The organism is Rhizobium sp. M1, from assembly GCF_002531805.1.
GTDB classification, from domain to species: Bacteria; Pseudomonadota; Alphaproteobacteria; order Rhizobiales; family Rhizobiaceae; genus Rhizobium; species Rhizobium etli_C.
Genome location: NZ_NWSW01000012.1, coordinates 1 through 198305 on the forward strand (window position 1 = coordinate 1; position 198305 = coordinate 198305).

188 protein-coding genes and 1 pseudogene are annotated in these 198305 nt (G+C 61.4%); 95 read left to right on the forward strand and 94 right to left on the reverse strand.

All coding sequences use genetic code 11. The features are described 5' to 3' along the window. On the forward strand, positions 1-865 hold an 865-nt coding region (locus CO655_RS12935), incomplete at its 5' end, for a calcium-binding protein (protein ID WP_141514310.1). A 45-nt stretch (positions 866-910) separates the two neighbouring features. Here the strand turns inward: CO655_RS12935 and CO655_RS12940 are convergent. The 6 genes from CO655_RS12940 to CO655_RS12965 form a co-directional block, all read right to left on the reverse strand. Continuing rightward, positions 911-2563 carry a GMC family oxidoreductase gene (locus CO655_RS12940; RefSeq protein WP_097664918.1) on the reverse strand — a complete coding sequence of 551 codons (1653 nt, stop codon included), beginning with the start codon at positions 2561-2563 and terminating at the stop codon, positions 911-913. Positions 2564-2647: 84 nt separating this feature from the next. Beyond that, positions 2648-3730: an ATP-binding cassette domain-containing protein gene (locus tag CO655_RS12945; protein WP_097664919.1), complete on the reverse strand. Its 1083-nt coding sequence runs from the start codon at positions 3728-3730 to the stop codon at positions 2648-2650. Positions 3731-3737: 7 nt separating this feature from the next. Further along, the gene (locus CO655_RS12950; RefSeq protein ID WP_097664921.1) at positions 3738-4622 is read right to left on the reverse strand and encodes a carbohydrate ABC transporter permease; all 885 of its coding nucleotides are present in this window, start codon (positions 4620-4622) and stop codon (positions 3738-3740) included. After that, entirely contained in the window at positions 4622-5509 is an 888-nt protein-coding gene (locus CO655_RS12955) for a sugar ABC transporter permease (RefSeq protein WP_097664922.1), read from the reverse strand. Before CO655_RS12955 ends, CO655_RS12950 begins: the two co-directional genes overlap by 1 nt. A 100-nt stretch (positions 5510-5609) precedes the next feature. Then, entirely contained in the window at positions 5610-6842 is a 1233-nt protein-coding gene (locus tag CO655_RS12960; RefSeq protein WP_097664923.1) for an ABC transporter substrate-binding protein, read from the reverse strand. 58 nt (positions 6843-6900) lie between these two features. Then, positions 6901-7854, reverse strand: a complete 954-nt coding sequence (locus CO655_RS12965; protein WP_097664924.1) for a sugar phosphate isomerase/epimerase — start codon at positions 7852-7854, stop codon at positions 6901-6903. 222 nt (positions 7855-8076) lie between these two features. On the opposite strand from CO655_RS12965, the gene CO655_RS12970 reads away from it, so the two are divergent. From CO655_RS12970 to CO655_RS13015, 10 genes are all read left to right on the forward strand, one after another. Then, on the forward strand, positions 8077-9147 hold the full coding sequence (locus CO655_RS12970; protein WP_097664925.1) for a LacI family DNA-binding transcriptional regulator: 1071 nt from the start codon (positions 8077-8079) through the stop codon (positions 9145-9147). Between the two features lie 95 nt (positions 9148-9242). Next, positions 9243-9521, forward strand: a complete 279-nt coding sequence (locus CO655_RS12975; protein WP_097664926.1) for a CopG family ribbon-helix-helix protein — start codon at positions 9243-9245, stop codon at positions 9519-9521. Then, positions 9509-9799, forward strand: coding sequence for a type II toxin-antitoxin system RelE/ParE family toxin (locus CO655_RS12980; protein WP_097664927.1), 291 nt, complete (start codon positions 9509-9511; stop codon positions 9797-9799). Before CO655_RS12975 ends, CO655_RS12980 begins: the two co-directional genes overlap by 13 nt. Before the next feature lie 199 nt (positions 9800-9998). Next, positions 9999-10430, forward strand: coding sequence for a biotin/lipoyl-containing protein (locus CO655_RS12985; RefSeq protein ID WP_097664928.1), 432 nt, complete (start codon positions 9999-10001; stop codon positions 10428-10430). After that, positions 10430-11824: an acetyl-CoA carboxylase biotin carboxylase subunit gene (locus CO655_RS12990; protein WP_097664929.1), complete on the forward strand. Its 1395-nt coding sequence runs from the start codon at positions 10430-10432 to the stop codon at positions 11822-11824. Before CO655_RS12985 ends, CO655_RS12990 begins: the two co-directional genes overlap by 1 nt. Then, the gene (locus tag CO655_RS12995) at positions 11821-12234 is read left to right on the forward strand and encodes an acetyl-CoA carboxylase (RefSeq protein WP_097664930.1); all 414 of its coding nucleotides are present in this window, start codon (positions 11821-11823) and stop codon (positions 12232-12234) included. The genes CO655_RS12990 and CO655_RS12995 overlap by 4 nt, the downstream gene beginning before the upstream one ends. Continuing rightward, positions 12231-12938, forward strand: coding sequence for a 5-oxoprolinase subunit PxpB (gene pxpB / locus CO655_RS13000; protein ID WP_097664931.1), 708 nt, complete (start codon positions 12231-12233; stop codon positions 12936-12938). The genes CO655_RS12995 and pxpB overlap by 4 nt, the downstream gene beginning before the upstream one ends. Then, on the forward strand, positions 12935-13930 hold the full coding sequence (locus tag CO655_RS13005) for a biotin-dependent carboxyltransferase family protein (RefSeq protein WP_097664932.1): 996 nt from the start codon (positions 12935-12937) through the stop codon (positions 13928-13930). Before pxpB ends, CO655_RS13005 begins: the two co-directional genes overlap by 4 nt. 21 nt (positions 13931-13951) lie before the next feature. Next, on the forward strand, positions 13952-14719 hold the full coding sequence (locus tag CO655_RS13010; RefSeq protein ID WP_097664933.1) for a 5-oxoprolinase subunit PxpA: 768 nt from the start codon (positions 13952-13954) through the stop codon (positions 14717-14719). 60 nt (positions 14720-14779) lie between these two features. Next, complete coding sequence (locus CO655_RS13015; protein ID WP_097664934.1) at positions 14780-15982, forward strand: pyridoxal phosphate-dependent aminotransferase; 1203 nt, start codon at positions 14780-14782, stop codon at positions 15980-15982. Between the two features lie 14 nt (positions 15983-15996). On the opposite strand, the gene nac is transcribed toward CO655_RS13015, so the two are convergent. After that, positions 15997-16902 (reverse strand): nitrogen assimilation transcriptional regulator NAC, encoded by a 906-nt coding sequence (gene nac / locus CO655_RS13020; protein WP_097664936.1) that lies wholly within the window; start codon positions 16900-16902, stop codon positions 15997-15999. A gap of 231 nt (positions 16903-17133) precedes the next feature. Here nac and CO655_RS13025 point away from each other — a divergent pair, with 231 nt between their 5' ends. The 6 genes from CO655_RS13025 (at position 17134) to CO655_RS13050 (ending at position 21755) form a co-directional block, all read left to right on the forward strand. Then, positions 17134-17907 carry an SDR family oxidoreductase gene (locus tag CO655_RS13025; protein WP_097664937.1) on the forward strand — a complete coding sequence of 258 codons (774 nt, stop codon included), beginning with the start codon at positions 17134-17136 and terminating at the stop codon, positions 17905-17907. Beyond that, positions 17904-18611, forward strand: coding sequence for an amino acid ABC transporter permease (locus tag CO655_RS13030; RefSeq protein WP_097664938.1), 708 nt, complete (start codon positions 17904-17906; stop codon positions 18609-18611). The genes CO655_RS13025 and CO655_RS13030 overlap by 4 nt, the downstream gene beginning before the upstream one ends. Next, on the forward strand, positions 18608-19363 hold the full coding sequence (locus tag CO655_RS13035; RefSeq protein ID WP_097664939.1) for an amino acid ABC transporter permease: 756 nt from the start codon (positions 18608-18610) through the stop codon (positions 19361-19363). The genes CO655_RS13030 and CO655_RS13035 overlap by 4 nt, the downstream gene beginning before the upstream one ends. Further along, positions 19360-20124 (forward strand): amino acid ABC transporter ATP-binding protein, encoded by a 765-nt coding sequence (locus CO655_RS13040; RefSeq protein ID WP_097606111.1) that lies wholly within the window; start codon positions 19360-19362, stop codon positions 20122-20124. Before CO655_RS13035 ends, CO655_RS13040 begins: the two co-directional genes overlap by 4 nt. 31 nt (positions 20125-20155) lie before the next feature. Beyond that, positions 20156-20992 carry an ABC transporter substrate-binding protein gene (locus CO655_RS13045; RefSeq protein WP_097664940.1) on the forward strand — a complete coding sequence of 279 codons (837 nt, stop codon included), beginning with the start codon at positions 20156-20158 and terminating at the stop codon, positions 20990-20992. An 88-nt stretch (positions 20993-21080) separates the two neighbouring features. Next, positions 21081-21755: a 4-carboxy-4-hydroxy-2-oxoadipate aldolase/oxaloacetate decarboxylase gene (locus tag CO655_RS13050; RefSeq protein ID WP_004670866.1), complete on the forward strand. Its 675-nt coding sequence runs from the start codon at positions 21081-21083 to the stop codon at positions 21753-21755. Positions 21756-21830: 75 nt separating this feature from the next. On the opposite strand, the gene CO655_RS13055 is transcribed toward CO655_RS13050, so the two are convergent. Further along, complete coding sequence (locus CO655_RS13055) at positions 21831-22865, reverse strand: LacI family DNA-binding transcriptional regulator (protein ID WP_097664941.1); 1035 nt, start codon at positions 22863-22865, stop codon at positions 21831-21833. Between the two features lie 159 nt (positions 22866-23024). On the opposite strand from CO655_RS13055, the gene CO655_RS13060 reads away from it, so the two are divergent. From CO655_RS13060 to CO655_RS13100, 9 genes are all read left to right on the forward strand, one after another. Beyond that, on the forward strand, positions 23025-23999 hold the full coding sequence (locus tag CO655_RS13060; RefSeq protein ID WP_176539243.1) for a sugar ABC transporter substrate-binding protein: 975 nt from the start codon (positions 23025-23027) through the stop codon (positions 23997-23999). Positions 24000-24106: 107 nt separating this feature from the next. Continuing rightward, on the forward strand, positions 24107-25153 hold the full coding sequence (locus CO655_RS13065; protein WP_097664942.1) for an ABC transporter permease: 1047 nt from the start codon (positions 24107-24109) through the stop codon (positions 25151-25153). 10 nt (positions 25154-25163) lie between these two features. Beyond that, entirely contained in the window at positions 25164-26162 is a 999-nt protein-coding gene (locus tag CO655_RS13070; RefSeq protein WP_097664943.1) for an ABC transporter permease, read from the forward strand. A gap of 9 nt (positions 26163-26171) precedes the next feature. Beyond that, the gene (locus tag CO655_RS13075; protein WP_097664944.1) at positions 26172-26993 is read left to right on the forward strand and encodes an ATP-binding cassette domain-containing protein; all 822 of its coding nucleotides are present in this window, start codon (positions 26172-26174) and stop codon (positions 26991-26993) included. 106 nt (positions 26994-27099) lie between these two features. Further along, a complete protein-coding gene (locus CO655_RS13080) occupies positions 27100-28005 on the forward strand; it encodes a sugar phosphate isomerase/epimerase (RefSeq protein ID WP_097664945.1) in 906 nt (301 codons plus the stop codon). Then, entirely contained in the window at positions 28002-29027 is a 1026-nt protein-coding gene (locus CO655_RS13085) for a Gfo/Idh/MocA family oxidoreductase (protein ID WP_097664946.1), read from the forward strand. Before CO655_RS13080 ends, CO655_RS13085 begins: the two co-directional genes overlap by 4 nt. Positions 29028-29058: 31 nt before the next feature. Next, a complete protein-coding gene (locus CO655_RS13090) occupies positions 29059-30231 on the forward strand; it encodes a Gfo/Idh/MocA family oxidoreductase (RefSeq protein WP_097664948.1) in 1173 nt (390 codons plus the stop codon). Positions 30232-30310: 79 nt separating this feature from the next. Beyond that, entirely contained in the window at positions 30311-31252 is a 942-nt protein-coding gene (locus tag CO655_RS13095; protein WP_097664949.1) for a sugar phosphate isomerase/epimerase, read from the forward strand. Between the two features lie 106 nt (positions 31253-31358). Beyond that, entirely contained in the window at positions 31359-32543 is a 1185-nt protein-coding gene (locus CO655_RS13100) for a hypothetical protein (RefSeq protein WP_097664950.1), read from the forward strand. On the opposite strand, the gene CO655_RS13105 is transcribed toward CO655_RS13100, so the two are convergent. Genes CO655_RS13105 through CO655_RS13140 form a run of 8 tightly spaced genes read right to left on the reverse strand, consistent with a single transcriptional unit; the run spans position 32540 to position 40726 of the window. Then, entirely contained in the window at positions 32540-33553 is a 1014-nt protein-coding gene (locus tag CO655_RS13105) for a succinylglutamate desuccinylase/aspartoacylase family protein (protein WP_097664951.1), read from the reverse strand. The genes CO655_RS13100 and CO655_RS13105 overlap by 4 nt on opposite strands. Positions 33554-33583: 30 nt before the next feature. Then, positions 33584-33928, reverse strand: a complete 345-nt coding sequence (locus tag CO655_RS13110; protein WP_097664952.1) for a RidA family protein — start codon at positions 33926-33928, stop codon at positions 33584-33586. A gap of 35 nt (positions 33929-33963) precedes the next feature. Beyond that, on the reverse strand, positions 33964-35274 hold the full coding sequence (locus CO655_RS13115; protein ID WP_097664953.1) for an alanine racemase: 1311 nt from the start codon (positions 35272-35274) through the stop codon (positions 33964-33966). After that, positions 35267-36223: an amidohydrolase family protein gene (locus tag CO655_RS13120; RefSeq protein WP_097664954.1), complete on the reverse strand. Its 957-nt coding sequence runs from the start codon at positions 36221-36223 to the stop codon at positions 35267-35269. Before CO655_RS13120 ends, CO655_RS13115 begins: the two co-directional genes overlap by 8 nt. Continuing rightward, on the reverse strand, positions 36220-37161 hold the full coding sequence (locus CO655_RS13125; RefSeq protein ID WP_097665102.1) for an ABC transporter permease: 942 nt from the start codon (positions 37159-37161) through the stop codon (positions 36220-36222). Before CO655_RS13125 ends, CO655_RS13120 begins: the two co-directional genes overlap by 4 nt. After that, on the reverse strand, positions 37158-38120 hold the full coding sequence (locus tag CO655_RS13130; RefSeq protein WP_097664955.1) for an ABC transporter permease: 963 nt from the start codon (positions 38118-38120) through the stop codon (positions 37158-37160). Before CO655_RS13130 ends, CO655_RS13125 begins: the two co-directional genes overlap by 4 nt. Then, positions 38117-39631, reverse strand: coding sequence for a sugar ABC transporter ATP-binding protein (locus tag CO655_RS13135; RefSeq protein ID WP_097664956.1), 1515 nt, complete (start codon positions 39629-39631; stop codon positions 38117-38119). The genes CO655_RS13130 and CO655_RS13135 overlap by 4 nt, the downstream gene beginning before the upstream one ends. Before the next feature lie 21 nt (positions 39632-39652). Continuing rightward, positions 39653-40726: an ABC transporter substrate-binding protein gene (locus CO655_RS13140; protein ID WP_097665101.1), complete on the reverse strand. Its 1074-nt coding sequence runs from the start codon at positions 40724-40726 to the stop codon at positions 39653-39655. Between the two features lie 251 nt (positions 40727-40977). Between CO655_RS13140 and CO655_RS13145 the strand changes: the two genes are divergently transcribed. The 5 genes from CO655_RS13145 to CO655_RS13165 all read left to right on the forward strand — a co-directional run bounded on the left by CO655_RS13145 (position 40978) and on the right by CO655_RS13165 (position 46051). Beyond that, the gene (locus CO655_RS13145; RefSeq protein WP_097664957.1) at positions 40978-41763 is read left to right on the forward strand and encodes an IclR family transcriptional regulator; all 786 of its coding nucleotides are present in this window, start codon (positions 40978-40980) and stop codon (positions 41761-41763) included. Positions 41764-42034: 271 nt separating this feature from the next. Then, positions 42035-43387 (forward strand): LLM class flavin-dependent oxidoreductase, encoded by a 1353-nt coding sequence (locus CO655_RS13150; protein WP_097664958.1) that lies wholly within the window; start codon positions 42035-42037, stop codon positions 43385-43387. Between the two features lie 10 nt (positions 43388-43397). Continuing rightward, positions 43398-44249 (forward strand): ABC transporter permease, encoded by an 852-nt coding sequence (locus tag CO655_RS13155; protein WP_097664959.1) that lies wholly within the window; start codon positions 43398-43400, stop codon positions 44247-44249. Between the two features lie 38 nt (positions 44250-44287). Beyond that, positions 44288-45271, forward strand: a complete 984-nt coding sequence (locus CO655_RS13160) for an ABC transporter substrate-binding protein (protein WP_097664961.1) — start codon at positions 44288-44290, stop codon at positions 45269-45271. Between the two features lie 9 nt (positions 45272-45280). Further along, complete coding sequence (locus CO655_RS13165) at positions 45281-46051, forward strand: ABC transporter ATP-binding protein (protein ID WP_097664962.1); 771 nt, start codon at positions 45281-45283, stop codon at positions 46049-46051. 26 nt (positions 46052-46077) lie between these two features. On the opposite strand, the gene CO655_RS13170 is transcribed toward CO655_RS13165, so the two are convergent. Beyond that, positions 46078-46500, reverse strand: coding sequence for a type II toxin-antitoxin system VapC family toxin (locus CO655_RS13170; protein ID WP_097664963.1), 423 nt, complete (start codon positions 46498-46500; stop codon positions 46078-46080). Then, a complete protein-coding gene (locus CO655_RS13175) occupies positions 46497-46763 on the reverse strand; it encodes a type II toxin-antitoxin system Phd/YefM family antitoxin (RefSeq protein ID WP_096769223.1) in 267 nt (88 codons plus the stop codon). The genes CO655_RS13170 and CO655_RS13175 overlap by 4 nt, the downstream gene beginning before the upstream one ends. A gap of 246 nt (positions 46764-47009) precedes the next feature. On the opposite strand from CO655_RS13175, the gene CO655_RS34315 reads away from it, so the two are divergent. Then, positions 47010-47138: a hypothetical protein gene (locus CO655_RS34315; protein ID WP_348628156.1), complete on the forward strand. Its 129-nt coding sequence runs from the start codon at positions 47010-47012 to the stop codon at positions 47136-47138. A gap of 23 nt (positions 47139-47161) precedes the next feature. On the opposite strand, the gene CO655_RS13185 is transcribed toward CO655_RS34315, so the two are convergent. The 8 genes from CO655_RS13185 to CO655_RS13220 all read right to left on the reverse strand — a co-directional run bounded on the left by CO655_RS13185 (position 47162) and on the right by CO655_RS13220 (position 54394). Beyond that, positions 47162-47950, reverse strand: coding sequence for an ABC transporter ATP-binding protein (locus CO655_RS13185; RefSeq protein ID WP_097664964.1), 789 nt, complete (start codon positions 47948-47950; stop codon positions 47162-47164). Continuing rightward, complete coding sequence (locus tag CO655_RS13190) at positions 47947-48999, reverse strand: iron ABC transporter permease (protein ID WP_097664965.1); 1053 nt, start codon at positions 48997-48999, stop codon at positions 47947-47949. Before CO655_RS13190 ends, CO655_RS13185 begins: the two co-directional genes overlap by 4 nt. 66 nt (positions 49000-49065) lie before the next feature. Next, entirely contained in the window at positions 49066-50184 is a 1119-nt protein-coding gene (locus CO655_RS13195; RefSeq protein WP_097664966.1) for an ABC transporter substrate-binding protein, read from the reverse strand. A gap of 182 nt (positions 50185-50366) precedes the next feature. Beyond that, entirely contained in the window at positions 50367-51275 is a 909-nt protein-coding gene (locus tag CO655_RS13200) for a homocysteine S-methyltransferase family protein (protein WP_097664967.1), read from the reverse strand. 76 nt (positions 51276-51351) lie between these two features. After that, a complete protein-coding gene (locus tag CO655_RS13205) occupies positions 51352-52041 on the reverse strand; it encodes an ABC transporter permease (protein ID WP_097664968.1) in 690 nt (229 codons plus the stop codon). Positions 52042-52054: 13 nt separating this feature from the next. Next, on the reverse strand, positions 52055-52780 hold the full coding sequence (locus CO655_RS13210; RefSeq protein ID WP_097664969.1) for an ABC transporter permease subunit: 726 nt from the start codon (positions 52778-52780) through the stop codon (positions 52055-52057). Positions 52781-52792: 12 nt separating this feature from the next. Then, positions 52793-53566: a transporter substrate-binding domain-containing protein gene (locus CO655_RS13215; protein ID WP_097664971.1), complete on the reverse strand. Its 774-nt coding sequence runs from the start codon at positions 53564-53566 to the stop codon at positions 52793-52795. A gap of 48 nt (positions 53567-53614) precedes the next feature. Then, complete coding sequence (locus CO655_RS13220) at positions 53615-54394, reverse strand: ATP-binding cassette domain-containing protein (protein WP_097664972.1); 780 nt, start codon at positions 54392-54394, stop codon at positions 53615-53617. A 162-nt stretch (positions 54395-54556) separates the two neighbouring features. Here CO655_RS13220 and CO655_RS13225 point away from each other — a divergent pair, with 162 nt between their 5' ends. From CO655_RS13225 to mctP, 5 genes are all read left to right on the forward strand, one after another. Beyond that, on the forward strand, positions 54557-55021 hold the full coding sequence (locus tag CO655_RS13225; RefSeq protein ID WP_010029817.1) for an Lrp/AsnC family transcriptional regulator: 465 nt from the start codon (positions 54557-54559) through the stop codon (positions 55019-55021). Between the two features lie 73 nt (positions 55022-55094). Next, positions 55095-56480, forward strand: coding sequence for a cache domain-containing protein (locus CO655_RS13230; RefSeq protein WP_097664973.1), 1386 nt, complete (start codon positions 55095-55097; stop codon positions 56478-56480). Beyond that, positions 56477-57148: a response regulator transcription factor gene (locus CO655_RS13235; protein ID WP_097664974.1), complete on the forward strand. Its 672-nt coding sequence runs from the start codon at positions 56477-56479 to the stop codon at positions 57146-57148. The genes CO655_RS13230 and CO655_RS13235 overlap by 4 nt, the downstream gene beginning before the upstream one ends. A 246-nt stretch (positions 57149-57394) precedes the next feature. Continuing rightward, positions 57395-57592, forward strand: coding sequence for a DUF3311 domain-containing protein (locus tag CO655_RS13240; RefSeq protein WP_007539443.1), 198 nt, complete (start codon positions 57395-57397; stop codon positions 57590-57592). Then, a complete protein-coding gene (gene mctP / locus CO655_RS13245) occupies positions 57582-59057 on the forward strand; it encodes a sodium:solute symporter family monocarboxylate transporter (RefSeq protein WP_097664975.1) in 1476 nt (491 codons plus the stop codon). Before CO655_RS13240 ends, mctP begins: the two co-directional genes overlap by 11 nt. Before the next feature lie 68 nt (positions 59058-59125). Here the strand turns inward: mctP and CO655_RS13250 are convergent, their stop codons facing one another. Beyond that, positions 59126-61096: a methyl-accepting chemotaxis protein gene (locus tag CO655_RS13250; protein ID WP_097664976.1), complete on the reverse strand. Its 1971-nt coding sequence runs from the start codon at positions 61094-61096 to the stop codon at positions 59126-59128. 570 nt (positions 61097-61666) lie between these two features. Here CO655_RS13250 and CO655_RS13255 point away from each other — a divergent pair. Then, positions 61667-63376, forward strand: a complete 1710-nt coding sequence (locus CO655_RS13255; protein ID WP_245423790.1) for a GGDEF domain-containing protein — start codon at positions 61667-61669, stop codon at positions 63374-63376. A gap of 32 nt (positions 63377-63408) precedes the next feature. Here the strand turns inward: CO655_RS13255 and CO655_RS13260 are convergent, their stop codons facing one another. From CO655_RS13260 to CO655_RS13290, 7 genes are all read right to left on the reverse strand, one after another. Beyond that, on the reverse strand, positions 63409-63747 hold the full coding sequence (locus CO655_RS13260; RefSeq protein ID WP_097580874.1) for a hypothetical protein: 339 nt from the start codon (positions 63745-63747) through the stop codon (positions 63409-63411). 93 nt (positions 63748-63840) lie between these two features. Next, positions 63841-64938: a substrate-binding domain-containing protein gene (locus tag CO655_RS13265; protein ID WP_097664977.1), complete on the reverse strand. Its 1098-nt coding sequence runs from the start codon at positions 64936-64938 to the stop codon at positions 63841-63843. Between the two features lie 50 nt (positions 64939-64988). Further along, the gene (locus CO655_RS13270; protein ID WP_097606077.1) at positions 64989-66029 is read right to left on the reverse strand and encodes an ABC transporter permease; all 1041 of its coding nucleotides are present in this window, start codon (positions 66027-66029) and stop codon (positions 64989-64991) included. Positions 66030-66047: 18 nt separating this feature from the next. Further along, complete coding sequence (locus CO655_RS13275; protein ID WP_097664978.1) at positions 66048-67544, reverse strand: sugar ABC transporter ATP-binding protein; 1497 nt, start codon at positions 67542-67544, stop codon at positions 66048-66050. A 105-nt stretch (positions 67545-67649) separates the two neighbouring features. Next, positions 67650-68543 (reverse strand): NAD(P)-dependent oxidoreductase, encoded by an 894-nt coding sequence (locus CO655_RS13280; protein WP_097664979.1) that lies wholly within the window; start codon positions 68541-68543, stop codon positions 67650-67652. Continuing rightward, positions 68533-69084, reverse strand: coding sequence for a gluconokinase (locus tag CO655_RS13285; RefSeq protein ID WP_097664980.1), 552 nt, complete (start codon positions 69082-69084; stop codon positions 68533-68535). Before CO655_RS13285 ends, CO655_RS13280 begins: the two co-directional genes overlap by 11 nt. 13 nt (positions 69085-69097) lie before the next feature. Then, positions 69098-69862: an SDR family oxidoreductase gene (locus CO655_RS13290; protein WP_010029976.1), complete on the reverse strand. Its 765-nt coding sequence runs from the start codon at positions 69860-69862 to the stop codon at positions 69098-69100. A gap of 135 nt (positions 69863-69997) precedes the next feature. Between CO655_RS13290 and CO655_RS13295 the strand changes: the two genes are divergently transcribed. Continuing rightward, positions 69998-70939, forward strand: coding sequence for a 2-hydroxyacid dehydrogenase (locus tag CO655_RS13295; RefSeq protein ID WP_097606073.1), 942 nt, complete (start codon positions 69998-70000; stop codon positions 70937-70939). A 10-nt stretch (positions 70940-70949) separates the two neighbouring features. Further along, positions 70950-71981 (forward strand): L-idonate 5-dehydrogenase, encoded by a 1032-nt coding sequence (locus CO655_RS13300; RefSeq protein ID WP_097664981.1) that lies wholly within the window; start codon positions 70950-70952, stop codon positions 71979-71981. Positions 71982-72005: 24 nt separating this feature from the next. Here the strand turns inward: CO655_RS13300 and CO655_RS13305 are convergent, their stop codons facing one another. Beyond that, the gene (locus tag CO655_RS13305) at positions 72006-73076 is read right to left on the reverse strand and encodes a LacI family DNA-binding transcriptional regulator (protein WP_097606302.1); all 1071 of its coding nucleotides are present in this window, start codon (positions 73074-73076) and stop codon (positions 72006-72008) included. 175 nt (positions 73077-73251) lie between these two features. On the opposite strand from CO655_RS13305, the gene CO655_RS13310 reads away from it, so the two are divergent. From CO655_RS13310 to CO655_RS13320, 3 genes are all read left to right on the forward strand, one after another. Next, positions 73252-74178, forward strand: a complete 927-nt coding sequence (locus CO655_RS13310) for an SMP-30/gluconolactonase/LRE family protein (RefSeq protein WP_097664982.1) — start codon at positions 73252-73254, stop codon at positions 74176-74178. A 221-nt stretch (positions 74179-74399) separates the two neighbouring features. Continuing rightward, a complete protein-coding gene (locus tag CO655_RS13315) occupies positions 74400-74861 on the forward strand; it encodes a mobile mystery protein A (RefSeq protein WP_097606070.1) in 462 nt (153 codons plus the stop codon). Continuing rightward, positions 74858-75454: a mobile mystery protein B gene (locus tag CO655_RS13320; protein WP_097664983.1), complete on the forward strand. Its 597-nt coding sequence runs from the start codon at positions 74858-74860 to the stop codon at positions 75452-75454. Before CO655_RS13315 ends, CO655_RS13320 begins: the two co-directional genes overlap by 4 nt. Before the next feature lie 104 nt (positions 75455-75558). Here CO655_RS13320 and CO655_RS13325 read toward each other — a convergent pair whose 3' ends face one another. Then, positions 75559-77640 carry a VWA domain-containing protein gene (locus CO655_RS13325; protein ID WP_097664984.1) on the reverse strand — a complete coding sequence of 694 codons (2082 nt, stop codon included), beginning with the start codon at positions 77638-77640 and terminating at the stop codon, positions 75559-75561. Then, a complete protein-coding gene (locus CO655_RS13330) occupies positions 77637-78161 on the reverse strand; it encodes an RNA polymerase sigma factor (RefSeq protein ID WP_097664985.1) in 525 nt (174 codons plus the stop codon). The genes CO655_RS13325 and CO655_RS13330 overlap by 4 nt, the downstream gene beginning before the upstream one ends. 243 nt (positions 78162-78404) lie before the next feature. On the opposite strand from CO655_RS13330, the gene CO655_RS13335 reads away from it, so the two are divergent. Beyond that, positions 78405-79316, forward strand: a complete 912-nt coding sequence (locus CO655_RS13335; protein ID WP_097664986.1) for an alpha/beta hydrolase — start codon at positions 78405-78407, stop codon at positions 79314-79316. A 3-nt stretch (positions 79317-79319) separates the two neighbouring features. Here the strand turns inward: CO655_RS13335 and CO655_RS13340 are convergent, their stop codons facing one another. The 10 genes from CO655_RS13340 to CO655_RS13385 all read right to left on the reverse strand — a co-directional run bounded on the left by CO655_RS13340 (position 79320) and on the right by CO655_RS13385 (position 93014). After that, positions 79320-81323: a CocE/NonD family hydrolase gene (locus CO655_RS13340; RefSeq protein WP_097664988.1), complete on the reverse strand. Its 2004-nt coding sequence runs from the start codon at positions 81321-81323 to the stop codon at positions 79320-79322. A gap of 12 nt (positions 81324-81335) precedes the next feature. Further along, positions 81336-82967: an ABC transporter ATP-binding protein gene (locus CO655_RS13345; protein WP_097664989.1), complete on the reverse strand. Its 1632-nt coding sequence runs from the start codon at positions 82965-82967 to the stop codon at positions 81336-81338. Further along, a complete protein-coding gene (locus CO655_RS13350; protein ID WP_010030979.1) occupies positions 82960-83787 on the reverse strand; it encodes an ABC transporter permease in 828 nt (275 codons plus the stop codon). Before CO655_RS13350 ends, CO655_RS13345 begins: the two co-directional genes overlap by 8 nt. Further along, the gene (locus CO655_RS13355; protein ID WP_097664990.1) at positions 83784-84791 is read right to left on the reverse strand and encodes an ABC transporter permease; all 1008 of its coding nucleotides are present in this window, start codon (positions 84789-84791) and stop codon (positions 83784-83786) included. Before CO655_RS13355 ends, CO655_RS13350 begins: the two co-directional genes overlap by 4 nt. Positions 84792-84887: 96 nt before the next feature. Beyond that, positions 84888-86477: an ABC transporter substrate-binding protein gene (locus tag CO655_RS13360; RefSeq protein ID WP_097606061.1), complete on the reverse strand. Its 1590-nt coding sequence runs from the start codon at positions 86475-86477 to the stop codon at positions 84888-84890. Between the two features lie 118 nt (positions 86478-86595). Beyond that, positions 86596-87378 carry a carnitinyl-CoA dehydratase gene (locus CO655_RS13365; protein ID WP_097664992.1) on the reverse strand — a complete coding sequence of 261 codons (783 nt, stop codon included), beginning with the start codon at positions 87376-87378 and terminating at the stop codon, positions 86596-86598. Positions 87379-87384: 6 nt separating this feature from the next. After that, complete coding sequence (locus CO655_RS13370; protein WP_097664994.1) at positions 87385-89439, reverse strand: acetate--CoA ligase family protein; 2055 nt, start codon at positions 89437-89439, stop codon at positions 87385-87387. 4 nt (positions 89440-89443) lie between these two features. Beyond that, on the reverse strand, positions 89444-90604 hold the full coding sequence (locus CO655_RS13375) for an acyl-CoA dehydrogenase family protein (protein WP_097664995.1): 1161 nt from the start codon (positions 90602-90604) through the stop codon (positions 89444-89446). Between the two features lie 9 nt (positions 90605-90613). Next, a complete protein-coding gene (locus tag CO655_RS13380; protein ID WP_097664997.1) occupies positions 90614-92104 on the reverse strand; it encodes a carnitine 3-dehydrogenase in 1491 nt (496 codons plus the stop codon). 7 nt (positions 92105-92111) lie between these two features. Next, positions 92112-93014, reverse strand: a complete 903-nt coding sequence (locus CO655_RS13385; protein WP_097664998.1) for a 3-keto-5-aminohexanoate cleavage protein — start codon at positions 93012-93014, stop codon at positions 92112-92114. A 104-nt stretch (positions 93015-93118) separates the two neighbouring features. On the opposite strand from CO655_RS13385, the gene CO655_RS13390 reads away from it, so the two are divergent. Then, complete coding sequence (locus CO655_RS13390) at positions 93119-94108, forward strand: GlxA family transcriptional regulator (RefSeq protein ID WP_097606055.1); 990 nt, start codon at positions 93119-93121, stop codon at positions 94106-94108. Here CO655_RS13390 and CO655_RS13395 read toward each other — a convergent pair. Beyond that, positions 94086-94958 (reverse strand): LysR substrate-binding domain-containing protein, encoded by an 873-nt coding sequence (locus CO655_RS13395; protein WP_097665104.1) that lies wholly within the window; start codon positions 94956-94958, stop codon positions 94086-94088. The two genes, CO655_RS13390 and CO655_RS13395, sit on opposite strands and share 23 nt — an antisense overlap. A gap of 110 nt (positions 94959-95068) precedes the next feature. Between CO655_RS13395 and CO655_RS13400 the strand changes: the two genes are divergently transcribed. After that, positions 95069-95974, forward strand: a complete 906-nt coding sequence (locus CO655_RS13400) for an EamA family transporter (protein WP_097664999.1) — start codon at positions 95069-95071, stop codon at positions 95972-95974. 180 nt (positions 95975-96154) lie between these two features. Here CO655_RS13400 and CO655_RS13405 read toward each other — a convergent pair whose 3' ends face one another. Then, positions 96155-96589 (reverse strand): hypothetical protein, encoded by a 435-nt coding sequence (locus CO655_RS13405; protein ID WP_097665000.1) that lies wholly within the window; start codon positions 96587-96589, stop codon positions 96155-96157. 611 nt (positions 96590-97200) lie between these two features. Between CO655_RS13405 and fdhA the strand changes: the two genes are divergently transcribed. Then, positions 97201-98391, forward strand: coding sequence for a formaldehyde dehydrogenase, glutathione-independent (gene fdhA, locus CO655_RS13410; protein ID WP_004674667.1), 1191 nt, complete (start codon positions 97201-97203; stop codon positions 98389-98391). Positions 98392-98501: 110 nt separating this feature from the next. Here fdhA and CO655_RS13415 read toward each other — a convergent pair whose 3' ends face one another. Further along, positions 98502-99308, reverse strand: a complete 807-nt coding sequence (locus CO655_RS13415) for a transporter substrate-binding domain-containing protein (protein WP_097665001.1) — start codon at positions 99306-99308, stop codon at positions 98502-98504. A 124-nt stretch (positions 99309-99432) separates the two neighbouring features. Between CO655_RS13415 and CO655_RS13420 the strand changes: the two genes are divergently transcribed. Then, positions 99433-101805 carry an EAL domain-containing protein gene (locus CO655_RS13420; protein ID WP_097665002.1) on the forward strand — a complete coding sequence of 791 codons (2373 nt, stop codon included), beginning with the start codon at positions 99433-99435 and terminating at the stop codon, positions 101803-101805. 158 nt (positions 101806-101963) lie between these two features. Beyond that, a complete protein-coding gene (locus tag CO655_RS13425; protein ID WP_010029332.1) occupies positions 101964-102548 on the forward strand; it encodes an isochorismatase family cysteine hydrolase in 585 nt (194 codons plus the stop codon). Positions 102549-102612: 64 nt separating this feature from the next. On the opposite strand, the pseudogene CO655_RS13430 reads toward CO655_RS13425, so the two are convergent. The 3 genes and pseudogenes from CO655_RS13430 to CO655_RS13440 all read right to left on the reverse strand — a co-directional run. Beyond that, positions 102613-103181: pseudogene (locus tag CO655_RS13430) on the reverse strand (DUF4010 domain-containing protein); the annotation flags it as partial. 54 nt (positions 103182-103235) lie between these two features. Next, positions 103236-103562, reverse strand: coding sequence for a hypothetical protein (locus CO655_RS13435; protein WP_097665003.1), 327 nt, complete (start codon positions 103560-103562; stop codon positions 103236-103238). Between the two features lie 483 nt (positions 103563-104045). Continuing rightward, positions 104046-104384: a TraR/DksA C4-type zinc finger protein gene (locus CO655_RS13440; RefSeq protein ID WP_097665004.1), complete on the reverse strand. Its 339-nt coding sequence runs from the start codon at positions 104382-104384 to the stop codon at positions 104046-104048. Between the two features lie 231 nt (positions 104385-104615). Between CO655_RS13440 and CO655_RS13445 the strand changes: the two genes are divergently transcribed. Both CO655_RS13445 and CO655_RS13450 read left to right on the forward strand, forming a co-directional pair. After that, the gene (locus CO655_RS13445) at positions 104616-105440 is read left to right on the forward strand and encodes a universal stress protein (protein WP_097665005.1); all 825 of its coding nucleotides are present in this window, start codon (positions 104616-104618) and stop codon (positions 105438-105440) included. A 121-nt stretch (positions 105441-105561) separates the two neighbouring features. Beyond that, complete coding sequence (locus CO655_RS13450) at positions 105562-106545, forward strand: zinc-dependent alcohol dehydrogenase family protein (RefSeq protein ID WP_097665006.1); 984 nt, start codon at positions 105562-105564, stop codon at positions 106543-106545. A 78-nt stretch (positions 106546-106623) separates the two neighbouring features. Here CO655_RS13450 and ugpC (CO655_RS13455) read toward each other — a convergent pair whose 3' ends face one another. Beyond that, positions 106624-107691, reverse strand: a complete 1068-nt coding sequence (ugpC, locus tag CO655_RS13455; RefSeq protein ID WP_097665008.1) for a sn-glycerol-3-phosphate ABC transporter ATP-binding protein UgpC — start codon at positions 107689-107691, stop codon at positions 106624-106626. 341 nt (positions 107692-108032) lie between these two features. On the opposite strand from ugpC (CO655_RS13455), the gene CO655_RS13460 reads away from it, so the two are divergent. The 6 genes from CO655_RS13460 to CO655_RS13485 all read left to right on the forward strand — a co-directional run bounded on the left by CO655_RS13460 (position 108033) and on the right by CO655_RS13485 (position 114251). Continuing rightward, complete coding sequence (locus CO655_RS13460) at positions 108033-109673, forward strand: extracellular solute-binding protein (RefSeq protein ID WP_097665009.1); 1641 nt, start codon at positions 108033-108035, stop codon at positions 109671-109673. A 72-nt stretch (positions 109674-109745) separates the two neighbouring features. Further along, the gene (locus CO655_RS13465) at positions 109746-110864 is read left to right on the forward strand and encodes a sugar ABC transporter permease (protein ID WP_097665010.1); all 1119 of its coding nucleotides are present in this window, start codon (positions 109746-109748) and stop codon (positions 110862-110864) included. Further along, complete coding sequence (locus tag CO655_RS13470) at positions 110864-111775, forward strand: carbohydrate ABC transporter permease (RefSeq protein ID WP_097665011.1); 912 nt, start codon at positions 110864-110866, stop codon at positions 111773-111775. Before CO655_RS13465 ends, CO655_RS13470 begins: the two co-directional genes overlap by 1 nt. A gap of 16 nt (positions 111776-111791) precedes the next feature. Continuing rightward, a complete protein-coding gene (locus CO655_RS13475; RefSeq protein WP_097665012.1) occupies positions 111792-112820 on the forward strand; it encodes a LacI family DNA-binding transcriptional regulator in 1029 nt (342 codons plus the stop codon). Between the two features lie 43 nt (positions 112821-112863). After that, positions 112864-113325, forward strand: a complete 462-nt coding sequence (locus CO655_RS13480) for an RbsD/FucU domain-containing protein (protein WP_097665013.1) — start codon at positions 112864-112866, stop codon at positions 113323-113325. Next, positions 113322-114251 carry a ribokinase gene (locus tag CO655_RS13485; protein WP_097665014.1) on the forward strand — a complete coding sequence of 310 codons (930 nt, stop codon included), beginning with the start codon at positions 113322-113324 and terminating at the stop codon, positions 114249-114251. The genes CO655_RS13480 and CO655_RS13485 overlap by 4 nt, the downstream gene beginning before the upstream one ends. Position 114252: 1 nt before the next feature. Here CO655_RS13485 and CO655_RS13490 read toward each other — a convergent pair whose 3' ends face one another. The 6 genes from CO655_RS13490 to CO655_RS13515 form a co-directional block, all read right to left on the reverse strand. After that, positions 114253-114708, reverse strand: coding sequence for a pyridoxamine 5'-phosphate oxidase family protein (locus CO655_RS13490; protein ID WP_097665015.1), 456 nt, complete (start codon positions 114706-114708; stop codon positions 114253-114255). Positions 114709-114849: 141 nt separating this feature from the next. Beyond that, entirely contained in the window at positions 114850-115764 is a 915-nt protein-coding gene (locus CO655_RS13495) for an SMP-30/gluconolactonase/LRE family protein (protein WP_097665016.1), read from the reverse strand. Positions 115765-115778: 14 nt separating this feature from the next. Continuing rightward, positions 115779-116729 carry an ABC transporter permease gene (locus CO655_RS13500; RefSeq protein WP_097665017.1) on the reverse strand — a complete coding sequence of 317 codons (951 nt, stop codon included), beginning with the start codon at positions 116727-116729 and terminating at the stop codon, positions 115779-115781. Next, positions 116726-117673 (reverse strand): ABC transporter permease, encoded by a 948-nt coding sequence (locus CO655_RS13505; RefSeq protein WP_097665018.1) that lies wholly within the window; start codon positions 117671-117673, stop codon positions 116726-116728. The genes CO655_RS13500 and CO655_RS13505 overlap by 4 nt, the downstream gene beginning before the upstream one ends. Next, positions 117670-119121: a sugar ABC transporter ATP-binding protein gene (locus CO655_RS13510; protein WP_097665105.1), complete on the reverse strand. Its 1452-nt coding sequence runs from the start codon at positions 119119-119121 to the stop codon at positions 117670-117672. Before CO655_RS13510 ends, CO655_RS13505 begins: the two co-directional genes overlap by 4 nt. Before the next feature lie 71 nt (positions 119122-119192). After that, entirely contained in the window at positions 119193-120209 is a 1017-nt protein-coding gene (locus CO655_RS13515; RefSeq protein ID WP_097665020.1) for an ABC transporter substrate-binding protein, read from the reverse strand. A gap of 276 nt (positions 120210-120485) precedes the next feature. Between CO655_RS13515 and CO655_RS13520 the strand changes: the two genes are divergently transcribed. Beyond that, the gene (locus CO655_RS13520) at positions 120486-121730 is read left to right on the forward strand and encodes a sensor histidine kinase (protein WP_097665022.1); all 1245 of its coding nucleotides are present in this window, start codon (positions 120486-120488) and stop codon (positions 121728-121730) included. Positions 121731-121849: 119 nt separating this feature from the next. Beyond that, entirely contained in the window at positions 121850-122572 is a 723-nt protein-coding gene (locus tag CO655_RS13525) for a response regulator transcription factor (protein ID WP_097665023.1), read from the forward strand. 46 nt (positions 122573-122618) lie between these two features. Here the strand turns inward: CO655_RS13525 and CO655_RS13530 are convergent, their stop codons facing one another. Genes CO655_RS13530 through CO655_RS13550 form a run of 5 tightly spaced genes read right to left on the reverse strand, consistent with a single transcriptional unit; the run spans position 122619 to position 127888 of the window. After that, positions 122619-123344 carry a ribonuclease activity regulator RraA gene (locus CO655_RS13530; protein ID WP_097665025.1) on the reverse strand — a complete coding sequence of 242 codons (726 nt, stop codon included), beginning with the start codon at positions 123342-123344 and terminating at the stop codon, positions 122619-122621. 13 nt (positions 123345-123357) lie between these two features. Then, a complete protein-coding gene (araD, locus tag CO655_RS13535) occupies positions 123358-125094 on the reverse strand; it encodes an L-arabinonate dehydratase (protein WP_097665026.1) in 1737 nt (578 codons plus the stop codon). Positions 125095-125132: 38 nt separating this feature from the next. Continuing rightward, a complete protein-coding gene (locus CO655_RS13540) occupies positions 125133-126002 on the reverse strand; it encodes an ABC transporter permease (protein ID WP_097606284.1) in 870 nt (289 codons plus the stop codon). Between the two features lie 4 nt (positions 126003-126006). After that, positions 126007-126825, reverse strand: coding sequence for an ABC transporter ATP-binding protein (locus tag CO655_RS13545; RefSeq protein ID WP_097665027.1), 819 nt, complete (start codon positions 126823-126825; stop codon positions 126007-126009). Between the two features lie 58 nt (positions 126826-126883). Continuing rightward, positions 126884-127888, reverse strand: coding sequence for an ABC transporter substrate-binding protein (locus tag CO655_RS13550; protein WP_097665029.1), 1005 nt, complete (start codon positions 127886-127888; stop codon positions 126884-126886). 143 nt (positions 127889-128031) lie between these two features. Between CO655_RS13550 and CO655_RS13555 the strand changes: the two genes are divergently transcribed. Beyond that, positions 128032-128724, forward strand: coding sequence for a GntR family transcriptional regulator (locus tag CO655_RS13555; RefSeq protein ID WP_097665030.1), 693 nt, complete (start codon positions 128032-128034; stop codon positions 128722-128724). 117 nt (positions 128725-128841) lie between these two features. Here CO655_RS13555 and CO655_RS13560 read toward each other — a convergent pair whose 3' ends face one another. After that, positions 128842-129792: a helix-turn-helix domain-containing protein gene (locus CO655_RS13560; RefSeq protein ID WP_245423792.1), complete on the reverse strand. Its 951-nt coding sequence runs from the start codon at positions 129790-129792 to the stop codon at positions 128842-128844. Positions 129793-130024: 232 nt separating this feature from the next. Here CO655_RS13560 and CO655_RS13565 point away from each other — a divergent pair, with 232 nt between their 5' ends. From CO655_RS13565 to CO655_RS13580, 4 genes are all read left to right on the forward strand, one after another. Beyond that, a complete protein-coding gene (locus CO655_RS13565) occupies positions 130025-131020 on the forward strand; it encodes an ABC transporter substrate-binding protein (RefSeq protein ID WP_097665106.1) in 996 nt (331 codons plus the stop codon). A 71-nt stretch (positions 131021-131091) separates the two neighbouring features. Next, complete coding sequence (locus tag CO655_RS13570; RefSeq protein ID WP_097665031.1) at positions 131092-133143, forward strand: FAD-dependent oxidoreductase; 2052 nt, start codon at positions 131092-131094, stop codon at positions 133141-133143. A gap of 105 nt (positions 133144-133248) precedes the next feature. Continuing rightward, positions 133249-133524, forward strand: coding sequence for a type II toxin-antitoxin system ParD family antitoxin (locus tag CO655_RS13575; protein WP_097665107.1), 276 nt, complete (start codon positions 133249-133251; stop codon positions 133522-133524). After that, complete coding sequence (locus tag CO655_RS13580; protein ID WP_097665032.1) at positions 133511-133855, forward strand: type II toxin-antitoxin system RelE/ParE family toxin; 345 nt, start codon at positions 133511-133513, stop codon at positions 133853-133855. Before CO655_RS13575 ends, CO655_RS13580 begins: the two co-directional genes overlap by 14 nt. Before the next feature lie 307 nt (positions 133856-134162). Here the strand turns inward: CO655_RS13580 and CO655_RS13585 are convergent, their stop codons facing one another. From CO655_RS13585 to CO655_RS13610, 6 genes are all read right to left on the reverse strand, one after another. Next, entirely contained in the window at positions 134163-135851 is a 1689-nt protein-coding gene (locus CO655_RS13585; protein ID WP_097665033.1) for a glycoside hydrolase family 32 protein, read from the reverse strand. Positions 135852-136037: 186 nt separating this feature from the next. Next, entirely contained in the window at positions 136038-137390 is a 1353-nt protein-coding gene (locus CO655_RS13590) for a NosD domain-containing protein (protein ID WP_097665034.1), read from the reverse strand. A 103-nt stretch (positions 137391-137493) separates the two neighbouring features. Further along, positions 137494-138636, reverse strand: a complete 1143-nt coding sequence (gene ugpC / locus CO655_RS13595) for a sn-glycerol-3-phosphate ABC transporter ATP-binding protein UgpC (RefSeq protein WP_097665035.1) — start codon at positions 138634-138636, stop codon at positions 137494-137496. Between the two features lie 10 nt (positions 138637-138646). Next, complete coding sequence (locus CO655_RS13600) at positions 138647-139483, reverse strand: carbohydrate ABC transporter permease (protein WP_097665036.1); 837 nt, start codon at positions 139481-139483, stop codon at positions 138647-138649. Continuing rightward, positions 139476-140357 carry a sugar ABC transporter permease gene (locus CO655_RS13605; RefSeq protein ID WP_097665037.1) on the reverse strand — a complete coding sequence of 294 codons (882 nt, stop codon included), beginning with the start codon at positions 140355-140357 and terminating at the stop codon, positions 139476-139478. Before CO655_RS13605 ends, CO655_RS13600 begins: the two co-directional genes overlap by 8 nt. 171 nt (positions 140358-140528) lie before the next feature. Next, positions 140529-141788: a sugar ABC transporter substrate-binding protein gene (locus CO655_RS13610; RefSeq protein WP_097665038.1), complete on the reverse strand. Its 1260-nt coding sequence runs from the start codon at positions 141786-141788 to the stop codon at positions 140529-140531. Between the two features lie 169 nt (positions 141789-141957). Here CO655_RS13610 and CO655_RS13615 point away from each other — a divergent pair, with 169 nt between their 5' ends. Next, positions 141958-142974 (forward strand): LacI family DNA-binding transcriptional regulator, encoded by a 1017-nt coding sequence (locus tag CO655_RS13615; protein ID WP_097665039.1) that lies wholly within the window; start codon positions 141958-141960, stop codon positions 142972-142974. 148 nt (positions 142975-143122) lie between these two features. On the opposite strand, the gene CO655_RS13620 is transcribed toward CO655_RS13615, so the two are convergent. Next, complete coding sequence (locus CO655_RS13620) at positions 143123-143983, reverse strand: alpha/beta hydrolase (protein ID WP_097665040.1); 861 nt, start codon at positions 143981-143983, stop codon at positions 143123-143125. Further along, positions 143980-144561 carry a glutathione S-transferase C-terminal domain-containing protein gene (locus CO655_RS13625; RefSeq protein WP_097606273.1) on the reverse strand — a complete coding sequence of 194 codons (582 nt, stop codon included), beginning with the start codon at positions 144559-144561 and terminating at the stop codon, positions 143980-143982. The genes CO655_RS13620 and CO655_RS13625 overlap by 4 nt, the downstream gene beginning before the upstream one ends. 339 nt (positions 144562-144900) lie before the next feature. Here CO655_RS13625 and CO655_RS34675 point away from each other — a divergent pair, with 339 nt between their 5' ends. From CO655_RS34675 to CO655_RS13640, 3 genes are all read left to right on the forward strand, one after another. Beyond that, the gene (locus CO655_RS34675; protein ID WP_097606272.1) at positions 144901-147777 is read left to right on the forward strand and encodes a helix-turn-helix transcriptional regulator; all 2877 of its coding nucleotides are present in this window, start codon (positions 144901-144903) and stop codon (positions 147775-147777) included. 495 nt (positions 147778-148272) lie between these two features. After that, positions 148273-149505, forward strand: coding sequence for an HlyD family efflux transporter periplasmic adaptor subunit (locus tag CO655_RS13635; protein WP_097665041.1), 1233 nt, complete (start codon positions 148273-148275; stop codon positions 149503-149505). Then, the gene (locus tag CO655_RS13640) at positions 149487-151481 is read left to right on the forward strand and encodes a glycosyltransferase (protein WP_097665042.1); all 1995 of its coding nucleotides are present in this window, start codon (positions 149487-149489) and stop codon (positions 151479-151481) included. Before CO655_RS13635 ends, CO655_RS13640 begins: the two co-directional genes overlap by 19 nt. Positions 151482-151607: 126 nt before the next feature. Here CO655_RS13640 and CO655_RS13645 read toward each other — a convergent pair whose 3' ends face one another. The 10 genes from CO655_RS13645 to CO655_RS33385 all read right to left on the reverse strand — a co-directional run bounded on the left by CO655_RS13645 (position 151608) and on the right by CO655_RS33385 (position 160424). Further along, positions 151608-152423: an HAD-IIB family hydrolase gene (locus CO655_RS13645; RefSeq protein WP_097665044.1), complete on the reverse strand. Its 816-nt coding sequence runs from the start codon at positions 152421-152423 to the stop codon at positions 151608-151610. Then, positions 152420-153205 (reverse strand): DeoR/GlpR family DNA-binding transcription regulator, encoded by a 786-nt coding sequence (locus CO655_RS13650; RefSeq protein ID WP_097665045.1) that lies wholly within the window; start codon positions 153203-153205, stop codon positions 152420-152422. The genes CO655_RS13645 and CO655_RS13650 overlap by 4 nt, the downstream gene beginning before the upstream one ends. A 9-nt stretch (positions 153206-153214) precedes the next feature. Beyond that, positions 153215-153964, reverse strand: coding sequence for a glycerophosphoryl diester phosphodiesterase (locus tag CO655_RS13655; RefSeq protein ID WP_097665046.1), 750 nt, complete (start codon positions 153962-153964; stop codon positions 153215-153217). 60 nt (positions 153965-154024) lie between these two features. Further along, positions 154025-155071: a sn-glycerol-3-phosphate import ATP-binding protein UgpC gene (locus CO655_RS13660; protein WP_097665048.1), complete on the reverse strand. Its 1047-nt coding sequence runs from the start codon at positions 155069-155071 to the stop codon at positions 154025-154027. A gap of 1 nt (position 155072) precedes the next feature. Next, positions 155073-155921 carry a sn-glycerol-3-phosphate ABC transporter permease UgpE gene (ugpE, locus tag CO655_RS13665; RefSeq protein WP_097665049.1) on the reverse strand — a complete coding sequence of 283 codons (849 nt, stop codon included), beginning with the start codon at positions 155919-155921 and terminating at the stop codon, positions 155073-155075. Positions 155922-155933: 12 nt separating this feature from the next. Further along, positions 155934-156818 carry a sn-glycerol-3-phosphate ABC transporter permease UgpA gene (gene ugpA / locus CO655_RS13670; protein ID WP_097665050.1) on the reverse strand — a complete coding sequence of 295 codons (885 nt, stop codon included), beginning with the start codon at positions 156816-156818 and terminating at the stop codon, positions 155934-155936. 61 nt (positions 156819-156879) lie between these two features. Beyond that, positions 156880-158202 carry a sn-glycerol-3-phosphate ABC transporter substrate-binding protein UgpB gene (ugpB, locus tag CO655_RS13675; protein WP_097665052.1) on the reverse strand — a complete coding sequence of 441 codons (1323 nt, stop codon included), beginning with the start codon at positions 158200-158202 and terminating at the stop codon, positions 156880-156882. A gap of 436 nt (positions 158203-158638) precedes the next feature. Further along, positions 158639-159361 carry a ribonuclease activity regulator RraA gene (locus CO655_RS13680; RefSeq protein WP_097665054.1) on the reverse strand — a complete coding sequence of 241 codons (723 nt, stop codon included), beginning with the start codon at positions 159359-159361 and terminating at the stop codon, positions 158639-158641. Between the two features lie 72 nt (positions 159362-159433). Then, entirely contained in the window at positions 159434-160219 is a 786-nt protein-coding gene (locus tag CO655_RS13685; protein ID WP_097665108.1) for an IclR family transcriptional regulator, read from the reverse strand. After that, positions 160212-160424 (reverse strand): hypothetical protein, encoded by a 213-nt coding sequence (locus tag CO655_RS33385; protein WP_141514311.1) that lies wholly within the window; start codon positions 160422-160424, stop codon positions 160212-160214. Before CO655_RS33385 ends, CO655_RS13685 begins: the two co-directional genes overlap by 8 nt. On the opposite strand from CO655_RS33385, the gene CO655_RS13690 reads away from it, so the two are divergent. Genes CO655_RS13690 through CO655_RS13710 form a run of 5 tightly spaced genes read left to right on the forward strand, consistent with a single transcriptional unit; the run spans position 160423 to position 165803 of the window. Beyond that, on the forward strand, positions 160423-161940 hold the full coding sequence (locus CO655_RS13690; protein ID WP_097665109.1) for an ABC transporter substrate-binding protein: 1518 nt from the start codon (positions 160423-160425) through the stop codon (positions 161938-161940). The genes CO655_RS33385 and CO655_RS13690 overlap by 2 nt on opposite strands. Positions 161941-161969: 29 nt before the next feature. Continuing rightward, positions 161970-162890: an ABC transporter permease gene (locus CO655_RS13695; protein ID WP_097665056.1), complete on the forward strand. Its 921-nt coding sequence runs from the start codon at positions 161970-161972 to the stop codon at positions 162888-162890. Beyond that, positions 162887-163804 carry an ABC transporter permease gene (locus tag CO655_RS13700; RefSeq protein ID WP_097665058.1) on the forward strand — a complete coding sequence of 306 codons (918 nt, stop codon included), beginning with the start codon at positions 162887-162889 and terminating at the stop codon, positions 163802-163804. The genes CO655_RS13695 and CO655_RS13700 overlap by 4 nt, the downstream gene beginning before the upstream one ends. Beyond that, positions 163804-164775, forward strand: coding sequence for an ABC transporter ATP-binding protein (locus tag CO655_RS13705; protein WP_097665059.1), 972 nt, complete (start codon positions 163804-163806; stop codon positions 164773-164775). Before CO655_RS13700 ends, CO655_RS13705 begins: the two co-directional genes overlap by 1 nt. Continuing rightward, positions 164772-165803 (forward strand): oligopeptide/dipeptide ABC transporter ATP-binding protein, encoded by a 1032-nt coding sequence (locus CO655_RS13710; RefSeq protein ID WP_097665060.1) that lies wholly within the window; start codon positions 164772-164774, stop codon positions 165801-165803. Before CO655_RS13705 ends, CO655_RS13710 begins: the two co-directional genes overlap by 4 nt. Here the strand turns inward: CO655_RS13710 and CO655_RS13715 are convergent. Together CO655_RS13715 and CO655_RS13720 are read right to left on the reverse strand one after the other, a co-directional pair. Next, positions 165797-167659 carry an adenylate/guanylate cyclase domain-containing protein gene (locus CO655_RS13715; RefSeq protein ID WP_097665061.1) on the reverse strand — a complete coding sequence of 621 codons (1863 nt, stop codon included), beginning with the start codon at positions 167657-167659 and terminating at the stop codon, positions 165797-165799. The two genes, CO655_RS13710 and CO655_RS13715, sit on opposite strands and share 7 nt — an antisense overlap. A 193-nt stretch (positions 167660-167852) precedes the next feature. After that, on the reverse strand, positions 167853-168383 hold the full coding sequence (locus tag CO655_RS13720) for a prepilin peptidase (RefSeq protein WP_097665062.1): 531 nt from the start codon (positions 168381-168383) through the stop codon (positions 167853-167855). Positions 168384-168642: 259 nt separating this feature from the next. Here CO655_RS13720 and CO655_RS13725 point away from each other — a divergent pair, with 259 nt between their 5' ends. The 14 genes from CO655_RS13725 to CO655_RS13790 all read left to right on the forward strand — a co-directional run bounded on the left by CO655_RS13725 (position 168643) and on the right by CO655_RS13790 (position 181575). Then, on the forward strand, positions 168643-168849 hold the full coding sequence (locus CO655_RS13725; RefSeq protein ID WP_097665063.1) for a hypothetical protein: 207 nt from the start codon (positions 168643-168645) through the stop codon (positions 168847-168849). A gap of 121 nt (positions 168850-168970) precedes the next feature. Then, a complete protein-coding gene (gene cpaB / locus CO655_RS13730; RefSeq protein WP_097665064.1) occupies positions 168971-169888 on the forward strand; it encodes a Flp pilus assembly protein CpaB in 918 nt (305 codons plus the stop codon). A 54-nt stretch (positions 169889-169942) separates the two neighbouring features. Further along, positions 169943-171433, forward strand: coding sequence for a type II and III secretion system protein family protein (locus tag CO655_RS13735; RefSeq protein WP_097665065.1), 1491 nt, complete (start codon positions 169943-169945; stop codon positions 171431-171433). Next, complete coding sequence (locus tag CO655_RS13740) at positions 171417-171722, forward strand: hypothetical protein (RefSeq protein ID WP_097665066.1); 306 nt, start codon at positions 171417-171419, stop codon at positions 171720-171722. The genes CO655_RS13735 and CO655_RS13740 overlap by 17 nt, the downstream gene beginning before the upstream one ends. Before the next feature lie 94 nt (positions 171723-171816). Continuing rightward, on the forward strand, positions 171817-173418 hold the full coding sequence (locus tag CO655_RS13745; protein ID WP_097665067.1) for a TadE/TadG family type IV pilus assembly protein: 1602 nt from the start codon (positions 171817-171819) through the stop codon (positions 173416-173418). After that, positions 173415-173894, forward strand: a complete 480-nt coding sequence (locus CO655_RS13750) for a TadE/TadG family type IV pilus assembly protein (RefSeq protein WP_097665068.1) — start codon at positions 173415-173417, stop codon at positions 173892-173894. The genes CO655_RS13745 and CO655_RS13750 overlap by 4 nt, the downstream gene beginning before the upstream one ends. Continuing rightward, positions 173888-174511 carry a TadE/TadG family type IV pilus assembly protein gene (locus CO655_RS13755; protein ID WP_097665069.1) on the forward strand — a complete coding sequence of 208 codons (624 nt, stop codon included), beginning with the start codon at positions 173888-173890 and terminating at the stop codon, positions 174509-174511. Before CO655_RS13750 ends, CO655_RS13755 begins: the two co-directional genes overlap by 7 nt. A gap of 28 nt (positions 174512-174539) precedes the next feature. Continuing rightward, a complete protein-coding gene (locus tag CO655_RS13760) occupies positions 174540-175682 on the forward strand; it encodes a response regulator/pilus assembly protein (protein WP_097665071.1) in 1143 nt (380 codons plus the stop codon). Further along, positions 175679-176251 (forward strand): L,D-transpeptidase, encoded by a 573-nt coding sequence (locus CO655_RS13765; protein WP_097665073.1) that lies wholly within the window; start codon positions 175679-175681, stop codon positions 176249-176251. The genes CO655_RS13760 and CO655_RS13765 overlap by 4 nt, the downstream gene beginning before the upstream one ends. A 16-nt stretch (positions 176252-176267) precedes the next feature. After that, positions 176268-177716, forward strand: a complete 1449-nt coding sequence (locus CO655_RS13770) for a CpaF family protein (RefSeq protein ID WP_097665075.1) — start codon at positions 176268-176270, stop codon at positions 177714-177716. Further along, positions 177713-178666 (forward strand): type II secretion system F family protein, encoded by a 954-nt coding sequence (locus tag CO655_RS13775; protein WP_097665077.1) that lies wholly within the window; start codon positions 177713-177715, stop codon positions 178664-178666. The genes CO655_RS13770 and CO655_RS13775 overlap by 4 nt, the downstream gene beginning before the upstream one ends. 7 nt (positions 178667-178673) lie before the next feature. After that, a complete protein-coding gene (locus CO655_RS13780) occupies positions 178674-179618 on the forward strand; it encodes a type II secretion system F family protein (RefSeq protein WP_097665079.1) in 945 nt (314 codons plus the stop codon). Between the two features lie 15 nt (positions 179619-179633). Continuing rightward, positions 179634-180938, forward strand: a complete 1305-nt coding sequence (locus CO655_RS13785) for an AAA family ATPase (RefSeq protein WP_097665081.1) — start codon at positions 179634-179636, stop codon at positions 180936-180938. 67 nt (positions 180939-181005) lie between these two features. Continuing rightward, entirely contained in the window at positions 181006-181575 is a 570-nt protein-coding gene (locus CO655_RS13790; protein WP_097665083.1) for a hypothetical protein, read from the forward strand. Between the two features lie 177 nt (positions 181576-181752). On the opposite strand, the gene CO655_RS13795 is transcribed toward CO655_RS13790, so the two are convergent. Then, positions 181753-182277, reverse strand: coding sequence for a tetratricopeptide repeat protein (locus tag CO655_RS13795; protein WP_010033834.1), 525 nt, complete (start codon positions 182275-182277; stop codon positions 181753-181755). A gap of 257 nt (positions 182278-182534) precedes the next feature. Between CO655_RS13795 and CO655_RS13800 the strand changes: the two genes are divergently transcribed. The 4 genes from CO655_RS13800 to CO655_RS33390 all read left to right on the forward strand — a co-directional run bounded on the left by CO655_RS13800 (position 182535) and on the right by CO655_RS33390 (position 185654). Continuing rightward, positions 182535-183038 (forward strand): hypothetical protein, encoded by a 504-nt coding sequence (locus tag CO655_RS13800; protein WP_010033832.1) that lies wholly within the window; start codon positions 182535-182537, stop codon positions 183036-183038. A 123-nt stretch (positions 183039-183161) separates the two neighbouring features. Then, a complete protein-coding gene (locus CO655_RS13805; RefSeq protein WP_097665085.1) occupies positions 183162-184559 on the forward strand; it encodes a nodulation protein NfeD in 1398 nt (465 codons plus the stop codon). Positions 184560-184587: 28 nt separating this feature from the next. Further along, positions 184588-185349 (forward strand): slipin family protein, encoded by a 762-nt coding sequence (locus tag CO655_RS13810; protein WP_097665087.1) that lies wholly within the window; start codon positions 184588-184590, stop codon positions 185347-185349. Positions 185350-185474: 125 nt separating this feature from the next. Then, on the forward strand, positions 185475-185654 hold the full coding sequence (locus tag CO655_RS33390) for a hypothetical protein (RefSeq protein ID WP_141514312.1): 180 nt from the start codon (positions 185475-185477) through the stop codon (positions 185652-185654). 193 nt (positions 185655-185847) lie between these two features. Here the strand turns inward: CO655_RS33390 and CO655_RS13815 are convergent, their stop codons facing one another. From CO655_RS13815 to CO655_RS13835, 5 genes are all read right to left on the reverse strand, one after another. Beyond that, positions 185848-186561, reverse strand: a complete 714-nt coding sequence (locus CO655_RS13815; protein WP_245423796.1) for a response regulator transcription factor — start codon at positions 186559-186561, stop codon at positions 185848-185850. Continuing rightward, complete coding sequence (gene fabG / locus CO655_RS13820; RefSeq protein ID WP_097665089.1) at positions 186558-187334, reverse strand: 3-oxoacyl-ACP reductase FabG; 777 nt, start codon at positions 187332-187334, stop codon at positions 186558-186560. Before fabG ends, CO655_RS13815 begins: the two co-directional genes overlap by 4 nt. Then, positions 187331-189040, reverse strand: coding sequence for an acetolactate synthase catalytic subunit (locus CO655_RS13825; protein ID WP_097665090.1), 1710 nt, complete (start codon positions 189038-189040; stop codon positions 187331-187333). The genes fabG and CO655_RS13825 overlap by 4 nt, the downstream gene beginning before the upstream one ends. Positions 189041-189042: 2 nt before the next feature. Then, on the reverse strand, positions 189043-190404 hold the full coding sequence (locus CO655_RS13830) for an aspartate aminotransferase family protein (RefSeq protein WP_097665091.1): 1362 nt from the start codon (positions 190402-190404) through the stop codon (positions 189043-189045). A 107-nt stretch (positions 190405-190511) separates the two neighbouring features. Next, on the reverse strand, positions 190512-191210 hold the full coding sequence (locus CO655_RS13835; RefSeq protein ID WP_097665092.1) for a GntR family transcriptional regulator: 699 nt from the start codon (positions 191208-191210) through the stop codon (positions 190512-190514). A gap of 239 nt (positions 191211-191449) precedes the next feature. On the opposite strand from CO655_RS13835, the gene CO655_RS13840 reads away from it, so the two are divergent. From CO655_RS13840 to CO655_RS13855, 4 genes are all read left to right on the forward strand, one after another. Then, positions 191450-192559 (forward strand): ABC transporter ATP-binding protein, encoded by a 1110-nt coding sequence (locus CO655_RS13840; protein WP_097665093.1) that lies wholly within the window; start codon positions 191450-191452, stop codon positions 192557-192559. Position 192560: 1 nt separating this feature from the next. Further along, positions 192561-193469, forward strand: coding sequence for an ABC transporter permease (locus tag CO655_RS13845; RefSeq protein WP_097665094.1), 909 nt, complete (start codon positions 192561-192563; stop codon positions 193467-193469). Positions 193470-193539: 70 nt separating this feature from the next. Continuing rightward, positions 193540-194310, forward strand: coding sequence for an ABC transporter permease (locus tag CO655_RS13850; protein ID WP_097665095.1), 771 nt, complete (start codon positions 193540-193542; stop codon positions 194308-194310). A gap of 34 nt (positions 194311-194344) precedes the next feature. Continuing rightward, positions 194345-195403 (forward strand): extracellular solute-binding protein, encoded by a 1059-nt coding sequence (locus CO655_RS13855; protein ID WP_176539244.1) that lies wholly within the window; start codon positions 194345-194347, stop codon positions 195401-195403. A gap of 47 nt (positions 195404-195450) precedes the next feature. On the opposite strand, the gene CO655_RS13860 is transcribed toward CO655_RS13855, so the two are convergent. Then, positions 195451-196692, reverse strand: a complete 1242-nt coding sequence (locus CO655_RS13860) for an aminotransferase class I/II-fold pyridoxal phosphate-dependent enzyme (protein WP_097665097.1) — start codon at positions 196690-196692, stop codon at positions 195451-195453. A gap of 120 nt (positions 196693-196812) precedes the next feature. After that, on the reverse strand, positions 196813-197496 hold the full coding sequence (locus CO655_RS13865) for a response regulator transcription factor (protein WP_097665098.1): 684 nt from the start codon (positions 197494-197496) through the stop codon (positions 196813-196815). Between the last annotated feature and the right edge of the window lie 809 nt (positions 197497-198305).

Sequence of the window (198305 nt, forward strand, 5' to 3'; positions counted from 1 at the left end):
CGGCGCTGTGCTGCAGCTCACCGGTGAAGCGAGCTTCAGCGAGACCTCTGATCTCGACGTCGACGGAACCCTGCGAGTCTTGGGCGGGGCTACGACTCTGAACGGCAGCGCAGATATTGCCGATCTGAACGTGCAAAGTGGCACGATGGTGATTGCGGACAGTTCCGCGGTAAATAATCTCTTGCTTACAGGTGGAACGCTCGAAATCCTCGGGGGAGCGTCCTTAAGTTCTGTGGACGTGCAGGGAGGTGTGCTTGTCCTAGCTGGGGACGTCGAGATTTCCGCAAGCTTTGCTCAGACGGCCGGCACAATCCAACTAGTAGGGGGAGCGACGTTAGATTTGTCGGCCTTTGTTCTGACTGGGGCGAGCATTTCAGGGTCGGACGCGAACGATTTTATCGACGCGACCGGGTCTGGTGACACCGTGTTTGGCGGTGCAGGGGCCGATAGACTAGCGGGGTGGGCTGGTGAGGATTGGCTCTCCGGTGAAAGCGGGGCTGACACCCTTATCGGAGGCGGAGGGCGCGACACTCTTACCGCGGGGGATGGAGCAGACCTCTTTGTATTCGATATCTTAGAGACTGATGAAAATAGCGACCTGCTTATCGACTTCGCTGGCAGCGGCCTCGACGGCGACACCATCCAACTCCGCGGATCGGTGTTTTCCTCTATCGGGCTTTCACTCACTGCGAATGAATTCGCGTTTGGGACCCAAGCGCAGGATGGCGACGATAGGATCGTGTACGATCAAAGCGAGGGGATATTATACTATGACAGCAACGGGAACGTTGACGGCGGGCAAGTTCTGCTAGCAACGCTGGCGAACCGCGCGGATCTAAGCGTGTCGGATTTCCAGATCATTTAGAGCTTCAGCGAAGCCGGATATGAAAGGACCTAAAACAATCCCGCTCTAAAGCCGTCCTGTCCGGTACCGGTCGACAAGGTTTCGGCAGGCGCGGATCGTCAGGGCCATGACGGTGAGCGTCGTGCCGGCGATGCCGCTGCCCGGGAAGGCGCTGGCGTCGGTGACGATGAGGTTCGGGGCATCCCAGACCTGATTATAGGGATTGAGCACCGAAGCCTCCGGGCTTTCGCCCATGCGCGCGCCGCCGGTTTCATGGATCGCCGCGCCCATGCACATGGTCTTGCGGAACCATGTGCGGAACATGAAGCGGCTGAAGGCATCGGCGTCGGGGAAGGCGCCCTTGCCCATCTCCTTGAGGCCGGTGGGCGAGCCGATGAATTCGAGTTCGCCGCCGACCTCGCTCACCATGGCGATCAGCGTCTCCTCCTGCCGGCGAAGCAGCGCCTGCTCCTCCGCCTGCAGGACACAGCGGATGTGCGGCACGGGAATGTTCCAGGCGTCCTTGCGCCTGCCATCAAGCGTGATGCGATTGTCGACATAAGGCAGCATGCGGCCGAAGCCGAAGAAGGCGAGACGCGCATCTGTGTCGCCGGAGACCGGCGCCCGGCCGACGCTGCCCTGGTAGTCGAAATCGCCGCGAGCCGCGTCACCCTCGCCGAAACGGGGGATGAAGATCCCGCCCGAGGGATTGTAGAACGGGTCGGTCGGAGCGGATTCGTCGCGCGCCCATCCCTTCGCCTTCGAAAAGGAACCGAAGGCGAGGCAGGGAAGCTGATCCATGAAATAGCGGCCGAGAACGCCTGAGCTATTTCCGAGCCCGTCGGGATGTTGGGCCGAGGCCGAATTGAGGAGCAGCCGCACGCTCTCGATCGGCGAGGCCGACAGCACCACCGTCGCGGCACGGGCCATCGATATCTCACCCGTATTGCGGTCGATAAATTCCGCGCCGGTGGCGCGGCCGGTTCTCTCATCCGTCGTGATGCGGCGAACGACGGCGTCGTAGCGGACCGTCAGCCGGCCGGTGGCCCCGGCGTCCCTGAGCGGCCGCGGCATGCGCTCGGCGTCCGGCGCGATGTAGCGCCAGGAAACGACGCGCCTCTCCGGCCAACGGCTTTCAACCTGTTGCTTGAAGATCTGTTCGGCGGGCGTGAGACCCGCCGGTTTGGCATAGACCCCGTCCGGCAAGGTCGGCGCATTGTCCTTGTTGCCGTAAAGGCCGAGATAGGCCTCCACCTCGTCGTAGAAAGGGGTGAGCTCGTCATAGGAGACCGGCCAGTCGACGCCCTTTCCGGTACGCGACCGGATCTTGAAATCATCGTCGGTCCAGCGCAGCAGCACGCGGCCGAAACTGTGCAGACGCCCGCCGCCCTGGCGGCCGCGGATCCACAGGAAAGGCTCGCCCTTCGGCGTCGTATAGGGATTCTTGCGGTCGTTGACGAAGAAGTGGCTGAAGCGTTCGGTAAAAAACGCCGCCCGCGCCTGGATCGGCTGGCCCTTGATCGTGGCGCGGGCACGCTCCCAGATATTGATGCTGCTGGCGGGCGCCTTCTTGCGCGCCGGATCGAAATCCGCGAGCCCCACGGCCGGACCAGCTTCGAGCAGCAGGACGGACAACCCCTGGGCCGTCAGTTCTTTGACCGCGAAGGAACCCGCCGCGCCGGAGCCGATCACCAGCGCATCATAGACGATCTCAGACATGTCTTTCCAAATCCTGTCCTGGAGCGATTGCTCAAAACGGCGCGCAGCGCGCCGGCAATTGCGAGAAAACCAAGGGGCGGCGCATCACAGCCGCGCCCCGTCGGCGCCGAAGAGCGACGCCTTGGCGATATCGAGCCCGGGAGCCACGCCGTCGCCCGGCTGCAGATCCACGTCGCCCATCAGCCGAAGCGAGAGGCTTTGATCGGCCCAATCGAACCAGACGACCGCATCCGACCCCATCGGCTCGACGACGGAAACGCGGCCGGGGATGGTGGGCAGGCGGCTTGCCGCCCCGTCGAGCACGAGATGCTCGGGGCGAAAACCGAGCGTTGCCGGTCCTTCCGCCGCGGCCAGGCCGAAGGAATAGCCGGAGAGATCGACGGCGAGGCCCTTGCTCAGGAAGACCGGCGAGGCGCCGCCGCGCTCGATCCGGCCCTCGACGAAGTTCATCGCCGGCGCGCCGATGAAGCCGGCGACGAAGAGATTGGCCGGCCGGCGGTAAATCTCGGCCGGCGAAGCGAGCTGCTGGATCACGCCGTCGCGCATGATGGCGATGCGGTCTGCAAGCGTCAGCGCCTCCACCTGGTCATGGGTCACGTAGATCATGGTGTTGCCGAGGCGCTGATGCAGCTTCTTGATCTCGACGCGCAATTCGTTGCGCAGCTTGGCGTCGAGGTTCGACAGCGGTTCGTCGAAGAGGAAGACATCGACTTCGCGCACCAGCGCCCGGCCGATGGCGACACGCTGGCGCTGGCCGCCGGAGAGCTCGGCAGGGCGCCTGTCGAGCAGCGCGTCGAGATGGAGGAGGGCGGCGGTGCGGGCGACACGAGCTTCGATCTCGGGTTTCGGCAGACCGGCGACGCGAAGGCCGAAGGACAGGTTCTTGCGGACCGACATGCGCGGGTAGAGCGCATAGGACTGGAAGACCATGCCGATGCCGCGGTCCTTCGGCTCCTCCCAGCTGACGTTCTTGCCTGAGATCCACACCTCGCCTGATGTGATGTCCTGGAGGCCGGCAATTGCGCTCAGAAGCGTTGACTTGCCGCAGCCGGAAGGGCCGAGCAGCACCAGGAATTCCTGCGGGGCGATATCGATCGACAGCTTCTCGATCACCGTATGGTCACCATAAGCGATCTTCAGGTCCTTGACGGAAACGGCGGATTGCATGGAAGCATTACCCCTTGACTGCGCCGGCGGCGATGCCGCGCACGAACCAGCGGCCTGACAGGAAATAGATGGCGAGAGGGACGATGGCGGTCAGGATCGTCGCCGCCATGTTCACATTGTAGGTCCTCTCGCCCATCGTGGTGTTGACGATATTGTTGAGCTGCACGGTCATCGGCAGGTTGTCGCGCCCGGCGAAGACGAGGCCGAGCAGGAAGTCGTTCCAGATGCCGGTGAACTGCAGCATCGAGACCACCACCACCATCGGCACGGCGATCGGCAGCATGATCTCGTAAAAGATGCGCCAGAAGCCGGCGCCGTCGACGCGCGCCGCCTTGCAGAGCTCCTCCGGCACGCTGACGAAATAATTGCGGAAGAGCAGCGTCACCAGCGGCAGGCCGAAGATGACATGGACGAGAATGATGCCGGCGAGCGAATTGTAGAGCTCGATATTGGCCATCGCCCGGACCATCGGATAGAGGAAGATCTGATAGGGAATGAGACCGCCGGCCATCAGCAGGCCGAAGAGCAGGTTCGCCCCGCGCGGCCGCCAGAGCGACAGCGCATAGCCGTTAACGGCGCCGATGAAGACCGAGAGTGCGACCGCGGGAAGGGTGATCGCCATCGAATTCCAGAAGCCGCTGCGAATGCCGACACAGACGGTTCCCATGCAGGCGCCCGACCAGGCGGTTGCCCAGGCGGAGAAATCGAGCCTGGCCGGCAAAGCGAAGATCTGCCCGAGCCGGATCTCGTCCATCGATTTCAACGAGGTGACGACCATGGTGTAGAGCGGCAGCAGGAAGAAGAGCGCGGCAACGACGAGAAAGGCATAGAGGCCGATGCGCCCTGCTGTGATCTGCGCCGGCTTCGGCCCGTTCGGATGAGGCTTGATCATCACGCCGCTCCCTTTGCCCGGTTGCGCATATGCATCGCGTAGCGGAACGGCGCGACGGCGATGATGACGCCGAGGACAAGTACCGTGGCGCCCGCCGTGGCAAGGCCGAGGTTCTGACGGCCGAAGAGGTTGTCCATGATGAATTTCGCCGGCACCTCGGTCGCATTGCCGGGGCCGCCGTTCGTCATGGCGACGACGATGTCGTAGGTCTTGATCACGCCCATGGCGAGCAGCATGCCGGCCGCCGCCAGCGCCGGCCCAAGCTGCGGCAGGATGATCGAGACGTAGATTCGCCAGACGGGAATGCCGTCGATGCGCGCCGCCTTCCATTGCTCGCCTTCGATGCCGCGCATGCCGGCGAGCGCAATGACCATGACCAGCCCCGCGCCCTGCCAGACGCCGGCAAGCACCACCGCATAGATCGCCATGTCGCGATTGACCACCCAGTCGAGGACAAAACTTTCCCAGCCGAGCGAACGCACGCTCGCCTGGATGCCGAGCGTCGGATTGAGCATCCATTGCCAGATCAGCCCGGTCACCACGAAGGACATGGCGTAGGGATAGAGGAAGATGGTCCTGAAGGCGCTTTCGAAGCGGATCTTGCGGTCGAGGGCGGCAGCGAGCAGAAAGCCGAGCAGCAAACAGCCCCCGACATAAAGCACGCCGAAGATCAATACGTTCTGCAGCGAGGCGAGCCATTTGGCGGAGGAGAAGAGCTTCGAATATTGCGCGAAGCCGACATAGGTCGAGGACGGAAACAGCGTCGAATTGGTGAAGGACAGTCGGATCGACCACGCCATGGTGCCGATGAAGACCACCACCGCGACGAACCATGTCGGCAGCAGGGCAATGGCGGCGGAAAGATTGGGCTTACGTTTGAAGGACATCGGCCAGCTCGTCGACAGATGAAAGGGGCGCGCCGCCGCGGCGCGATGGCAGCGGCCGGGCAGCCGCGGCGTCGGACCAGGCCGACGCCGCGGCGCTATCCTATTCGAAAATGGCGAAGAAGTTTTGGGCGGCGGAGGCTGCGTCATTCGAGCCGCCGCTCCAGTATTCATCGACGTAGTCGTCGAGCGCGCCGACCTGCTGGGGCGTCAGCACGATCGCCTGGTCCGGCACGATCGCGCCCTCAGCCATCAGCTCCGCACCCTTCCGGGCACAGACATCGAGCTTCGACTTGTCAACGTCGGTGCGCATGGGCACCGCACCCTTCTTCAGCGCGAACTCGACCTGGACGGCCGGATCCATGACGACCTCGGCGAGAAGTTTCTGCGCCTTGTCGGTCGCGGCATTGCCGGTCTTGGGGAACCACAGGGAGTCGGCGATATAGACCATGCCCTTCGACTCCGGCGCGATCATGCAGCCGTAGTCCTTGCCCGGCTCCTTGCCGGCGACAGTGAATTCGCCCTTGGCCCAATCGCCCATGAACTGCACGCCGGCCTTGGCGGTAATCAGCATCGCCGTCGCGTCGTTCCAGTTGCGGCCGGCAGCCCCCGCATCGACATAGCCGCGCAGCTTACCGAGGATTTCGAGGGTCTTCTTCACGCCCTCGACGGAGGCCTCGCTCTTGTCCTTGTCGACATAGATCTTCAGGAAGCCGTCGATCCCGACCTGCGAGAGCAGGATCATGTTGAAGACCTTGGTCTGTTGCCAGGGCTGGCCGCCCCATGCGACCGGAACGATGCCGGCAGCCTTCAGCTTGTCGAGGTCGGTGAAGAATTCGTCCCAGCTCTTGGGCTCCTCTGCGATGCCGGCCTTCCCGAAGGCTTCCTTGGAATAGAAGACCCAGCTTTCGCCATGGGCGCCGGTCGGCGAGAGATAGACCTTGCCGTCATAGGAAATGAGATCGTAGATCGATTTCGGCAAAGCGTCGGCCCATTTGCCGGCGGCCGCGACATCGTCGATCGGATTGAACAGACCCTGGCCGACGAAATCGGCGGCCGCAAGACCGATGACGCCCTGCTTGGCGCCGGGCGCATCGCCGGCGACGATACGATTCTGGAAGGCGGCATCGGCGGCGCCGAAACCGGCGATCGAGGAATCCTTCCAGACGCCGCCGCGCTTTTCGAATTCGGTCTTGATGACGTTGAGGGCCGCGGCTTCGCCGCCAGACGTCCAGGACGACATCATCTCGATCGTCGGCTTGTCCTCGGCATGCGCCGAGGCGAAAAGACCGGCGACTGCCACGCCGGCAAGAAAGAGTTTCATCATGGTCTTCATTGTTCCACCTCTTGAAAATGCCCTCTTTGCGGGGCGTACGTTGTCTTGGGAATGATTGTCAGCGATAGATCGGCAGGAGCGCCTGCCGGACGAGCGTCAGCCCGTTGGCGATGTCGCCGACCGGATCCGGCGCGGCATCGAGTTCGAGGATTGCCCAGCCTTCATAGGACCGGTCGCGCAGCAGCCGGATCCAGGCCGGCCAGTCGACCCGTCCAAGGCCGAAGCTGCAGAAATACGGCTGGTGGCGATCGTGGATGCGCTTGTCGATCGGCGTGTCGGCGGGCATGGGCCCGATCGCATCCTTCCAGTGGGCGATAATCATCCGCTCGTGATGCCGGTCGACGAGCTGGACGGGATCGGAGCCGGCAACGATGATATGGGCGGTGTCCGGGCACATATGCACATAGGCCGGGTCGGTCAGAAGCATCATCAGATCGACGTCGCGCGCGGCGGCAAAGATTGAGTGCGCCTCGGTATGCAGCGCCAGCCGCACGCCCCTGGCATAGAGGGTCGCGCCGAGCCGATTCAGGAAATCGGCTATCACCTTGGCGTGGTCGAAATCGTAGAACTGCACCGGCTGGGCGCCGAGCGTCTGGCGAAGCGGGGCGCCGATCACCATGATGTCGCTGCCGCAGGCTTTCAGGAAGTCGGCATAGCGTTCCGCCTTGTCGATCAGTGCGCGCTGGGCCTCGGGCTCGGCGAAATCTCCCGCTGCCTCCAGTTCCGCGAAAAAGCCGCTGCAGAGCGTCAGGCCGCGTCTCGAAAGCTCGGCCGCAAAGGCATCGGCGGAACCATAGGTCTTGATGGCATCCTGCCAGTTGAACGGAGAAAAAGTCAGCTCGACGCCGGTGACGCCGGAGGCCTGGATGCTGTCGAGGATCTTGCCCCAGAAAGCGCGCGGTTCGGTGCGCGCATAGGCGACGATCGCGTCATGGCTGTCGACACCCCAGAAGCCGGGATCGAAGAACGTCACGAGATCGACGCCGAAGCGGAGCCTGTCGCCAGTAGCCATAATCCATCCATTTCTTAAAGGCATGACCTACCCGCATGCGGAACAGCGCCCCACATTCAATAAATCATGAATTTTCAACGCATTAAGTAATGGCAATCGTTTGCCATGTTTGGATGATAATCAAGCTGGCTTTTTAAGCAAGCGATTTTTGGCAAACGTTTGCTATAAATCGCGGGTTGCCTTAGAGTTGCAAATCGAAGCATCCGGGAGAATGAAATAAACGTGAATAAAAACAAGGATGTGGCCGCAGAGGAGCAGTCGGGTGCGTTGATGGCGGACGTCGCACGGCTCGCCGGTGTTGCGATCTCAACGGTCAGCCGTGCGCTCGCCAATCCCGGGCGCGTCAACGAGAAGACCCGCGCCAAGATCAACGCGGCGGCCAAGCAGCTCGGCTATACGCCGAATGCGATGGCGCGGGGCCTCAGGGTCGGCAAATCCAACATCATCATGATCATCCTGCCCGGATCGCTCTATTACGGCGTCTCGCAGATCATTCCGCAGGTCCTGCAGAGCATCAACAAATCGCTGATCCAGGGCGGCTACAACCTGATGATCGCCAACCTCGATCGCGACGAGATTTCCGAGCGGCACATTCTCGACCTCGCTTTCGGCGGCAGCGTGCGAGGAGCGATCATCCTGTCGTCGAAGCTTCCGGAGGTCGATGGGCGCTCGCTGTCAAATTCCGGCCTGCCGATCGTTTCGATGCTGCTCGACATGAGCGATGCGGGCCTGCAAAGCGTCATCACCAACGACCGCGAGGCTGTGCGCGACGTCACCGCCGAGTTGATCCGCTTGGGCCATCGGCGATTCTTCTATCTTGCGGGACCGGAAGGCAACTATCATGACGTCGAACGCTATGGCGGCGTGCTCGAAGCGCTTGAGGCAGCCGGCCTGTCGAAGGGGGCAGTGCATCGCTCGGGCGGCCGCCTCGATTATCAGCACGGTTTCGATATCGGCGTGCAGGCGGCGGACGATTTCGCAGAGCTGACCGAGAAACCGACGGCGGTCATCGCCACCAGCGATGACATGGCCATTTCATTCGTCAGCCGCATTAAGCGCGCAGGCTTGAGCATTCCCGATGATCTCTCCGTCGTCTCCTTCGACGGCTCCCCGGTCTGCGAATTCTCCGCGCCGCCGCTCTCGACGATCGAGCAGCCGGTGGAAGAGATGGGCCGCGCCGCGGTGGAACTCCTGCTCGACGCCATTGGCCAGAGGCAAAACCCCGCCTCCGTGCGCACTATCATCCGCAGCAAGCTCATCTTGCGGGAGAGCATCGCCCCTCCGAAGTGTTGACGAGGCCGGAACCGCTTCATTGAATTCATTCATGGACAAATACAGCGATGAAGCCTAAATTAGCGTCAGGTATTACCTCTGACTAAGGAGGCCTCATGGCATCGCCGACCTCGCTCAAACTCGATGATGAGCTAAAGGGCCGCGTCCAACAATTGGCCGAGGCCCGCCGCCGTTCATCCCACTGGATCATGCGTGAAGCTATTGCACAATATGTCGAGCGCGAGGAGAAGCGCGAGACGCTGCGGCAGGAGACGCTTGACGCCTGGAAGGAATTTGAAGCGACGGGACTGCACGTCACCGGCGTCGAAGTCGAAAAGTGGCTTTCGACCTGGGGAACTGACGACGAGTCGTCCGCCCCCGAATGCCACAAGTAATCTTCTCTCCGGCCGCAATCCGCGACCTCGAGCGGCTCCGGGAGTTCCTGCGGCCGAAAAACCCGTCGGTCGCCAAGCGGGCAGGCGAAACCATTCTCAAAGGCGTGAGCCTCCTCGGCGCGCATCCCCATATGGGACGCCTCATCGAAGACTTGCCCGAGCAATATCGGGAATGGCTCATCGATTTCGGAGAGAGCGGATACGTCGCGCGTTATCGTGTGGATGGCGACATTTTGACGATCCTCGCCGTGCGGCACCAGAAGGAAGCAGGGTTCTGATCAGGATTCCGAGGGTCCACGTCTGTCGGTTGGGAAGTTTATAAGCGTCCGGCGACATGTCCCGATGGGGCGCGGATTGCGCTCCATCAAAACTTCGTCTGACCCCATCAGCCCCCACGTCGTGCTACGAAAATCACAACGCCGGGCGATCTGAGACTTCAGCTATGCGCGGTGGAATTCTGAAATTCCGAGCACGCACATGGACCTCTCGAAGATCAAGACGCTGATCGACTTTGTCGGACGATCGAATATTACCGAGCTGACCGTGACGGAAAAGGATGTGACGGTCCGGATTTTCCGCACGTCGCCGGCAGAGGCAGCTGTTGCCGTGCCCCCGCAAAAGCCGGAACCGACAATAGATCCCGTCTCCGATGCACTTTCGAGCATCGAGAAAACCTCCCATGCGGTGAAGGCGCCCGTCTTCGGCGTTCTGCACCGGGCGCCGGCGCCCGGCGAGCCGCCATTCGTCGCGATCGGCGACGCGGTGGAGGAGGGGCAGACACTTTTCATCATCGAGGCGATGAAGGTCTTCAACACCATCGCCGCGCCGCGGTCCGGACGCATCACGCTTCTCACCGATATCGACAATGGCGAGGTCGAGACCGGCGACCTGCTGGCGGAGATCGCCTGATGCCGGAAAAGTTGGAACAATCCACTGCCTCAGGACGCCGTTTCGATACAGTCCTCATCGCCAATCGCGGCGAGATCGCCGCCCGGGTTCAGCGCGCCTGCCGCGAACTCGGCCTGAAGACGGTCGCCATCTGCTCCGAGGCCGACCGGCAAGCGCCTTACATCAAGACCGCCGACAATTTTCTCTGCATCGGCCCGTCGGCTGCGGGCAGGAGCTATCTCAATCAGGATGCCATCCTTCTCGCCGCACGCCTGACCGGCGCAGGCGCCATCCATCCCGGTTACGGTTTTCTGTCTGAGAATGCCGCATTCGCCGGCGCCGTCGAAAGGGCCGGGCTGGCCTTTATCGGTCCGACCGCTTCGTCGATCGCGACCATGGGCGACAAGATCGCGGCGAAGCGGGCGATGATGGCGGCCGGCGTCCCCTGCGTTCCCGGTCCCGATAGCGCGCTGCCCGACGACCCGGCCGCAAGCGAGCGCCTCGCGCTGGAGATCGGCTATCCCGTCATCGTCAAGGCGTCCGGGGGCGGCGGCGGACGCGGCATGCGCGTCGTGCCAACGGCCGATCAGCTGCATGAAGCCATCGCGCTGACCCGCGAAGAGGCGCGCAAGGCCTTCGGCTCGCCCTCGCTCTATATGGAAAAGTTCCTCCAGCATCCGCGCCACATCGAGATCCAGGTTCTTTGCGACGATCACCGCAACGCCGTGTGGCTGGGGCATCGCGACTGCTCGATGCAGCGCCGCCATCAGAAGGTGGTGGAGGAAGCGCCAGCGCCGGGAATCGCGCCCGACATCATCCAGCCGGTCGGCATGGCCTGCGTGCAGGCCTGCCGTCAGATCGGCTACCGCGGCGTCGGCACCTTCGAATTCCTCTACGAGGACGGCGCTTTCTATTTCATCGAGATGAATACGAGGCTTCAGGTCGAGCATCCCGTCACCGAGCTGACGAGCGGGGTCGATATCGTCCAGGCGCAGATAAAGGCGGCGCAGGGGGAGGTTCTGGATTTCGTCCAGGGCGATGTCACCTGCGAAGGCCACTCCTTCGAATGCCGCATCAACGCCGAGGATCCCGACACCTTCCTGCCCTCGGCCGGCGTCGTCACTCGTCTCGCTCTGCCGCAGGGGCCGGGCATCCGCGTCGATACGCATATTCACCCCGGCTACAGGGTCTCGCCCTATTACGACTCGCTGATCGCCAAGCTGATCGTCCACGCGCCGACGCGGGCGAAAGCGATGGCCAGAATGTGCGAGGCGCTTGCCGGCACCGAAATCGAGGGCATCGCCACCAATATCCCGTTTCTGCGCGCCCTGTTCGAGGACCACGCATTCGCGCGCGGTGAGACGGATATCCACTATCTCGAACACTGGCTGAAGCTGCGGAGGGCGGCGGCATGAGCGCCATCGACTTCAGCGATCCCGCCACCATTGCATTCCTCACCGATGCGCTGACCGCCGCCGGCGTGGAGGGCCTCGAAATCTCCCGGCCGGACGGGCAGCTTCGCATCGTCACTTCGGGGGAGGGCGGCGCGCAGGTAGCCGTACTCCGCGCTCCAGGCTCCCCACCTGTCGTCATGAAGGCGCCGCTGGCGGGGCATTTCTGCGCCGAACATCCGGCCGCCGCCGCCACACCGCAAACCCTGCCGCGCTCCGTATCCGATGCCGATCTCCTCGGCTTCATCAGGGTAGGGCATGTGCTGCTTCCCCTTCGCGCCGGCCGTTCCGGTGTCTTGACCAGGCTGCTCGCCGAGCCCGGCGCCCTGGTCGGCTTCGGTGATCCTCTGTTCGAAATCGAGCTGCCATCATGATCGCCACCACGAACAGACATGCCTCGCAACGCGAAATCGTTCCGGCCACCCAAAGCCGGGCGCGGGTTTCCTCGATCGGGGCCAGATCCTTCCTGCTCGAGGCGCCCGGCGATTTCGATCTCATCGCGCAACGGCGGATCTGGGCCCTGTCTCAGATGGTGAAAAGCTGGGCGGACCTTGCCGAAAACATTCCCGGGATGACCAACCTGCTGGTGATCTTCAAGCAGACGCCCGAGGATCCCGATGCGGTGGTCGTCCGGCTGCTTGAGGCATGGGAGAATGCGCAGAGCATCGATCTCAACGGCAAGACCATCGAGATTCCCGTCCATTACGGCGGCGAACATGCGAGCGATCTTCCGGCCCTTTGCGATCTCTCGGGCTTAAGCGACCGCGAGGTCGTCCGAATCCATCATGAAGCGACCTACCGGGTCTTCGCCTTGGGCAGCGCGCCCGGCTTCGGCTATCTGCATGGCCTCGATCCGCGCATCTATATGCCGCGAAAGACGGTGCCGTCGCTGAAGATGCCGAAGGGCTGCGTGACGATCGGCGGCATGCAGACCGGCGTCGCCATGCTGACCGGCCCCAATGGCTGGAACTCCATCGGCTTTGCGACGCTTGAGATGTTCGACCCAACCGCGCCGACCCCCGCCATGATGGCGCCCGGAGATACGGTGCGGTTCTTGCCGGCAAGGATCGAGCTATGATCGAGATCTTGGAAACCGGCCCCTTCAACACGGTGCAGGATCTCGGACGCCCCGGCTATCGTGATATCGGCGTGTCGGCGAGCGGCGCGATGGATCCGCTCGCGGTCAGGATCGGCAATATTCTCGTCGGCAATGACGAAAATGCGGCTGTGATCGAGGTGCAGACCTTCCCGTTCAGCCTGCGTTTCGAGCAGCGCACCGTCTTTGCCGTGACCGGCGCCGACGGTCATCCTCACCTTGAGGGATCGGAACTCATTCCCTGGTGCGCCTATATGGCAGAGCCCGGACAGGTTCTCGAACTGAAGCAGCCCCCGCTGCTCGCGCGCGCCTATGTTTCGTTCGGCGGCGGGCTGGATATTCCAGTTGTCATGGGGTCGCGAAGCACGTCGCTGCGCGGCGGCTTTGGCGGCAATGCCGGCCGGCCGCTGGCGAAGAATGATCGGATCGCGGTCGGCGAGGACTTGGAGATTGCCATGCTGCCGGCCATGGGCCTCGCGGTCGTCGAGCCGGCCGTGGCACTGCGCGATGTCTTCCCGGCTCCCGTCGATGGGGCACTGCCGATCCGCGCCCTGCCTGCCGGCGAGCATGGTCTTTTCGCCGGAGACGGCGAAGCCTTCTGGGGCCAGACCTGGCGGATTTCCTCGCGCAGCGACCGCACGGGCTACCGGCTGTCCGGCGAGCCGATCACGCCGACCGCCTCCATCGAGATGCGCTCTCACGGCGTCGTGCCCGGCGTCATCCAGGTTCCGCCCGGCGGCGAACCGATCGTGCAGATGAGCGATGCGAATACGGCCGGCGGCTATCCGAAGATCGCCGGTGTGATCGAATGCGACCTCTGGCGGCTCGGGCAGGCCCGCACCGGCGCTCGCCTGAAATTCGTCCGGTCGACGCATGCGGAAGCGCGCGCGGTCGAGCAGGCCGTCGCCGGCTATGTCGAGGATGTCAGGCTGACATCCGGGATGGTCAAGCGCGCCCTGAAGGCGATCGCCTAAGCGGAGCGAAAGGAGGAACTGATGAAGATCGATCTGAATTCCGACATGGGCGAAGGATTTGGTCCCTACCGGCTGTGCGACGACGAAGCGATGATGAAAATCGTCTCTTCGGCCAATATCGCCTGCGGTTTTCACGGCGGCGACCCCGATACGATGGGGCGCATGGTGCGGCTGGCAAAGCAGAATGGCGTCGGCATCGGCGCCCATCCCGGCCTGCCCGACCGGCTGGGCTTCGGCCGGCGCGAAATGCCCTTCCAGGCGGACGAGCTTCGCCAGCAGATGCTCTACCAGCTCGGCGCGCTGATGGCGATTGCCAGAGCCGAGCGGGTCGCCGTCTCCCATATCAGCTTTCATGCGGCCATGGGCAACATGGTCAACCGCGATCCTGTGCTTGCAGACCTGATGATGGATGCGATCGTCACCGTCGACGCCAATCTCGTCGTCTTCGTCACGTCGGGGAGCGAGATCCAGCGGGCGGCCAGGCGCGCGCGCCTGAAGACACTGGCGCTTTTCCTCGCCGACCGGGCCTATGACGCCGAGGGCAGACTTGTTGCGCGCGGGCTCCCGGGCGCCCTCGTCAAAGACGAAGCCGCCGTGCGCGCACGTGTGCGAAAATTCCTCCTCGACGGAACCGTCGAGACGATCGACGGCGCCGTGATCGCCATGCCGGCGCGCTCCATTCTCGTCCACAGCGATACGCCCGGCGCCCTGGAGCTTGCCGGCATCGTGCGCGGTGAGATCGAAGCCACCGGCGCCACGCTCGCTCCCGCCGCCGAACTCGCCGATTGACGCAATCCCGATCGCCTGCCGGCGGTCTTTTCCCCAATCTCTCCTCGAAGGACCACGCCGATGTCCGTCATCGCAGACCGCCTGAAAAACGTCTCCATATCCGCATCCGCCGCCATGACCCAGCGCGCCCGGGAATTGGCCGCCAAGGGGATCAAGGTCGTCAGCCTCTCCTCCGGCGAACCGGATTTCCCCACCCCGGCGCACGCGATCGAGGCGGCGCATGCGGCGGCTCTCGCCGGTGATACGAAATATCCGCCGATGGACGGCACGCCGGCGCTCAAATCGGCCATCATTCGGAAGTTCAAGCGCGACAACAATCTCGACTACGACGCCAGCCAGATCGTCGTCTCGGGCGGCGGCAAGCAGGTGATCTTCAACGCCATGCTGGCGACCTGCAATCCGGGCGACGAGGTCGTCATCCCGACGCCCTCCTGGGTCAGCTATGCCGACATCGTCAAATTCGCCGGCGGCGTACCGGTTGCCGTGCCCTGCCACGAGCAGACCGGCTTCAAGCTGCGCCCGGAGGATCTGGAAGCGGCGATCACGCCGCGCACCAAATGGCTCTTCCTGAATTTCCCGAACAATCCGACCGGGGCAGCCTGCTCCAGGGCGGAGATGGCCGCCATCGCCGAGGTCATGCTGCGCCATCCCAATGTCTGGATCATGACCGACGACATCTATGAGCACCTGGTCTACGACGACTTCCAATTCTGCACGATCGCGGAAGTCGAACCCAGACTATACGATCGCGTCCTGACGATGAACGGCGTCTCCAAGGCCTATGCAATGACCGGCTGGCGGCTCGGGTTCTGCGCCGGATCGAAAGAGCTGATCTCGGCTATCAGCAACGTCAACGGCCAGAATGGCGGCGGCATCGCGACGCTGACCCAGGCGGCGGCGACCGCGGCGCTGGACGGGCCCCAGGATCTTCTGAACGAGCGCGCCGCTATCTACAAGACGCGACGCGACTTCGTTCTCGACAAACTGTCGGAGGTGGAAGGGCTGCGCTGCCATCGGCCCGAAGGCGCATTCTACATCTATCCCAACATATCGGGGCTGATCGGCAAGACCAGCAAGGGCGGGCGCAAGATCGAGACCGACGTCGATTTCGTCATGGCGCTGGTGGAGGAGCATCACGTCGCGACCGTGCAAGGCGCGGCTTACGGAATGAGCCCCTTCTTTCGCATTTCCTACGCGACAAGCATGGAAAAACTCGCCGACGGCTGCGCGCGGATCGCCCAATTCTGCAAGGACATGCGCTGACCGGCGACCCCCTCTCAGGCTTTCAGCCGCGCCGTCAATTCGAGAAGAATGTCCCGGACGGCAAGGGCCGGTTCCGACAGGGGATTCTGGTCGGAAACGCAAAGCGACAGGGTTTCTTCGATCCGCGGCGAGACGAGCCGGCAGATCAGCGGCTCGCTCGATTCCGAGACGATGCGGTCGGCAATCGCCTTCGGCATGATCGTCGCGCCGAGACCGCTGCCGACCGCGCGGGCGAGGGTGCGCACGATTTCGACTTCCGCCACGACCTTCAAATTGGTGCGTGTGCGGGTGAAGGCGGTGTCGACCGCACGCCGGACGAAATTATAGGCGGGCGGCAGCAGCAGCGGTATGCCGTCGAGAGCGTTGACCGCAACGGGTTTTGCATCCGCTTCGATGGCAAAGTCGCGATGCGCCACCAGGAAAAACTCTTCGCTGAGGATCGGTTCGAAGCGCACGCCCTTGATCGGCCCGGTTCCATGCAGAAGCGCCATCTCCAGCCGGCCGTTCATGATCATCTGGCTGTAGGTCTGGCCGACGCTTTCTGTCAGGTGCAGCAGGATACCGGGATGCCGCTTCCGGGTTTCCGCCAGGAGATCGACGGAGAGCGTCGCAGCACTGCTGAACGGCACGAGGCCGACAGACACGCGCCCGGCAAGCGAATTGCCGGCGGCGGACGCATCGGCTTGGGCCTGCTCCATCTGCCGGAGGATGATCTGCGCATGGCGATAGACCGCGTGTCCGGCATCGGTCATGCTGACGCCCTGCTGGCTGCGGATCAGCAGCTTGTGGCCGAAATGCTCTTCCAGCGCCGCAAGCTGCTGGCTGAGAGCCGGCTGGGCGATATGCAAAAGATCCGCCGCTCGCGTGATGCTGCCGCTGTCGACGATCACGATGAAGGATTTGAGGCGTCTGATGTCCATGGGGATCGGGGTACCATACTGATCTGCGGGTGGCATGTTTGCAGAGGCGCATTGCTTTTGCAACGCGACGCGGCGTGAAGCGAGGCCGCGAGAGAATACCGGCGTCGCCGCCTTCTCTTCTTCGGCAGGCCGCGCCGCTCCATAACCGTTGCTTATTGCTCCAGAGATAATCGGTCTTAGGCAAGGGGTTAAAGCTTCGCTACTGTCTTCATCAACCACAAGGGAACGACAATGCCATTCTCCGACTACAAGACCGCACTGGTGACCGGCGCATCCTCCGGGATCGGCGCAGCCGTGGTTGAGCGGCTTCGCCGAGAGAACATCGAAGTCCATGCCGTTGCCCGCAGTGCCCAAGCGCTGCAGCAGCTGGCCGGGCGCACGGGCTGCATTGCCCATGCCATCGATGTGACCGATCGGCCGGCGATCGCCGAGCTGGCGGGCCAGGTCGAGTTCGACATTCTCGTCAACAATGCCGGCGTCGACCGGCCGAAGAAGTTCCTGGAAGCCGACGAGAGCGATATCGATCTTCTCGTCGACGTCAATCTCAGGGCGGTTCTGCACATCTGCCGCCTCGTCGTGCCGGGCATGGTGGCGCGCGACCGCGGCCATGTGATCAACATCTCGTCGATCGCCGGCGCCTATAATTTCGGCGGCAACTCCTCCTATCACGCCACCAAGGCCGGCGTGAGCATGCTGTCCAACCAGCTGCGCATCGATGCTTTCGGCAAGCGGGTACGGGTTACCGAAATCTGCCCCGGCCGGGTCGCCACCGATATTTTCAATCACGTCCACGGCGATGACCCCAGCATCCGGGAACGGTTCATCGATGGTTTCGAACTGCCGCAGGCAACCGATATCGCCGACGCCATCGCCTTTGCCATAGCAGCTCCTGTCGCCGTCAACATCGGACATATGGAGATCACGCCGACGCTGCAGGTCATGGGCGGCCTGCAGACGGCGAAGCCGCAACCGAAGACGGATCCATCCGGGGAGCCAACGCCGTGAGCGGTTTCGACCTTTCGGCAATCCTCGGAAATCCCGACTATGCCGCCATGCTGCTGCATGGCATCCAGATGACCTTCATCATCTATGCCGGCTCCTGGTCGCTCGCGATGGCGCTCGCCCTGCTGCTGCTCGGTATACGCCTGTCGCCCTTTCGCTTCGGCGATCCGTTGGTCGCCGCTTACGTATCCTACCACCGCAACGTCCCCACCCTGGTGCAGCTGATGCTGTGGTATTTCGGGATTTTCACTCTGATGCCGAACGGGGTCGCGACATGGCTGGCGAGCCATAATGCCGAGGCGATCTTCGCGGTGATCGGGCTCGGGCTCTGCCAGGCAGCCTATTTCAGCGAAGATCTTCGCTCCGGCGTGCGCTCGGTCAGCGACGGCCAGATGCAGGCCGCCCGTGCGCTTGGCCACGGTTATGTCTCGGCGATGCGCTTCGTCATCATGCCGCAGGGCGTGCGCAACGCACTGCCGCCGCTCGTCAATCACAGCGTCTCCCTGTTCAAGAACAGCAGTCTCGCCGTCGTCATCGGCGCCTCGGAACTGACGCATGCCGTCAAGGAAATCGAAAACCTCAGCTTCCGCACCTTCGAGATCTACCTGATCGGCACGGTTCTCTACCTCTTCTTCTCGCTGATCATCATGAGCGTCGGCGCCTATCTGTCGATGCGCGCCGATCCTGCCAGGAGTGCGCGCGCATGATCCAGGACATGATCGCCATCGTCCGAGATTACTGGCTGCTGCTCTTGATCGGCCAATATCCGAACGGCCCGCTCGGCGGGCTCGCCAATACGCTGATCCTTTCGGCGCTCAGCATCACCCTCGCTTTTCCGGCCAGTATCCTCTTCGCGCTGGCGCGGCTTTCCAAGTCGCCGCTGCTGCGCTGGCCGGTCACGGCACTTGTCTATTTCACCCGGGGTGTGCCGCTGTTGATGCTCATCCTGTGGAGCTATTTCCTGGTTCCGCTGCTGACCGGCGCCGACGTGCCGAGCTTCGTCACCATGCTGACGACGCTGGTGGTCTATCAGAGCGCCTTCCTCAGCGAAGTAGTCCGTGCCGGCATCGTCGCGCTCGGACCGGGCCAGATGGATGCGGCGCGGGCGCTCGGCCACGGCTATATGGGCGCGATGCGCTACATCATCCTGCCGCAGGCGCTCTACAACATGATCCCGAGCATCATCTCCACCTTCGTCTCGACGATCAAGGACACGACACTCGGCTATGTCATCAACGTGCCTGATCTGACCTTTGCGGCAAGCCAGGTCAACAACCAGCTGCTGACGCAGCCCTTCCAGGTCTTCCTCATCCTGGCGATCGTCTACTTCATCATCTGCTGGACGCTCACCTACTTCGCCAATCGCCTCGAGCGGCGCATCACCCGGCGGCGTGCGGGACTTCTCGTGCCCGCCGCTGCCGTGGTCACGCCGTCGAAAATCGTATCGGAGCAGCTATGACGATGTCCGTTTCAACGCAGGAATCGCAGACGATCAGGCTTTCCCAGGTCTGCAAGAGCTACGGCGACTATCCGGTCCTCAAGGATATCGACGCGCAGGTGGCACGCGGCGAAGTCGTGGTCATTTGCGGGCCGTCCGGTTCGGGAAAATCGACGCTGATCCGCACGATCAATCGGCTCGAGGAGATCAACAGCGGATCGATCACACTCGACGGGCAGAACATTCATGCCGCCATGCGGGCAAAGGAACTCAACGCGATGCGCAGCCGGATCGGCTTCGTGTTTCAGAACTTCAACCTGTTTCCGCATCTCTCGGTCGCCGAAAACGTCTCGATGTCGCCGATCCGGGTGAAGGGCGTGGCGCCCGAGGTCGCGCATGAAAAGGCTCTCAAGCTCCTCGATCGGGTCGGCCTTGCCGACAAGGCCCGGGCCTATCCCGGGCAGCTGTCGGGCGGCCAGCAGCAGCGGGTGGCGATCGCCCGCGCCCTTGCCATGGAACCGCCGGTGATGCTGTTCGACGAACCGACGAGCGCGCTCGACCCCGAAATGGTCGGCGAGGTGCTCGCCGTCATGAAGAGCCTGGCGTCCGAAGGCATGACCATGCTCTGCGTCACTCATGAAATGGGTTTCGCGCGCGACGTCGCCGATCGGATCTGGTTCATCGATGCCGGCCAGATCATCGAAACGGCGACCCCAAAGGAATTCTTCAGCAATCCGCGCCATCCCCGGGCTCAGCGTTTCCTCGCTGATCTCAGGCACTGATACCGAGCACCAAAAACAAAGGAGAACAGCAATGAACTGGAAATACCTAAGCCTCACCCTCGCATTTGCCGGCATGGCGGCCGCTGTGCCCGCCAAAGCCGATCAGCTCGACACCATCATGTCGGCGAAGACGCTGCGCTGCGCGACGTTCGCCGACGTTCCCCCCTTCGCCTCGCCCGATCCGAAGACCCGTGAAATGGCCGGTTTCGACGTCGATCTCTGCGGCGCCATCGCCAAGGAATTGGGCGTCAAGGCCGAGATCAAGCCGGTTTCGGTCGAAGCGCGCGTGCCCGAAGTCAAGCTTGGCCGCGTCGACATCACCGTGGCCAACCTTGCCTATACGCTGAGCCGCGCCGAGCAGATCCAGTTCAGCGATCCCTATTATCTCGCCAAGGAAATGCTGATCGTGCCGGCCGACGATGCCGGCAAGACGAAGGCCGATTACGCCGGCCAGCGCATCGCTTCGACCAAGGGCTCGACCTCGGAAATGTCGATCAAGCTCAACAAATCCGAGCCGCTGACATTCCAGGATACCGCTTCTGCCTATCTCGCCGTCCAGCAGGGCAAGGCGCGCGGCATGGTGGCCAACACCATGACGACGACCAAGTTCGTCAATGAATCGAAGAGCAAGGGCAAGGAAATGCGGATGATCGAGGAGCCGATGCTCTATCAGCCGATCGGCATCGGCATGGCCAAGGATCAGCCGGCACTGACCGCCAAGGTCAACGAGATCCTGCACAAGCTCGACGAGTCTGGTGAAATCAACAAGATCTGGGACAAGTGGCTCGGCCCGAACACCGAGTACAAGATGACCCGCACCGACAAAGTCGTGCCGCTCGCGCAGCTGAAATTCGACCCGATCCCGTAGACCGACCGGTCTCGGAACCTCCCGAAGACATTCAACCGAGATAAGACGGCGGGATTTGCCCGCCGTCTACCAACGATGTGAGGCACCCATGATTCATATAAAAGACATCGCTGAACGGCCCAGCAAAGCTGACATCGAGGCCGTTTCCAAATTTTCGCCGGCGACGATCCACGAAGCCCAGGGCCGCCGCGGCGCGCTGTCCTCCCGCCTCAAGCCCGTCGACTACCGCATGAAACTGTGCGGCCCGGCATTCACGGTCAAATGCGCGCCGCGCGACAACATCATGCTGCAACTCGCCATCAACTATGCAAAGCCCGGCGACATCATCGTCGTCTCCGCCGGCGAATACGAAGAGGCCGGCTCCTTCGGCGACGTGCTTGCCAATGCCTGCCTTGCCAAAGGCATCGGCGGCCTCGTCACCGACACCGGCGTGCGCGATACGCTGCAGCTCAGAGAACTCGGCTTTCCCGTCTTCTCGCTCAGCGTCTGCATCAAGGGCACGGTGAAGGAAACCATTGCCGCGGTGAACGACCCGATCATCGTCGGCGGCGAAACCATCAATCCCGGTGACATCATCGTCGGTGACGCCGACGGACTGGTGGTGGTCCGCAGGCAGGAAGCCCAGGAAGCAGCCCGGCTTTCGCAGGCTCGCGAAGATGCCGAAGCCGGTTATATCGCCGCCTACAAGGCGGGCAAATCGGTCATCGAGGTCAGCAATCTGGCGCCGGTGCTGAAAGCCAAGGGCCTTGTCGTCGACATCTGAGACGATAGAGATCGCCTTATTCTCAAGTCTCAGCCCGCGCCGGCTTTCCCAGCCGCGGCGAACGCCGCGGCTATATCAGATATTCTCAGGCGTCACGATTTCGAAGGTAATTGTCCGCTGAATCGTGCCGCCCGACGCACCCTGCGTGATCGTTTCGATCATCGTCTCGACCAGCGCCGTGGACGTCTGCTCCAGCGGATGACAGAGAGCCGCGGTAATCATCCCCTCCGACAGGCCTTTTCGCGTCTCCGGGCCAATGTCCCGGCAAACGAGGCGGATGCTTCGGCGCCGCTCCTGCGGCACTTCCCTCAGCGCCCGCAAGACACCGGAGATGCCGCCGCCGACAATCAGGATGCCGGTGAGGTCATCCGTCGTCGCCAAGAGTTCCTTGACCATCCGGTATGCCTCGTTCGGCTCCTCATGCGTGGGGCGGCTGTCCTCGATGGTCAGGTGCGGCGCATGTTCGCGCACATAGGAGCGGAAGCTCGCATCGGAGACGTCCTGACATTGGTAACGGTGGTTGCCGATGAAGACGGCGATCCGCCCCGGTCCGTGGGTCATGTTCGAGATCAGCCATGCTGCCGTCCGCCCCATTTTCCAATTGTCGGCCCCGACATAAGCGGCCCGCTCGCGGGCGGATTGGTCGGTAATATAGGCGATAACAGGCTTGCCCTTCTCGTGCAGCTCGCGGATGGCCTGGGCGATCACCGGGTGATCGGCGGCGACGACGGCAACGGCGTCGCAATTTGCACCGAGCGCCTTGAGCCGGCCGGCAATATTTTCCGGGGTCAGCAGATCCACAAAGTCGACCAGGGGATCGATGACCTCATCGCGCCTGGCGCGGCATGCCTCGACGATCTTCTTGCCGAAGAGCTGGTAGAGCTCACGACTGGATTGCTGCAGCAGAAAGCCAAGCCGGTATTTCGGCACTGTCTTGCGCAGCCGGTCCTCGATTGCGCCGGCGCCGTAAAAGCCGATCCGCTCCGCGGCCGCCTGGACGCGCTGCACGGTCGTGCCTTTGACGGAGGCAGTACCGGCCAGAATCCGATTGACGGTCGCAATCGAGACATCGGCTTCCTTGGCAAGGTCGGAGATGGTCGGCCGCCGCATGATTGTTCCCTCCATCGTTAGAACGTTCGTATCATTATGATTGATACTCTGTGATACTTTATGCATGTTTAGTATGATTTCACATTTCGAGAATTTCAAGCGGTGATATGTTTCTCTTCACGGTCACGCCAGGGAGGCGGGCCAAGGGAGGAGATAGAAATGACTAAATTTCGCCGCCTTGCGGCAACCGCATCGGCTGTCGCGATCATGACTTGCACTGCCACGGCCGTTATGGCCGCCAACATCTTCGTCGTGGGCGGCAAGCCGGACGATCCGTTCTGGTCGATCGTCAAGCGCGGCGCCGAGGATGCCGGCAAGGTCGTTGAGGCACAGGGCGGCAAGGTCGTCTGGCTCGGGCCTCAGAATTACGACAATCTCGGCGTCGATGCGGCCGAACTGATCCGTCAGGCCATCGACCAGGGCGCCGATGCGATCGTCGGTCCGGACTGGGTGCCGGAAGCCATGGACCCAGCCTTCAAAGCGGTGGTCGACAAGAAAATTCCGCTGGTCATCTATAATGCCGGCGGCATCGAAGCCGCCGATCGCCTCGGTGCGATGAACTATGTCGGCTCCAACGACTACCTCTCCGGCAAGGCCGCGGGCAGCTACTTCGCCAAGCACGACCTGAAAAACGCCGTCTGCCTCAACACGCTGCCGGGTGCGGCAAACATCGAAGCTTTCTGCAAAGGCATGACCGATGGTGTGACCGAAGGCGGCGGCACCGGTTCGTCGCTGCCGCTGCCGGCAACGTCATTCGGTTCGGCGACCGCCGTCGCGCAGGCCCTCAAGGCGCATCTGCTGCAGCATCCGGAGATCAAAGCGGTCTTCGCGATCGGCAACGTCGACACGAACTCCGCGGTCAACGGCGTAACGCAGGCCGGCAAGCAGGGCCAGGTCAAGGTCTGCGGCATGAATATGGATGAAACCGTCCTGAACAACATCAAGAGCGGCAGCCAGCTTTGCGCGATCGACCAGCAGGGTTACCTGCAGGGCTACCTGGCGGTCTCGATCCTGAACAGCAATGTCAATTACGGCCTCACCGTGCCGACCCGGGAAATCCTGACCGGCCCCGGCGTCATCGACGCCTCGAACGTCGATGCCACTATGGCAGGCGTGAAAGCCGGCGCCCGGTAAGGGATCGGCCCAACGTCGTGAAGCTGCCTGTCCCTCACGCAGGCAGCTTCCATTCTTTCAAAAAGCGCCGACCGTTACCGGTCACGCGGCTTTATTGGTGGTGTCAAATGAACGCGAGAAACGATGTCCTCGCCCCGTCGGTTGCTTCGGGCGGCCATGCCAAAGCGACCATCGGTCAGCTTTCGCGGCGCCCCGAAGCGGGCTCGTTGCTGGGCTTGATTGCGGTGTTCGTCTTCTTCGCCCTGCTGGGCGGCAAGGTGTTCCTGTCCGCTGCGGGCTATGCGAGCTGGCTGAATGTCGCGGCCGAGATCGGCATCGTCGCGCTGCCGATCGGGCTCCTGATGATCGCAGGCGAAATGGACCTCTCGATCGGCGCGGTGATCCCGGCGTCATCGCTGACGGTGGCGATCGTTTCCGGCCACTACGGTCTTCCCGAAATCGTCGGGATTTCCGCCGGCCTCGGTGTCGGGCTCCTCGTCGGATTTTTCAACGGTTATCTCGTCAACCGCACCCGCGTCCCGTCCCTGATCGTCACCATCGGTTCGATGTTCGGCGTCATGGGATTGACGCTGGGCTTCACCGTGCTGATTGCCGGCAGCACCGGTGTATCGCTGGTGCCAAATCCGACCGTCAAAGCAATCCTCGGCGATTTCATCGGCGGCATGTTCCAGGTGACGATCTTCTGGTGGGTGCTGTTCGCAGCAGCGTTCTTCTGCCTGCTGCACATTTCGCCGGTGGGCAACTGGATCTTCGCTCTCGGCGGCGACAAGGTCTCGGCCCGCAACGCCGGCATTCCGACGGAAAAGCTCACCATCGCGCTCTACATGCTGTCGGGCTTTTCCGCCGCCTTCGTCGGCGTCAGCCAGGTGCTCGTCTACCAGAGCGCACAGGTGCTCGGCGGGCAATCCTTCATCTTCAATTCGATCATGTGCGTGGTCATCGGCGGCGTGCTTCTGACCGGCGGCGCCGGATCCGTCGTGGGCATCGTCTTCGGCACGCTCACCTTCGCGATCGTCAATCAGGGCATTTATTTCACCGGCATAGACCCGAACCTCGGCAGCGTCATCATCGGCGCGCTCCTGCTGCTCGCCGTGATGATGAATGACAAGTTCCGGCTGATGGCGATGTCCTATGCCGCGAAAAAGAAGAAGTGAGGGCGGAGAGATGAACGGTTTTTCCATTGGACACTTTGTACGCCGGCCGGAATTCGGCGCCGTGTTGAGCTTCGTCGCGGTGATCGCCTTCTATGTCGCCTTCGGCGGCGTCAGCCTCGCTGCGCTGTTCGGCGCGGCCAGCTGGGTCAATTTCGCCGCCAATCTCGGGATCGTCGCCCTGCCTGTCGGCCTTCTGATGATATCAGGTGAGCTCGATATCTCGATCGGTGCGATGATCCCGGCGGGCTCGATGACGATCGCCATCCTGTCGGGTTATTACGAGCTGCCGATCGTCATCGGCATGCTCGGCGTGCTCGCCATCGGCATTGTCGTGGGGCTGATCAATGGTTTGCTGGCGGTGCGCACCAGCGTGCCCTCGCTGATCATCACACTCGGCACGCTGGTTGCGGTGCAGGGGCTCGTGCTTGCCGGATCGGTCATCCTGACCGGGGCCGCTTCGGTTCCGCTCAATGCTCCGGCCTGGGCCAAGACGGTGTTCGGCGACCTGATCCAGGGCAAATTCCAGGTGATCATCCTGTGGTGGCTGGCGCTGACGGTGGTCTTTGGTTTCGTGCTGCACGCAACGCGCTACGGAAACTGGATCGTCGCCATGGGCGGCGACGAGGTCAGCGCCCGCAATGCCGGCATCCCGACCGACCGGCTGAAGATCGTCCTCTTCGTTCTCTCGGCCACAGCCGCCTCTTTCGTCGGAATGTGCGGCGCCATCCTGTTCAATTCCGCGCAGGTCTCGGGCGGCATGAACTACATCTTCAATACGATCGTCTCGATCGTGGTGGGCGGCGTGCTGCTCACAGGCGGCTTCGGTTCGGTCGCCGGGATCTTTCTCGGCGCGCTGACCTTTGCCGTCGTCAGCCAGGGCATCTACTTCACCGACATCGACCGCAACTGGTCCAACCTGATTATCGGGGTGATGCTGATGGCCGCCGTTCTGATGAACAACACGTTCCGGCAGATGGCCTTGAGCTTCGTACCGAAGAAAAAGAAGTGAGCGTCAACCATGTCCGACACTATTCCGATCCTTGAACTCCAGAATGTCGACAAGAGCTTCGGCCCGATCGACGTGCTGCACGACATCTCGCTCAAAGTCCGTGCGGGCGAGGTGCTCTGCCTGCTCGGCGACAACGGCGCCGGCAAGTCAACGCTGATCAAGACGCTGGCCGGGGTTCACAAGCCGACGCGCGGCACCATCCTGATGGATGGCAATCCGGTGGAATTCAGCGGGCCTCGCGATGCGCAGGAAAAGGGCATCTCGGCGGTGCATCAGTTCGGCGGCACATTTCCGCTGATGTCGATCGGCCGCTCCTTCTTCGTCGGCGTCGAGCCGACCAAGGGCTGGGGTCCGTTCAAGGTCTATGACCGCAGGAAGGCCAACGAGATTGCCGTCAAGGCCGTCCAGGATTTCGGCATCACCCGGATCGACGATGGCGATCGTCTCGTCGGCGGGCTTTCGGGCGGCGAACGCCAGTCGCTCGCCATTGCCCGGGCCGTGCATTTCGGCGCGCGCGTGCTGATCCTCGACGAACCGACGGCCGCTCTCGGCGTCAAGCAGGCGGCCCATGTGCTGCGGATCGTCAACGAGGCGAAGCGGCGGGGCCTGGCGGTGGTCTTCATCACCCACCAGGTCATGCATGCGATGGCGGTGGGCGACCACTTCGCCGTTCTCATCCGCGGGGCGATCGCCGCCGATTTCCGCCGAGGCGAGAAGACCCGCGAGGAGATTACCGACCTGATGGCCGGCGGGGAAACCATGGCGGGCCTCGAAGCTCAAATCGATACTTACATGGCAAGCCATGAGGGACACCCGCCGCCAGCCGAGTAACCGCTGACGGCGCCACAACGACACAGCGCAAAGCACACAATATCCGGCAGCGGCAGAAAGACCGCCGCCGGAGAAGGAAAATCATGTCTGGAATCCGGAGGTCAAAATGAAAATCGCAATCGACCCCTTCATGCATCGGCATCTCTCGCTCGAGGAATTGCCGGGGAAGGTCAAGGAACTCGGCTACGACTGGATCGAACTCTCCCCGCGCGGAGATTTCCTCGAATGGTTCAAGGCGCCGCGCGTCTTTCCCGAGCGGATCAAATCATTGAAGCGCGCGCTGAAGGAGGCGGATGTCGGCATCGCCTCGCTGCTGCCGATGTACCGCTGGGCCTCCAACGACGAGACCGAACGCCAGGCCGCCGTCAAGCACTGGAAGCGCGCCATCGAGATCGCAGTCGAGCTGGAAGTCGACACGATGAATTCCGAGTTCGGCCGCGGCCCGCATCCGGACAAGGGATCGTGCTACTGCTGCCACACCGGCTCGATGATCGAGGCCTGCGAGGATGCCTGGTGGCGTTCGATGGAGGAGCTGGTGCCGCTCTTCGAGCGCGAGGGCATCCAGCTCAATGTCGAGCCCCATCCGGAAGACTGGTGCGAAACGCTGCAGCCGGCGCTCGACATCATCCGCACGGTCAATTCGAAGAGCGTCAAGTTCCTCTATTGCGCTCCGCATACCTTCTATTTCGGCGACGATACCAAGGCGATGCTGCGCGAGGCGAAGGACGTGCTGGCGCATGTCCATGTCGGCGACACCTTCAACCACAAGGCTTCGTCGGGCCTCAGATATATCCTCAATCCGCCCGGCACGAACGCCCGGGTGCACCAGCACCTCAATATCGGTCAGGGCGAGGTTCCCTGGGACGAGTTCTTCGGCACGCTGGCCGAGATCGGCTTCGACGGCATCATGACCGCCTGCGTGTTTGCCTGGGAAGACAAGGCGGACCAGAGCGGTACCTTCATGCGCGCGGAAATGCAGCGCTACATCGATAAGCACTGGGGGGCGAAATGACCCTTCAGGTTGGCGTCATCGGCACCGGTATGATCGGTCAGGATCATATCCGCCGCCTGACGAACGTCGTTTCCGGAGTCGAAATCGTCGGTGTGACCGATATCGACCAGGCCCGCGCTGCCGCTGCCGCCCCCGCGGGAGCGGAGGTATTCGCCACCCCCTCGGCGCTGATTTCTTCGGAAAAGGTGCAAGCCGTGATCATCTGCTCCTGGGGGCCGGCCCATGAGGAGCAATTGCTCGCCTGCCTTGCCGCCGGCAAGCCGGTCTTCTGCGAAAAGCCGCTGGTGACCTCCGAGGCGGCCGCACTTCGCGTCATGGAGGCGGAAGCGGCCGTCGGCCGGCGGCTCGTGCAGGTGGGCTTCATGCGCCGTTTCGATGCCGATTACCGCCGCCTGAAGGCGGTCATCGACGGCGGCAAGCTTGGCGCGCCGCTACTCTTCCATTCCGTACATCGCAATGCCTCGGTTCCCGAAGGGCTCTACACCTCGGAGATGCCGCTGAACGACACGCTGGTCCATGATGCGGACATTTCCCGCTGGCTCCTCTCCGATGAAATCACCGGGGTGGAGGTGCGTGTGCCGCGCCGGTCCTCGCGCGGCGGCGAGCTGCGCGATCCGGTCTTCGTGCTCCTACACATGGCCTCGGGCGCGCTTGTCGATGTCGAGATCTCGGTGAACATCGCCTATGGCTACGACATCCGCGGCGAGATCAGCTGCGAGGCAGGTGTCGCCGCACTTCCGAACCGCCCGGCAACCGTGATCTCGGATTCGCGCGGCATTCGCCAGGCGATCCCCGAGGATTGGCGCGAACGCTTCATCGAGGCTTACGACCAGGAATTCCGTGAATGGATCGTCGCCGCCTCCAAGGGCACGGCCGGCGGTCCTTCCACCTGGGATGGTTACGCGGCCACGCTGGTGGCCGATGCCGCACTCAGAGCCGTGACCAGCGGCGGCCTCGAACCCGTCAACATGATACCGAAACCCAAGCTTTACGCAGCGCCGACCGCCATGGCGGCGGAATGACGCGGCAGGCCATTTCAGGAGCAATGATCAGATGATCAACGGAGAAAGATCCATCGAGCGCCCCTTGCGCTGGGGCATGGTCGGCGGCGGCCGCACTGGGCAGGTGGGCTACAAACATAGAACCGGCGCCCAGCGGGACGGCACCTATCGGCTCGTCTGCGGCGCCTTCGACCTCGACGCCGAGCGCGGGCGCGACTTCGGCACGAAGATCGGCGTTGCCGCCGAGCGGTGCTATGGCGACTATAAGGAGCTGATCGCCAGGGAGGCCGGACGCGAGGACGGCGTCGAAGTCGTCTCGATCGCCACGCCGAATTTCACCCATTACGAGATCACCAAGGCATGCCTGGAAGCCGGCCTGCACGTGATCTGCGAAAAGCCGCTGTTCTTTACCGTCGCCGAATGCGACGAGGTGGCGAAGCTCGCCGAAGAAAAGGGGCTGATCGTCGGCGTCACCTATGGTTTCACCGGCCATCCGCTGGTTCATCAGATGGCGGCGATGGTCAGGAAGGGCATGCTCGGCGAGATCCGCATCGTCGACATGCAATATACCCACGGCTTCAATGCGGGCGATGATGTCGGCGCCAGCGAGGCGGTGAAATGGCGCACCAATCCGAAGACCGCCGGCCCGACCTTCGTTCTCGGCGATATCGGCACGCACCTCTACTATCTCTCCGAAGTGGTGCTGCCGCATCTGAAGATCGAAAAGCTGCTCTGCGACCGCAAGGCCTTCATTCCGACCCGCGCGCCGCTCGAAGACCATGCGACCGTTCTCATGCATTACGACAACGGCGCCCGCGGCCGCCTCTGGGTGTCGTCGGTCAATGCCGGCAACATGGGTTCGCAGCGCTATCGTTTCGTCGGCTCCAAGGCCTCGATCGAATGGTCGGATTCCCATCCCGACCAGCTGATCTATGAAGTGCAGGGCGAACCAAACCGCACGCTGCATCACGGCATGCCCTATCTCGAAGAGGAAAGCCTGGCGGCCGACCGTATGGGCGCGCTGCACACCGAAGGCCTCGGCGACAGCTGGGCGAACATCTACCTCTGGATCGCCCAGGCGATCGATGCAAAACGCCGCGGCGACGAGGCCTTCCTCAAGGGCCATCACTATCCCGGCATCGAAGCCGGCACCGAAGGCGTGCGCTGGCTGGAAAACTGCGTCCGCTCGGCCGATGCGGGCGCGGCCTGGGTCGCATTCGAGTGATCAGTCCCGGGGGCGCGCCGGATCTCCTCCATCCTCCTCCCGGGCGCGTTCCCCACCCCTCTTTTAGAAAGACAATGATATGAAACTTTCGATCTGCACCGACGTCATGGGCAACCTGTCCTTCACGGACATGCTCGACAAATGCGTCAAACTCGGTGTCGAAGGCATCGAAATGACCGGCGGCGGCTGGTCGCGTGCCCCGCATTTCCGCGCTGATGAACTGCTGGAAGACAAGGGGCTTCTGAAAACCAAGCTTAGGGAAATCGAAGCGCGTGGCCTTGAAATCGCGGCGCTGAACTGCTCGGCAAATCCGCTCGATCCGGGCGACATGGGCAAGCGTCACCGCAAGGAAATGGAGCAGACGATCCGTCTTGCCGGCGAAATCGGCGTCAAGACGATCGTCACCATGTCCGGCCTGCCGGAAGCAGCCCCCGGAGACAGCGTACCGAACTGGCTCGTCTACACCAAGAGCTGGCCGGACGAGATGCCGGAACGCGATCGCTACCAGTGGGAAGATCGCGCCTTCCCGCTCTGGCATGACCTGGTGAAGCTCGCGAGCGAAGTCGGAGTCGAGAGATACGCACTCGAAAACTTCTCGGCGATGCTCGTCTGGAACCCGGAAACCCTGTTCCGCCTGCGCAACGAGGTCGGCCCGTCGGTCGGCATGAACCTCGATCCGAGCCATCTGTTCTGGAAGGGCGCCGACCCGATTGCTTCGGCCCGTGCACTCGGCAACGCCATCCATCATTGCCACGGCAAGGACACCCGCATCGAGCGGGGCCTCGCCGACGTCAACGGCCTGCTTGAGCTCAAGGACGTCACCGACGTCGCCAACCGCAGCTGGAACTATGTCGCCGTCGGCGCCGGCCATGATCTGCAGTGGTGGAAGGAGTTCTTCTCGGTCGTGCGGATGGTCGGCTATAACGGTTGGGTCAGCCTCGAAATGGAAGACTTCACCATGTCGACCGAGGCCGGCATCCAATCCTCCATCGATGCGCTGCAGGCGACGATCAGCCGATGACAGGGCAGGGCGGGCGGCTTTCGCCGCCCTCCGCGTTCAAAGATCAGCCTGGACACTATTGTGGACACATGTTCTATAAAGCGGACAGACTTGAGCGGAGCGCGGCATGCACCTTTCGATGTGGACCTACCCCTGGGATATCCAGGACCAGGGGCTCGACGCCTTTACCGCCGAGCTGCGCGGCCGCGCCGGCCTCAACACGGTCAGCCTGGCGACCTCCTATCATGCCGGCCGCTTCCTCCAGCCGCGCAGTCCGCAGCAGAAGGCCTATTTTCCCGAAGACGGGACGGTCTACTTCAGGTCGGATGAAAGCCTGTGGCAGGACAAAATAATCCAGCCGCTGATGGCCCGAAATGTGAGCGAGCGCGGCGACATGCTGGAAGCGCTGGTCCGTGAGCGGGAGGCGACGGGGCTCAAGGTCTCCTGCTGGACGGTCTGCCTCCACAATAGCCGCCTCGGCATGCTGCATCCCGACCATGTGACGCGCAACGCCTTCGGCAATCCCAACTATTACAACCTCTGCCCCTCCAGCCCGGCGGCGCGCGCCTATGCCGTCACCCTTGTCCACGACATCACCACGACCTATCGGCCCGACATGGTGGAACTGGAAAGTCCGAACTTCATGGGCTTCGCGCATGAATATCATCATGAGAAGGACGGCGTCGGCCTTAACCCCGAAGACGATTTCCTGCTGTCGCTCTGCTTCTGCGACCATTGCACGACGCGCGCGGCAAGGGCCGGCGTGCCGGTCGAAGGCGCGCGCCGAACGGTTGCGCGTTTCATCGCCGAACTCTGCGAACGGGCCGTTCCGGAACGGCAGTTCCCGGATTTCCCGGCAGCCGGCATCGATGCCTTCCGCGACCATCCCGATCTGCATGCCTATCTCGCCTGGCGCAGCGAACCGGTGACCAGCCTGATCGGCGAGATCAAGGCGGCGGCCGATCCGGCCACCCGCATCGTGCTCATCGATTTGAAGGACGGCTGGCTCGGCGGCGTCGATCTCTCAGCCGTCGGCAGGCTCTGCGACGGGGCGATCCTCTGCTGCTACGACATGGAGCCGAATGCGATCGGCGATGTCATCCGCGCCGGCCGGGCGGCGATCGGGCCGCAGAAATTCCTCGGCGTCGGCCTGCGCGTCTTCTATCCAGAAGTGGGTGAAGCCGCGGTGCTGGCGGCCCGCGCCAAAGCCGCCGTCAATGCCGGCGCCGACGGCGTGAACTTCTACAATTACGGCCTGATCCCGGCCAAACGTCTCGACTGGATCAAGGCGGCAGTCGACGGGCTTCTCTAAGCGGCAATCGGTTCGGCGACCTGGATCAGGCAGTCACCGGCCTGGCTGTCGCAATGCAGCCGGTGGGAAATGACGATGCCGTCCTCGGCAAAGCGCAGATCTTCCTCCGGCTGCTCCGGGCGTTCCAGATCGTGATACCATCCGGCGAGGTCGCCGGCCGAAACGGTGGCGCCAAGGACTGCGGCCGGCTCGAACCAGCCTCTGCGCTCGGCATAGATGCCCTGGCTGTGCCGGGAGAGCGACAGCAGCTGCAACGGCCCCGGTTCGGCGAGCAGCGTGCGGGAGAGGACCGGACGCCCGACGATGCCGAGCGCCACAAGCAGCCGGTCGATCGCCGCCGCCGTGAAGGCCATCGTCGCGGGCGTCACGGTTCCGCCACCGCCGAACTCGCCGGAAAGACCGATGGTTCCGGCCCGTGCGGCCGCCCCCATCGATGTCGGCGCCGCCAGGCCATTGTCGGCGATGAAGGCATGCGAGGCGCCGATCGCCCGCATCAGCGCGACGGATCGCTCGAAGCGGGTGGCGTCGGCCTGCCGCTCGATCAGCGTGCAGGGCAGGTGCGCCATCGACGTGCCGCCTGAATGCAGATCGAAGACGACGTCGTGACGCGGGAAGAGTTCGTGTTCGAGGAAATGCGCCAGGCGCGCCGTCGGCGGCCCCATGGGATCGCCGGGAAAGGCCCGGTTGAGGTTGCCGCCGTCGAAGGGCGAGCAGCGTTTGGCCGCCATCACCGCCGGCAGGTTCGCCATCGGCAAAATGGTGACGGCGCCACTTATGTCAGCGACGTCAAGCAGGCGCATCAGCCGACCGAGCTGCAGTTCGCCCTCATATTCGTCGCCGTGGTTGCCGGCCATCAGCAGCAAAGACGGCCCCTCTCCACTTTTGAGGCGAAGGATCGGAATGCGGATCTGATAATAGGGCGAACGGTCGATCGAATAGGGAATGACGAGATGACCGGCCTGGCGGCCCTCGCGCGAAAAGTCGATCGGATTGACGAGACCGCTGTGCATGATGTCTCCAGTTCTAGCGCTTGCCTTCGATCAAAGGGCGGCGACTGCGGTCATTTCGACGCGCAGGTCCGGGTCGGCAAGGCGGGCTTCGGTGCAGGCGCGGGCCGGTGGGTTTTCGATGTCGATCCAGCTGTCATAAACGCCGTTCATCGCCTCGAAATCGGTAATTGCCGGCAGGAAGACGTTGATGGCGAGGAGACGCGAGCGATCGGTGCCGGCTTCCTTCAAAAGGGCGTCGATCTTGTCGAGCACGTCGCGGGTCTGCTCCTCGATATCAGCCTTGCGATTGTCCGCGACCTGGCCGGCAATATAGACGAGACCGGCATAGCTGACGGCTTGGCTCATACGCGAACCCTTCTGATAACGCTGGATCATGCAGGTTTTCCTTTTCGTGGCTTTGCAGGGAGAATTCAGCCGAAGCTGGTCAGATAGGCGGACGTCACGGAATGATCCGGGTCGAGGCCATAGAGGATTGCGTGCCGGTCAAGGCAGGTGCAGGGATGCGAGATGCCGAACTCGATGACGTCGCCCACGGCGACGTCGCTGTCATCGGCAAGCGCCATGAAGGCGTGCTGATCGTTGAGGCGGAGAACTCTCGCGCCTTCGAGATCGGCAAGGCGCACGCCATTGCGATAAAGCGCCAGCGGCCGCGGCAAGTCCTGGTCCATTGCTACGTCGCGCATGCCCATGCCTGCGATCGCAAGCTTTGGCTCCGGCCGCGAGAGGATCTCGGCCCAGACCCTGAGCGCCGGACGGAAACCCGCGGCCGCGGAAACCGTCTTATCGCCGATGCGCAAGCCGCCGCGGGCATCGAGGCCGGCGAGGCCGCGCTCATAGATGCCGTGATCGTGGAAGAAGATCGCGCCGCTGCGCAGCACGAGCCGGCAGGCTGGATCGGCGGCGACGGCGGCTGCAAGCCGCGCCACCACAATGTCGAAAAACACCGAGCCGCCTGATGTGACGAGGAGCGGCCGTTCGCTGCCGATACGGGCGCGGATCTTCGGCAGGAAATCTGATGTCATCGCCATCAGCGCGTCGATCCGAAGCATCGTTTCTTCCGGATCGGCGGTCGCGGCCGCACCCTCATAGGCGGCGATGCCGCTCAGCCGCAAGGCCGGCGTCTCCGCGGCAAGGATCGTATCGAGGATCACGGCGGCGGCATCGGCGCTGCGAAGACCGGCGCGGCCGGCGCCGAATTCCACCATCAGGCCAAGAGGCGGCAGATCCGTGCGTTCCAGCCAGGCGGCGGCAAGCGCCTCGACCAGCGCCGTCGAATCCACGAAGACATGGAGCTCCGCATCGGGATAATGGCCAAGCAGGGCGGCAAGCCGGCGGGCGGCGGCGGCCCCGCCGATCTCGTTGGCGACGATCAGCCGACGCTGTCCGGCCTTGAGCAGGACGGCGGCCTGGCGGATGTCGGCAACCGTCGTGCCCCAGGCGCCTGCCGAAATAAGGGTGTCCGCCAGCGCCGTCGACATCGGCGTCTTGGCGTGCGGCGCAATTTCGGCACTATGGCTTTTCACATAGGCCATCATCAGTTCGACATTGCTGGCGAAGGCCTGCCGGTCGAGCGAGATCAGCGGCAGGGCCATCCTGCCGTCATAGGGCTTCCATCCCTGGGTTCCGATGACCGCAAGCGGCAGCGGCGGATGGCCCGGCGGAAAGCCGCGTATCCGCTCGTCGATCAGCACGTTTTCCATCGTCGCATGTAGGTCAGACATGGCGGCCTCTCACGATCTCGGCCGGATCGGCCAAACCAAGGCGATAGATGTCGTTGGCGGTGGCAAAGAACAAAGCGCGCTGCTCGTCGTAAGAGAGCTCGGCGGCGACCGTGCGGAACACCCGATAGACCTCGTCGAAAGACGCATGCAGGCCAGCGACCGGGAAGTCGCTGGCAAACATCGCACGTTCAGGGCCGAAACAATCGAGGCAATGCTCGATCACCGGCCGCAGGCTTTCGAGCGTCCACGCATGGTCATAGGCGACGAGGTCGGAGATCTTCAGGCGCAGGTTCGGCTCTTTGCCGAGCGCCCGCAGGCCGCGGCGCCACAGCGCCATGCCGTCCTCCGTCCGGTCGATGGGGCTGCCGCCGTGGTTGAGCACGAAAAGCGTTTCGGGAAAGGCCTGCACGAGATCGAGCGCCTCGGCCATCTGCCAGGGATAGAGCATCAGGTCGAAAACCAGCCCGAGCCGCGTGGCATGGGTAAGCCCCGCGCGCCAGGCAGGATCGCTCATGCGATCCGGACGCGATGCGAAACGCTTCGCGACATCGGGATGCCAGCTCAGAATATCGCGGATGCCGACGACGTTGGGGTTTTCCGCCTCCGCTTCGAGCAGGCGCGCGGCGTCCGGCCCGTCGAGGGGAACGCGGGCGACATAACGGCGCGCCACGCCGGAGCTGCGGTCGAGACCGTCAAGCCAGCGGCTCTCTTCCAGCGGGTGGGCAACCGACCAGCCGGCCTCCACATGCACCGTCGCAACGACGTTCTGTTGCGCGGCATCGGCGCGATAATCGTCGATGCCGTAATCGCGCAGGATCGGTCCGAGGTTTCCGACCGCCATCTCCTCGCCGGAAGCCCGCGCCTTCTGAAGCCAGGGATGGCGCTGCAGGCCGAGGTCCCAGAGGTGATGATGCGGGTCGATCACCGGCCCGTAGTAGCGCTCCGTCATCTGCGCGCCTCGCGGCCGGACACCAGCAGAAGGGCAAGGATCAGCGTACCGAACATGATCGACCGCCAGCCGGGCGAGGCGTTGACGACGGTGATCAGCGCCGTCGTGGTGACGAGCAGGATGGCGCCCGGAATGGTGCCGGCGTAGGTGCCGCGGCCGCCGAGGATGGAGGTGCCGCCGAGCACGACGGCGGCAATCGAGGTCAGCAGATAGGGATCGCCGATGCCGACATAACCTTGCCGGTTCATGCCCAGCACGAGAATGCCCGCAAGCCCGGCAAAGAAGCCGGACAGGGTATGGACGATCAGTGTATTGCGGGTGATGCTGACACCGGAAAGCCGGGCGGCGAGCGGGTTTGCCCCGAGCGCCAGGAACCGGGCGCCGATCGGCATGCGGTGGACGAGCAGCAGGACGACAATCGAGACGGCGAGCCACAGCAGAATGCCCGAGGGGATGCCGAGCGGCCGTGCCTGCCCGAGCAGGATGACGGCCGGATTGCTGACGGTGACGGCGCTGCCGCCGGCGACGATGACGAGCAGGCCCTGCAGGAAGGTGGCCATGGCGAGCGTCATGATGATCGGCGGCACGCGCAGATAGGAAGCCCCCGCACCGTTCATCAGGCCGATGCCGGTGGCGATGGCAAGGGCTGCCGCGATGCCGGCAAGGCCGGTCGGGTCCCAGGCCGGCGAGATCAGCGGCAATAGGATCGCTGTGACGGTGATGACGGCGCCGACCGAAAGGTCGATTCCGCCCATCAGGATGACGAGCGTCTGCCCGGCGGCGACAATGCCGATCACCGCCGCAAGCTCGAGCAGGTAGCGCAGATGGCCATAGGCGCCGAAACCGCGCAAGGTGAAGCTTGCTACGATCCAGACGAGCGCGACCAGAAGGAAGGTCAGGAGCGGCGGATTGCGAAACGCGGATCGGACGATGTTCATCGCCTTGCCCTCCATACGCCGAGAAGTTCCGGAACGGCGACCGCCCCGACGATGATCAACCCTTGCGCCACATATTGCGCAACCGGCGGGAAGCCGAGGAAGAACATCACGTTGATCATGACAGACAGCAGCAGGCTGCCGCAGATCGCGCCGCGCATCGTGCCCTTTCCGCCGAGGAAACCGACACCGCCGAGCACAGCCGCGGCGATCGAGTTCAGCGTGAAGGGCGTGCCGATCACCGGATCGCCCGAGCCGGTCTGCGCCGCGACGAAGAGGCCGGCCAGTGCCGCAAGCAGACCGGAGAGCGCGAAGGCAGCAACCTTCACCCGTTCGACCGGGACGCCGGAGCGGAATGCGCCGACCGGGTTGTCGCCGGCCGCATAGATACCGAGGCCGAGCGGCGTTGCGAGAAAGACCTTCCAGAGCATGAGGATCGCGACCAGCAGCAGGAAGGCGACGGGCGTGTGGCCGGCCAGCACCGTCGACAGCCAATCGGGAATGAACCCGCCCGGCCGCGGCAGCAGGATCAGCGCGACGCCACTGATGATGAAGGAGCCGGCCAGCGTGACGATGATCGCCGGCAGCCTCAGATGCGTCACGATCGCGCCGATGACGGCGCCGATCGAAAGGCCGGCGAGTGCAACCGCGAGGATGCCGCCCGGCACGCCGAGCGCCCCTTGCATCGTCGTCGCCGCGATCACCGCGCCGAGGCTGACCAGCGGGCCGATCGCCAGCGTGATGCCGCCATTCAGCATCAGCAACGCCTGCGCCATGGTGACGAGCGCGAGCGGGAACCAGTTCTGCGTGAACTTGGAAAAGCCGCCGATGGTCAGGATGCCGGGAAAGAGCAGCGCATAGAGGATGAGAAGACCAGCGACGACGAGATAGAGGCCGGCGAGGCCGCGGTTGCGGCGCAGCTGAATCGAACCGTAGAGCCGGGATGACGAAATCGTGCTCATGCCGCCTCTCCCTGCGTCGTGGCCGCAATACCCATGGCCGCGCCGACGATCGCGCCTTCGCTGATTTCATCCTGCGACAGCGTTGCCGCGACGCGCCCCTCGCGCAGAACCACGACGCGGTCGCAGAGATGCACGAGCTCCGGCGTATCGGAACTGACGAGAATGACGAGCCGCCCCTCGGCGGCGAAGGCGCGCAGCATCAGGTAGATTTCCCGCTTGGTCTCGATGTCGACGCCGCGCGTCGGATCGTTGAGAAGCAGAATGGAGGGATCGAGCGGCAGCCATTTGGCAAGCGCCACCTTTTGCTGGTTGCCGCCGGAAAGCGCCTGCACCGGGCGGGCCGTATCGCCCTTGATCGTCAGCCGGCGCGCGAGAGCGGCGACCAGGCCACTTTCCGCCGGCCGGTCGCGCAGTCCCTTGCGGGCGAGCCGTCCGAGCGAGGGCAGGATGAGATTGGCGGCAATGGAATGCGGCAGCACCAGCCCCTCATGTTTGCGGTCGGCAGGCACATAGACGATGCCCGCCGCGTTCGCCGCACCGACATCGGCGGGCAGGCCGGGTTTGCCTGATACTTCCGCCCGGGCGGCAGACGCGGGAATCGCGCCGTAGAGGCCGAGCAGCAGGTCTTCCTGCCCTTGTCCCACCAGCCCGCCAATGCCGACGATCTCGCCGGCGCGGGCGGAGAAAGCAGCATCACGCACCATGCCGGCCGAAAAACCTTCGACGCTGATGCACATCGCACCGGGTGCCGCAGCCGGGCGCGGCGGGAACAGGTCGCCGGTCTCGCGGCCGACCATCAGGCGCACCAGACCCTCGCCGTCGATGCCGGACAGCGATTGATCTGCCGTGACGACGCCATCCTTCAGCACGGTGACATGCGAGCAGAGCGCCTGCACCTCGTTGAGGCGGTGGGAGATATAAAGAAGCGCCGTGCCGCGCGCGCTCAGAGTCTCGATCAGCCGGGCCAGGATGCCGGCTTCGTGCGCCGAGAGCGACGAGGTCGGCTCGTCCAGGATCAGCACGCGCGGCTTGCGGAACAGTGCCTTGGCGATTTCCACCATCTGGCGGCGGCCGAGCGCGAGATCGGCGACCGGCATGTCGAGCGGCTCGGTCAGTCCGACCATGTCGCAGACCTCTCGTACACCGCGATGCAGCGCTCGATAGTCGATGAGACCGAACCGGCGCGGAAAGGCGCCGGTCCCGATGTTTTCGGCAATCGACAGGCTGGCCGTCAGGCTCAGCTCCTGTTGAACCACGGCGATGCCGGCGGCGCGCGCCGCCGCCGGGCTGAAGCGGCCGACAGGCCTGCCGTCGATGAGGATGGAGCCGCTGTCCGGCTGGAGGGCGCCGGACAGGAGATTGATCAACGTCGACTTGCCGGCGCCGTTTTCGCCGAGCAGGGCGTGAACCCTGCCCGGCAGAAGGGCGATGTCGACGCCCTTCAGAACGGGATTGCCGAAAAATCCCTTGAACACCTGCCGGGCTTCCAGCAGGGGTCTTTCTTCCGTCATGACGGCGTCCCTCAATCCGGATTATTTGGTGGCAAGCAGCTTGTCGAAGAGCGCCTTGTCGTAATCCGAGTAGATATAGCCGTCAGCCGGGAACTTGTCGGCTCGGGCGAGGTAGCTGCCGATGGTGCTGTCGTCGATGACGGGCAGCGGCACCTTGACGAAGGAGGGCACGTCCTTGCCTTGCAGCGCCTGCACGGCGGTATAGACGGAAAGCGCGCCGAGCCAGTTGGGCTGCATCGTCGCCCAGCCCTTCAGGCCCTTTTCCTTCCAAAGCTCCAGGAACTGCCGGGCATTTTCCCCTGTCGTCGGTACCTGGTCGCGGCCCTGGCGCTCGAAGGCAAGGACGGAGCCGGCCGACAGCGCGCCGCCGAGCGACAGCACGCCGTCGATTTCGGGATTGGCGAAGAGCAGGCTGGTCATCGCTTCCTGTGCCGGCGCGACGTTATATTCCGTGTTGGTCTCGGTGATCACCTGCAGACCCGGATTGGCCTCGAGCACCGGCTGGGCGCCCTTGCGACGGTCGTCGCTGACCGAAATGCCGGCCGGGCCGTTCATGATGATGATCTTGCCCTTGCCGCCGAGCTGGCTGACCATCCATTTGGCGGCGGTCGCGCCCCATTCGTTGGAATCGGTGTTGATCTTCGCCGTCACCTTGTCGGTGTTCACAAGGCTGTCGAAATTGACGACGGCGATGCCCTTGTCGCAGGCATCTGAAATGACGCGGTCGAGGGCGTTGGAGGAGCCGGCGATCACGACAATGGCGTCGATATTGGCGTCGATCATCGACTGGATATGCTGGATCTGCGTCTGGGCGTTGCCCTGCGCATCGGTGATCATCAGGTCCTTGACGAGGCCTGCCTTCTTCAGTTCCTCCACTTCGGCCGTGATGGTGCCTTCGGTCTGCTTCATCCAGGTCGGCACCGAATAGATGTTCGCCCAGCCGATCGTGTAGGGCGCCTTCCTGTCTCCCTTGATGCAATTGGCGGCGGCTGAGGCCGTGCCGGCCGAAAAGGCAAGCAAGGTGGCTGCGGCGGTAGCGCCGGCGAGAAGGCGGCGGCGCAGTGAAACGGAAATGCTTTCTTCAAAATTCTTCATGTCGATCCCCTTTTTGCGGCAGCGCTGGCGGCTTGCCATTTGTTATTGTCCGCTATATTGTACATATGATCTTTATACCGGACTAGCCGATCTTATGCCGATTTTTTTACCCCGCAAGAGGGGGTGGGAAGATTTCATTTGCGAGGCATGACGGGATCGATTGACAGATGCGGCCGACGGCTTGAAAAGCTTCGCCGGACAAGAACAGAGCCCGACAACAACAGGGCCCAACAAGAACGGGATTGACAGCGATGGATGCAGTTCGGGACGAAGCAGCCGGCAAGCGCGCCCGAGGGCTCGACCGCGCCTTCGAGATCCTCGACTTCCTGCGCCAGAAACGGCAGGCCTTGAAGCCGAATGAAATCGCCGCGCAGATCGGCGCGCCGCGCTCATCGGTCTACGAACTCGTCAACCTGTTGCTGAGCAATGGCATTCTCGAATTCACCGGCGGCGAAGGGCGCGTCTATCTCGGCCGCAAGCTTTATTTCCTCGGCGCCGCCTATGAGAACCATTTCGATTTCACCCGCGAATGCGAGGCGGCGCTGGACCAGCTTGCCGACGAGACGCGGGAGACGGCGCAGTTCTGCATGCTAGACGGGAACAAATATACGGTCGTGCGCATGCGCGAGGGCGCGCGGCCCTTCCGCATTTCGACCGATATTGGACAATCCGTGCCGATCCCGTGGACGGCGTCGGGCCGCCTGCTCGTCGCGCATCTGTCGGATCAGGACATCCTCAACTTCATTCCGCCGCAGGATTTCCGCCTGCCGGGCGGCGAATGGCTGGAGCCCCAGACCTTCATCGCCGAGGTGCGCCAGGCCGAGCGCGAAGGCCTCTTCACCTTCAACAGCATCGTCGACAGCTTCACCCATTGTTTTGCCGTGCCGGTGCGCGGCGAGGAAGGCCATGCCGCCGCGACGCTCTGCCTCGTTACGCCGCGCGACGACGGCATTGCCAACCGGGACCGCTACCTCGACTGCCTGAAGAAGGCCGCCGCCGGCCTGGAGCATGCCCCGCCCCGGCCAAGACGGGGCTGACGCCTGGACAAACCAGGCATTGCCTCCGCCAGCGCGGACGTTGGTGCATAAACCGGTGCCCGGCGTCCGACATGGATATCTCCTGCTGCCGCTCCGATCGTCGATTTCCAGATTCACCCCGATCCCGCAAAACTATTCACTCCTCCCCCGAAATTACGAAATGAAGTTTCTCTATAAAATTTATAGAGAACGTAGGCTAGCGTCCTGAGAGCCAAACTGACCTCGGCCTTGAGCAGACCGGGCCATTGGCGGCAAACCGAAAGGACGCGAAATGACACGGAAAATCAGGCTTGGGGCATTTCTTCCGGGTGGCGGACAGCATGTTGCATCCTGGCGGCACCCCGACCAGCCGGTCGACGGCGCCACCAGTTTCGAGTTTCATAAACAACTCGCGCTGACAGCCGAACGCGGCCTCTTCGACGCCTATTTCCTTGCCGACAACCTGGCTGTCGGTTTCGGTGGCGCGCGTGAAGGCGGCAATGCCCGCGTCGCCGGCTTCGAGCCCGTCACATTGTTCTCCGCGCTCGCGCCCCTGACCACCCATCTCGGCTTTATCGCGACGTCTTCGACCACCTACGAGGAGCCTTATACCACCGCCCGGAAATTCGCGTCGCTCGACCTGATCTCGGACGGCCGCGCCGGCTGGAACGTCGTCACCACGACAGGCGACCCGACGGCGCAGAATTTCAACCGCGATACCCAGCTTCCGCATGCCGAGCGCTATCGCCGCGCCGCCGAGCACGTCGACGTCGTCCGCAAACTCTGGGAAAGCTTCGAGGACGACGCCTTCATCCGCGACAAGGAGACCGGCGTGTTCTTCGACCCGGCGAAGCTGCACGACACCGACCATCGCGGCGAGCATTTCAGCGTGCGCGGCCCGCTCAACGTGTCGCGCTCGCCGCAGGGCCATCCGGTCATCGTGCAGGCCGGCCAGTCCGAAGACGGGCGCGGACTTGCCGCGGCAACGGCCGAGGTGATCTTCACCGCCCATCAGCACATCGAAACCGCCCAGGAATTCTATCGGGATATCAAGGCGCGCGCCCGTGGGCTCGGCCGCAATCCCGATCACATCCTCGTCATGCCGGGCGTTTCCGCCTTCGTCGGCAGAACCGAAGCGGAGGCGCGGGAGAAGTACGACCGTCTGACGTCACTCATCGTCGAAGAGGATGGGATCGGCCTCCTCAACGGCCTGACCGGCGGCACGCTCGACCTGCACGGCTACGACCTCGACGGGCCGCTGCCGCCGGCGCCGCCGACCGAAGGCATGAAGAGCCGCCAGGCGCTCATCCGCCAGATCGCCGACGAAAACAATTTCACCATTCGCCAGCTCTATCAGTGGATCGCATCCGCCCGCGGTCACTACACCATCGTCGGCACGGCCGAACAGATCGCCGACACGCTGCAGCAATGGTTCGAGAACGAAGCCGCCGACGGCTTCAACATTCTGCCGCCCTGGCTGCCGACCGCCCTCGACGATTTCGTCGATCTGGTCATCCCGGAATTGCAGCGCCGCAGCCTGTTCCGCACGGCCTATGAGGGCAAGACGCTCCGGGAAAATCTCGGCCTGCCTTTCCCGAGCAACCGCCGAGTTGCCGGACGTGCAGCTCTCCAGGCAGCAGAGTGAGGAGCGATCCATGGCCTATGAAATCAACCAGACCCTCCCGAGAAGCTTCAGCCGCCTGAAGAGCGGCGAAAGCAATACGCCCACTTTCGCGTCGCATGTGCGCGGTGTGACCGCATCGCTTCTGCCACGCTACGGCCTGCTCATCGCCTTCCTCGTGCTCTGGCAGCTGTCGAGCACCAGGGGCTGGATCAATCCCGCCATCTTCCCGCCCTTGGACGTGATCCTGTCGGCTCTCTGGACCAACCTTGCCAATGGCGCGCTGCTCGATGATATCGTCATCAGCCTGCAGCGGTCCGGCACCGCCTTCGCCTTTGCCGTCGTGGTCGGCATTCCGCTCGGCCTGTTCATGGGCCAGTTTCGGGCCGTCGAGCAGGCGCTCGATCCGATCCTGCAGCTCTTCCGCCAGACCTCGGCGCTGGCGCTCTATCCGGTCTTCATCCTGCTGCTCGGCCTCGGCGAAACGTCGAAGATCTTCGTGATCTTCTGGGCGACGCTGTTTCCGGTGCTGCTCGCCACGATCGGCGGCGTCAAGGAGGTGGACAGGAAGCTTATCGAGATGGCGCGGACCTATGGCGCCGGACCGCTGACGATCTTCCGCCGCGTCATCCTGCCGGCCTCGGTGCCTGCGATCTTCGTCGGGCTGCGCCTCTCGGCGACGACGGCGCTTCTGCTACTGATCGCCGCCGAGATGATCGGCGCCAACAAGGGCATCGGCTTCCAGGTGATGAACGCCCAGTACAATTTCCAGATCCCGCTGATGTTTGCGGCGATCCTCCTGCTCGCCTTCCTCGGCCTTGCCGCCAATGCCTTGCTCGTCCTCCTGCAGCGCCGCCTCTGCCGCTGGTCGCAGCCGAACGCCTGATTTCTTCCTCCGATTTTTCTTTTCCGAAAGGACTTTCCATGACGTTCCATCCCCGCAACCTTCTCCTGCCGGCCGTGATCGCTCTCGGTCTTGCCACGCCGGCCGCTGCCGCCGACGCAGTGAAGCTGCGCTACCTCGCGAGCCAGGGCGGTCTTGCCGCCCATGAACTCGCCGACGCGCTCGGCTATTTCAAAGACACCGGCATCACGTTTGAGAATGTCGGCTATGCCCAGGGCGGCCCGGCCTCGCTCATCGCTCTGGCATCCGGGGACGTGGAGATCGGCAGCGCCGCCACCTCCGCCGTGCTGAATTCGATCATCGGCGGCAATGATTTCGTCGCCGCCTATCCGTCGAACGGCATCAATGACGAGGTGCAGTCGACCTTCTACGTGCTGGAAGACAGCCCGATCAAAAGCATCAAGGACATTGCCGGCAAGAGCATCGCCGTCAACACGCTCGGCGCCCATCTCGATTACACCATCCGCGAAGCCCTGCATTCGGTCGGCCTGCCGAGCGATTCCGCCAACCAGGTCGTCGTTCCCGGGCCGCAGCTCGAGCAGGTGCTGCGCTCCAAGCAGGTCGATATCGCCGCTTTCGGCTATTGGCAGACGACCTTCGAGGGTGCGGCGCTGAAAAACGGCGGCCTGCGCGCGGTCTTCGACGATACCGACGTGCTCGGCGACATTGCCGGCGGCTTCGTGGTCCTGCGCCGCGATTTCATTCAACAGCATCCCGAGGCTGCGAAGATCTTCGTCGAGCAGTCGGCCCGCGCCCTCGACTATGCCCGCGAACATCCCGAGGAAACCAAGAAGATCCTGGCCAAGGCGCTCAGCGAGCGTGGCGAAAACCCTGACATCGCGCAGTATTTCCGCGGCTACGGCGTGCGTGCCGGCGGCCTGCCTGTTGAACGCGACATCCAGTTCTGGATCGACGTCCTGGTTCGCGAGGGCAAACTGAAGCAGGGCCAGCTGGCCGCCAAGGACATCATCTTCACCGCCGACGCCAAGCCGGCGAGCAATTGAGGAATTGTGATGAGCCTCGCCCAGGACATTCGCCGCGGAGAGGTGACGATCCGTCACCTCTCCAAATCCTACAAGCTGAACGGCAGTCACCTGCAGGTTCTAAAGGATATCAACCTCCACATCCGCTCCGGCGAAAGCCTCGCCATCGTCGGCGCCAGCGGTTCGGGCAAGACGACCTTGCTCCGGGTTCTGGCCGGTCTCGAAGAGTCCGATACCGGTGAGGTGCTCGTCGACGGCAAGGCAATCCGCGGCGTCGGCGCGGAACGCGCCGTCATCTTCCAGGAGCCGCGCCTTCTTCCCTGGCTTGACGTCCTCGGCAATGTCGCCTTCGGGCTGGAAACGAGAGGTCTCAGCCGCGAGCAGGCGAGGGCGCGGGCGCGTCACTACGTCAAGCTCGTCGGCCTGCAGCAATTCGAGGCGGCCTATCCCCGGCAGCTCTCCGGCGGCATGGCGCAGCGCGTCGGCATCGCCCGGGCGCTTGCCGTCCAGCCTGAGATCCTGCTGCTCGACGAACCGCTCGGCGCGCTCGATGCGATGACCAAGATCGGCATGCAGCAGGAGCTCGCCCGGATCTGGCGCGACGAGGATGTGACGACCATTCTCGTCACGCATGATCTCGAGGAGGCGATCTATCTCGCCGACCGGATCCTGATCCTGCCCAGGGAAAAGGGAGCCGAACCGCGCCTGATCGACATCGATCTGCCGCGCCCCCGCGACCGCAGCGCACCGGAATTCGTCCGGCACCGCGAGGAGTTGCTGAACCTGTTCGGGCTGCATTGAAGGCTGCAGCCCGAGGCTTTCCAGGATTACGCGACCCAGGGATCGATGAGCTCGATCCCGAACCCCTCGAAGTCTCTGGTGTTACGGGTAGCGAGGATGAGATCGTGGGCAATTGCGGTTGCCGCGATCAGGCCGTCCATCGACAACAGGCCGCGGCCGCTCCGCTTCGCGCGGCCCATGAGATCGCCCCAGGACAAGGCAACCGGCTCGTCCACCGGGATGATGCGGCGCTCGAAGCGTTGCGGCAGGTCCCGGGCAAGCCATTCGGCCAGCGCGTCGCGTTTTCGTCCGTTGTCCATCAGGGCGACACCGCGCCGAATCTCAGCGATCGACACGATGCTGATGAAGGAGCGATCCTCGTCGAGCTTATCCAGCCATGCCAGGACGCGCATGTCAGGGGTCGGCTTGGTCACCTCGGACAGCACGTTGGTGTCCAGCAGAAGCCTCACAGTTCGGGATCACGCGGTTCGTCGCGTTGACGCTCGAGATCCAGATCGGCCCCGCGCAGCGGCGAACTCATCAGAAACTCGGCAAGCGTACCCTTGCGCGCAGTCTTGCGCTGCCATTCCTCGGCGGAGACGACGACGACGCTCGGCTTGCCGTTTCGGGTAATCGTTTGCGGCGCGGATTGCGCGCGTTCGATAACCTCGGAAAGCTTTGCCTTTGCGCTGGCGACGGTCCAGCTTTCATCGCCTTGCCGTGACGGCCGCATTGCTCAACTCCATAACCAGAATGACCATAGTGACTATATAAGCCAAGGCCGAAGGAGTGGCAAGCGGCGGGGTTATCACGGTTTGCTTCTCGTTCTTGCGGTCAGATAGGGCCGCCGGTCCAGTTCCGCGGACCTCAAGGAACTGCGCAGCCGCAGCAAATCCTTCGGGCGATCAGGCCGCACAGCCTGCTCGACGATACGGCCATTGTCCGTCGACAGCTCAGTCGGCGATGAAGGCGACTCGTCATGACTGAAAAGGCGGATGAGCTTCTGACGAGACTAAGCGCCGTCCACCCGTCGGAAATCAGGGTGATGGCGCCGAAGCTGATCGAGCTTCTGCTCGAGCTGCAGAAAACAGCGCCGAAAGCGGAATGAACGAAGCCGCGGCGCGGCGGCCCTCACACACTCTCGACGACCAGCGGCTGGATGACGGGTTGGCCGCGGCGGTCGCGCAACACTTCGACATCCACGCCATAGGTCTGCGCGATCAGCGACGGCGTGACGATCGATTGCGGATGGCCGCTCGCCTTCATCGTGCCGTTCGCGATCACCAGCAGATTGTCGGCATATTGGCAGGCCAGATTGAGATCATGCAGCACGACCATCGTGACCCAGCCATTGGCGCGCGTTTCGCGGCGCACCAGATCGAGCAAGGCAAGCTGATGCTTCAAATCAAGCGCGCTGACCGGCTCGTCCAGCAGCATGACTTTCGGCTCGCGCATCAGCACCTGGGCAAACAGCGCCAATTGCCTTTGCCCGCCGCTCAGCGAAGCGATGTCGCGCCCAGCGAGATGGTCGATACCGGTCTGTGAAAGCCGCATCATCGCCATGTCGAGCGTCTCGTCATCAATGTGCAGCGAGAGCCGGCCAAGCCGGCCGAGAACCACGACTTCGAGAACCGTGAGCGCAATATCCGTGGCGGTGTCCTGCGGCATATAGGCAAAGCTCTCACGCCACGATTTCAGCGCCCGCGCGCCTGTGCGTCCGGCGGCTAGACTGTCCTCGCCGAGCGTCAACCTGCCCTCGGCGAGCGGCAGGTCGCCGAAGAGGGCTCGCAGAAGCGTGGTCTTGCCCGTGCCGTTGGGACCGATGACGGCATGGATCTTTCCAGCTTCCAGGCAGGTATCGACACCGGAAACAATTCTCTGCCCGCCGCGCTCGATCGCGATGTTTTCGAGGCGGATCATGCGCCGGATCTCTTCGGCGCGAAGATCAGCCATAGCAGGAACGGCACGCCGACAATGGCGGTGACGATGCCGACCGGAAACAGCGCGCCGGGGATGATCGACTTCGACACGACGGAGGCGGCCGACAGCATCAGCGCGCCGCTGACGACGGACATCGGCAGGAAGAATCGCTGATCCTCGCCGACCGTCATCCGGGCGATGTGAGGAGCGACCAGGCCGATGAAGCCGATCACGCCGACGAAACTCGTGGCGGTGGCCGTCATGACCGCAACGATGACGAGGACCTTCATGCGCAGGAGCCGGACATTGACGCCGAGGCTCGCGGCCCGCATCTCGCCCATGCGCAAGGCGGCCAGTTTCCAGGAATCCGCCATCAGCATGGCGCAGCAGACCGCCGTCACGGCGGCGGTCAGGCCAAGCGTCGGCCAGGTCGCTTTCGTCAGGCTGCCGAACAGCCAGAACAATATCTGCTGCGACAGCTCCGGCGAGGAGAGAAACTGGATGAGCGACAGAAGCGACTGGAACAGGAAGAGAAGGGCGATGCCGCCGAGAATGATGGTTTCCGCCGTCATGCGGCGCATGGAAGCAAGCGTGAACAGAAAGAGCGCCGCCAGCATGGAGAAGGCGAAAGCGCCGAGCGGCACGGCGATCATCGCATCGAGGCCGAAACCGCCGAGCGCCAGAACAAGTGCCGCCCCGAACCCCGCCGCAGCCGCCATGCCGAGCGTATAGGGGCTTGCCATCGGATTGTTGAGAAGCGTCTGCATCTGCGCGCCTCCGGCCCCCAGCGCTGCGCCGACGGCAAGCGCCATCAGCGCCATGGGCAGACGCAGGCCGCGAACGATGGCGTCAGTCATCGCCGCCCGCTCGCCAAGTCCCGTGAGCGAGCGCACCACTTCTGCCGGCGACAGCAACGAGGGACCCGTGGCGATATCGAGAACGAGGCATACCGCCATCAGAGCCACGAAAATCAGCAGGCTGCGCCAGCGCCTGCGCTCGCGCAGCCGGTGCGCGCCGATCGCTTCGGCATTGCGGGCGGTCACTGTCATGGGAAAACTCTCGATTGGAAACGAGCGCCATCGGACATGGCGCTCGCAGAGATTGGCCTGTCAGGGTCAACCCTTGACGGCGATGGCGAAGGTGCCTTCCGGAGCCACCGGCAGATACTTCTTGTAATAGCCGAGATAGTCGGCAACCGGGTCGACGTCTTTGAACTGCTCCGGATAGAGCTGCTTGGCGATATACTGCACCATCGCAAAATCCGAGATCGTGCGGGAGGCGCCCTGATAGACGCCGAAGACCTGGCCACCCTTGACGGCGGGCAGTTCGCTCCAGCCCTGGCGGGTTTCGAACGCCTTGAGCTTTTCGCGGGCTTCGTCGGCCTTCACACCCTGTCCCATCGGCAGGGCGGTCTCGCTCTTGTTGTTCTCGCGGCCAGAAATGAAGATGGCATCGGGCTTGGACGCCAGGACCTGCTCCGGATTGATCGGACCCCACCACTCCACGAAGGGTGCTGCGATATTGTCCCCGCCGGCTGCGGTGGACATGGCGCCCCACATGTTCTTGCCATAGGTGAAGGAATATTCCGCCGGCCCCTTATTGCCGAATTCGACATAGACCTTCGGCTTCGGCTTGCCCGATGCGGCGACACGGGCCGCGATGTCCTTCAGCGCGCCGGCGTAGAAATCGGCGATCTCCTTGCCGCGCGCATCCTGGCCGGTCAGTTCCCCGAACAGCACGGTCGAGGCGACATGGCGCTCGATCGTCTGGGCGTTGTAATCGACGACGACAACAGGAATGCCTTGCTGTTCCAAGCGATGGGCGTCCTGGCCGAGCGCCTGGTACTGCCAGTCGGCAAGGATGACCAGGTCGGGATTGAGGCTCAGCACTTTCTCGATGGAAAAGGTCTGCGCTTCCACTTCGCCGACATCGGCGATATCACCGAGCGAAGGGCGGTGGGCAAGGTGCATCTTCCAGTTCGCGGGAACCCAGCCCTCCCATGCCTCGCGGGAAATCCCGACGACGGCGTCATAGGCTTTCTCGCCGCCGACGGCCATGTAGTCCTCGAAATAGAAGCCGAGAACGACGCGCTTGGCCGGAAGATCGACCTTCACTTCACGGCCGATCACATCGGTGATCGTCTTCTGCTCCGCCATGGCAGAGGGGGCGAAGAAAACTGCGGAAATTGAAACAAACGAGGCAGCCAGCCAGCCGGTTGCGGATCTAAAATTCATGATGACCTTCCATCAGTTAAATACGAGGTCGAGTTATTAAAGGTGATGAAATAAATCAAGTTATTTATCGACCGGCCCTCACCAGGAAAAACATAAGTTTCGGCACCGGAAAATAAACGGCGGGCATCATCCCAATCAGGTGGGCGGCAACCATGTCATGGTCACCGCCGCCGCCTGACGTTTCAGCGCAAAAGCACCTTGCCGACACGATGGATATGAGCGGCACCGATGCCGCAGCAGCCGCCGATGATCGTTGCGCCAGCCTCGGCCCAGGAGCAGGCAAAACGCGAATAGGCGTCGTCGTTCAGATCGTCGCGGGTGTCGTGCAGGCCTTCATTGGCGGCCGATGCGCCCTGCTCCCCTTCGAAGGCGTTGGCATAAACGCCGATTTCGATCCGAGCCTCCGCCTTGCGGAACACGCGCGCCGCCGTCTCGACGGCGCCTTGCATGACTTCAGGCTTGCTGCAATTGAACAGGAAGGCTTCGGCACCTGACGAAACCGCCCAGGAGGCCGCCTCCTCGACGCTTTCACGGGAGCGGAGCTTTGGCTCACCGCTTTCGATGTCCGCCTCGTCATCCGCCAATGTGAACGAGATCCAGAACGGCTTGCCCGATGCCGCCACCGCCTTGCGGACGGCCTTGCCCTCGGCGATCAGGCTCAGGGTCTCGCCGAGCCATATGTCGACGAAGGGGTCGAGGTTTTCGACCAGCACCTTGAGATAATCCTGCACCCGTTCAGGCCGAAAATTCTGCGGCTCGTAGGAGCCGAAGATCGGCGGCAGCGAACCGGCGACCAGCACCTTGCGACCGGTGACGGAATCGGCCGCCTCGCGTGCTAAGCGGCCGGCGAGACGGATCAGTGTTGGCCCCTCCGTCTGGAATCGGTCCTCGCCGATATGGAAGGGCACCAGCGCATAGCTGTTGGTCGTGATGATCTCAGAGCCGACGGCGATAAATTCCTTATGCACCTCGCGGACGATATCCGGTGAATCGATCAGCGCCAGGGCCGACCATTCCGGCTGCTTCAATTCGGCGCCGAGCCGCAGCAATTCGCGGCTCATGCCGCCATCGAGAATTCGTGTGGTGCTCATGAAGAGATCTCCATTCAGGCTGTCGCGCCGTTACCGGCGGCGGGCTTTAAAAACAAAGTGAGGAACGTCCGTCCGCCTAACGCCGGACCGGCACTTGCGCTTCGAGACCTCGAAAGACGCGGGCGATGACGGCGGTCAGGGCGAGATAGAAAAGGGTGACGACAAGCAGCGGCTCATAGACCAGCAGCGTGTCCTGGCGAACCTTGTTGGCCACGGCATAGAGATCCATCACCGTCACCGTGAAGGCGAGCGGCGTCGCCTTGAGCTGCATGACGATCTCTCCGGCAATCGTCGGCAGGGCGATGCGGATGGCGCGCGGCAGCCAGATACGGCGGGTCAGCTTCCAGGGCGACAGGCCGAAGGCCCGGCCGGCTTCGAGCTCGCCCTTGGGAACGGCCAGCAGGGCGCCGCGCAAAACCTCTGCCTCATAGGCCGCATAGTTCAGCGTGAAGCTGACGGCGGCGAAGAAGAAGCCTTCGCGCAGGATCGGCCAGAACAGGCTCTGGCGGATGCCGGGAACCATCGGCAGCAGCGAGCCGACACCGTAATAGAGAAGCCACAGCTGGATCAGCAGCGGTGTGCCGCGAAAGAAGGTGCAGTAGCCGCGGGCAAGCAGCCGCGTCAGCCTGCCGCCGCTGACCTGCGCGAAGGCGAGACCGATGGCGATGAGAAAACCAAATACGACGGAAATGACGAGCAGCGACACGGTCTGCCAGGCGCCGGTCAGAAGCAGCGGCCAATAGGAAGAGATCCAGGAGAAGCTCATAGGGCGCGGCTCCTCAGGCGAGACGCGGCTGTCCGCGCCGCACCCGTCCCTCGATCAGCTTGAAAGCGACGTTGGAAACAAGCGTGATGGCGAGGTAGAGAAAGGCGGACGCGAGGAAAAACACGAAGTAGTGTTTGGTGCTCGCCCCGGCGAGGCGAGTGGCGAGCGCCAGTTCTTGGTAGCCGACGACGGCGACCAGCGCGCTGTCCTTGGTGACCGACATCCACAGATTGGCAAGCCCCGGCAGTGCGTTCGGCAAAAGCGCGGGGAGCAGGACGCGGCGAAATCGCAGCGCCGGTCCCATGCCGAAAGCTTTGGCGGCTTCGATCTGACCGGTGGGAATGGCAAGGATCGCGCCGCGCAGCACTTCCGTCATATAAGCGCCCTGCACGAAGCCGAGTACGGCGACGGCGGCGACGAAGCCGTTGACATTGACCGGCGGCAGCTCCAATGCCGCCAGCAGCCGGTTGAGGCCGTCGGTGCCGGCATAATAGAGCCCGACGATCAGGATCAGCTCGGGAACGGCACGGATGGCAGTGGTATAGAGATCGAGCACGAGACGGAGCGCGCGATTGCCGGAAAGCTTTCCGAGCGCGCCGCCGGTGCCGAGCAGCAGGCCGATGGCGAAGGCGCAAGCCGAAATGGCGACCGTGGAGACCGCACCTGTCAAGAGAACGCCGCCCCATCCCGGAGGATAGGGAGACAGCAGGTCCAGAATGCCTTGTTGCGCGGTCGCCATCGCCGAGACTGCTTACTTCGCGCCGTAGATGTCGAAGTCGAAGTATTTCTTGGTGATGGCGTCATACTGGCCGTTGGCGCGAACCGCAGCGATCGCCGCATTCAGCTTGGCTTTCAGCTCCGTATCTTCCTTGCGCAGACCGCCCGAAACGCCGGCTCCGAGAATTTCCTTGTCGTCGGCGACATCTCCCATCTTGGCGCAGCAATCCTTGCCGCCGTCGCTTTTGAGGAACGCGTCGAGCGCCAGCGAATCGCCGAAGACGTAGTCGATACGGCCGGAGGCGAGATCCTGGAAAGCCTCGTCGAGGGTCTGGTAGGTCTTCTCCTCGGCGGCGCCGGCAAAATACTTCTTGTAATATTCAGACTGGATCGTCGACACCTGGATGCCGATCGTCTTGCCCTTGACGTCGTCGGCCGTGGCGCCCGGCTTCTGGTCCTTGGGACCGATCAGGGTGCTCGGCGTGTTATAATATTTGTCGGTGAAGTCGATCACCTTCGAGCGTTCCGCCGTATTCGACATCGACGACCAGATCACGTCGAACTTCTTGCTCTCAAGAGCCGGAATGAGACCATCCCAGGAAATGTCGACGATCGAGCATTTCTCCTTCATCTCCGCGCAGACGGCGTTCATCAGGTCGATTTCCCATCCGTGCCACTCACCCGAGGCGTCCTTGGCGAAGAAGGGCGGATAGGATTCGTTCATGACGCCGAAGCGGACTTCGGCCTGCGCGGCGACGGCGGAAAGGGCAAGTGCCGCGCCGGCAAAAAGCGTGGGGAGCAGTTTCATTCGCAGGATTCTCCTGGTTCGTGTGTTGTCGATGATGGCTGGTGTGGATCAATGGGCGCTGAGGCGGGTGAATTCCCGGCAACGGGCGCTGACCGGCGCCCCGAAAACCTGTTCCGGCGGCCCTTCCTCCTCGATCCGTCCCTGATGCAGGAAGAGGACGCGGCTCGAGACATCCCGGGCGAAGCGCATTTCATGCGTGACGATCAGCATGGTCCGGCCTTCCTCGGCGAGATCGCGGATGACCTTCAACACCTCGCCGACCAGCTCCGGATCGAGCGCCGATGTCGGCTCGTCGAACAGCATGACGGCGGGATCGACGCAGAGCGCCCGCGCAATCGCTGCGCGCTGCTGCTGACCGCCGGACAGGAAAGCGGGATAGGCGTCGCGCTTGTCGAACAGCCCGACCTTGTGGAGCAGGGCTTCCGCCTTTTCGATCGCCTCGCGCTTGGAAATGCCCATGACATGCACCGGCGCCTCGATGACGTTTTCCAGCACGGTGCGATGAGCCCAGAGATTGAAGCTCTGAAAGACCATGCCGAGCCCGGTCCGCAGCCGCTCGATCTGCCGCCAGCTCTGCGGCTGCAGCCGCCCGCCGCGGCCGACTTTCAGCGCGACGTCCTCGCCGTTTACGGCAATGCGGCCGCGATCCGGCGTTTCCAGGAAATTGATGCATCGAAGCAAGGTGCTCTTGCCGGAGCCCGACGAGCCGATGATCGAAATCACCTCGGACTTGTGGGCCTCGGTCGAGATACCCTTGAGAACCTGTTGCGAGCCGAAGCTTTTATGGAGATCTTCGACGCGAAGAGCAGGAAAGGGCTGATCCGACATGCATGGGTCCGGCTGAACTGAGTTTGCAAAGGATAATGATAAAAGAACGCGGTTTTTTCGCGCAATTATCACCTCTTTTGCATATTTTGTGCAAAATAATCTTCCTCACGCATCGAATGCGGCAGAAACTATGAAATGCCATAACTGGAATTGGACTGGACAATGGAACAGCTGGATCGTTTTGACCGTGACATTCTCGATATCGTTCAGCGCGACTGCCAGCTGAAGGCCGAAACGATCGCCGAACGGATCGGACTGTCGGTCTCGGCCGTGCAGCGGCGATTGAAACGGCTGCGCGAAGAGGGGATCATCAAGGCGGAGGTCGCCGTCGTCGACCGGAAGGCGACAGGAACATCGATGGTGTTCATCGTCGGCATGGAGATCGAGCGGGACAATTACGACGCGTTGGCGAAGTTCCGCGTCTGGGCGGAGAAGCAGGATCATATCCAGCAGGTCTATTACGTCACCGGCGCAGTCGATCTGATCGCGATCGTCACCGCCCGAGACGTCGAGCATTATGACGACATCGCCGCCCTGATCATGGCTGACAATCCGCAGATCCGCCGCATGCACACCAATGTCGTGCTGCGCGACGTCAAGCTCGGCCTGTTCGTACCGCTCGAATAGCTCCGGACAAGCCGCTGGACTCGCCTTCGGCAAAGGGCATAATTCCGGGCTCAAATTTCGGGAGGAACGATCCTTGACGTTACGACACCAGATCATCGCATTGGCGATCGTCCCGCTCGTCATCTCGATCCTTGCGATCACCGCCTTCATCACCTGGCAATCGGCAAACCTCGCCAAGAACAGCATCGATACGTTCGAGCAGAACATGCTGAAGACCAAGGAAGCCGAGATCCTCAATCTGACCAATCTTGCCCTCTCCGCCATCCAGACGATCTATGACAAGGCCGGGGCCGACGACGAAGCCGCCAAGCAGCAGGTGGCGGCAATCCTGACTTCGCTCGACTACGGCAAGGATGGCTATTTCTTCGTCTATGATTACGACGGCAACAATATCGTCCATCCGCGCCAGAGCTTTCGGCATGGGCAAAATTGGCTCGACCTGACCGATCCCGATGGCGACAAGGTGATTGCCGAGCTGATCGCCACGGCAAAGGCGGGCGGCGGCCTGCACCAGTACAAATGGCAGAAACCTTCGACCGGACAGATCGCCGACAAGCTCTCCTTCGTCGTCAGCCTCGACAAATGGCACTGGGTCGTCGGCACCGGCGTCTACCTGGACGACGTCTTCGCCCAGAGTGCCGCCGCCAACAAGGTGATGCGCGCCAATATCAAGCGAACCTTCGTGATCGTCGCGTTGATCGCCGTGCCGTCGGTGCTCGTTGTTTTCACCACCTGCATGCTACTGACCTTCCACGAGCGCCGCATGGCCGACAGCCGACTCAAGGAGCTGACGCAGCGGGTGATCGACACCCAGGAAGAAGAGCGCACCCGGCTGGCGCGCGAGCTGCATGACGGCATCTCCCAGACCCTTCTCGGCGTACGTTATGCGATGGATCTCGCCGGCCGCAAGGTCCGGACCAATGTCGACGAGGCGTCGCTGACCATCGAGCGCGGCGTCGAGGCGCTGAACGGCGCGATCAAGGAAATCCGGCTGCTCTCGCATGATCTGCGGCCGCGCGTGCTCGACGATCTCGGCCTGACGGCGGCGCTGGAGGCGCTCTGTCATCACTTTGCCGAACGGACGGGGATCGAGACGAAGATCGACGCCTCGGGCTTCGCCGGCACGCTGAAGGCGGAAGCCAGCACCGCCCTTTATCGCGTCGCCCAGGAGGCCTTCAACAATGTCGAGCGGCATTCGGGCGCCTCGAAGCTCTCGGTCAGGCTCTGGAGCGACGGCGGCCGCGCCCGCATGACCATCTCCGACAACGGCACCGGCTTCGACGACGCCAGGGATAGCGCATCCGGCGGCTCGGGCCTCGGCCTGCGCAACATGCAGGAGCGGATGGCGCACTTCCGCGGCCTGCTGCTCATCAACAGCAGCGAGGCCGGCACGACACTGACGGCAATGATGCCGCGATCGGCCAATCTGCCCGCCGGCAAGCAGGCGGAAGCCGCATGACCGAACGCCCGAAAATAAGGGTGCTCCTGATCGACAACCATCCGCTGGTGCTGGACGGGCTGAAAGCCGTGCTCGAAACATTCGATCATATCGAGGTCGCCGGCACCGCCGGCCTCGCGCAGACCGGGCTCGATATCGCCCGGCAGATCCAGCCGCAGGTGGTGCTGATGGACATCAACATGCCGAAGCTCAGCGGCATCGATGCGATCGAACTGTTCAGGAACGAACTTCCGCAGACCCGCGTGGTGATGCTCTCCATGCATGACAGTCGCGAGTATATCTCCTCTTCAGTCATGCGCGGCGCCGCCGGTTATGTTCTGAAAGACGTCTCCACCGAGGAGATCGTCGCGGCGATCGAAACGGTCGCGGATGGCGGCACCTATTTCTCCTCCGGCGTCTTCGACGCGCTGATGGGGGAACGGGTGGAGGAGGGGAGCGACCCCTTGACGCCGCGCGAACGCGATATCCTCGGGCTGATCGTTGCCGGCCGGAGCAACCGCGAGATCGCCGAAGTGCTCGGGATAAGCTCTGCCACGGCGGAAACCCATCGCAAGAACCTCAAGAAGAAACTTGGCATTGCCACCACCGCGGGCCTCATACGCTATGCGCTCGACCATGGCATCGCCTCGAAAATCGACGCGAATTCGCGCCTACCCACTTCTGGGTAGAGCCCGGTATTTCGGCTCTGTGCCCATCTTGTGGGGATAAAACCGACGCCCTAGGACTCCATTCGCGGCTTGCCAAGCGCCAAGCCGTTGGGAGGAATTCACATGCGTTACATCAGCTTCCGATTGGCCGGAAAAGCTCGAGCGACCCGAACGGGGTCTGCTGCCGCCGCCGGCTGACAGACCTGCCTTCCACGCCGACAACTGGAACATGGCGACCGCCCCGCGGCGCCTGAAAGGTACTCCGACATGGAAAAACCACGTAGCAAGGCAGCGCTCTGGCTGCTGATCATTCCGTACATAGGTCTGCTCTGGCCGCCATTTTACAATCTCCGCGAGCCGTCGCTTTTCGGCTTTCCCTTCTTCTACTGGTATCAGCTTCTCTGGGTGCCAATCACCGCGACGCTGACCTGGATCGCCTATCGGAGTGTTCGCCATGACGACTGACATCAACGGCACGGCGCTTGCCGTCTTCATCTTCCTTTTTGCCCTCGTCACCGTCATGGGCTTCGTCGCCAGCCGCTGGCGCAAGCCCGAGACGCTCGCCCATATCGATGAATGGGGCCTCGGCGGACGCAACTTCGGCACCTGGATCACCTGGTTCCTCGTCGGCGGCGATTTCTATACCGCCTATACCGTCATCGCCGTCCCGGCGCTGGTCTATACGGTCGGCGCCTACGGCTTCTTCGCGCTACCCTATACGATCGTCGTTTATCCCTTCGTCTTCATGGTCATGCCGATCCTGTGGAAACGCGCCAAGGATTTTGGTTATGTGACGGCCGCCGACGTCGTCCACGGCCAATATGGATCGCGCGGCCTCGAACTCGCGGTCGCGGCAACAGGCGTCATCGCCACCATGCCTTACATCGCCCTCCAGCTCGTCGGCATGACGGCGGTCTTGAAGGCGCTCGGACTGCATGGCGAACTGCCGCTGGCGATCGCCTTCATCGTGCTGGCGCTCTACACCTATTCGGCGGGCCTGCGCGCCCCGGCGCTGATCGCCTTCGTCAAGGACATCATGATCTATATCGTGGTGATCGCAGCCGTCGCCCTCATCCCGTCGAAGCTCGGCGGCTATGCCAATGTCTTCGCCTCGGCCGATGCGGCCTTCCAGGCCAAGGGCGCCGGCAATCTGCTGCTCGGCGGCAACCAGTATGTCGCCTATGCCACGCTCGCTCTCGGTTCGGCGCTCGCGGCCTTCATGTATCCGCATACGCTGACCGGCATCTTTGCCTCCAACAGCGGCAAGACGATCCGCAAGAACGCGATCATGCTGCCCGCCTATACGCTGCTGCTCGGGCTGCTGGCCCTGCTCGGCTATATGGGCCATGCCGCCAACCTGAAGCTCGACAGCGCCAATGACGTCGTTCCGACCCTGTTCAAGACGCTGTTTTCGGGCTGGTTCTCCGGCTTCGCCTTTGCGGCGATCGCGATCGGCGCACTGGTGCCGGCGGCGGTGATGAGCATCGGTGCGGCCAATCTCTTCACCCGCAATTTCTGGAAGGCCTATGTCGACCCCAAGGTCAGCGATGCCGGCGAAGCCAAGGTCGCGAAGGTGACGTCGCTGGTGGTGAAGGTCGGCGCGCTGCTCGTCATCATCTTCCTGCCGACCCAGTTCGCCCTCGACCTGCAGCTGCTCGGCGGCATCTGGATCCTGCAGACGCTTCCGGCCCTGGTCTTCGGCCTCTATACCAACTGGTTCCGTGCACCCGGCCTGCTTGCCGGCTGGTTCGTCGGCTTCTGCGGCGGCACCTACCTGGTCTGGGACGCCGGCTGGAAGCCGCTGCACCTGATCAGCCTCGGCGGTGAACCCTTCACCGTCTATACCGGACTGCTGGCGCTCGCGGCAAACATCGCCGTTGCCGTCGTGGTCAACGCCCTGCTTCCGGCCAAGGTCCCGGCTCGGGCGTAAGATAAAAACACGAAGGGCAGCAAACGCTGCCCTTCGCTACTTTATTTTTCAGCAGAACCCTCTGCAGTTTAAAACTCTTCCCAATTGCCGGCCAATGCTGCGTTCCCCTGGGTCGCATTCCCCTGGAACGACTTGCTCACTCTGGCAACCATCTGGCGGGCCGGCGAAGCCACGGGCTGAGCATGCTGCGCCGCGGGGGCCGGCTGCGATATGCGCCTCGATGCCACCGCTCCGCCAATGTTGAACTGGCCCAGGAGCTGGAACAGCGCATCGGCTTCCTTGGCGAGTTTGTGAGCGGCGGCTGTGGCTTCTTCGACCATGGCGGCGTTCTGCTGCGTGCCCTGGTCCATCCTGTTGACGGCGGTATTGATTTCTTTCAGCCCGGTCGCCTGCTCCTGCGAGGCGCCGACGATGGCGCCGACATTGCCGTCGACCTGCTGCACCTGTACCGCAATCTCCTGCAGGGCCTTTCCGGTTTCGCCAACCAGGGCGACGCCGTTTTTCACATGGCCGTTCGAAGCATTGATCAGCTCCTTGATTTCCTTTGCCGCCTTGGCGGAACGCTGCGCCAGTTCGCGCACTTCCTGGGCGACGACGGCAAAGCCCTTGCCGGCTTCACCGGCGCGCGCAGCTTCGACGCCGGCGTTCAGCGCCAGCAGGTTGGTCTGGAAGGCGATCTCGTCGATGACGCCGATGATGCTGCCGATCTCGGTGGCCGACGATTCGATCTTGCCCATGGCATCGACCGCGTCCCGGACGACGCTGCCCGAGCGCTCCGCATTGTCCTTGGTCTTGCGGACGAGCTGGCCAGCCTCCTGAGCCCTGCTGCTGGAGTCGGCGACGGTGGTCGTGATCTCTTCCAGGGCAGCGGCGGTCTCCTCGACGGAGGCGGCCTGCTGCTCGGTCCGCTTGGCGAGATCGTCCGAAGCTGAGCGGATTTCCTGTGCGCCGGCCGCAATAGCGCTGGCGTTCTCGGCCACCTTCTGCATGGCGGCGCGGAGCTTTTCGACGGCGGAATTGAAGTCGGCCCTGAGTTTTTCCAGGGATGGGATGAACGGCATGCCGATCTGCTGCGTGAGATCGCCATCGGCCAACGCCTGCAATGCACTGCCAAGCTGGCCAACGGCCCGGTCCGTCTGCTCGGCAAGGGTACGGCGTTCGTCGGCATCCTGTTCGAGCCGATGCCGTTCAGCGACGGCCCGCCTGGCTTCCGCATCGGCTTCCCGCTCCGCCTTTGCCGAAATGGCGTCGCGCAATCCCGCCACGGCGCGGGCAAGCTTGCCGATCTCGTCGCCGCGCGCTTCGAGGCGACGATCGCCATCGAGATTGCCCTCCGCCATCGCTTTCAGCGAAAGCTGCAGCTTTGCCAGCGGGCCAACGATCGTGCGTGCGGTAATGACCGCCGCCAGGACGGAAAGGAGCGCCGCGATGCCCAGCGCCGTCAGGACGATCGGCTTGAAGCCGCTTGCCGTGCTGCGGACGTCGCCGCCGATCGATTTGTTCAGTGCTTCCTGGTAGTCGATGAATTTGTTGATAGCGCCGAGCCAGGCAACGAAGTCCGGCCGCGCCTGTTCGAGCAGGATCTTGCGGGCAGCCTCGCCGTCACCCTTCTCCTGCAGCGCGATGATCTGGGCGACCAGGGGATTGGTTTTCGCCTGGATGTCGGCGATCTCCTTCAGGATGGACTTCTCCTGGTCCGTCGCACCGGCCGGCGATGCGACCATATCGGCCATGCGCTTTTCGTTCTCGGCATAGGAAGCCGCGAGCTTTTCGATCAATGCCTCGGCCGCCTTGCGCTCATCGGCCGAGGCCACCAGGGTCACGTCGCGAATGGCAATCGCCCGGTCGTGCACGCTACCGCGAAAATTGATGGCGAACCGCTGCTTGACGCTGTTGACGTCGTTGATCGTTTCGAGATTGCTGTTGATCTCCGCGACCTTGACCGTCGAATAGATGCTCAGGCCGGCCATCAGCAAGATCAGGAAGCTGAAGCCAAGGGCGAGACGCACCGCGACCCCGAAATTCTGAATGCTCTTCATTACCGCTCTCCATCGTGTGGGAGGTTTATCCTAGATGTCTTGGCCGCCAGGATCGCTTGTCGCATCTCGTTCAGATGTGGATTCCGCTGTCCCGAGCGCACCCTGCAGAAGCTCTCCGCCCGCGGAAACTTGCATGCCGACGCCCGCGCCTGTTCCGTGAACGGCGCCAATGCGTCCGAGATGCGAGGCCTGCGTCACGGGAACAACGTCAATTCATGCAAGATTTCGGGTGCCCGGCCCGCCGTCATGGCGCAGGTAACGCTCCCTTGGAACGTCGCTCCGATAGCTTAAAAATAAGGTGATATATTTTAGAGAATGTAAACGACGCCGAGACGGCATGGTTCTGTTACGTTTTTTGGATATTTCATCTGCATTCTTGCGCAAAAGGACTAATTTTCGCACGGGGGAAGAATATGTGAAGTTGCTGTATGGAAAAGACGCATATCTTCTGTTGCAAAAAAGACCGCTGAATGTTCGCGTAAGCGGTGCCCGAATAATGATTTGCGGAAGCGCGAGCCGATGTTCGTCGCTTGTTAAGCGAAACTCTTTGAGAATTTTTTAGAAGTTCTGATGGACGATACGCTCGGAAAAAATGGGGCAGAGGTGGCACCACAGGCGTCTTCCAAGTCACGGCAGAATGAGAACCTGACGGCGCGCTGGCAGGTGCTGCTCGAGAGCGCCGTGCGCCTGGATTGGGAATGCCGCACCGGCGAAGCGCTCGAGGTCGGCGAGGCCGCCTATGAAGCCGCGCTCGAGGCAGGCGATGTTGCCGGAGCCTTGCGCGCCTCGCATCGGCTGGCGCTTATTCATTTCAACAAGGAGAGCTTGGCTGAGGGCCTGAAAATATGCATTCGCGCCGAAACCTGGCTCCGCTATTGCCAGGACCAGGCTGCCATCATTTCCCTGCAGTCGATCCATGGCGGCCTTCTGGTGGCCCTCGGCGATCTGGAAACCGGCTTCGCCCTTCTGACCGATTGCCAAAAGCGCACCAAGTCCTGCACGGATCCGCTCGCCAACTGGCGGGCACGCACGGCCTATGCGGTGGCATTGTTCGACACGAAGGACTTCGATCGCGCGACCGAGGCGGCCGCCGAAAGTCTGGATTATGCGGAGACGAGCGCTCTGGCAAAAGGCTCCGTGCTGATTGCCCGCTCGATTGCCAGCCGCATGGCGGCACGCGCACTCGGCGAGCATCGCCTGGCAGGGCGGGAGATCGACAACGCCCTGGTTGCCCGCACGGAAGATCAGTTGCGGTCGATTCTGACCGAGGCTCAGGCGGAAAACCTGCCCTATGAGATTGCCGAGTGCCATTGCTATCTCGGGCTCCTGGCATGGACGCGCGGCGAAGATGCCGCGGCGGCCGCCCATTATATCGCCGCCATCGCCGCCTCCCGGGTCGCAGAGGACGAGGTGCTGCTGGCGGAAGCTTCCTACTGGTACGCCTATCTTCTGGCCGGGCAGGGCGCTTTCGGCGAAGCCGTGTCGCTGCTTGCAGCCATCGAGGCGATGGAAGCCGTTCTGGCCACGCCACGCATGAAACTGCGCCATTTCGACATGCGCTTCCGGATTGCCGAAATGGCCGGCGACTGGAAGGCGGCCTTCGACTATCACAAGATCTATCATGAGATGGTGATCGAGGATTATCGGCGACTTGCCTCGGCGCGTGCCTATACGATGAAGCTGGCGCTCGACCTGGAGACGATGCGCCGCAAGGAAGACAGCGCCCGGCTGGAGCGTGAGCGCCTGCTGGAGGAAAATCTGCGGCTTGCCGCCGAACAGCGCGAGGCGGTGCTGGCATCGCGCACCGATCCGCTGACCGGCCTCGGCAATCGCCGCGAATTGCAGCTCAGATGCAGGGATTGGGCCGAATCCGGTGTGACCCATGCGGCGTTGCTGCTGTTCGACATCGACCACTTCAAACGCATCAACGACATCTTTTCCCATGCGACGGGCGACATGGTTCTGCGTCAGATTGCCGGATTGCTGGGCGATATCGGACCGGAAGGCAGCCTGGCGATCCGCATGGGCGGCGAGGAATTCCTGCTTCTGCTTCCCGGCACGGCAGCCGGCGACGCCTTTGCCGATGCCGAGCGGCTGCGCCTGCGGGTGCAGGACCATGAATGGTCGGCGGTGACCCCGAAGCTTGAGGTCACCTGCTCCATCGGTCTGGCGGACTGGTCTTTGACCGACAGGCTGGAGGCTGCGCTGCATGTCGCAGACGCCAACCTCTACGCCGCCAAGAATGCCGGCCGCAACCGCTGCATGGCGACGCCGGCGTAACACTTGGTGCTCGCCGGTTGCTCCGCCTGATGTCAGGCGACGCGCGGAGGATATTCGTTGGCGGCGAACACGTGATGATGCACTTTGCCGGTGAAAAGCTTCAGAAGCTCGCCAGTGACCTCGCGGCTCTGAAACCGCACGTCGGAGAGAAGTGCTGCGTTCACGGCCTCCATGTGAGGATACCGAATGGCCAGAGCCATGGCATAGACCGGCGCGCCTTCGTCGCGTTCGACCCCGTCCAGCACCCGGATTTCTTCGGCTCCGGGAAATTTCGTCCACAAAGGGACAAGGCGCTGTCTCACAAAGTCGCGGAACTCCTCTTCCCGACCGGGATGGATTTCGCCTTCAAACAAAGCATAACGAATGATCATAGGTTCTCTCTTCCAAAACTCGCCGGAGCTGGATCGGTATTGATGTGATGTCAGGGGATAAGGGCGTATCTTTCGATACGCCCTTGGAAAGGCTTATTTGCCCCAGATTTTCTTATATTGATCGCGGTAACCGTTATCGGGATCGAAGCTGTTCTTCGGTCCGCCGTCGAATTCGACATTCTCACTGGTCACCACGTGCAGCGGCGACACATAGCCCGACCACGGGGCGCCGGCAAAAGCGCGGTTCAGTTCGTCGACCAGCTGCCAGCCCTGCAGATTGAGCGGCTCGGCAACGGTAACGGCCTGGAACTGCTTGGCGCGGATACGCTGATAGGCGCTCTCCGAACCGTCGCCGGCCGCGACATTCACCGGCTTGCCGTCACCGGCAATGCCGGCCGACGCGAGCGAAGGTCCCATGAAATCGTAATAGAGGTCGTTGATCGCCAGGGAATGCGTCCACTTGGCGCCGTATTTCTGCAGCAGCGACGTCGTCAGCTGCGGCATGCGCTGGGAGGTTTCGGCGATCGGCGTGTCGACATATTCGAGCACGGTGCCGCCGAGATCCTCGATCTCCTTCTTCATGCGGTCGGCCTTGGCGATCGCGATCGCATAGGTCGAGTCGGTGAAGATGATGACACCCGGCTTGCCGCCTGCATCGGCGAAGGCCCAGTCCGCCGCGGACTTCGAGACTTCCATCGCATCGGTGGTCACATTGGCGAATACGCCGACGTCGGGAACCGGGCCGACGGCCGAGGCGGCGTGCCAGGACACCATCGGAATGCCGGCCGCCTTGGCCGCTTCCATCGCCGGCTTCTGCTCGACGGCGTCGAAACCGTTGATGATGATGCCGTCGGGCTTCAGCGCCATGGCCTGGCCGAAGGCCGCCGTCCGTCCGCCGATCGAGCCGGCGCCGTCAAGCGCCTTCACCGTCCAGCCCAAGGCGCCCGCCGCTTCCTGAACGCCGTTGACCACGCCGAGGATGCCGCCGTTCTTCATATCGCCGGCAAGAATAACGATGTTCTTGCCGCTCGCACCCTTCGGGCCGCTCGTCGGGCCATCCCAAGCGCTCACCTTGGACGCATACTTGTCGACCACGGCCTTGGCGTCGGCCATGGAATCGGCCAGTGCCGGCACGCTGAGCAGAAGGGCGACGGTTGCGACCGTTGCCTGCATTAAAGTCCTGCGCTTCATGTTCACTCCTCCATTTTGTTTGTTCTGGAACACCGGCTGAGCCGGCATCCTCATTTGGATGCGGGTGTGATCCTCCTCACAGCTCCGCGCTTGCGCTGGGCGTAACCTGCTATGCCGATGGCAATCAGCAGGGTTACGCCGTTGAACAGCGGTTCGACGAAGAACGATCCGCCGAATTGCTGAATTCCCGATATGCCGACCGCCAGGATGATGACGCCGATCAGGGTGCCCCAGACATTCACCCGCCCCGGCTTGATCGTCGTCGATCCGAGGAATGCGCCGACAAGCGCCGGCAGCAGATATTCGAGGCCGACGCTCGCCTGGCCGATGCGCAGCTTCGAGGCGAGAAGGACACCGGTCAGAGCCGCCAGCAGACCCGAGGTGATGAAGGCCCCCATCACGAACTTGCGGACCGGAATGCCGTTGAGGGCGGCGGCCTTGGGATTGGCGCCGATGGCGTAGAGATAGCGGCCGATCGGCAGGTATTCGAGCACGATCCACATGCAGATCGCGATCAGGAGCACGTAGAAGCCGGTGATCGGCAGGCCGAACAGCATGGTGCCGTTCAGCGCATAGAAACCTTCCGGCAGGACGCCGACCACCTGTCGGCCGCCGGTGTGCCAGAGGGCAAGCGCGTAGAGAACCGTCCCGGTGCCGAGCGTGGCGATGAAGCTATCGATCTTGGCGACCTCGACCAGCAGACCGTTGATGAAGCCGGTGAGAACGCCGAGTGCGAGCACGATGACGACGGCGACCGGCCAGGGCAGGCCGTAGACCGTCTGCAGGCTGATGGCGAGAATGTGCCAGAGCACGATGCCGTAACCGACGGTCAGATCGATGCGGCCCGATGCCATCGGGATCATTGCGGCGAGCGACAGCAGCGCGATGATCGCCTTGTCGGAGACGATCGAGCGGACGTTCAGCACGGTCGGGAAGGTATCGGGCAGGAGGATCGAGAAGAGCACGATCAGGCCGACAGTCAGGATCACCAGCCCGTAAACCGGGATCAGGCGTCCGATCTTCTGACCGGTGGACAGGCCGGCCATTTCGCTCTTGGTCGGCTCCAGCGCAGTGGATTCAATGGATTGCATGGCTGTTCTCCCGATGGCTCAAGCCGCTTCCGATGCGGAGGCGGCGGTGATGACCGCCTCCGTCGTCAGAGCGCTTCCACTCAGTTCGCTGACGATTTTGCCGCGCGAGAAAACCAGCGCGCGGTGGCAGATATGGGCAATTTCCTCGAAATCCGTCGAGACCACGACAACCGCCAGACCGGCTTCCAGCGCCTGGGTGATCAGGCGGTAGATCTCGGCGCGCGCGCCGATGTCGACGCCGGCGGTCGGGTCTTCGGCGACCAGCAGCTTGCGGCCGGTCGCCAGCCAGCGGCCGACGACCACTTTCTGCTGGTTGCCGCCCGACAGCGCTTCCGCCGGCAGATCCGGATCGTTCGGCCTGAGGCCGACGGAATGGCCGATCGCATGGGCAAGATCGGCTTCGCCGCGCGGCGACAGGAAGGAGAAAAGCCCGCGGCCGACGGCGCCCGGATTGAGATAGGTGTTTTCCCGAATGGAAAGCGACAGCGCGACGGATTCCTCCGTCCGGTCACGGGCGATCAGACCGATGCCCGACGCCATGGCCTGTCGCGGGCTGGACAGATCCGGCGCCTGGTCATGCAGCAGAACCGAGCCATTGAAGGGCTCGCAGCCGAACAGCGCCCGGCCGATGCGCTCCTGGCCGGCGCCGCGCAGCCCGGCCAGGCCCAGCAGCTCGCCCTCACGGATATCGAAGGAGATCGGGCTCGTGCCGGCGCAGACGAGGTCGCGGACCTTGACGATCGCCTTGCCGGGCTTGATCTCGGTCTTGGAAAAGAGACTGTCGCCGCTGCGGCCGATGATCATCGTCACCAGTTCGTCGGGGGTGGTCTCGCTGACCGGCTTCTGCCCGACCATGCATCCGTCGCGCAGCACGGCGACGCGATCGGCGATGCGGAAAATCTCGTCCAGTCTGTGGGAGACGTAGATCATGCCGACGCCGCGCTCCTTCAGCGGGCGGATCGCGTTGAACAGCCGATCGACTTCATCGGCGGGCAGGCTCGCCGTCGGCTCGTCGAGCACCAGAACATCGGCTTCGACGGCAAGCGCGCGGGCGATGGCGACGAGCGATTTTTCGGTACGCGACAGGGCCGAGACCCGCGTCGTCGGATCGAAGTCGCAGCCGACCAGCTTCAAGGCTTCCTTGGCCCGCGCCTGCGTCCTTCCCCAGTCGATCAGGCCGCTTCGCATCGAGAACCCTTGCGACAGACCCATATTCTCACCGACCGTCATCCACTCGATCAGACCGAGATCCTGATGGATGAAGGCGACCGGCTGCCGCTCGTTCGGTTTCGGCGGGCGATGATGGTAGCTCTGGCCGCGAAAGAGGATGTCGCCGTTATCCGGCTTGTAGATGCCGGCAAGCGTCTTGATCAGCGTCGATTTGCCGGCGCCGTTTTCGCCCAGCAGCGCAAGGATCTCGCCCTCGCGCAGATCGATCGAGACGTCACGCAGCGCCTGCGTGCCGCCGAAGCTCTTGGTGATCGATTGGAACTCCAGCAGTCTCTTGGCTTCCACTGTGGCTCCTCCCAAAGCTGCAGCTGTCCTTACAAAAATATGTTATCGATAACATTCCGCAGTAGTCAAGCGGAAAGTGACAATCCCCAACGCCGCCAGATGACGTCAGCTGGCGCGAAATCCGTCGAGGAGATGCATCATCTCGGCAGAGTCCTTCGGCCCAAGGCCGGCGGCGCAAAGCAGGCGGTGAATCTCCACCACCGCACCCGTCATCGGCAGCGGCGTCTTGGTCTTCAGCGCAAAGGCCTGGAGCGAATCCAGATCCTTCAGCATATTGTCGATCCTGCCTGTCGGCGAGAAATCCCGGGCGGCGAATTTCGCCATGAATTCCTGCAATATCCGGCTGTCCGCCCGGCCGCCGGCAAGGGCTGCCGGAATTGCGGCGGGATCGACGCCGCCGGCTTCCGCGAGCTTGACGGCTTCGGCGACCGCCTGGAACAGCACGGCACAGAACAGCTGATTGATCAGCTTGGTGGTCTGCCCGGCGCCGGAGGCGCCCATCAGCGTATAATTGGCGGCAAGATGCCGCATCACCACACGCGCCCGCTCGAAATCCTCGGGGCTGCCGCCGGCCATGATCGTCAATTTGCCGCCGAGCGCGCCGGGCACGCCGCCCGACAGCGGGCAATCCACCCATGCCATGCCGGTTTCCGCACGCAGCCGTTTCGCCATGTCGGCCGTCTCAGTGGGGTCGATGGAGGACATGTCGATCAGCAGCTTGTCGGCGATCGCCGCCGCCGCAACCCCCTTCTCGCCGAAGACGACGGCGCGCACGATGCTGGCGTGATTGAGGCTGAGAATGCAGAATTCCGACGCCGAGACGGCAGTCGCCACGGAGCTCGCCGCGTGAGCGCCCTTTGCCGTCAATGCTGCAACCTTCTCGGCATCGAGATCGAAGACCGATACTTTGTGGCCGGTTTCGATCAGCCGCGTGACGATCGCCGTTCCCATGATGCCGGCGCCGATAACGGCGACATCTGCTCTATAATCATCCTGCATGAAAACCTCCCTTGACGGCCACGCCCAGCCCCTCACAAGCCAGCGCCACCATATCATCCAAAGCCCTATCGATCGCCACCGTTACCACACCGGCTTCACCGGTCGGCGGTTCCAGCGTCTGCAGCTGGCTGTCGAGCAGCGACGCCGGCATGAAGTGGCCCTGGCGGGCCTGCATCCGCGACAGCAGCAGGTCGCGCGAGCCCTCCAGGAAAACAAAGGCCAGGCGCCCGCCAGCCGCCTGTCTCAACCGGTCCCGATAGCTGCGCTTCAGCGCCGAGCACGAAATAACCAACCCCTGCGACGCCCTTTGCGCGGTCTTTATTTCCTCGCCGATCCGGTCGAGCCAGGGCAGGCGGTCGGCGTCGGTGAGCGGTATGCCTTTCGCCATCTTCTCGACATTTGCCGCGGGGTGGAGTTGGTCGCCCTCCACAAATCGCACGCCGTTTCGAGCGGCGATTCCCGCTCCAACCGAGGATTTGCCGCAACCGCTCACGCCCATGACCACGACCGCCAGAGGCAACGCTTCTTTCTCGCTCTCCATCGTCGTGTCTCGGTCAGAGGCAGGTCGTGATGCCGCCATCGACATACAGCGTGTGGCCGTTGATGAAAGACGAGCCGCGACCGGAGAGGAAGACGGCGGCACCCACCAGTTCCTCGACATTGCCCCAGCGTCCGGCCGGCGTCCGCTTCTCCAGCCAGGACGAGAATTCCGGATTGTCGACGAGCGCCTGGTTGAGCGGCGTCTTGAAATAGCCCGGCGCGATCGCATTGATCTGCAGGCCGTGCTTGGCCCAGTCGGCGCACATGCCGCGCGTCAGGTTGCGCACCGCGCCCTTGGTCGCGGTATAGGGGGCGATGCCCGGGCGGGCCAGTTCGCTCTGCACCGAAGCGATGTTGATGATCTTGCCCTGGCCGCGGGCGATCATGGCCTTGGCGGCTGCCTGGCCGACGTAAAACACGCTCGAAATATTGGTGGTCAGCAGTAGCTCCCATTTGTCCGCCGGAAAGTCTTCCAGCGGCGTGCGAAACTGCATGCCGGCATTGTTGATCAGGATGTCGAGCGGGCCGATATCGGCCTCGATCGCATCAATGCCCGCTTTGGCGGCGTCCTTGCTGGTCACATCGAAGATGGCCGCATGCGCCGACAGGCCTTGAGCCTTGAGGCTCTCGACGGCCCGTTTGACGCTTTCGGGCGTGCGGCCGTTGATGACGACCTCGGCGCCATGCTGCGCCAGGCCCTCGGCCAGCGCATAACCGATCCCCTGGCTCGAGCCGGTGATCAGGGCAAGCTGCCCGGTCAGATCAAACAGGTTCTTCATGCAAGTAACTCCTCCGGTGTCGCTGCGAATGACGGCTTATACCGCCACTTCAGGTGAAACTCACTTGACATCGCTTTTCCGGATTATATGTTATCGATAACATAATCAACTGTCAAAATGCGGGACGGAGACGGAATGCCTGAGGTAGAGATCTTGATGACCGGAGCCTATCCGGAATGGGATATGGTCGATCTGGAGGCGAAGTATCGCGTTCACCGCCTGTGGGAAGCGACCGATAAGCAGGAATTGATTGCAAGGGTCGGCAAGAATGTTCGCGCCATTGCGACGCGTGGCGAACTCGGCGCCTCCGCCGAACTGATGAAACAATTGCCGAAGCTGGAGATCGTCTCCTGTTATGGCGTCGGCACCGATGCCATCGACCTCTCCTATGCCCGCGCCAACGGCATTCGTGTCACCAATACCCCTGACGTGCTGACCGAGGACGTCGCCGATATCGCCATCGGATTGCTGCTTGCCACGGCGCGGCAGATTCCGCAGGCCGATGTTTTCGTCCGCGCCGGCCAGTGGGGCAATGTCGCCATGCCGCTGGTGACCCGCGTCGCCGGCAAGAAGGTCGGACTTGCCGGCATGGGGCGGATCGGCAAGGCGATCGCCAGGCGGGCCGCCGCTTTCGGCTGCGACATCGCCTATTTCGCCCGCAATGAGCACAAGGATGTCGCCTACGCCTACCAGCCGGACCTTGTGGCACTTGCCGATTGGGCCGATTTTCTGATCGTCATCGTCCCCGGCGGGCAGGCGACGATGAAGATCATCAATGCCGAGGTGCTGAAAGCGCTCGGCCCCAACGGCATGTTGATCAATGTTTCGCGCGGAACGACGGTCGACGAAGAGGCGCTGATCGCGGCCCTCCAGGACGGCACCATCCAGGCCGCCGGCCTCGACGTCTTCCTCAACGAACCGAAGATCGATGCGCGTTTCCTGACGCTTCAAAACGTGGTGTTGCAGCCCCATCACGGCTCCGGTACCGTCGAGACTCGCAAGGCCATGGGCCAGCTGGTCAGAGACAATCTCGCCGCGCATTTTGCCGGCAACCCGCTTCCAACTCCCGTCGTGTGAGGGATTCGCTATGAAAGCCATCGTCATTCATGCCGCCAAGGATCTCAGGATCGAGGAGCGCGAGCCGGAGGTTGCGGGAGAGGGGCAGGTGGAAATCGCCATCGAAGCCGGCGGCATTTGCGGCTCCGACCTGCATTATTACAATCATGGCGGCTTCGGCACCGTTCGCCTGCGCGAGCCGATGATCCTCGGCCACGAAATCGCCGGCACGGTCAAGGCGCTGGGTGCCGGTGTGAGCGATCTTGCCGTCGGAGACCGTGTTGCGGTGTCCCCGAGCCGGCCGTGCAATCATTGCCAATATTGCCTGAAGGGACAGCAGAACCACTGCCTCAACATGCGATTTTACGGCAGCGCCATGCCGATGCCGCATATTCAGGGCGGCTTTCGCCAGCGGCTGGTGGCGGAGCGCTGGCAATGCCACAAGGTCACTGAGGGCATTTCCATTCACGAGGCCGCCTTCGCCGAACCCTTTGCCGTAACGCTGCATGCGGCCAGCCGCGCCGGATCGCTGCTGGGCAAACGGGTTCTCGTCACCGGTTGCGGACCGATCGGGATGCTGGCGATTGTTGCCGCGCGCGTTCTCGGCGCCCGCGAAATCGTCGCGACCGATGTGACCGACAGCGTGCTGGCGATCGCCCGCACCAGCGGCGCGGATCGGACGATCAATGTCGCCACGCATGCCGCTGACCTCGCCGCTTACGGGGCCGACAAGGGTTATTTCGACGTCATGTTCGAAGCGTCGGGCAATGAGCGGGCGGTGCGCGCCGGCCTGGAGGCGTTGAAGCCCCGCGCCGTTCTCGTGCAACTCGGCCTCGGCGGCGATGTCTCCATCCCGCAGAACATGATCGTCGCCAAGGAAATCGAGATGCGCGGAACATTCCGCTTTCACGAGGAATTTGCGCTTGCCGTCGAGCTGATCAACGCGCGCCGCGTCGACCTGAAGCCGCTGCTGACAGGGGTTTTTGCCATCGACGAGGCCGTCGCCGCCTTCGAATTGGCCAGCGACCGCAGCAAATCGATGAAAGTCCAGATCGCCTTCTGACAAGGCGCCGATTATGGGCGCCGATTATCGGGCGCCGCGCTCCGTGCTTTCGCGCAGGACGACCCTGTAGCCGGTCAATGTGATCTCGTCGCCGGTCGCCTCGCCGCCCGCCTGCAGGGCATCCAGCAGCCGGGCAGCGGCCTGGCGGCCGATGCCGTAACAGTCGACATTGATCGTCGTAATGCTGGGATGACAGATCGACGAGATCTCATAGTCGCCGAAGCCGGCAATGGCGATATCTTCAGGTACGCGCATTCCCCTGCGCTTGCATTCCATGATCGCGCCGAAGGCGGACAGGTCGGAGACGCAGAGAACCACTTCCGTGTCCGGCCAGCGCTCCAGGAGGCTCACCACCGCCTGGCCGCCCTGTTCCATCGTGATCGGCGGCACCCCGAAGGAAATCGCCCGCCCCGGTCCCAAGCCCAGTTCTTCGACAGTCTTCAGGAAACCGCTTCGCCGTTGGCTGCCGCGCGTATCGCGCGCCGTTGTGCCGCCGATATAGCCGAACCTCCGATAGCCCTGGCTCGCAAGCGCGCGCACCAGCAGGGACATCGCCTCGCTGTTGGAAAAGCCGACGACATGATTGATCGGTTCTTCCGGAATTTCCCAGGTTTCGACCACCGGAATACCGGCCTTATCAAGCATGCGCCGCGCCCGGTCGGTATGCGAACCGCCTGTCAGGATGATGCCTTCGGGGCGCCGGCGCAGCATCGCCTCGATCAGCTTTTCCTCTTTTTCGGCGGAATAATCGGTATAGCCGAGAAGGAGCTGAAGGCCGGTATTTTCCAAGGCATCGGTGATGCCGCGTGCGGTGTCGGAAAAATTCGAATTGTTGATGGAGGGCACGAGCGCCGCGATGAAGCCGCTGCGCCGAGAGGAAAGGCTGCCGGCGGAGAGATCGAGCACATAACCGAGCGCATCGACGGCTTCCATGATGCGCTTCCGGGTCTCTTCGGAAACGCTCGCATCCTGGCGAAAGGCGCGCGAAACGGTCATGGCCGATACGCCGACATATTTGGCGACTTCGGCCATCGTCAGCTTTTGGGCGTCTCCTCCCTTGAGACGCCTGCCTTTTGACTCATCCTCGTCTTTCACCGGCTCCGCTTTCAAACAGCTTCCAAGTTGGGCAACTCAGGACACGATAAAGTTATCGCTATCATCGCACAATCAATATTATTGCAGGAGTGCCGCGTTCCACAGTTCGTCGATCTCTGTACGAAGGGCGAAAAACAGGGCAGGATGATATCGATAACAATCTGTGAGGGACATCATGTTCGGAGAAATCGAGGGTACGGGGTTCGAAGTGCTCGACCCACGCTTTGAAAGCTGTTTCGTCGGCCATGCCCGCGTCGAGCGGCTTTGGACGGGTGGCCGCTGGCTGGAAGGGCCGGCCTGGTTTGCCGCCGGACGTTATCTGGTCTTCTCGGATATCCCCAACAATCGCATGATGCGCTACGACGACACCAGCGGGCAGACGTCGGTCTTCCGCTCGCCCAGCAACAATTCCAACGGCAACACGGTCGACAATCAGGGACGGCTGATCACCTGCGAGCATCTGGCGCGCCGTGTCACGCGAACGGATTTCGACGGCGGGATTACCGTGCTGGCCGATCGCATTGCCGGCAAACGGCTCAACTCGCCCAACGACGTCACCGTCAAATCCGACGGAACCATCTGGTTCACCGACCCGAGCTACGGCATCCTCCACGATTATGAGGGCGACTACGGCGAAGAGGAAATCGGCGGATGCCACGTCTACCGGCATGATCCGGTAACAGGTACGACCGATCGGATGACGTCCGATTTCGTCAAGCCGAACGGGCTGGCCTTTTCTCCCGACGAAACGGTGCTTTACATCGCCGATACCGGGGCATCGCACCTATCCGGCGGTCCGCGCCATATCAGAAAGCTCGCCGTGTCCGATGACGGCAAGCTGACCGACCTCGGCATTTTCGCCGAATGCACCGCGGGTTTTTTCGATGGTTTCCGCGTCGACCGGAAGGGAAGGATCTGGACGAGCGCCGGAGACGGTGTGCACGCTTACGATCCGGATGGGACACTGCTCGGCAAGATCCATATTCCCGAGATCGTCTCCAATGTCGCTTTCGGCGGCGAGAAACGAAACCGCCTCTTCATCACCGCCACCACGTCGCTCTACGCTGTCTATCTCACGGCCAATGGGTCGAGGCTGGGATAGAGCGGGCTGTCGTTCCGTTCTCCGTTGAAGCGTTATGTTATGTGTGGTCGACTGTCGCTAGTAAACCCCTAGGCCCACAACAAAATCAGTCCACAACCTGTGTCGATGCACACAAAGCTCAGTTTATAGGCTGATTTTATTAGTTGTTTATCACCCTATAGACTGATATCTAGTTATCCTAGATCAGTCTGTGATATGATTTCGGTAAAAAGGTTTCAGTGATGAAAGGCGAAGTGCGAAAACGAGCGCGGAAACGGCTTGATGAACGCCTTCATGCACTGCAGCCTGTGGAGAACTTCAGAGCGCCCCCTAAAGGATGGGTTCGCGCATTGCGAGACGCACTCGGCATGACCGGAGCGCAACTCGGTTCCCGGATGGGGATCCGGCCGCAGACAGTGGAAGCGATCGAGAAGTCGGAGGCATCAGGAACGATCCAACTTAGCACCTTGCGCCGCGCAGCCGAAGCGCTCGACTGCACGCTTGTCTACGCACTGGTCCCGAATACGTCGCTCGAGGCTGCACTCAACGGCCGGGCAAGAAAGATCGCGTTGCGCGAACTTCAGCGGGTCGCGCATACGATGCGCCTGGAGGCACAGGGCACCGATGACGCCGATCTTGAATCCCGTATCCAGGCCTACATCCGTGACCAGCTTTCCGAGCGCGATCTCTGGTCAGAGAAATGACCGACCTCTTCCAGGAACCCGAGGACGCAACACCGCTTGAACCGCAGGAACGCGAGGGCCTGCTTCAAAGCTGGATCACGCATCGAAACGACCTCAACGAGGCCGAACAGGAGAACATCGTCAAGGGCGCAGCCTGGGGCCGCGGACGACGGCGTATGCCGGTCGACAAGGTGCTGACGGAAGACTTTATGCGCACATTGCACCGACGCATGTTCGGCGAGGTCTGGCAATGGGCAGGTCGCTTCCGGGCGACGGAGCGGAACGTTGGTATTCAGGCCTACCGCATCCCGGTCGAGCTCGCGGCTTTGCTTGCCGACGTGCGATACTGGATCGAGCATGACACCTTCGCTGCGGACGAGATTGCAATCCGATTCCACCATCGTCTGGTCGCCATCCACCCGTTCCCAAACGGCAACGGGCGCCATGCGCGACTGACGGCCGATCTTCTCGTGGAAAGACTGAAGGAAGAACCCTTCAGTTGGGGGAGCGGGAGCCTCAGCGACATGGGCGATCTACGCATGCGCTATGTCGCAGCACTTCAGGCCGCCGACAACCACGACATCGGCCCCCTTCCCGAGTTTGCCCGCAGCTGAACGCGAAGCTCCTCGCTCCACTGAAAATCCAGCTCAATCTTCAAACGCCCAGCAACAGAGGCCGCCCTCCCAGGCGGCCCCTGCTTCGCAATGCTTCTCTTTCATCATTGACCGAGGCCGTCAGCCAATCGGATGAGCCCGAGGAAATCGGACCTGTAACCGAAGGGGTCTGCCCCCCGCGATGCCGCAGCGAGATCGCCAATCGCCTGATAGGAATAGGCATCGAGGGCACTGGTGCGGCTCAGTTTCTGGCCGAAGGCGGCGACGGCCACCGAGAAGCGGACATCCTGCGGAGCGGCGTCAACGGTGGCGACCGTATTGCGGTCGTCGACAGGCGTGGTGATGAGGGCGCTCTTGTCCTCGCCCGGCCGCTTGTAGCGCATCTTGACGAAGGCAAGCTCGCCCTGATGCGCGCTGCCCGATGTCTCGGCCGATGCCTTATCGGCGGCGCCATAACGCAGGTCGTCATTCATGACCGCGGGACTTCCCTTGGGCGTGATCTCATAGATCGCCGTGACGCTGTGGCCGGAGCCGATATCGCCGGCATCGACGCGGTCATTGTTGAAGTCCTCGCGTTTGAGAGCCCGTGTCTCGTAGCCGATCAGCCGGTATTCGGCGATCCGTTCCGGGTTGAATTCGACCTGGAACTTGACGTCCTTCGCGATCGGAAACAGCGTCGATCCGGCCTCTTCCACCAGCGTCTTCTGCGCCTCCGCCAGCGTGTCGATATAGGCGGCGCTGCCATTGCCGTTCTGCGCCAGCGTCTGCATCAGGGAATCGTTGAGATTGCCGCGGCCGAAGCCGAGAACAGTGAGGAAGATGCCCTCCTTGCGTTTGTCCTCGATGATGCGCTTCAGATCCTCGTCGCTCGACGGGCCGACATTGAAGTCGCCGTCCGTCGCCAGCATCACCCGGTTGACGCCGTCCTTGACGAAGGCCTTTTTGGCAAGATCGTAGGCCGCCTCGATACCCTCGGCGCCGCCGGTCGAGCCTCCAGCCTCCAGCCTGTCGATTGCCGAGAGGATCTTCGATTTCTCCGCCACCCGCGTCGGCTCGAGCACCGTGCCGGCATTGCCGGCATAGGTGACGATCGAGACGGTATCGTCTGGCTTCAGCCGGTTGACCAATAGACGGAAGGCGCTCTTCAGCAGCGGCAGCTTGTCCGGCTCGTCCATCGAGCCCGACACGTCGATCAGGAAGACGAGATTGGCGTGCGGCGCAGTCGCCGGCGCGATGTCATAACCCTTGATCGCCACATGCATCAGTTCCGTGTCGTGGTTCCACGGCGTCGGCAACACCGTCACTGTCGCCTTGAAGGGCTGGTCAGCCTTGTCGGGACGCGGCCAATCATAGGGGAAGTAATTGATCATCTCCTCGACGCGCACCGATTGCGGATCGGGCATTGCCCCGCCGGTCAGCGACCGGCGGACGAAGGAATAGGAGGCGCTGTCGACATCGGCGGAGAAGGTCGAGACCGGATCGGCCGCGACACTCTTGATCGGATTTGCCGCCGCATTGGCGAAGCGTTCGCGGCCGGGATCGACTTGAACCTGCATACGGCTTTCCGTCGGCGGAGCAGGCGAGGGGGCGATGGCCATCGGCTCGGCTGCCTGCTGATTTGGGGCGACGATACCCTGCGCGACAGAGCGCTTGGCCCCTTCGGACATTGTACGTCGCTTATTTAAGAGGGCGGAGACGTCGTCCGAATTGAGATCAGATTTCCGCGCCGCGATCGCCTGCTCCTTGTCCTGCAAGGCTTGAGCGCTGTCGGCCGCCGTGGATTGAGGCAGCCGGCTCTCTTCAGTCACCGCTTCGGAAAGCGCGGGCGCGGCCGGCCGGCCAGTCGGTATCGGCACTTCATTTTTCGAAACAGTGCCCTCGATCCTTTCCTTCTCGACGATCGGTTGGTTGCGGGTCAGCTCGAAAGTGAGATAACCGGCGGCGGGAATGACGAGCAGCGTCGCAAGGGCTGAACCGGCGAGGAATTTCTTATTCACAGCAGGGCTCCATATCCAGTTGATGATGGAGCTTGGACGCCGGCCTTTCGCATTTCCTTGGGCTGCCGCTGCATTATTTTCTGCGCCGTCGAAGGCCTGCATCGCCGCGGCAAGGGCGCGTGCACGCGCCTGCGGATCGGCTGCCGGCGGTGCGAGGCGGGAGAGCTTTTCGAGTTCCTTGTCCATCATACCTCTTCCTTGCCGAGCATGGCCTTCAGCCTCTTGCGCGCCTCGTGGACCTGCCAGGACACGGTCGCCTCCGAGCAGCCCATGACATCGGCGGCCGCCGAATGGCTGAGGCCTTCGCCATAGACGAGCAGCACGGCGTCGCATTGCCGTTCCGGCAAAGCGCGCACGGCCGCCCATAATGCGCTCGATAGCTCGTCGTCGTTTCCGCCCGGCGCATCCTGCTGCGGTTCGGCCGCGTAAGCGCGGAATGTCTGCTCTTCCCGCGCAAGCTTGCGTCTATGGTCGCGGGCGGCGTTGAGCGTCAGCGTGTAGAGCCATGTCCTGAAGCGGCTGGCGCCGCGAAAGCCGCGGATGGCCGCGCCGAGCTTGACGCAGACCTCCTGGGCGATATCGTCGGCGTCGGTGGAACTGCCTGACCATCGCCATGCCGTCGCGTGGACGAAATCATAATGGCGCGAGACCAGTTGCCCGAAGGCCTCCCGGTCACCCCCCTGCGCTCGTTCTATGAGCTCCGCATCCAATGCGCACCTACCCCCAAGCTATCAAGCAAGATGCTATTTCGGGATTGAGACGTTTCTCCGATGGCTTTCCTTGGGTCGACGCCAAAAAAATATTTGCGAATTTTGAATTGGGCTCAAAATAATCGAGCGCCGCGACATAAACGGGTCGCTGCCGGACAGATCGGTTCCATCGCAAAGGCGCAAGATGACGGCAGAGTCGGCCAGGGACATGGATCTGCATGTTCCAAATCGAAAGGACCCTCAATGTCCGCTCCAACGCCTGTCCCCACCGAAAAGGGCATCCTGCAATTTCTCGCAATTTGCGATGCTTTTTATCCGCCGGATGCGATTGAGGCATCGGTCGAACAGCAGCGGCATTGGTACGATGCTCTTTGCGCGCGCTTCGACCGTCCGCTGCCCCCGGATATGATCTTTGCGGACGGCATGGTTCAGCGCGTACCGATCCGGCGCTACCGTCCGCGCAAAATCGTTACCCGCACCATTCTGCTCTATCTTCATGGCGGCGGGTTCGTCGTCGGTTCGCTTGAGAGCCATCATGCCATCTGCGCCGAGATCGCCGATTTCGCCGGTGCGGAACTCGTCTCGGTCGATTATCGGCTCGCGCCCGAATATCGCTGGCCGGCGCAGACGGATGACGGTTTTGCCGTGCTGAAACATCTGCTTTCCGCCGGGAGCAAGGTCGTGCTGATCGGCGACAGCGCCGGCGGCAATCTTGCGGCCGGCCTTGCCTTGCGCGCGCGCAATGAGGAGCTATCGGGCGTCGTCGGCCAGGCGCTGATCTACCCGGCGCTCGGCGGCGACCTTGCCGCGGGTTCCTACGTCGAAATGGCTGCGGCACCCGGCCTGACAACGGCGGATGTCACCTATTATCGCACGATCCTGCAGGCGCCTGACAACAATGAGATCGCCGAGCCGCTGCAGGCGCCGTCGCTTGCCGGGCTGCCGCCGGCCTTCATCACGGTCGCGCACTTCGATCCGCTCCGCGACGACGGCCGGCAATATGCCGCCCGGCTGGCTGCGGAGGGCATCGAGGTCTCGTTCCGGGAGGAGCCGCAGATGGTGCATGCCTGGCTGCGCGCCCGCCACATGAGCGATGGCGCCAAGGACGGCTTCCGCGCGGTCTGCGAGGCCGTCCGGCATTTTGCGACCGCCTGACGATCACATCAGGTCGCGGGCGATCTTCTTTTCCGCGAAGACCTTTTCGAAGATCTGCACGTCATCCTCGAAAGCCGTGACGATGGCGCTGATGATCCAATCGGTCGCCGTGCAGGCAATCCGCGCAGTTGCGACGGTGCGGACGAACCAGCCGGGACGGCGCATGTCGCAGGTCCAGGTCGAAATCCCCGTCATCGACAGCGGATCGCCGGGCGAGATCGACCAGACTTCCTCCCGCAACTGCCGGGTCGACAGGCCGGTCTCAGGATGTTCGGTGAGCCCGGTATCCTCATGAATGCGATATTTCGTGCGGTTCGACGAAAGATCACGGACGACCTGTCGCTTGGTCGCGGCGGCGGCATGCTCGATATATTTCGGCAAAGGATCGGGATTGGCCGGTTCGTCGATTTCAATCCTCTCGTGTTCGCCAAGCATCGGCAGCCCAAGACCAAGTGAGGCGATATCGATATCGATCCCCCCGTCTTCCGGCGGCGGTAGGATCATCGGCCAATAGGCGGTGGAAAGCGAAAGGCGGATGCGATGTCCCTTGCGGAAGCGATAGCCGCAGGCATCGAGCACGAGCCGGATCGACACTGTCTCGCCCGCGGTCAGCGGTTTCGGATCGGCGTTGCCGTCGCGATGGGTGAGGTTGACGACGCCGAAGGCGACCCGCGTCGCCGTGCCGTCGGGATGAACATCGACGAGCCGGGCGCAAAGATTTCCGCTCGTTGCCCGGGAGCGCAGTGCAAGCGTCAGCACCGGCCGGCCGAGATAGTCGTGATCCCGCGCCAGCGGCATCGTATCGAAGACCAGCGAGCCGGCATCGTCAAAGCGTTGATCGATCGCCATTTCGGCATCGGGCTTCAGCGTGAAATATTCACCCGATGCCGTGCCGGTATCGAGGGGAGAACTCAGATAGACGGGATGCTCCGGCGCATGCGGGATCGGCATGCCCTCCGTCAGCCTGCCGAATTGCTCGACATAGAAGCATTGCATCTTCGGCGGCGACCAGCTGTCCTTCGCTACCCAGAAACCCGGATCGCTGTCGCGACGAAGAGCCGGGCGGATAGCATCGAGAATATAGGCGCGCGCCTGCGGCAGGCGGTCGATGCCATTGTCCTCGCCGCGCAGCCATTTGTTCCACCAGGCGATTGCTTCGGCATGGAAATCCGTGCGCGGTTTCGGCCAGGCGAAATGCGGGTATTTGTGCACCCACGGGCCGATCAGCGCTTTTGCCTTGTCGCCCAAGCCCTCGACCGCCATGAGCGGCGTGTTGCGATAGCCGTCGGCCCAGCCGGCGATGACAAGCGTCGGGATCTCGACGCGGGAAAAATCCTCCGAGATCGAGCCGTGCCGCCAGAAATCATCGCGCCGCTGATGGGTCAGCCACGCCTCCATGAGAAAGGGTTCGCCTGCCAGGCGCTCGATCCACATCTCCTTCCAGCGTTCGCCGACAAGGGCGGGATCGGGCGGGCGCGACTGGTAGCCGAGCATCGTCGCTGCCCATGAGAGCTGGGCGGAGAGATGGCAGCCGTTCTTGTAATGGATGTCGTCATTATAGCGATCAACGGTCGAGGCGATCGAGATGACGGCCTTCAGCGCCGGCGGGCGCAGGGCTGCGACCTGCAGGCTGTTGAAACCGCCCCAGGAGATGCCCATCATGCCGACCGCGCCGTTCGACCAGGGCTGCGCGGCGATCCAGGCGATCAGCTCGCAGGCATCGGCAAGCTCGCGTTCGGTATATTCGCCGTCGATGACGCCGTCGGATTCGCCCGATCCGCGGATATCGACGCGCACGCCGGCAATGCCGGCGGCGGCGAACACCGGATAGGTCGACTCGTCGCGGGGGCTGGTGCCGTCACGTTTGCGATAGGGCAGGAATTCGAAGACGGCTGGAACCGGGTCTTCCGCCGCGCCGTCGGGCATCCAGATGCGCGCCGCAAGCCGCGTTCCGTCCTTCAGCGTGATCCATTCATTCTCGATGGTGGTGAAGCCGCGCGACGTCATGTCTGTTCCCTCTCAATGACCGGCGCTTTCCATCCGCCGGGTCGCAAGCACGCGTTCCAGCCAGCCGATTTCCATTTCCGGCACCGATTTCAGAAGCAGATCGGTGTAGTCGTCGAAGGGCGGCGATAGCGCCGTCGATTTCGGCCCGAACCGCACCAGCTTGCCGCGATGCATCACCGCCACGCTGTCGGCGATCGCCCGGACGATTGCAATATCATGGGTGATGAAGACATAGGACAGTTGCTCTTCCTCCTGCAGCCGCAGCAGCAGTTTGAGGATGCCCTCCGCGACCAGCGGATCGAGCGCCGAAGTCGGCTCGTCGCAAAGGATGAGTTCGGGTTTGGCGGCAAGGGCTCTGGCGATCGCCACCCGCTGCTTCTGACCGCCGGAGAGTTCGGCCGGATAACGATCGACGAAGCCGTTGCCCATTTCGATCTGGTCGAGCAGCTCCTTCACCCTGGCGGTCTTCTCGGCGCCTCTCAGGCCGTAATAGAAGGTCAGCGGCCGGCCGATGATGTCGCGCACTGTCTGGCGCGGGTTCATCGCCGTATCGGCCATCTGATAGATCAGCTGGATGCGCCTGAGATCCTCGTTCGGCCGGCTCTTGAGACCGGGCATCAACGGCTTGCCGGCAAAGACGACACGCCCGCTGCTTGGCGGCAACAGGCCGGTGATGACACGCGCCAGCGTCGATTTACCGGAACCGGATTCGCCGACGACGGCAAGCGTCTGCCCCTTCGGCACATGCAGCGAGACATCGTGCAGCACCTTGAAGCCGTTGGAATATTCGGCGCTGACATTCTCCACCTTGAGAAGGGCCGCCGATTGGTCGGCGGCTTCCTCGCGATAGGCCTGCCTGACATTGACCAGGGCGCGGGTGTAATCTTCCCGCGGTGCTTCGATGATCTGCCGGACACTGCCATATTCCACCTGCTTGCCATGGCGAAGGACCATGATGTCGTCCGAGATCTGGGCGACGACGGCGAGATCGTGGGTGATGTAGAGTGCGGCGGTATGCGTCTCCTCGATGGCGTGCTTGATCGCCGCCAGTACATCGATCTGCGTGGTGACGTCGAGCGCCGTGGTCGGCTCGTCGAAGACGATGAGTTCAGGGTTCGAGCAGAGCGCCATCGCCGTCATCGCGCGCTGCAGCTGACCGCCGGAGACCTGGTGGGCGAAGCGCTCGCCGAAGGTCTCAGGATTGGGCAGGCCGAGGACGCGGAACAGATAAAGCGCCCGTTTGCGCGCCTCCTCCCGGCTCATCAATCCATGTTTGACCGAGGCTTCGATCACCTGGTCGCCGAGCCGGTGCGCCGGGTTGAAGGCGGCTGCCGCCGACTGCGCGACGTAGCAGACCCGGGCGCCGCGGATTTTCCGGATGCCATCCTTGCCGAGCGTCAGAATATCGGTGCCGTCGAGCCGCACCTCGCCGCCGGTGATTTCGGCGCCGCCGCGGCCATAGGCGAGCGCGGAGAGGCCGATCGTCGACTTGCCGGCGCCCGATTCTCCGATGAGTCCGAGAACCTTGCCCTTCTGAAGGTCGAAGGAGACACCATCGACGATGGTTACGCGCTTCGGCGCTTCGCCGGGCGGATAGCTGGTCGCTTCGATCTTCAGATTGCGAACGGAAAGAAGCTCAGGCATCGCCGCGCCCTCCCTTGAGGCTGGATGTGCGTTTCAGAAGCCAGTCGACGACGAGGTTGACGCAGATGGCAAGGGTCGCGATCGCCGTGCCCGGCACCAGTGCGGCTGAAATGCCGAAGATGATGCCGTCCTTGTTGTCCTTGACCATGCCGCCCCAATCGGCCGCCGGCGGCTGGATGCCGAGGCCGAGGAAGGACAGGGTGGAGAGGAAGAGGATCGAGAAGGCGAAGCGCAGTCCGAACTCCGCCAGCAGCGGTGACAGCGTGTTCGGCAGGATCTCGCGGAAGATGATCCAGACCTTGCCTTCGCCGCGCAGCTTCGCCGCCTCGACGAATTCCATCACCGCGACATCGAGCGCCACGGCGCGGCCGAGACGATAGACGCGGGTGGAATCGAGGATCGCCATGACGAGGATCAGGACGATCATGTTCTGCGGCAGGACCGCCAGCACGACCAGCGCGAAGATCAGCGTCGGGATCGACATCATCAGATCGTTGAAGCGCGAAAACACCGTGTCGATGATGCCGCGCGAGACGGCTGCCGTGAAGCTCAGGATGACGCCGAGCGAGAAGGAGATGATGGTGGCGGCGGAAGCGACGAGCAGCGTCGTGCGCGCGCCGAAAATCAGGCGCGAAAGGATATCGCGGCCGAGATTGTCGAGGCCGAAGATATATTTGTCGTCCGGCAGCTGCCAGACGTCGCCGACGACCTGGGTCTCGCCGTAAGGTGCGATCCAGGGTGCGAAGATCGCGAAGATGAAGGCGATGGCGATGCCAGCCATGCCGATCCAAGCGGTGATGGGGATGTCTCTTGCTCTCATCGCGGATGCCTCAGCCGGGGATTGGCGACGATCGCGAGGATATCGGCCATCATGTTGAGGAAGATGTAGACGGCCGCGAAGATCAGGCCGCAAGCCTGCACGACGGGCATGTCGCGCACCGTGACCGCATCGACCATATATTGACCCATGCCGGGATAGACGAAGACCACTTCGACGACCACGACGCCGACCACGAGATAGGCGAGGGTCAAGGCGACGACATTGATGATCGGCGCGAGCGCATTGGGAGCGGCATGCTTGACGATCGAACGGAAGGCGCTGAGGCCCTTCAGCTCCGCTGTCTCCATATAAGCCGACGACATGACGGAAAGGATCGCCGCCCGCGTCATGCGCATCATGTGCGCGAGCACAACGAGCACCAGCGTCGCCGTCGGCAGCGCGATCGCCTTCAATCGGTCGACGAAGCCCATGCTGTCATAGACGGTCGCCGGAAAGGTCGCCATGCCGAATTTCACCGCGAAGAAGAGGATCAGCAGGTAACCGATGAAGAATTCCGGCAGCGAGATTGCCGCCAACGAAATCACGTTGATGATCTTATCAGGCATGCGGTTGCGGAAGTGCACCGAGACCATGCCGAGGCCGACGGCGAGCGGCACTGAAATCACCGCCGCGAACCCCGCCAGAAAAAGCGAGTTGCCGAGGCGCTTGCCGATCTGTTCGCTCACCGAATTCTTGCTGGCCCAGGAGGTGCCGAAGTCACCCTGAACGGCGTTGCCGAGCCACTCGACGTAGCGCGTCGTCACCGGGCGATCGAGCCCGAGATCCTGGCGAATATTGGCGACGGCCTGCGGCGTCGCCGACTGGCCGAGATAGGTGGTGGCAAAATCGCCGGGCAGGGCTTCGAGCCCACCGAAGATCAGGATGGAAACGGCAAAAAGCAGAACAATGCTGAGCACGAAACGCTCGAGGATGAGGGCAAGCAACGGAAAACGCTGCCGGAACCTCAAGCCCGGCAAGATCTTGCTTGGGGCAGGGTTGGTCATGGCGAGGGCCTTTGGCTAAAACGTCGGGGGGACCGCGGGTTTCTTCCCACAGTCCCAGCTTCGTCGAAGATCGGAGGGGCGTTGCGCCCCTTGCCATCAGGTCTCCAGCCAGACGCGCGTCGCGACGTAACCGTTCGACATGTCGTTACCGATGTCGTGGACATAGCCCTTCACCTGCTTGGTGGAGGCGTTCACGAAGTCGTTGAACATCGGCAGGATCAGCCCGCCCTCGTCGCGCACCATCATCGCCATGGTGCGATACATATCCTTGCGCTTGGCTTCATCAAGCTCGGAGCGGGCCTCCAGCAAGAGCTTGTCGAAGTCGGGGCGCTTGAAGCGGGTGTCGTTCCAGTCCGCCGTCGAGAGATAGGCGGTGGAATACATCTGGTCCTGCGTCGGCCGGCCGCCCCAATAGGAGGTCGAGAAGGGCTGGACGTTCCAGACATTGGTCCAGTAGCCGTCGCCCGGTTCGCGCTTGACCTCGATCTCGATCCCGGCCTTCTTGCAGCTTTCCTGATAGAGGACCGCGGCATCGACGCCGCCGGGGAAGGCGACTTCCGAAGTGCGCAGAAGAACTGAGCCGCTATGGCCCGACTTCTTGTAATGGAAGGCCGCCTTGTCGGGATCGTAAACGCGCTGCTCGATACCCTCGGGAAACAGCGCATAGGTGGCGTTGATCGGAAAGTCGTTGCCGACCTTGCCGTAACCGCCGAGGATCTTCTCCACCATGGTCTCGCGATCCATCGCGTATTTCAGCGCGAGGCGCAGGTCGTTATTGTCGAACGGCGCCTTGTCACAATGCATGATGAAGACGTAGTGGCCGCGGCCGGCGGTCGAGAGGATCTCGACATTGGGCGCGCGTTTCAGGAGGTTGACCGTCTTCGGGTCGACGCGGTTGATATAGTGCACCTGGCCGGACGACAGCGCCGCGATGCGGGCGGTCGCATCGTTCATGCCGATGATCTCGATCGAGTCAACATAACCCCGGTCGCTGCGCCAGTCGTCCTTGTTCTTCTCGAAGGTGGCGCGAACGCCCGGTTCGAAGCTCGTCAGCTTGTAAGGGCCGGTGCCGATCGAGGCGAGGGGATCGTCGACGCCGCCATTCGGCTGGATGACCAGATGATAGTCGGAGAGCAGCAGCGGCATGTCGGCATTACCTTCGCTGAGCGTCAGCACGAGGTTGCCGCCGTCGGCCTTGATCTCCTTGATCGAACCGAGGACACCGAGCGCCCCGGATTCCGACTTCGCATCAGTGTGACGCTTCAGCGTCGCAACGACGTCGTCGATCGTCAGTTCCTTGCCGTCGTGGAACTTGACGCCCTTGCGGATCTTGAAGGTCCAGGTCACCGCGTCTTTCGAGGGCTCCCAGGATTCGGCAAGTGCGGGCACGGCGGCACCCGTCAACGGGTCGGATTCAACAAGCATGTCGCCCCAGCAGCGGCCGACGCAGAACATGAACTGCGACAGGAATTTCGCCGGGTCCTTGGAATCGGTGGCGGCACCGCCTTCGAGACCGAGCTTCAGATGGCCGCCGCGCTTCGGTTCGGCGGCTTCGGCACTTTCGGTGAAGAGCTTGTCGGCGACGGCAAGCGTGATACCGGCCGCCATGGCGCGTCCCATGAATTCGCGGCGGCTGAGCCCGCCCGCGGTGACGCGGCTTGCAAGATATTTGGTATAGTCGTTCATTCCCCAGTTCCTTCTTTATGGTGCGTTGACAGAACTTCCGGGCAGGATCGCAGACGGTTTCCTCTCCGCCTCCGGTGCCCGCATCATGCGGGAAAATGCTGCGGTTGCTGCCGCCTCTTCACTGTCCTTTCCAAATCGGGTTTCGCTTTTCGGCGAAGGCGCGGGCGCCTTCCAATTGATCTTCGCTCGAATAGAGCCTGTCGACGGTCGCAAACTGCCGCTTGGTGATCTTGTTCATGGCAGTCTGGAACGTCGAACCCTCGGCTTCGCGCACGATTTCCTTGATGGCCGCATAGACGAGCGGCGGCCCGCTTGCGAGCAGGCGGGCGAGCTCCCAGGCTCTCTCCATCAGCCTACCGGCCGGCAGGACCTCGTTGACGAAGCCCCAGCGATGCGCCTCGTGAACGTCGAGCCAGCGTCCCGTCAAAAGCATGTCCATGGCGATGTGATAGGGAATGCGCTTCGGCAGCTTGATCGAGGCGGCATCGGCAACCGTGCCCGAGCGGATTTCCGGCAGGGCGAAACTCGCGTGTTCGGCGGCGATGATCAGGTCGGCCGAAAGGGCGATCTCCAGACCGCCGCCGCAACAGATACCGTTGACCGCTGCGATGACCGGCTTGTTGAGGTCGCGCAGTTCCTGCAGCCCGCCGAAGCCGCCGACGCCGTAATCGCCGTCGACCGCATCACCTGATGCAGCAGCCTTCAGGTCCCATCCGGCACAGAAGAATTTTTCACCCGCACCCGAGACGATGGCGACGCGCAATTCAGGATCGTCGCGAAAATCCCGGAAGATCAAGCCCAAGGCACGGCTGGTCGCAAGGTCGATGGCGTTCGCCTTCGGCCGGTCGATGACGACTTCGAGCACGCCGTCGTCATGTCGCGTGCGAATATGGTCGCTCAACCTATGCTACCTCCTTCGCCGTATCAGGACATCGACCGCGGCAACGCCGCGCCCTTCGGGAAGAACCATCAGAGGATTAATGTCCAGTTCCTCCAGGCATGACGCGTTCTTTACGACATAATCTGCCGCTGCTGAGATAACGGCGACCGCCGCTTCGGCGTCGCCTCTTGGCCGTCCGCGATAGCCATTGAGCAATTTCGCGAGTTTGAGGCGCGAAATCGCCGTGTGAATCTCGGTTTTCGTTGCCGGAAGCGGCAAAATGACCGAGTCCTCAAGCAATTCAACGAAGATTCCGCCCGCTCCCAAGGTCAACGACAATCCGAAGACCGGGTCGCGGACGGCGCCGACAATGAGCTCGGCGACCGGCGGATCGATCATTTTTTCGACGAGATAACCGGCATTCGGCGGCATTTCCGCCGCCGCTTTCGACACGGCTTCAATATCCCATAGGTTGAGCGCCACAGCTCCGGCCTCGGTCTTATGCGCAATGCCGAGGCCCTTCAATACGACAGGGAACCCGAGCCGCTCGGCCTGTTCGGCGGCTTCACGTGGAGAAAAAGCCTGCAGTCCCCGGGGAACAGGGAGACCGCAGGCTGCAAGCTCCGCCTTCGCATCTGCTTCCGTCAGCGTCTCGATCTCACCGTCTGAGGACGGCACATCGAGCAATGGCGGGGGAGGCGGGGCTTGCCAGGCTTGACCGATGCCGGCTGCGACTTCCGCCGCGATGATGGCTTCGTCGATGCCTGAGAAAGCGGCGATGCCATTGGCCATCAGCCGCTTGGCGATCGGTTCCGGCATGTTCTCCGGAAGGGTCGCGAGAAGGCCGGCCAGCGCACCGGTGGCAGAGGACGCGGCGATAACCGCATCCGCCGTCATGACCCATTCGGACGCATCGCAGCGGTCGCCGCGCGGAAAGTCGAGGACGACGAGATTGAGAGCATAACCGCCTTCGAACATGGCGCTGAAGGCTTCGGTCTGGCGAGCGACATCACCCCAGACAAAGGTGTGGTAGTCGAGCGGGTTGGAAAGCGTCACCATCTCGCCAAGCACCCGCCGCAGACGTGGCAGTTGTTGCGGCTGCAGCGCAGGGAATTCGACATTGCGGCCGACGGCGGCGTCCGCCATCAGCGAAGCCTCGCCGCCCGAGCAACTCATCGACGAGATCGAATGGCTCGCGAGCGGGCCGGCGACATGCAGAAGCTTCAGGGTTTCCAGCAGCGCCGGCAGGGTCTGGACACGGCCGATGCCGAGGCGGGCGAGCACGGCATCCGCGACCGCATCGCTGCCGGCAAGTGAGGCGGTATGCGACACCGCCGCCCGTTTTGCCTGCTCCGACCGGCCGACCTTCAGCACGACCACAGGCTTCCTCGACTGCCGGGCGATGGCAGCAAGCCGTTCGAGGGAAGCGAGATCGCCGAAACCTTCGACGTGAAGGCCGATCGCCGTCACACGCGGATCGTCGATCAGCGCGCAGGCGACATCGGCAAGCGATGTCTGCGCCTGGTTGCCTGCCGTGACCATATAGGCGATCGGCAGGCCGCGGGTCTGCATGGTCAGGTTGATGGCGATATTGGAGGACTGGGTGAGGATCGCGACGCCTTTTTCGATTCGGCGCATGCCGTGCTGGTCGGGCCAGAGCAACGCACCGTCGAGCCCGTTGATCAGCCCGTAGCAGTTCGGCCCGAGGATCGGCATGCCGCCGGCTGCCGAAAGCAGGGCCTGCTGCAGTTCGGCGCCATCGGCAAGCTCCGCCATGGCCTCGCTGAAGCCGGACGCATAACAGACCGCACCGCCGGCGCCGGCCTCTGAAAGGCCGCGCACGATCTCGACGGTCAGCATCCTGTTGACGCCGACAAAGGCAGCGTCCGGCGCCGAAGGCAGATCGGCGACGGAGCGATAGCAGCGCCGCCCGAGCACCTCGTCCAATTTGGGATGAACGGGCCAGATCTTGCCGGCAAAGCCCATGCGGTCGCACTGCTCGATTACCCGGCGCGCCTCGCGGCCGCCGAAGACGGCGATCGTTTGCGGTCTGAGCAGGCGGTCGAGCGGGCTAGACGTCATCGGCTCAGGCTCCCAAAGGCCGGAGCAGGTCGCGGCTGATGATATGCCGCTGAATTTCCGAGGTGCCATCCCAGATGCGCTCGACGCGGGCATCGCGCCAGAAGCGGGCGAGCGGCAGGTCGTCCATCAGGCCCATGCCGCCGTAGATCTGGATCGCCTCGTCCGTCACGCGGGCCAGCATTTCCGAGGCGTAGAGCTTGGCAGAAGCGATCTGCCGGTCGGCGGCTAGGCCGGCGTCGAGCCGCCAAGCGGCTGAAAGCGTCAGCCACTCGGCCGCGTCGATCTCGGTGATCATATCGGCAAGCTTGAACGACACGCCCTGATTGGCGCCGATCGGCCTGCCGAACTGCCTGCGCTCGGCGGCATAGGGCAGGGCCATCTCGAAAACCCGCCGCGCCCGGCCGACGCAGGTGGCGGCAACCGTCAGCCGCGTGCCGTAGAGCCATTGATTGGCGATATCGAAGCCGCGATGCACCTCGCCCAGCACCTGGGCCTGGGGGATCCGGCAATCGGTAAAGCTGAGGGTCGAGTTATGGTAGCCGCGATGCGAAACGGAATCGTAGCCTTTCAGGATCTCGAATCCCGGCGTGCCGCGATCGACGAGAAAGGCAGTGATCTTCTTCTTGATGCCCTTCGGCGTTTCCTCCTCGCCGGTGGCGGCAAAGACGATGACGAAATCGGCGACATCGGCATGCGAGATGAAGTGTTTCGTGCCGTTGAGGAGGAAATCGCCGCCGTCGCGGCGGGCGGCGCATTTCATGCCGCGCATATCGGAACCGGCATCCGGCTCGGTGATGGCAAGCGCATCGATCTTCTCGCCGCGCACCGCCGGCAGCAAATAGCGCTCGCGCTGGTCGCCCTCGCAGGCCATCAGGATGCCGGAAGGCCGGCCGAAAAAGACCGTCAGGCCCAGCGAGCCGCGCCCGAGTTCCCGCTCGACCAGCGTGAAGGTGACATGGTCGAGGCCGGCGCCGCCGACCTCCTCGGGGAAATTGCAGGCGTAGAAGCCGAGATCGATGCACTTGCGCTGGATCTCGCGCCCAAGCTCCGGCGGGACGATGCCGGTCCGCTCGACCTCGTTCTCATGCGGATAGATCTCGGTCTCGACGAAGGCGCGGACCGTCTCGACGATCATTTCCTGTTCTTCGCTGAGACCGAAATCCATACCGTCCTCCTACCGTTTCTGGCCGACGTGACGGCCAGCGCCCTCGGGCAGCGCCAGTTCCGCATGGGACGCGGCAAGCGCCTTTACCCTGTCGAGCACCGCGGCCGGCGCCGCCACCGCCTTGCCCGCCTTGCTGTCGACATGCAGCAGCATCTGCTCGGCGGTTGCGATGAGCTCGCCCGTCGCCGTGTCGTGCAGGGTGTGGAAGACATGCAGCCGTTTCTCGTCGGCGGTCAGGACCTGGCAGGCCGAATGGATCGCCTGCCCGAGCTTCGCCTCGCCGAGATGGCGGATATGGCTTTCCACCGTGTAATAGCTGTGCCCCGCCTCGACATAGGCAAGGTCGACGCCAACAAGGCGCAGCAGCGCATCGGACGTATCGCCGAACACCTGAAGATAGCGGTGCTCGGTCATATGGCCGTTATAGTCGACCCAGGCCGGGCTCACCTTGGTTTCGACAAGCCGCAGCGGCTTCGAAGGATCGGCCGGCATGGTCTCGCCGCCACCGCGCACCCAGAGCGATTGCTCAAAATCCTTCAAGAGCTTGCCGGCGCCCCAGCCCTTGCCGCCATCGCCGCCCTTCAGCGCCTGCAGGATGCCGACGAGATTTTCGTCGCGTATGCGCTCAAGCTGGCGGATCGAAAGGCCCGCCGCCTGTTCGTCGGATTGCCGGCCGATCTTTTCGATCAGCGCATCATCCAGATCGACGACATCGGTAAGCTTGGTCCAGGGCCAGGCGAGGCAGGGACCGAACTGGGCGAGGAAATGGCGCATGCCGGCCTCGCCGCCGGCGATGCGGTAGGTCTGGAACAGGCCCATCTGCGCCCAGCGCAGGCCGAAGGAATAGCGAATGACGTCGTCGAGCGTCTCGACGGTGCAGATGTCGTCGTGGATGAGCCAGAGCGCCTCGCGCCAGAGCGCTTCGAGCAGCCGGTCACCGACGAAGGCCTCGATCTCCTTGGCGATATGGACGCCCTTCATGCCGATCGGCGGCAGTCTTTCCATCGCCGCCCGGATGGTTGCCGCCGACGTCTTCTCGCCACCGACGATTTCGACGAGCGGCAGCAGGTAGACCGGATTATAGGGGTGAGCGACGAAGAGGCGTTCGGGATGCTTCATGTCGCGCTGCAGATCGGTCGGCAGCAGGCCCGAGGTGGAGGAACCGATCAGCGCATCCTGATGCGCCGCGGCATCGATCTCGGTCAGGACACGGCGCTTGAGATCGAGCCTTTCCGGCACGCTTTCCTGGATCCAGTCGGCGTCCGTGACGGCTTCCGCCAGCGTCTCGCAGAAACGGAGCCTGCCGCGCGGCGGCAGCGGCGCGCCGGTCAACATGGCATAGGCTTTTTCGGCATTGGCGATCACCTCGCCGACGATGCGGCCTGCTTCCGGATGCGGGTCGAACACGTCGACGTCGATGCCGGCCAGCAGGAAACGGGCGATCCATCCGCCGCCGATGACGCCGCCGCCGATACAGGCCGCCTTGCTGATCTTGGTCATGATATCCTCAGCGCTTCGTCAGCTTCAGCTTGTTGCGCACATCTTCCGGTCCGATGATCCGCGCCCCCATGCCTTCCACCACCTGCACGGCCTTTTCGACGAGCTGCGCATTGGTGGCGAGCTGTCCTTTGCCGACGAAGAGATTGTCCTCCAGGCCGACGCGCACATTGCCGCCGGCCAGAACCGCCGCGGCCGGATAGGCCATGGCGTTGCGGCCGATCGAAAAAGCCGAGAAGGTCCAGCTCGGAGGCACGTTATTGACCATCGCCATGAAGGTGTTGAGATCGTCGGGCGCGCCCCAGGGAATGCCCATGCAGAGTTGGATCAGCACCGGATCTTCGATCAGGCCTTCCTCGGCAAGCTGCTTGGCGAACCAGAGATGACCGGTGTCGAAGGCTTCGATCTCCGGCCGCACGCCGAGATCCGTCATCTTTTTCGCCATCGCCCGCAGCATGGCCGGCGTGTTGGTCATGACATAGTCGCCGAGGTTGAAGTTCATCGTGCCGCAGTCGAGCGTGCAGATCTCCGGCAGGCATTCGGCGACATGGCTGACGCGCTCGCTGGCACCCGCCATATCAGTGCCTTTCGGATTGAGGGGCAGGGGGCTTTCGACATCCCCGAAGATCAGGTCCCCGCCCATGCCGGCCGTGAGATTGAGGACGACGTCGATATCCGCCGAGCGGATGCGGTCGGTGACTTCCCTGTAGAGATCGTTGCGGCGGCTGGCGGCCCCCGTTTCCGGATCGCGGACATGGCAGTGAACAACGGCCGCCCCAGCCTTGGCGGCGTCGATCGCGGAATCCGCGATCTGCTTGGGAGTAATGGGAACATGGCTGGATTTGGAAACCGTATCGCCGGCGCCGGTGACAGCGCAGGTGATGAAGACATCGCGGTTCATCGCTAGAGGCATGATTTTGTTCTCCCCGTCTTGTCAGGCATTACGCGACAGGTTTGCCGACGATGCTTTGCATTTTCGGTGCCATTCGATACATTATCGGAAACGGGAGATGGGCTTTGCTGCAGCGATCGACGGAACGGCTCGATATCGATCTTCTCGTCCTGCCGGAGACGAACCTGATTCTGATCGCGTCGGTCATCGAGCCGCTGCGCGGCGCCAACCGCATCGCCGGCAGCGAACTCTATCGCTGGCGGCTCTTGACGCCGGACGGAGCGCCGGTCCCGACCACCAGCCATATCGCCATCCCGGCTGAGGGCACTTTCCGGGCGACGACAGAGGAGACGCCGCTGTTCGTGCTGGCCAGTTACAACTGGCGTCGCGGCGCCACGCCGGCGCTGAAGATGCAGCTCTCGCAGGCAGCCCGCTACCGCACCATCATTGCCGGCATTGAGTCCGGCACGTGGCTGCTCGCCGAAGCAAGCCTGCTCGACGGACTACCGGCGACCGTCCACTGGGAAGACTACGAGGATTTCGCCCTGGCCTATCCCGAGGTGAGGGCCGTCAAGGATCGTTTCGTCATCGACGGCAAGCGGCTGACAACATCAGGTTCGCTGCCGACCGTTGACCTGATGCTGGAGGTGATCCGGCAGCGGCAGGGTTATTCGCTGGCGCTCGAAGTCAGCCGGCTGTTCCGTTACGAGCAGCCTTCCTTCCACGCCGACGAAATGCTTTCCGCCGCGTCGGCGGGACTGCGCCTGCATGATCCCCGCGTGACGCAGGCGGTGCATCTGATGGAAGAGCATATCGAGCAGCCGCTGGTTTTGGCCCGGCTCGCCCGCAGGGTCGGCGTCAGCGCCCGCCATCTGCAGGACCTCTTCCAGCAGAGCATCGGCGCGCCGCCGCATGTGCATTATCTGGCGCTGCGTCTGAACACGGCCCGCCGCAAGGTGATCGAGACGACGGCCTCCTTTGCCGACATCGCGGCGGCGACAGGCTTCAATTCCGCCTCGGCCTTTGCGAGAAGCTACCGGGCGAGTTTTTCTGAAAGCCCGTCGGAGACGCGGCGCCGCTTGCACCGCCGCGTCATATCATCGGCACCGACATAGGCTGGAATGCGTCCCGCAGCATTTCGGCCAATTCCCGCACGGCCTCGCTGGAGCGGAAACTATTGCGGCGCAGCACGACCTTTGAGGAATCGACCGGCGGAAAGCCATCCTCGGCGGTCAATTCGCGGCAGCCGGGCGGAATGCTGCTGCGGGAAAGCGTCGTGACGGCAAGGCCGGCGATCACGGCATTCTTCAGCCCCGAACCGGTATCGGCGATGAAGGCGATCCGGTAGCTGCGGCCGATCTGCTCCAGCGAACGGAGCGCAAAGTCGCGTGACCAGGTCGAGTTGCGATAGGTCGCAACCGGCAGGGGATCGATGTCGTGCAGCCGATGCACCATCGACGTGACCCAGACGGTCGGATCGACGCAGAGAACCTCGCCCTTGTTCTGGTCGCTCCAGTCAAAGACGACGGCGAGATCGAGCTCGTCCCGTTCCAGGGCGGCAAGGTTGCGGACCGTGTAATCGCAGGAGACGGTGACTTCGACTGCCGGATGGCGAACCGCGAAAGCCGCAAGCGCTGCCGGCAGCACCGTCTGGCTGTATTCTTCGGGGATCCCGATGCGCACTGGCCCGTCGAGCGGCTTGCTGCGGATCGTCGCGGCCGCCTCGTTCAGGAGATCGATGACCCTGCGGGCATAGGGCACGAGCTGGATGCCCTGGCGCGTGAGCAGCACGCCCCGGGCGCCGCGCTCAAAAAGGTTTTCGCCGATCGCTGCTTCGAGCCTCTTGACCTGGGTGCTGACGGCAGATTGCGTCCGCCCGATGCGCTGGGCGGCCGCCGAAAAGTTCGACGTCTCGGCGACAATAAGGAAGGTTCTGAGAAGGTCGCTTTCGATCGGTTCTTGCATGGCAGCCATAGAAAAAATCGATGATAGCTATCACTACTATTCGTTTGTCTAATGTCAATTCGTGGCGCAGAAATGAACTGCGTTCGACTTCCTTCTTTGAGAATCTCTGCGTGACCATTGAAAATCCGACTGCACGCCTCGCAGGCAGCGAGCATGAGAAGGGTGTGCTTCTCATCGTTGCCGCGACGCTCGCCTGGAGTGCGAGCGGCGTTTACTCGCGGCTACTCACGACCGACGTATGGACGGCGATCGCCTGGCGGTCGTTGTTCGGCGGCCTGTTCCTGCTGATCCCCTGCCTTTTCCTCGAAGGGGGCATCTCGCGGCGGCAATGGCGTTCCGTCTTCCATCCGTCCGGTCTTGCGATGATCGCATGCCAGACCTTCAGTCAGGGATGTTTCATCGGGGCGCTCTACATGACCACCGTCGCCAATGTGACGATGATCTATGCGACGACGCCCTTCATCGCGGCTCTGTTCGGCTGGCTCATCCTCAAGGAGAGGGTCGCCAGGCGGACGATGATTGCCGGCGCCGTGTCCCTCTTCGGCGTCGGCGTCATCGTCGCCTCGTCGATCGGCGGCGGTACCGGCTGGGGCGACCTCTTGGCGCTCGGCATGACCGCCTCCTTCGCGCTCGTTATCATCATTCCGCGCATCGATCCCGGCGTGCCGAGCCTGCCGCCGACCGTCGTCAGCGCCTTCCTAACCCTCGTCATCTTCGCGCCGTTCGGTTCGGTCGGCTCGCTCGACCTGCACAACTGGATCGTCCTTGCCGCCTTCGGCGCCACCAATTTCTCGCTGGCGCTGGTGCTGTTCCTTGCCGGGGCGAAGCGGATGCCGCCGGCGGAAGCCGCGTTGATCGGCACGATGGAAATCGTGCTGACGCCCTTCTGGGTTTGGCTGCTGTTTTCAGAACAGCCGCCCGTCGCCACCTATTTCGGCGGCGCGATCATCCTCGGCGCTGTGTTCTGGCATACCGCGGTCGACTTCAACCGGGGCCGGCGGTCTTACGGCGGCTAGGGCAATTCCAGCAAAGCGCGTAGCGTTTGCCGGGAAAGCGCGAAGCCTATCCTCCGGTCCCACCGAAGCAACCGTTTTGCGCTGGCCCTGTTCGCGTTTGCCGAGGCAGGTGACCTGCACACTGCCGTGGCAGGCCGCTTCACGTCGCGGCGAACGCCAGCCTTACAGCGTCATGGCCTTTTAGCCAAAGAACGCACGAAGCTGAGCGAAAAACCCGCTTGGTCTGGGGTCTGCGATCCTTCGCACGCGGCGAGCGACTGCTGCCGCGCTGACGCTTTCACCAAAATGACAGAAGCAGACAAGCTCGTGCAACTGTTCGTCGCTGAGTTCGAAGAACCGTTTGGCTTCTCCATAGCTGTCATTTTCCATTCCGGCCGCCCGCAGAATGGGATCAGCGAACGCAACGGAGATCGGGGTGTCGTCACCCCGCAGGGCAAGCCGATCTGCGATCGGCTGATACTCTGTCTCGTGAAGCGTCTTCAAAAACGGTCTGGGGCTGCGTTCGAGACATTCAGCCCAGCGCTCAATGCGTTCGCGCCGTGTCAGTTCAAGGGGTTTTATGCTCGTGCTGATCTTCGCAACTGTTTTCAGCTGCTCCAGTGCATACTGTTCCATTCCGGCCTCCTATCTTCGGAAAAATAGACGGTCCGCTCCCGAAAATAGCGTGGCTCAGGACGCAGCCGATGTCCAATCACGATTGGAAACGGCATCTGCCGCTGCCCGAACAGATTTGATTACCGGAGGAGATGACGACTTTGCCGATTGTCGTCTTGAGGGGCACCCGTGTCGTTTTTTCGGGCTCTGTTTTTCGTCAGGCATGGTTTTCTTGTCACGTTCACGGCGCTGCCGCGCAAGCGAGCGACATGAAGCATGGCCGGCCGCCGGCGCGCCGCCACGGTGATAAAGGACTGAAATCCTCAGGGATGACCGGATAGTTATCCGTAAAAGATATCCAGACGGATCGAAAGGAGGTTCTGTAGCCCTAAATCAGCTCTTTTCGCAGCAGATCTACGGATTGCGGCGGGCGATGACGAGAGCAGCACGACAGGCCAGCCCTATCGTACTCACTCTCTCCTCGATCCAGTCTGTCCCCGCCTATCTGCGAAATTCGAACATCGCCCGATGCGGCGGTGAATACCGGATTGCAGAGGAGGCAGGCCGGAGGAAAGCATTGCCATCGGCTGCATCGGCTGCAGATCGAGGCACTCAACAAATGGGAGGAATCCATGAGCAAGAATAGAGGCGTCGTCTATCTGAGGCCGGGCAAGGTCGAAGTTCGCGACATCGACGACCCGAAGCTGGAAGCGCCCGACGGCCGCCGCATCGAACACGGCGTCATTCTGAAAGTGATCTCGACCAACATCTGCGGCTCCGACCAGCACATGGTCCGCGGCCGCACGACGGCGATGCCGGGCCTGGTCCTCGGTCACGAAATCACCGGCGAGATCATCGAGAAAGGGATCGACGTCGAGATGCTCGACATCGGCGATATCGTCTCGGTACCGTTCAATGTCGCTTGCGGCCGTTGCCGCTGCTGCAAATCCCAGGACACCGGCGTCTGCCTGACCGTGAACCCGGCCCGCGCCGGTGGCGCTTACGGCTATGTCGACATGGGCGGCTGGATCGGCGGCCAGGCACGCTACGTCACGATCCCCTATGCTGATTTCAACCTGCTGAAAATCCCGGATCGCGACAAGGCAATGGCGAAGATCCGCGATCTCACCATGCTCTCCGATATTCTACCGACCGGCTTTCATGGCGCAGTGCGCGCCGGCGTTGGCGTCGGCTCGACCGTCTACATCGCCGGTGCCGGCCCCGTCGGTCTTGCGGCTGCGGCTTCGGCTCGCATCCTCGGCGCCGCCGTCGTCATGATCGGTGACTTCAACAAGGACCGCCTGGCGCATGCGGCCAAGGTCGGTTTCGAACCGATCGACCTCTCCAAGAGCGATCGTCTCGGCGACATGATCGCTGAGGTCGTCGGCAGCAACGAGGTGGACAGCGCCATCGACGCGGTCGGCTTCGAGGCACGCGGCCATTCGGGTGGCGAACAGCCGGCGATCGTGCTCAACCAGATGATGGAGATCACCCGCGCCGCAGGCTCGATCGGCATTCCCGGCCTCTACGTCACCGAGGATCCCGGCGCCGTCGACAACGCCGCCAAACACGGCAACCTTTCGCTTCGCTTCGGCCTCGGCTGGGCCAAGGCGCAATCCTTCCACACCGGCCAGACGCCGGTGCTCAAATATAATCGCCAGCTCATGCAGGCGATCCTTCACGACCGCTTGCCGATCGCCGACATCGTCAACGCCAAGGTCATCCCGCTCGACGAAGCCGTCCAGGGATATGAGAGCTTCGACCACGGTGCGGCGACGAAATTTGTTCTCGACCCGCATGGAGAGGTCGCGAAAGCCGCCTGACGACAAAGCATCTCGCGCTAAAGTGCGCAGCCGCGCGCTTTAGCTCAAAACGGAGATGGCCGGGAAGACCCGGCCATCTCGCAGCAGTCACACCAAAATTCTGTTGCCGGCTACTGGATGCTGAACGGGAAATACTTGGCATTGATCATGTCATAAGTCCCGTCTTCCTTGATCGTCTTCAACGCCTCGTTCAGGCGCGCAAGGCGCTCCTTGTCGTCCAGACGCACCGCAATCCCGGCACCTTCGCCAAAAAAAGTGACGTCGACCAGATCCGGCCCTTTGAACGCGCAACAGGTTCCCGCCTTCGTATTGGCGATCCAGTCGTAAATGGCGAGCTTATCCTCCAGGATAATGTCGACGCGCCCATCCGACAGGCCTTTGTACAATTCCGGCGATGACCGGAATACCGTCTTTTTCATGTCGGCATAGAAATGGTTGGCATAAGATTCCTGCGCCGTCGACGACGTCACTCCGAGTTTTTTGTCATTGAGGGCGGCGGGACTGACGTCAGTGATCGGCGAATCCTTCCGCGCGATGAACACTGACGGGCTGTTGTAGTATTTCTCGGTGAAAGCGACCTTCTGGCGCCGCTCCAGGCTCATCGACATCGATGAGATAATCGCGTCGTATTTTTCGGCAATGAGATCGGGGATCATGTCGTCCCACTTCTCGATGATGAATTGGCATTCGAACTTGCCGGTCTCGCAAAGGGCATTGGCAATATCGATGTCGAAACCCTGAAGTTTGTTATTCGCATCGAGATAGTTGAAGGGCGGAAACGCACCTTCGACGGCAACTCTCATCGGCGTTCGCTCTTGCGCGGCCACCGGCAGCGGCGAGACCGCCGCCAAAACGACACCCACCCCGCCCACCATCAGCGCGCCGCGCAATAAAGTCTGAATGGATATTCGCAACATCGCCGGAACCCCCTGGGCGTGATCGATCTCGCCCTATAGTGCGCCGCAGCCTTTAATTCTACGTGAACGCTTATTTGTTAGCGTCGACGAATGCGCCCGTATCGTGGTGTCCAGGGGTCCAGGCTTGCACATCGTAGTTCCATCCAGCTCCAACACGTTCCAGAAGTCCTGGATCGCCTCGGGAAGAATTCTCTTTCTGATCGCCATCAGCGGGCTCGGAGCGATTGGACTCGTCGTGCTATCGGCGCTCTGGGCAGGAGCCGAAAGCGACGCTGCGGCCCTTGATCGCCAGCGTCAGCTGGTGAATGCGCGCCTGCGCGAACAGGTCGATCAGGTCGCCCATGTCATCGGTCAGTTCGGCAACGGCTATCTCGCCCGCGTTTATCCCGCGTCCCGATCGGCAGGTGTTTCCTCCAGCCTCGATACGGTTCTGGCCGCGGCGGCCGGCAGCGCAATCAGCGAAACCGCAATGTCCGCCTTCGGATACGATCAGGCCTTTGTCGTCGACGAGAAGGCTCAGCTGAGCATGCTGACCGACGCGAAGACGGAAAAACGCTATCGCTGGATGAAGCCTCTGTTTTTGCCGCTCCTCAGGGATAGCCGTCTTACGGCACGCCACAGCCAGACTTTCAGCGACCGAACGCCATCCTCGCTGGAAAGCCGTCGGGCGAGCGCGTTTCGCCCCAACCATGCGCTGGCCAATCTGATGCGGCTGGAAGGCCGGCCGACGATCGTCGGCATCGTCGCCATCAACGAAGCTCCCGATGGACAGCCGCAGCCGATGCGGCAATTCCTGATCGTCGTGCGGTTTCTCGATGGTGCGGCCCTCGACGAGTTGAGCCGGCAGCAGGGCCTCAACGGCGCGCGCTTTGCCCGCACGGCCGATGCCGACGAAAATGAGGTCGCGTTCCAAATCGACGCGACGGCAAATGGTGAACCGATCGGCTTCATCGTATGGCGGCCCGATCTTCCAGGTTCACGGGTGATCGGCCGATTGATGCCGGCGCTTTCGATTGCCGCCCTGGTGATCGCCGTGCTGTTTTCGGTGCTGCTTGTGCGGCTGCGGAGCAGTCTCGGCGAATTGAAGAGAAGCGAGCTGCATGCAAGGCAGCTTGCCTTGCATGACGTACTGACCGACCTTCCCAACCGCGCCCTGTTCGCCATACGGTTCGAGGAGTGCTTGACCGATACGCGGCATTCGACCGAGCGCTCGGCCGTCGCACTTCTCGATCTCGACCGCTTCAAAGCGGTGAACGACACGTTCGGCCATGCCGCCGGTGATGAACTCATCAGGATGGCCGCGGAGCGGATCCGTTCCGTCCTTCGTCCTGATGATACGCTCGCCCGGCTTGGGGGCGACGAATTTGCCTTGCTTCTCCGGGACATCAAGGATGACGATCAAATCCTGCTGTCCATATGCGATGCGATCGTTGCCGAACTTGGCAGGCCCTTCCCGCTTCTGAGGGGCGAAGCGGTCGCCCGGGTCGGCGGCTCGATCGGCGTCACCATCGTGCCGGATGCCGGGCGAAATGCCGATGACGTCATGCGTTATGCCGATGTCGCACTTTACGAGGCAAAGATGGGCGGGAGAGGCCAGTGGCGCGTCTATTCCCCGTCCATGGACGGCGGCAGAAATGCGCGCGACATTCTCAAGAACGAATTGCGCGAAGTACTGGCCAAAGGCACGGCCCCCTCCGCTGGCAATCCCCAACCCGGCCCGGGCGGCAGCAAGCCGGATTTCGGATCGCTTGAGGTCTATTACCAGACGGTGCATCGCGCCGAGGGCGGATATTCGGCTTCCGGCGCGGAGGCTCTCGTGCGCTGGCGTCACAGTCAGCGCGGACTGCTCACCCCTGCGAGCTTCATCCCCGCAGCCGAAGAGGGTGGCCTCATCGACGCCCTCGGTTTCTGGGTCTTGCGTGAAGCCTGCCGGGCCGCCTGCACATGGCCCGAAGACACCTTCGTGGCGGTCAACGTGTCGCCGGCCCAGCTGAGAAGACCAAATTTCGCCGAGGAAGTCTTCGCCGTGCTCGAAGAGACCGGCCTGCCGCCATCCCGCCTCGAGCTCGAGCTCACCGAGTCCTCGCTCATCGAGGATAATTCGGATGTCTACACGGTACTGAAATCACTGCGCAGCCGGGGCATTCAGATTTCCCTCGATGATTTCGGGACCGGCTTCTCATGCCTCAGCCATCTGGTGCGTTTCGACATCGACCGCATCAAGATCGATCGCTCCTTCGTCTCGCAGCTCGGCGCAAAAGCCAACGGAGCGGCCATCATCGGCGCGATCGTCACCCTCAGCCGCAATCTCGGCATCTCGACGACGGCAGAAGGGGTTGAAACCGAATATCAACGCGACTTTCTGACCGCCCTCGGCTGCACCGATCTCCAAGGCTATTTCTTCTCCAAACCGGTTCCTCTCCGCGAACTCGACGGCTTCGCCAAATCGGAGAGCGGCGCCGGATCACGGACGATCACTTCGGGCGCCATTGCCTAAAAGCGCGTCGCGATCTTTCAGATTGCTCCCTTAGATCTTGTTTTACGCAAAACCGCTGCCCGGTTTTGCGCGACATGCTTGAGAGCCTTTGATCTTCCACCACGCGGGAACTTTCGTTCCGGGCAGCGGTTGACGCCCGAAGATGAAGGGAGGATCTGATGGGTGGGATCGGCGAGTGGCGGCACCTTTGCGTCGACATGCAGCGCATGTTTGCCGAAGACACCCCATGGCACGTGCCCTGGATGGTTCGGATCTCTCCACAGATCGAGGAGCTTGCCGGCCGGCATCCGTCTCGGACGATTTTTACCCGCTTCGTGCCGCCCCAGCATCCGGATGCGATGCCGGGAAAATGGCGCGACTATTACCAGAAATGGTGGATGATGACGGGCGAGCACCTCCCGCCCGAGCTTGTCGATCTGGCTTCCTCGCTGGCCTCGCTTGTTCCGCCGGCGCGATACTTCGACAAACGCACCTATTCGCCCTGGATCGACGGCCGCCTCCATAAGATCCTTCAGTCGGAGCGGGTCGACACTCTTGTGATCACCGGCGGGGAAACGGATGTCTGCGTGCTCGCCACGACGCTTGGCGCCATCGATCTTGCCTATCGCGTCATCGTGCTGAAGGACGCCGTCTGCAGCAGCGCCGACGACACTTATGACGCATCGCTGGAACTGTTGCACGATCGATTTTCCGTCCAGCTGGAACTCATGGAGACGGAAGAGTTCTTGAGCGGCCTCGGCTGAGAAGGTTTCGAGCAGAGGTAAAGAGTAAAGCGCGTCGCATGAATCAAATTTGATGCGACGCGCTTTAGGTCAGCAGCAAGCCGGCAACGCCGGCGAGCGTTGCAATACCACTCACGACGCCCAGCCGAACCACATAGCCCAAGCTTCCCGCGATCCCCGCGAGAACGGTTTTCGCAAGAAGATTGGCGAAGGCGGCGACCGCGATCGCATGCGCGGCCGCAGCGCCGGCACATTTGACGACGGGAGCTTCGCAATCGACAGGGTTATCGCGTCAAGATCGCTCAGGCCCGTGATGAAGGCCACGGCGAGCAGAAGAGCAAAGCCCAATACGCCCCCCATCACCTCCAACGGATTTTTCGGTGAAAAGTCGGCACCGTCGGAGCGCGGCGAGAAGCCGGCGAGGCCGCCGCCGATGGCGAGCACCGCGGCAGCCGGTCCGAGGAATGCCGCAAGCTCCATCAGCACCGCTGCTGGTGCGATGACGCTGCAGATCAATAGTACTCGGCTTGGGGATACGGGCCCCGCCAGCATCGCTCCGGCCGAAAGCAGCGGCGAGAGCGCCGACATCTGCTTCGATTGACGGGCGAAGGAAAATGTCAGGGCCGTCGAGGAGACGATACCGCCGCAGGCACCACCCACAGGCGGCGTTCTTGATCGTAGGGCGAGGATGAGATGGAGCAGTTGCTCCTAGCGGCTCTTCTGCGGATTTTGGCTACCGGTTCGCACCTCGGCTTCTGCCGCTTCCAGAGCGGCGCTGAACAACTGAAGCGCGAACTCTTTTGCTGCCTTTTCGTCGTCTGCACAGAGCTTCAACGGCGCGCACCTCTCCTTCAGACTGCGAATGAGCTTTCGGCGAAGCCGGAAAACCAGATGCGGGTCCGTTTTTGCGAGAAGCTCCTGCAGGCAGGTGACGGCAACCACTTCGAACATCAAAAGCCTGCCTTCGACTTCGCCTTGCGAAGGAATGGGAAAACGCTCACCGCCCCGCTTTAAATCTCGCTCTGTCGAAAGCATCGAAAGCCTCCAAACCGATGATAGGCCTCCACTCGCTGAAATTCCACATCGCAAGTCCAAGGCCACTCTTATGTGAAGAAGCAGCTTATAAGGTGTAAATCGGCCTCGCTTTGACGAAGGTCAAGCAGGGCTGGGGCTGTTCGGCCCACGAACCGGGAAATGCTTTAGTCGATGAAAAACGCGGCGCGGCCTGACAATTTCCGGACAAGGATTCCAAAGAAGATGTGCGGAGATTCGGCGAGCACCGGAAGCTCTTTCGGCTGGCATAGCATTCAGCCAGCGTGAATTCCCGTAAACTCAATGACATGAGACGGTCCTCTCGACTGATCGAGGAGTCACTGTAGGCCGACGCTCATTTCGCGCATTGACAAAGAGCAATTTCGCCTTGGATCGATCATGCCCGGCTGCGGGCTTAAGCCATCGAAGGCGTGACAGGAGGAGGAGCCATGCTCAGCATGAGACGGCGGCGCTCCTTCTCCAGCCTTAAGAGGAACGCCTCTCATCCGCCAGGCGAGCACAGGTCGCGCAGTAGGGCGTGTAGGGAATGGCATCCAGTCGGGCGGTCTCGATGGGGGCAAGACAGGTGACACAGCGTCCGAACATCCCGTGTTTCAGACGCTCAAGGGCTGCGTCAATCAGCCGGATTTGCGCACCCGCTTCCCTTCGCATTTCCGACAGCACCTGATCGTTCTCGAGCTGGGTAACGCGATCTTCGCTATCCGGATCCAGCGCGGTGCCGAGATCGGCGTCGATCGCCGACAGCCGGCGTTGCAGGTCCACTTTCGCGGTTTTCAGTTTGTCTTCCAGATCCTCGTGCTTCATCGATCGCTTCCCGGGAACGGCGGCCCATGCCGGCCTCTGCCAGTCCATTCAACCGACCGACGGTCGATTATCGAACAGTGGTGGTCACGCTACAGCCGTCAAGGAATGCTGCATTGATCCGCGTCAATGGGTGGTTGAGAGATGCTCGGTTTGAGGCATGTCAATGCCGCAATTCCGGCAGAGCGTCAGAGTATGGGTATCAGACACCCACTCCCTGCTCTGGAGTACACCATGAAACGCCATATTTTTCTTCCACTCCTCACCTATCCGGATGCGACATCGGAATTCATGGTCGCCAACGCCGTCGCCCTTGCGCGTCACATGCAGGCGACGCTGACGGTCTGTGCGGTCGAGATTACCATTCCCAACGTCTCCAATGCGCTGTCTTCGCTGATCATCGATGCGGCACAGATGGCGCGGGAGGCCGGAGCGCTGAGCCGCAAGCGCGCTTCGGTGCTGACGCAGAAGGCAGTAGACGAGGCAAAGGCAGCTTCCGTCGACCTGCGTACGCGCGAAATCAAGGTTGAGGAGCCATTCGTCGTCGAAGCGCTGGCAGAAGCCTCGCGCGCCTACGATCTCGTGCTTCTGGAACTGGCGGGTCTGTCCCGTCCGATCGTCGAGGCGGTGCTGTTCGGATCCGGTCGGCCGCTCATCCTTTATCCCCCGGCGCCTTTCGGCGGCCGGATGGATCACATCGCCATCGCCTGGGACGGCAGCCGCGCCGCCGCGCGGGCCGCCCACGACGCCTCGGCCTTCCTGGAGCGGGCATCAAAGGTCTTCCTGCTCTCCGTCATCGACGAGAAGCCGGTGACATACGAGACGGGCGATTATCTCATCGAGAATATGCTCAAGAGCGGCGTGAAGGCCGAGGCATCACGGCTACACGCCCACGGCGAGCCGGTCGGAGAAGTATTGCAGAACAAGGCGCTCGAAATGCGGGCGGACCTTCTCGTCATGGGCGGTTTCGGCCATTCGCGCCTGCGTGAATTCGTGCTCGGCGGTGCCACGCGGGCCGTGCTGACCAACATCACCCTGCCTGTCCTGCTGTCGCATTGAGGCTCCGGGTGCGGCGACCGTCCGCTCTTCCTCGCGCATTGAATGCGCAATATGCTCCGGCTTGGGTCACAGTCATCCCCGCGGTTTCCGGGGAAGTGGCGCCGCAGATGAGGAGGAGCTGATGAAGGCAATGATCCTCGAAGCGACCGGGTCACCCCTTCGTCCGGTCGAGCGGCCCGATCCCGTGCCGGGGAAGGGAGAATTGATGCTGAGGGTGGAGGCCTGTGCCGTCTGCAGGACGGATCTCCACGTCTGCGACGGCGACCTTACCAGCCCGAAGTTACCGCTCGTTCCCGGCCATGAGATCGTCGGCATCGTCGAAGCGGTCGGGCAGGGGGTCTCCGCGTTGCGGATCGGACAAAGGGTCGGCGTAGCCTGGCTCGGCCATACGTGCGGCGGCTGCTCCTTCTGCCGCAACGGAGAGGAGAACCTTTGCGACCAACCGCAATTTACCGGCTATACGCGCGACGGCGGTTTTGCCACCCATGTCGTCGCAGATGCCGATTATGCCTTCGCGCTGGACGAGCAGGCCGATCCCGTCGCGCTTGCGCCGCTGCTCTGCGCCGGTCTCATAGGATGGCGTTCATTGAGGAAAGCCGGCGACGGCATGAGGATCGGGCTGTATGGGTTCGGCGCGGCCGCTCATATCATCGCCCAGGTCTGCCTCTGGCAGGGCCGCGACGTCTACGCGTTTTCGAGGGCAGCCGATGATGCGGCGCGCCGTTTCGCCCTCAGCCTCGGCGCGGTCTGGGCGGGAGGCTCTGACGAGCGTCCGCCCGTCATGCTCGATGCAGCCATCATCTTCGCCCCGGTCGGAGCGCTCGTGCCGGCCGCCTTGAAGGCGGTGCGGAAGGGAGGCAGGGTCGTCTGCGGAGGCATTCATATGAGCGATATCCCAGAGATGCCCTATGCCTTGATCTGGGGCGAGCGAAGCGTGGTTTCGGTGGCAAATCTCACCCGTGGCGACGCGGAGGAATTCTTTCCCGTTGCCCGTCAGGCAGGCGTCAAGACGCACACGACCGTCTATCCGCTTGCCGACGCCAACCGGGCGCTCGACGATCTGCGCACCGGCCGGTTGAGCGGGGCGGCCGTTCTGACGCCATGAACGGCGAACCGTCTTTTGCGTGAATCGTCGCGGCTCCTCGCCCGCCGGCGCCTGCGGATCGACCGGACATCCAGGACGTCAATCCCGCCGCAGCGTCTTGCCGGATTCCGCATCGAACAGATGAAGCTTGCCCGGCCGGGCCGCTATCGTCACGACCTGCCCCGGCTCGAAATCGTGACGTTCGGACAGCACCGCGACAAGCTCGCCGGGGCCGTAGCGCAGGAAGACCATCGTCTCGTGGCCGGTGGGTTCGGTGACGTTGACGGTCGTTTCCAGGCCGCCCGGGCTGAGGGACAGATGTTCGGGCCGCACGCCGAGACGCACGGCCTGTCCATCGGACGCCTCCGGCGTGAAACCGAGCGCAATCTCGTCGCCGGTCTCGGTGACGAACACCGCACCATCGGCCTTGTAGCGGCCTTTCAGCAGATTCATCGACGGCGAGCCGATGAAGGTCGCCACGAACGTATTGCGCGGACGATCGTAGAGTTCCAGGGGCGTTCCGGTCTGCTCGATCTTGCCGCCCTGCATGACGACGATCTTGTCGGCCATGGTCATCGCCTCGACCTGGTCATGGGTGACATAGATCGTCGTGGTTCTCAGGCGCTGGTGGAGCTCCTTGATCTCCTTGCGCATCTGCACACGCAGCTTGGCGTCGAGGTTCGACAGGGGCTCGTCGAACAGAAAGACCTGCGGCGACCGGACGATGGCGCGTCCCATCGCGACGCGTTGCCGCTGGCCGCCGGAAAGCTGGCGCGGATAGCGGTCAAGATAGGGCACGAGGTCGAGGGTTTCGGCCGCCGCCTGCAGCCGTTGTTTGATGACATCGGCCGGCTGCTTCTGCAGGCGCAGCGCAAAGACCATGTTTTCGGCAACGGTCTTGTGCGGATAGAGCGCGTAGCTCTGGAAGACCATCGCGATGTCACGGTCCTTCGGCGGCAGATTGTTGACGATCTTTCCGCCGATCGAAATGGTGCCGCCGGTAATGCTTTCGAGCCCCGCGACCATGCGCAGCAAAGTCGACTTGCCGCAGCCGGACGGCCCGACCAGCACCACAAACTCGCCGTCGCGAATTTCGATATCGACGCCGTGCAGGATGTTTAAGGCGCCGTAGGCCTTGCGCGCCTCCGAAATATTGACCTCAGCCATATGCCTCCCAATCGCTTTCCGGCTACCCCAGGGGCGGTCCCAAGGGATATGCGTCGCTTGACAATATCCACGGCATTGGGGTCGAGGCAACCGCGTTCCGCCGCTGCCCGAAAGACCGTGAGACCTCCTCCATGAAACGTTTCATTTATTGTTGACTTTTGTCGCTTGCCGTCTAATGCTCGATGGCGAGACCGAGAGGAGCGGTTTCGAGCAAGAATTATGAAACGTTTCATTTTCTTGCTTACCAGATAGTTCTGCACGAAACCAGTCCAAAAATCGGACCGGAACCAGTTCGGAAAGACCGGCTGGCGGCAGCCCAACGAAGCGTGGAGGAGGAAGACATGAAAGTCGAAATATACGATGCACTGATGCGCCGTCAGGCAAGCCGCCGCGACGTTCTGCGCGGAACGGCGAGTGCAGCGGCGCTGCTCGGCCTGTCCGGCGCAGTCGGCGGAATTCCCGGCATGGCGTTCGCTGCCGATGATCTGCGCGCCCAGATCCTGCAGATACCGGGGGTCGGCAAGGGCTCGCCGACGGATGCAGACTGGCAGAAGGTCGGCGAACTCTGCCTCGGTCCAACCAAGGCCAACGTCAAGCAGGGCGAATTCACAGGTGTCGAGCTGACCTTCATGGGGCTCAACAACCAGAATCTGCACAACTTCCTGTTCCGCGGCTTCCTGAAGCCGTGGGAAGCCTATACCGGCGCCAAGATCAACTGGATCGACCTTGCGCAAGCCGACTACAATGCCCGCCTTCAGCAGTCGATCGCGACCGGCACGGTCGATTTCGACATTCTCGAAATGGGCGCCCCCTTCGAAGGCGACACAGCCGGACGCGGGCTTCTGGACGAGATGCCCGACTGGGCGGCAAAGCAGATCGAAGCCGACGACCTGGTGAGCTACCTGAAGCCCCCGGTCGGCACCTGGGACGGCAAGACCTATCGCGTGACGATCGACGGCGACTGCCACACCTTCGCCTATCGCAAGGATTACTTCGGCGAGGGCTCGATCAGCGGCATGGCCGAACCGCCGAAGACCTGGCAGGAGGTCAACGCAGCATCCAAGGCGCTGATCGGTAAAACCGATCCGCTGACCGGCCAACCGGCCTACGGCTATCTCGATCCGCTGAAGGGCTGGGGCGGGTTCGGCTTCTATTTCATCGAGAACCGCGCGACCGCCTATGCCAAATATCCGGGCGACCCGGCCTGGCTGTTCGATCCTGACAACATGAAGCCGCTGGTCAATAATCCCGCATGGGTCCAGGCGATCCAGGACGTCTTGGATCTGATCGCGGCCAAGGCCTATCCGGCCGATCAGATCAATGCCGACCCCGGCACCACGGCCTTCTCGCAGTTCCTCGCCGGCACCGGCGCAATGCTGATGTGGTGGGGCGACGTCGGCTCCGGCGCGCGCACCTCGGACACCTCGGTCGTCGGCGACGTGGTCGGCTTCGGCATCAACCGCGGCTCCAACCGCGTCTACAACCGCAAGACCGGTCAATGGGAAGACAAGTATAACGAAGCGCCCAACATGGCCTATATCGGCTGGGGCATCTACGTCACCAAGCAGGTCTCCAGCGACGAGAAGAAGCGCAAGGCGGCCTGGTCCGCTGCCGCCCATCTCGGCGGCAAGGATCTGTCGCTGTGGACGTCGGCCTATCCCTCCGGCTTCCAGCCCTACCGTCAGTCGAACTTCAACTACGACGAATGGGAAAAGGCAGGCTACGACCGCGCCTATATCGAGGACTATCTCGGTTCGAACGCCGACAGCTACAACCATCCGAACGCCGCGATCGAACCACGCATCCCCGGCATCTTCCAGTATTACTCCGTCGCCGAGGACGAATTGGCGAAGGGTTTTGCCGGACAGTACAAGTCGGCTCAGGAAACCGCCGATGCGATTGCAGCCGCCTGGGAAAAGATCACCGACCAGATCGGCCGCGACAGCCAGCTGAAACTCTATCGGGCGAGCCTCGGGCTCTGATCCACTGACCAAACGCGCCGGCGGATCGAAAGCGATTCCGCCGGCGCCTTTTCTATCCGGGCGAGGAATATCATGTCGACAGTCGAAGGCGACCTGCTGCACACGGTCGAAGCCGGCTCCATTTCCGCGAGCCGCCGTTTCTGGGGCCGCGCGGCTCTGTGGCTCAGCGCCGCATGGTTCATAGCGTCCTTTGTCTTGCAGGGGGTCCATGAACTCGGCTGGACCGCATGGGGTTTTGCGAACTGGCGACCCGTCCTCTATGCTTACTTCCTCTGGGCCGCGGTTCTTTGCGTCACGCGCGTCGTCATTTACGGAGAGGCCGGCAAGAAGGCGCTTTTTGTTCTGCCGGCCGCGCTTTTCGTCGTGTCGATGGTGGTGTTTCCACTGCTCTTTGCGCTCTGGATCGGCTTTTCCGATTGGAACCTCGCCTCTTCTGCCGGGCGGCGCTTCAACGGGCTCGAAAATGTGCGACGGATGATCGCCGACCCGTTCTATGCCAACGCCTTGCTCAACATGATCCTTTATTCCCTGGCGATCGTCGTGGAATATGCGATCGCATTCGGCCTGGCGCTGCTCCTCAACCAGGAAATCCTTGCCCGCAAATTCTGGCGGGTCACCTTCCTCGTACCTTTGATGCTGTCGCCGGTCGCCGTGAGCTGGATGGTCGGCAAATCGATGTTGGAGACCCGTTTCGGCCCGATCGCGCGCCTAGCCCGCTGGCTCGGCTGGGAAAACCCTTCCTTTTTCGGCGATCCGCTGACGGCGCGGCTTTCGATCATGATCATGGATGCCTGGACCTTCATTCCCTTCATGATGATCATGTTGCTCGCCGGCTTGCAGGCCTTGTCACGGGAGGTGCTGGAGGCGGCCGAAGTCGATGGCGCCACCCGCTGGCAGCGTTTCTGGCAGGTCATTTTCCCGCTGATGCTGCCGGTGTCGGTCACGGCGGTGATGATCCGCATTATCTTCAAGCTCAAGCTCGCCGACATCATCATTACCGTGACATCGGGAGGCCCGGGCGGGGCGACCGATTCCGTCACCAGTTTCATCTATCGCGAATACCGCGACCGTTCGAATGTCGGCTACGGGACGCTGCTCGCGCTCGTCTATCTGGTGATCATCGTCATTGGGATGACGGGGCTGATGAAGATTTCCGACCGTATCGTGAAGCGGATGACAGGAAGGCTCTGATGGTTCGCATCGATTTCGAAAAATACGGGCGGGGCCAGCGCATTCGCTGGTGGGCCATGCGTTTTGCCGTCTACGGCCTGCTCGTCGTCTGGGCATGTGTCTGCATCTTCCCGCTGTTCTGGACGGTTTCGACCTCGTTCAAAACAGCCGCGGATGTCATGCGCGGCAATCTGATCCCTTGGTTCAATTTTACCCCCAGCTGGCTCGGCTGGCGCTCGGTCGGGCTCTCTCCCGATACGATTTCGCAGATATCGACGGTGCGCGACGAATTCATGCGCCGGCTCTGGAACAGCGTCATCATCTCGGTCACGGCATCCGCTCTTGCGGTCGTGCTCGGATCGCTGGCGGCCTACGGCCTCAGCCGCTTTTCCTACAAGTTCGGCCATATGCGCAATTCCGACATCTCCTTTTTCTTCCTGTCGCAGCTCATCATGCCGCCGGTCGTGCTCGCCCTGCCGTTCCTGGTTCTCTACAAGGAATTGGCGCTGCTCGACACTTATGCCGGCATGATCGCCGTCTATACGCTGATGGTCCTGCCGATCGTCGTCTGGATCATGCGCGACCAGTTCGCCACCATCCCGGTGGAGCTCGAGGAGGCAGCCCTGGTCGATGGTCTGTCGGTCTGGGGCGCTTTTGCCCGCATCATCGTGCCGCTGGTTCTGCCGGGCATGGTGGCCGCCTTCCTGCTGGCGCTGATCCTGTGCTGGAACGAATATTTCTTCGCCGCACTGCTGACCTCCACCAATACCAACACGCTGCCGGTGATGATTGCCAGCCAGACAGGCAGCCAGGGCATCAACTGGTGGTCGATGGCCGCCCTTTCCACCGCCGGCATCCTGCCGCTGGTCGTCGTCGGCGTCGTGCTGGAAAAGCATATCATCGCCGGAATGACCGCGGGCGCCGTAAAATAGCTGCGGGATGTGAGAAATGGCGAAGATGCCGACAGTCAAGGACGTTGCCGAACATGCGGGCGTATCCGTGGGCACCGTTTCGCGTGTACTGTCGGGCGAAGCCGCGGTCAAACCGGTGCTGCGCGAAAAGGTCAACAACGCCATTTCGGCGCTTGGCTACCGGCCGAACGTCACCGCAAGAGCGCTGCGCACCAGCAAAACCGACGTCATCGGCCTCGTCGTTCCCGACATCACCAATCCCTTTTTCGCGCAGCTTGCGGCAAGCATCGAGCGTGCGGCGCTCGAATGCGGGCACAGCCTGATGCTGGCAAGCTCGCATAACGACAGCGAGGCGGAGCAGAGCCACGTTTCGGCCTTTCTCGACCGGGCGGTGCGCGGCATCATCGTCGTGGCTTCGAGCGATGGCTCCGGTCTTGAGCTGCCGGCTTCGGTTCCGGTCATATCGCTCGACCGGCGCTTCGGCACCTTTCCCCTGGTGTCGACCAACCATGCGCAGGCAGCCACGCTGATTGCCGATCATCTCTATGGGCTGGGGCACCGGCGCATTGCCTATATTGCCGGGCCGACCGACACCGAAGCAGGGCGCATGCGCAAGGAGGCCTTCGTCAGCCGCATGGACGGATTCGCCAAGACCGGCGAGGCCGTTGACCTGGAAATCACTTACGGCAGATTCGACTACGAGTCCGGCGAAAGAATTGCCCGTAATCTGCTTTCGCGCCCGGCGCAGGACCGGCCGACGGCGATCGCGGCCGCCAGCGACCAGCAGGCGATCGGCGCATTACGCGCGGCCCGCGATCTCAAGATCGACGTGCCGCGAAAACTATCCGTCACCGGTTTCGATGATATTTCGCTCGCCAATCTCGTCGTGCCGCGGCTGACGACCATACGCCAGCCAGCCGACATGCTGGCACGCCGCGCGGTCAGCCTTCTGCTGGCGGAGCCGCCGGGCACGGCAGACGAAATGGTCGACGGATCGCTGATCGTGCGCGGTTCCAGCGGGCCATGTCCGCAACGCAAGGCGGATATCACAGGACATACCAATTGAGGCACGGCCGGTGCTCCGGCTACGAGAAAAAGGACGAAGGTCAATGCTCAAAGGAATTCGGGCCGCGCTCAACGGCGACATTCTGCAAGCACTTTGCAACATGGGACACGGCGATTATCTCGTCATCTCCGACATGAATTTTCCATCGGATTCAATTGCCCGCCAGACGCGTCTCGGTAAATTGCTGACCATGGAAAACATTCCCGCGCCGCAGGCAATCGACGCGGTCCTGTCGGTCTTGCCGCTGGATACACCGATCCAGCCGTCGGTGGGCCGCATGGAAGTGATCGGCAAGCCGGATGAAATTCCGCCGATTCAGCAGGAGGTCCAGGCGATTGTCGATCGCGCCGAGGGCAAGCCGTCGCCGATGTATCCCGTCGAACGCATGGCCTTCTACGACATCGCCAAGCAGGCCTATTGCGTGATCGCAACGGGGGAACTGCGGTTCTATGGATGTTTCCTTCTGACCAAGGGCGTCATTCCGGCGCAGGAGGCCATCCGATGAGCGAGAAAAGCGGGATCGTCATCCTAGGTATTTTTGCCGCCGACACTGCCTATAAGGCAAAGCGCTTGCCCTATATTGCCGAGACGCTGATGGGATCCGGGTTCACGCTCGGGCCGGGAGGCAAGGGGTCTAATCAGGCAATTGCGGCGGCAAAGGCCGGCGGCAAGGTGACCTTCATCTCAAGGGTCGGCAACGACCCGTTCGGCGCGATGGCGCTTTCAGCCTATGCGGAGGCCGGCGTCAAAGCCAATGTGATGAAGATGGACGGCGTTTCCAGCGGCGCCGCCTTCATCTTCGTCGACGAGGTGAGCGGCGACAATGCCATCATCGTCGTGCCGGGTGCGGCAGGCCTCATCGGCATCGAGGATGTCGATGCGAACCGGGCGGAGATCGAAAGCGCCGCCATCTTCATGACCCAGCTCGAACAACCGCTCGAGGCCGCCATGCATGGATTGTCGATGGCCAAAAGAGCAGGGGCCACGACGATCTTCAACCCCGCGCCGGCACGGGTGATCCCGGACGGCATCTACGGCCTGTGTGATTTCATCGTCCCCAATGAAGTGGAAGCCGCCGAATTGGTGGGGCATGCGATCACAACCGATGAGCAGGTCCGTGCGGCGGGCGGCGCTCTGCTGGATCGAGGAGCGCGGGCGGCGGTCATCACCCTTGGTGGACGCGGAGCGTACTATCACACCGCAGAACAGAGCGAATTTGTTCCCGCATTTTCGGCGGGCAATGTCATTGACACGACGGGGGCCGGAGACGCTTTTCTTGGCGGTTTCGCGACGGCGATTTCTGAAGGACATGCGCCGGTCCAGGCCATCCGTTTCGGCTCTGCGACCGCCGCAATTGCCGTCACACGGCCAGGCACTGCTCCCGCCATGCCGTCACGCGCCGAGATTGATGCCTTGCTGCGCTCCTCGTAATTTAAGAGCGCGGGTCGGAGCCGGCGAGGGTAACTTCGCCATTCTCCTCGCCGTCCCAGTATCGAATGGAGGACGCTGATATCTTGATCAGCACAATGCCTGGTGTATCGATCCCTCCGGGAAACCAGCGATCGAGATCAGCAACCCAGTGTTTTTCGAAGGCCGCCTTGTCCCGCACCAGAGACGCGATGCCCTCGATCGCAATGAAAATGCCCGGCTTGCCAAGTAAGCTGGGCGGAGCAGTGAATGTCAGAGATACGATCTCCGAACCCTTGATCTCTGCGATTTTCCGGCTGTTCTCGTAAGAGAAGAACCACGAGTCACCATCATACTCGACGTCGCCGTTGTTGCTCATCGGCCGGCTTGCAATCCGGCCGGAACCGGCGTTGGTCGAAAGCATACAGAAATCGATCTTCTTCAGGCGCGAAGAGAGATCTTCGAGTGTCATGGACGCCATTGTTATCTCCCATGTTTGGACGCGGGGATAGCGTGCAGGCTCGCTGTTTGTTCCGAGAAGGCGGCTGGAGCATGGGACGGGCGGTTCGAGGTCGGATGTGCAGGTCCAATCCATCGTTTCCGCCAGGTTTGAAGGGTAAGCTCAGGGCACCTGAGCGCCTGCTGTGGCAACGTAAACGGCATAGAGCGAGTGCGTGGCTGTGATGAACAGACGGTTGCGTCTGGGGCCACCGAAGGTGAGGTTCGCGACGGTCTGGGGTACGCGGATTTTGCCGATCAGCTTTCCCGTCGCGTCGAAGCAATGCACGCCGTCGGCCGCACTCGACCAGAGGTTACCCTCCACGTCGGTGCGGATGCCGTCTGGAATGCCGTTGTCGATATGGCAGAAGACACGGCCGTTATCGAGCCTGCTGCCGTCGAACACATCGAAGGCGCGAATGTGACGCGGCAGGTTTTCGTCGTGGCTTGCCGCCGAATCCGCAACGTAGAGGATCGTTTCGTCAGGCGAAAAGGCGAGGCCGTTCGGCTGAGTGAAGTCCGTGACGACAACAGTAAGCTCACCGGTCGCCGGATCGAGGCGATAGACATTGCGCGTCGCCTGCTCCGGCTCGGCCCGATAGCCTTCATAGTCGGACATGATGCCGTAGGTGGGATCGGTGAACCAGATCGTGCCGTCCGATTTCACCACGACATCGTTCGGCGAATTGAGCCTCGCGCCCTTAAAACGGTCGGCGAGCACGGTGATCGAGCCGTCGATCTCGGTGCGCGTCACCCGGCGCCCGCCATGTTCGCAGGAGATCAGCCGCCCCTGCCGGTCGCGCGTGTGGCCGTTGGTGAAGTTGGACGGGTGCCGGTAGACAGAGACGCCGCCCTCGGGCGTCCACCGCAGCATGCGCTGATTTGGAATATCGCTCCACAGAAGCTGGTTGGCATCGTTGAACCAGACGGGGCCTTCCGCCCAGCGGCAGCCGGAATAGAGTTCGTCGAGGCCGGCGCTCGTCACGATCATCTGTCGGAAGCGGGGGTCGTGAATTTCGTAAATGCTGGCCTCTGCCATGGTGGTCTTTCCGTTTATCGCATACCGGCCCGCCGGCCGCCGGCAAGCATGATGACGCTGATGATGATGAGGCCGGTCATGATGAGGCGGATGCCGGCGCCGAGCCCGTAGGTGTTGAGCATGGAAACAACAAGGAACATGAAGAGCGACGCGCCCCAGATGCCCGGCACGTTGGAATCGCCGCCGGCGACCGCCGTGCCGCCGATCACGACGACGGCAATCGAGGTCAGCAGATATTCCGAGCCCATGTTGAGCGCCGCGCCGCCGGAGAAGCAGGCAAGCAGATAACCCGCGACGGAAGCGAGCACGGCACAGAAGAGATAGGTGACGAAGCGCGTGCCGTCGACCGGTATGCCGGCCATGCGCGCGGCCGGCATGCTCTGGCCGATTGCCGAGATCCAGCGACCGTAGATCGTCTTCTCAAGCAGGAACCAGGCGATCAGCGAAATGAGCAGCGCGACGATCGCCACGTTCGGAATGCCGAGCGTGTTCGACGTCGTGAATTCCGCAAGCAAGCTCGGCGGTTTGATGCGCAGTCCGCGGTTCGTCCAGATCGCCGCGGACTGCACGATGAAGCTCATCGACAGCGTGGCGATGATCGGCGGAATCCGGAGCGCCTTGATGAGCACATAGTTGCCGATGCCGACGGCAAGGCCGATGACGATGGCAATGAGGAGCCCCGGCAGGATCATTCCGTTTTCGACATTCATCAGTTTCAGCGCCACCGTTCCGGCCAGCGTCATGGTGGCGGGAACCGAAAGATCGATGTTGCCGGGACCGAGGGTGATGACGAACATCTGGCCGATGCCGACGATGACCGAGAAGGCGGCGAAGGTGAGGGCGGCCTGCGACAGGCCGAGCGTGCTGGCGCCGAATGTGACCATGATCGTCAGGAACCAGACGACGAAGGCGGCAAGCCATGACCAGATCCAGGGTTTGCCGATAAGATTGAGGCGAAACGTCATCGGCGTTTCTCCCGCTTCTCCAAGCGGTTGAGCATCAGCCGCAGCGCCAGCACGATGATCAGGATCGCGCCCTGGGCGCCGATCTGCCAGTCCGGCGAGATGCGCAGGAAGGACAGGAACGAGCCGGCGAGCGTCAGTGTCAGCGCGCCGATGACGGCGCCGATCGGAGAGACGCGGCCGCCGATGAACTCGCCGCCGCCGAGGATGACGCCGGCGATCGACAGAAGCGTGTAGCGCAGCGCGATGTTGGCGTCGGCCGAGGTCGTGAGGCCGACGAGGGCGATGCCGGCAAGCACGGCGAAGACACCGGCAAGTCCATAGGCGGCGGCGCGGGCGGCGACGATCGACCAGCCGGCGCGTTCGACCGAGCGCTGGTTGCCGCCGATGCCGCGGATCAGCACACCGAGCGAGGAGCGCGTGACGAGAAGATGGGCGACGGCGGCAATGACGATGCTCGCAACGATCGCCATCGGCGCCAGCGGCGGCTTGACGGTCATCAGCCAGCGCACCCAGTCCGGCGCCTGCCCGCCCGGCGCCGGCAGCAGCATCACGGCAAGGCCGCCCCAGACGAAGCTCATGCCGAGGGTCACGACGATGGATGGCAGGTTGCGCAGATGGATGACGACGCCGAGCGCCGCATAGGCCGCAATCGCGCCGGCGAGGATCAGGATTCCGATGACAGGGGTATCGCGCAGAAACGTGGCACTGACACAAGCGACGAAGCTGACAAAGGTGCCCATCGACAAATCGAGATCGTTGACGGCCATGACAAGCATCTGGGCGATCGTTGCCAGCGCGATCGGCACGGCCAGATTGAACAGCAGGTTGAGCCCGACATAGCTCATGGCGCGCGGCTGCAGCCAGAAGACGGAGCCAAGCAGCAGGGTCAGCGACAGGGCGGGAATGGCAAGACGCATCGCGTCCGAGGAGAGCCGGAACGTCATGCGGCGACCCCTTCGAAAGAGGCAGCGATGATGTTCGTCTCGTTGACGGCATCGCCGGCGAGTTCCGCGGTAATACGGCCTTCGCGGAAGACGTAGACGCGGTCGCAGAGGCGAACCTCGTCCATCTCGGTCGAATACCAGATGAAGGTGCGCCCGCGCGAGGCTTCCTCGCGGATGATAGCGTAGACTTCCTGCTTGGTTCCGACGTCGACACCGCGCATCGGGTCGTCCATCAGAACGACCGGCGCACGCGTCGAAAGCGCGCGCGCAAACAGCACCTTCTGCTGGTTGCCGCCGGAAAGCGACAGGATGGGGTTCGCCATGTCGGGTGTACGGATTTCGATCCGCCGCCTCCAGTCGGCGCCCTTCGTCTGCTCTGCGTCCGCGAGGATCAGCCCCCGTCGCGACAGATCGCCGAGCGAGGCGATCGAAAAATTGCGCAGGACGCTCCACAGTTCGAAGACACCGTTGAGTCGGCGGTCGCCGGCGACGAAGGTGACGAGCGGATCGCGTTCGGGCAGCCAGTTGCCGGCCTGGGCGGCGTGCAAGGCGAGAAGAAGTTCGGTCTGGCCGTGGCCGGCCAGCCCCGCCAGTCCGATAATTTCGCCCTTGCGGGCGGCGAAAGACCGGCCTGCCGTCTGATGCGACAGAACGAGAGGAGCGTCGGACTGTACCCGCGCCGGGCGATCGCCGGTGTCTTCCCGCGCAACGGTGCCCATAGCCTCCACAAGGCCATGATGGTCAAATTCGCGCGCCGGACGTTCGGCAACGACGCGGCCGTCCTTCATGACGATGATGCGGTCGGCGGTTTCGAGGATCTCGTGCAGGATATGCGAGATGAAGATGACGGAGCCGCCGGCGGCGACGAAGCGGCGGACATGATCCAGCATCTGGCGGGCGAGGCTGGCGTCGAGCGACGAGGTCGGTTCATCGAGGATCACCAGCCGCGGCGCAATGCCGGCGTCGGAAAAGGCCATTGATATCTCGACCATCTGCCGTTCGGCGATCGAAAGGTCGCCGACGGCGCGGCCGCTGTCGATGCCATGGCCAGGAAAGACGGCGTCGAGGCTTTTCTCGATGATCCTTGCCGCCCGCCTGCGCCAGCCGAAACCGCCGAGATGGCGGTGCATGATGCGCGTATTTTCTGCGATGGAGAGGTTGGGGCAGAGGGACAGTTCCTGGAAGACGCAGCGCACGCCGCGAGCGCGCGCGGCGTTGATGCCGTAACGCTCCAGCCGCTCGCCATCGCTTGCCACGCTTCCTTCATGCGGCGTCAGCCCGCCATTGATCACGCTGACGATCGTCGATTTGCCGGCGCCGTTGTGGCCGACCAGGCCGACGCACTCGCCCGGCATGACGCGGAGCGTGACGCCGTCGAGTGCCCTGACGGCGCCGAAGCTCACCTTGGCGTCATCGACGGCGATCACCGCCTTCAAAACGTCATCCATGCTTGCCCGCCACACCTGATCGCAAGGAATGCCGCGCAGCCATTTGCGGCCGCGCGGCAATCGCCGGGAGATTACTTTGCCGACTCGATGACCTTGATCGCGTCCGCCTGTGTGTACTCGACGTTGGCGACGCCGCCGGCCTGGGTATTGGCGAGGTTGGTTTCGAGATTGTCCTGGTCAATCCGCAGGAAGGGCACGACAAGATCCTTCTTGACCTGCTTGCCGTCGAGGATCTGCTGGGCCACCCAGAAAGCGAGCGTCGAGACGCCGGGCGCGATGGACACGGACATCGTCTCGTAGCCTTTGGCGTCCTTCTGCTCCTTCCACCACTTCAATTCATCTTCGCGGTTCCCCATGATGATGATCGGCATCTTCCTGTCGGTCGCGGCAATCGCCTGTGCGGCGCCATAACCATCGCCACCCTGCGTCACCACGCCGACCACGTCGGGCAGGCTCGGCAGGATGCCCGCAACAGCCTTCTGCGCCACGTCCTGCGCCCAGTCGCCATGCACGGAGCCGACAATCTTGAACTGCGGGAACTGCTTGACGCCTTCGTGGATGCCGGCCGAGATCTCGTCATCGACGAAGACGCCGGCAAGGCCGCGGATCTCGAGCAGATTGCCGCCCTCTGGGAGTTTCTTCGACAGATACTCCACTTCGCTGCGTCCCATTTCCTTGAAATTGACGGCGATGCGCCAGGCGCAGGGTTCGGTGACGATGCCGTCGAAGGAAACGACGGTGATGCCGGCGTCGCAGGCTTCCTTGACCGCGCCGTTCAGCGCCGTCGGCGAGGCGGCGTTCAGCACGATCGCGTCATAACCCTGCAGGATCATGTTCTGGATTTGCGCCGCCTGTTCCGTCGCCTGGTTTTCGGCGGTGGTGAAGGGATCGGCTGCAGCAACGACGCCTGATTTTACGGCCTCGCCCGTCACCTTGCCCCAGCTCGTCAGCATGGCCTGACGCCACGAGTTGCCGGCATAGTTGTTGGAAAGGGCAATCTTCTTGCCCGAGGTATCGGCAAAGGCAGAAACGGGCATCGCGGCGCAAGCAACAGCGGCCGATGCCAGAAGCATCTTACGAATTGTCATGTCTTCCTCCCTCATGATCGCGCCGGTCGGCCGATCGCTTCACTCCCGTTGGACGCAAGGGTCCGAGTGAAAATTGTTCTTGCACTGAGCTTCCTCCTCTCAGTAAGGGCAGGATGGGGGAGATCGGCAGGCCTGTACAGGGGCAAGGCGGCAAGTCGTTTGCGGGTTTTGCGCAATAAGCTGCGGGTTTACGCAAGACGGCGGCGTTTCCGCGGCGCTTACTGGGAAAGGATCATGGCAGGTTGAGGAGCCTGTCGTGACGGGGAGGAACTGACAATGCTGCAACTTGCACCCGCAGCCCTGTTCGACCATTATCTCGGCATTTCCCGGCTTCTCGCCGGCCAGCTCGATTTCCGCTCGGCGATCCGCTCCGTCGCGGCCGAGGTCGCCCATATCATCCCGCACGATCATCTCGACGTCTGCGTGCTGCTTGAGGGCGGCAACTACCACACGGCCTATGAGACCGGCATCGAGACTGCCTGGGGCGAAATCGCGGGCGCGCCGGTGGTCAACAGCCCCATTCGTTCGCTGCTGCGGGGCGAGGTCGACTTTCTGCTTGCCGACGATGCCATGACGGATCCGCGCTTCCATTTCGAGGGCGCGTTCAAGCGTCCGATCGTCGAACAGTCTCTGAGAAGCCGCCTGCATGTCCCGATGAAGGTGCAGGGCACGATCATCGCAGCGCTGTCCTGCTCGTCTCACAAAGCGGGCGTCTATACGATGGAGGATATCGAGCGCGCCCGCATCATCGCCGATCTGCTGACGCCCTATTTCTTCGCGCTGCAGACTGCCGAACAGGCGCAACGCTCGGCGATCGTGGAGGCGGAGGCCCGCGCCCGTGAGGAGGGATTGCGGCAAGGCGCCCTGAAACTAACGGAAGCACTGGAGCAGGAGCGTCAGAGGATCGGCATGGACCTTCACGACCAGACGCTTGCCGACCTGACGCGGCTGGCGCGCCGGATTGATCGGCTGTCGCGCAATGGCGAGGTGACGGCCGAGGCGCTGGAGCCTGTTTCACGATCGCTGCAGCACTGCATGCAGGATCTGCGGCAGATCATCGAGCAGGCCAAACCCTCCGTTCTCCAGCTCTTCGGCCTCGCCCAGGCAATCGAGCATCATCTCGACCGATCGACGCGCGATACCGGATCGGCGATCGAATGGGGCCTGGCCGATGAGACGAATGGCGCGCTGGAGCAGCTGGAACCGACCGTCAGCGTCGCCTTGTTCCGGATCGCCCAGGAGGCGATCAACAATGCCGTGCGCCACGCCGCGCCCCTGGCCATCATGGTGCGGCTCGAGGCGGACAAGGAACAGCTGTCGATCGAAATTTCCGACGACGGGACAGGGCTCTCCAAGGTCCGGGGACGGATCGGCGGCGGCATCGACAATATGAAAACCCGCGCCCGGCTGATCTCGGCGCGTTTTACGACGGGACCCGGCCACAACAACCGAGGAACCGCGGTCCGCGTCGTGCTGCCGCTAGAACAGGATGATTTTAGGCCCGGTCGGCCTAAAATCTGAATCCTGTTCTAAATTAAAGAGTTAGAGCATGATGTCGTCGAAAACCGCTCACACTTTTCGGCATCATGCTCTAGCGCCGAACGGGCCGGCGGGCGAACCAAACTGAGGAGCAAGGCGAAATGAAGGTTCTGATCGTCGAGGACGACCCGCTGCACCGGTCCTATCTGCACGAGGCGGTCAATGCCGCCCTGCCGGAATGCGATACGGTGATCGAGGCGGAGAATGGGACCGCCGGCGAAAAGCTCGCCCGCGACCATAAGTCGGCGCATATCGTCATGGACCTGCAGATGGCCAATAGAAACGGCATAGAAGCGGCGCGAACGATCTGGAAGGAGCGGCCGGAAACACGCATCCTGTTCTGGTCGAATTATTCGGACGAAGCCTATGTGCGCGGCGTCTCGCGCATCGTGCCGGATGGCGCGGCCTATGGCTATGTCCTGAAATCGGCTTCCGACGAGCGGCTGAAGCTTGCGCTGCGTTCGATCTTTATAGAGAGCCAATGCGTCATCGACCGCGAAGTGCGGGGACTGCAGCAGAAGAGCCTCGGCCAGACGAACGGCTTCACCGACTCCGAGTACGAGATCCTCGTCGATATCGCGCTCGGCCTGACCGACCGTGCTATCGCCAAACGCCGTGGCCTGTCGCTGCGCAGCGTGCAGAACCGGCTGCAGCAGCTCTATGACAAGCTCGACGTCTATCAGACCGCCGGCGACGATCACGAAGACGGCCGCTTCAACCTGCGCGCCCGCGCCGTGACCGTCGCGTTGTTACGCAAGCTACTGAATTACAGCGCATTGGAACGGGCCGAGGCAGAGCTGCAGGAGTGGCTTGACGGAAAATAGCCGGGGGCGGGGCCTTCGGCTCGAGCGCAGGCCCCTTTGGGCAAACTCAGCGGCCGTTTTCTTTTCGCCAGGCCTCATATTTCTGCCGATGTTCGTCCTTGGTGCAGGGGTAAAGGCCGATGATTGTTTCGCCGGCCTTCACCTGCTCGAGAACGAAGTCCTCGTAGCTTTCCATATTCGCGCATTCATCCGCGAGTTCATCAGCCAGATGGGCCGGGATGACCATGACGCCGTCGCGGTCGCCGACCAGGACGTCGCCGGGAAATACGGCAACATCGCCGCAGGAAATCGGCACGTTGATGTCAAGCGCTTCGTGCAAGGTGAGATTGGTCGGGGCCGACGGCTTGGCGTAATAGGCCGGCATGTCAAGCGCTCCGATCCCTTCAGCATCGCGAAAACCGCCGTCGGAGACGACGCCCGCCGCGCCGCGGAGCGCCAGCCGGGTGATCAGGATGGAACCCGCCGTCGCCGCCCTTGCGTCCTTGCGCGCGTCCATCACCAGCACCTGCCCTGGAGGGCATGTCTCCATCGCGACTCTCTGCGGGTGATTTGGGTTCTGAAAAACCGTGATCGGATTGCGATCTTCACGGGCGGGAATATAGCGCAGCGTGAATGCCTGTCCGACCATCACCTCCGCCTTAGGCGCCACCGGCACGACCCCCTGGATGAACTGGTTTCGAAGGCCGCGCTTGAAGAGGGCGGTGGCGATCGATGCGGTGGAGATCTTCTTGAACTTCGCCCGGGTAGCGTCGCTCAGCACGTAATCGGTCATGCTCATTCCTCCCTCAATAAATATCCGGTTCGCCGGCGCTTTTGCCGAAACCCGTTTCAAGAAAATCGAAGTCACAGCCCTGGTCGGCCTGGGTAACGTGGCGGGAGAACATCCAGCCATACCCCCGCTGGAAATGCGGCTCCGGCGCCTTCCAAGCGTCGCGGCGGCGGACGAGTTCGGCCTCGTCCACCAGCATGTCGAGCCGGCGGTTGGGCAGGTCGAGGCGCACGATGTCACCGGTTCTCAGCAGCGCCAGAGGTCCGCCGATATAGCTCTCCGGCGATACATGCAGAATGCAGGCGCCGTAGGAGGTGCCGGACATGCGGGCGTCGGAAATGCGCAGCATGTCGCGATGCCCCTGTTTGATCAGCGCCTTCGGGATCGGCAGCATGCCCCATTCCGGAAAGCCGGGACCGCCGAGCGGCCCGGCATTGCGCAGCACGAGGACGTGGTCGGGCGTGACGTCGAGGTTTTCGTCATCGATCGCCTTCTTCATCTCGGGATAGCTGTCGAAGACCAGCGCCGGCCCTTGATGCACATGAAATCTCGGATCGCAGGCCGCCGGCTTCATCACCGCGCCGTTCGGGCAGAGATTGCCGCGCAGGACGGCGAGCGATCCCTCGTGATAGACCGGATTCGAAAGCGGCCGGATGACATCGTCGTTATAGACCTCGGCACCGATCAGGTTTTCGCCCATGGTCTTACCGGTGACGGTCAAAGCCGTCAGGTCCAGCCGGTCCTCGAGCTGTTTCATCAGCGCCCGCAACCCGCCCGCGTAGAAGAAATCCTCCATCAGATAGTCTTTTCCCGAGGGGCGGACATTGGCGATGAGCGGCGTCACCCGCCCCAGCAGGTCGAGATCGTCGAGCGTCAGGTTGATGCCGGCGCGCCTGGCCATCGCGATCAGATGGACGACGGCGTTGGTGGAGCAGCCGGTGGCCATGGCGACGATCGCCGCGTTGCGGCATGCCGCTTCCGTGACGATCCGCTCGGGCGTCAGATCTTCCCAGACCATCTCGACGGCGCGGCGGCCGCAGGCGGCCGACATCCGCTGGTGGTTGGCATCAACGGCAGGAATGGACGAGGCGCCAGGCAGCGTCAGCCCCATCGCATCGGCAATCGCCGTCATGGTGCTGGCGGTGCCCATCGTCATGCAGGTGCCGGCCGAGCGGGCGATGCCGCCCTGAACGCCGAGCCACTCGGCATCGGTAATGTTGCCGGCACGGCGCTCGTCCCAATATTTCCACGCATCCGAGCCGGAGCCGAGGATTTTGCCGGCGTAATTGCCGCGCAGCATCGGCCCGGCCGGCAGGTAGATCATCGGCGCGCCGGCCGACAGCGCCCCCATGACGAGGCCGGGCGTAGTCTTGTCGCAGCCGCCCATCAGCACGACACCGTCGAGCGGATGCGAGCGGATCGTCTCCTCCGTCTCCATCGCCAGCATGTTGCGGTAGAGCATGGAGGTCGGCTTCGTGAAGCTTTCGTCGACCGACAGCGACGGCATTTCAACCGGGAAGCCGCCGGCCTGCGAGACGCCGCGCTTCACATCCTGCACACGCTCCTTGAAGTGGGAATGGCAGGTATTGAGCTCGGACCAGGTGTTGAGGATGCCGATGATCGGCTTGCCGCGAAAATCCTCCTCGGCATAACCGAGCTGCATCATGCGCGAGCGGTGGCCGAAGCTGCGCAGATCATCAGGCGCAAACCACCGCGCGCTACGCAAGGTTTCCGGGGCTTTTCTATGTGTCATGAGGATACCTTCTCGGGATGGGAAAGCCGTATTCGCGGCTATTCCTTCATTCCCCATTTCTGGATGGTGTGGCGCTCGATCGTCTGGAAGACCAGGTTTTCGACGATCAGGCCGATGATGATCACGGTCAAGAGGCCAGCGAAGACTGCCGGAATATCGAGAAGGTTGCGGTTCTCGAAGATGAACCAACCAAGCCCTCCTTGGCCCGAGGAGACGCCGAAGACGAGCTCGGCGGCAATCAGCGTGCGCCAGGCGAAGGCCCAGCCGATCTTCAGGCCTGTGAGAATGGAAGGGAAGGCGGCAGGCACGAGGATCCGCAGCACATAGGAAATGCCCGTCAGTCCGTAGTTCGCGCCGACCATGCGCAAGGTGCGCGAGACCCCGAGGAAACCGGAATGGGTATTCAGCGCCACCGCCCAGAGAACCGAATGCACGAGCACGAAGACCAGGCTGGAGGCGCCGAGGCCGAACCAGATCAGCGCCAGCGGCAGAAGCGATATGGCCGGCAACGGATTGAACATCGCCGTCATCGTTTCGAGAAAATCCGTGCCGATGCGGGTGTTGATGGCGAGCACGGTCAGGAGTGCGGCGAGCACCGTGCCGAGCGCGTATCCCATGAATAGGATCTGCAGCGTCGTCCAGATGCGGGCCGGCAGCGTGCCGTCGGCGAAACGGTCGATCAGCGTGATGATCGTGTCGCTGAGCGTCGGGAACAGAAGGGGATTGTCGAGATAGGAGGCATAAACCTGCCAGACGATCGCCAGTGTGACGATCAGCAATGTCTTGCGCAATGCGCCGATCCCCCAGAGCGTTTCGAATGCACTGAGCCTCTGTTCGACCGGCTTGACATTGTCGTAGGGCTTGGCAGCCTCGACATCGGTCGCAAGAATGATGTTTGCGGACAACATGGCTTTATTCCTTGTGGCCGGGTTCCGAGGAGAACAGCAGGTTATGGATGTCACGCTCGAGGACTGCGGCGCTGCCGTCTTCGTGGCTGACCTTGTCGACATCCACCACTTCCGCCTTGACCCTGCCCGGATGCGGCGACAGAAGCAGGATCCGGTTCGAGATCTTGATCGCTTCGGCGATCGAATGGGTGACAAAGATGACGGTAAACTTGGTGTCTTCCCAAAGCTGGAGCAGCTCGTCCTGCATCTGCCGGCGGGTGAGGGCGTCGAGCGCGGCGAAAGGCTCGTCCATCAGCAGGATATCCGGCTGCATCGCCATGCCGCGGGCGATCGCGACGCGCTGCTTCATGCCGCCGGACAGCGTGTGTGGGTAGCTGTCGACGGCGCGGGTCAGCTTCACCTTGTCAATATACTCGCGCGCCAATGCTTCGGCTTCGCCCTTCGGCAGCTTGCGGGCGACCAGCAGTGGGAACATGACGTTCTCGAGCACCGTTTTCCAGGGCATCAGCTGGTCGAACTCCTGGAAGACCATCATGCGGTCGGGCCCCGGACACTTCACCTGGCGCCCGTTGATATGGATCGAGCCTGCCGACGGCGTCATGTAGCCGCCGACGGCTTTGAGAAGCGTTGACTTGCCGCAGCCGGACGGACCGAGCAGCACGAACCTGTCGGATTGGCGGACGGAGAAACTGACGCCCTCGGTGGCGGTGACCAAGAGATTCGGGGTCTTGTAGCGCAGCGTCACATTGTCGACCTTGAGGAGGGGCTCTCTCTCGGCCGCCGGTGCGGTCTCGTTGCCGGTGCGGGCAATGGCCTGAAGCATTGGAATTACTCCTTGAAGAGGGGGAGCGGCGGCTCTGAAGCACCGCTCCCGGGGGCCGTCAATTGCCGTTGAGATAGGCGGAGTCGGCCAGGTAATAGTCGGTCCAGGCCTTCGGCATGGTCTTGAGCGTACCGATCTTGTGCAGATGCTCGGCGAACTTCATCGTGCCCTGCGGGTCGGTGCGCCATTCATCCATGCCCGGCTCCTTCAACATGGCGAGCAGATCATCGAGGCTGGTCTTGTCGCCCGACACCGTCTTGTAGGCTTCAAGGGCTGCCTTGGGGTCCTTCTTGATGAAGGCGACCGCTTCTTCCGTCGCCTCGCGCAGCGCCTTGACGATCTTCGGGTTGGCGTCGGCGAATGTCGTGGTGGTGAAGAAGGTCGCCTGCGTCAGCGCACCTCCCAGGATCTCCTTGGAATCGGTCACCCTGTGCACGCCCTGCTGCTTCAGCTCGATATATTGGAAAGGCGGCGCTGCGAAATGGTTCTTCACTTCGTGGTTCGGGTTGGCGATTGCCGCAACCGCGTCCGGATGTCCGAGCTGAACGGTGTTGGGATCGAATGTCTTGACCTTGTCCTCACCGAACATCTTCGCCGCCGCCATCTGCAGCAGGATGGCCTGGGTGGACACTCCGACGGTCGGCACGGCGATCTTGTCGGACGGCGTGATGTCCTTCAGCGACTTGATGCGCGGATCATTGCTGACCATGATTACCGGCTGCGCGGAGCTGGTGATGATCCCCTTCACCTTTCCCCTGGTGCGATCCCAGAGCAGAAGCAGGTTGCCGGTGCCGGTATTGACGATGTCGACGTTGCCGGCCAGCAAGGCATCGGTCTGAGCGCCGCCGCCGCTGAAGGTCCGCCATTCGACAGTCACATCAGCCACACCATCGGCGGCCGCGTGCTTTTCGATCAGCTTCTGCGTCTCCATGACATGGCTGGCGAGATAGAGGATGCCCGGCTGACGGGTGATCGAAATAGCGGTCTTCTCCTGCGCCTGGCTGGCCGAAGCAAGGCCGAGCGTGACGGCCGCGGCCACAAGACAATGTTTCAGAATTTGCATCTGGTCCTCCCAAAGGATGCGGGCCTCAGCCCTCTGCCGCCTTTCCCGAGGCGGATTTCATCATTGAAGCACTAATGCATCAGTGCATCAACCCAAAAAATGTGATTTAGTCGATTTGCACGACGCGAAAACAGGGCAGGGACATGAGCGGAATGGTTCGGGAAAGCCAGTTGGATCGGTCACGACAGGTGGCGCTGCAGATCCACGAGATATTGCGAGCAAGGATACTGACGGTGGAGCTTGCGCCGGGGACGGTCCTGTCGCGCGCCTCGCTGCAGCTGGAATTCGGGGTGAGCCAGACCCCTGTGCGCGATGCCTTGATGCGGCTTCAGGAGGAAGGACTTGTCGAAGTCTATCCGCAATATGCGACGGTGGTCGCCAAGATCGACACCGACCATGCGCGGCAGGCGCAGTTTCTGCGACTATCGATCGAGCTTGAGGCCGTGCGGCGGCTGACCGAGGAGTCGCCGGGCGAGACGGCGGCGGAACTGCGCGAGATCCTGGCGCGGCAGAAGGCAGTTGGATCTCCGGAAACCTATGACACCTTCGACGACATTGACCGCGATTTTCACCGGAAGCTCTACGAGAGGGCGGGCATATTGCAGCTTTGGGCCAATGTCCGGCGCCAGAGCGTGCATCTCGACCGGTTGCGGCGCCTCAACCTCCCGATGCCGGGCAAGATGCAGACGGTCCTGGCCGACCACGAAGCAATCGTCGACGCCATCGCGTCGGGTAAGCCTGAAGCAGCGACGGCGGCGCTCAGAAAACATCTATCGGGCACGCTGTCGATCATCGATGTGATCCGGGCCCAATACCCGAATTATATTCGCGGCTGACGTTCGAACGACGTCGGCGTGGCGAAAGAGGCTATGCTCGCGCAGCCTTGCGAAAACCCGGATCGCCCGCGGATCGAGGAGCCAACTGATCCTCAAGCCTGGTCAGACAGGAATGCGTTAGCGCACTCCCAGTTCGCGATGCGACCGGCGGAGTTTTGCCGGCGTGACGTGATAGGTTCGCCGGAACCAGTTCACCAGATGGGCGCAATCTGTAAATCCGCATTCATAGGCGATCTGCGCGATAGATCGGTCGCTGTTGAGCACCATCCATTTCGCCGCCTTCAGGCGCATCCGGCGCCAATATTCGCCTGGAGCGACCTGCAGATGTTTCTGGAAAAGCCGGGAAAGCTCTCGTTCCGATGTACCGACGCCGGCTGCGATATCGGCAAGCGAACAGAGCTCGTACATTTTCTGCCGCATCAGCCCTATCGCATTCGTAACGCGGCGATCCCCGCACTTCATACCGAGATCCGGCTCTTCGATTGCCCCTTCTCTGTCGAAACCATGATCACCGAGAAGATAGTGAAACGCCTTGTCCGCACGGGACTCGCCACAGGCATTCGACACCAGATACATTGCGAGCTTGATCGACGCCAATCCGCCGGGACAGGTTATGATATTTCCGTCTACCACGACGGGCCGGTCGGTAACGGGGGTGATGTCGGGAAAGGTCTGGCGCAACAGTCCCGCCAGCGTGAAATGAACCGCGCATCTTTTTTCGGCAAGCAGGCCGGCCTCGGCGAGCACGAAACTTCCCGAGCAGTTGCCGGCCACCGGCACGCCTTGGCGCACGGCATCGGTCACGAAGGCGTAGAGTTCCGGCGGGATCCTGTGGTCGGCGTGGAGAATGCCTCCATGCACGACGATGAAGTCATAATCGCCAGGATCCCCGTACGTCCTGCCCGGCGTCAGCTCCAGGCCGCAACTTGACCGTATCGGATCGAGATTATGCGACAGCAGCTCCCAGTCACAGTAGATGCGCCGGCTGAAATCGCCTTCATCACCCGCCAGCCGGAGAAAATCCGTGAAGCAGGCAAGCGGCATCAGGGTGAAGTTCGGCGTCGCCACGATCCCACCCTGAGCGGCGCGGCGATGTCAGGCGGCGGCTTGCTTGGCCCTGATCGGGAATAATCGCGCTGCAGATGAAGGTCCTCCAGGCCATCGAAATTGTCCTAAACGTACAATACCGCGGCGGCCAAGACAAATACCATCGATTTGCGTTGGGAGGCGCGGCGCCGAAGCCCGGAAAACCGGCCCTCCCCACCAAGCACACATGTCAAAAGCGCAAAAGGGGAACATGATGAAGAATCTTCTCGCAGTCTCGACGGTCGCGCTGATCGCCGGCATCGCATCCAACGCCAGCGCCGCTTGCGGCACGGTCAGTGTCGCCAATATGAACTGGCAAAGCGGCGAACTTCTCGCTCACGTCGATAAGTTCATTCTCGAGCATGGTTTCGGCTGCCAGGTGGAGTTCGTTCCCGGCGACACGGTGCCGACGATCACCTCGATGGTGGAAAAAGGACAGCCGGACATTGCCGGCGAGGCCTGGGTCGACCTTGTCCCGGAGATCGTCAAGCGCGGCGTCGACGAGGGCAGAATTGTAAATATCGGACCAGCTTTGTCCGATGGCGGCATCCAGGGCTGGTATATACCGAAATTCATCGTCGACGCCCATCCCGAGATCAAGACGGTCGATGACGCCTTCGCACATCCGGAGCTTTTCCCAGCGCCCGAGAACACGTCGAAGGGAGCGGTCTTCAACGGTCCGACAGGATCGGGCGGCTCGGTCGTCAGCGCCCAGCTTTTCAAGGCCTATGGCGGCGAAGCCAAGGGCTTCGACCTCGTCGATCCCGGAACCCAGGCCGGCCTCGACGGCGCCATGGCGCGCGCCTATGAACATAAAGAAGGATGGATGGGTTATTACTGGTCGCCGACCGCCCTTCTCGGGAAGTATTCCATGGTCCGCCTGGAAGCGGGCGTTCCGCATGATGCGGCGGAGTGGAAGCGCTGCAACACCGCTTCGGACTGTCCCGATCCCAAGAAGAACGAGTGGCCGAAGGACCATGTCGTAACACTTGTGTCTGAGAAACTGGCAGCGAGCGGCAATGCCGGCGTCATGGACTATCTCCGCAAGAGATCATGGGACAATCAGACCGTCAGTTCGGTCATGTCCTGGATGACCGATACCCAGGCGGGCGGTGAAGACGGCGCCGTCCACTTTTTCAAAGAGCATCCGGAGATCTGGAAGTCGTGGCTGAGCGCCGACGTGGCGGAAAAAATCACCGCCGCTCTGTAAATTATAAAAGGCGCGGGCCGGCGAGGCCCGCGCACCCCGCCAGCAGACCGTGAAAGCCGCCAGGATTCAAGATGACGACCTCCTTTCCAAAGACCTTCTCCGAGATCACACTTGCCGGCCACAGGCTGCGCAACAGGATCGTATTCGGCGCCCACACGGCAAACATGTCGGTGAACGGGCTGCCGGGCGATCAGACGATCGCCTATTACGTCGAGCGGGCGATCGGCGGGGCGGCGATGATCGTCGTCGAGCCGATGCCTGTGCACCCCGCCACCGTGCTGACGCGCGGCAATTTCCGGACATCGGACGATTCCGTCATCCCGGCATTCCGGAAGTTGACCGAAAATGTGAAGCAGCATGGCGCTGTCGTCGTCCAGCAGCTTTATCATGTCGGCAGCCACGGGGATTCCGACCTTTCCTTTCATGCCCATTGGTCGCCTTCGGGAGGACCAAGCTATCACGACAGCGACGGCTCGCACGCAATGACGGAGCGTGAGATCGAGGAAACCATTGACGCCTTCGTCAAGGCGGCGCTGCGCTGTCGGGCGGCCGGCTTCCACGGCGTCGAGGTCTGGGCCGCCTATGGCGGTCTGCTCGATCAGTTCTGGACGCCGTTCTATAACCGCCGCGAGGATCGCTGGGGCGGCAGCCTCGAGAACAGGACAAGATTCTCCAGGGAAATCCTCGGCCGTATCCGACAGGCCTGCGGTCCTGATTTCATCATCGGACTGACCGTCAGCGACGAGCCGGGCTGTCCGACGGCCTTGAATCGCGAGCAGTTGACGGAGATCGTTGCCGGCTTGGACGAACAGAGGCTGATCGACTACGTGACCTGCGGCTCGGGCGGATATTTCGATTATGGCAGCCTGATGCCGACCTTTCTTTATCCGGAGCGATTGGGTGTCGAGCTGTCGGCGCGCCTGAAGCAGGTCGTGAGCCATGCGCTGGTCACAGCGGAAAGCCATATTCGAACACCTGAAAACGCGGAAATCACGCTGGGAGAGGGGGCAGCCGATCTGGTGTCCATCGTCCGCGGTCAGATCGCCGACCCCCACCTTGCCAACAAGGCGCGCCTGGGAACGCCCGAGGATATTCGCGGCTGTCTGTCCTGCAATCAGATGTGCTGGGGCCGGCGGTCGCGCGACTATTGGATCAGCTGCCTGATCAACCCTTCCGTCGGGCGTGAGGCCGAATGGGGAGGCGACCGGTTCGAACCTGTCGAAAATCCCCAATCCGTGCTGGTCGTGGGAGGAGGGCCGGCCGGATTGGAAGCTGCGCGTGTGGCCGCCGAAAGGGGCCATCGGGTTATCCTTGCGGAAGCCTCGGACCGGCTCGGCGGCGCATTCCGCCTGGCCGGCGAGCAGCCGCGGCGGGCGCAGATACTGGACCTCATTCGCTGGTACGAAACCCGCTTCGAAAAACTCGGCGTTGATGTCCGCTTCAACAGCTATATCGAGGGAAGCGACGTCGCCGAGATCGGTAGCGACGTGGTGATCCTGGCAACCGGATCGCTGCCGCAGGATTCCGGCTTCCAGAAGGCCCTGCCTGATCGCCCGTCACTCGACGGGATCAAACAAGGAAACGTCTTCTCGGCCGAAAGCGTCATGGCCCGTCAGGCAAGGCTCGGCAAGCGTGTCGTCGTCATCGACGAAACCGGCGGCTGGAAGGGCTGCGGCACCGCCTGGAAGCTTGCCGAGCAGGGGCACGAAGTCGTGCTCGTCACGCCGGACGCGGTCATCGGAAAGGAACTGCAGCGCACATCCGCCGACGTTCCACTGCGCCGGACGCTCAGCATGCTCGGTGTTCAGTTCCGAACGGAAACCAGCATAGAGAGCTGGCAGGGCAACGCCACAATCCTCGTTTCCCATCTGACCGGGAAGCGGGAGGCGATCGAAGCTGACAGCCTCGTCTTCTCCACGACCAATGCTGCAGCCAACTGGCTCGCTTTGGAACTGGCCGAGCTCGGCATTCCCTTCACCGAGATCGGAGACGGCGTGGCGCCAAGGCAGGCGCCCTACGCATTTTATGAAGGCCGGCGCGCCGGCATGGCGATCGGTGCCGCCGACCCGCAGCCGGCAGGCTCAGCCGCTCGTCGATCCCATGAACCGCCGAATATAGTTTGATCCCCTCGGTCGCGCTTGCACTGCGACCGGAAGCCATGCAGACGATCAAAAACAGCTTGACATATGCGACTGGGTAGCATTCTTTTTGACGTGAAGGAGATCCTCATGAGCGTAAAATCATCGATCTCGCTGACCGAGCAACAGGATGCCTTTGCGCGATCGCTTGTCGATAATGGGCGGTATTCGAGCTTGAGTTCGGTCCTACAGCAAGGTTTGGAGCTTCTCAGGCAAAAGACGGAGGCCGAGGCCGCAGAGACGGAAGCTTTGCGGGAACTGATCCGACGGCGGTTGAATGGCCCCGCGCTATCGGATGAAGCCATGGCGGACGCGGTCGACGAGATGATCGACCGGAAACGGCGAGCTCTTCGTGTGGAGACTTGAATACTCCCGCGAAGCGGAGCGGGATTTTGAACTCATTTTCGATCACCTCTTCGCGGCTTACAGCGATCTCGGCGATGATGCGGACGAAGCCCTGGAGCGAGCGGCCGGGCGAATTCGCGAGTTGCGCTCGTCGGTTCAGCGGTTGATTGAAACGCCCCCCATCGGAACGTCGCGACCCGATATCTATCCGGGCATCCGTTTTTTGCGGCGGGACAAGGCCGTAATTTGGTTCCTGCCGAAGGAGGACCGCCAGACGATCGTCGTTGCGGCCATCTTCTTCGGCGCGCAGGACCATGTCCGGCACATGCTGAGGCGGTTGCTCGAGAGCTAAAGCCGGCACCATGTTCGAGGTTGAGAAAAGGCTGCCGGTCTAGGACGCAATGTTCGACTTGTCCTCGAGACGGAGCACGGCGGCCTCAGAAAACATCTATCCGGCACGCTATCGATCATCGATGTGATCCGAGCCCAATATCCGAATTATATTCGCGGCTGAAGTTCGAACAATCGGCCCCGCTATCGCAGGCTTTCAAGAGGCAATGCTCCCGCAATCTGGCGGAAGCTATGCCGCTATCCGCCGAAGCGGACCCGCCCGTTGATGCAGGAAGCATATCGACCATTGCATCGCCCACAGGAAGGAATCATTCCGGATGCCTTTCAAATACCTCCACTCGTGCAGAGGATGAGATTTCCAGTCGATCGGGGTCTATGTTCACGTAGCCGCGGCGGGTTCCACAAACCGCTCCGCCATCGGCGAATATCTCGACGATTCCGCGGTCATGAAACAGACGAAGGTCCTTCCCGCCGCCAAGCTCCGCCACGTATTGGATCGAGCCATCGTCCTGGGCGAGCCGGATCGAAAGAATACCGTCGGCGACTCCCACCTCGAAAGCAAGTTCGCCGCCCACCGTCGCGACAAGCCTGCTGCCCTGCAGCGAGCCGGAAAGCCGGATCTCGATCGGACCGCCGGGCAGTGAGTAGCCGCCGATTTGGCCCGCGGCGAGGGGGATGGCGACATAGTGCTCGTCGACCTCGATCGCCGGCAGCATGCATATCTTCTTCTTGTCTTCACTAAGAGTTAGAACGCGGGGCAAGGACATTTCGCCGGAATAGGCTGAACCGTCCGGCTTGCGGTATTCCCAGTTGAAAAGCCATGCAAAGGCGATCTGCCGCCCTTCGGCTTCAAAACTCTGCATCGCGTAATAGTCAGTCCCGAAATCCACCAGTTGCAGCTCGGGCGTATCGGGCACAAAGCGATCGTCGATAAACTCGCCGATCAGGGCGTAGAGGAGATTGTGGCGCCGTGTCGTTGGTTCGATATGGCCCACAAAGCCCATAACCAGAACCCACTTGTCCTCCAGCCGAAAGAAGTCAGGGCATTCCACTGCCCGGGCGCCTTCCTCGCGGAAATTGACGGACGCGCGGTAAAGCAGCCCCAGATACTGCCATTCGAGTCCATCGTCGGAGCCATAAAGCAGCACAGCCGGATCGTCATAAATTGATGCCCCAAGGATCATCCGATAGGCGTTGGCTGCGTCGTCCCACCAGACTTTAGGATCTCGGAAATCATGCTGCACGCCTTCCGGACGGATCTCCAGCACGGTCGCGATCCGCTCGGCGTTGATGAGGTCGCGGCCTGGTTCGGCGATCTTCTGGACTTCGCGGTAATCCGCGAAGAGATCGTAGGCGGGCAGGCGCTCCGTATAATAGAACTTTATCTTTCCGTCCCGATCCCTGAACGCGCTCCCCGAGAACGCGCCACCGGTCGCACCGAGGCGGGCGAGATTCTGTTCCGGTCGCAAGAAGACCGGCATGTGAAGCCACGCACATAGGTCGTGGCTGGTCGCATGCCCCCAATGCATCGGTCCCCAATCCGTGCCGCCGGGGTGGAACTGGTAGAACAGATGCCAGACATCGCCGATCTTGCACAACCCGTTGGGATCATTCATCCAGCCTTTCACCGGCGAGAAGTGCAGGCGTGGCCGTTGCGGGTCGGCTGCACACCAGCTGTCGATTTCGGGTCCGGTGCGCTCCACCAATTGTTCCCCGAATTCCAAAACAGTGATTCCTGTTTTCGAGACTGACCGTGGATCGTAAGCATAGGCCCAGGTGAATTCTGTTCTGCCTTCATCCCATTCGAACTCCACCTCGCCCGCTTCACGATGATGGTAGCTGTAAAATTCCGAAAACTCCGAGAAGCGTTTCACCCCCCACAAGAGCTGGTCACCCTGCAGAATGCGAAATGCGAATTCGTCTGAGCTCGGCTCCTTCGATGTCGCCCAGAATTCAACGCGCGTCCCAAGCGCCAACCGCATTTTCTGCCTTCGCATGCTGTTCCTCCACAAAGTGAATGGTCTCGACCCGATACCGCCCGGGCGCACGGCCGCTATCCCGGCCGCGGCCAGTGACTGAGGTGGCATTTCAGTTTTTCTTTTTTCGCTTGGCGTCCGATCAAGAATGAGGAACGGTCGCGTTCAAGGTCCGAGGCCGGCGATCTGAGCCGGGAGCCGCTGCCGCTACCCTATCGCTGGAGTGGCCCGGAACGCATTCATTGTTCTGTCCAACTGAACCTGTTCGTCACTGCCTGAATCGAGCACTGTGTTCCGTACGGAACCCTCTTGGACCTTCACTGCCGTGACTTCGAGCGTCTCCAAATTGCTCGTTGAAAGCAATGCGCCCACTTGTGTTGAAAAGCAGGCACTTTCTGGTGCATCGCTGCTTTGCGATTTTTCGGTCGTGGCCACGATGTGATTATTGGCGATGTAATTTCCGCTCCCGGAAACCAGGTTGATAATCACAGGCTTTGCGGCGATCGGCTTGATATACTGAGTATCGATCGTTTCCGAGATGTGGTTTGCGATGACCGAGTTGTTGCTCCCGTCAATGCGCAAAAGTCCGAACAAATCATCCAGCCCGTTGTCGTACTTCTGCATCGGCGCCCATGGTTCGCGATCTCGCAACAGGTGGTTTGAGGAGACCAAATTCTCGCAGCTGTTATCGGCGAGAACCAACATTCCGGGATAAAAGGAGTGGAATCTATTTCCTGTGACCGCGGAACGGACGACGCCGGAAAAATAGATGCTGCTGGCTCCTCGAGGGAACACGTTGTTTGAGGATATCAGAACACCCCCATAGTTTTCCGCGAAAATGGAATAGCCCCTGTAGCCGGCTCCCATGAAATTATTCGCTATTCTTGACGCCTGCCCCATGCCTTTCAATTCGATACAGTTGCCGCACTCGGCAATGAAATTGTTATCTATCGCGAGCGCATCTGCATCATGAACAGTCACTCCATGCTCCAGATAGATAAGACCCATCCCGGTTATTCGGAATGAGTCGTTGGCGCTGCCTACATAGATTCCGGTTTTGCCGTTCTTGTATGTATTTTCTGCGTCATGTTGCCCCGAACCATCGTCAATGAAGTGCAGGCCGTCGATGCAGAAGTCGGCAAACTCCACGGAGCTTATGCGAGGATTTCCGGTGCGCTTAACATAAAACGCGGCGCCTGCCGCCTCACCGTCGGCGGTCTCCGGAGATGTGTCGACGAGTACGCGGCTTCCGCCCGGCCATACTTCATGCCAGTGTCTCAGCTCGTTTGCGGGTACGTTGAAACGAATGCTCGAAGACGTAAAGCCATGCCCGGAGCCCACGATCTTCAGATAGCTCACGTCGATAACGACTTGAGTGACAAGTCGGTAATCGCCTGGCGGTATATAGATAACCGCTCCAGGTTTTCCGCCGTCATTCAGATCGGATTCGGGTTGTCCTCTTTTGATATCGGCAATGATGCTGTTGATGACCGCTCCAATATCCTCATAGGGATTCCCTGCGGGATATTTCGTTACATCGAAGCAGTTTTCGCTAGCCATTGTTAATGTCTCCTCGGACATTTCTTACTCCACAGCGAGAGTAGACTGATGGTTGCTCGCAAGGCGCCTGGGGAAATGCGTTCAAGCAGCGCTCTGTTTCTGATCACCAGATGCTGGTGCGGGTGTCAGGCCTAAAGAAGTGAAGTTCTTCCGCATCGACAGCGATGCGCGCAACGTCACCGGCGCGGACTGTGCTCTTCGGAGAAAACCGGGCGACAGCAGCTTTATCGTTGCCGATGTCGGCGATGGCGTCCGGGTCGCCGGCATCCACCCAAGGCGCGTCGATATTCAGATGCACCATGGATTCAGAACCCAGCGCCTCGACAAGAGTGACCGGGGCCGAGATCTCGGCCGAAGAAGGTCGGATTGCGGCGTCGTTCATGTGCTCGGGCCGGATACCGACAATGACCTGACGGTTAGACGCACCGTTGAGCGAGGGGCGATATTCGAAAACCCGATCAGGGATTTCGAAACTGTTGTTGCCCAGGGTCAGCGTCCTGCCATTCAGAACGGCCTCGTACAAGTTCATCGAGGGCGATCCGATAAAGGCGGCGACAAAGACGTTGTCAGGGCGATTGTACAGGTTTTGCGGTGTGTCGACTTGCTGCAGCACGCCGCCTTTCATGACAGCGACGCGATCACCCATCGTCATCGCCTCGACTTGGTCGTGGGTCACATAGATCGTGGTGACATTCAGTTTTCTTTGCAGGCTGGCAATCTCGGCCCGCATCTGCACGCGCAGCTTGGCATCGAGGTTCGACAATGGTTCATCCATCAGGAAGGCTGCCGGCTTGCGGACGATCGCCCGCCCCATGGCGACGCGCTGGCGCTGTCCGCCGGAGAGAAGCGCCGGCTTACGGTCGAGCAATGTCGTCAATTCGAGAATGCGCGCCGCCTCGTTCACGCGGCTGTCGATCTCAGCCTTGGGCAGTCCGGCCATCAGCAACGGAAAGGCGATGTTTTCGCGCACCGTCTTATGCGGATAGAGCGCGTAGGATTGGAAGACCATGGCAATGTCGCGGTCTTTGGGATCTACATCGTTTACGACCCGGCCACCGATCTTGAGTTCACCGCCGGAAATGCTCTCCAGGCCTGCGATCATTCTGAGCGCTGTCGACTTCCCACATCCGGACGGACCGACAAACACCATGAACTCGCCGTCCTTGATGTCGAAGTTGAGGTCATGCAGAGCGTGAAAGCTGTTTCCGTAGATCTTGTTGATATTGCGCAGTTCTACACCGGCCATGCTGGTCTCCTCATCCCTTCACAGCGCCGAACGTCAGCCCGCCGACGATCTGTTTTTGAAGTGCGAGCGTTACGATGATGACGGGCAGCGAATAGAGCACCGCGGCGGCGGTCATCGCGCCCCACGCAAGCCCGTAGACCGAATTGTATTCGGCAATAACGATCGGTGCCGTCTTGGTCGCTTCCGACGTCAGCAGCAGTGCATAGAGGAACTCGTTCCAGCTGGTGATGAAGGTGAAGAGCGCGGTGACGGCAATTGCGCCGGTCATCACCGGAAGAATGATTTTCCGAAAGGCTTGGAACCGTGTGCAGCCATCCATGCGGGCAGCTTCTTCGAGTTCCTTGGGCACACCTTCGAAAAATGCCGACATCAGCAATAGCGCCAGTGGCACAGCGGCCGAAGTGTGCGCGAGAACCAGCCCTGGAATGGTGTCAAGCAAACCCATGGACTTCAAAAGCTGGAACAGCGGCACGCCCAGCGAGACCGACGGCACCATGCGGGTGACCAAGGCAAAGAGCAGGAAAAGTGTCGTGATCCGGCGGCGATACTGGGTGGCAACGTAGGCGGCCGGCACCGCCACCAGCAGCGAGAGCGCGGTCGTCAGTACCGCCACCGTGAGCGAGTTGACGAAAGCTTTCGGCAGCGTCGACGATTGCAAGACTTCCCGAAAATTCTCGAACGATATGACGGCGGGAAAAAAGCTCGGCGGGATCTGCTGGACATCGGCCGCCGGCTTGATCGAGGTCATCAGCAAATAGATGTAAGGCAGCGCATAGGACAGCACGAGCACCAGGGCTGCGGCGTTGATCAGGACTCCGCTGGTATTGAGGCGAGGCGCTCTATGCATGGGCCGGCCTCCATATCTTCCAGTAGGCAATGCCGGCCAGAACCATCATGACGAGGAGGAACAGCGTGCCGGATGCGGAGGCCTCGCCGAGATCGCCAAACCGAACCATGCGCTGATAGATGTTCATCGAGAACACTTCCGAGGCATGGCGAGGACCGCCCTGTGTCTGGATCCAGATCAGATCGAACGTCTTGGCGGCATCCACGCCCCGCACGATGACCACGACGGCAATGACCGGCCGCATCAGCGGCAGGGTGACATGCCAGAACCGCTTGAGCGCGTTCGCCCCGTCGATCCGGGCCGCCTCGAGAAGGTCCTTGGGGATGTTCGTCAACCCTGCATAGGAGACGAGTGCGACAAAGGAGGTCGTCAGCCATATGTCGGCGAAGGATACGGAATAGATGACGATATCCTCGCTGGAGAGCCAAGCAATCTCGTTGGCGTCGCTGATCAACCCCAGGCGAACCAGCCCGTAGTTCAGGATGCCGATATTGCCGACCAGCAGGAACCGCCACAGCAGGCCGGCGACGATCGGCGGCACCATCAGCGGCAGAGCGAAGATCGTGCGGTGCCAACGGGATTGGCCCACCATGGCCGAGAACAGCAAGGCGGCGCAGAAGCCGAAGGTGAACTCGAAAAAGAGTGCGAAGACCGAATACTGAAGCGTCCGCAGAGCGCTTTCGGCGACGCGCTTCGACGTCAAGGCATCGACATAGTTCTGCAGCCCAACCCATTCGCGGATGTGAGGCGTGATCGTTTCGACCTTGAAGAAGGAATCGAAGATCAGCAGCCCCACGGGGTAGGCGACCAACAAGCCGAGGATCGCAACCGCGGGGGCGAGCATGCAGAGCACAAATCGGTCTTCATCCGACATGTTCGCCTCCGAAAGCTGATGGCGCGGGAGTGACAATGAGCCTCCCGCGAGATTGAGGAAAAGTCGGACTAATGCATGTCGCCCGGAAGTGTGCAGCGGTTCCGGGAGAACGACATGCATAAAACAAAGGCCTAAAGCGCGTTGCATGAATCATATTTGACGCGACGCGCTTTAGTCGAGGATATCCTCGATCGTTTCCTTGGCTTCCGTAAGCACTTCTCCCACGTCCGCCTTGCACGTCAGCGCCTGCTGCACGGCCGGCAGGACAGCCTCGTCGACGATTTCCTGATATTTTTCGTTCATCGGCCGGCCTTGCGTTGCCGGCGCGCTCAACGTTTCAAGCAGCGGCTTGAAATGTTCATAGCCGGGCTTGCCGGCATAGCTGTTATAGGCCGAGTTTGTCGCGGCAAGGCCGAGCTTGGCTTCGATGCCCAATCCATTGTTGGCGATTGCGAAAGCGATGAACTTTTTCGCCGCATCCTTATGCTGGGATGCCGAAGGAATGACATTGTACCACGGACCCGGAATGGCGGCGATGCCTGCATCACCGGCCAACATCGGAGCGACGCCGACTTTGCCGCTGACCTTGGAATCCTCAGGCGTCATCTTGTAGGCGTGAGCCCAGAATTTCATCATCGCTGTCTTGCCCTGATAGAACAGGTTTTGGGCCTCGCCCCAGCCGATTTCGTTGACGTTTTCAGGAACCGAATGATCGGTGCAGTGCGGCGCGATATAGAACTCGAGGGCCTTCTTGTGCGCCTCGTTGTCGATGATGACATTGCCATCCTTGTCAAGGATCACACCGGGCGAGCCCGCCTGCAGCACATGCGCCATCCATTCTTCCGAGAAGGTGCCGATGGTGTCGGTGCCCCAGAAGTCGACCTTGCCGTCGCCGTCAGTGTCGCGCGTGAAGAATTTCGCCATGTCACGCCATTGCTGCCAGGTCTTGGGCGGCGCAAGGGGATACCCATACTTTGCCTGGAACGCTTCCTTTTCCTCGGGCTTATCGAAGAGGTCCTTGCGATAGAAGACGATCTCGGCATTCGCCCAGGCGGGCATTCCGATCATTTTGTCGCCAACCTTTGCGTCGGCAAGCAAAGCCGGCGGCAGATCCTTGCGCACTGTATCGGTAAAGAGGGGCGAGAGGTCATCGATGTGGTTCGCGAACTTCGCGTTCCAGACCACGTCGATCGTCACGACATCGAAGGCCGACGAGCCGGAGGCGATCTCGGCAGAGAACTTGTCGAACACGCCCTGATAGGGAACGACGGTGAATTTGACCTCGATGCCGGTTTCTTTGGTGAACTTTTCGGCCACCGCCTTCTGCAGCATCTCGCCGCCGCCTTCGACAAGGATGTTGATGGTTTCGGCCTTCGCCGCGGCCGCCATGAAGATGAGCGCAAGCGCGCTGGCACCAAGCAATTTCCTCATTGATTCCTCCCTTGCTCGCCTGGGCGCTGGCGTCAGCACCCTTGCATTCCTGGACCATAATCTGTGTATGACGACGTTGTCAACACGCGTTGTCGACGTTGTCATAAAAATATGTCGACGTTGTCAGCCATCTGGTTTAGAACGGTTGCCTGCAAGGAGATGGCGGGACATGGTCAGCATTATCAGTGTCGCGAAGGCGGCCGGGGTTTCGAATAAGACAGTCTCCCGAGTCATTAACGGCGAGCCTTACGTGACGGAGGAAACACGGGAGCGCGTGGAGAAGGCTATTCGGGATCTTGGCTACATCCCCAACATGGCTGCGCGCCTCATACGGTCGAGCCGCTCCAACACCTTCGGCATCATCACCGATTATGTGTCTACCACACCCTATTCGGTCGACATCGTGCGAGGAATACAGGATTGGGCCAATGCGAACGGGAAGACCATCCTCATGGCCAATACCGGTGGCTCGTCCAAGAGAGAGGCTGACATCTGGAAAATGTTCCAGTCCCATCGGATCGATGGAGTTCTTTATGTGACGATGTATCGTCGCACCGTGGACCCTGAGGCCGGCGACGTCCGGATTCCGACGGTGATGATCAACTGCAGGCCTCAGACGAACGAACTGTTGCCGTCGATCGAGCCGGATGACTACCAGGGCGCGCAAGATCTTACCCGCTATCTGCTTGACCGGGGTCATCGCAAGATCGGCTACATCCGGCTCAATCCCATCCTGTTGGGTGCGCAGCTACGCCTCGAAGCCTTCCGCAAAACCGCTGCAGACTTCGGCCTTGCCGAGAGCGACCTGAGCATCCGTCTGGGCATGGAAGGGCCGGTCGGAGCGGAGAACAACTACGTTTTTGCCGTTGCGACAGAGATGCTGCAACAAAAGGATCGGCCGACGGCAATCATGAGCGGCAATGACGAAATGACGATTCAAGTCTACATAGCAGCAATGGCATTGGGTCTGCGTATCCCTGAGGATGTCAGTATTGTCGGCTTTGATGATTTCCGGACGGTTTCCCTGGCGCTGAAGCCGGAACTGACCACTGCGGCCTTGCCTTACTACGATTTAGGTCTGGAAGGGGCGGAATTGTTGAATAGCGTGGTGGCGGGAAACAAGGCTCCGGGCAGCCGCGTTATGCCCTGCAAACTGGTCGAGCGAACGTCGGTGCGATCCGTATAGTCTGACCTCAAGAGGCAGGAGCGCTTAGACCCGCGATCAATTCGGCAAAGCAGTGGTTATGCGGATTTGGCGGGCGCTTGGCACGTCGGCTGATAGAACTGACCCGTCAGGCTGCCCGGCGAGTCAGGTTCCATAAATCAATGCTACGCTACCTGCACCGCAGGTGCCACCTTCCGACATTGTCGTCGATGGCAGAAATGATTTCTTCCCAGTCGCCGTGATGAAGTTCGTGGCCACCGCCTTCGATCTTCAGCAAACTTGCATCCGTGACGGCGCGCGCGAGTGCCTCGCCGTACGCCGGCGGGAAGACCGGATCGGCCCTGCCATGAATGACGAGTAGAGGCACTTTCATTTCGTTCAGTCGGCCCTGCCAAGTCTCGCCGATTTCAAAGAGGATGCTATGGTTGGTGGCGCTGAGATAGCCTCCGGACCGGTCGAAATCCCGTTCAAGGAAAGCTCGGGTTCGGGCTTCGTCGAATGGATACGCCGTTCCCGCAGTCAGGCGCGCGTCTTCGACCAGGTAGGCCACCGCGTCTGCCCGATCCGCCCAGTTTGCCTCGACAGACATATGTTCCATCCAGGCCTCGCCGCTGGACGGAAGGCCGGAGGTGTCCATCCCGAGTGGCGAGGTGCTTATCGCCGTCAGCGAAAGCACTCGTTCCGGATGCTTCAGCGCAGCGCCCTGACCGACCATGCCGCCAAGGGAAAAGCCCACGACATGGGCGTTCAAAATCCCGTACCCGTCGAGCACGCGGAACACGTCATCGACGGCGTCATCGAAGGTGTAGCCCGGCTGGCCGGGAGGATATTTCGTCGAAAGACCTGTGTCGCGCTGATCATAACGGATCACGAAAAGGCCCCGATCGGCGAGCCGCTGGCAGAATTCCTGCGGCCACCATAGCATTGAAGCCATGCCACCCATGATCAGGAGCAGCGGCGGCTGGGTTGGATTGCCGAAGCTCTGCGTTGTGAGTTCGACCCCGTCGGTGCGGATAGCAAGCTCGCTCATGCCAGGCCCTCGCGACGCAACGCTGTTTGTACCGCAGGCCTCTTTTCGATCCGCGCGAGGTAGTCGTCAAACGGCTCGGGGAGGGGGAAGCCGAGGTGAGTCGCCCCCCACGCCAATTGAAAGAGATAGGCGTCCGCGACCGTAAAGGTTTCTCCGAAAAGGTAGCCGCGATCCAATCGGCCCGCGAGGAAGCTGAACCAATGCAACAGCTGCTGGCGTGTGGGCTCCCTGACGTTCTCCGGAAGCGCGAGATAGGTGGGGAACCGCTTGTGAATCTCGGTCGCGATAAAGCTCAGCATCTCGATCAGGCGGTAGCGGCCAAGATGGCCCTGCGGCGCAAGTTCGGCCGCGCGGTCGGCGATCCACATCAGGATCGCGACATTTTCCGTCATCACTTCACCGTCGTCGAACATGAGAGCGGGAACATAGCCGGTGGGATTGATGTCCGAGTAGCGGCCCCCGCCTTCAACTAGCTTCGTCTCGAGATCGACCTTGATCAAGTCGAATTGAATTCCAGCCTCCAGCATCGCGATATGATCTGCCAAGCTGGTGAAGCCGGGTGCAGAGTAGAGTTTCATTCAGCCAATCCTTCCTTCGTTTCATGGTCTCAGAAGACGTAGGTTGGGTTGGGCGGCTGCCCGGTCGCCTGTGGGTAGACGTCTTCTTCGTGTCCGCATACTGTGGCTAAGGTGGGGGGTGCCGCATCAGGCATATTGAGTAGGACTGGTGCGAAATGCGCGTCGAGGAGCAGATTAATCATCGGACGATTGAGCACATCTAATCTGGGAGCCCTGAATGATATCGGTGCCAGCCTGCCAACTAGCCGTCAGACCCCACGCCCAGCTCCCAATTGTGCGCGCCGGCACGGTTAAAACCTCAACTCGTTAATCTCGGAACTCCAGCTCTCGGAACATTTTTTGTCGACTTTCCGCAAAAGGACGCGGTTCTCGGGCCGAATCGCAGAACTCAATTCGATGGATTCTGCTTTCCGAGACGTCTCGGGCGGTCGGCAGCGTTGCATTCTTCTCGCGGCCGAAGCTGGTGGCGGAAAGAGCCGGTTGGTGGAAGAATTCACAAACCGGCTCTCAGGCCGCGCATTGATCCTTAAGGGTGGGTGCATTGAGCAACAGGAATCGGCGTTACCTTATGCGCCCGCTACAGGTCTGTTGCATGAATTGGCTCGCCTACGCGGCCTGTCCTTGATCAAATCGCTTGTCGGCTGCGAAGGCGCGCGAGAGCTGGCATGGCTCCTTCCTGAACTCGGCGAGCTATCTGAACGATTTGACGCGGGCATCGCAAGGTCGCGGCTTTTCGAGACGTTGCGGAAGCTGTTTGAGGAACTGGCACAGGAGATGCCGCTCGTCGTGGTCATCGAGGACATTCACTGGGCCGATCAGGGAACCTTCGATCTGCTTCGCTTTTTGACGCGGCGACTGATGGACATCCGGCTCATGCTCATCGTTACGTATCGAGCCGAGGAGGCAAGCCGCAACGCACTGCGGACTACCATTGGGGATATCTCTCTTTGCGAGGGCTCCGAGGTGCTTCAACTCCGTCGCCTCACCTATGCAGAGATCGCCGTCCAGCTCGAGGGCTTGCTAGGGCGGCCGCCGAAGCCTGCTGTGATCAACAGTGTCTATGCGCGGGGTTGCGGAATTCCGCTGTTCACCGAGGCCCTCATCGACGCGAGCGGAAGCCTGCGCGCAAATGTCACCGGCTCTCTCAATGACTATCTGCTGAGAGCCGTGAGAGAGGTGCCGCCATCCACCGGCGGATTGTTGAAAGTCATGGCGCTCGGAGGACCGCAAATCACCCATTCGCTTCTTCGCAGCGTGACGAATAAACCAGACCTCGATCTGGTCGAACTGCTGCGCCCTGCGATTTCGGCTGGGATCCTGGTCCCGGATCGAGATGGATATGCGTTCCGCCACGCGCTCATCCACGACGCTGTGCGCGGCGACCTGATCGCTGGCGAAAAGGTGGCCATCCATCGCCTCTACGCCGACGTGCTCGAACGTGGCTCGGTTCCAAGCTACCGCATTTGGCATTCTGTAGCGCTTGCGCGGCACTGGCATGGAGCCGGCCAAGCAGAACGCTGTCTCAAATGGGCTTGGCAAGCTGCGGGGGAAGCCGCTGCCGCTTTCGCCTATATGGACCAGATGGAGATGTTGAAGCTCGTGCTGGCGGCATGGCCGGAGGTCGAAAATGCAAGGCGATTGATCGGAGCGGACCATTGTAAGGTTTTGGAACTCGCCGCTGACGCCGCTTGTTGGGCGGCGGAGGCGGAGCAGGGGCTCGCCTTTGTCGACCGCGCACTCGCTGAACTTGACGCCGATCGGGGTGGTGAGCAGTTGGCGGCACTTCTCCTGCAGCGTGCGGTGATGCGTCAGCATTCGCTCGTCGCAGGCGAGATCGCAGATCTCGAGCGTGCGCTTGACCATGCAGTCGGCCCAACAAGGCTTCGTGCTGACGCATTGGGGCAGTTTTCCCGCGCATTGATCTTGCGGGGGGAGTTCGATCGCGCCAAGCGATTGGGAGAGGAATTGAGGGATCTGGCAGAGAGGCTCGACGATGAGGAATACCGCATCGAAGGCATGATCATTGGGGCGATGCTGAACATGCCCGCGAACGCCTCTTGTATCGATGCTCATCGGATCGTCGTGGGGCGAGCGGAGCAGGCGTCCACCGGCCGAGTCGAGGTCCTTGCGGGCGCAGCGCTGCTGCAGGCCTTACTCGACGCAGGAGAGTATAGTCAGATTATTGAGATTGGACCGGCAATCTTCGCGCGCACGGTCGAGCTCGGGCAGGCAAGGTATATCGGAGCTCTGGTCGGCGCGCCCCTTTGCCGCGCCTATTTAGGCTTGGGCCGGGTCTCCGAGGCCACTGAAACATGCGAACGGATGGCGGCGTTGGATCCGCTGCCACTGGGACTTGTTCACGTCTTCGAATGCCAAGCTGAAATCGCCATCGTGTTAGGAGACGTGGACCGGCTGGCGGCCGCGGTGAGTTCGCTGCGCGATCTTCCGCCCGGCCCCCAAGTTGCCAATCGAATGGCGGCCAATCTTCGTAGATATGAGATCGAAAGCCGAGCTCTCGCGGGCGATCGGGATGGGTCTGCAAGTTCAGCTAAATCCGCCCTGATGTTTCTAAAGACCCAAGGAGGCGTGTCATGGCCGCTCATGGTCTCCGCCATGCGTGTTGCGGTCGATACGCGCCAGAAGGACGTTGTTCTCGAACTCGCAGAGCTCGCTGGCCGCGCTCCGCGACGCAACAAGGTGGAGGACGCCGAAAGTCTGGAAATCTCGGCTGAGATGTCGCGCGCTACGGCCTCTGACATAAATATATGGGAGGCAGTTGCCCGAAGCTGGGCCGATCTGAACCAGCCTTTCCGGCAGGCATACGCCCTTATGCAGGCAGGCGCCGCCGCATTGAACGCCGCCAAGCGAGTACATGCGGCACGCAATTTCCGACAGGCATTTCATCTTGCCCATTCGATTGGCGCGAAACTTCTGTCCGACCAGATTGAGGCCTTCTCTGCGAAGGCCCGGATTGATTTACGGGATGGGGAGGACGATTGTGTTGGAAAAGCGCCATTTGGCCTAACTGATCGGGAACTTGAGGTACTTCGGCTCATCGCGGACGGACAGAGCAACCGCGACATCGCCAGGAATTTGTTTATTTCCTCGAAAACGGCGAGCGTGCACGTGTCCAACATCTTAAGCAAATTATCGGTGCCGAGTCGCGGCGCCGCTGCCGCGATAGCGCACCGGCTGCGGATCGTTGAGCTGACATAGCCGCCAAGTGATGGCCAGCCGTCGCAGCTTTGCGCGCAACCGCCTTCCGCCTCGGAGTGTCGCGGTGCCATAGAGATTCGTCCGGGACATACGATTTCGATCGCTCCAAATCTCTCCAAAGGTTCATCAGTAATGGTCAGCCCGATCCAGCGAGTTCCATAACCTGCATTACGCCAGATTCGCCTCCGCAAAGTTGAAGTGTCCTGTCTCTGCAAAGTTGGAATGTCACTCTCCCCGCGTCAGACCGGCGCCGGGAAAATTGCGGACGGCATTGGACCGCCACGGCCGAAAAATGCCTCACTGTTTCCCGCATCGACAAGGTGCAAGCCTGCGTCGGCGGGCTGGCGGCTACGGCTGTTCCGCCATGCGCCGATTTTGCGACCATCCCTTGTCTACTATTTTTCGATGCGCTAAATTATGCAAGAATGAGTTGCATCCGTTTGTGCCGGCTCGATAGGGACGGATGGCTGCAAAGCGATACCTTCGGATGTCAACATGATCTGGAATCATCGCATTACGCGCATCGTTGTCGGCCTGCTGCTGCTGACACTCGTGACTGTCGTCTCATTGCCGACGATTACCGGCTTTACGAGCCTTGATGGCACGGTCAATGCCCGGTTTGCTGTCGTGAATGCCCCAATCGACGGCACGATTGCCGAAGAACCCCTCAAGGTCGGCAGCCCGGTCAAAGCGGGACAATCCCTCGCAGAAATCAAAAATACGCGTGTCAATCGCGCAATCCTCGCCTCGCTCGAGGCAGATCGCAACACCGCACTCGACCGTGTCGCGGCACTGAAAAAGGAACGGGACGAGCTCTCCGCGCTTCGCGAGGAATTGTCTGCCAGATTGGAAGTCTACAGACAGACCACCATTGCCAATCTCGAACGCGAAGTCGAAATCCTCAGGAAAAAAGTGGAGGTGTCGCAAGCCCAGGATCTGGTCGCGCAGGTCGACCTGGACCGTCGGATGGCACTCAACTCCAAAGGTATTCTGACGCAGAAGCTGGTTGAGGCCGCGCGTGCCGCCGGCGCTGCGACCGGCGGCGAAGTCGAAATCAGCAATCTGACTGTCGATCAATTGGAACAAAGGCTCAATGCGGTCCGCCAGGGTATCTTTGTCTTCGGCGACGGACAGAATGACGTGCCTTATTCGCGACAGCGTGAAGACGAGGTTGTCGTTCGCATCAACGACTTGAACTCACGCATAGCGGAAAATGAGACACGAGCCGGCGAAGTCCAAAAGCAATTGGTCGAAGAGAGAAACCGGGTCGGCAGCCTTGAATCCGCAACCGCAATCGCGCCGTTCGACGGCGTTGTTTGGAGCAGGAGTATCGTCAACGGTTCCAACGTCGTGCTGAACAACGAGCTGATGCGCCTGCTCGACTGCCGGGAGCTGTTTGTGGATATCCTTGTTCCTGAAGTCAACTACGACGAGATCTATCCGGGACTTGTCGCGCAGGTGCGTTTGTTCGGCCGCAGCGATGTCTTCAAGGGCACAGTCATTTCCGTCAGAGGCAGTTCGGCTTCGGTCGAGACCGATTCCTTTGCCGCCAGTTTGCCGCCGTCGACACAGCGCAATGCCCGCATTCGGGTTCACCTCGATCCATCCTTCATGAACGACGACTTTGCGAACTTCTGCCAGGTGGGGCGCACAGTGCAGGTGCGGTTTTCCAAGCGCGGCATCAACCTATCCAACTGGGTTAAAAACCTGTGGTTCAGTATCTTGTAGCGCTGGTTCCGACTTTTGTCGTTTTGGCCTTCTTTTTCCTGGGGCCGTTCAATTGGTCGCGCGATCACAGCTGGACACGGGCGGTGACCTGCGCGTTCGTCGCAGCATTCGCATTGCGATACATGTTCTGGCGCTTGACGGAGACCGTGCTTCCCTATCCCAGCGACGGTCCGAGCATCTACTGGGTCTGGATCCTCTTCATCGTCGAGGTTCTGGCCTGCTTCGAAGTCATCCTTTTTCTTATATTGATGAGCCGCCATGTCGACCGGAGCGCAGAAGCGGATAGGTTGGGTCGAGTTTTCTTCGCGCGCGACAAGCGTGAACTGCCGGCTGTCGACGTTTTCATTCCCACCTATAACGAGCCGCTCGACGTGCTCGAGCGAACCATCATCGGCGCCCGCTCGCTGGATTATCCTGCCGACAAATTGAATGTGTATGTGCTTGACGATCAGCGCCGGGATTGGCTGAAGGCCTATTGCGAAGAAAAGAACGTCATCCACGTCACGCGCGGCGACAACAGCCATGCCAAAGCAGGCAATATGAACAATGGGCTGAAGGTCAGCTCGGGCGAGTTTATAGCGATCTTCGACGCCGATTTTGTTCCCTATCGGCATTTCCTTCGCCGGACGCTGCCCTTCTTTAGCGATGACAGCATCGGCATCGTCCAGACGCCTCAACATTTCTTCAATGTCGATCCGGTGCAATCAAACCTTGGCCTGGAGAATATCTGGCCGGACGAGCAGCGCCTGTTCTTCGACGAGATCGCGCCCAGCCGAGACGCCTGGGACGTTAGTTTCTGCTGCGGATCATGCTCGATTGCCCGCCGCAAGGCCGTCGACGCAATAGGCGGGTTTCCGACGGAGTCGATCACGGAAGACCTGCTGACAACGCTTTCGATGCTCAACAAAGGTTACAAGACGCGCTACCTGAACGAGCGCCTATCGATGGGACTGGCCGCCGAAAACCTGACCGGTTATTTTGTGCAGCGCGAACGGTGGTGTCAGGGAGGTATTCAAACCCTTTACCTGTATAATGGCCCGCTGCGTGGCCCGGGATTGACGCTTTTTCAACGGATCATGTTCCTGCCGGCGTCATGGCTGGTGCAGTATCTGGTCCGCTTCACGATATTGCTCGTCCCCATCGTCTATCTCTGGTTCGGCCTGCTCCCGCTCTATTTCACTGATATAGCCGATTATGTCGCTCATCAGGTGCCGCTGCTGGCGGCGTATTTTCTGCTCATGCTGTGGGTCACGCCGACCCGCTATCTGCCTGTGGTTTCCAGCGCCGTCGGGACCTTTGCGACATTCCGCATGTTGCCGACCGTGGTCTCCAGCCTGGTGAGACCATTCGGCAAGCCGTTCAGGGTGACGCCGAAGGGCAGCGGCAACGAGTTGAACCAGTTCGACCGCTACAGCTTCACCTGGATCGCATGCATGATCACGGTCACCGTCCTTGGCCTGCTGGTCAACGTCGTGCCGGAAACGTCGCATGTGCAAGGCCAGTTTTCGCCGGTCGCGGCCTGGTGGTCAGGGATCAATATCGTCGTCCTGCTCATCGCGTCCCTCATCTGCTTTGAGAAACCCCGGCGGCTGTTTCATGCGTTCAAGCTCGATGAACCTGCTGTCGTCGACGATGTCCCCGGCCAAGTCGTCAGTCTGGCACTGGACAAGGCAGTCGTTGCAGTCCCCACCATGGCCCGATTTCAATCCAAATCGGTCATGCTGAAACTCCCCGGCTTCGCCCCCTTCGAAGCGGAGCTCGGACAGGTCACCCAACGACGAAGGAGCGTCAGTCGCAGCGGCGACAAGCAAGCCTATTACCTGCACCTCTATTTCGAACTCAGCGGCGCCGCTCGCGACAGCATGATTGTAAAACTCTACACCGGTCAATATTCACGGGACATTCGCGACATCGATAAGGTTGCCGTCTCTCTCAATCTGTTGTTGCGATCATTCGGGCGAACGCGCACGCTGTAGTCCGGCGCATGACATTTGTGGTGCACTGTCCACGGTCGCACGAACCCTGGGAGCCCATCGTAAACTGGCCAATGGATCGTGATGACGTCGCCTTCCAGGTATGACGGCCCCGGGCTCGGGCTCGCCTCACTGCCTTTCGGCGCGGCGTCGTTCACCGGTTGTCGCGGCATTCAGGATCGTCCTCGCAATGTCGGCGAAACCAAGCCCCGCAGGCTGGGCGGAGATCCATTTCGGCACATGCTGCAGATGCGGAAGGACAGGAACGATATTGCTGACGCCGAAAGAGTTTGGAATGAAGCCAAACATCGGCGCATCGTTTCGAGAATCGCCGACGAATGCGGTGACGAAAGGCAATTCTGCGGGATCGACCCCGAATAGGCCGGTCAAGAGGCGCTCGCTCATGGCGCGTTTGTCATAATCGCCGATCCAGGTGTTGATGTGGATGGAGCTGATGGCGACGCTCCCGCCCATTGCCCTGATATCGCACGCCAGCTCCTCGACAGCGCGCGCATCGTGCCCCTGAATGTCGATCGCCACGTCAGCCAGGCGGAACACCTGATCATGGGCAATCCTGAACGTGCCGCCTTTTTCCGAAATCAGATTTTCGATCGCCTGGAGATGCCGGCGTTGACGCTCGCCTTGCAACGCGCCGTCCTCCCAGTAATCGAAGACAACCTCGCCGCTGCGGCGCGTAACGGCATAGGCACCGCTTTCGCCGATGACCGCGGCGACAGGCCAGGCACGGACGATGTGTTCGCACCACCCAGCTGAACCGCCCGTGACCGGAACGACGGTAATGCCGGCGCGGCTGAGGTCCCAAAGGGCATTATAGGTCTGCGGCAGAAGTTTCCCCTCGGTCGTCAGCGTATCGTCGATATCGGTGAAGAGATAACGCACGTGCTGCAACTCGGCCGCGGATGGCGCCAGATTTACGAACGTCATATCGTCTCCTCGCCGCAGGTCACCACCTCCATGCTGCTCTCGGCGAGCACGCCGGCGACGGAAGCATCGGCCGGCAGCCGGTCGGTGTAAAAGCGGGTAATCTTGTTGAAGGGCGCAACGCGCACGCTCGCATGGCGCGTCCACTTGCTGACATCGGCCGCCAAAAGGCGCGTCTGCGCATTCTCCAGCAGCGCATTGGTGATCTGCGCTTCGGCATAGCTGAAGTCCATCAGGCCGGTCAGCGGGTTCAGCGCACCGGCGCCGACAACCGCATAGGTCGCATAGAATTTCTCGATGAACTTGATTACATCCGTGCCCACGACGTCACGGTCGTCATGACGCAGCAACCCGCCGGTGAGGTGGACTTCGACACTGGGAGATTCGCAAAGCGTCAAGGCGACGTGGATATTGTTGGTGATGACCCTCAACCCCTGATGATCACGCAAAGCCTCGGCAACGAACTGGACCGTGCTGCCGATCCCGAGAAACACCGTCGCATCCGGGCCGATATCGGCGGCGACCCGTCTGGCGATCTGTCGCTTGGCGCGCCGGTTGAGCTGGGCGCGGGCGTTCAGCGAGATGTTGCTGCCCTCGACCGGCACATCGACGCCACCGTGAAAGCGGCGGGCATGACCGAGATCGCAAAGGGCATTGATATCGCGCCGGATCGTCTGGGTCGTCAGATCGTATCGGCGCGCCAGCTCGTCGATATACTGGACGCCCTCGGTTTCGATCAGCGCCAGTATTTCGCGTTGTCGGCTCGATATGACCCGGCTCCCCATCGCTCTTCCTTACGAGAGATAAACACTCGGATCGTCTGTTATCACACCGGTCAAGCCGGCATGCCAAAATGATGCGAGTTCTCTGGGATCATTGGAGGTCCAGGCCCGAACCTTGATGCCGTGGCGCATCGCCTCTTCGAGAAAACCGATGCTGAGGGATTTGTAACCAAGATGGACCGTCGTCGCCGGAATCGATTGGAGCACGTCTCTCCAGTCATTCGGCACTTTGCTCCACAGCATGGCGAGCTCGTAGCTTGGATTGATTTCGTGCATACGCTTGAGTGCTGCAGCGTCGAAGCTCGATATCATGATCTTGGTCTGCGGCGCGCGTGCCCGCAGGTGTTCATCGACCGTTTTCACCAACTGATCGAGCGATTTGTGATGCGGGTGCTGCTTGATCTCGACATTGGCGTTCAGCCCCAGTTCTCCCAACGCGGATACGACCGCGGCAAGGGTTGGCAGGGATTCGCCGTTGAAGCGGGGATCAAACCATGCGCCCGCGTCGATCTTATTGAGATCGGCCGCGCTGAGGTCACCAAGGTTGCCCTTCGACGAGGAGCAACGGTCGACTGACACGTCATGGATGACGACGGCCGTTCCGTCACCAAGAAGCGCGACATCGAGTTCGACCCATTCAGCCCCCTGCTCGGCCGCCGCCCGAAAAGCGGCGATCGTGTTTTCCGGCGCGATTGCCGACGCGCCTCGATGCGCCTGAACCTCGCTGCGGATGGGTCCGGATCGCTGTTCTGATCTTGTCATTGTCTCGTCTCTTTCGTGACTTCTTGAGGCTCGGAGCACGACGGAGGACGCCTGCGCGTCTCAATCCGTCCGCCTTCCCGTCTTGCTGTTGAAGGGGTGCATCTGATCGATGCGGGCAAAGACATCGATCTGCGCGGTCTCGGGAAAGTCCGGCCGGCCCTGAACCGTCAGGACGATCGTCTGCTGGCCCTCGCCCAATCTGACATGCAGGTGGCTTTCCCCGCCGATCGGCTCGAGCAGCTCGACGATCGCACTGAGGCGAATGGAGGGCTCGACGGGCTGTTCGACGAGCAGCGCATCCGGCCGAAGCCCGACTATATCGGTCCCTTCGGGCAATGTGAGGCTTCGCCCGGCCTCGACCTTATTGAATACGTCGATCGACACGAGGTTCATCGGCGGAGAGCCAATGAAGCCGGCAACGAACAAGCTCGCCGGGCGGTCGTAGACCTCCACCGGCGTTCCGACCTGTTCGACCAGCCCACCATTCATGACGACGAGCCTGTCGGCGAGCGTCATGGCTTCCAGCTGGTCATGGGTGACGTAGATGCTGGTGGTCTTCAGGCGGCGCTGCAGCCGGCGTATTTCGACGCGCATCTGCACGCGCAGCTTGGCATCGAGATTGGACAGGGGCTCATCGAAAAGAAACGCAGCCGGCTCCCGGACGATCGCACGTCCCATCGCGACGCGCTGGCGTTGCCCTCCCGACAATTCGCGTGGCTTGCGGTCGAGCAGCGGTCCGATTTCGAGGATGTCGGCCGCTTCCTTGACGCGGCGATCGATTTCCACGCGCGCCGTGCCACGGTTTTTCAAGCCGTATTCCAGGTTTCCGCGAACCGTCATGTGCGGATAAAGCGCATAGTTCTGGAAGACCATGGCGATGTCGCGCTCTGCCGGCTCTGCCTTGTTTACGTTGCGGCCGGCAATCTCGACTTGCCCGTCGCTGATCGATTCCAATCCGGCAATCATGCGAAGCAAGGTTGATTTGCCGCAGCCGGAAGGGCCGACGAGCACGATGAATTCGCCGTCTGCAACCGCCAGATTGATGCCGTTGACGGCGGGAACGGAACCATAGTTTTTCTTGACGTCGACAATATTGATCGTGGCCATTTCATTTCTCCGTTTCCACCAGGCCTTTGACGAAAAGGCGTTGCATGGCGACGATGACGAGGACGGGCGGCAAAGCGGCCAGGATGACCGCCGCCATGACGAGATTCCATCTCGGCTCGGCGTCCGCGACTGCCGCCATCCGCTGGATGCCCATCACGACAGTGTAGAGGCTCTGGTCGGTGGTGACGATCAGCGGCCACAGATACTGGTTCCAGCCGAGCACGAACAGGATGATGAACAGCGCCGCGATATTGGTCACCGACAGCGGCAGCAGGATGTCGCGGAAGAATTTCAGAGGTCCTGCGCCATCAACGCGTGCGGCCTCCATCAGTTCCTCGGGGACGGTCAGGAAAAACTGGCGGAACAGGAAAGTCGCGGTGGCCGATGCGATCAGCGGAATAATGAGCCCGCCATAATTGTTCAGCATTCCGAGGTCGGCGACGACCTTGTAGGTCGGCACGATACGCACCTCGACCGGCAACATCAGCGTGATGAAGATCATCCAGAAGGCGAGCGTGCGAAAGGGAAATCGGAAATATACGATCGCAAACGCCGAGAGGATGGAAATGGCAATCTTACCGACCGCGACACCGACCGCCATGATCAACGAGTTGATCATCATCGGTCCGATCGGCGGCGCACCGGAACTTGTCATTCCCGACGACAGCATGGCCGAATAGTTCTCGATGAGATGCGGTCCCGGCACCAGCGGTACGACGCCGGACAGGAAGTCGTTCGGACCGTGGCTCGATGCGATGAAGGCGATATAGACCGGGAAGACCACGATGGTGACGCCGAGGATCAGGACGATGTGAGCCAGGACATTCAGAAAAGGACGATTTTCAACCACCTTTGACGTTCCTCAATATTGCACGCGGCGTTCGACGAAGCGGAACTGGATCGCGGTCAGAGCAATCACGATCACCATCAGTATGACCGACTGCGCCGCCGAGGAGCCCAGGTTGAGACCGATGAAACCGTCGAAATAAACCTTGTAGACGAGAATTTCCGTGGCGCGCGCCGGTCCGCCTTGCGTCGTTGCATGAACGATGCCGAAGGTATCGAACATCGCGTAAACGATGTTGATGACGACCAGATAGAAGGTGGTCGGCGAGATCAAAGGAAAGACGATCGTCCAGAAACGCTTCACCGGCCCGGCGCCGTCGATGGCGCCTGCTTCCTGAAGCGAGCGCGGCACGGATTGCAGCGCGGCCAGGAAGAACAGAAAGTTATAGGAAATCTGTTTCCAGGTGGCGGCGATGACGATCAGGACCATCGCATCGTTCGGGTTGACCAGATGGTTCCAGCTGACCCCCATGCTGCGCAGCATATAGGCGACGATGCCGATCGAGGGGTTGAACATGAACCACCAGAGTATGCCGGCGATCGCAGGCGCGACGGCGTAAGGCCAGATCAGCAGGGTCGAATAAAGGCGGGACGTGCGCAACACGCGCATGGCCGCGGCGGCCAGAATAAGGGCAATCGCCGTGGACAAGACCGTCACCAGAACGGCAAAGACCAGGGTGTGGCCAAAGGCGTCCATATAGAGCGGATCGGCAAAGAGCCGGCGATAATTTTGGAACCAGACGAAGCTCGTTTTGAAACCGAAGGCATCCTGGCGAAGGAACGACTGCCAGAAGGCGGTTGCGGCGGGCCACAGGAAGAAGACCACGGTTATTAGAATCTGGGGAGCAATAAGCAGATAAGGCAAGACCTTATTGGGAAAGACGGTCCGTTTGGTTTGCATGGGCCCTCACTGACTGACGGAGAGGCAGGGGGCCGGCCTAGCCGCCCCCTGCCCGGAGCCCTTAGTTGGCGGATTGGAAATCGCGAAGCTGCTCGTTGCCGCGCGCGACAACGGAATCAAGCGCTTCCTTCGCGGTCTTCTTGCCGCCCATCAGTGCCGCGAATTCATCATCGATGATGCCGCGAACCTGGACGTAATTGCCGAAGCGGATACCCTTGGAATTTTCGGTCGGCGTGACCCGCGTCAACTGCTTGATGCCGACATCTGCGCCAGGATTCTTTTCATAAAATCCCTGCTCCTGGCTCAGCTTGTAGGCAGCCTCGGTGATCGGCAGATAGCCTGAGAACTGATGCCAGTCGGCCTGAACTTCCGGCTTCTGCAGATAGGTGTAGAACTTTGCGACACCCTTATATTCTTCCTCCGGACGACCCTTCAGCGTCCAAAGCGTGGCGCCGCCGATGATCGAATTGAGCGGCTGCGCGATGACGTCGTCATAATAGGGAAGCGGGGCGAAGCCGACCTTGAAATTTTTGGCATTGTTGATGACGCCGGCACGGCCGGCCGACGAGTTCATATACATCGCGCATTCCTGCGAATAGAACATCGGAGGGGCATTATCGCCGCCCACAGGTCCGCCGAATTTGAAGAGGCCTTCATCCTGCCACTTCTTCAGGTTCCCCCAGTGGCGGATCGTCAGATCGTTGTTGAAGGTAAATTCCGCGTCCAGGCCGCCGAAGCCGTTTGCCTTGGTGGAGTAAGGCTTGTCATGCAGGGCGTTGAGATTTTCGGTTTGCACCCACGAGATCCAGCCGCTTGTAAACCCGCATTTGGCAGCGCCGGACTTCATGATCGTGCGCGAGAAGGCTTCCACGTCGGCCCAGGTTTTCGGCGGCGTCTCCGGATCAAGCCCGGCTTTCTTGAATACGTCCTTGTTGTAATACAGGATCGGCGTGGAGGAGTTGAAAGGCAGAGACAAGACATTGCCGCTGGTGTCCGAATAGTAGCCCACAACCGGCGCAATGAACTTGTTTTGATCCCAAGGTTCGCCTTCATCCTTCATCAACTGGTACACGGGATAAATGGCGCCCTGGGCCGCCATCATCGTGCCGGTGCCGACTTCATAAACCTGGACGATGGCGGGCTGCTGGTTGGCCCGGAAGGCAGCGATGGCGCCCGTCAGCGTCTCATCGTAATTGCCCTTGAAAACCGGAACGATTTCATAATCGGACTGAGACGCGTTGAACCCCTTGGCGATTTGCTCCAGCTTCGCGCCGTTCTCGCCGCCCATTGCATGCCACCACTGGATCTTCGTGGCGGCCATTGCTGGCGCAGACAACGACAGGCCGGTCAGTCCTGCGGTCAGGAAAAAAGCGATCTTATTCATGGTCACTCCCACTTTCTCTCGGTCCGCAGCCTCCCGCTCCAGACGCGCGGCAATGGTAGCAGCGGAGTTTCACATTGCAATAACGGAATGTTCAAATGAACATATCGAGTGCTCGCACACCGAGCGCGGAACGGCTTCTCAGCGTCAGAGCGTGATCGGCATGGCCGGCATTCGCCGTCAGCCGCTCGAATGCACAGATACAATGTTCAAATGAACGTCTTGTGTCAGTTGCGCAAAAATATCATTTCTGTCGGGGACGCAGATATTTCCCGCAGCAACGAGGGCTGGCCCGCGTCAAGACAGACGGCCGGCGACATACACGCGTTCAAATAAGCGGCACGACCCCAAGCCTTCATCGCCGCATCGAGGACGGCCTCACGACGGGCCGGATGTGCGCGGCTGACGCCAATGACCTCCAGAAAACATAAGCCGCGCCTCAGACGGCTTGAACACGGGCTTTGCGCCACGCCGCAAACCGCTCGAGCGTTTCTTTGTTGGGCGGGTAGACGCCGAGTGTTGGCTTGCCGGATTCGATCTCCTGCTTCAGGAACTCCTCCTGCTCCTCCATCGCGACGGCCTCGTCGGCGATCTCGCCTACATATTCCCGAGGAATGATGATGACGGCCTCGCTGTCTCCGAAAACGATGTCGTCCGGGTAGACCGCAACGCCGCCGCAGGCAATCGGCTGGTTCATATCCGATGCGTGATGGGCAACCAGATTGGCGGGCGCCGCAGGACCCAGGCAATAGGTGGGAAGGCCGAGCTGGGCGATATCGGCGGTGTCGCGAACACCTCCGTCGAGCACGAGACCGGCGCAGCCGCGATAGACAAGGCGACGAGCCAGTACCGCGCCAATGCCGGCGATGTCGGCGATCGAGCGGCAGTCGAACACGAGCACGTGGTCCTCCGGTATCGTGTCGATCGCCTTGCGCTGCTGGTTGGACGGATCGGAACTATAGGTCGAACCGTCGATATCCTCGCGGGCCGGAATATAACGGACGGTGACGGCCGGACCGATCATCGGTTTTTCGGTGGCCGCGAGCGGCCGCACGCCGCGAACAGCGGTGTTCCTCAGCCCCCGCTTCAGCAGCAAACTGCTGAGACTCGCCGAATTCGTCTGCAAAAGTTTGGCATAAACCGATGGGTCCAAAGCGGTCATGAGATCCCTCCCCTTGTTCGGCGAAAGATCTACCATATCAAAGCAATTGTTCAATAGTGGATTTATAGTTTCTTATTTGGACAACGGATGGAGCCCATTGATGGTTTTCGTCAGCGTAGCAGCCGCCTCCAGGACCTCGCGCCGGATCGACCGAGCCCGATCCGGTGTTGCCTCTCCAATGAACGGGACGCTGACGGTGGCGATCAGACGACCTTGATCATCGAATACCGGCGCGGCGAAGGCGCGCAAGCCGAGGTTGGATTCCTGATTGTCCTCAGCGTATCCGTTGCGGCGAATTTCCACGAGCGCCTCTTTCAGCGCCTCCGGATCAGTGATCGTGTAGGGCGTCTTGGCCTCCAGCCCGCCGGCGCAGTAGGCTTCGGCTTCACCGTAGTCCGAATAGGCCAGAGTAAGCTTGCCCGCCGCTCCGACGTGCTTACGCGAGCGCGCGCCGACCTTGATAAACAAAGCATAGTCGCCGGGACTCGAAGCGGCAAATATCGTCATCATTTCATACCCCTCGGGCACGGCCAGCTTGAAGGATTCCATTATCCGCTCCGCCGCCGCCGCAAGAATTGGCCTTGCCGCCTCGATGAGCGTCACCCGATCGGCACCGGGCGATATCCGCCGGGCAAGCTCGACGAATTTCGGCCCCAGTTCGTAGGAGGCTCCGCCATTGACCCGCGCGACCAGGCCATGCGCAGTGAGCGAATTCAGAATGCGGTAGACCGTCGAGCGGGGCACATGCAGCTGATCGACCAGAGCCCCAAGGGAAATGCCCGTTTTCGCATCGGCCACCGCCTCAAGCAGATGCGCCGTCTTTTCCACTACGGGAGAACCATGCTTCGGTTCATTCATGAAATTCATATTCCATTAGAGAATTAATCTTCTTGACTTGCCCGGCGTTGACAACCATCTTGTCCACCGCAAGTGTCGTATTTGACACTACGCGCTTGCGGGAGGAAGTAAAGCCGATAGAGCGCCGAAGAGATCCTGCGCAGCCGAAAACGGCTGCCGCGAACTGGATGCCGGCGCGCGGCTGGGAACGGGAGGAGGCTTTCATGGCGATAAGGACTATCCACGCAATTTGCATCGGGCTGGCAATCTCCTTGGCGGCGAGCGTCGCAATGCCCGCCTACGCTGCCGAGGACAAGCTGACGGTTGTGGTGACCGACGAACCGAAGTCGCTGGATCCCTGCGACACCGACCTTTCGGGAAACTCCCGCATCCTGCACAACAATATCACTGAGGCGCTGGTCAACCTCAGCCCGCAGGACGGATCGGTCGTTCCAAGCCTGGCCACCGGCTGGCGACAGGTCGATGAGCTGACCTGGGAGTTCAAGCTGCGCGAGGGCGTGACGTTTCATGACGGCAAGCCGTTCGATTCCAACGCAGTCGTCGCCGCCGTCAAGCGGGCTCAAGATCCGGCACTGGCGTGCGAAGTCGGACTGGCCACCTTGAAGGGCGTCAAGCTCAACGCACAGGCCGCCGATCCGACGACCGTCCTCATCAAAACCGACGTCGTCGAACCGATCCTGCCGAACAAGATGTCTGCCGTCGACATCGGTTCACCGGCGACCCCGAACGACGGCAAGACGCGCAGCCCGGCCGGAACGGGGCCTTACAAGCTGGAAGCATGGACGCCAGGCCAGTCCGTCACGCTCACGGCCTATGACGGCTATTGGGGCGATAAGCCGGCGGTCAAAAACGCGACGATCATCTGGCGTGCCGAATCCGCCGTTCGTGCGGCAATGGTGGAGACCGGCGAAGCGCAGATCGCCTATGAGATCGCGCCGCAGGACGGCACGACCGAACAGGACCAGGCCTTTCCGAACGCTGAAACGTCACTGTTGAGGATCGATGCCCAGGTCCCGCCACTGAATGACAAACGCGTGCGCGAAGCGCTCAATCTCGCCATCGACCGGGACGGCCTCGTCGGAACCATTTTCCATGGGGACGCCCAGAAGGCGATGCAGGTCGTGCCGCCTTCCGTGTTCGGCTTCAATCCCGACATTCCCGTCTGGACCTATGATCCGGAAAAGGCGAAGTCGCTGCTTGCTGCTGCCAAGGCCGATGGCGTGCCGGTCGATAAGGAGATTGTCATCTACGGTCGCATCGGCATCTATCCCAACTCCTCCGAAAGCCTGGAGGCCGTTCAGGCGATGCTGGCGGATGCCGGTTTCAATGCGCGGCTTGAAATGCTCGAGACCAGCCCGTGGCTGAAACGGCTTCTGAAGCCGTGGGACAAGGATCGTCAGCCGTCCATCCTGCAGACGCAGATCGACAATGCCGAGGGAGACGCCGTGTTCACTCTGCCCAACCGCTTTACCACCGACGGCAATCAGGCGACAATCGCAGACCCCAAGCTCGACAAACTGATCGCCGATGGTTCGAAGGCAACCGGCGACGAGCGCAAGACGCTGTTCCAGGAAGCATTCCGATACATCGCCGTCGATGTGGTCAATATCGCGCCGCTCTTCCATATGGTCTCGATTGCCCGCGTCGCAAAGGACGTGAACTACACCCCCGATGTGCAGGCCGGCAACGAGATCAAGCTGAAGTCGATCAGTTATCGCTGATCGTAACCTCTGTCGCCTGAGGAGAGCGGATGTCCCTCACCTATTTCCTGAGACGTGCAGCCTTCGCGGCGCTGGCGCTTGCGGCGTTGATGACGTCCGCTTTCTTCCTCGTGCGGCTGACGGGTGATCCCGTCAATCTCTACCTGCCTGTCGACGCCTCGGATGCGGCGCGCGAAGCCATGCGGGCCCGCCTTGGGCTCGATCGCTCGCTTCTCGCCCAGTTCTTCGATTGGGCCTGGGATATGCTCAGCCTCGATTTCGGGATGTCCCTCTGGCACCATCGCCCAGCCATGGAGGTGGTGCTGGAAGCGTTGCCGAATACATTGGCGCTCGGCGCCATCGCCTTGGCGCTCGCCTTTGCCGCCGCGATCGTCGTCGGCTCGATTGCGGCGGTGAATGCCGGGGGCTGGGTCGACCGGGGCGTCAATCTCCTGTCGCAGGCTGCCGCCAGCGTACCCGATTTCTGGCTCGGCCTGATGGGCGTGCTTCTGTTTGCGGTCACCTTCCGAATTCTGCCGACGTCGGGCTTCGGCGGTCCCGTCTACTGGGTTTTGCCGGTCGCCTGCCTGTTTGCCCGACCTTTCGGAACGCTGGTGCAGATCATCCGCGGCTCGATGATCGCAGCGCTGAATGCAACATTCGTCCGCACGGCCCGCGCCAAGGGTGCCCGTGATGGACGCGTCACCTTCGTGCACGCGCTTCGCAACGCGCTCCTTCCGGCGGTCACAGTGACCGGCGATCTCGCCGCGCAGTTCGCCGGCGGCGGCGGCGTCGTCGAAGTGGTCTTCGGCTTTCCCGGTATCGGCAAACTTCTGATCGACGGCATCCTGAAACGCGATTTCGCGATCGTTCAGGCATCGATCTTTGCCGTCGCCGTCGTCATCTTCTTCATCAACATCCTGATCGACATGCTCTATGCCTCGATCGATCCGCGCGTGAGGGTCGAATGACCGACACATCCGCCGAGTTCCTCCCCGCCCGAGAGCGCCGCGGCCGGCGCATCCTCTGGCTCACGCGGGCGCTTTCGGGTGACCCGATGGCGGTGGCGGCAACCATCTGGCTGCTGATTGTCGTTCTTGCCATTGCCGCCGACAGCCTTTCGCTCCTCGGTGAGAACCGCATCTCGCTCAAGGCACGCAACCTGCCGCCGTTCAGCTTCGGGCAGTCCTGGACCTTATGGCTGGGCGCCGACGCGCTCGGGCGCCCTCTCCTCGTCCGTCTCATCGAGGCGGCATCGACGACGATTGGGATCGCTCTCGTTACGGTATTGACGAGCCTGGCCGGCGGGACGCTGCTCGGCGTCGTCGCCGGCTATTTCGGCGGCTTCGTCGGCAGCCTCATCATGCGGATCTGCGACATTATCCTCGGCTTCCCGACGCTGCTGGTGGCCTTGTTCGGCCTCTATCTGTTCGGCCCGAGCGTCAGCAACCTCGTGATCGTGCTCGCCGTGACCCGCATGCCGGCCTATATCCGCGTTGCAAGAGCCGAAACGCTGGAGGTCCGGGAGAGGCTTTTCGTCGATGCGGCGCGCGTCTTCGGCGGTGGACCAGGCTGGATCCTGCGCACGCACATTCTCCCGAGCGTCGCGCCGACAATGCTGACGCTCGCCTCCGTCAATCTTGCCATGGTCATGCTGTTCGAATCCGGGCTCAGCTATCTCGGACTTGGCATTCAGCCGCCTTCGGTCAGCTGGGGGCTGATGGTCGCGCAGGGCCAGGGCTACCTGTCCTCCGCCTGGTGGCTCAGCTTCTTCCCCGGCCTCGCCGTCATGTTCACCACCATGTCCTTCAACCTTCTCGCCAACTGGTTCCGGATCGTCAACGATCCGTCGCAGCACTGGCGGCTTATGAGCCGGAGGCGCTGATGGCCCTTCTCGACGTCAAGGACCTTCAGGTCAGCTTCGACACGGCTGCCGGCCGCATCCTCGCCCTCAACGGCGTCTCCTTCTCGCTTGAGCGCGGCGAGGTTCTGGCGCTCCTGGGAGAAAGCGGCTCGGGAAAATCGGTGACCGCCGCGGCCATCATGGACCTCGTTCCCAAGCCGCCTGGCGCGATCGACCGCGGCTCCATCCGCTTCGAGGGTACCGAGTTGCTGCAGCTTCCGCGGAACGCGCGGCGTGATCTCTGCGGCGACCGGATCGCCCTGATCTTTCAGGACGCGCTGGCGTCGCTCAATCCGGTCTATCCGGTCGGCTGGCAGATCGCCGAGATGTTCCGCATCCATGGGCGCAAGCCGGAAGGCGGTGTGAAAAATGCGGTGATCGACCTGCTGACGGCGATCGGCATTCCCGACCCCGAACGGCGCGCCAGGCAATATCCGCACGAGTTTTCGGGCGGCATGCGCCAGCGCATCATGATCGCCATGGCCGTGGCGCTCGAACCGGATATCATCATTGCCGACGAGCCGACGACGGCGCTCGACGTTACGATCCAGGCGCAGGTCGTCGAGCTGCTCCGCACGATCCGCGGCCGCAGCAATGCCGGCATGATCTTCATCACCCATGATCTCGGCGTGGTGGCCGAGCTCGCAGACCGTGTCGCGGTCATGTATGCCGGCCGCATCGTCGAAACCGCAAGTGTTTTCGAACTCTTCGAGGATGCCCGGCATCCTTACAGCGTCGGGCTGCTTGCCTCGCAGCCGCGCATAGACACCGACGAGGACGAACTGATCCCGATCCCCGGCTCGGCCCCCAATCCTGTCGCGCTGCCGTCCGGCTGTGCCTTCAGGACACGCTGTCCGCGCGCCGATGGCGTCTGCGCCGAGCTGGCGCCTCGTCTTGAAACCGTCGGTCCAGGTCGCCAGGCTGCCTGCCACTTCCCGGTAGCGCCAGCATGAGCGAGCCTCTTCTCAAAGTGCAAAATCTCTCCCGGCACTTCGGCAGTGGCGCAACGGCGGTGCGCGCCGTCGATGACGTCAGCTTCGCCATCGCCCGGGGCGAAACGGTCGGCCTCGTCGGCGAAAGCGGATGCGGCAAGACCTCGCTGGTACGCACGCTCCTGAAGCTCGGGCCGGCAACGAGCGGCAGCGTCCTGCTCGACGGCGTCGAGATCACCGAGGCGAGCGGCCGCCAGTTGCATGATCTGCGCCGAAAGATGCAGGTCGTCTTCCAGGACCCTTACCAGTCGCTCAATCCGCGCCTGCGGGTCGACCGGTTGATTGCCGAACCTTGGGCGCTGCACCCCGGCGTCCTGCCCAAATCTCGGTGGCGGGAAGAGACGGTCAAGCTGCTCGAATCCGTCGGATTGCGCGCCGAACATGCGGAGCGCTATCCCTCTGAATTCTCCGGAGGCCAGCGTCAGCGGCTCGGCATTGCGCGCGCCCTGACGCTTGATCCGACGCTCCTCGTCTGCGACGAGCCGGTCTCGGCCCTCGACGTCTCGGTCCAGGCGCAGGTCGTCAATCTGCTCGCCAGGCTGAGGCGCGAGCGCAATCTGGCGATGCTGTTCGTCGCCCATGATCTTGCCGTCGTGCGGCATGTCTCGGACCGGGTGATGGTCATGTATCTCGGCAAAATCATTGAAACAGGACCGAAACACTCGATCTTCAGCGCGCCGGCCCATCCCTACACCCAGGCCCTGATGTCGGCGGTCCCGACACCGGATCCGCGGCTTCGCGGACAACGTAGCCGCATCGTTCTGAAAGGCGACCTGCCAAGCCCAGTCGATCCGCCGAGCGGATGCCGGTTTCGAACGCGCTGCTGGAAAGCAACGTCGATCTGCGCGGAACAGGAGCCGGCCTTGACGAACAGGACGGCAATCCCCGGACTGCTGACCGCCTGCCATCACGCCGATCCGGGTCTTCCACGATCGCGCAGCCGAAATGTAGGGGCGTCGGAGGCTGAAGGCCATTTCGTGGGCTATTGAGTCGGACTTCCTGGTAGTCCGGCGCGCGCCAAGTCTGCAGCGGCTTGATCGAGAATCTTAGGATCTCTGAAGTTCCAGGTTTGCCGCCACGACTGGATCGTCGCCCCTGGCGCTGACTTAAGCATCTTCTCGACGGCAGCTCGAGCGTCCGCTTGGCGTCCGAGACGCATATAGGCGACGGCCAGCTGCAATGGAGCGTCGGCGAATTCCGTGGTTTTCAGAACCTCAACAGCGTCTTCGTTTTTGCCAAGGACGATAAAGATAAAGCCTCGCACGTAGTTGACAAACCAGGATAATGCCGGGTCCCGTGCGGCGGCCACGTCGGTCAACTCAAGCGCTTTTTCCGTCTGACCGGCCTGCAAGAAAATACTTGCGGCATCCGTGAGCGTGAAAGCATTATATGGTGCCGCCGCGATGGCCTTGTTCATTGCCACAACAGCCCCATCATGATCCCGCTTGAGCGTCAGGAGCCAAGCGTTGAGCCAGTTTGCCAGCCGTGTTACCTGCGGGCTCAGGTTCTTGTCTGCGAGAACTTGGTTGACTAGCCGCTCCGCCTCCTGAATATCTTGCTGCGGGTTAGCACTGTGGAGCAACGCGACTTTTAACCAGTGAGACCACCCCAGCTCCACGGTCAGCAATGGGGAGCCTGGGAACACCTGCAGCCCCTGTCGTGAAATCTCCCCTGATCGCTCGAGACCTTCCTTCGTGTAAAGGTTCAATTGGCTTTCGGCGCGGAGGTAGTAGTCGTATTCCGCGAGGTTGGTGCTGTCTTTCCCCCAAGCCTGACTGTAATCCGCTTTGCGAATGGCTCCGAATTCACCGGTCATCGCCCCCACGATCTTGCCGGTCAACTCATCCTGAAGCGCCCACGGGTCGGTTCCGGACTTGTCGAACCGGTCTGCCCAGACATGGTCCCCAGTCTTGGCGTTGACGAGCTGCGCCACAATGCGCACCCTCTCGCCCTCCTTGCGCACGCTGCCCTCGACGACATAGCCAACGCCCAACTCCCTGCCGATCTCGCGAATGTCGCCTTCCTTGTCCTGATACGCAAACGACGAGGTTCGCGAGACCACGGCGATGTCAGAAAAGCGAGAGAGGATGGCGATGACGTCGTTTGCCACCCCTTCTCCCAAGTACCCCAGCGTCTTGTCGACGCTCAGATCCTTGAAGGGAAGCACGGCGACAGATGGGATTGTATTGGAGACTACAGGCGAGGTCACCGCCCCCGGATAATACAGCGCCAACCAGACGGCCAGTAGGGCCACGACGGCTGCCGGGACGCCGAGTGCCCACCACAGTCGGCGGATTCCGCGCTTTTGCAGAACGCGTCGGCGGGACGAGGCGTCGATGCGCACGTGATAGACGTCGATAGGCTCTTCGATGTTCTTAACCTTCTGCCGCCCCGCGGAGTCGAAACGAAATGCGAGCTTTTTCTCGACCTCCTTCGCCACCTTACCTGAAATACAGATTCCGCCCGGAAGCGCGAGTTGCTCCAGCCTGGCCGCGACGTTCACGCCTTCGCCATAACGGTCATCGCCATCCACGATCACTTCGCCGATGTTGATGCCGATGCGGACGTTGAACCTCTCTTCCTCTGCTACAGAAGCGTTGCGCTCTGCCATTCCGCGCTGGAGAGACACGGCACATTCGACAGCGTCGACCACGCTTCCGAACTCTGCCAGAAGGCCATCGCCCATAAGCTTGAAGACACGCCCATGATGCGCCGCAATCTCGGGCTCAAAAAGCTCGGTGCGGCGCGCTCGGAGCCGGTCAAAGGTGCCCTCTTCGTCCTGCTCCATCAGTGCGGAATATCCGACCACGTCGGCCGCCAGGATTGCAGATAATCTGCGCTCCATGTCTTAGCTCCCAACATGTATTGCGCGCGCTAAAGACTATACAGGACTTTGCCGAATATTACACGGTGCTTATAGAGCATCCGAAGTTCCGGAGGAGATTTATCGGCCTATTCTTGAAGCCCCCCGAACAGGGTTCCGGTCGTGATTGCGGCGCTTTGGCACTGCGCGGGGAGGAAGCTCTGTCAATGCCAGGTCACCGTAGCTGCAGTTGGATGATCGGCAGAGCCAACGTGAGGAGTGCGGCGAAGACCATGAGGACGCCGTAAGGTATCTTCCGGCTCGCCCGGATTTCCTCGATGCGCATGAAAAAGGCGAGATGTGCGACGCGCAGCGGCACCGGCAGCCGCAGGACCAGCAGCGTCACGATGCCGAGGACGAGGAGCAAAAACGAAAACGGCAGCATTCCGTGCCATCCGACAAAAAGGCCGATCGGCAGGAAAAGCTTGGCGTCTCCTGCGCCAAACAGCCGGAACACCCACAGCACCACGCCAAGCATAAACATCAGCAGACCGGCCCCGACGTCGCCGCCAATTCCGCTCGAAGCAAACAGCGCAGCGCCGACATCCTCGGAGCCAAGCATCACTGCCACCGCGCGCAGTGCATAAAGTGTCACGAGCGCAAGCACGATCGTGTTGGGTATCTTCCAGGTGCGGAAATCGGTCCAGGCGGCATAGAGAAAAAGTAATACTGATAGTGAGTTAATAAAAACGGCCATTTGCAACATAGGAATCAACCTTTTGGGCTATGATTAGCTACCATGTAACTTCGATTTTCACTCAACTTCGCCGAAATCAGCCTGTTGTTACGACATGACCCTGGGCTTTCGTCTTAACCATAAGTATAAATCTCAATTCGTGCGGGTATAAAACAATTGACTAAATTAGAATTAACAGACTATTAATAATCCCAGTCGAAGAGGCGGTCTCGACGACAAGGTGGCCGGGGGATTTACGGCGCACAACTTACCTGGGAGGTAATTCTCGATGAAAGCATTTGTAAACAGCGTACGCGCTTTCGCGCGGGAAGAAGATGGCGTCGCACTGACGGAATACCTCATTCTGCTTGGTTTGTTGGTCGGCGGAGTTGTTGCATCCGTTGTCCTGATCGGCGATGAACTCAACACGGCATGGGGATCGTGGGCCACTTGGTTCCAAGGACAAGACCTGGATGCGCCGGCTGCTGCGGGTTGATGCATCTCAGCTGCTTCCTGAGCAGCGCTTTTGAGCAGAAGAGAGGGGTTTTGTTAACCCCTCTCTTCTAAATTAGCATCAACGAATGGATGTATTCCGTTCAGTGTAGTGAGTAACCGTGATGCGTTCTTCAACGATTTTAAGCCTCGTCATTGCGTTTGTGCTCGCGGCAGCAGCAGTTTTCGGTATGCGCGAGTATCTGTCCGATCAGAAGGCCCGGCTGCTGGCGATGAACGGCATGAAGGCCGAGGAACGGACACTCGTCGTCGCCGCCAAGCCAATGCGCTTCGGCGACCGGATCCGATCCGAAAATCTCAGGGCCATTCCGTGGCCCTCCAATGAAACACCCGCAGGCTCGTTCGTCAGCATCGAGGCGGTCGTCGGCAACGATGCTCAGCCGCGTTATGCCATGGCGGCGATCGACCCTGGCGAGCCGGTACTGTCCTCGAAAATCACCGGTGCGGGCGAACGCGCCACGCTGTCGGCGGCGCTCGACCAGGGCATGAAGGCGGTCTCCATCCGTGTCAACGACGTGCTCGGCGTGGCCGGCTTCGTAAGGCCCTCCGATCGCGTCGACGTGCTTCTGACGCGGGTCGTGCGCGGGCCGGCAGGCAACGATCAGACCTTCGTCGACGTGCTTCTGCAAGGCGTCAAAGTGCTGGCGGTGGACCAGACGGCAGACGAGCGCAAGGACGAGCCATCCGTCGTCAAAACCGTGACCTTCGAGGTCACGACCGATGAGGCCCAGCGCCTCACTCTCGGCTCCAGCATCGGCACGCTCTCGCTGGCGCTTCGCAATATCGCCTCCTCCTCTGTCGAGCAAACCCGACCGATCACCGTCGCCGACCTCGGTGGCGGGGCGATGGCGACGGAGCTCGGCAAGGATTTGGAAAAGAATAAGTTGCCAGAACCGGAAAAACAAGTGCAGATTGTGGAACAAAAGGTCGAGCCGGTGTTGCCGGTCGAGCCGAAGTGGGCGACAGTGGGCGTCTGGAATACGACCAAGCGCGAGGAGCACCGAGTCGGCCTGGTCCAGTGATATTTAGGCGGCAGCCGCAAGTGCGGCGAGCCGAATGAGGGGGCTAAAGCAGGCATGGCGAATGGCAAGAGAAGCATCGCAAGGACGAAAAGCCTTGCGGCACTAGCGGCAGTGTTTTCGGCCTGTGTGTGTTTAGGGCCTGGATTTGCGGGCTCCACCAGTGCACAGGAAAAGTCCGTCACGCTCGGCAAATCGGTCCAGCATGTGACCTTGCCTCCGAACGAGACGCTGACGCTCAATACCGGCCAGCCGTTTGGCGATCTGGTCATCGGCAACGCCGATATGATCGACGTGGTGCCGCTTTCCGACCGGTCGCTGTTCATCCGCGGCAAAAAAAACGGCGCCACCAATATCTCGGTCTATGGCGACGACAAGTCGCTTCTCGGCGTCATCGACATCCGCGTCGCCAGCGATTTCAGCGAAGTCGCCTCCGCCATACGTTCTGCCGCGCCTTCGGCTCGGGTCAGAGTGGTCAACTCCAACGATCGCATTCGCCTGGTAGGCGTGGTCCGGGACGGGATCGAATTGCAGCGGGTGCTGGAAATAGCCCAGTCCTATTCCGATCAACCGGTGCTGAACCAGTTGCGCGTCAGTGACAGCCAGCAGGTGATGCTGGAGGTCCGTATCATCGAAGCCTCGCGCCAGACGGGTCGCGACCTCGGGATCGGGTGGTCCGGGCAGGGCAACAACAACCGCATCGGCAAGGCAACGACCAGCCAGGGTATCGCCGTGAATGATGACGGTGGCCTATCCCGTACTCTTCTTGACCCCAAGGGTGCGGCAACAGGTATGCTGCCCTTCGGCCAGTTGATCGCCAAGGTGCTGGAAATCTCGGGCGGCCACATCGACGTGGTCATCAACGCGCTCGAGCAGAAGGGATTGGTGCGTCGCCTGGCTCAGCCGAATCTCATCGCCATGAGCGGCTCGACGGCCAGTTTTCACGCCGGCGGTGAAGTACCGATCCTGAAGACCACGAATAACGGCACCACAGTCGCCACCGAGACGGACTATCGCCCCTTCGGTGTGCGGCTGACCTTCAAGCCGGTCGTGCTTGACGACGGCGTCATCAATCTGGAGATCGAGCCTGAAGTTTCCGAGCTTGATCCGTCGATCAATGTCAACGGCAATCCGGGTTTCATCTCGCGCGCTGCCAGCACCACGGTCGCGCTTCGCGACGGCCAGAGCTTTGCCATGGCGGGCCTGCTGCAGTCGATCAATGCCAAGGACATCCAGCAAATGCCGGGCCTCGGGCAGATACCGATCCTCGGCGCACTGTTCCGTTCGACGAGTTTCCAGAAGAAGGAATCCGACCTCGTTATCGTCGTCACCCCGCACATTGTGCGACCGGCCCGCCCGGGAGAGGATCTCTACAGTCCGCTCGATCAGACGCGTTCGTCCAACGACGTCGAGCTTTTTGCGCTCGGTGTCATGGAAGTCGACAAGGACATGCTCCGACGCTTTCGCAATGGCGTAGGTGTGACTGGGCCTTATGGTCATCGTCTCGACCTGAATCAGGGAGGCAAAGTCGTTGTTACAAAACGCTAAGCGGGTTCTTCTCGTCCTTGCAGTCGCCGGCCTCGCTTCCGGCTGCGCCGATTACATGAACAATCGCGACTCGATCACCTTCGGGGTCGGCAATGCCGTGGAAGCAAACAAGGCCATCCATATCGAGGACCCGTTCCCGCCGGAAGCCCAGCGAACCCGAATCGCAAGCGACGGCAAGCTGATCCGCAGGGTGGTCACTCAGTATCAGAACGGCGGGGTTGGCGTTGTTCAGCCGTCGCCAGCCATGGGGGCTAATGGGGCGTCCAACGGGGCGACCGTCAGCAAGTAGCTGGCGAAAGGCATGAACGGCGGCAGCGCGCCGAAGGGGAAAATGCACGAAACGGGGTCGTCACGGCGGATAGCGCCGTGATGGGGGTGTGCCAATGCTGAGCAGGATTGTCAGACGGTTCTGGAACGATCATCGTGGCTATGTCATCGCCTTGACGCTCATCGCCATGCCAATGCTTCTCGGCTTTTCGCTGCTGATCATCGATGTCGGCCGCAGCAGCAACCTGCATACCGATCTCCAGAACGCCGTCGATGCGATGGCGCTGGCCGGCGCCCGTGAACTCGATGGTCGCGATGATGCCATTACCCGGGCGCAGACCGCGATCGAGAAAATCTCCAATAGCGCGGCTTTCTCCGCGGGCGGAACCGGCATGTCGCTCGGCTCGCATATATCAGTGACCTATGACGCCGGAAACGATGCCGGGAGCACGGTCACAGTGCTTTTTCTGAAGGACATCCCGGCCAATGACGATACGCCCATCCCGTCTTCAATGGAGACGACAGTGGCCAGCGAAGCTTCCTATGCCTGGGTCATCGCCAAGCCGCAGGCGATGCAGACGATCTTTCCGATGCCGGTTGGCTTCAATCGGGATACGGTCAACATCGCTGCCGACGCCGTGGCGGTATATCACGCCAGCGCCTGCGACGTGACCCCGATCTTCATCTGCAATCCCTACGAGCCGGCGGGCAATACGAGCGAGGCCGCCAGCCAACAGGCGGCGACGGATCTCCACACCAACTTCGCGGCTGGCAATCTCTACGGCCGGCAGATCGAAATGCACAGCACGTCCTCCGCCAATCCCGGGCCTGGCAATTTCGGATTCCTGCGGACACCGCTGGGCAATGGCGCGAACGTGATGGCAGAGGCTCTGGCGACCGGCAATCCGGGGGCCTGTTATACCCAGGACAGCCTCGATACCAAGACGGGTGCCATGGCCGGACCCGTGGAAGCTGGCGTCAATACGCGCTTCGGCATTTATGAGGGGTCGTTCAAGGACTCGCGCGGGGACAGCCGCTATCGCCCGGCCCAGAACGTCCGCTCCGCGCAAGAGCAAACAGGGCAGAACGGCTGCAAAGGCTACGACCCGGCAATGGTCGGCAGCACGGTCGGCGATGTCACCAAGGCGGTGCCTTTGGGTTACGGCGCAACGATGAGTCCCCTCGGCGGCGGCAAGGTCAGCACCGGCAACAATTGGAACTACGCAAACTACTGGAGTGTCGCCCAGGGAGGCACGGCGCCGTCGGTCAGCGCGATCCTCGGCAACTATTCCAGCTATCCCCCGGGGGCCACCGGAACTCCGAGTCGGCCCTCTGCCTATGATGTCTATCGTTACGAGCTCAATACCGCGGCGCTACTCAACCATGCCTCTGCGAACGGCGAGGTCGGTACGCCGACGACGGGCGGCGGTCAGTGCTATTCGGGCCCTGCCCTCTCGAACTACACGGGGAGCGAGTACGGCGATCGCCGAGAGATTTTCGCCGCAATCGTCAATTGCGGCTACGAGGCATCGGTCGGCCATCTGAATGGTCAGAAGCAGACGCAGGCGGTTGCCTTTGCGCGCATGTTCATGACCAAACCGGCGATCAAGGCCGGTAGCGAGCGCTATCTTTCGCTCGAGGTGATCGACATCTCGGGCAAGGGTGGCCGCGGCACGCTCGACGAATTCCTCCGGGAAGAATCGGAACTGGTCAGATGATGGCGCTCCGCAATTTTATCCTGCAACGGCTGTGCCTCGGCTTCTGGCGGCGGGAGGAAGGCGCAGTGCTTGCCGAAGCGCTGCTCGCGATCCCCTTTGTGACGCTCTTTGCGGCAGGGATACTGGAGTTTGGCAGCATCTTCTGGCAGCGCATGCAGATCGACGCAGGCTTGCGCGATGCCGGGCGTTACCTCTCGCGCTGCCGACCCGCGTCGGGAACCTATGCGCCGACATGTAATCAGGCAACGGCGAAGACGATTGCCTTTTACGGAACGCAAACACCCGCGGCAAACGCTGAACCCCGCGTCCCCGACTGGAAGGACCCTTCCGACATCACCATCACGGCCCCCGATGCGGATGGAAACATCACCATTTCCACTGCGCATCTCTACAAGAGCTCGCCGGTGTTCGGCTTTCTGGGAATCGATGCCATCACGATCAGTTCCTCGCATGAAGAGAGATACATCGGATGGTGATCTCTAGGGCAATCAAGACATTCTGGCAGGATAGCAGCGGTGCTAGCCTTGTAGAAGCCCTGCTGACCTTTCCGATCGTCATGCTGGTATTCGCCGCCTTCATCGAATTCGGCTATGCCATGTCGCAGTGGAACCAGACGGTCAAGGCACTGCAATATGGTGCCCGTTTGGCGACGGTATCCGATCCGCTGACAACGAATTTCGATGCCGTTTTCCCGATCGACGCTGCCGATCCGCTCAACAACGGCAAAGCGGCGCCGAACGATGCCACGATATCCTCGACCTGCGGACCGGCTCTTGCCAACTGCACGGCGGCGTTGAATCGGATTGTTCGGGGAAGCGACGGCCTCTGCCAAGCAGGAACTGATCCTTACCCCGGCATTTGCGATCTCAACTGGCGCATCCAGCCGCAGAACCTGATGGTCACCTATCAGCGATCTGGGCTCGGCTATTGGGGGCGGCCGGACGGGCCCGTGCTGACGATGCGGCTGGAGGTGCGCGACATCACCTTCGATCTGCCGATCCTCGGCGGACTGTTGGGACTGAACGACATCACCATCCCGGCCCATCCGGTGACGATCACGACGGAAGATCTGAAGACCTGCTCAACCTGCTGACCCCCTTTGTTACGCGTAGGAAAGCGAAATGACAGCTCACATGAACATTGCCGCATCCACCAAGATCCTGGTTCTCTCCGACGACGCGGCTGCAGCGAGCTTCATGCTCGATACGTTCGGGTCGCTTTCGCGTTACGATGTCCGCCATCTGGCACTGAAGGCGCTTGGTGAAAAGGGCAAGTTCGATCCGACGCAGTTCGACCTCATCGTTCTCGACGTCGACAGGGGCGAATTGCTGCAGCGTCCGGAGGTCTTCGCGTTTCGCACCAGCTACCGGGATATCCCCCTCATCGTCGTTTCCGAAGATCTGCCGGACGACATGCTGCGGCTGCTCTTCCGCCTGAACGGCAATGACTGGCTGAAGAAGCCGCTCGAGCGCCGCGCACTGATCGACATGATTTCCACCCATGCGCCAGGCACCGGGGCCAGCGACAGCCGGGTGCATGCCGTGGTCTCAGCCGTCGGTGGTGCCGGCGCCAGCATGATCGCCTCATCGCTCGCGCATGTGCTGGCCCAGCCGACCAAGAATTCCACACCGCGGGTAGACTTGTTCGACACGGATTTTTGCGCCGGGACGCTTGGCCACTATCTCAACCTTGTCAACGACTACGACCTGAAACCCGTCATTGCCAATCCTTCCCGGGTCGATCTGGAATTCATCGATCTGGTCAGAAAGCGTCATTCGGGGGGCTTTTCACTGCTGTCCTTCAAGCAGCCATCCGTCCTTCTGGCGCCGAAGGGCGGTGAACTTGTGCTGCGTATGCTCGACGTAGCCGCCTTCGAGAGCGACCACACGATCATCGACGTTCCCTATTATGACACGCCGTGGAAATACGATGTGCTCACTTCGGTCAACAGCATCTGCATCGTCACTGAGATGACGGTTCCCGCGCTCTCTCAAGCCAAGGATTTGTTTGCCAATCTGGTACGGCTGCGAGGCAGTTCTGATCAGATATTCATCGTCATCAACAAATACCGCGCCAAGCTCTTCGGCCTCGGCGTGCGCCGACAACAAACGGAGAAGATTTTCAAGGATATCCCGACGCATGTCATTGGGGATGACTGGGATACCTTGAGCGAGGCGGCCAACCGCGGCGTGCTGCCATTTCAAGTGAATTCCCGGGCGCGCTTCTGCACCGCGGTCGGCAAACTCGGAGCACTGGTGCGATGAAGGCGGTCGCCAGTGGGCGCATAAGGTCCCGCGCCGCCGATGTCAGCCTTGTGGTTTTGGCAATTCTGGCCGCTGCCGGGGATGCCGCTGCAACCGGGCTTGTACCACGCAGCCTTGGGCCGACGACAAGTGCCGTGGTGGCGATCGAAAAGAACTACGTGGCTGGGACAATCGTCATCGTCACCGCCAACCGCACGCTGGATCTCGTCATCTCTGAAGGACGCGCGATCCGCTACAAAATCGGTGTTGGACGAGATGGATTTCGCTGGAGCGGTACCGTCAAGATTGGACGCAAGGCTGAGTGGCCTGACTGGCGCCCGCCTGCCGAGATGAAGGCGCGCTCAGCCGGACTTCCGGACCTGGTGCCTGCCGGCCCGCTCAATCCATTGGGCGCTCGCGGGATCTATCTCTACAAGGACCGGACCGACACGCTCTATCGCATTCATGGAACGAACGAGCAGTCGACGGTCGGCGGTTTCGCGTCATCGGGCTGTTTTCGCATGAGCAATGCCGACGTCATCGATCTCTACGAGAGGGTGAAAGTCGGTTCCACGGTCATTGTAAAATAGTTCAGGGGTGGGAAGCATGGCCAACGGCATCATGGGGCGTTTCTACAAGCAGCAGGAACCTGAAAGCCGGGAACATCTGGAGGCGGCCGACCTGTCTCCGGTCGGCGCTGTTCAGAACACGCCTGTCCAACCGGCCCCTGGCAGCGCCACGGCGAGTGGCGAAGAGGCGTCGCTCGGGGCGGACATGGTTTCCGAGCGGGTCAATCTGCACCGCTACCTGCTCGATCGCATCAACCTCGGGATCCTCGACACGCTCGACAACGAGGAGATCGCCACCGAAATCCGGCCGTTGGTCAAGGACTATATCCGGAGTAACAACTTTCCGCTGAATGCCAAGGAAATCAATGATCTGATCCGCGATATCACCGACGAGATGCTCGGGCTGGGACCGATCGAGCCGCTGCTGGCCGACGACACCATCGCCGATATTCTCATCAACGGCTACAACAGCGTCTATGTCGAGCGGAGCGGCAAGCTCGAGGGCACCGCGGTGCGGTTCAAAGACGAGGACCATCTGCTTCGGGTGATCAACAAGATCGTCTCGGCGGTTGGCCGCCGCGTCGACGAGTCAACGCCGATGGTTGACGCCCGCCTCAAGGATGGCTCACGTGTCAACGTCGCCATCAGGCCGATCTCCGTCGATGGGCCGCTTGTTTCCATTCGTAAATTTACCCGCAAGCCGCTGACACTGGAGCGCCTCGTGCAATATGGCGCCATGGCCGATGCGATGCGCATCCTTCTTAGCGCCGCGGTCAAGGGCAAGGTGTCCATGGTGATTTCCGGCGGCACCGGTTCTGGCAAAACCACCTTGCTCAATGCTCTCTCCTCGCAGATTTCTCCAAAGGAGCGGCTGATCACCATCGAGGATGCGGCCGAGCTTCAACTGCAGCAGCCACATGTCGGACGTTTGGAAACCCGACCGCCGACGCTCGACGGGCGCAATGAGATCCGGCAGCGCGAGCTTTTGAAAAACGCCCTGCGCATGCGTCCCGACCGCATCATCGTCGGCGAAGTCCGCGGCGACGAGGCGTTCGACATGCTGCAGGCGATGAATACCGGTCACGAGGGGTCGATGACGACGATCCACGCCAACACGCCCCGCGACGCTGTCGGTCGGCTTGAGCAGATGGTCGGCATGGCCGGGATGCCGATGTCGCAGTTGAGCATTCGCTCGCAGATCTCGTCCGCCATCACCGTCATCGTGCAGGTCCAGCGCCTGAGCGACGGCAGCCGCAAAGTTGTCTCGATTTCCGAGATCACCGGCATGGAGGGCGAAGTCGTGCAGATGCAGGAGATTATGAAATTCAAGAAAATCGGCACCGATGAAGGCGGGCGGATCCATGGAGAATTCCGCGCCACCGGCATTCGACCACGGTTCGTCGAGGAATTTGCCGAACTCGGGATCGAGATCCCTGTGGCGATTTTTGATCCCGGTAAACCGCTGCAAACGGGGCCAGTTCAATGACCCTTACTCTCGTTTACGCAGCTATTTTCACCGCCGCCCTTGTCGCTGTCGATGCGATCGTGCGCGGCTACTTCAAGACATCCGAACGTCACCGCGCTGTGAACCATCGGCTGAGCTTGCTCGAGGTCAGCGAGGATCATCGCAAGACCTATAGCGATATGCTCAAGGAGCGCGGTGTCGCCGGCAGTTGGCGGCAAGTCGCCATGATGCAGCGGCTGCTGCAGTTCTACGCCCAATCGGGCATCAAGTTCGATGCCAGGCGATTTGCTCTCTTCGCAATCGCGGGCGCGCTCTTGACGTGGCTGGTCGTGCAATTCCTCGTGCCGAGCACTCTGCTTAGAATACCCATCTTTCTCCTGATCGGCCTCCTCATCCCTGCAGTCTTCGTCTGGCGCGCCCGGGCGCGCCGCATGAAGAAATTCGAACTGAAGCTTCCCGAAGCCCTCGATGTCGCCAATCGCAGCTTGGCCGCCGGCCACCCGCTGCCGGCGGCGATTTCTTTGGTGGGACGCGAGATGCCTGATCCCATCGGCACCGAGTTCGGCCTCCTCTCGGATGAACTCACCTACGGCGTGACGCTGGACGATGCCCTTGTCAACCTGGCGGATCGGGTCGGCGTCGAGGATCTGAACCTGCTTGCGATATCCCTGAGCGTACAGGCGGGAACCGGCGGAAATCTCGTGGAGATCCTGCAGAACCTTTCGAAGACGCTGCGGGACCGGACAATGCTCAGGGCAAAGGTCAGGGCAATTTCCTCGGAAGGACGCATCACGGCGATCTTCATGTCGGTCTATCCGTTTCTGCTCTACGCGATGATCAAGGCGTTGTCGCCGACCTACTTCGACCCTGTTTGGGAGAGCGGCCATGGAGCCGCCGTGGTCAGCGTTTTGCTGGCCATCATGGCGATCGGGAACGTCATTCTCTACAAGATGGTCAATTTCGAGTACTGAGGCGGTCATGTCGAGTGAGTATGGAATCTACCTCATCGTCTTCTTTGCAGTGCTGATATTTTCTGCGGCAGCCTCGGAATTGTTCTTTCGACGACGCGAGGTTTCGGTTCGTGTGTCGAAGAGCTCGGCAGCGGCCGGCGAGGAATTCCACATTGGCGACACGACGATTGCCGATCTCGGCGAGGCGGAAAACCGCCTGATCCGCCGTTATTTCGAAATTACGCGACGTGACACCAATGCGAATTCGACCCAGAACCGGCTGATTCGGGCGGGGTATTTCGCTGCCGGCGCCGTGACCACCTTCCAGGTGATTAGGGCGGTGGTCTGTATCGGCGTGCTCGTCGCGGCGGTCTGGGCCTTAAACCGGATCGCGCCGGAGATGTCGCAGATGGCGACCCTGATCGTTGCCATGTTTGCTGCGGGCATGACCTTCATTCTGGTCAACATCTATATCGATCGGCGCGGCGCCGCCAAGGAGCGGGAATATCGCCGCCTCTTTCCCGATTTTATGGATATGCTGATCGTCTGCCTCGATGCGGGGATGAGTATCGAGGCGGCGGCGAACCGTGTTGCCCGGGAATTCGTCGACAAGCAGCAGGACTTCGGCCTGCATCTGTCGATCATGATGCTGGAAGTGCGGGGCGGCCGGCGATTGCGCGAGGCGCTCGCCAACCTTGCCACCCGCCTGAGGATTGACGAGGCCCGGACCCTTTCCGTTCTGTTCCGCCAATCGGAGGAGCTCGGGACGAGCGTAACCCAGACGCTGCGGGTCTACAGCAAGGAAATGCGCGACTTGCGTATTGTTCGCGCAGAGGAAAAGGCGAACGCCCTGCCGGTCAAGATGCTGCTGCCGCTCGGCGCGTTCCTTTTTCCGGTAAGCCTCATCATCGTTCTCGTTCCCATTCTTATCCGTGTCGTCAGTCTTCTCATCGGCTTGAAACCCGGCGGTTGAGCCAAGCGAGGTCGCATGCAGTATTCGCTCGAACAGCATCGTAACGATGACATCACGTCCCTCGATCCGCGTATGCCGGTGGCACCGGCAAGCATCGAACAAGCGGGATTGGATCCGTCGTTCCTGCTTCGGCTGGCATCAAAATGTGCAGCCGAGCAGGATACAACCACGGCATCTCATCTGGCTGAGCGGATGAAATTGCCGAAAGTGATCGTCAACATCCTGATCAAGGAACTCGTGAAACTCGCCTACCTCGAGGCTCGCGGCTTGGCCGGTGAGGATGTGAGATCCGATGTTCGATATGCGCTGTCGATGAAGGGGTTCGAATATGCCCACGCGGCGTCGCGTCAATGCCAATATGTCGGACCGGCGCCGGTGTCGCTGGACGCCTTCTGCCGACAAATCGACTTGCAGTCCATCCATTCCGAGCGCGTGACCCCGGAGCGGCTGACCGAGAGCCTTGACGGGCTGGTGCTCTCAGACGCGCTTGTCGAAAAGCTCGGCCCGGCCCTGAACTCCGGGCGCTCGATCCTGCTTTACGGGCCACCCGGCAACGGAAAGACGAGCATCGCCGAGCGGACGTCGCACCTGTTTCGCCAAACCATCTGGGTGCCCTATGCCATTGAGGTCGGCGGCCATGTCATCAGTTTCTACGATGAAGCAGTGCATCACCCCGTATCGGAGGCTGGCACGGACTCCCGTCCCAAAGGCGATCAACGATGGATCGAATGCCGTCGTCCGGTGATCAAGACCGGCGGGGAATTGACCCTCGATCAGCTCGATCTCACCTTCAACGCGGGGCCGAATGTCTATGAAGCGCCGATACACTTGAAGGCGTCAGGCGGCGTTTTCATCATCGACGACTTCGGGCGCCAACAGGTGGCGCCGCAGGCGCTCATCAATCGCTGGATTGTGCCGCTCGAGCGCGGCTATGACTTCCTGACGCTGCACACCGGCAAGAAGTTCAAGGTTCCCTTTGACGAGCTGGTCGTATTTTCGACGAATATCGCACCGAAGGACCTTTCCGACGAGGCCGGCTTGCGGCGCCTCAAGTACAAGATCTTTGTGAACACTCCGTCGCGCGACGAATATATCAGAATTTTCAAATCCTATGCGAGCGGCACCGGATTGGCTGTCTGTGATCCGGACCTGCACCTGTTCTACGATCGCAAGTACAAAGACGATGTGCTAGCGTCTTGCTATCATCCGAAATATCTTTTGGATTTCGTCGGTTCTTACTGCGAGTTCAACGGCATAGCGAGAATCGCCTCGCTCGACATGCTCGAACGGGCCTGGGAAGGTGTATTCACATCGGAATGATTGCGGGCTTGACGCCGAGCACGGCGCCTGAATCTATCCAATTAACGACTTACGGGGGAGTAAACGAATGACCAGCATCCCGAGCATCGAAGGCGAAGCAGGTGGCGTGAGACCAAGCAATACGCGAGCAATTGAGCCGAAATCCTCCAGAAACCCGCTGCTCGTCGGTCTGCTGCTCATGCTCTTGCCTGTGAATGCTGGCGTTCTCATCTATACGGCCAAAAACTCAGCGGATGTGCGCGAGAGCCGCGAGACCATCGCCGCCCTTAAAAGGTCCATCGATGGCCTGAGAGGACAAATGGAAAAGCAGTCGGACAAGATAGCGAGCAACGCCAAGGCCGACGAACTCGCCGCTATCCGTCAGGAAATGGAAAGCCTGCAAAAGGCGATACTTTCGACGAATGAACGGATGCGCAACGATATGAGCGGTACACGCATGGGGTCAGCTTTGGTCCTGAGCGCACCCGGCAAGGAACCAGCACAATTTTTCGCACCCCACGCTGTGCCAGCGGAGTCTCAAAATCCAGACAGCACTCTTGCGTCCATCCAAGCCGAGGGCATTGCAGTCAATAACCTGCCGCGTTACGAACGCACACTCTCGCCGGAAGGTCAGCTCATCCTTCGGAAGGCACGGTAGACACCGGCTTCAGTGAAATCTTCAAAGCAATCGGTGGTCGCCGCCGCGCCGATGCTCGCGATGCGGCAACGGCGCTCTTAAAGCTCTTTGTTGTTATGCATGTCGTTGTGCCGGAACCGCTGCACACTTCCGGGCGACATGCATTCGCTTTGTGCAGATTGCCAAATCGCCGAAGGGCTATCCCCGCTGAGGGTGATTCACGCTGTTCTTCATCAATTCGAGATTACGGGCAGTGACTTCGTTCCCGGGATCAAGCTCATAGGCTTTCAGGAAATACCGTCTGGCAGTGCGCAAGTCACCGCGTAAAAGGTGAGAATATCCGATATTGTTGTAGTAGACCGGGGTGTTGCCGATCATTCGCGAAAGCTGCTGGTAGGCGCGGTCGGACGTGTCGAAGCGGGCAACCATGTCGGCCGAGGCTGCCAAGCCTAGCCAGGCGGCCGGATCCTCCGGAAAGACGTCGACCGCTCGCTTGTAAATGGCGTAGGATTTTCCGTAGTTCTTTTCCTGAAACTGCAGTTTCCCGTTGGTTATCAACTCGTCGTTCTTGTAGAAGGCGACGGCCGAGTCATCCTCAAGGGTCTTTGCACTATCGCCATAGGCGGCAAGACCATCAACGCCGGATGACTGGCAACCAGCCAAAATTGCTCCAGTCGCTATCAAAAACGCAATGCATTTAGTTCCAGCTCTGATCTGCAACATTCAACTTGATCCCCCATCAGACATTCTTTACCTGAGATTCGGATGCGCTCACCGAAAATCATCGTAAAAAAAAGCTAACAACTCCAGAATTTGAGCAAATAGTCGCAAAAAAACGACAGATGCGGTCTTCGCCGGAACGCGCAAAGGTGATACACGCCAACTATCCAAAGTTGGTATCATGTGCCCGGTGATTCTCAGAGTAGAAAATTAATCCACGTCGCCTACCCTTTTCGTCAGGTCAAAGGATGGTACGCCCTATGCGGATCGCTATTTTCACGATGATGCGACTTGGGCCGTCCCTGGCTTACGCGACAGCATCGATCTTCGTTCTCAGCATGCTGCTCTTGGAAAGCTTCCCCTCAAGCGCCTCCGCCTGGTGGCTGCATATGACTATTCTTCCTGTCATGCGCGAGCCGATCTATCTGCTTTTGGCGGTACCCGGCATTGGAATTTGGAGCGCCATGGCCCTGCTGACGCTTGCATCGATTTTCGGGATTCGAGTGGCCTTGCAACCGCAGCGACACCACCGGTCAGGATTCATCCATGCCCATATCGCGCTGATCGCGACCGGTCTGACGATGGGGCGGGCAGCAGTTGCGCAAGCCGGCCTTTCGGATTTTACGCTGCCTCAATTTCAGCGGGGCGACTGGTCGTTCCTGCCGCTATCCTACTCACCGCTTGGGACCTTTCTTTTTATATCGGTGTTTTTGGCCTGCATCTGCTGCCATGTGAGAATCATCAAGCGCACACTGTCCGCGTGATAGGAAAGGGTCGAACGCCCCTGCTCAATAACAATCGGTAGAGTCTCGGCGTTCTTCGCTTGTTCGCAAACATGAGACGCCCTCTTTCTTTTTCTTTGTAATTTCCGACATATATTAAATATCATGTACGTTCCGCAGATTGTCACGCGGGGATTAAGGTGTTGGCGATGGCAACCGCCAATCTTCACTTTGTTGTTTTTGCTGCTCTCAGCTTGGGGCTTCGTCGCACAATCGGCGTCTGACCGCACGTCTGTCGTTCTCAAGGTGAACGGCGCCATTGGGCCTGCGATAGCCGACTACGTAAAGCGAGGCATTCAGCGTGCTGGCGAACGCGGAGCAGTCTTGATCATTCTGCAAATGGACACACCAGGTGGCCTTGACAGCTCCATGCGGGAAATCATTCGCGCGATCCTTGCCTCGCCGGTGCCTGTCGCGAGCTTCGTCGCGCCAAGCGGGGCACGGGCTGCGAGTGCCGGCACCTATATTCTCTACGCGAGCCACATTGCGGTAATGGCACCTGGGACCAATTTAGGTGCGGCGACACCAATCGCGCTCGGCGTAAAGCCTTTCGGCGATACGGAACCCGAAAAGAAGCCGGGCGAATCTGGCAAGCAGGCAGAAGCTCCAGGCGATGCCCGCGAAGCAAAAGCCGTTAACGACGCAGTCGCTTACATTCGCGGGCTTGCGGAATTGCGCAATCGCAACGCCGACTGGGCAGAGCGTGCTGTCCGTGAAGCTGCGAGCCTTTCATCCGCTGCGGCAGTGCGCGAACATGCCGTCGATTTCACGGCAGTTGATGTCACCGATCTCCTTGCAAAGGCACAAGGGCACGTGGTGCGGGTCGGTCAAACGGAGGTCCGACTCGATACCGCCGGTTTGGCCGTGCAGGAATTCGAGCCTGACTGGCGCACGCGCCTGCTTTCCGTCATTACCGATCCGAACATCGCAATCATCCTGATGATGGTCGGCATCTATGGCCTGATCTTCGAATTTCTCGCACCTGGGACAATGCTTCCTGGCACGATCGGCGGCATTTGCCTCCTGCTTGGTCTCTATGCCCTGGCATTGCTGCCGGTGAGTTTTGCCGCCCTCGGGCTTATTTTCCTCGGCGTGGGATTGACTGTGGCTGAGGCGCATTCGCCAAGCTTCGGCGCTTTGGGCATCGGCGGCGGGGTAGCCGTGATCCTGGGAGCAACCATTTTGTTTGATCCCGATATACCCGGCCTGGAAGTGTCGCGCCCCCTACTGGGCGCAATTGCATTTGCGATTCTTGCGTTTAGCCTTGTCATTGCTCGCCTGGCATTCACCTCGCGCTTGCACCAGGTTGCCACCGGTGCAGAGGAGATGATCGGCATTTCCGGTAAAGTCGAGAGTTGGACGGGGCTCACGGGGTACGTCATTGCGCATGGCGAACGCTGGAAGGCGGTTTCCGCCGAACCCCTTGTTGCTGGTGACCCTGTCCGCGTGATCGGCCGCAATGGGCTGGCGCTCGAAGTCGCCAGCCGTCCAAAGGACACTTAACGGCGCTCAGGAAGCAGGAGGAGGAGCCATGGATATGTTTGCAGATCTTGCCTTCTATTTGGTGGTCATTGTCATTGCGGTCGCCATCCTCGCATCCGCGGTTAAGATCCTGAGGGAATATGAGCGCGGCGTCGTGTTCACACTTGGCCGTTTTACCGGAGTCAAGGGACCCGGCTTGATTCTGCTCATCCCCTATGTCCAGCAGATGATCCGAGTCGACTTGCGCACGCGCGTACTCGATGTCCCCAGCCAGGACGTCATCTCGCATGACAATGTCTCGGTTCGTGTCAGCGCGGTGATCTATTTCAGGGTTATTGACCCCGAGAAGTCGACAATACAGGTCGAGGATTTCATGATGGCAACAAGCCAGCTTGCCCAGACGACATTGCGCTCCGTGCTCGGCAAGCACGACCTCGATGAAATGCTGGCAGAGCGTGACAGACTCAACTCGGATATTCAGGAAATCCTTGACACTCAGACCGATGCTTGGGGAATTAAAGTAGCCACTGTCGAGATCAAACATGTTGACATCAACGAGTCGATGATCCGCGCGATTGCTCGCCAAGCGGAAGCCGAACGCGAACGCCGCGCAAAGGTCATCAATGCCGAGGGCGAACAGCAAGCGGCCGCGAAGCTGCTGGAGGCGGCAGAAATTCTGGCCAAGCAGCCGGAGGCGATGCAACTTCGTTACTTGAGCACTTTGAACGTCATCGCCAGCGAGAAGACTTCGACGATTTTATTTCCCTTCCCGATGGAGTTGGGCAATCTGATGGCCATTAAGCCGAAGTGATCGACCGAAGGGCATAGCCCGGGGTCTCATGCGCGCGCGGCGAACTTCGAGTGGGTTTCAGCCGGTTTTTCGGGCGCGACTTTGCGCGAGACGATAGCTGTCGCCTTTCATCTGGAGATATTGACGTGGTGGATGACACGATCGAACAGCGCGCCGCTCAGACGCTCGGCCCCGTGTTCTCGTATTCGTCCAAGGAAAGATTGCTGGTGAACAGTTCATGGCAAGGACCGAACTCCTTAAAACTGTGCCAGCAAGATGGAATGATGTTTTTCTTTTCACCTGTTGCTGATGCTCCAGGCAGCTAACCCAATTCGGTGCCCATTTGAATGGCTGTCTCTGCGGTTCTGCTAATGCGACGAGGCGTGAGTCCAAATTTCCCACAAGGGTGAAGTTCCAATTCTGCTTAGGCGATATGTTATAACACAGCGACGCGTTGGATTATCCTTCCCCGGGATGATGATTGGCAATAGGACGCTTGAAATCGCGGATATGCGGACTTCAACCACAAAGATATTCAAGAGCATAACCCGCACCATAGACAGTACGAATCCTCAGATTACGGAGTCCTGCAAACGCTTTCCGCAGCCGGCCGATATGCACATCGACCGTCCGACTCTCCACTGCGTGCGGATCTGACCAGACGGCCTCAATGAGTTGCCCCCGGGTGCTGACTTGACCTTGCCTTTCCAAGAGGAACCGGAGGATTCTTACCTCCATAGGCGCAAGGGCTATTCTCTTCCCCCCGACGACGACAGCGTGCGGCTCGAATATAAACTCGGCAGGGACGGCCAAACTTCGCCGGGTCACAGCCTCCGACCGCGGCTTTATTCCGCGCAAAAAGGCGAGTAGCTTCGACGGCGACAACGGACGCGTGATGCCTTCCTCAAGGCCCGACTTAATCAGTTGCAGGTGCTGTGCGCGCATATCCCCACCGATGAGCACACCCACGGAAACCCCCGCGTCCTTCAACAGCGCACATAGAGACGCAATATCACTCGGCCAGCCCGCACAATCCAGGAGGACTGCAGAAATCTCTGCCGACGCGCAGGCCTCCACAACATCCCCTTCACTTGCACCGAGACGAGCCTCGAAGCCTTCGCTACGCAGAATATGCGCGAGCAGCAAAAAAAGCTCGGCGTCCTGCGAGCAAACCAGAACGACAGGTGTCACGTCGATTACCCCTTTGTCGTTTGAAAAAACGTCGACACTCAACTCGGCGCGAACTCGCCGCCGTTGACATCGATGATAGCTCCGTTGACGAACCCGGCGTCCTCCGACGCCAGAAACGCGATTACGGCAGCGACATCATCCGGAGAGCCGAGCCGACCGGCCGGAATGCGGGCGAGCGCCTCGATGTTTGTCTTGTTTTCGGAGGACCCAGTCAGTGGTGTGAGAATCCGCCCCGGCGCCACGACATTTGATGTTATGCCATAGGGGCCATATTGAGAGACCAGCACGCGGGAGAAGCCTGAAAGTGCGGCTTTTGACGCCACATAGCTCGGGCCGGCGATCCGTGGTCTTGTCCGGCCCGCAAGGGATCCAACCAATATAACGCGCCCATAACCTCTTTCCTTCATGGCGGGCAGAACGGCCCGACAACACAACATCGTGCCCGTCAGGTTGACGGCGAGCACGTCGTTCCACTCCTCAAGAGCAAGGTCGGAGACGTCCACGGGACCATCGGGACCTTTCGGCGATATCCCCGCGTTGCAGACGAGGATTCCAGGTGGACCCCAGACATCCGCGACTTCGCCAAAAAACTGTGCGACCGCCGCCGGATCACGGAGATCGACCTGTCTCGCAATCGAGCGTTCTGGTCCGAAAGCCTCGGCAAGTGCTGCGCCGGCGGCCATGACGCTTTCCTGACCATGGCTGAAGACGGCAAGCCGATGGCCGGCTTTGAGCAGGCGAAACGCGGTGGCAAGACCGATCCCGGTCGTGCCTCCGCTGATGACCGCAACATGTGCGCCGGACTCGGCGCTCATGCCGCTTGATCCATTGCGGCAAACAGCGACAGCGGTGGATGGGCGCCAGGGTCTGTCATGACTTCGATCAGCAGAGGACCCTCTCCAGAAAGACCGCGCTCGAGGTAACGAGGAAGATCGGCGGGATCGGAAATGCGGACTGCCGGGCAACCGCAGGCTTCCGCAATTTTCTGATGGTCGACATCCGCAAAGCTGCAGGCAGTCGTGAACCTGCCGAACTTGGCAGTTTCCGCGTCACGCTGAAAACCGAGGATGCCATTATTCAACACGATAATGAGGATGGGGAGCTTGCTACGCACCATCGTCTCCAGCTCCGCCCAGCTATGCGCGAAGCCGCCGTCCCCGACAATCGTAACGACCGGCCTGTCGGGCTCTGCCACTTTCGCGCCGAGCGCAAGCGGCAGGCCCCACCCGAGACCTGCAAGGCCGCGCGGCAAGAGAAAGCGCATGCCAGGTGAAAGTGCCCGCAACTGGCCAGCGACCCACATCGAGGAATAGCTCGCATCGGCAACAACGGTCGTATCTGCCGTCATCAACTGTTGCAGCTCGAACATGATGCGCTCGGGGCGGATGGGACTGGCATCCGATCGGGCAACGGATTGCCGTTCCGTGTCAAAGGAGCGCCAGAACCCGGCGATCCTGTCAGTCAACTGATTGCGCTTCGATATGCGGTAGGAGAGATCGCGTCCGGCGAGCTCGCTTCGAAGCGCCCGAATAGTCTCGGTAGCATCGCCCGCCAACCTGACGGCCTCGTATGTCCGACCGATTTCTGCGGGATCGACATCAACGTGGATGACTGCCGCGGACCGGGGGATTTGACGCCAACTGTCCGTACCATTCTGATTGGTTCGTGTCCCAATGAGAATAACAAGATCGGCTTCTTCGACAAGCGCGACGGTGTGTCGTCCGAGCGATCTGGGCCCAACGAGTGCGCCGAGAACACCCGCCGACAGCGGGTGGTGCTCGTCGACCGCACCTTTGCCCATATTGGTCGTGACGACGGGGAGCGAGGCCTCGTCCTGTAGAGCCGAAAGCTCGCCAGCGGCGCGACTTGCATGGACGCCGCCTCCCGCGAAGATGATCGGAGCGTGAGCTGCCGCGATCATCGAGGCTGCGCGCTCGATGTCGTCATTGCGCGGGCGCAACCGATCGAGCGGCCAGTGACCCAGGTCAGCCTCGCGCCGAAATGGCGAAGGCGCTATCTGCTCTCGCAACAGGTCGGCGGGAAGTAGGAGAGCGACCGGCCCTGGCCGGCCCGAGGCAGCTGCCGTAAAGGCAGCATCGATATAATCGTCGATCCGTTCCGCAACGATCACCTTGCGCACCCACTTCGTGCAGGATTGGAACAATGCGAGATGGTCAAGTTCCTGGAATGCGTTGCGGTCGGCCTGGTCTCGCTCAACGTCCTGGACAAGAGCGACAATCGGTACGCTGGCTTTGAGCGCTTCGGCCAGCGGTGGAACGAGAAGCGTTGCGGCCGGGCCGTTTTGCGCCGCGACCACGCTAACCTTCCCGGACAGGCGCGCATAGCCATCAGCCATGGTCCCGCCCATGTTTTCCTGGCGGTAAGCAACTTGGCGGATTCCGATCGCTTCGGCGGCGAGGATCACCGCCGAAGGCAGGCTCTGAGCGAAGATATGGGTGACGTCGTGCCTCTTGAGAGAATGCGCGATACGCTCGGCGACGGTGAAAACATCGGTTGTCATGGTCAGATGCCTGCTTCTGTTGGTTTTGCTTCAAGAATTGATAGGAAGTCGGCGAAGGCTGAAATGACCGCATCACCGTCAGCCTTCGTCATTGCCGTCGAAAGGCATGCGGCCGCGCCATTCGGAAGCAGGATGCCGCAATCAAGGAAATGCCTGGAAAGGCGAGCCATCAATTCGGCCTCTTCCCGCTCGAGATAAGCCTCGCGGAAGTCCGTTGGCTCCTGGCCCTTTGGATGGATGCGAAACAATGATGCGGCCCCCGTCACACTGAAGGCTGCGCCGCGGCGCTCGATCTCGTTTCGAAGGCCAGCCCGAATGCTATCGCCAAGGCTTTCCAGCGAACCGAATGCGGCCTCCGTCATCGCCTCCATTGCCACCCGGCCCGCGACCATCGATACGGGATTTGCCGAAAACGTGCCGCCTTGCGGAAGAAGCGGCTTGCCGCTGTCGCTCGCGAAGACCCGCATGACCTCCTCGCGCCCACCAATTGCCCCGACCGGAAAACCTCCGCCGATGATCTTCCCTGCCGCGATCAGGTCGGGCTGCAGACCGTAGCGGGCCGAAGCTCCCATATATGACTGTCGCAGATTGAGAACTTCGTCGGCGACGACGAGAATCCCATATTGTTTTGCGATCGCCCCGACGGCAGCAAGGAAGCTCGGTTCGGGCGCAATCAGCCCGGCACGGCTCGGCATCGGATCAATGAGGATACAGGCCAGTGAAGGGGCCGCCGAAGCAATCCGACGCTCGAGATCCGCGACGTCATTGAAGCGGATAACGGTGACCTCGTCGGCGACCGAGGGCGGCATACCGCGATAGGCGGGTACAGCCGACGATGCCTGCGGGTCGCTCCAGATAGCCGGCGACACCGCCTGCCCCGTTTCCGCCCAGTCATAAGCGCCGTGATAGGCGCCTTCGATGCGCGCAACGCCTGGCCGGCAGGTAAATGCGCGGGCGGCCTTGATCGCGAACATCACAGCCTCGGTGCCGCTGTTGACGAAGCGAATATGTTCGACCGCTGGAATGCGCTCGATCAACAACTCGGCCAACGTGATCTCGTGCTCGGTCGGATTGGAGAAACACGTGCCGCGGTGAAGAAGATCTGCAACCGCGTCGGCGACCGGAAGGAAGCCGTGTCCGTGGATCAGTGTCGTGAAATTGTTGTTGAGATCGAGCAGACGGTTGCCGTCGACGTCAATGAGATAGGCTCCCTCCCCGCGCGAAATGTAGAGCGGGCTGGGCTCGTGATCCACGGTGACCCGCGTGATCCCCGTCGGAAAGACCCGGCGCCCCCTTTTGAAGAAATGTTCGGATCTCGACCGGGAATATCCCCGGCCGGTTCGCGATAAATCTGGGTGAAACATGCGATCTTCTCCGGCCAACGCGGGTCACGGCGCGACCCTTCATACTTTTGTTGTAACAAAAATCATGAACCAGAAGAAGTTGCAACAAAAAAGATCAACTGGCCGGGCTATTGCCGGTTGAGACGCTTCTCTGCAGATTTCTTCAGGCGCCGGTAGCCGTCACGGATATCGTTTTCCATGGCGGCGCGGACAGTAGCTGGATCCTTATCGACAAGCCCCTCTATCGCGGCCATATGATTGCGCACTCCATGTTTGGTTTCAGCGAAGTCAGGATAGAGATTATGAAACGAAGCTCCGACCCTCAGCCACAGCGCCTCGATCGTTGAAAGGAGGTGCGGCATCTCACAGAGCCGATAGATGGTAAAATGAAACTCCTTGTTGTCGTGAAGGGCGTCGGCATAGCGCTTTTTGTCAAGTGACGAGTTTATTTTCTCTTGTATTAACAATAGCTTGTCGATTGTTTCGCTCGTCGCCATAAGCGCTCCTTTCTCGGTCGCCAGCCCCTCGAGCGCAAGCCGCATCTGCGTGACTTCGTAAAGCGCGGCGAGATCCAGGTGCGGGACGATCACGGTTTTAGGGCCTACCATGGTGAGCGCGCCCTCGAAGACCAACCGATTGATCGCCTCTCGCGCCGGTGTAGAGCCAACGTTCAGCAATTCGGCCATCGAGCGGATCGGCAGCTTGTGACCAGGCCTGTAAGTTCCGCGCGATAGAAGCTCCTTGATGGAGGCGTAGGCGAAGTCGCTGATGCGCCCGACTTTGGGCTCAGCCGGCTGCAATTCCTTAGCGGTTGTATTTTTACTCAATTCTTATCCCCCGAGCGTTGACTTCTTCACATTTTTGTTGCAACAAAAACAAATGAGACCGAAACGATCCTCTAATGTGACAGCATAACGGGATCGTGAATAGTAGCAACGCCTTGCCGCGCAAGGTCATATCCACACGACATGCCGCCTCCCGGCATGATGTCCACAGCAACCCGGCACCGATCGAGCGCGCCGGGAGGTTCCAACACGTTCAACACACGCGAAAGGGAGATGTCATTTTGATTGGCGCGCCTGTTTTCATCGATCGCATAGGCAAGGCCTATGGCAGCCAGACTGCCGTCGGCGCAGTGACCTTGGATATTCCGGCCGGCGAATTCCTGTCGATCCTCGGTCCGTCCGGATCGGGAAAGACGACGCTTCTGACAATGATCGCCGGCTTCGAAAGCCCTTCTGCCGGACGCATCATCATTGGCGGTCGCGATGTCACGACCGTGTCGCCTGACCGCCGCAACATCGGGATGGTCTTCCAGCGCTATGCCTTGTTCCCGCATCTGACCGTTGCCGAAAACATCGCCTTTCCGTTGAAGATGCGCGGCATCCGCAAGAACCTTAGAGCCGAACGCGTCGGCCGGGCGCTCGACCTCGTCCAACTCCCCAACTACGCCAGACGCTATCCCCACGAACTCTCCGGCGGCCAGCAGCAGCGGGTGGCAGTCGCTCGAGCAATTGTCTTCGAACCGCCTGTTCTCCTGATGGATGAACCGCTTGGGGCGCTGGACAAGAAGCTGCGCGAATCCATGCAGCTCGAGATTAAGCAGCTGCAGCAGCGTCTCGGCGCGACAGTCATCTATGTCACCCATGATCAGGAAGAGGCGTTGACGATGTCCGACCGGATCGCGGTTATGGCAAAGGGGCAACTCGCACAACTCGGCACCCCGGCGGAGATTTACTGCAATCCCCAGAGTGCCTTTGTTGCGGATTTCATCGGCAAGATGAACTTCCTGACTGGAGAATTCCTGGGCGAGGCCGCCGGCAGCCAGACGATCCGATTGGGTGACGACGTGGTCATTGATACGCCGGACGCTGTCCCGGGTCTCAATGGTTCGGCCAGGATCGGCGATCGCATTCGTCTTGCGCTCCGGCCTGAGCGCCTCGGCCTTGCGGCGCGCGGCGCAGGCGGAAAGAACGCCCTTCCCGGCCGCATCGAAACTTCGGTCTTTGCAGGCTCCTTCGACCTCCATCTCGTTCGCGCTGATTTCGGGAGCGGAGAGATCATTCAGGTCCAGACCCCGGCCGATGGGATGAGAGCTCCCTTTGCAACGGGCACACTCGTGGATGTCGTTGCCGAGCGTGATGGCCTGCGGCTCTTTGCCGATACGGAGGCGTGAGATGACCATGACCGCCGAAAATCCTGCCCATTCACCGGCTCCTTCAGCAAGCTGGTTTTTTGCCCGCTCGGCCCGGCGTTATTCACACGCGTTGACGCTCCTGCTTATCGCCCCGTTGATGCTCCTGCTCACCGGAGGCTTCGCCTATCCGATCGGCCGGCTTGTCTCGTTGAGCTTCATGGCGCCGGGATTCACGCTCGAATATTACGAGCGTATCGTTGCCGAGCCGCTTTACATCGACGTACTGCTTCGCACATTGCAGACTGGTGCAATCGTCACGGTGGCAAGCCTACTGCTCGGCTATCCGGTCGCCTTTCTCATGGCGCGCGCCAAGGGAAAGACCGCAATGATCGTCGCGGCGGCGGTGTTCGTGCCGCTGTGGACCTCGGTGCTGGTGCGATCTTACGCCTGGATCGTGCTGCTACAGCGAAACGGCATCGTCAATGGCGTGTTGATGGAAAGCGGCCTCGTTACAGGCCCTTTGAAGCTCCTCTATACCGAAGGCGCCGTCATCCTTGCGATGACGCATGTCCTGATGCCCTTCATGATCCTGCCGATCTGCAATGCTCTTCGCACAATTCCATCAGAATATAGCCAGGCCGCCCGCAATCTCGGCGCCGGCCCAGTGGCCGCCTTCATGCGCGTGACCTTGCCGCTCAGCCTGCCTGGAATTTTTGCCGGATGTGTCATGTGCTTCATTCTGGCAATCGGTTTTTACATCACGCCGGCACTCGTCGGCGGACCGGGGGCATTGATGATGGCGACGCTGATCGGTCAGCAAACTACCGTCTTGCTTGACTGGCCGTTTGCGGCAGCGCTTGCGACTGTCCTTCTGACCACGACGCTCGTCTTTGTCCTTGCGTTCCGCAAGGCGCTTTCCCTCAGCAAAGGAATGAACAGTGTCAACTGATCCCGCAGCCGCCACGGCACTCACCGCCTCTCGCTTCAACAGCAATTATCGACCTTTAGGCAAGGCAGTCTTGTGGCTTCTCGGGGGATCTCTGATGGGCACGATTCTGTTCTTCCTCGTGTTGCCGACGCTGCTCGTCATCCCAATTTCGTTGAACGATAGCAGCTACATCCAGTTCCCACCGAAGGGCCTGACGCTTCGCTGGTATAGCGAATTTCTTTCCGATCCGGACTGGCGCGCAGCGACGTTCTTCAGTTTGAAGATTGCGCTATCGACAACGATCGCTTCGACAGCCATTGGCACCATGGCCGCTATCGGGCTGGTTCGCGGCAATCTGCCGGGAAAGACTTTCCTGCAGGCATTGTCGCTCGGGCCAATGATTGTTCCTCATGTGGTCTTTGGCGTTGCCCTTTATCTGATTTTTTCACCACTCGGCCTGACCGGCAATTTCGCTGGATTCCTGATCGCGCACACCGTGCTTTCGGTCCCCTACGTCATCATCACCGTATCGGCTGCACTCGAGCGCTTCGACCCGTCGCTTGAACTTGCCGCACTGAATTGCGGGGCAAGCCGCAGCCGCGCCTTCTTCAGCATCGTGCTTCCAAACATCTCGCCAGCGCTGGCGGCCGCTTCGGTTTTCGCGTTTCTGGCGTCTTTCGATGAGGCAACAGTCGCATTCTTCATTTCCGATACCGGCGGCAAAACGATCAGCCGCAAGATGTTCGAGGACATCGACTTCAATCTCACCCCGGTCATCGCCGCGGTCTCGACGCTGCTCGTCGCGGTATCGCTGATACTCATGGGGTCTATCCATCTCCTTACCGGCCGCGGGGAGGATTGACGTGGCCACATTCATCCCGACAGAGGAACACGCGATGAAAAAGCAAACCAACATCAAGCCTTTGCTGCTCGCGGCTTGCCTCGCACTTGCTGGTGTGGGATCGGCGCATGCCGAGGAGCAGGTGGTCATTGCGACCACTGGTGGCGCCTACGATGCAACGCTTCGAAAATTCTGGTTCGAGCCGTTCACAGAAGAGACCGGCATCAACGTTGTTTCGGTCGCAGCAACAAATGCCGAGATGCGGGCAAAAGCTTCGGCCATGGTCAAGACTGGCAATGTGACCTGGGACCTTTATCCCGATGGCGAGATCCAGGCGAGCACTGAAACACATCGTCTGACGTCTGAAGACCTCACCGAATTTTGCAAGCCTTTTCGGGACCGGCCAGACCTCGTCGAGGATGCCTGCGTCAGTGCCGGCGCCAGACTTTTTTCGACCGCAACGCTTATGGTCTACGACCCAGCTGGGTTCAAACAAGGAAATCCTTCGAGCTGGGCCGACATGTGGGATCAGACAAAATTTCCCGGTGGTCGGTCGTTTCCAAATTTCGACGATCCGTGGCGGGTGATGGCGGCCGCGCTTCTGGCCGATGGCGTTCCTCGCGACAAGCTTTTTCCACTTGACGTCGACCGTGCGCTCAAAAAGCTCGAAGAGATCCGTCCCGCGATATCGCTTTGGTGGAAGACCGGTGACCAGAGCGTCCAAGGCTTTCGCAACGGCGACTACAGCATCGGGCAGATCTGGTTGACACGCGCAAATACCCTGAAGGCTGAAGGCCGCCAGATTGCCTGGTCCAAACAGGCTTCTTTCCTCGTCGGCGATCGCTTGACCATCATCAAGGACGCGCCGAACCGCACGAACGCCTTGAAGCTGGTCGGCTACTGGCTTGATCATCCTGAGGCTCAGGCAAAAGTCTGTGAGGAACTCCTTTGCACGCCGCCCAGTCGCAAGGCGATCGGACTGATGTCGCCGGCAGCACGTGCGGCGCTACCGAGCGACGATGACATCAGGGATTACATCGTCATTCCGGACGCCAAGTGGATCAATGAAAATGCCGCGATGATGCTCGAGCGCTGGAATGCCTGGATCCGATGACGACCGTTCCCCGGCGGGATGCCGCCCGGGAATGCGAAGACCGATCGTTAGCCCGTCAGAGCGCGATTGATGGCAGCGGCGACCGCGCGCACTTCCGCGGCCGTGTGGCTGGCGGTCGGGCATATGCGTAGCCCTGCCCTCCCTTTGGCGACCGTGGGGAAGAAAATGGCCGATGTGTAGTAACCTGAATCGAGCACCAGTCTGGCGGCACCAATTGCCGCAAGCTCGTCGCCGACGACGACAGTCCGAATGGGCAGTCTGGACCCCGCCTGTGCGGTCGGGAGCAGTTCGTCGAAGAATGAAATGTATTCAGCGAGCGCCTTTTGCCGCACGCCGAGTTCCGGCGTGCGGTGGATCGCCTGGGAGGCAAGAGCTGCACCAATCGCTGCAACATTAATCGACGCCGAAAAGGCATGCGCAAGAGCAAAGCGGCGAAAGATCTCCTCCTGGAAAGCCGTTGCGAGCATAAGCATGCCGCCTGAAGCGCCAAAACCCTTGCCGAGCGAGGCTGCGATAATCGTGCGTTCGCCAAGACCCTCGGGCATTTGCGAACGGGCAAAGCCCTCGCCCCTTTCGCCGAAGATCGATATGCCGTGGGCATCGTCGATATAGAGGAAAATGCCGTATCGCTCCTGAAGTTCGCGCAACTCCTTGATCGGTGCGCAGCCGCCCATGGAATAGACACCGTCGCAAATATAAGCGACCGTCTCGTTCTGACGGCAGATGTCTTCAAGCGCCTGAAGATCGTTATGTCCTATCGTGCGGACCTCGCATTCTTCGGCAACGACAGGCTTGTTGAAGGCAAGCGTTGCATGGGCGAGGCGGTCGAACACCATCACGGGTTTCTTGCCGCCGGTCAGGACTCCGGACGCGATCAGCGGAAGTGCGCTCAGGTTGGCCGCAAGCACCGTCGTGTAGGTAATCACCCTCGCCCCGAAGAGATCAGAGAGAGCATCCTCGAGGTCTCCCAAGACCGCAAAATTGAGCCGTGTGCGAGCGCAGGACCAATGGAGCGTTCCGTAGCGCCGAACGGTCTCGATTGCGCCCTCGATGATCAAGGGATGATTGTCGAGCCCGAGATAAGAGCAACGAACAAAGTCGACAACGCGCTCCGAGCGATGCTCTGAAACTGGCAGCGCCACCGCTCGACCGTCGGATGGCTGGACATAGAGTGCCATCAAACCGTCAAGATGGGCTGCGGCAAAGTGAGGACCTGCATGTCTGATCAAACTGGCGGTGTTTCTATGCGGTATCGTGGGCGACCCGGCGCCCGAAGCGGCCTCTTGCATGTTGTGCTCCCAAACAATGGACGGACTACACGCTAACCGCGAGCCTTTCGTTTATGCAACGAATGGCGTGGGAAGTTTTAGGGAAGTTTCGGTGAAGGTGTGAACGTCTTGTCGTTCATTTCAAGCGTTGTCGATCGCATATCCGATCTTTGGCACCGTACGGATCACATCGCGGCCAAGAGCTCGCTTCAAAGCCCGCCGGAGGCGGCCGATATGAACATCCACCGTCCGCGGCTCAACGAACGCTCCCTGAGGCCAAGCGACGGCTATCAGTTCAGTCCGGCTGAGAACGCGCCCAGCGTCCCCCATGAGGGCACTTAACAATCGAAACTCGATCGGGCTGAGATTGACTGGCGTGCCTCGCACTAGGACACGCCTGCCGCCGGTGTCCAGCGTCATGTCGTCGAATATTGGGACGAGGCGGCCAGTCGTTACGTCGGAAGAATTGCCAATTATGCCGTGAAGGTAGGACAGGAGCCGCTCCGGCGGCAGCGGCCTGGTAAAGCTCTCATCGACGTTGGCTTTCAGGATGTCGAGATAGGCGGCCTTTTCGGCAACGAGCGCTATGAGCGTGACGTCGCTTGTAAGTCCCCTTTCCTTCAGGCCGGACGCGATATCAGTCAGAATTCGCGAACCTGGCTGGCAGTCGACGATGATGGCTGCAGCCTCACGCTCCTCGGCGGTCGTCACCGCCTCACTCGGAATGTCGACGAGCATCGTCCTGTATCCGGCTCCCTTCAAGATGTATGAGAGCATCAAATAATAGTCAGCGTCTTGGGATACGATCGCCAGAAGTTCGCTCATTGGCTCACCTCGCAAGCGATGAGCCTTTCCTTATCCGCCTTTGATACGACAAATTTTTTGCAAAACTGCCTCATATTGATTGGGACCCCGCGGTTTGGCTATAAATACCTGCGACAGAATCGCAAAAACGCCCTCATTACGGGTATTTTTATAGCTTGCCTTTCAGTTTTGTTACAACATAATGTTGAAGGCGCGAAGAACCTCGCGCCAAAGCGCATATTTGCCAGGGACGACACGTGATCGTGGCCCACCCGGTGGGATCGACGTCCGGCATGATTTGACGGCCTGTTTCCGGACGGTAACGGGGCTTTTTAATGCGCGAAATGTTCGAAAGGTTCTCAGCAAGCTGCGCCGCAGCCACACCGGATTTTTGGAGTGATGCAAATGTTGGTGAGATAAGTACCACAGTCCGTTCGCTTTACGGACGACATGCGAAAACAGCGGCGGCTTGGTGTGCCATAGGTGCGCGCTCCGACGGTCGTTCAGGCGACTTCGCCTTTTGGGTGGGGGTCTTCAAATGTCTGGATGTCAAAGAAACTCAGGAGGTCTCGAGATCGTTGGGAAGCGAATGCAGCTGAGTGCCAACCGTGTCGCATGAAAGGTTGTCTGTTGATCGCTGACAGCTCCAAAACAAAACTTGGAGCTGTCCAGCCCGCGCTGCGAGACGGGAATTGCTGACACACGCTTAAAGCGCAGCGGGACTGGCTTCTGTGCGTTCGATGACTATAACGGTTCTGAGAGATCGACTCCACGACCGCGGTTGGCCGTCCGTTGGCGCCGCTCCGTTATGATCTGCTCGCTGCTCTGCA

Coding starts and splice junctions, on each gene's coding strand:
- CO655_RS12940 (WP_097664918.1), bottom strand. CDS start 2,563: ATGTCTGAGATCGTCTATGATGCGCTGGTGATCGGCTCCGGCGCGGCG.
- CO655_RS12945 (WP_097664919.1), bottom strand. CDS start 3,730: ATGCAATCCGCCGTTTCCGTCAAGGACCTGAAGATCGCTTATGGTGAC.
- CO655_RS12950 (WP_097664921.1), bottom strand. CDS start 4,622: ATGATCAAGCCTCATCCGAACGGGCCGAAGCCGGCGCAGATCACAGCA.
- CO655_RS12955 (WP_097664922.1), bottom strand. CDS start 5,509: ATGTCCTTCAAACGTAAGCCCAATCTTTCCGCCGCCATTGCCCTGCTG.
- CO655_RS12960 (WP_097664923.1), bottom strand. CDS start 6,842: ATGAAGACCATGATGAAACTCTTTCTTGCCGGCGTGGCAGTCGCCGGT.
- CO655_RS12965 (WP_097664924.1), bottom strand. CDS start 7,854: ATGGCTACTGGCGACAGGCTCCGCTTCGGCGTCGATCTCGTGACGTTC.
- CO655_RS12975 (WP_097664926.1), top strand. CDS start 9,243: ATGGCATCGCCGACCTCGCTCAAACTCGATGATGAGCTAAAGGGCCGC.
- CO655_RS12980 (WP_097664927.1), top strand. CDS start 9,509: ATGCCACAAGTAATCTTCTCTCCGGCCGCAATCCGCGACCTCGAGCGG.
- CO655_RS12985 (WP_097664928.1), top strand. CDS start 9,999: ATGGACCTCTCGAAGATCAAGACGCTGATCGACTTTGTCGGACGATCG.
- CO655_RS12990 (WP_097664929.1), top strand. CDS start 10,430: ATGCCGGAAAAGTTGGAACAATCCACTGCCTCAGGACGCCGTTTCGAT.
- CO655_RS12995 (WP_097664930.1), top strand. CDS start 11,821: ATGAGCGCCATCGACTTCAGCGATCCCGCCACCATTGCATTCCTCACC.
- pxpB (WP_097664931.1), top strand. CDS start 12,231: ATGATCGCCACCACGAACAGACATGCCTCGCAACGCGAAATCGTTCCG.
- CO655_RS13005 (WP_097664932.1), top strand. CDS start 12,935: ATGATCGAGATCTTGGAAACCGGCCCCTTCAACACGGTGCAGGATCTC.
- CO655_RS13010 (WP_097664933.1), top strand. CDS start 13,952: ATGAAGATCGATCTGAATTCCGACATGGGCGAAGGATTTGGTCCCTAC.
- CO655_RS13015 (WP_097664934.1), top strand. CDS start 14,780: ATGTCCGTCATCGCAGACCGCCTGAAAAACGTCTCCATATCCGCATCC.
- nac (WP_097664936.1), bottom strand. CDS start 16,902: ATGGACATCAGACGCCTCAAATCCTTCATCGTGATCGTCGACAGCGGC.
- CO655_RS13025 (WP_097664937.1), top strand. CDS start 17,134: ATGCCATTCTCCGACTACAAGACCGCACTGGTGACCGGCGCATCCTCC.
- CO655_RS13035 (WP_097664939.1), top strand. CDS start 18,608: ATGATCCAGGACATGATCGCCATCGTCCGAGATTACTGGCTGCTGCTC.
- CO655_RS13040 (WP_097606111.1), top strand. CDS start 19,360: ATGACGATGTCCGTTTCAACGCAGGAATCGCAGACGATCAGGCTTTCC.
- CO655_RS13045 (WP_097664940.1), top strand. CDS start 20,156: ATGAACTGGAAATACCTAAGCCTCACCCTCGCATTTGCCGGCATGGCG.
- CO655_RS13050 (WP_004670866.1), top strand. CDS start 21,081: ATGATTCATATAAAAGACATCGCTGAACGGCCCAGCAAAGCTGACATC.
- CO655_RS13055 (WP_097664941.1), bottom strand. CDS start 22,865: ATGCGGCGGCCGACCATCTCCGACCTTGCCAAGGAAGCCGATGTCTCG.
- CO655_RS13060 (WP_176539243.1), top strand. CDS start 23,025: ATGACTAAATTTCGCCGCCTTGCGGCAACCGCATCGGCTGTCGCGATC.
- CO655_RS13065 (WP_097664942.1), top strand. CDS start 24,107: ATGAACGCGAGAAACGATGTCCTCGCCCCGTCGGTTGCTTCGGGCGGC.
- CO655_RS13070 (WP_097664943.1), top strand. CDS start 25,164: ATGAACGGTTTTTCCATTGGACACTTTGTACGCCGGCCGGAATTCGGC.
- CO655_RS13075 (WP_097664944.1), top strand. CDS start 26,172: ATGTCCGACACTATTCCGATCCTTGAACTCCAGAATGTCGACAAGAGC.
- CO655_RS13080 (WP_097664945.1), top strand. CDS start 27,100: ATGAAAATCGCAATCGACCCCTTCATGCATCGGCATCTCTCGCTCGAG.
- CO655_RS13085 (WP_097664946.1), top strand. CDS start 28,002: ATGACCCTTCAGGTTGGCGTCATCGGCACCGGTATGATCGGTCAGGAT.
- CO655_RS13090 (WP_097664948.1), top strand. CDS start 29,059: ATGATCAACGGAGAAAGATCCATCGAGCGCCCCTTGCGCTGGGGCATG.
- CO655_RS13095 (WP_097664949.1), top strand. CDS start 30,311: ATGAAACTTTCGATCTGCACCGACGTCATGGGCAACCTGTCCTTCACG.
- CO655_RS13100 (WP_097664950.1), top strand. CDS start 31,359: ATGCACCTTTCGATGTGGACCTACCCCTGGGATATCCAGGACCAGGGG.
- CO655_RS13105 (WP_097664951.1), bottom strand. CDS start 33,553: ATGCACAGCGGTCTCGTCAATCCGATCGACTTTTCGCGCGAGGGCCGC.
- CO655_RS13110 (WP_097664952.1), bottom strand. CDS start 33,928: ATGATCCAGCGTTATCAGAAGGGTTCGCGTATGAGCCAAGCCGTCAGC.
- CO655_RS13115 (WP_097664953.1), bottom strand. CDS start 35,274: ATGTCTGACCTACATGCGACGATGGAAAACGTGCTGATCGACGAGCGG.
- CO655_RS13120 (WP_097664954.1), bottom strand. CDS start 36,223: ATGACGGAGCGCTACTACGGGCCGGTGATCGACCCGCATCATCACCTC.
- CO655_RS13125 (WP_097665102.1), bottom strand. CDS start 37,161: ATGAACATCGTCCGATCCGCGTTTCGCAATCCGCCGCTCCTGACCTTC.
- CO655_RS13130 (WP_097664955.1), bottom strand. CDS start 38,120: ATGAGCACGATTTCGTCATCCCGGCTCTACGGTTCGATTCAGCTGCGC.
- CO655_RS13135 (WP_097664956.1), bottom strand. CDS start 39,631: ATGACGGAAGAAAGACCCCTGCTGGAAGCCCGGCAGGTGTTCAAGGGA.
- CO655_RS13140 (WP_097665101.1), bottom strand. CDS start 40,726: ATGAAGAATTTTGAAGAAAGCATTTCCGTTTCACTGCGCCGCCGCCTT.
- CO655_RS13145 (WP_097664957.1), top strand. CDS start 40,978: ATGGATGCAGTTCGGGACGAAGCAGCCGGCAAGCGCGCCCGAGGGCTC.
- CO655_RS13150 (WP_097664958.1), top strand. CDS start 42,035: ATGACACGGAAAATCAGGCTTGGGGCATTTCTTCCGGGTGGCGGACAG.
- CO655_RS13155 (WP_097664959.1), top strand. CDS start 43,398: ATGGCCTATGAAATCAACCAGACCCTCCCGAGAAGCTTCAGCCGCCTG.
- CO655_RS13160 (WP_097664961.1), top strand. CDS start 44,288: ATGACGTTCCATCCCCGCAACCTTCTCCTGCCGGCCGTGATCGCTCTC.
- CO655_RS13165 (WP_097664962.1), top strand. CDS start 45,281: ATGAGCCTCGCCCAGGACATTCGCCGCGGAGAGGTGACGATCCGTCAC.
- CO655_RS13175 (WP_096769223.1), bottom strand. CDS start 46,763: ATGCGGCCGTCACGGCAAGGCGATGAAAGCTGGACCGTCGCCAGCGCA.
- CO655_RS34315 (WP_348628156.1), top strand. CDS start 47,010: ATGACTGAAAAGGCGGATGAGCTTCTGACGAGACTAAGCGCCGTCCAC.
- CO655_RS13185 (WP_097664964.1), bottom strand. CDS start 47,950: ATGATCCGCCTCGAAAACATCGCGATCGAGCGCGGCGGGCAGAGAATT.
- CO655_RS13190 (WP_097664965.1), bottom strand. CDS start 48,999: ATGACAGTGACCGCCCGCAATGCCGAAGCGATCGGCGCGCACCGGCTG.
- CO655_RS13195 (WP_097664966.1), bottom strand. CDS start 50,184: ATGAATTTTAGATCCGCAACCGGCTGGCTGGCTGCCTCGTTTGTTTCA.
- CO655_RS13200 (WP_097664967.1), bottom strand. CDS start 51,275: ATGAGCACCACACGAATTCTCGATGGCGGCATGAGCCGCGAATTGCTG.
- CO655_RS13205 (WP_097664968.1), bottom strand. CDS start 52,041: ATGAGCTTCTCCTGGATCTCTTCCTATTGGCCGCTGCTTCTGACCGGC.
- CO655_RS13210 (WP_097664969.1), bottom strand. CDS start 52,780: ATGGCGACCGCGCAACAAGGCATTCTGGACCTGCTGTCTCCCTATCCT.
- CO655_RS13215 (WP_097664971.1), bottom strand. CDS start 53,566: ATGAAACTGCTCCCCACGCTTTTTGCCGGCGCGGCACTTGCCCTTTCC.
- CO655_RS13220 (WP_097664972.1), bottom strand. CDS start 54,394: ATGTCGGATCAGCCCTTTCCTGCTCTTCGCGTCGAAGATCTCCATAAA.
- CO655_RS13225 (WP_010029817.1), top strand. CDS start 54,557: ATGGAACAGCTGGATCGTTTTGACCGTGACATTCTCGATATCGTTCAG.
- CO655_RS13235 (WP_097664974.1), top strand. CDS start 56,477: ATGACCGAACGCCCGAAAATAAGGGTGCTCCTGATCGACAACCATCCG.
- CO655_RS13240 (WP_007539443.1), top strand. CDS start 57,395: ATGGAAAAACCACGTAGCAAGGCAGCGCTCTGGCTGCTGATCATTCCG.
- mctP (WP_097664975.1), top strand. CDS start 57,582: ATGACGACTGACATCAACGGCACGGCGCTTGCCGTCTTCATCTTCCTT.
- CO655_RS13250 (WP_097664976.1), bottom strand. CDS start 61,096: ATGAAGAGCATTCAGAATTTCGGGGTCGCGGTGCGTCTCGCCCTTGGC.
- CO655_RS13255 (WP_245423790.1), top strand. CDS start 61,667: ATGGACGATACGCTCGGAAAAAATGGGGCAGAGGTGGCACCACAGGCG.
- CO655_RS13260 (WP_097580874.1), bottom strand. CDS start 63,747: ATGATCATTCGTTATGCTTTGTTTGAAGGCGAAATCCATCCCGGTCGG.
- CO655_RS13265 (WP_097664977.1), bottom strand. CDS start 64,938: ATGAAGCGCAGGACTTTAATGCAGGCAACGGTCGCAACCGTCGCCCTT.
- CO655_RS13270 (WP_097606077.1), bottom strand. CDS start 66,029: ATGCAATCCATTGAATCCACTGCGCTGGAGCCGACCAAGAGCGAAATG.
- CO655_RS13280 (WP_097664979.1), bottom strand. CDS start 68,543: ATGCAGGATGATTATAGAGCAGATGTCGCCGTTATCGGCGCCGGCATC.
- CO655_RS13285 (WP_097664980.1), bottom strand. CDS start 69,084: ATGGAGAGCGAGAAAGAAGCGTTGCCTCTGGCGGTCGTGGTCATGGGC.
- CO655_RS13290 (WP_010029976.1), bottom strand. CDS start 69,862: ATGAAGAACCTGTTTGATCTGACCGGGCAGCTTGCCCTGATCACCGGC.
- CO655_RS13295 (WP_097606073.1), top strand. CDS start 69,998: ATGCCTGAGGTAGAGATCTTGATGACCGGAGCCTATCCGGAATGGGAT.
- CO655_RS13300 (WP_097664981.1), top strand. CDS start 70,950: ATGAAAGCCATCGTCATTCATGCCGCCAAGGATCTCAGGATCGAGGAG.
- CO655_RS13310 (WP_097664982.1), top strand. CDS start 73,252: ATGTTCGGAGAAATCGAGGGTACGGGGTTCGAAGTGCTCGACCCACGC.
- CO655_RS13315 (WP_097606070.1), top strand. CDS start 74,400: ATGAAAGGCGAAGTGCGAAAACGAGCGCGGAAACGGCTTGATGAACGC.
- CO655_RS13320 (WP_097664983.1), top strand. CDS start 74,858: ATGACCGACCTCTTCCAGGAACCCGAGGACGCAACACCGCTTGAACCG.
- CO655_RS13325 (WP_097664984.1), bottom strand. CDS start 77,640: ATGATGGACAAGGAACTCGAAAAGCTCTCCCGCCTCGCACCGCCGGCA.
- CO655_RS13335 (WP_097664986.1), top strand. CDS start 78,405: ATGTCCGCTCCAACGCCTGTCCCCACCGAAAAGGGCATCCTGCAATTT.
- CO655_RS13340 (WP_097664988.1), bottom strand. CDS start 81,323: ATGACGTCGCGCGGCTTCACCACCATCGAGAATGAATGGATCACGCTG.
- CO655_RS13345 (WP_097664989.1), bottom strand. CDS start 82,967: ATGCCTGAGCTTCTTTCCGTTCGCAATCTGAAGATCGAAGCGACCAGC.
- CO655_RS13350 (WP_010030979.1), bottom strand. CDS start 83,787: ATGAGAGCAAGAGACATCCCCATCACCGCTTGGATCGGCATGGCTGGC.
- CO655_RS13355 (WP_097664990.1), bottom strand. CDS start 84,791: ATGACCAACCCTGCCCCAAGCAAGATCTTGCCGGGCTTGAGGTTCCGG.
- CO655_RS13360 (WP_097606061.1), bottom strand. CDS start 86,477: ATGAACGACTATACCAAATATCTTGCAAGCCGCGTCACCGCGGGCGGG.
- CO655_RS13370 (WP_097664994.1), bottom strand. CDS start 89,439: ATGACGTCTAGCCCGCTCGACCGCCTGCTCAGACCGCAAACGATCGCC.
- CO655_RS13375 (WP_097664995.1), bottom strand. CDS start 90,604: ATGGATTTCGGTCTCAGCGAAGAACAGGAAATGATCGTCGAGACGGTC.
- CO655_RS13380 (WP_097664997.1), bottom strand. CDS start 92,104: ATGACCAAGATCAGCAAGGCGGCCTGTATCGGCGGCGGCGTCATCGGC.
- CO655_RS13385 (WP_097664998.1), bottom strand. CDS start 93,014: ATGCCTCTAGCGATGAACCGCGATGTCTTCATCACCTGCGCTGTCACC.
- CO655_RS13395 (WP_097665104.1), bottom strand. CDS start 94,958: ATGCAAGAACCGATCGAAAGCGACCTTCTCAGAACCTTCCTTATTGTC.
- CO655_RS13405 (WP_097665000.1), bottom strand. CDS start 96,589: ATGGAACAGTATGCACTGGAGCAGCTGAAAACAGTTGCGAAGATCAGC.
- fdhA (WP_004674667.1), top strand. CDS start 97,201: ATGAGCAAGAATAGAGGCGTCGTCTATCTGAGGCCGGGCAAGGTCGAA.
- CO655_RS13415 (WP_097665001.1), bottom strand. CDS start 99,308: ATGTTGCGAATATCCATTCAGACTTTATTGCGCGGCGCGCTGATGGTG.
- CO655_RS13425 (WP_010029332.1), top strand. CDS start 101,964: ATGGGTGGGATCGGCGAGTGGCGGCACCTTTGCGTCGACATGCAGCGC.
- CO655_RS13435 (WP_097665003.1), bottom strand. CDS start 103,562: ATGCTTTCGACAGAGCGAGATTTAAAGCGGGGCGGTGAGCGTTTTCCC.
- CO655_RS13440 (WP_097665004.1), bottom strand. CDS start 104,384: ATGAAGCACGAGGATCTGGAAGACAAACTGAAAACCGCGAAAGTGGAC.
- CO655_RS13445 (WP_097665005.1), top strand. CDS start 104,616: ATGAAACGCCATATTTTTCTTCCACTCCTCACCTATCCGGATGCGACA.
- CO655_RS13450 (WP_097665006.1), top strand. CDS start 105,562: ATGAAGGCAATGATCCTCGAAGCGACCGGGTCACCCCTTCGTCCGGTC.
- ugpC (WP_097665008.1), bottom strand. CDS start 107,691: ATGGCTGAGGTCAATATTTCGGAGGCGCGCAAGGCCTACGGCGCCTTA.
- CO655_RS13460 (WP_097665009.1), top strand. CDS start 108,033: ATGAAAGTCGAAATATACGATGCACTGATGCGCCGTCAGGCAAGCCGC.
- CO655_RS13465 (WP_097665010.1), top strand. CDS start 109,746: ATGTCGACAGTCGAAGGCGACCTGCTGCACACGGTCGAAGCCGGCTCC.
- CO655_RS13470 (WP_097665011.1), top strand. CDS start 110,864: ATGGTTCGCATCGATTTCGAAAAATACGGGCGGGGCCAGCGCATTCGC.
- CO655_RS13475 (WP_097665012.1), top strand. CDS start 111,792: ATGGCGAAGATGCCGACAGTCAAGGACGTTGCCGAACATGCGGGCGTA.
- CO655_RS13480 (WP_097665013.1), top strand. CDS start 112,864: ATGCTCAAAGGAATTCGGGCCGCGCTCAACGGCGACATTCTGCAAGCA.
- CO655_RS13485 (WP_097665014.1), top strand. CDS start 113,322: ATGAGCGAGAAAAGCGGGATCGTCATCCTAGGTATTTTTGCCGCCGAC.
- CO655_RS13490 (WP_097665015.1), bottom strand. CDS start 114,708: ATGGCGTCCATGACACTCGAAGATCTCTCTTCGCGCCTGAAGAAGATC.
- CO655_RS13495 (WP_097665016.1), bottom strand. CDS start 115,764: ATGGCAGAGGCCAGCATTTACGAAATTCACGACCCCCGCTTCCGACAG.
- CO655_RS13500 (WP_097665017.1), bottom strand. CDS start 116,729: ATGACGTTTCGCCTCAATCTTATCGGCAAACCCTGGATCTGGTCATGG.
- CO655_RS13505 (WP_097665018.1), bottom strand. CDS start 117,673: ATGACGTTCCGGCTCTCCTCGGACGCGATGCGTCTTGCCATTCCCGCC.
- CO655_RS13510 (WP_097665105.1), bottom strand. CDS start 119,121: ATGGATGACGTTTTGAAGGCGGTGATCGCCGTCGATGACGCCAAGGTG.
- CO655_RS13515 (WP_097665020.1), bottom strand. CDS start 120,209: ATGACAATTCGTAAGATGCTTCTGGCATCGGCCGCTGTTGCTTGCGCC.
- CO655_RS13520 (WP_097665022.1), top strand. CDS start 120,486: ATGCTGCAACTTGCACCCGCAGCCCTGTTCGACCATTATCTCGGCATT.
- CO655_RS13525 (WP_097665023.1), top strand. CDS start 121,850: ATGAAGGTTCTGATCGTCGAGGACGACCCGCTGCACCGGTCCTATCTG.
- CO655_RS13530 (WP_097665025.1), bottom strand. CDS start 123,344: ATGACCGATTACGTGCTGAGCGACGCTACCCGGGCGAAGTTCAAGAAG.
- araD (WP_097665026.1), bottom strand. CDS start 125,094: ATGACACATAGAAAAGCCCCGGAAACCTTGCGTAGCGCGCGGTGGTTT.
- CO655_RS13540 (WP_097606284.1), bottom strand. CDS start 126,002: ATGTTGTCCGCAAACATCATTCTTGCGACCGATGTCGAGGCTGCCAAG.
- CO655_RS13545 (WP_097665027.1), bottom strand. CDS start 126,825: ATGCTTCAGGCCATTGCCCGCACCGGCAACGAGACCGCACCGGCGGCC.
- CO655_RS13550 (WP_097665029.1), bottom strand. CDS start 127,888: ATGCAAATTCTGAAACATTGTCTTGTGGCCGCGGCCGTCACGCTCGGC.
- CO655_RS13555 (WP_097665030.1), top strand. CDS start 128,032: ATGAGCGGAATGGTTCGGGAAAGCCAGTTGGATCGGTCACGACAGGTG.
- CO655_RS13565 (WP_097665106.1), top strand. CDS start 130,025: ATGAAGAATCTTCTCGCAGTCTCGACGGTCGCGCTGATCGCCGGCATC.
- CO655_RS13570 (WP_097665031.1), top strand. CDS start 131,092: ATGACGACCTCCTTTCCAAAGACCTTCTCCGAGATCACACTTGCCGGC.
- CO655_RS13575 (WP_097665107.1), top strand. CDS start 133,249: ATGAGCGTAAAATCATCGATCTCGCTGACCGAGCAACAGGATGCCTTT.
- CO655_RS13585 (WP_097665033.1), bottom strand. CDS start 135,851: ATGCGAAGGCAGAAAATGCGGTTGGCGCTTGGGACGCGCGTTGAATTC.
- CO655_RS13590 (WP_097665034.1), bottom strand. CDS start 137,390: ATGGCTAGCGAAAACTGCTTCGATGTAACGAAATATCCCGCAGGGAAT.
- ugpC (WP_097665035.1), bottom strand. CDS start 138,636: ATGGCCGGTGTAGAACTGCGCAATATCAACAAGATCTACGGAAACAGC.
- CO655_RS13600 (WP_097665036.1), bottom strand. CDS start 139,483: ATGCATAGAGCGCCTCGCCTCAATACCAGCGGAGTCCTGATCAACGCC.
- CO655_RS13605 (WP_097665037.1), bottom strand. CDS start 140,357: ATGTCGGATGAAGACCGATTTGTGCTCTGCATGCTCGCCCCCGCGGTT.
- CO655_RS13610 (WP_097665038.1), bottom strand. CDS start 141,788: ATGAGGAAATTGCTTGGTGCCAGCGCGCTTGCGCTCATCTTCATGGCG.
- CO655_RS13615 (WP_097665039.1), top strand. CDS start 141,958: ATGGTCAGCATTATCAGTGTCGCGAAGGCGGCCGGGGTTTCGAATAAG.
- CO655_RS13620 (WP_097665040.1), bottom strand. CDS start 143,983: ATGAGCGAGCTTGCTATCCGCACCGACGGGGTCGAACTCACAACGCAG.
- CO655_RS13625 (WP_097606273.1), bottom strand. CDS start 144,561: ATGAAACTCTACTCTGCACCCGGCTTCACCAGCTTGGCAGATCATATC.
- CO655_RS13635 (WP_097665041.1), top strand. CDS start 148,273: ATGATCTGGAATCATCGCATTACGCGCATCGTTGTCGGCCTGCTGCTG.
- CO655_RS13645 (WP_097665044.1), bottom strand. CDS start 152,423: ATGACGTTCGTAAATCTGGCGCCATCCGCGGCCGAGTTGCAGCACGTG.
- CO655_RS13650 (WP_097665045.1), bottom strand. CDS start 153,205: ATGGGGAGCCGGGTCATATCGAGCCGACAACGCGAAATACTGGCGCTG.
- CO655_RS13655 (WP_097665046.1), bottom strand. CDS start 153,964: ATGACAAGATCAGAACAGCGATCCGGACCCATCCGCAGCGAGGTTCAG.
- CO655_RS13660 (WP_097665048.1), bottom strand. CDS start 155,071: ATGGCCACGATCAATATTGTCGACGTCAAGAAAAACTATGGTTCCGTT.
- ugpA (WP_097665050.1), bottom strand. CDS start 156,818: ATGCAAACCAAACGGACCGTCTTTCCCAATAAGGTCTTGCCTTATCTG.
- ugpB (WP_097665052.1), bottom strand. CDS start 158,202: ATGAATAAGATCGCTTTTTTCCTGACCGCAGGACTGACCGGCCTGTCG.
- CO655_RS13680 (WP_097665054.1), bottom strand. CDS start 159,361: ATGACCGCTTTGGACCCATCGGTTTATGCCAAACTTTTGCAGACGAAT.
- CO655_RS13685 (WP_097665108.1), bottom strand. CDS start 160,219: ATGAATGAACCGAAGCATGGTTCTCCCGTAGTGGAAAAGACGGCGCAT.
- CO655_RS13690 (WP_097665109.1), top strand. CDS start 160,423: ATGGCGATAAGGACTATCCACGCAATTTGCATCGGGCTGGCAATCTCC.
- CO655_RS33385 (WP_141514311.1), bottom strand. CDS start 160,424: ATGAAAGCCTCCTCCCGTTCCCAGCCGCGCGCCGGCATCCAGTTCGCG.
- CO655_RS13695 (WP_097665056.1), top strand. CDS start 161,970: ATGTCCCTCACCTATTTCCTGAGACGTGCAGCCTTCGCGGCGCTGGCG.
- CO655_RS13700 (WP_097665058.1), top strand. CDS start 162,887: ATGACCGACACATCCGCCGAGTTCCTCCCCGCCCGAGAGCGCCGCGGC.
- CO655_RS13705 (WP_097665059.1), top strand. CDS start 163,804: ATGGCCCTTCTCGACGTCAAGGACCTTCAGGTCAGCTTCGACACGGCT.
- CO655_RS13710 (WP_097665060.1), top strand. CDS start 164,772: ATGAGCGAGCCTCTTCTCAAAGTGCAAAATCTCTCCCGGCACTTCGGC.
- CO655_RS13715 (WP_097665061.1), bottom strand. CDS start 167,659: ATGGAGCGCAGATTATCTGCAATCCTGGCGGCCGACGTGGTCGGATAT.
- CO655_RS13720 (WP_097665062.1), bottom strand. CDS start 168,383: ATGTTGCAAATGGCCGTTTTTATTAACTCACTATCAGTATTACTTTTT.
- CO655_RS13725 (WP_097665063.1), top strand. CDS start 168,643: ATGAAAGCATTTGTAAACAGCGTACGCGCTTTCGCGCGGGAAGAAGAT.
- cpaB (WP_097665064.1), top strand. CDS start 168,971: ATGCGTTCTTCAACGATTTTAAGCCTCGTCATTGCGTTTGTGCTCGCG.
- CO655_RS13735 (WP_097665065.1), top strand. CDS start 169,943: ATGGCGAATGGCAAGAGAAGCATCGCAAGGACGAAAAGCCTTGCGGCA.
- CO655_RS13745 (WP_097665067.1), top strand. CDS start 171,817: ATGCTGAGCAGGATTGTCAGACGGTTCTGGAACGATCATCGTGGCTAT.
- CO655_RS13750 (WP_097665068.1), top strand. CDS start 173,415: ATGATGGCGCTCCGCAATTTTATCCTGCAACGGCTGTGCCTCGGCTTC.
- CO655_RS13755 (WP_097665069.1), top strand. CDS start 173,888: ATGGTGATCTCTAGGGCAATCAAGACATTCTGGCAGGATAGCAGCGGT.
- CO655_RS13760 (WP_097665071.1), top strand. CDS start 174,540: ATGACAGCTCACATGAACATTGCCGCATCCACCAAGATCCTGGTTCTC.
- CO655_RS13765 (WP_097665073.1), top strand. CDS start 175,679: ATGAAGGCGGTCGCCAGTGGGCGCATAAGGTCCCGCGCCGCCGATGTC.
- CO655_RS13770 (WP_097665075.1), top strand. CDS start 176,268: ATGGCCAACGGCATCATGGGGCGTTTCTACAAGCAGCAGGAACCTGAA.
- CO655_RS13775 (WP_097665077.1), top strand. CDS start 177,713: ATGACCCTTACTCTCGTTTACGCAGCTATTTTCACCGCCGCCCTTGTC.
- CO655_RS13780 (WP_097665079.1), top strand. CDS start 178,674: ATGTCGAGTGAGTATGGAATCTACCTCATCGTCTTCTTTGCAGTGCTG.
- CO655_RS13785 (WP_097665081.1), top strand. CDS start 179,634: ATGCAGTATTCGCTCGAACAGCATCGTAACGATGACATCACGTCCCTC.
- CO655_RS13790 (WP_097665083.1), top strand. CDS start 181,006: ATGACCAGCATCCCGAGCATCGAAGGCGAAGCAGGTGGCGTGAGACCA.
- CO655_RS13795 (WP_010033834.1), bottom strand. CDS start 182,277: ATGTTGCAGATCAGAGCTGGAACTAAATGCATTGCGTTTTTGATAGCG.
- CO655_RS13800 (WP_010033832.1), top strand. CDS start 182,535: ATGCGGATCGCTATTTTCACGATGATGCGACTTGGGCCGTCCCTGGCT.
- CO655_RS13805 (WP_097665085.1), top strand. CDS start 183,162: ATGTACGTTCCGCAGATTGTCACGCGGGGATTAAGGTGTTGGCGATGG.
- CO655_RS13810 (WP_097665087.1), top strand. CDS start 184,588: ATGGATATGTTTGCAGATCTTGCCTTCTATTTGGTGGTCATTGTCATT.
- fabG (WP_097665089.1), bottom strand. CDS start 187,334: ATGAGCGCCGAGTCCGGCGCACATGTTGCGGTCATCAGCGGAGGCACG.
- CO655_RS13825 (WP_097665090.1), bottom strand. CDS start 189,040: ATGACAACCGATGTTTTCACCGTCGCCGAGCGTATCGCGCATTCTCTC.
- CO655_RS13830 (WP_097665091.1), bottom strand. CDS start 190,404: ATGTTTCACCCAGATTTATCGCGAACCGGCCGGGGATATTCCCGGTCG.
- CO655_RS13845 (WP_097665094.1), top strand. CDS start 192,561: ATGACCATGACCGCCGAAAATCCTGCCCATTCACCGGCTCCTTCAGCA.
- CO655_RS13855 (WP_176539244.1), top strand. CDS start 194,345: ATGAAAAAGCAAACCAACATCAAGCCTTTGCTGCTCGCGGCTTGCCTC.
- CO655_RS13860 (WP_097665097.1), bottom strand. CDS start 196,692: ATGCAAGAGGCCGCTTCGGGCGCCGGGTCGCCCACGATACCGCATAGA.
- CO655_RS13865 (WP_097665098.1), bottom strand. CDS start 197,496: ATGAGCGAACTTCTGGCGATCGTATCCCAAGACGCTGACTATTATTTG.